We start from the raw sequence: 230,686 nt of genomic DNA, 5'->3' as shown, positions 1-230,686 counted from the left end.
ATGGTTAAGCCTGCAGGCGGGTTTGCAATGGCAAGTCGCTGTGCATAAGTAATGCTGGGAGGTAAAAATCCTTTATTGTTACTACTAAGATCGAGTATGGCAGCAGGGTTGGGAGTTTTTGTTCCGATGCCTACGCTTCCTGTATTTTTTATGATCATAGTGGATGTTTCGTTACCCGAAACGGCATTGGCTGAAAGTATGATATCGCCTTCCTCACGCAATTCCATTATTTGTTCATTGCGCCTGAAAAGAATACGATGCAGGTTATTTACGGCAATGATCTTACCGGTATCTCTGAATTTTATTTTTCCATCTATCTCTAATTTTTCTGCAGGGTTACTAACGCCAAAGCCTATGTTTTGTGCAAAGCCGTTGGCATTGGTACATACCAAAATGAATAGCGGAATGATTTTTTTTATGTATGATCGTAATACATTCATAGCAATGGGTATTAAAATGAGCGGACAGCCCTTATCAATAATGAAGTTCCTTTATCGTAACTTGTCTGTAAACCTGAAGGCGCTCCGTTCTGAAAAGATTGGCTCACTGCTTTGGTGGCAGATGCCTCAGTAGAGCACCAGTATACACCTAACTGAAAGCCACCTATAGTTGTTCTGTTATTATATAATTTATTCAGCTCATCTTTACTTGGCAGGTACCAGTCGTTGTAAATGCCATACACATAATTGGTACAAACAGTGGCTGCATAAGTGCCGCTGGGTAAAATTTTCATTGTGTTACTTAACCCTGTACCAATTGCAGTGCCGGATGCTCCTTCATTTGCATTGGCTTCTCCCCACGACGCAGAACCTAATGTTGTAACTGAAGCAATAAGCCCGTGTGCTCTTGATGCGTCATAGCCGGGATCTCCGGGTTGTAATATATAAGCTACAATGCCTCCCTGAAAAGATTGCCCTATACTTACAGTGCCATTGGTGACACAGGTTGCCGGAGGGTTGCCCTGCATATCAGTCCAATTGGTGCCGTTATATACCTGCAACTGACCCGTACTACCGCAATTGCTGCACCACACTACCAATCCTGCAGGAGTGTTTGTAATTGATAGTTGCTGTTCGTTGGTAAGTCGTGGTGGTAAAAATCCTTTAGCCGTATCCGATAGTTGTAAAATGGAAGTGCTGTTTGGGGTGGTTGTACCAATACCAACACTGCCATTGGCCTTAACGGTCATAACGGGTGTGGGGGTAAGCGTTTCGCCGCCCGGACAAAACCTGATATCGCCGCTTTCCCTCAGCTCCAATATTTTTTCATTTGTTCTGAAAAGGATAGCATGTGAGTTATCATAACAATAGATAACTGCTGTATCTGTAAATTTTATGTTGCCGCTTTCTATCATCAACCTCTCTGTAGGCGTGTTGGTACCAATACCAATGTTTTGCGCCATCACATCATGCACAAAGAACAGCGTACAAATGATCAGAATATTTTTTTTCATGTTGCTTTACTATAGCATTGAAGTTTAAAAGTTTCTTACAGGCCTTACATTACCAAGGTTATTTTTACCAACACCAAAATAAGAACCGTCGTTCCAGAATAAACCAATAGCCTGAAAATTGCTGCTTTCTGAAGATGACCAATAGATTTTAGTATTATCAAAACCACCGATCAGATCTTTGTTATTGTATAATTTTCTTAATTCATCAATACTGGGTAAATACCAATCAATGTATCTGGATTTCTCCAGTTTGTCACAGAGAGAAGCTGCATAATTTCCATTGCCTAAGGCTGCAACAATGAGACTGGTATTACTCTTTCCGGTGCCAAATGCGGTACTGAAAGCTCCCACAACATTGAAACTTCCATTGAACCATGCTGTATCTGTAAAGTCTGTTGGATAAGCTATCAGTCCGTGTTTCAAGTCGGGTTCATAACCGGGATCACCGGGTTGTAATATATAGGCCACCACACCGCCACGAAATGATTGTCCGACGGACAGGTCGGTTGGTGTGCCACTGTCGGGTGTTTGGTTAGTGGTAGTTACCCATCTTTTGTTATTATACGACAGTAACTGGCCAAAATCGCCGCAATCTTTACACCAGATCATCAGGCCAGGCGCAGGTGTAGCAATGGCATCTCTTTGAGCGGCCGTCATACGGGGCAGCAGAAAACCTTTATTGGTAGACGTTAGGTCTAATATGCTTGCATTGTTGGGTGTTGATGTGCCGATGCCGACCTTTCTTTGTTTTTCAATGATCATGGTATTGGTGGCATTGCTGTCTGTTGCCCCCGAAGAAAAAATGATATCGCCCCATTCCCTGAGTTCCAGCATATTTTCTGTTCGCCGGAACAGGATGCGGTGATACGGGTCGGCGCTTATGATCTCCCCGTTATCGGTAAACTTTAATTTTCCTCCTTTGATCTCTAATTTTTCTGTAGCAGCGTTGGTGCCTATGCCTACATTTTGTGCATTCAGTATCAGCGTAAGCAGTGTGGTGTATACTACTAAAAGTATTTGTTTCATCCAGGTTGGCTAAGGTTTATATATAGGTATAAAGCTACAAAAAGTATTGTAGTATTTCAAGGTGTTATCTTTTGAGTAGTGGGTTGGTTTGAAAATTATAATAAAAACAGTTTTATAGGTAAATACTCTTCTGTTACTTTTTTGTTCCGGCGGAGTCTTGAATTTGTTCTTTTCAAATATATTATTCATTCTGTGAAGCCTCCGCCATGGTTCGTGGCACACGAAACATTTTTTTTATTTCAGTTAGATTTCAAGCTTTGCCGTTTCGTGTGCCACGAACCGGGGCAGTGGGAGAGCTGTTTAACGTCGGGGTTTCGCAGTTGCAGTTTTGATTTACGGAAAGTGTGAGGCGAAAACCCCGCCGGGACAACCAAGGGTGTACTGTATGCAATGCCGTTCCAAAAGGGTTATTCATTCCGTAACTAACTCATTGATGACCACTTATCTGAATTTACTGGCTTTTGTTTAAATTGTTTTGAATAAATCTTGAATATGTTCACATAAAGTATATTCTTTTTTTCTGAAATTTATTTTATTTTACATCATAAATTTTAACTTATGAGAAAAACATTACTACTTATAACTATTCTTTTCTCTTTTGGTATTTCTAATGCTCAGGTGGGAATTGGAATAGCATCTCCTAATAGTTCTTCTATGTTGGACATTACGAGTGTTAATAAAGGTTTGTTGATTCCCAGAATGACTTCTGATCAACGAAAAGCGATTGTTTCTCCTGCACGTGGTTTATCAGTATATGATCTTACAACAAAAAGTCATTGGTATTTTGATGGTAGCTGGAAGGAATTAGCAACTGTGGCTAACTCAGACAGTGGTTTTGTATTTATGCAGGGAGCAGTGCCATCTTACAATATGACCGGAGGTTTACTTGTTTCTGACTCGGCAGGATATATTTATGACAGTGGCGGCCCAATAGGAGGATATGGTAATAATGAAAATATAACTATGGGGATCAATTTTCCTGTAGGGGCACAATTGTGCCGCATACAAATAATTAATCTTTCAACCGAGGCTTTATTAGATACACTTCGTATTTATAACAGCACAAAGAGTTATACTTTTTCCGGTAATGTAACCAATCAGTCGATCTTTTTTGGTTTTAGCTATGATCCAATCTATATACAATTTGGGTCTAACGCTTCGGCCACTTTGCCAGGTTTTCAAATAAGATTTGATCATTATTTTGTTAATTCTACATCAACTACTAATCTAACGTCAACGAATACAGGTTTTTATTATATTCCTGAAAAAATAGCTGTTAGAGGTGGGGTGCAGGCAAACGATAACTGGAATAAAGACAGTGTTGGACTTAATTCTTTCAGTTTTGGTAATGGGAATAAAGCGAATGGTAATTATGGATTTGCCGGAGGCCTAAATTCATATGCGCAAGGCACCGGATCTTCGGCCTTTGGCATTGAAACTATTGCAAGAGGCTTTGCTTCTACATCAATAGGTATGTATAATGATCCTGTTCTTTCAAACGGCGAAACATTCACTAACTCAACTTCGCCTTTATTTATAGTTGGTAATGGCGCTAATAATAGCAACCGATCCAATGCATTGTTTATTCGAAGAAATGGTAGTGTAGGCATTGGAACATCCAATCCGGATGCAGATGCCATATTAGACATTTCCAGCACAACCAGAGGTGTATTATTACCCAGAATGAATTTAACTCAACGCAATGCGATGGGTGTACCTGCTACAGGAATGATCATTTATCAAATCGATAATACTCCGGGTTATTATGTTTATGATGGCACTAATTGGGTTGCATTCCAGGATAATTTGGGAAATCATACTCTGACCAGTAATCTTATTACCGGAACCAGATATATTTCTAAATATGGCTCCTCAAATTTGGGGATCCAAATGTTGGATAGTGGAGCTGTAAAAATAAATACAGATATGGATTATACCGGTTTTTCTGCTATTCCCAGCGAACGATTTAGATTTGATGCATGGGGAGGGATAATTGCAAAAGGGATTCTGGGAGTTGGGGCTATACCTGCTACCGGATCCGGCGAAAAAATGATGTGGCATCCACAAAAAGCAGCATTTAGGGCCGGTTCAATAGGTAGTAGCGGTACTCAATGGGATGAGTCGAATATTGGTTATTACACAGTTGCATTTGGCTACAACACAAGAGCGCTTGGATTATCTTCTATTGCATCAGGCTATCAAAGCGAGGCAACAGGATCGTATTCTACCGCAATAGGATATACATGTATAGGTGATGGTACCGGTGCAGTAGCAATCGGATATCGATGTACAGCCGATGCAGATTACAGTGTAGCAATTGGTCAGAGAGCAAGCACGAATGGTCATGCTGGTGCAATGGTTTTTTCTGATGGTTCTACTACTGATAGTACTCAGGCAAGTGCCAATAATCAGCTGTCGATGCGTTTTGCCGGAGGGTATAGATTATTTACAAATGCATCTATGACGGTTGGGGTACAAATACCTGCCGGAGGTAGTTCATGGTCTGTAATATCTGATGTAAGAAAGAAAGAAAATTTTGTTCCTGCATCAACCGACTATTTCCTGACTAAATTATCAACATTGAATTTGGGATCATGGAATTATATTGGTCAGGATTCAAAAAGCTTCCGACACTATGGTCCTATGGCACAGGATATTTATGCCGCATTTGGTAAAGATAAAATTGGTACTATAGGGTGTGATACCTTATTAGCCAGTGCTGATATGGATGGCATTATGATGATCATGTTGAAAGGACTTGAAAAACGCAGCGCCGATCAGTCGATCAAAATTGATAAACTTGAGCAACAAAACGCAGCGATAAAAAAAGAAAATGAAATGCTTAAGCAACAATTGTTAAAAATCGATTACCTGGAAGCAGAGATAAAAAAACTTGTGCCAGGGGTAAAATAAAACAGTTGTAGTGTAGCCTTAGTTTGTGTTCCTTTCCTCCGCCATGGTTCGTGGCACACGAAACATTTTTTTTATTTCAGTTAGATTTCAAGCTTTGCCGTTTCGTGTGCCACGAACCGGGGCAGTGGTATAAAAAGGCTTTTACAATTATAAAAGCTGTCAGTCTGAGCTTGTCGAAGACGGCCCTATTACAACAAAGGGTATCTAATTTGTTATTTTCTTTTTTGCCCCGAAATAATCGGGATTTACAACTTGCCCAAAAAAGAAACTCCCGAAATCATCGGGATGTTCCAAAAAAAAGACCCCGACAAAGCATTACATCCGCTTTGTCGGTTGTTTCCCTGATTTAACTTTTGTACTTCCCGAGACTACGCTCGGGATTTTCAAACTGTAAACTCAACTTCAGTAATTCTACATCATGTTTTATCATCTTCAAATATCCAAATCTCCAAATCAAAAAGAAAAGATACTTCACTGGTGCAGATATGGGGCTTTATGGTTCGTTGATGTTTTCTTTGTTTTGATTGATGATGATGTTATCTAATTCTTTTAATTGTTTTAATGGGATGGTGGAAAGGGTTTCCCTGATGTTGGAGGATATGTCTGTTTGTTTGAGTTTGCTGAGGGGATGGGTGGTGGGATAAACCTGGTTTTTTGTTGGTGTCCATTGAAGGAGGTCGTTGGGTTCGCAATTGAGGATGGTACAAATGATCTCGATGTGATCTAAACGAAAGATACGGGTGGTGCCGTTGAGTATCTTCCCGGCGGACATTCTTGAGATACCTGCTTTTACTAAGGTGGCGTATGGCCTGTCGATTCCTCTTGCTTTAAAAATGGGGGTTAAGTTAAGTGTTAGCATGACGACTATGATTGTTGTGATGATGATGTTGCTATTATATAAAATATAGTCGCTAAAAATGATGATGCGGTTGCTTGTTGTGAAAGATATTTTTTTAATAACGAAAATGATGTTGTTAAAAATGATGTTGCTGTTGAGCGTAGCTAAAATGACATTGGTAAAAGTGATGTTACGAATGAGTGTAGTGATGTAGACGGTGATAGAAGTGAAAATGATGATGATCAAAGTGAAAACTTTTTGAACGCCTCACTGCTGGCGCAAGCATCTGCTTGTGCCTGAGCATAAAAGAGTTTTCGAAATGTGCCTGTAGTTTTTTAGTATTTCTTTATTTAGATATTGCTTGTTAGTGTATTAAATTCGGGCACAAGCGGATGCTTGCGCCAAGAGGGGGTACTGACCTAGGATAAGTTAAGGTTGAACTTTTGTAATTCTTTTTATCATTTTTTTGTTGTCATCATTTGTATTTCAAATGCCGGACGGAGTCCGGAAGATTTGATTGGCATCAAGTCATCCTGACGGAAGACTTGCGCCAGAGGGGGGATTCTTTGAATATTTTCCTGCAAGAATTGCAGCTCCACATGATGACTATTGGAATATTGTTATTGATTTAGGTGGTGGTAGAGCTACTATTCGACATAATCTCAGTTTTATTGGCAATTAAATTTGCTTCTCCTTTACTTTGTTTAATTTTCTAGAAGTTTTCCTAATTGAGTTACTATTTCTGCCGTACTATAAATAGCAGTATTTAAAGCTAACTTGTCTGCCAAAGTTGGACTAAAAGAAATAACTTCATCTCTAGTAACATTATGCCAAATTGGTAATATAACCTTTACTCCATTCATTTCTCTGGCTACTAATCCATTTAGTTCATATTCAGGCCAATTCTTTTTAAAAAAATCACGAGAAAGAACAACAATTCCATATTTTGAAGATTTAAGCCCTTCATCAATTTTTTTTCTGAGACTGTCGCCAATTTTTAATTGAAACTCATCATACCAAACTTTGTGACCTTTTTCAATTAAAGACTCGGCTAAGGGTCTTACAAAGCTTTCCTTATCTTCTGTTGCATGTGATATAAAGAAATCATATTCTTTGTTTTCAGAGAGTACTTGGGTTGTGTTTGCTGCATGTATTTGTTGAACTAATGTATTAAGAATATCTTTTTGGTTCGAAATATCATTTTGAAGTTTTCTTTGAAGTCTTTCTTGATCTCTTTGATAATTTTCTTGCTGACGTTGAAACGCTTCTTGTTCTCTTTGGAAGTTCTCCTGCTCTCTTTTAAGTTTGTCTCTTTCTTTGACTTCTTCTTTTAAGATTTCTTGCTTCTTTTTTGCAAGTTCGGTTCCTTTATCAGCTATTTTTCTTTGAATATCAGCTTTGGCAGATTGAATCCTAATAATATCGCCTTGATAACTTTGTATTTGCCTTTGTTTACTTTGTAAAGTAGAAAGTGAAGTTGAACTATTTATTGACCTGTTTATTGAATCGATTTGTTTTTGTTTGTCAACTTCTCTCCTGGTTTCATCTGAGATTTTCTTTTGTAAATCTGCTATTTCCCTTTCTAGTCTTGACACTTGGTCATAATAATAACTAAGACTCATAATATAAGATTGTTTGCTGCTTAAATTTATATCTGAAAATAATTTACAAGGTTGCCTGTGACATCAAACTCATAAATAAAGTTTTGAACTCTGAATTTGTTAGGTTGAAGCTCCTTGTACCTTCCATAATTAATTTGCCTAAAAAGTTCAATATCTATTTCTTGGCCATAGTGACAAACTTTTAACATGGCAAAATTTATGTTCTCAAAGTTTGTTAGATGTAAAGAAGTATATTCATTATTAATTGCATTTGGAACATTAGCATAAGCATCAGCTTGCAAGTTTATTTCTTTAATTATTTGGCCAATATTATCACCCCAATAAGTTCTTGCCTCTTTTTCATAATTTAAAAAGAACGTAGGATTCAAGTTTTTCCAATGTTGAGCCCATTCATTTAATCCATCAGAGGAATCTGCACTTACTAAAATACCATCTATAAAAAATAGATTCATTGACAGATGGGGTATAAAAAACATTCCATTGGGACTGGGGTCGTCAATTTGAAGAACCCTAGACAAGAAATCGAGTTTTAGGGATTTACTCTCAATTCCATCTTCCAATATTGTTTTGATGTTGTATGAAGTATATACCCTATTCATATCAAAGCCGCCCATGTAATCTTCCACATCCTTTCTTTCTATAAATTTTTCAGATTTATCAATTAAAATGAATACGATGTTTTTTGTGAAGATTTCTACGCTTATATTAAATATGTTTGATTTCAGGTCATGATTGGTAAAATGATGCAATTGATCTGGGTGATAACCTAAATGATATGAGATGCCATTTAATGAACATTCTGCTATTTCATCCGTTAGTTCTATGAAATTATTTTTTGACGGAATAAATATGCCCGTTGATTGATGAGGCTTCATAATTATTGCATTTGTAATTTATTGTTTCAAAGATAAATATTATTTCGAGTGAGTCTTAATGAATAGGGTTATTTTGTCCTAGCGACGTCTCTCTGCGTAGGCTAAGTGCAAGGGGAGGACGTTGCGACCTATTGCTAATGTTGCTTCTTTGATAGTTGACGCAACGTCCCGTGCCGGAGACGTTGCTGGGACAAAATATTTTTATTTCAGTTGCATTTCAAACTTTGCCGTTTCGTGTGCCACGAACCGGGGCAGTGGATAGCTGGGTCATTCCCACATATCATTTCAGATAATCGAGATAAAGCTGGTTTGGATAATTTCATTTTTAATGTTTTTTTCTTTTAAATATCTGTAAATCAATTATCATTTCGTCATTTAATCTTATTAAGTGCTCCTATACTTATATGTAATAATGTGAAACCATATTTGTCAAAATGTTCCTTAAGTTTTTCGGTAATTTCAGTTGCAATCATTTCTCTATTATCTAAAATTTTTCTTAGTGTATAATTTTCCAATATTTCTCTGGCTTTTATTAGGAATTGAGCTGGTAGAAAATTTAATGCGTATTCATTTCCTTCATAAACAGCTTTATAAGCATTATTAAGCCGACATTCAAAAGCAATTTCTGCACGAACTAAAGAGCCTTTTAAATTAAGTGGATAAGCATGCCCATGTGTATCATATTCTAATGCAATGGTTTGAATACCTCCTGGAATGGAACTAGACTTTTTTGTAACAGTTTTATATCTGCTATTTGGTGGTGCAATAGCTTGCCAGTGGTTTGAAGGGGGATCTTTTTCTTCATTTGAAGTTGGCTGTCTGATTCCTTTTGTAGCACTTGGTATAAATATTTTACGAAGTAGCCATAATATTCCTGTGAAAACAAAAATGCCTATTCCAGAAAATATCCATTCTTTGTTTTTAATGATATAATCAATAACTGTTTGTATATCTAAAATAGTTAATGTCATTTTGTAATCGTGATGGGTGAATATATTATATAGGTATTTCAGTTATTTGATTATCGCTTTCGACATATTTTTGAATTATAATTTTATAATCTTTTACATATACACTTCTGAATTTTTCATAATTGACAGTTGCTGTGTAAAAAGAATAGCCTTCTTGTTTACTATGGAATGTAAAATCCGGATAAAATAACATTACAGTTTCTGGGAATTTATCATCAGGGCGTTTGTTTATATTGTTCTCAATTTTCGCAGCAACGATATTCACCAATTCTTCAATATTTTTGGAAGGATAAGCATAGATATTTATTTTTATTTTTTTAATCTCTGTATTTTTGGCACTTACATAGAATTCGAAAAAATACTTGATTTCAAACTTAAGGTTCCCTACTAATTTTATATCTGTTTTACTTTTTAAAGGAATGGTCATTTTTTGTGGTGAAGGGAATAAGCTGATTGGCTCATTAAGTCGTGCTGAAACTTTTATTGGTATTTTGTTTAAATGAAAGGTAGCAAATTGCCCCTCATCAGTCTTTTCAAAGTTCCTTGAAGCTTTAACTAAATTGGTTATAGGTTGGAATTTTATCACTTCGTTGCTAATTGCTAAAGGAGATTCTTTTTGATAACGAAAAACTATTTTGACATCCTCCAAATCGGAGCCTCCTGTATTCCCAATTGAAAGTGGTAAACTTAATATATAGTGATCCTTATTCGATACTTCACTTGGGAGACCTATGGCAAATTGGTATTCTTTTTCGGTTAATTTGAGTCTAGAAAATAAATGAACATCACAAGTTGGCAAAAATGCTTTTCCCTCCTCTTTCTCTTTTCTTTTTTCCTTTTTATCCTTATGCCTAATATAGATTATAGATATTATTCCAAATATGCCACCAACTATAGTTACTATGGTTGCGAATCTCTCCATGATTTTTTCTTAATATTAAAGTTGTAAAGAATATGTTTAATACAATTTCATTTAAAAATTTTCGGACTCTTGTACCAACGAGAGTGGGGGTTATTCTAGGATATCTTTAAGAATATCATTTCTACGCATACGATTTGTTTTGCCTTGGGTTCCTGTTGAACTTAATTTTTTATATTCATTAATTTCTGATTGAGTTTTCAAGTCTTTAAAGTGTGCAATGAGTTTTTCGTTATCGTTATATGCCTCTACAAATTTTTTGTATTGCTCAATTTGTTTTTGTTGTACACCTCCTTGTTTCTTTATGAAATAATAAATTACCAAAAAAAGAGAATATAAATGTGTTTTCTTCTTAAGAAACCTTTCTATCTCTTTGTCACCTCCAATTATTTTTTCAGTTTCAGCAACGATCAAGTAAAATAGCTTTTGGTCATCGATTTTTTCTTGATATTCTTTGTTATATAGGTCATAAACCTTATTAAAATTGGCTTGTGTTGTATCCTCTCCAATTCCTAGGCGGAAGAACATAAGAATACTGCTTATAAATTGGATGTCATTCATCCTGCGTAAATCTTGAACATTGAATATTGAATGGCTCTCCCAAAATGGATTTTCAGAAATCTCGGCAGCTGCTTTGATAAAAGCCCCTTCAAACTCAGCATTGCGAAGTTCTTGTGGATTCAATGTCATATTAGTGCTATTTAATCTAAGGAACATTGTAACCACATCACTTCTCTCAATAGTCTTATTGACGAAACGTATTGATAATTTAAATTCCCAAATTGCATTTCTAAACTCATCGGTTAATTCCGAGAATTTTTTTCCTGTATATTCCTTTTTAATATTTTCTTCATCAAGTGAAGTAGATGTTAGAGCAAATTCATCATTGATAAAATCTAAAATTGCTCCAAGTCGTTGTTGTCCATCAATGATGCTTAACTTCATATCTCCTGTCTTAGCATCGGTTTCTTTTTGCCATAAATAAATTTCAGGAATAGGGAAACCCATTAAAATTGTTTCAATCAATTTTATTTGATGTTTTTCAAGCCAGACGTAATTTCGTTGGAAACTGTTGTCGACTGTCAAACGAGTTGCCCTCATTGAATCAATAACCCACTTTATAGTATGGGATTCAATATTTATTTGTTCGTTAATTGTTGCCATTGCCTTTATTGATTAGTGAAGAAATAATTGCAGCAATTTGCATTTCCTTTTTTTTATTGTTTGCTACAAAGTTTTTGAATTGTGATATTCCAAAATAGTGATATTTTTCTACAGATTCCCACGAGTCATATATTCGATAATTTATATCATGTGCTATTCCAAAAAATTGTTGCAAATCCTTTACAAATGGATTTACCGTTTTTACCCATTCTTTTATGTCTTTATGTTTCTGTGTTGGGTCTTTTAAGGAAATAAATTTCTTAAATATTGATTTTGATACACTGTCATATTCGGGTATAATTACTTGATTATAAAACATGTCAACATATGCGTTCCAAAATTTTTCAAAATGTCTAGGGGACACTAATACAATATCAAAATCAGAGTCTTGCTGGAAGTATCTGAATTTATTTGAAGGATTAAAACTTATGCCAGTTTTTGCACTCCCAACGATTGCAATATTGTTGAAGTGTATGTCAAGTCCATTTGAAATATAGTATTTAAGCTCATCGTATTTTTTTGAGTGGTCAGGCAATTTCAAGTGCTCTTTGAAATACCAAACATCTTGTCCTAAAAGATACTTGTGATAAATATCCTTTGCAGGTTTAGTTATGAGGTCATTTTTTAACTCTACTAGCATTTTTGGCGTCAGTATGTTCTATAAGGTTAGTTATAAGTTAACTCTGTTCTTAAATAGTTGCGGCAACTTATATATTGAAGGAATCGATTGTGCCATTTTCGGCTAATATACTAATACTCCCCAATATAACATCCAAAAGCCCAATAACGTTCCTCTGCCCAGCATAGCCGGGATAGGAGTGGAAAGCCCATGCCGCAGGCATGGCTTGTAACGGATAGCCCGAGCCTAAAGCCCGGCTTTGCACTCTGCCCATGCTACTAATGTGCTGATTTGTCGATGTGCTGATATGCTGATTGGGGAGTTTTAGTTTTAGGGACGTCTTCGACAAACTCAGACTGACAGTTCGTTTATTGTTAGAGTGAAAGTAAAATTGGTAGAAACTAACATTTTTTCATCAGCACATCGGCATATTAGCACATCAGCACATCAAAATATAATATTTTCCCCTTATCTTCGTTTTACAAACGTCGTGGTACACAACAAAACACATATTATCCCTTCTTTTTCTGCTATAATTAGCAGCACTACCACAATTTCTACAACAACCCGTTAGGGTTGTACATTTTCATATTACCTTTGGGCACTTTTTAGCTTTTAGTTCACAAGAACGAATTATTAATCATTATTATATATACCATTAAATAAACAGCAATGCAGGTTTTAAAGTTTGGAGGCAGTTCGGTTGCCAATGCAGAAAATATCAATAAAGTAGTAGCCATCGTAAAGGATAAAGTAGCAACAGATACCACCGTGGTGGTGGTGTCGGCACTGGGGGGTATTACAGATGTGTTATTGGGGTGCAGCGCTCTGGCTGCGGCTGGTAACGAGGCGTACAAAGATAAATTACAGGAGGCGGAACAACGCCATTTACAAACCGTTAAAGAATTATTACCACTTACGCAGCAAAGCAGTGTGCTGAGCCTGGTAAAAACATTGTGCAACGAAATAGAAGATATCTGCAACGGTATCTTTTTACTGAAAGAATTATCGGAGCATACCAAAGACCGCATTGTGAGCTATGGAGAGTTATTATCGTCGCAGATCATTGCGGCTAGATTAAAAGATGCGGTGGGTGAATGTGAATGGATCGACAGCAGGGAGATCATTACCACCGATTCTAATTTCGGGTCAGCTGCGGTAGATTTTGCAGTTACAGATAAAAAAGTGGCGGCTAAGTTTGCAGCTTCTTCTTCTAAATTATTTATACTTCCCGGGTTCATTTCTAGCAATGAAGCTGGGGAAGGCACTACGCTGGGGCGTGGTGGCTCCGACTATACCGCGGCTATTTTAGCAGCGGCATTGAATGCACATACCTTAGAGATCTGGACAGATGTATCGGGTATGATGACGGCGGATCCCCGTATTGTAACGAATGTGAAAATGATCCCCCGTATCTCTTACCAGGAAGCGATGGAATTGTCGCATTTTGGAGCAAAGGTGATCTACCCGCCAACGATTCAACCGGTTTTGAAAAAAGGCATTCCTACCTGGATCAAAAATACTTTTGCGCCGGGTGATATTGGTACAGTGATTGAAAAAGATGCAGCAAAAGATGATACCAGCATCCGTGGTATCTCCAGCATTGGTAAAATAACGTTGTTGAGTTTGGAAGGTAGCGGTATGATCGGTATTCCGGGTTTTAGCAAAAGATTGTTTGGTGCATTGGCCAATGCAAAGATCAATGTGATATTAATTACACAAAGTTCTTCTGAACATTCTATTTGTGTGGGTATTGATGATGCAAATGCTGCATTGGCAAAGAAAGTGGTGGATGAAGAATTCAGCTACGAAATAGAAACCAACAAAGTGGAACCATTGGGTATGGAAAGAGAGTTGGCTATTGTTGCACTGGTGGGTGATAATATGCGTAGTCACCCGGGTATCAGTGGTAAAATGTTTGGTACACTGGGTCGTAATGGGGTGAATGTTCGTGCTATCTCCCAGGGGTCTTCTGAAAGAAATATTTCTGCAGTGATAGGAGCCAAGGATGTGAAGAAAGCGATCAACGTATTGCATGAAGCATTTTTTGAAACAACGTATAAAGAGATCAATTTATTTGTGGCTGGTGTGGGTAATGTGGGTGGTAAATTATTGGCGCAATTGCACAAACAACAATCTTACTTACAAAAATACCTTCGTATTAAAGTGAAAGTAGCGGGCATTGCCAACAGTACCAAAATGTTGTTCAATGATAATGGTGGTATTGATCTGGCAAACTGGAAAGAAACATTGTTGAAAGATGGTGTGCATATGACTAGTGCAGGTTTTATCAATACCATTATTGAGAAGAACGTACGTAACTCAGTGTTTGCAGATGTTACAGCGAATGCGGATATTGCTGAACTGTATGACAGGTTGTTATCAAAAAGTATTTCTGTAGTAGCGTGTAATAAGATAGCCGCTTCTTCTTCGTTTGAATATTTTAAGAGCTTGAAAGAATTGGCAAATGAATTCAATGCAGGTTTCTTATACGAAACAAATGTGGGGGCTAGTCTACCGGTGATTGGTACACTAAACGATTTGATTCGCAGTGGCGATAAAGTGCGTAAGATAGAAGCGGTATTGAGTGGTACATTGAATTTTGTTTTCAACAACTATAAAGGCGAAGGTTTTTCTGACGTGGTGATGCAGGCGAAGAAAGAAGGGTATACTGAACCGGATCCTCGTTTAGACTTAAGTGGTAAAGATGTGATGCGTAAGATCTTAATTCTTGCACGTGAGTGTGGGTCTAAAATAGAACTGGACGATATTACCAACAACTCCTTTATGCCGGAAGAATGTATGCAGGGATCAGTAGATGATTTCTTTGCATCGATGGTGAAACATGAGGCTCACTTTAAAAAGTTGTATGATGAAGCAGCTTCTAAAGGGAATATCCTGAAGTTTGTTGCTAAGTATGAGAATGGTAAAGCGTCTGTAGGTTTGCAGCATATTCATCCGGAGCATGATCTGTTCCATTTGTATGGTAAGGATAATATTGTGTTGTTTTATACGGATAGATATGTTGATCAGCCTCTTGTAATAAAGGGTGCAGGTGCAGGTGCTGAAGTGACGGCGAGTGGAGTGTTTGCGGATATAATCAGAGCATCAAGAGCATAAACCCCCTCCGCCCCCTAAAGGGGGAACTAGGGAGTATTAAACTTTGAAAAATATTATGAATAGCAAAAACTACCCCCTCCGCCCCCTAAAGGGGGAACTTGGAGCATTAAATTTGAAAAAGTATTTATGAATAGCAAACAGCAAAATTTACAATATAATAGCAGTTCTTCCGAAGCCGGGGGACCAAGCTCCCCCTTTAGGGGGCGGGGGGGGTATGTAAAAGTACTTGCTCCTGGTACTGTAGCGAATTTGGTTTGTGGCTTCGATGTACTTGGTATGTGCATCAACGAGCCGAATGATTTGATGGAAGTGACGATGCTGGATACGAAAGAGATCATTATCAAAAGCGCAGACGGCTATCCTTTGCCGTTAGACCCTGCAATGAATACGGCAGGTGCTCCTTTAATTGAAATGATCAATGAAGTGGGTGGTAATGTTGGCTTTGAAGTGATCATTCATAAAAAGATAAAACCGGGTAGTGGTATTGGTAGCAGTGCTGCCAGTGCGGCGGGTGCTACGGTAGCTGCGAATCATTTACTGGGTAATATTTTTTCTAAGGAAGATATGGTGCGCTTTGCGATGTTTGGCGAAAAAGTTGCCAGCGGTGTAAAACATGCGGATAATGTGGCACCCTGTATCTATGGAGGGATTACGTTGATACGTGGTATTCATCCGTTGGATATTGTGAGCATCCCTTCTCCTGACTTATTCGTTACCGTTGTACATCCGCAGATAGAAGTGAAGACGTCTGATGCAAGACAAATTTTGCGTAAAGAAGTGAAGTTGAAAGATGCGATCAAACAATGGGGAAATATTGCAGGGTTGGTAGCAGGCTTTATACAAAATGACCTGCCACTTATTAGTCGCTCTTTGGAAGATGTGATCATAGAACCCGTACGCAGTATTCTGATACCTGGTTTTGATGATGTAAAACGTTTGTGTAAAGAAGCGGGTGCATTGGGTGGAGGTATATCCGGTAGCGGACCTTCTATTTTTATGTTGAGTGAAACGGAGGCAACGGCTAATGCAGTGAATGAAGTGATGAAGGATGTTTATAATAAGATCGGGCTTGATTACAATACGTATGTTACTACTATTAATAAGACAGGGGTTAAAATAGTTGATGCATAAATGTGTGTTGTTCTTTTTTGCTTGCCCAAAAAAGAACCAAAAAAAGGCCCCGACAAAGGATTACATCCCCTTTGTCGGTTGGTACTCCGATTAAGCTTTTGTACTACTGTAAACTGTACATTAGTAATTCTACATTATGTAGAAGATTGAATCGAGGATTATAGCGAGTGTAAATAAATAAGAGTTTCGGATATAAGAGCGCTGAATTTTTAGTTTTTCATTTTTCATTTTTAATTTTATAAATGCAGTACTACAGTACAAATCATCAATCTCCAAACGTAAGTTTTAAGGAAGCCACTATTCAGGGACAAGCGCCTGATAAAGGATTGTATTTTCCTGAACATATACCTACAGTTTCAAAAGAGCTGATAGAAAATATTACATCATACAGTAACGAAGAAATTGCTTACCAGGTGATCAAACCTTATGTGGGTGATACAATACCGGAAGAAGTGTTGAGAAAGATCGTGGCAGAGACGGTGAACTTTGATAGTCCGCTGGTGAAGATCAATGAGAATATTTCTTCTCTTGAATTATATCATGGTCCTACGCTGGCGTTTAAAGATACGGGGGCAAGATTCATGAGCCGTTGCCTGGGGTATTTTGTAAAAGAACAAAATAAAAAAGTAACGGTGCTGGTGGCAACATCAGGTGATACGGGTGGCGCAGTGGCCAATGGATTTTATGATGTAGATGGGGTAGATGTGGTGATCTTATATCCTTCAGGTAAAGTAAGTTCTGTACAAGAGAAACAATTAACTACGTTAGGTAAAAATATTCATGCGCTCGAAGTGAACGGCACCTTTGATGATTGTCAGCAAATGGTGAAGCATGCTTTCACAGATAAAGAGCTGAATGAAAAATTATTTTTAACCTCTGCAAACTCTATCAATGTGGCAAGATGGTTGCCACAACAATTCTATTATTTCTTTGCTTACAAACAATGGGTGGAGAAAAATAACCCTCCTGTTATTTCTGTGCCGAGTGGCAATTTCGGAAATATCTGTGCAGGTATCTTAGCGCATATCTCAGGCTTACCTGTAAAACATTTTATTGCAGCATGCAATGCCAATGATATTGTTCCTGAATTTTTTAAAACAGGACAGTACACGCCTAAAAAAGCGGTGGCCACTATTTCCAATGCAATGGACGTTGGTAACCCGAGCAACTTCGTACGCATTTTAGAAATTTTTGATAATCAAATCGATAATCTGAAAGAGGTATTGAGTGCCTGTAGTATCACCGATGATGAAACAAGGGATACTTTACTTAAGGTAAAACGTACAGATCATTATTTATTAGATCCTCATGGAGCTGTTGGCTATTTAGCGTTGGAGCGATATCAAAAAGATCATCCTGCTGATAAAGGCATGATACTGGAAACAGCACATCCGGTGAAGTTCTATGATGTGGTAGAGCCGGTAATAGGGGAGAAAGTGCCTGTTCCTGAGTCAATTCAGGCACAGATCAACCTGGAAAAAAAGAGTACGGTGATCAATGCTGATGGGGAGTTGTTAAAAGCTTTTTTGTTGAAGCAATAATCTGGGATTGGTTTACTTAATGTTTGTCTTTATCCATTTATACTTATAAAAGGAGAATAGAAAGAACGTTTACCATGGCTGAAGGCAATGCCTTCTGTATGAAAATCTTTATTGTTTATTTTTAATGAATTAAGAAAGATAGTGGGTAGATCATTTACATGTATGCCTGGGGTAAAAACTATTTTCCATGTTTTCCGTTCAACCTTATTGTCTGAAGAACTGAATTGAACCGATTGTTCTGCTTTTATTTGATTTGATGAACCTGCTTCGAAGAATGATATTGCGTTTGCACTACTGCCATTTGATTTTTTGATACTAAACGATGAGGGAGTAAAACTGATTATATCATTTCCTTTAGCTATCACCGTGATATTCATTATTATTTTATCGTCTTTTTCATTTCCCATCGGATGTTTTTTGTCGTCGGGATAACCATATCCTACCTTATGTGGAATTATTGGAATAAACGGAGGTCCTATGATTGCGGAGGTGAATTCGTTTTCCAGCGATATACTTATAATAGTATTATCTAATGAATCCTCGAAAGTTGAAGGCATCTGTTTGTTATCGAACCTGTTCAACCGGGGATTTATTCTATAATATGTTGATTTATTCTGCTTAGAGATATTTTGAACATTTACTAAAGGCTGGCTGAAGTGTCTGGTTTCTACAACTGAGCAACTATATAAAAGAATAGGAAATATTCCCGTCATATATGTTTTTATAAAGTTGGCTGTATAGTTAAAAAAAACATTCATAGATGGTTTTTAGAAAAGTAGGGATTTTTATTCTTTTTTCATAGTGTTTACCAGCTTTATTATTGGCAGAAACAGAAAAAAAAAGTACGCCTGGTACATACTAAGTCGGATTTTAAAACGTTTTACCTCTTTATGGGCATATTTTGTCCTATTGTTAATCAAAAAACCCAATCTATGAAAGCATTATCAGTAAAACTTATTTTAGTAGCCAGTGTGCTTACATTTGGTACTACCGTGATCTTATTAATTTCGCAACTTAATTAAGATTCTTTAAAAGATATTAAATAACTCTTGTTGGTTTACTACTGACAAGAGTTTTTTGCGTTTGTATACTACCTCATTTATTTGTTTACTACAAAAAGAAAAGGCTGCCCGAAGGCAGCCTTTGGAATGGATAAGGTTTAAGGTTTGGTTTAACTATTGTTTTACGAATTTGATGTACTGAACATCTTCTCCGTTAGTGAATACTAATTTGTATGTACCCTTAGCAAGTGAAGATGCATTGATGGTTGACTGAACAGCATTTTTAGTGATCACTACTGCTTTCATTTGTCTGCCATCCATTGCATACACTTTTAATGTAGCTCCGTCTGTTGCTTTTTTATGCGAAACATATAAATTGTTTACAACAGGATTAGGGAATACATTCAGTTGATCTGCTTTCTTATTATTAACCGCAATGATAGAGCTGTATTTGATCATACCGGCTTTATCAGTGATACGAATACGATAGTAAGTAACACCACTTGTGATAGCTGCATCAGTGAATGTATAACTATTGCTTTCTAAGTTAGCAGCGTTTACTAAACCTGCATTGGTAAAGTTAGCGCCATCAGTACTTCTTTCAATAGTATATCCTGCAATGTTTATTTCATTCGTTGTATACCATATTAGTTTTGTTTGTCCGTTAACTAAAGTTGCATTGAATGATTTAAGTATTACCGGTGTAACATCAGTCAGTTTTAAACCAAAAGTAAATGGACTGAATGAGCTTAATGCCTGTGAGGTAACAGTTCCTGTAGCAAGGTTTCCAAACATATCTGTACCGGTAGTTCCTGTTTCATCAGCCCATGAAGCGCCAAGATGTGCAACACAGATATCATGTGCCGCATCAGGTGTTCCGCCGTTTGACCACGTGGTGGTTTTAGTATTGTCATAACCTAAAGAAACCTGTGCATCAGCTCCGCTGTTTCTTGCAATGTTCCAGTATTCACTTGTACTTACAGAAATCAACGGAGATAAAACTGAAGTAGTAGAAGCTCCTGATGTGTTGAAGTATTCTGCGGTATAGCTACTCGAAGTATTTGCTGCAGGAATAATAGTAGCAGGGTGGTACACTCCTCCTTTACCTACAGGGAAAGAGAAAGAGGCTGTGCTTACAGTTAATTTACCCATTGGCCCGTTCACGTGTGAAGCGGTACTACCTCCATTTACAATACCTACTTCAGCCAATGTTGGCATTTCCGAACTAGTAACATTAAGAAGTCCATTAGTAAGATTTAGAGAATCTAATATAAGTACACTGTTGCTTGCAGTTACACCTGTTGCATTGTTGATGATCAGGCCACCAATTGTAGAAGGTAAGCCAGAACCGGTAACCTGGGCTGCAATACCTTCATAAGCATATACGGCACCTCCTGAAAAATTACGGGTAGTGGTTTGGATAGGACCAGCAGCTGCTGATGCTGTGATACCATCCACTGAACCGATCCTTAATTTAGCACCTATTGCTAAAGTAAATGTACCGGCTCCGGTAACAGTTTGTGTAGCATTACGGAAGTCAGCAATTTTTGAAACGTTCAACACGCCACCGGCTGCAATGTTAATAGTAACCGGGTCGCCTGTACCAGGCGTATTATCAGCTTTGGTTCCGTTAGGATAAAATTCAGATACATTCATTGTTCCGGTGCTTCCGATATTCAGCACAAATGTTTTACCTGCAGCAGCACCAAAACTAAAGTATCCGTTGGTATGCCCTGCCCATCCGTTTGCAGTAGCATTACCTGGTGCAAGACCATCTATGAAAGTTAATGTTCCGTTTACGTTGATGACTTGATTGAAAGTACCGTTAGTATGAGAGCTTGATATAGGTGTATAACAACTCCATGGTGCAAAGGTCAATGTCTTACCTGCATTGATGGTTAATGTATTATTATCACCTGCTACAGTGTAATAGCCTGCTGCATTACCGGCATTACCCGATCCATGATAGTTCAATACTACGTTGGTGTTGATGGTAACAGTAGTGCTTGCAGTATTGGTTCTCATTCTTGATAAATTGATTGTACCACCGCCACTAACAGTAAGGCCTGTACTAAATATATCTAAGCTAAGTCCATCAGCATTATTACCGGTAGCTACATTTCCAACTAACGAACCAGGTTGTACATCAAAGGTTGTTCCGTAAATTTTAAGATATAATGGTGAGTTTACCAGGTTGCTTGATTTCAGTGTACTGCTTCCGTTTACATACAGATTTTTTACACTTCTGCCAGAAGTTTCTGCATTAACAGTAAAGCCATCAGTGATATACACATTTGCTGTTGTTGCATTAGGGAAATCAGCAGATGCAACCCAGTTGGTGCCATCCCATTTGTTCCAGGTTGCGTTAGTGCCCCAGTTACCGGTGGCAACTGATTTATAATCACCTATCTCAAAAGCAACATCAGTACCTGCACCAATAACTGCAACATTTTGTGTAGTGATGCCTCCTCCGGTAACAGTGATATTGCCATTATATGCAATCACGGCTGTAGGAGTAAAATTAACATAGACTGTAGTAGAAGCAAAAGCTCCACCGGTGTAAGGAATAGTAACACTTGATGCAAAACCGCTTCCACTTGTTAACGATACCTGGTAACCTGAAGGAGGGGTAATAGTAATATTGCCGTTTGCAGGGCTTAATCCACCTGCTACAACTGTAAATGTTTTTTCAGCTGAAGTAGTATTTGTAAGTATTGTACCAAAATTTAATGAAGCAGGGCTTGCAATTGCTGTAGGAGAAGAAGGCGCTGATGTGGTAAATGTTTGATCTGCGCCATAAGAAGTTCCTGCACTATTGGTAGCATATGCTCTTACATGATATGTTGTGCTGAAAGCCAGTCCGCTTATATTACTTGTTATTGCACCAACTGCTGTAGGTCCATCAGTAGTTTTTGAATCGGCTGTTGTAGGATTAGCCGTTAAACCATAACAGAAACCACTAACAGTTACTGCTGTTGATCCTGCATCTGTGAGCTGTCCTCCCAATGTTGCAGTAGATGAAGTGATCGATGTAGCAACTGAAGCGTTGGTGGTAACTGTTGGAGCTACACCAATGTTCGCATCAATTAATAAAGAGGTTACATTTAAGTTTCCGGAAAACGTTATCCGTATATAGGTGCCCGCCGTAATAGTGGCTGACGGCGTAACGGCGATCGATCCACAGGTACTGCCGTTGATTGTTCCAACGCCGGCAGCGCCAGCATCAGCAGTATATGTTCCGGCTAATGTAGAAGAAGTTGCTAATGCAGAGAAGGTTCTGTTACTTCCTGTACCGGTACCTCGTACTGTAATTTTAGTAATATCATTTACAGCTACAAAAATAAACAACGAACTACTTGTTGCTTTTGAGGGTGTATAAGTATCACAATTTGCAGAACCATCCGTGATCGTTCCTCCTGTAGTACCCTTGTAGTAAGTACCAACACCGGTTTTGGTATAACCGGATGGAGATCCACCAGAGGTAGCACTTGCAAAATCAAAGATCTGTTGCTGTGCATGTGCTTGCAAAGAAAAAAAACAGGCAGTAAAGAATAAATAGTAAAAGATTTTTTTCATAACAATCGTTTTAATTTTTAGTAAGAAAATATTTTAACTGAAGAATAGAGGGTTTCCATATGTATTGAAAGCAAACCAAATATACAGTCTATAAAAAAAAGATACTAGGAAAAGAGGGGTCTTTTTTTATAAAAGTTACACTATTTTACGCAATCGTTCCCGTTTTTTTTCTAAGAAAATATGTTTTCTTTTCCTTTGGTATAACTATTTAGTGGTGAATGTATTTTAAAGTTTTGCCGGCTATACGGTAATTTTAGCCTACCTTCGCACCAGTTCATTTATTTAGCGGCATTACAAGCCAGTTTATTGTAGAAATATCACTCCCCAATAAAATATCCCAACGAACAGGGTATACTCGTTTATGATGATGAAGTTAACGACTTCATTTCCGCACTAATTTTTAAAAAAATTACATTGTTATTTACAGACTTAAAGATCATTAAGCCCATACTAGATGCGCTTACTGAAGAAGGTTATACAAAACCTACCCCCATTCAGCAACAGGCCATTCCTCATATCCTGGAAGGCAAAGACCTACTTGGCTGTGCACAAACAGGCACAGGAAAGACAGCAGCATTTGCTATACCGATGTTGCAATTATTAGCCAAACCCAAAACAATGGAGAGTAGTGGTCAACGCCCTATAAGAGCGTTGATATTGACTCCTACACGTGAGCTGGCCATTCAGATACAGGATAGTTTTAACGCTTACGGACGACACCTGCGCTTGAAAAACCTGGTGGTATTTGGTGGCGTAAACCAAAATCCACAAGTGGATGCGTTGAGAAGAGGCGTAGATATTTTAGTAGCTACTCCCGGCCGTTTGTTAGATCTTATCAGCCAGGGGCATATCCGTTTGAACGAAATAGAAATATTTGTGCTGGATGAAGCTGACCGTATGTTAGATATGGGATTTGTGCATGATGTAAAAAGGATCATCACAAAAATTCCTGTAAAAAGACAAACATTGTTTTTTTCTGCAACGATGCCTGATGAGATTCAATCATTGGCAAACAGTATTTTAAAGAATCCTGAAAAAGTAGAAGTAGCTCCGGTGTCTTCTACTGCAGATACTATTGAGCAATCATTATTCTTTGTAGCAAAAGAAAATAAAAGATCATTACTGGCTTATATCCTCGAAGATAAAAATATTGAAACGGCGTTGGTGTTCACCCGTACAAAGCATGGTGCTGATAAAGTTGTGAAAGAGCTTACAAGGATCGGCGTGAGTGCAGAAGCTATTCATGGCAACAAATCTCAAAATGCCCGACAAAGAGCATTAAGCAATTTTAAGAACAGGGAAACAAGGATCTTAGTGGCTACTGATATTGCTGCCCGTGGCATTGATGTGGATGAATTGACACATGTGATCAATTATGAATTACCAAATGTAGCAGAAACCTATGTGCATCGTATAGGCCGTACCGGTAGGGCAGGCTTAAGCGGTACTTCTTTTTCTTTTTGCGATGCAGAAGAAATGAGTGATCTGAAAGATATACATAAATTGATCGGCAAACAGATCCCGGTGAACGAACATCATCCGTATCATACAACATTCTCCGGATTTGTTAAACGTCCTGCGCCACAGCAGCAACGTCCGCAAAGAAGTTTTGGTAACAGGAACGGAGGTAGTAATGGCAACCAACCAAAGAAAAGATTTGGTGCAGAAAAGCCGAGGAACTTTGGAAACAGGGCTCAATAAAATAATCGATACAATAAAAAAGGAACCACTTGTGGTTCCTTTTTTTATAATTACGCCATTCTTTTCTTAGCCTCGATACACCATAGTAACTCTCCAATAAAACCGGCTGCTCTTTTATCTGTAGCAGCCTTGTCTTTCGGAACTCCATTCTCATCAAAACTGTCGCTGACCTTTGGAACAGGAAACATCGCCGGAACTGTCCATGCTTTTATTTTCCAGAGAGAAAATTGTAGTGAGGTGATCACCTGGGTACCACCAAAAACACCATCTGATACAGTAGAAATGGCAATCGGTTTTTTATTCCATTCGTCATACAACAGGTCGACCACATTTTTTAAACTTGCCGGATATCCGCCATTGTATTCCGGTGTAACAATGATAACGCCATCAGCAGATTTTATTTTTCCTGCAAATTCCAGCACATTGGCTGCAGGAGATTTTTGCAGCCGCAACCTCTCTTCAAATAAAGGAAAGTTATACGCATTCAGGTCCAGTATTTCTGCTGTAGCCTGATTGATTTCTTCCAGGTATTTTTTAAAATATAAAGCCACTCTGTGGCTGTTTCTTCCGGTTCTTACGCTGGATGATATGATAGTGATGTGCGGCATATTATTTTTTTTGTTTAGTGAAAGATAAACCTTCTGATTGTAAGGATTTTTTTAAAATTGGTAAAGCAGCAGGCCCGATGCCATGCAGTGATATGATTTCTTTTTCTGTGTAAGTTGATAATTGTTTCAGCGAAATGATTTGGTTGTTTTCCAAAGCACGTCTTGCAGGCGCCGCAAGTAAAGATAAAAATCCACTTTTAGGTTTGCGGTCTCTCTCACAAACCGGGCAAGTAGGACAGTCGCTGTTTTTATGATACTGATGCCCTTTACTGCATGTTCTTATTGTTGTTGTTGAACTCGCCATTGTATGACTTCGATACTTTAGTCTAATACAGCAAGTACAGGTACTTCACTCTGATATATCAGATCGGATGAATAATGCGATTTGAATATTTTTTCAAAAAGGCTATGCATCTTTGGTCCGATAATGATCATGTCAATTTTTTTATCTTTTGTAAAAAGATTGACTGCTTCAGTAAAATCGAAAAGCCGCATAAAATAGAATTCAGGATTAAATTCTGCCAGTATCGCTTCCATATTATCCCTCGCTGTTTTAAATTCTTCGGTTAAGGAGATATAATGTTTACTGTCTACATTCAGTACGTGCAAAAAGGGTTTAAAGTCTGCCAATACTTTTTTTATAGACATCATAGTGGGTCCTTCCTGTATAAATTTCATTTCAGAAGTGAGTACTACATTATTCACGCCATTGAATGTGGCTTTTGCAGGTACAATTAAAACAGGGCAAATATTTTTCTCTACAACCTTTAATGCGTTTGAACCGGTGAAACGATGTACTAACTGAGATTTTTCTGACAATGTCATTATTATCATATAAGCAGTTCTGCCATGAGCGAATGCACTTAGGCTGTCAATAAAATCATGACCAGATTCCAACAAGGTTTCTATTTTGGTGGCAGAAGTTGAAAATTCTTTTTTCAGGCTTTCCAGGTAATTACGTTCTGATATGATATCCTCACCGTCTTTATAAAAATGATATAAGATGATCGTGACATCTTTTCTGTCTTTGTACATCTCATAGGCATAGTGAGCAGAATTGAAGGATGGTTCAGAAAAATCTAAGGGAACAATTACGGTAAGCATCTGATTAAATTTTATACAAAATAAGTTAATTTTTGCGGATGAAGAATTCTTTCATTTACTATTCTTTCTATTGTTTCTGTTCTGTTATCATTTATGTGAAATTGGGTGAACAATTCAGGCCAGCATAATTCTTATCAGGCTCGGGAAATGATAAGTAACGGGGCCATGGTATTGTTCTGCAACTGTAAAATCTGGTAGTTTTCTTGACTTGTAAATAAAAAATTGGTACATTTATTTTGACTAAAAACCTTTATTATGAATTTGCTTCCATCCAAAAAGTATTTAATAGTTGCCGGTTCATTAAATAAAATAGCGATTGCACTGCTGTTGATCATTCTGATCAGTTTGCCTATTGTAGGTTATTCCCAGCATGTAAAAGCTCCAACCGATAGCAGCAAAGCCGGTAAAAATGCGATGCCTGTTAATAATGGAGTTTTACTTCCACAAATGACCGTTGAACAAATAGGAGCGCTTGTTAATCCTTCGGAGGGGTCGGTGGTATACAATACAGTTGCTAAACGACCAATGTTTTATAATGGAACTTCCTGGAAATATTTCGATGTAAACTTTCATACCGTTGGAGAAGAGTATGGGGGAGGTATTATATTTTATGTGGATCCTTCGGGAGATCATGGATTAATTGCGGCTGCAGTTGATCAAAGCACTATGGCAAAATGGGGCTTTTTTGAAAACCCTGCCGGTGCTACTGCAATAACTGTTGGTACAGGAGTAACGAATACGGATAAGATCATAAGTATAAATCCCGGAGATAATGCAGGTATAGCGGCCCGCCTTTGCAGCGATCTTACGCTAAATGGATACAGTGATTGGTTCCTCCCGTCATTGAATGAGTTGAAATTGCTGTATAAAAATTTACAATTGAAAGGAGTAGGAAATATTGCAAGAGCTGAATATTGGTCTTCTTCAGAAACTGATTTCAATAATGCATGGCTGCTGGATTTTAATACAGGTAGTCCTGTAGAAAGTACCGTAAATAAGCCATCCTATGTTAGGGCCATTCGGGCATTTTAAATCAATTTAATAAAGTTTGGAAGTTTTACCTTAGCTTCATTCATATAACCTTATTTAACCTTAAAACTGTACAAAGAATGAATAACAGATCAGTTACCCGAAATTCTTTCACATTCACTGCAAGTTTTTTATTACTCATACTTGCATCATTTTTTACCAATCAATCAAAAGCGCAATGGTCAAGTGGTAAGTACATGAAGCAAGCGTTTGTACGAACAATTAATTATGCCAAAAACTATGAATCCAGCAGCAGCACTTTTGGCTTTGCCAAGGGGTTAAGCTTTTTAGGAACATTCCTGGATGCTTCCGGAGGAAAAAGCAATTTTACGCTTGACCTGAAGAGTGATAAGACTTATGTTATCATGGGTGGAGGAGATGATGACGCTACCGATGTAGATATCAAGATCAGCAAGGATGGTGTAACCCTGGCAAGCGATACTAAAACAGATAATCTGCCATCGGTTACTTTCTCACCTTCGTATTCTGGCAGATATGTACTAACCTTATCTAATTATGCAAAGACCAAAGCATATTGCTGCCTGGTAATTCTTGAATCGGGAGGATTGGTGTTAAATACCGACCGGATGAAAGAAGCTCAGAACTCTATGTTTGCCCTGGCATCTATCGTTAATGAAGTTTCTACTACAGGAGTGGCATTTCAGAGCAAGGAAAATTCGTGGTGTGTTTATGGTTACTTACTTGAACAAGGAACAGATAATAGCATTTATGGTATGCCGTTACGTGATGGCTCCAAGCATTATTTAGTAGCTGTAGGTGATGATAGTGTTAAAGATATTGATCTTTGTGCTACAGTGGATGGAACTGAAACGTCCTGTAATAAAGAGATGGATGCAACACCATTGGTTACGATAAGTAAGGCAACATCTTCATCTACTTATGGATTCAGGGTAAAAAATATAAAATCAGAACATACTGGTTTTGTTCTTGTATCAATTTTACGAGAATAAACGTACCTGAGAATTTGTATAAACTTAAATAAATAAAAAAACTCCGAAGATACCTTCGGAGTTTTTTATTTGTAATTCTATTTAAATAGTAAATATGTCTTGATAAATAAATCCACTTATCTGGGCAGTATCAAAAAGTCATTGATAGAACTTGTTCGTTTATTTTCTCCTTTGCTGCAGATATATCTTTCCTGTAATTCTTTGAATCCGGTCACATTATTATTTTCTAATTCTGTCAGGCATAATTTTTCCAATCTTTCCTGGTAAGGAAGAGTGCGGTATATCCGGATATTATCGAGGCAGGTATTGATCATTATGGCATTTTCAAAATTCAGACTCACTCCGCTGATCGTAGCATTGGCAAAGTTTGCATTTGTAAGGTCGGCATTGTCAAATATACATCCTTCAAAAAATGCTTTCTCAAATCTTACATTGCTAAGGTTGGCACCGATGAAGAGGCAATAAGTGAATCGAACACCACGGAAATCAATACCCGATAAATTGAGGTTACTGAAATTCATTTTTGAAAAATTATTGGCCCCATGTTGTCGCATTCTTTTAGTAAGATCCTCACGTATCTCGATGGATTCAACAGTATCCTGGTAACCCGAAGAGCCATATTTCATGAATTTTTTAAGCAGTTGTGTAGGTGGTGTAACAAAACTGATCCGAAGAAAGAGAGGTTTTAAAATAAGGAAATGGAATGCTGTAACGGCCATAACCGCAGCAATACCCAGAAATATCCAGTTGGTGCTATATCGGTAATGTAAAAAGTACAAACTGCTTCCCATAATAAAGAGAACCAATGCAGCTAATATACATAGCATGACGATACTGACGAATCGGTAAAAATTATAACTCATAATAGTCTTGTTTTGTATGGAAAGCTCGTTAACACACGAGAAGGGTCTTACTCGATAGGATATCATGGCTAAGATAGTACAAAAATATTGTAAAACAACATCTATTTGCCAAGCCGGAGGTGAACAGAAATTGGTAAGTGCTTTTAAGCGCTTGGGCAATGCCAAAATTTAATGCTATATTGAAGGCCTAATTAAACCTTAAACACATGTTAACATTCAGTATCCATGAAATAAATGAGAAACTAAAAGGCGTCATTGTCGGTAATACTACACAATCTATCACTGGTCCTGAACAGTTAGAACTGGCAAACGATCGGCAAATTTCTTTTATAGGCAATAAAAAGTATATAAAATTGTGGGAAAGCTCCAAGGCATGTGCCGCTATCATTAATGAAGATATTGATCTGGAACCCGGGGCAAACAAAGCATTTATAAAAGTAAAGGATGCGGATATAGCAATGGCGGAGTTGTTGGAACTCTTTGTTACCGAGCCTCCGGTATTTGAAGAAATGATCCATGCAACAGCTGTTATTCATCCTACAGCAATAGTAGGCAATGGTTGTAAGATTGGTGCAGGGTGCTATGTAGGTAAAAACGTGCAATTAGGTAATGATGTGGTGTTGTATCCAAATACAACTATACTTGATAATACAACAATTGGCAATAACACCACCATTTGGTCAGGAACAGTGATCAGGGAAAGATGTGTTATCGGAAGCCATTGTATCATACATCCCAATGTTACGATAGGTGCAGATGGTTTTGGTTTCAGACCAAGTCCTGATGGCAGGGGGCTTATTAAGATCCCTCATATTGGAAACGTGATCATTGGAAACGGAGTAGAAATAGGAGCCAGCAGTTGTATTGATAGAGGTAAATTCAGTGCTACCATTGTTGGTGATGGTTGTAAGATAGATAACCTGGTACAAATAGGGCATAACAGTAAAATGGGGCGCTCTTGTATCATGGCAGGAAGTAGTGGGTTAGCCGGCTCCGTTACCTTAGGCGATGGTGTTATAGTTGGAGGTGGTGCCTGTATCTCCGACCATGTGATCTTAGGCAATGGCGTACAGGTAGGCGGTGCATCCGGAGTGATCAATAATTTTGGAGATGGTAAAAAAATATTGGGTTACCCTGCAATAGATGCAAGAGATGCATTAAAACAATGGGTGGTGTTAAGAAAGCTGGTTAAAGAATCTAAATAATACTAGTAGATAAAAGCCGGAGGCTTGTATAAAAAAAACTTGCAGAAAATAATAATCGAACAGGTATTTGGCCGTACTTCGCAAAAAAATAAGTTCTTCCGTAGAAACGGAAGAACTTTTAACGATTGCTTGCCATATGAAAAATTCTTAAAAGTATTGTTGAACTGATCTGACTCAGTTTGTATGTGCAGTTAAAAAGCACTTTCTTCTATCGGGTGTATTTTTTAAAGAACGTCTACTTATTATCTCACTTCCCGATCTTGTTACACAAAGGTAAATGGCTTTTAGAGGGAGGGGAAATCATCTTTAATGTGTTTTTATTACGCTAAGTCCTTTCAAAAAATCAGAAAAGCCTTACTGGTAATATGTTTCATAGAAATTTCTTCATGATGGCCAACCTCAATTTTGTATATTTAATTTATTTATAATATTGATTATTTTCTGTAAAATTAGCAAAAAATGAGTGTTTGTTATGAAATTATTAACTTTTTAAGCTCGGTAATTGCTTTTTTGGTATGAATTGATGTGATAAAGTACTGATGATTGACCTGGTGCTATGAATACTCATTTCTTATTCCTTCTTAATGTAGTGCTTATATACGTTTATAGAGTTCTATACTATTGAGCATGGGATGTTTTTTTAAATGTAATTGATTGATTATACGCATGTAATGTTATTTTTTAGCTTTTTATTCCGTGAGGGCACCGGTACGATACCGGAAGGCTGCCGGAAGTCAGTGTATGTCGTCAAATCAAAGTGAACTTTCTCTTAGAGAGTGTTTCGTGATTTAAAGATACTTTTTATTTTTAGTTTTATAGTGTACAGATTAAAATTAAGATGCTATTTTTTGTCTTAAATAATTTTGCCTTCTTCTTTGAAGCGTTAGCATTTTTATTCTTTGCCTGTATTTAAAAATCTCTTCTTGCCTTCCGTAATAAACATCTGCCGGTGTGACATTCCCAAGAGACTCATGATAGCGTTCATGATTATAGTAGTGTACAAAAGCCGTTAATGATGCTTCCAGTTCTTCAGGGCAGTAGTAATTATCCAACTTAACAACGTTTTTCATTGACCGATGATAACGTTCAATTTTCCCTTGTGTTTGCGGATGATTGGGCCTGCCATGTAAAAGTTTCATTTTCTTGTTTTGTAAAAAGATTTTGAGTTCTGATGCGATATAGCAAGCTCCATTGTCCGATAATAACTTTGGCCTGAACTCATTTGGCAACTCTGAAGCCTCCAGGGCTCTATTAACTGTTCGTTGTACATCCTCTGTTTTCATTGTCTTACAGAGTTCCCAATGAACAATAAAACGGCTGTAATCATCCAGTACTGTACTCAGATAATACCATCCCCATCCCAATATCTTGAAGTAAGTAAAATCTGTTTGCCACATTTCATGAACAAAGCAGGTCTTTTGACTAAATTCATTTCCTGCTGCTAACAAAATATGTGAAGGGCTGGTGATTAACCCTTTGGCCTTCAAAATCCGGTACACGCTGGATTCTGATATGAATATTCCTTTTACATCACTGAGTTTACAGGATAATTCTCTGGGTGATAACTCGGCATATTCCAGCGCAATCTCCACTACAAGATTCTTTTCAGACTGTGGTATCGTATTCCAGCGTTGCCGGGTAGCACGTTTTGATTCAAGGCCATTAGCACCCTTATCCAAATAAGCTTTGTACCAATTGTAAAACGTACTCTTGTTGATCCCCAACTGTACCAAAGTTCTGTTTACTCCCAGTTCTGAACGTTCAACCAATTGAATGATTTCCTCCTTTTCTGCTACTGATAATCTCATACGACGTTGATATTTTTCGCTTACTCCAAGATGGTTAAGCTTTTTTTTACAATGTCATAGCGGAGCATCAGATCAGCTACCATTTCTTTTAACCTTTGATTCTCTTTACGTAGTTCAGTTACTTCGTCACTAGTAGCTTCACGAGTAGTATCACCATTAAGGCGTTTCTTACCTGCTTCCATGAACTCTTTATTCCATTTGTAAAACAATGCCTGGTTAATCCCATGTTTACGACATATCTCTGCGGTAGAGCTTTCACCTCGTAGTGCTTCCATAACTATAAGGATCTTTTGTTCGGAGGTGAACAATCGCCTAGTCCTGCGACGGATGTCTTTAATGAAGTTTTCTGTGGACTGTTTTTGTTTCTTTTCCATGTTATTCTATTTTAATGATGAACAATGGAAATACTCTCTAAAATTAACTTATTTTTAGTCCAGTTTTAGCTGACGATTTACATTATCTAATACGCGTAATGCTGCTGCTCCCATAATACTATAAAATCTTTTTCTATCACCGGGAGGTATAGCTTCTTTGCCATCTATATCTATATTCATAACTGGATTATCGAGAGCATAAACATATGGACTCCAAGATGGGTATTTCCTTTCTAACGGATCAACTGAAAAAAACCTTCCTAGTCGTGGGTCGTAAATTCTTGCTCCAAAATCATACATATTCCCTATACCATACATTTCATCATCCATTCTTTTTCCATTAAATCCATAAGGATATTTCGCTTTATCTGTTGCACTTGAACTACTAACCGCCCCCGGCAACAGTTGTAAGTACCCATTCAACGTAAAATTATCCAATCTAAATGTACCGGTACTTCTATGTGAAGTGCCATACAGGGTGATCTTCACCGTTATATGCCCCTGTAAACCATTTACAGCTTGTGTAACATTACCAGCTGCAGTTGCAAGTGTTCCATTGGAGTTAATGTTAACATTGCCACCCCCTGCATTTATGCCGTTAATATCCATCAACCAATAAGGGTATCCTGTCTGGCTGGTGCAGTTCATAAAGCTGTAGCCGGTTACATTCAGTATTTTACCTGCTGCCACATCAAACTCTAAGGTAATGGTGCTTGGTTGCGTACTATCGCCGGGCAGGCCACTTATGTATAAGGCTGTTTTATTAGTGGCTGTAGTATAGATGCTGCTCCAAACACCTTTACTGTTTGTCCATTTACTGTTGGTGATATTGGGGTTTTGCGTTGGAGCTTTTGTTAAGTAGGGATGAACCGATGGAGTGTCGTTAAAAGTATGTTGATACAACACGGCAGAGCTTGTTGCTGTTCCGGAGTTGGCTACCGGCTGTAATTTTTCCGATTCAGGTACCGGGTAGATCCTCCCCGGCATCTGCATACCGCCGGGATAGTAATCAGTGGCCGTTACCACATCCGGCACAAACAAACCTATCGTGTTGCTATATCCATTACCACTGCTGTTGGTAATGGTTTTGTATATCTTTTTATCTGATACAGTTGCCATTACATTCCCCACCTGGTTGGTTAAATTATATTGTTTATTTCCTCTTGTAACATAAAAAACCTCCGAAGTGCCGATACCAATATCCTGCCATCCGGTGCTGTTAGACCATTTTTTTCTTACATCGGTCATTGCCTTTTCCATCAAATCCAGTAAAGGTATCGTCATATCGGGTATTAAGGTATAAGATATTTTTTGCTGCAACAATTTTATGTGCTCCTGTGCCGGCCTTACCAGCTTGCTGCTCATATCTGCGGCTGCTGTTTTTCTTTTATTGGTAGCCGCCTGCTTTTGCAAAAAGGTACAGGTGTATGCTAATTGCCATTGCAGCCAGCTGCGGTATATGGCAAACAAGTCAGCTTTTTCCGGATCTATTTCATGCAATCTTGCTGGTTTTATTTTGAAGCTGTCTGCAACGATATTTTTTTTATCGTACATATAAACAGTGGCTGTTGTCATATTTAAAACAGCTTTCGAGAGTATTGAATTGTTATTGATATATCCCACATATTGAACAGCATTACCGTTGTTTTCCCGCTGCAGTTTTAATTTGGACTGCTCATAGTTTTTCAGGCTATCTTTTTTTTCATAGATATTTACCGGTTGATAGAGTATTGTGTTCATTAAGATGCACTGCTGCCAGATCGATCTTTCATAATTATCAAGCAGGGATAGTTTATCTGATGAACCGGGAGCTGATAGCAGGGGTGTATAATTTATAAAAGAATTTTGGGGCAGGTATTTTTTCAGGTCGTTGGCATGAATTGTTACAAGTGTCCTCATTGCATGTATCTCCTCCAGGCAATCCATCGTAAACAGCCGGGAGAAATAATCAAATACATCTACATTTTTGAGGACAATTTGTTCTGCCAGTTTGGGGCCAACAGCAATGGAATCGAATATCTTTCCGAAAGTGGTGACATAATATAGTTGCTGTTTTTGGGTATCAAATATTGCAAGTGGGATATAATGATCATCATCCGTAGCGTGATGAAGTGCAAGGAATCCGGGAGTGTGTTGATCTGCTGCTTTAATGACGGGATGTTGCCAGGGTGCATAATTTTGAGAGAGAGCCGTTTGCGAAAAAAATAAGATCAGCATGAACAGGTAGTGTTGGATAAATCTCATTGCTAGCGGATTTTTTCCATAGATGAAAAAATCCAAATAAAGGTTGCATACTGGTATGCAATGATTTTTTTCTGTAGCGATTCTGTTGCTCAATAATGATATATCGTACAAGAGTGTGATGCCACTGAAGTTGAATAGGAGTATCCCGATAGCTATCGGAACTAAAAAAAAAATCAATTAAACGATCTGCAAATTTGATGATTGGGTAATGATAGCAGCTCTTCGTATTGACTCATTATCAAATCATCAATTTATCAAATTACTTATCTTTGCGGCATTATGACAACAGAACAATTAAAGGATATAAGAGACCGTGTACTGGTTTTGGGGAGGTTTCTTTGACGTCACTAACAGAGAGGCTAAGATAGAAAACGACAAACAACTCTCTTTGTCGCCGGGCTTTTGGGATGATAATACCCGGGCCACCGCCATTTTAAAAGGAACAAAAGTTAATGAGTATTGGGTAGAAATGTACCACGCTGTAGATACGGCAGTGGAGGATTTTGCTGTGCTCTTTGAGTTTTGGAAAGAAGGAGAAGCTACCGAAGAAGAAGTTAAAAAAGCATACGATGCTGCGGTAGAAAAAGTGGAAGAAGCAGAATTTAAAAGTACGCTCAATGAACCTGAAGATGAGCTGACGGCGATCATGCAGATCAACAGTGGAGCAGGTGGCACCGAGAGCCAGGACTGGGCAGAAATGCTGGCACGTATGTATCGCATGTATGGCGAAAAGCAAGGCTGGACAGTAACCGAAATGGATTGGCAGTGGGGCGATGGTGCCGGAATAAAAACATGTACATATAAGTTTGAAGGTCCGTTTGCTTACGGGTTTTTAAAATCCGAAACAGGTGTGCATCGCCTGGTACGCATCTCTCCGTTTGATAGTAATGCAAGAAGACATACTTCATTTGTATCGGTAAATGTATATCCGCTGGTAGATGATACGATCACTATCGAGATAAATCCGGCAGATGTAAAAATGGAAACTTCACGAAGCGGAGGAGCCGGCGGACAGAATGTAAATAAGGTGGAAACAAAAGTGCAATTAACGCATATTCCTACAGGTATTGTGGTGGTTTGTCAGCAGGATAGAAGTCAGTTGGGTAACCGTGAGTTAGCGATGCAAATGTTGAAAAGCCGTTTGTATGAAATTGAATTGCAGAAGCGCAATGAATTGAAAGATGCTAATAACAGCAAGAAGAAAAAGATCGAGTGGGGAAGCCAGATACGTTCGTATGTTTTTCATCCGTATAAAATGATCAAAGATCATCGTACCGATTATGAAGTTGGTAATGTAGGCCCCGTAATGGATGGCGAGCTGGATGGTTTTATCAAGGCTTATTTGATGAGTGAGAAAGAGACGGAGTAATTTGATAATTTGAAGATTTGGTGATTTAATAATGGGGGAGCTAATGTGAGTACTTGATAATTAGGAATAGAAAACAGTTCTATTTTCAAATGTAATCTTCAAATCTCCAAATCTCCAAATCTCCAAATCATCAAATTGATTTAGTAACTTCATAGACTAAATTTACTCTTATGCATTTTGGAGATTTTTATTACCCCTTGCCTGCTAACGAGCCTGTGCTGAGTTATGCACCCGGCACCAAGGAAAAAGCAGCGCTTAAAGCAGCCATCAAAGAATTAAAAGCTACTAAACTGGATGTGCCAATGTATATTGGTAATGCAGAAGTGCGAACGGAGAATAAAGTATCCATGCATCCACCGCATGAAAGAAAATTTGTACTGGGGCATTATAGTGAGGGGGATGCAACTCATGTAAGGAAAGCGATTGCCGCAGCATTAAAAGCAAAAGATAAATGGGCTAATCTTAGCTGGGAGAACAGAGCGAATATATTTTTAAAAGCAGCAGATCTGTTGGCAACAAAATACCGCTTTCAAATGGTGGCCGCTACCATGCTCGGTCAAAGTAAAAATGCCTATCAGGCAGAGATAGATTCTGCCTGTGAGTTAATAGATTTTTTACGATTCAATGTTCATTATCTAAGTGAGATATATCGTCAGCAACCGTTGAGTGTTGCTGGTGTACAAAACAGGGTGGAGTACCGTCCACTGGAGGGATTTGTATTGGCAGTTACTCCATTTAATTTTACAGCAATAGGAGGTAATCTGCCTACCAGTGCTGCTATGTGCGGCAATGTGGTAGTGTGGAAGCCGGCACATACGCAGATATATTCTGCACAATTGTTCATGCGTATCCTACAGGAAGCAGGCTTGCCAGACGGTGTCATTAATATGGTGCATGTTGATGGGCCTGTGTTGGGAGAAGTGGTTTTTGCTCATCCTGAATTTGCCGGGGTACACTTTACCGGTAGTACCGGAGTGTTTAATTATATGTGGAAGACGATTGGGCAAAATATGAGTGCCTATAAATCTTACCCACGTATTGTAGGAGAAACAGGTGGAAAGGATTTTGTGTTGATACATAAATCTGCTGATGCTGATGTGGCTGTTGCTGCATTGGCAAGAGGAGCGTTTGAATACCAGGGGCAAAAATGTAGTGCAGCTTCCCGTGCTTATATTCCTTCTAATCTGGCAATAGAAATAAAAAAGAAACTGGTTGCAGAAGTTAAAACGATGACTGTAGGTACAGTAGAGAACTTTACCAATTTTGTAAATGCGGTGATCGATGAAAAGAGTTTTGATAAAATAGAAGGCTATATTAAAGGCGCCAGAAAACGAGATAGTAAGTCAAAAATTTTAGTGGGAGGTAAGTGCGATAAAACAGAAGGTTTCTTTATCGAACCAACGGTAATTGAAACCACAGATCCGTATTACGTAACTATGTGCGAGGAGATATTTGGTCCGGTACTAACAGTATATGTATATGATGAAAATAAGTTTGATGATATTTTAAAGATCGTTGACAATACATCGGCCTATGCATTAACAGGTGCTATCATTGCACAGGATAGATATGCAGTAGAAACAGCTACAAATAAACTTCGTAATAGTGCCGGTAATTTTTATATCAACGATAAGCCTACAGGAGCAGTGGTTGGTCAGCAACCATTTGGTGGAGCAAGAGCAAGTGGCACCAATGATAAGGCGGGCAGTATCTTAAACTTATACCGTTGGTTAAGTGCCCGTACTGTCAAAGAAGTATTGACTCCGGTTAGAGATTACCGTTATCCTTTCTTGCAGGAAAAATAAGTATAGGGAACCTTCTTTAAAAGTTGGTCGCCTTAAAATAAATAGCTTGAGCACAATAAAAAATCCGAAGTAATTAGCTTCGGATTTTTTTTTATTGTCAGATATTTTAATTCTGCTGAATAGAAAAATTATCAGGAACAACAAATTTCTTATCAGGCATAACAGTAAGGGTTGATCCCGGCGCAACGGTATAAGGAATATTTAAGTAACATTCTCCGTCAACAACCGGATCAATAATGATCGTACTGCCCGTAATTAACGTGGCAGGAGGTACAGAACTGTTCAGCCAGTTGGATGGTATATCCCAATTTCCGTTGCCGGTAAAAGTATAGGTAAGATCCAACGGAGTTGAGGTCAAAGAGCAAATTTGTAATCCCCAGCTTGTAAGCGAACCACCATCACCTACCGCATTATCTTTTACAGTAAGTGTCCATCTTCCGCCGCTATTTTGCCCGTTGAAAGCAGCTAACGGATTAGCAGGTGCCACGGTAATATTACCTACCGGCGGACAAGGGAATGTTTTGTTTGCCGACTGATCATCCAGATTCAGGTTGAAATTCTGTACAGCATTATTGCCACATATCTGATCGAATAATGTTACAGAAGTAGCAGGTGATGTTCTGGATAGTATAAAGGTAAGATCGGGTATATAAGTGTGCGTACCCGCCAAACTTACTACATTCACGTCAGTAATTGTTACACCACTTGCGGTTGGTATGTTTAATAAAGAAGCTACATTAGGCGTGCTTGTGCTGGAAATAGTTCTTGGTACATTCGTACTCATAAAAGTAGTACAGCCTCCAACTCCTGTTTTAAATAAAAATTGAGGTGATGCTGCACTTGTGCCGCAAGCATTTACAACATATACTCTCCAGTAATAGATAGTGTTTTCTGCTAAAGGTGTTGTTAGCGTATAACTATTGGTGGTAATACCTGTTATTGATTGTACTAAACTGGCAAAAGTATTAGAGATAGATACTTCCAATGTATATGAGGCTGCGGTGTTGGAAGCAACCCAATTAAATGTAGTATTGGTCAGTTGCCCTATTGAAAGATCTGCCGGAGTGGTTAAAGTTGTTGGTGATATGCCGATCACAAATGTAAGTACCTGTGTTTTTGTGATTGATCCTGATACTCCGGTTACAGTTATATTATAAATTCCAGGAGCTAATGATCCGGCATTATTCAAGGTTACAATCGTACTATCGCCAGGAGTTACCGGGTTGGTGCTAAAACTTACAGTTGTGCCGGAAGGGTTATCCGTTACCGATAGATTGATCGGTGTTGTATATCCTGCTAATGAATTAGTGACCAATTTTACTGATGCATCGCCAGTGCCACATAGTTTTGCTGTATCAGTATTTTTAAAAGTAAATGTAGGAACTGGGACTGTAATACTGAAATTATTATTAGAGATGTCGTAGAATATATTGCCTACTGCCACTATTCTGATACGTCCCTGAGATGTAACAATATTTGGTACCGTGATTGTTTCTGAGCCATCATTTGGTGTACTGGCAAGAATTACTGTAGGGTAAGTAAGTCCACCATCGGTAGATAATTGAATACTTACATTAGCACAACTTATAGGTGATAGATTGGTACTGGCTGTATTCCAGGTGATTGTTTTGCTACTGCCGCCATCCCAGGTAATTCCCGTTACATCGGGATAGGTAACAATAAATGGTCCGGCTGTTGAACTAACTGTAGTTGTTATCTCACCAAAACAAACACCACCTCCACCGGCACGGTTATCCCTTGCCGTTAGTCTGAAATGAAGTGTACGTCCAACAGCAGGCATTACTTCTCCAATAGTGGTAGTATTATTAATAACATCCGATAGCTTTGGAAAATATCTTGTAGGAGTTGTTACAGGTGCAAATGAACGGAAAAGCGGTACATTGATAGTGCCGGTTGAAGGTGCTGTTGGTTGAACATTCCAAGCGCCAAATGTTCCGCCAACATCAGTTTGCTCCCAGCTATATGTCAATGCATCACCATCAGCATCTGTTGCGCTTCCTGTTAATACAAATGGGGTTAATTTAGGTATAGTATAGCTGGCGCCGGCACTTACCACAGGTGGCGTATTGCCGGTATTGGTTTTAACTGCACAGTTATTTCCTTGTTGATTGATTGTGTAAGTGGCAATCTGATCCAAACTAACGGCATGAAACTGCGGATCACTATGTGGCTGCAGATCATCGGTGTCACAAATACCTGCATAAGCCATAATAGTACTGCCACTACCAGGTTCTGCATTGGTTGTGTTGCTGCCATTACCATCGCATGAACCTAATGTAGAGTTAAAAGGATGGTCGGCACCAAATGCATGCCCTACTTCGTGTGATACATAATCAATGTCATAAGGATCACCAACAGGTGACGGGCTACCTGTGATACTACTTGCTTTATCTCCGGTAATACAAACCACGCCTAATAAAGACACGCCGCCACCACCGGTGCTGAATGTATGTCCCACATCATAATTGGCATTGCCGATATTGGCGTCAATTACCGTTTGGCTTTCATTAATTAATGTATTCGCATTATTATTCCCATTAAAAGGATCTGTTGAAGGATTCGTATACACAATACTTGATTCGTTGGCAACCAATATCATTCTTATTGAAAGTTCTTTTTCATATACGCCAACCACTCTGTTAACAGTGGTAGTAATGGCCGATAATGCCTCTGCTACAGTAGGAGAAGTCTTTCCGGTTGCAGCCTTTGCATATTCGCCTGTGCAGGCTACTGCTAATCGATAGGTACGTAACTGAGTGCCTATACATTGTTTGGCTAAAATTTGTTGCGGCCGGGCAAGTATATGTTTCTTTCTGATACTATCAGGTAAACTATATTCGATGAACTTGTCAGTTTTTATAAAATCCTTTTTGAAGTAAGAGATATAGTTGGTTTTATTCCCTTGAGTGTAATTATCTATAAAGAAAGAAGTGGTAACAGGAGAGAGGATCATTGCATGAAAACCGAATTCTGTCCAATCCAATCTGATGGTTGCAGTAGGGTCATCAATTCCCTGCCCGGCGTATGTTTTAATTTGTGGAAATTGGGCTGCTAATGCCGGCTCCATGATCGAACTTTCCCAAATACGGAATCTTGATACCTCTCCATTTGGTAAAGGAATATGAATGATCACTGAATTCATCTTATTGTTTAAATAAGCATTTTCAGATGGAATAGTTTTTAAAAATTGTTTAAATGATACAGTATCTAAAGAAATGGTTCTGTACTTAAATGGTTTAATGACTCTTTTTTGTAAAGAATCACCCCTGAAAGCAACTTCAGGAATATCTTTAAAAAAAACATTTTGTGCAGTTACATGAACCGAGCAAAGTGAAAAAAATAAGACTGTAATAAGTGTAGTGAAATTGTTTTTCATGAATTTAATTTGGACGATCCTTATAAATTTACAAAATATAATACCGGGAAAAATAAAAATAGGGATAAATATCTGTAAAATATTTTACATATTTTGTTAATCGGATGTGATTTTCTAACAAATTTGCTATTTGGTAATAGTTTTATTGCTTATTTTTTACTTTGCAGCTACATAATAGTTGCAAACTCCCTGCATCTTGAAACTCAAAAATACTATCTTTGGCAAACACATGTTATTTTTATTAAGTGAAAAAAATATTATCACATTCTGAATTACAATCGCAGGTAGACAAATTAGCCGGATTATTATTGCAAAACCACCCCAATATTACTGATGTCGTATTGATCGGCATACAGCAAGGAGGAGTAATGTTGGCAGATGATATTGTTGCTGCGTTGAAAAAGCTGCAACCTGGTTTACCACTGCATTACGGACAACTGGATATTACTTTTTACAGGGATGATATCAGGAAGGAAATATTAGCTCCTGATGTTATGCATATTCCTTTTTCTATCGAAGATAAAAAGGTGATACTCATTGATGATGTGTTGTTTACAGGCAGAACCATTAAGGCTGCACTGGATGCTTTAATAGATCTGGGGAGGCCTGAAAAGATTGAATTGTGTGTTTTGGTAGATAGAAAAGAACACCGGCAATTTCCTATTCAGGCAGATTATACAGGGGTTACTATTGAAACAAACAGATCAGAAAAAATAAAATTAATAAAAGATCCTGCAGGAAATAAACATGTTGTTCTGTTAAGTGAATAATTTACTATAACTTCGCTTTTTAATGCAACTATCTACTAAACATCTACTAGGCATTAAAGACCTTACTCCTCAGGATATCTCTCTTATTTTATCAACCGCCACTCAATTTAAAGAAGTTTTACAACGTCCGGTTAAAAAAGTTCCTTCATTACGTGAGGTTACTATTGTCAATCTGTTTTATGAAAACAGTACCCGTACAAGAATTTCTTTTGAGTTGGCAGAAAAGCGTTTGAGTGCTGATACCGTTAATTTTACCGTTTCCGGATCTTCTGCAGCAAAAGGAGAAACTTTACTGGATACAGTGAATAATATTTTATCTATGAAAGTAGATATGGTAGTAATGAGACATAGTGCCAGCGGTGCTCCACATTTTTTGGCCAAACATATCCCGGCTGCTATTGTAAATGCAGGAGATGGTATCAACGAACATCCAACGCAGGCTTTACTCGATGCATTTTCCATACAGGAAAAATTAGGAACACTGCAAGGAAAGAAGGTGGTGTTGATTGGAGATATCATGCATTCAAGAGTTGCACTTAGTAATATTTATTTATTAAAGAAGATGGGAGCCGAAGTAATGGTGGCCGGTCCTCCCACGCTTATCCCTAAATATATCAGCGAAGCATTGAATGTGAGGGTAGAATATAATTTAAAGAAAGCATTGCAATGGTGTGATGTAGCCAATGTATTGCGTATTCAGCTGGAGCGCCAAAATCAGGTATTGTTTTCTTCCTTAAGAGAATATAATTTAGCCTACGGCGTAAGTAAAAAATTGTTGGAGGAGGTAGGCAGAGAAATTGTTATCATGCATCCGGGCCCAATCAATCGGGGGGTAGAAATTGATAGTGATGTGGCAGACAGCAATCAGTCCATCATTTTACAACAGGTAGAAAATGGCGTTGCGGTAAGGATGGCGGTGTTGTATCTGTTGGCAGGAAACAAGAACTAAGTTTTATGGATAGTTGATAATACTGTAAATTATTGTATTATTCCCATATCAATTATTAAGTTGTTTAGAATGATAAATAAACTATCCTTCTGAAAAATTATCAATTATTATTTATCAATTATCAACTATGACAAGAATTTGCTTATTTCCCGGAACTTTCGATCCTGTTACCTTAGGGCATATAGATATTATCAACAGGGCATTGCCTTTATTTGATAAACTGGTGATCGGTATAGGCCGTAATGTAAATAAAGTACCCATGTTCAGCGAAGAACAACGCTTGCAATGGGTAAAAGATATTTACAAAGATGAACCTAAAGTAGATGCTGTTTTGTATGATGGATTAACAGTGAGTTGCTGTAAACAAGTTGGCGCTAAGTTTATTTTAAGAGGTATCCGTTATGTAAATGATTTTGAATACGAAAAAGCGATCGCTGATATGAACCGGAGCATTGAGGGGAATATCGAAACAGTTTTTCTTACCTGCTTGCCTCAGTTTACTTCAGTTGCGTCTACACTTGTTCGTGATGTATACAAGAATGGCGGCGATGTATCGCAATTTTTGCCGGACGTAGTTAATCAATCTATAAAAAAGAAATAGCATGTCAATCTGGTTCAACAAACACCTCAAATTGGAAGATCTGTCTGTAGTATTGGAAGGTACTATGGCCGAACATCTGGGCATGGAATGGGTAGCGCTTGGGGATGATTTTTTAAAGATGAAAATGCCGGTGGATCATCGCACCAAACAGCCTTACGGATTGTTGCATGGTGGAGCTAGCTGCACTTTATCCGAAACAGTAGGAAGTATAGCATCGCACCTGGTTGTGGATGCCAATAAATTCAGTTGTGTAGGACTGGAGATCAATGCCAATCATATACGTAGTGCCAGACAAGGGTTTGTTACAGGTATAGCCACCCCTTTACATTTAGGTACCAATACCCATGTGTGGGATGTTAAGATATACGACGATGCAGAAAAACTGATCTGTGCTACAAGGCTTACGGTAGCTGTGTTGAAAAAGGCTTTTTAATTTATTATTTACCAATTGCTGAATAAATACTGACTACATCTCGTATCGATGGGTAGGTGTTTTCCATTAGCTCTCCGATATTTACGGTGTTTATCCATTTAATATCTACAATATCTTCTTCAGTCTGAGGAACTAATATTTGTCCGTTGGGACATGTCATAAAGAACCAATGTGTTATTTTAAGATAATGTTTGCCATAGGCGTTATAGGTATGGTAAGTTTCTCCCAGTTTATTTTTAAGATGAATGTTTTTTACGCCTGTCTCTTCCTCTACTTCTCTTACAGCGCATTCTTCAGCACTTTCACCTGCCTCCATTTTCCCTTTCGGCAAATCCCATTTATCCAGCCGGTAAATGAACAACAATTCTTTTCGTGCATTCTGTACAATCCCCCCGGCTGCTTCTATCAATGTAAAATGCTTGAAGAACGATTTCTTTAGGGCCTGCAGGTCTTCATGAAACAATACGCCTGCATGAAATTCATCTTTTTTTATTTCATGTAATAATGCATTGATCGCATTGCTAGATATTTCATCAACCAAAACAGCATCGGGGTGATGCAGTATTTCCTTCAGTTCAGCATTGATCTCGTCGCACAGGAAAACGGGCTTATCGTTAAAATAGATCTTGATATACATAATAAATGAGCGTAGGGTTATATGCTGCAAGCTACAAGAAGTATAATAATTTGAACAAACTTTCCACTTATGACTTGTAGCCTGCCGCTTTATTTAATTTTGCAGCCATGACAAACGAAAAAGCTGTAGCTGAAAAACTCCTACAAATTAATGCAATAAAATTAAGTCCACAACAACCTTTTACATGGGCAAGCGGATGGAAAAGTCCTATTTATTGCGATAACCGAAAGGTATTATCATTCCCATATATCAGAGAGTTTATAAAAAGTGAGATGTGTAATGTGATATTTGAAAAATTTCCGGATGCGGAGATGCTTGCCGGAGTAGCCACTGCTGGTATAGCGTGGGGAGCCATGGCGTCTGATCAGCTAAAACTGCCTTATATATATGTTCGACCTAAGCCCAAAGAGCATGGCTTATCGAACCAGATCGAAGGTTTTTATGAAAAAGGACAAAAAGTGGTGGTGATAGAAGACCTGATCTCTACCGGAAAAAGTAGCTTAGAGGTAGTGGAAGTATTACGTAAAGCCGGGGTGGAAGTAGTAGGCATGGTATCAATTTTTACCTATGGATTTGAAGTGGCGGATAAGGCTTTTGCGGCAGCCGGGGTAGAGTATAGATCGTTGACAAATTATGCTACTTTAATTGATCTGGCCGTAGAGAAAGGGATCGTTTCGGCTGAACAATTGAACACATTGTTAGAGTGGAGAAATGCTCCTTCTACATGGGGATAGAAATCAAAATTTTAAGATTGCAACCGTCGGAATTTCTCCGGCGGTTTTTTATTGGAACAAACTTAACTGCTGCTTTCCGGTATAATCTATCGGGAAAGTTTTAAAAACATTCATTTTTCCAACTTTTACAGAACCGGATATTTTTAAATTTATTTCTTTACTAAATGCCGTATTCAGCAAATTTTTGAAAATATTTCTCATATCAATATCCATTTTAATAGGTATTGTAAACTCCCTTTGGCGAGGTAGGGTTATTTGGTATTCCTGGGTAGTATGCCCTAAATATGTCGAATCCACATAAACGTCAAGGTCTGTCCGCATGAGTTGTAAACCGAATCTGTTGGGGTTGTAATACACCAGGTCCATCTTTATTGCAGAGGAGCCAAGGCCTACTTTTTCGATAGAGAAGTTTTTAAAATCCCGGTACTCAAGACTCTTCGGAGTACTACATGAAATCAGCATTATTGTCAGTAAGGATATAAACAATAGGTAAAAACTTCCTGGTGATCGCATAATCATTTTGTTGGTTAGTAGGGTGCAAGTTAGGGCAGGATGACCAAACTAAAAAACATATCTATTTTGTAAAAAAGTATCCTAATCAATTTAGTAATTCTGTAATAAATGATTTCTCCTCGGTAAAAATATAAGTACTCATTTATTTAGTGTATAAATATTATTGTAATTTATTAATATAAAATGAATTAAATACTATTTGTTGAAATTATAATTTAGAAATTAGCACACGAATTTTTTACTAATTAATCGATATGTGACAGAAAAACTTCAGTGAAATTTATTTTAAACAAAATTGTTTTAAATAAATGATATACAATAAAATACAATTTTCATATTCAATTTTATTTTATATAAAAATGCTTATTATCATTAATTATTATATCCGGAAAGTTAAAAAGGCGTTTTTAGGCCTGGTAAATTATTTTGGATACTTGTGCTCACCATGCAAAAATCTTCGGGAATTCCGATTGTTTTCAAATATTTCAATTTTTAAAATAATCGGTAATAATGGCAGCTTTGTTTTTTGTTCTCAGCTTTTGTTGAATTTTTTTGGAGTGAAACAGATAGTTAAAATATTTAATATTTATGGATATTTAGCGAAGTTTTAAAAATTGCTTTCGGTATATTTTGACGGCTAGTTCAAATAAAGTAAATTGAGGATGATGGTATATTCTTAAACCGGATGTTTTATTTAATGAAATTTTCAATTAGAGAATTCTTTAAAAATTATTATATGATAAAAAAAATTACTTTATTCATTTTACTCTTTTCGGTCAAATTCCTGTCAGCCCAAAAGTTGCAGACATTATATTATAAGTCTGATACTCAGAAAAGGAGTAAGCGTTCTATTGTGGTTATTTCAAAGGCAACCGAGAAAACTTCGGTTAGTTTATATAACAAGGAATTGCTCCAGCTCTGGCGCAAAAAAACGTCTACACAGATCAATGCGGATTTTAGAAGTGCCCCCAATATTCTGGCCTTCAGTTACAGCAGTAAAACTGGACAAATAAAATTATCTGCACCTACGGTATATATACGCCAGATCCTCAAAAAGAATTTTGAATTTTCCGATGCAGAGATAACGGCTAGCGGTTTATAATTAATTTATCTAAACTACTTTTATGTCGAGAATAATAAAAGCAACCTTGCTGTTGCAGTTCATCCTTTTATCTGTATCAATCTTTGCACAAAACGGCTCAGATGAACCTTGTAATGCCCCGGAGATTACTGTGAATCCAATTGGATCATCATGCGCAAGTATTGTTACGGCTACTATTAATAATGGGGTCGGTACTGAGTTTACAAACTCAACTTCAGCATCTTCTGGTGTTATATTACCTACTGTAGATTGTAATCTTTTTGGAGCAACAACCAGGGATTGGTGGTATAAGATCGTTGTACCGGGTTCGGGTTATTTTAGTGTCGATCTAACTGTAAACTCTAATAGCACTTATTTTGATTGGGTAATGTATACTTCATCATCTGCCACATGCTCTGGAGCGACCTTTAGAGAAATAACCAATAGCAGTCAATGTACCATTGATGGAGGAATACCTGTTTTTACCGGTGTGGGGCCCTTAACTCCAGGTACTGTGGTATATTTAAGAATGTGGCGTGAAGCTGATTATACGCAAGATGCCACCCGGGATTATGAATTATGTGTGAATGCAACAAGTGCTGCACCGATTGGATGCCCCACTCCGATATCTCCGGTAAATAACAGTTTGATTACTTTTCCTGCAACGTTAACCTGGACATCTGTGGCTGATGCCACCGGGTACGCTTTATATGTAAGAGATGTGACCAATGGAGGGGGATTTGTCAATCTGGGTAGTGTAGCTGGCAATAGTGTTATTTTAGGAGGGGAGTTAAGCTACTCAACTATATATGAATGGTTTGTAATTCCGCTAAATGCCGAAGATGTAGGGAATAATTCCTGCAGGAATACACTGCAATTTAAAACGCCTGGAGCCCCACCAGCTTCGACCTGTGCAACTGCCACGCAAATTTGTGCTCCTTTTTCTTTTTCGGCTGGGGTAGATCAGCCTGAAGATGGGGCTGGCACCGATGCTGATTACGATTGTTTATTAAGTGCTCCCAATCCGGAATATCATTGGATCAAAATAACATCTAATGGAAATATCCGTTGGAATATTAAAAGTGTGCCAGATCAGGATGTAGATTTTGCAATATGGGGGCCTTTTACAGGGCTTACTCCAAGCACGCCTACATGCGGCACAGGAGGTGCAGGCAGCAATGGATTTCCTTGCGGAGCCGCTTTGGGCACTCCTCTCAGATGCAACTATGCGGAAACTAACGGAGGGAATGTTTCGATAAATTCAGCAGTGGCTGGCCAGTATTACCTGGTACTGGTAACTAATTATGAAAATTTACCTGCTACAATTAATATCACAAATAATACCGGTAACACTGCAGGTATCGAATGTCCATGTTTAGTAAATGAACTGGTTGTTGCTCCAAAAGGAGATTGTAACAATAATATATATAGTGTGGACTATAGCGTTAGTTTTACGAATGCGCCGGTTTCAGGAACATTAACCATAACAGATGGAGAGGGGCATAGCACAGTGCTAACTGCTCCATTTACCTCGCCATTGACAGGAACCATTACAGGTTTAACTGCGGATGGAGTCTTTCATACTTTTACAGCAAGTTTTTCTGCAAATCCAGGGTGTAAGCTTTGTACCAGCTATACCGCTCCGGAGCCTGCTCCAACCAATAACTCATGCAGTACCGGACTGCCTTTAACTGCCAACGCAAGCGCTGGAGCAGCCACTGGGTATACAAACGAATGTACCGGCAAGAGTATTGGCGAAGCAACTTATTGCGGAACACCGGCATGCAGATCCATATTTTATAAGATACATACTTCTGCAGTGGCTGTAGACAGAACATTGAGTATTGATTTTGACGGGGGAAATTCTGGAGATGGGTTGAGCTCTTGTCCGAATGGGATCAGGGTATCTGTACTTACAGATTGTAATACTGCAGCTGCTGTTACTCCTTCAAATTGTCAAACGGTTGTTACATCAACTGATAATTTGACTTTTGGAGATCTGTTGCTGAATACAGATTATTATATAGCAGTTGATCAGGTAAATTGTACTGATGAATCTTGTAACTGGAGTATGAGATTTTTAGGGATAGGGGTGCTGCCTGTAACAATGGGAAGTTTTGAAGTATTGAAAATGACAGGATATAACGCTTTGAGATGGATCACTGTTAATGAGCAAAAAACTGATCATTTCGAAATGTTACGCAGCAGTGACGGAATTACATATCAAAATATAGGGAAACTAACTGCATCCCATAATCGAAATGGGTATATATATACTTTTGCAGATAATGCAATGCCCGACGGCATCAACTATTATAAGATCAAAACAGTGAATAAAGACGGCACCTATGAATTGAGTGAAATAAGAAAGATCAACAATTCTTCCGCTACATTTAGTTTGTCAGTCAGGCCTAATCCTGCAAAAAATAATATCACTGTATCAGTAACCAATGCGGAGAATGGTAATGGCAAGTTTATTATTACAGATGGTGTGGGAAGAAAATTGGCAATAACCGAAAAATTGTTGAAAGCAGGAAAAAATCAATTTGACTTTGATATTTCAACATATAATGCAGGAGTGCTGTATATCAAATTCATCGACAAAAATGGTGTAACAGTAACACAACCAATTAATAAATTAAGATAGTATTATATTAAGTGGTAACTCTTTTGCCCGGCATAGATGATGTGTCGGGCAATTTTTTTGCAGCGGCTTTATTTTTTACAGGTTGATTAATAAATATAATTGGTTTGATTGCAGCTTTGCCACTGTCTTTCGATAATTGAAAATAGTAAGTATTATTATTTTTTTCACCCGAACTTTGGTCTTCTATTCTTACAAAATATTTAGGTGTAGTTAATTCATTTTTTTCAGATACAGGAAGAATAGAAAAGTTCGATGGCTTATTTTTAAACAAATCTTCATTGATGAGAGCAATAGGGAAGTCTTCCTCTTTAGTATCTATTATATTGACAGATTTAGGAGTAGCATTGTTTTTTAGGGTTACGTTTTTTCTTGTTTTCGCAATAGTTGGATGAACAAATGGTGTGCTTTTTGGGGTAATAGGGTGAACCTTTGCAGCAGCATAAATTTTCTTGCTATCTGTAAAGATTGCAGCATTATTTGTCAACGGTTTTATTGGGATAAGCGATATAATAGCAAAAGTTGCAATTAAAACAACTGTAATAATTTTTACCTTTTGAATTTCGTTTAAAAAAGTATAGGGTTCGGAAGCAAACAGTCTTTTAATTCTATTGAGCAATTGTTTTTTACCATTCGTGGCAGCCAATGCCAATAAGGTTTTTTGCTGTCTGTGTATTTCTATTTGCAATAATGCGTTGGCATATGTTTCCCTGTTGTATTGATAATTAAGCACCCAGTCATCGCAGCAGTTTTCTCTTTCATTTTCTATTTCTCTGCATAATAAAGTTGCAAAAGGATTAAAGAATAACATCAACTTTGCAACTGTTTGTAATATGTTCAATAAAAAATCATCTCTTTTGATATGCGCCAATTCGTGCAGCAGGATTGCCTCTGTTTGTTGAGTGCTGAGTTGTGTTATAGCGGCAACGGGTAATAATATGACCGGTTTAAAAAAGCCGATCACAGATGGAACATCAACATTTTTTGATATCCATACATCTACTTTCTTTTTTATACCTAAATGTAAAACAGTGTTGTTTACAAACAGTCTTATATCAATATCAGGTTTTGTCAAGTCATTGTTTTTCAATTTTGCGGTTTTGAAAACTATCCCTGAAAATTTGATCAAATAAAAGAACAGGAATAATACATACACTACAGCCAGCAAGGGTAGTGCCGCATTAATAGTTGAAAGTATATCGGGTGTAACTGATAGAGAGAAAAAAGCGATAGCGGAATGTTTGATATGTTGATAAGATCGCAGAATCGTACTGACAAACCAAATAGAAGAAAGTATGAGTAAAGTAAAAGCCAGATTGTGTTTGAAAACGGCAGGAGCGTTTGGTTTTGCTCCAACAATGAGTTGATAAACCAACCATAATAAACCTACTTGCCAGAAACTATTCATTATAGCCCATCCAAGGGATTGTAAAAAATATGCGTTCTCAAAAAAAGCAGTAAGCATATGCTGATTCTATTTTATGCTGTTGAGATAATTTCTTATTTCATCCAACTCCTCTTTGGAAGCTTTGTGGTTGCCAAGTGCCTGCATTACTAATTGAGCAGAAGAACCGGCAAACAAAGAATCTATCATCTTATTTAAAAATAGCGATTGGGTTTTCTCTCTACTTACTAAAGGTTTATATATATGGACTTTGCTGCTGCTATCTCTACTAACCAACCCTTTTTCAAACATGATCTGCATCAATTTGAGGGTGGTGGTATAGCCGGCTTCTTTCCCTTTTAGTAATTCCTCATGTACTTCTCTCACAGAGGCAGTGTTCTTATCCCAAAGTACTTGTAGTATTTCTAATTCACCTTCAGTGGGCCTGGTATTTTTAAGTGTAGTCATTGTACGATATATTTCGTACGTGAAGGTAAAAAATTATTTCATAAAAAAAACTAAAAATTTTTCAAAAGGTTCATTCTTGATTTGTTCGCTAAACTATTTGTGATCAAGAAAAATATTCTATTGTAGGACTATAAATAGTGGATATAAAAAAGCCCCGATGTAGAAACATCCGGACTTTTTGGTTATAATGGTTCTGATTAGACTAGTTTAATTCAATCAATAATATATTACTGATTGACATTGCAATATTGATCTTTTGAAATAAAATTTTGTAGAGGTATTACTATAGACGCATTTGCGTTTGCAATGGTTGCAAATTGAAATAATTTTTTTTTTAAATTATTTCAATTTGCAACCTTTGCTTTCTTAGATCTGAGATGTTGCTTAATTACGCTCAGCTGCACTCATTTTTGTCATCGTTTCGATCTGAGCTTTTCGGTTAGCTTCAATTGAATCGTGATGTAGTTTTGCAAGGGTAGGTGCAATAACTAATGACACTATACTCATCAATTTGATCAAAATATTCATTGATGGCCCGGATGTATCTTTAAATGGATCACCCACTGTATCGCCTGTTACAGATGCTTTATGTGGTTCATCACCTTTGTAATACATTGTACCATTTATATCAGCGCCCTTTTCAAAACTTTTTTTAGCATTATCCCAAGCACCGCCGGCATTATTCTGGAACATTCCCAACAGTACACCACTAACGGTAGCGCCTGCCAGAAAACCACCCAGTACTTCGGGGCCAAAAACAAACCCGATAATAATAGGAGATAAAATTGCAATAGCACCAGGTAACATCATTTTTTTAAGAGAAGCTTGCGTAGAGATAGCCACACATTTATCATATTCCGGTTTTCCGGTACCTTCCATAATTCCAGGAATGGTTCGAAACTGACGACGAACCTCTTCTACCATTGCCATAGCAGCTTCACCAACGGCACGTATAGCTAATGAAGAGAAAATAAATGGTATCATGCCGCCTACAAATAAGCCAGCCAATACATCCGCATGATAAATATCAATCCCATCGATACCTGCTATACCTACAAAAGCTGCAAACAGCGCAAGCGCAGTAAGTGCAGCAGAAGCAATAGCAAATCCTTTACCTGTAGCAGCTGTAGTGTTACCCACGGCATCTAAAATATCTGTTTTTTCACGAACGTCTTTTGGTAATTCACTCATTTCTGCAATACCACCTGCATTATCAGCAATTGGGCCAAATGCATCGATGGCTAATTGCATAGCGGTGGTAGCCATCATACCTGCAGCAGCAATTGCCACACCGTATAAACCTGCACAAGCATATGATCCATAGATACCAGCGGCCAATACAAGAATTGGTAACAAAGTACTTTCCATACCAATGGCAAGTCCTCCGATGATATTTGTAGCATGGCCTGTTCCCGATTGACGAACAATACTTAATACAGGACGTTTACCCATTGCTGTAAAGTATTCGGTGATGATACTCATTAATGTTCCGACACCCAATCCAACCATGATCGCTCCAAAAATCCCCATCTTAGTGAATTCATGACCACGTAAGGTCATTGTTTCCGGCATTAGCCAATTTACCAAAAAGTAGGAGGCAATAGCGGTCAAAACGATCGATCCCCAGTTTCCCATGTTCAGTGCTTTTTGTACAGCAGCCGTGCTGTTGCCAACCGATTCTGAAATACGAACGAAAAAAGTACCAATGATAGAAAATAAAATGCCCATAGAAGCAATCAGCATCGGTAACAAAATAGGAGACATCCCTTGAAAATTATCAGTAAGGGCATCTGTTTCTCTTCCCAAAACCATCGTGGCTAAAACAGTTGCTACATAAGAACCGAATAAATCTGCTCCCATGCCTGCTACATCACCCACATTATCACCCACATTATCTGCAATAGTTGCTGGATTACGAGGATCATCTTCAGGTATACCGGCTTCAACTTTACCTACAAGGTCAGCACCTACGTCTGCAGCTTTGGTATAAATACCACCACCCACACGGGCAAAAAGAGCAATAGACTCAGCACCCAAAGAAAAACCTGTTAATATTTCAATAGTACGCTCCATTTCATGGCTGCTAACAGCAGCATTCGGGGCAAATACCATTTTAAGAATGATAAATAATCCTCCTAAACCGAGAACAGCTAAACCTGCAACTCCCAATCCCATTACACTACCTCCTGTAAATGAAACGTTTAAGGCTTTACTTAAGCTGGTACGTGCAGCTTGAGCTGTACGTACATTAGCCTTAGTAGCTACTTTCATACCAATAAAACCAGCAAATGCACTAAAAAAAGCACCTAAAACAAAAGCTAATGCAATGCTCCAATGACTGTTAGCATTACTATAACCAAGTATGCCTAATAATAAGGCAGCTAAAACAACAAAGTAAGCAAGGATTTTATATTCTGCCTTCAAAAAAGCCATTGCACCTTCAGCAATATAATTGCTGATCTCTTTCATACGGTCGTTACCGGCATCTTGTTTAGATACCCAATTGAACTTAATAAAAGTATACAAAAGACCCACTAAACCCATTGCTGGTATTACATAAATCAAATTTTCCATAATGTATATATCTAAAATTTAGCTGACAAAAATAGGGGAATTGATATGAAAAATCTAAGAATCAGGCACTTAATTGGGAACGATTGCGTAAATGTGTTCATTTTACATGACTGAGACTGGATTTTTTGCTGATTTTCTAGTTAGAAACTTAGTTTTTTTTGTTGCAGTTTTTAACAATATAAATTGATTTATGCCCTATGATCAACAAAAGAAAAACTTGTAAAATGAGTTAAATGGCTATAATTCAGTGTATTCTAAGTATGTCATAAATATGATTTTATATAATATCAGGCAATAATTCATGTTTTAACTCGTTAATTGTTTTGATGATAGTTCGTTTTAGCAATAAAACATATTAAAATCACTTGAATTATTAGGGTATCCACAAAGATCCCTTGAAACAAAGCCTTAAAATCCCTTATTTATGAAAAAGCTGTACTATGGCTATCCCTCAATCTTTTTGCCAAGGTTTCAGACGGTCTCGGTAATACAATTTACCAAAACCTTTCTCTGTTTATTCTTCGCATTCCTTTTTGTTAACAATTCCATTTTTTCTCAAAGTCTTACTATTGGTGCAAGAAGCTATATGGTAATGAATGGAGCCCCTTCATTGGTTATAAAAGATGCGGCTTTAATAAACAACGGGAATTTTTCAGAATCACAAAGTACAGTTAAGTTTAGTGGCTATGCAGATACTACTCAATCTTATTTATCAGGAAGTAACACCACTACCTTTTATAATCTAACTACCAGTAAATCTGCTTATGGAACAGCTCTGAAATCAATGGGCAGGGTTCGTAATATTTTAAGTGTAAGTTCTGGACATTTATATTGTGATAGTAATTTGACATTATTGTCAGATGCAGCATTGACAGCGAGGGTTGATGTGGTGCCGGCAAATTCAAATATTTATGGAAAAGCAATGGTACAAAGATATATGCCACCTAGAAGAGCCTGGCGTTTGATGACAGCACCGGTAACAAGTTCAGGTAGCATTTTTAATACATGGCAAAATGGGGGCGTATATGAGGCGGGTAAGGGTACCTGGGTTACTGGGTCAAACCCAACAGGAGCAGGCGGAAATGGGTTAGATGCCAGTCCGCAGAACAATGTATCCATGAAGACATTCAATTTCAATACACAAGCTTTTGTAAATGTATCAAATACTAAAGTAGCTGTTTCATCCGGTTCATCGGGTAATGCTGATAATACAGGTTATTTTATGTTTGTTAGAGGTGACAGGGTATATAACAATTTTGATTACAGCGGCGGGGTTTGTAATACCACCACACTTACTAGTATAGGACAATTACAGGCGCACACACAAACTTTTGTTACAGCAAAAGATTCGGCTAAATATACATTAATAGGTAATCCATTTGCGTCACCTATTGATTTCAATAATATTACCAGAAATAATATAGTAAAACGTTTTTTTGTATTAGATCCTACCATCGGCTCGGTTGGATCATGGGTAATGTTGGATGATATAGATGGGGATGGTGTTTTTACAAAGTCTATCGGAGCTAGTTCTATGACAAAAGAAATTCAATCAGGACAAGCTTTTATGGTTGTGACAAATGGTAATGTAGCATCTGCATCCGTAGTTTTTGAGGAAACCAGTAAAACCAGCGTAGGAAATACTAATATTATGGGCAGACCATCTGTTCCTAATAAAATAGCTTCTATACGTAGCAATTTGTATTTGCTTCAACCAGATACAGCTGTTATCGCTGATGGAGTTGTTACTGAGTTTGATGATAGATATAGTTCTAAAACAAACCAGGACGATGCCTCAAAACCTTCAAACACAAATGAAAACCTTACACTTATCAGAAATGGATTAAGTTTTTCTGTTGAAAGAAGAAGTATGTTGACACAAAACGATACTATATACTTTAAAGCCTGGAGAACCTCACAAAGAAGATACAGATTAGAATTTATTCCATCATACTTAGCCCAAACCGGACTTCAGGGCTTTTTGGAAGATAGTTATCTTAAGACATCAACTCTTGTTCATTTAAATGTTCCTACAACATACGATTTTGATATCAATGGCGATGCGGCTTCACAGGCAATGGACAGATTTAAGATTGTATTCAGACCAGGGGCAGTTTTACCGGTAACCATAAGTAATATAAAAGCAGCGTTGCAAACCAATAATACAATAAAGGTAGAATGGAAAGTAGAAAATGAGATCAATATTGTAAAATATGAAGTAGAAAAATCTGTGGATGGTATTTCATTTACCCAGGTAGATGTGACAAATGTGAATGGAACAAATAATACAAGTAATAGCTATAACTGGATCGATGAAAATGCCATTGCCGGGAATAACTTTTACAGGATAAAGATAGTAGACGCCAATGGACAAATGAAATATAGCTCAGTGGTAAAAGTGGCACTTGAAAAAAATACATCTAGTATAAGCATTTATCCTAATCCTATAAAAAATAACACAATCAATATACAGTTTAGTAATCAAAAAGCAGGAACATATCAGGTAAGATTGATCAATAATCTAGGACAAGTGCTATACAATAATAGTTTACAAAATAATGAGGGAAACAGTAGTCAGGTAATTAAGCCAGCAACAACGCTTGCGGCCGGTACCTATCAAATAGAGATCATTAGTCCGGATAAATCAAGAACAACACAGAAATTATTTGTGGAACAATAGAAAAAGGAATCATATCGTATAATCAAAGTTTGATTTAAGTCAAATTAACCCCCTCGAAAGTGGCATTAAACAGTCACATTCAGGGGGTTTTATATTGTTTTTATTTATCTTTACAATAATATTTATTAATAATACGTTATTATATGGTATACCCTACTATACCTAAAATATTCTTAATACCTAATACACCTTACAGTGAAAAGACATTTTGTTCTTATCGTTTCGCTTTTACTAATTTTTACTATATCAAATAGTTATGGGCAAAATATAGCCATTAATGACAATGGAGCTATGCCAGATACAAGCGCAATGCTAGACGTAAGCAGTACATCGAAAGGATTGCTTGCTCCTAGAATGACTACTACTCAAAGAAATAATATACCTCTTCCAGCTACTGGGCTATTGATATTTAATACAACTACCGGTGCATTTAATGTTAATACTGGTACTTCAGCTGTTCCTGCGTGGGATGTATTGGCTGTAAGTGGAGGAAGTGGTATTAGTTCTTTAGGAGGATTAACCGGCAGTACACAAACTTTTGCAACAAGTACAACTGGAACAAATTTCACCATTTCGTCATCAGGTTCTACGCATACATTTAATCTGCCAGATGCAAGTACAAGTAATAGAGGGGTGATAACTACAGGTACCCAAACAATTGCAGGTGCCAAAACCTTAAGTGATGCACTTACTTTATCTACACTTGCAAGTGGGGCAGCTACTGATAGTATTTTAACTTCAGCTTCTGGGGTGGTAAGAAAACGTACTGTTAGCGATGTTATAAACAACGCGGCATGGTCATTGACCGGCAATACCGGAGCGACAAATGTATTTGGGCTTACCTCAAATAATTCACTGCGTTTCTATACAAATAATATTCAACGTTTAGTGATTGATAGCACTTCGCTCATGACCCTAACATCTACATCTACTGCTGCAAGGGCATTTACCATTACTCAAAATATAAATGGGGCTGCAGGTATGTTATTAAATAACAATAGTGTGGGGGTTGCTGCAGCAAATGAATTATTGATGAGCAACTCTACTTCTAATGCATATTTTGGTCTTGCAGGTTCTGGATATACTACTTCGGGGCCATTTGTTCAAAATGGTATTTACATCGATAATAATGGGGCTGGAGGGATCAGTTTATCTGCACGTAATGCAGCTGGTAATATAAGATTTTATGGAAATACAACTCTTGGTATGCAAATGTTTACTAACGGGCATTTACAACTGCAATCTGGAGGAACTTACACAGATATAGCTTCAGCAAGATTAGCAGTTAATAGTACTACCGAAGGATTTTTGGTGCCACGTATGACCACTACACAAAGAGATGCAATTTCAACACCGGCTACGGGATTATTGATATTTAATACAACAACAAATTTTTTCAATTATTATACCGGCTCTGGTTGGACAGAACAAATTTCATCAACAGGTACTCAGACAATATCTGGAAATAAAACTTTCTCAGGAACTATTTCGGCAACTTCTTTATCTGGAGGAGCATCAACTGATAGTTTGGTAACTGTATCTTCTGCAGGTGTGATCAATAAACGCAGAGTGGTGGATGTAATAGCTCAATCAGCATGGGCAACTACAGGTAATACAGGTACAAATAGCGGAACAAATTATTTAGGTACTACAGATAGCGTGAGTTTGCGGATAAAAACCAATGGCATAGAGAGAATTGTTGTAGATAGCACGGGAGATGTAGGTATTGGCACTACAACTCCTGCTACAAGCTTGGATATAAACGGAGATCTTGCTACGAGGATGGGTTCCATAACCTGCGGTAATGGGAATTCAAATCATAATTTGGCTATTGGTAATAAAACGTTTGTAAAAATAACAGGACCAACAGGAAACTTTACTATTACTGGATTAGCTGGCGGGGTAGAGGGGAAAATAGTAATATTATACAACAGCACTGCTAACAATATGACTATAGCAAACAGTCATGCTTCAAGTGATGCAGCTAATAGAATACTTACTCCCACAGGAGGAAATATTGCAACTGCCAAAACTGGAAGTGCGATATTGATATATGACGCATCAGTTTCTAAATGGGTTGTGGTTTCTTATATCCAATAATTATTGAAACTGGTAAAAGGAATCATTTGGAGGGCAATCATTCAAACAATTCAAATCTATTCTTAGGCCGGCGTTTATCCTGCCAATCAAAACCTTTTAATTGTTTCTGATCTTCAGGTATCTGACGCAGCGGATATAAAGTGCCATCTACATCATTAATGAATTTTACTTTGTTAACTTCTTTATTTACAAAGTAAATATCAATTACATCACCTTTACTTCTGTTCATACCAATATAAGCACTGTCTTTATCCTGCGGATAAAAAATACTTTCGGCCGGAGCACCTTTTGATCTTACATAATCTAATGCCCCATCTTTAAAATATCCGTTCAAAGTACGGCCACCTATCTGATTGTACATATTTTCGGCAGGCTTATTAATGATCATGCTATTATAAAAGGCATACAGCCGCTCTATTTTTCTGTTTTTGGTAAACAGAAAAATAGTGTCACCTGATATTTGAGAGTTATTGCTGAAAATTAGAGGTTCTTTAAATAGTTTGAAAGTAGAATCTAAAGAAGAGTAGTAGAGGCTATCACAAACTGATTGCAATGAATCATTGAAAATACGAACATGATGGAAAGCCTGGAAATAACGGATAGCTGTATCCGAAGATGCATTTACTGTAGTGGAGTTTTTTAATGTATCTATTACCAAAGAGTCCAGTTTTTGCAGACTGTCTCTTTTTTCTATTCCCGAAAATAGGGTGTCTGCTGCAATAAACGTGCTATCATTACCCTCGCCTTTAAAAATCAATACAGGTTTTCTTGTTGCCAGAAAGGAGTTGTTATTCTTGTTTAAAAATATCTGATTCCCAAGAATGGTATATCCATTGACACTGTCTTTAATGATAGCATTACCTTCTAATTGAGCAATACCGCTTTTTTCGTCGTAAGCACTATTGTCAGATACATAAGTACGTGTACTATCTTTTATGATTGATCTTTTGCCAAAAAAAGCTTTCCCATTTTTCAGATCGTAAGTGCCTTCTTTAGTATAGATATCTCCACCATTTTTACTTTTGATATAAGTCTCACTGATAAAAGTGGCAATTTGTGTTTGCGTATTATATAAAAGACTGTCATTCCTGATATCATATTTAGGATCTGTTAAATGTACATTGTCTTTAAAATATACATCCTTTGTATCAGAATAATAAACACCTTCATCACTGGTAAGTATAGTAGCACCATTTACAACTTTTCCGCCACGTGAATATTTCCCGATGCCGGTTGCTAAATTATATTCAAAATCATTGGTAAACAGTGTGCCTTTTTTATCAGTCATTTTTACATTGTTTCGCAGAAAAGCAACTCTGTCCTGACCAATATATTTCAAATACTGTGCGTAAGTATGAATGCTGTCGTTTTGGTTGATATGAATGTTGCCGTAAGCTTCCAGGATATTTGTACGACGGTTGATCACAGCACTGTCGCACATGAATGTAGTAAGCCCTTCTTTTAAAATAACGTTGCCGGCAATTGTTTCGAGGGTTGTTGCAGAGTCGATGGTTTTCTCTCTTAAACTCTTTCCCTGAACAATTTGAATGATCCTTGTAGTGTCGTTTGCTGAAGGGGCAGTAATAGGCTGTTGCCCCAAAACAGCACAACTAAAAGCTAAAAATGAAGATAACAATAACCAATAACGGCAAAGTTTGTTGTGTGTATGATAGTGCATTGCAAATTGCCTTTTGCTCATTACCTATTTATTTAAGTAAGGTGCATTCACAGTATCGGGTAGAGGCACCATCAACGGAGTCTCTTTATCCTTTTTACCAAAAACAGAGATATTGATATATCGTTTGGGATGAAGTCTTACGTCATCTAACAATAAATTTAATTTATTAGAAGTAGCATTCAAATTGGTATATAGTTTTTTATCATTCAGCAGCAGTCCTAAAGTGCCATTATCGCTATTGATCTTGCCAACAGTATTTTTCAGCTCATTAATAGTTCCGTTTAATGATGCCAGAGTTTTTTCTACATCCAGCTTAGAAAAATTAGCAGTGGTTTTTTCAACATTGGTCATAATGTCATTCATCTTATCGTTGTTGCTGGCCAATGCTCCGGTAAAAGAACTTACGTTGTTTAATGTTTTTGCCAATGCACCGCTTTGGGTATTCAATAATGTTTGTAAATAGGCCGATGATACGGTAAGATTGGCTGTAGTTTTATTTAAATTCTCCAACGTGCCTTTGATATTATTTTTTGTATTGGGATCAAAAAGACTGTTAACAGAACCTAAGAGAGAATCTAATGATTTTACTGCAATTTTTACCTGTGCTAAAACCGGATCAACTTTTTGTAAAGCCACATCAAACATACCGGAACTTGCTTCGGTGGCAATTGTATCTCCATTGGTGTAATATTTTGTCGCATTCCCCAATTTTATTTCCAAAGAAGTAGTACCAAGCAGAGAAGTAGTTACTACAGCAACTGAGTTATCAGGAATATTCACCGGGATAGACATATTCATTGTTACTTTGATCTTTCGCATATCCATACCACCATCAGTATTGAATACAGTGCCCACCTGTTTCCCATTGATCATCACCGGGTTGCTGTTAGCCAATCCTTGTATATTATCAAAAACAGCATAATATTTTACTTTATTGCTCTTAAAACTTTTGCCTTTCAAAAAATTAAATCCAAGTATTAGCAATACTATGGCTATGGAAGTAAGTGCACCTACTTTTGTCTCGTTAGAAATTGTCATTATATAAACAGCATTGTTTTAGTTTGCCAAAAATAGGAAATCTCCTCGGGTTAATGGCAAATGTTAAAATAAATGGCCATGGATAAGGGCGTACTGCAAAGATTAAGGGGCTACAACAGGTATTTCCGCAAGTTTTGGGTTTTCCATTTGTTCTTTATAGCGTTTAACGGCACTGGTTATGGCTTCGGCTATTTCCTGCTGGCCTTTTTCACTATTCAAATAACGTTCGTCATCGTAGTTGGTAATGAACCCTGTTTCTACTAAAATAGCAGGCATATTGGTTGCTTGTAATACCCAAATACCTACCTGACGTTGGTTAATACCTAATGCTTCTCTTCCTGTTTTTTCAACTTCTTCATTTACGAAAGTAGCCAACCGAATACTTTTTTCCTGAAAACGTTTGGCCCAGATATCGGCTAATATCTTTTTTTCAGGAGTACTGAAATCTTCTCTGTTATAAGTGGTATCAGAACTGGTTTGTGCAATAAAGTCTTCACTACCCAAAATAGCTTCAAGTTTTTTACTGGTTTTATGAGCACCAAACAACCATACGCTTGTACCACTTCTTTGCGTAGGGATCTTGTAATATTGTATAATAGGCCTTTCTACCTGACGAGAGGTCTTAATTATTTTTTTGACTTTCTTTTTCCCCTTTTTTATCCATTCAACTTTGCTATCGTAAACTGTAACTGTTTTATATCCTGTAATTCTGCTACCGGTCTTTAAAGCGGCGGCATCGGCATGTATGCAAATAAACAGGTCCCCCTTATTGGCATTGGCAATATCTGCTTTTTCAGGTGGAGATTGATAGATATCAGTAGTACGTGTAGGGACGATCCTTACTTCGGGGAATTGTTTTCTAAGTTCAGCAACCAATTTATTACTTATTGCGAGGGTTACATTTTTTTCATAACTATTCAATCCTCCTTCATAACCTCCATGTGCACCGCCATCCTGGCCTCCGTGTCCTGCATCAACAATAATTGTTTTTATTTTCTTTGGTGTTTGTGCAAAAGCTTGAAATGAACAGAAGGATATGGCAAATAAAGCTGCAAAAAATAGCTTTTGTTTAAACATATTATAGTAGGTTTAGTGCGGTTAACAATATTTATAAGACTTTATTCACAACTAGTTGTGGCTAATATGATTATTTTTGCGCCTAACTGCGATGAATAACAACTACAAAGGTAAGGCAAAATATATATCGGCTTCTTTAGCTGTGTTATTGTTATCTGCAATGACGTTAATATCCAGCGGAAGTAATTCATCTCTGCTACATTTTTACAAAATTTTAACGCCGATAAAAGGGGCTGCTCATGATAACGAGAATGGCAATATTGTCAATAGTATCCATGAGATGAAAAAATATATAATAGATACCATCCCCGGAGATGATACGTTAATTATACAAACTAAAGTTGATACGTTGAATGTAAAAGCATCAAAAGATTCATTAGATGCTCCGGTAGTTTATCATGCGGATGATTCTATGGTATTAGATGTACCCGGTAAAAAAATATACCTGTATGGAAAAGACGCTCGTACAAAATATAAAGACAATGAATTAACAGCTCCGGGGATAGAATTTGATCAGTCAACTAATCTGGTAACAGCATCTTTAAAAAAAGATAGCCTGGGGAAGGTAATTGCTTTTCCAACATTTAACCAAAGTGATTTTAAATCTGTCAGTGATACGATAGAGTTTAATATGAAGACGGGTAAGGGGCTTACAAAAGGCACCTATACTCAACAAGGAGAAATGTATGTATATGGCGAAAAAATAAAAAAAGTTGATGATAAAGTTTTTTATGCCAAGAATGGTCGTTTTACAACCTGTAATTTAGATACACCACATTTTGCATTTGTTAGTCGTAAGATCAAATTCATTAATAAGAAAATGGCGATAACCGGGCCTGTTCATCCTGAATTTGAAGGGATACCTTTACCAATTTATCTGCCATTTGGTATTTATCCTTTATCTCAAGGAAGGCATTCGGGTTTACTGGCACCAACGTTTACGGCAAATGACCAGTTAGGGCTTGCATTGGAAGGTCTTGGCTATTATAAGGTACTTAGTGATAACTGGGATATAACGACTAGGGGTACACTATATTCTTATGGAGGTTGGACTGCAAGTGTTAGTCCACGCTACTTTAAACGATATCATTATCAGGGGAGTTTTAATATTGACTACCAAAAATTCAAATATAATTTTAAGGGAGATCCTGACTATTCTTCCAGTAAGACCTTCAACTTTCGTTGGGGGCATTCTGTTGACAGCAAGGCGAGGCCCGGAGTTAGTTTTAGTGCAAATGTAAATGCCGGCAGTAGTAAGTTTAACTCATTAGTGCCTAACAGTCCGATGAGAAACTTTAGTAACCGATTATATTCTACCATACAATATGCAAAGGTGTGGAAGGATAAACCTTATAATATTTCCATCAATGCAAATCATAATCAGAATACAGTTGACAGGATCATAAATGTAACATTGCCTGAGGTCAGCTTTAACCTGAATACACAATATCCATTTAGAAGAAAAGAAGCTGCAGGTACGTTGAAATGGTATGAAAATATAGGGCTGGCATTGAACTCGAACGCAAAGAGTCTTACTTATTTTTCTGATGACAAAACAGTAAGCCCATTGCCGATCTTTAATCAGATCACTAACAACTTGCAGTGGGGCGCTAATCATAACATCCCGATAAGTTTATCGTTACCGCAGTTGGGACCCTTACAAATAATGCCAAGTGTTAGTTACACAGAAAGATGGTATCAGAAAAAATTTATAAGAAGTTGGAATGCAGTTGATAATAAAGTAGATACCAATATAACCAGAGGTTTTTTTGCTGCAAGAGAAATGTCTTATGGAGTAGGGGTTTCAACCAGAATTTTCGGTTTGTTTGGATTTAAAAAAGGTTCCAAGATACAGGCTATCCGCCATGAGATTCGTCCCACCATTAGCTTTAATTATAAGCCTGATATGAATCGCAGGTCTTATTATAATACCCAAATAGATGAGACGGGAAGAGAGGCAAGATTTTCAGTTTATGAGGGAAGTTTATTCGGGGCTTTTGGCGAAGGCAAATTTGGTGGAATATCTTTTGGGCTAGACAATAATATTCAAATGAAAGTGCGGAATAAAAGAGATACTGCCCAGGATGCTTCGAAAAAAATTACCCTTATAGATGGGTTAAGTTTAAGTGGCGGGTATAATTTTTTAATTGACTCTTTTCAATTAAGTCTGTTGAGTGTGAGTGCAAGAACAAACTTGTTTGATAAGTTGAATATTACAGCCAATGCTACTTTAGATCCTTATGACGTAGACGCAAAAGGAGAAAGAATTAAGCAGTTGATATGGAAGCGGAAATGGGCTACTTTAGGCAGACTTATGGGAGGAAATGTTTCTATGTCGAGCAGGTTCCAGGGCGGCAGTAAAAAGGATAATAAAAATACGAATCAACAACAGCCTCTTACCGGCCAACCCTACAATCCGGCAACCGGAATGCCATTGGATGAATATCAGACAGAAGCTGCTTATATAAATAGTAATCCGGCAGAATTTGCAGACTTTAGTATTCCCTGGTCAATCAATCTTTCTTATTCACTACGTTTTACCAGGGAGAGAAAAGCAGATTACAGCGGGTTTCAGACAAATTTTTATCAGGATGTCAACTGGAATGGCACATTGGGATTGTCTCCCAGATGGCAAATAGGAATGAATGGTTTTTATAATATCACACAAAAGGAACTAGGCACATTATCACTTTCATTGTCCAGAGAAATGCATTGCTGGCAAATGGGGATAAATATTTCTCCTGTAGGAAGATACCGCTTCTTTAATATTTCTATCAGTCCTAAATCGGGAATACTAAGAGACCTGAAAATAAACAGGACCAGGTATTTCTATGATTTTTAGACAATCAACTTAATAAAGAGTTGATATCTGCAGGTACATAAGAATTTAATTTTTCTATCTCCAGGATGGTTTTCCCATTATCGCTGCTGCGATGGAACATCGGAACAAATTTTGCCCCAATGATCAGTTCATCTAATGTATAGGAAGTACGGGCAACTACAGTATTGCTGAACATGTCATCAAATGCCTTAATAAATAATAAAACTTCACCTTTAATGCTTTTATAATCATCTAATGAGAATTTATAAAAAGGGCTGTTTTCATTAATAGGGTGTACAATCGTCCAGCTTAATGTAAGTGCATTAACGGTGTTGTACTCCAAGTCCATTCGAAAAAACTTGTTAGTTGTTTTCCCATTTTCTTCAATCATTAATCCTGCAATAACTTTCGCTTCGGCATCGGTCAAATTATTGTTTTTGTATGAAGCAACTCTCATCATAATAGCCAGGCCATCTTTGAAAGGAGCCAATATCATATTATCACTAAAACGTAAATAGGCTTTCGGCCTGCTGAAACGTCCATAAAACAACCCTGTAGCAATAGCGAAGCTTAACAAGCCAATCAAGGCCTCAAATGCTGCAATGGCACTGGTTATAAACCCAACAGGGCTTATTCTGCCATATCCAACTGTTGTAAATGTTTGGGCGCTGAAAAAAAATGCTTCGCCAAATTTTTGTATTTCCGTAGTGGCAGTTAATCCTTCCAGGTGTTCTACTCCGATAAAATAATAAATGTTTGCAAAAAGAAAATTAATGACGGTGTAAAAAATGATCAGCATCAATAAAAATTTCCAGCGAGGCAATTGCAACAGCGTATGATACCAACTTATTTTTTCAAAGACACCAACTCCTCTCTTATCAATATTTGGCTGTCCGTTTTTATTAACAAATCTGCCGCCATAATCCGCAGGATTATTTCCAAATCCAGTATTGGCTTCTGTTTTTGCTCTGCTATTTAATTTTTTTAATAATGACATAACCGTTAGATGGATTTTCTTTCCTGAAAAAAGTAATACAAAAATAAGCCGACAGAGGCTATTCCGCAGACACAAATGCCGATAACAAGTCTGGACATTGAGGATAATAGCACTGAAGAGAATTTTCCTGCACAAGTAATTGCTAAGGCAAATAACATCCATCCCACCAGTTTTTTTATTGGGAAAAAGTCGATGATCCGTTTATTCAATAATTTACCTGTATGCCACAAGTAATAACCGATTTGGATATAAGTGGATAATACAAATGCAAGAGCAATGCCTCTAAAATCTAAAAAAGGATATAAAACTAGCATTAGTAAAATTGCCACACCAATATCCAATACAGCACCTTTTACAATGATGTCACTTTTGTGGAATACCTGTAATGCCACAGTGTAATTGGTGATACGTGCAGGTAGGATAAAAATACTGATCACAAAAAAAGGGATGGATGCCAGATATTTTTCGCTGAAAAAAAGCGTAAAAAAATCCTGATAGTAAAATAGTAAAAAACAAAATGATGGGAAAACGATCGAAGCCAGCAAAAGCGAAGAAGTAGCAAACAATTCAGATATTCCACCTGAAGTGGCAGACTTTTTCTTGCTCATTTCTACGATCATAATGTTACCTACAGCACTTACAAGCAATGCAAATATGGGAATCTCATAAGCTCCATTAAAATAGACAGCGAATTGAGCTGTAGTAACCAATAAAAGGATCACCCATTTATCAAGCCACTTGAACAACATACCCAATACATCATTAATCCCCAGGTAAAGCCATTGTTTGCCGATATTGTCTTCCGCTAAAATTGTGTGCTGGTCGGGTAATGCATTGTTTTTCTTTTGTAATAAAAACAAGCTTTTTATAATATATAACAGCAATAAACCCGGTAGAAGTTTTATAAGTGAATAGCCACTGTTTAAAACATATAGATGCCATGTTAAAAAAAACGCTGCAAAAATTATATTGCTGATAACAACCCTTTTTTCGTTTTCATTTTTTATAGCAATTGTTTCAATAATGATTGAAATATTTTGTGCTATTAATACTGTTAACAGTAAAAGTTTGGTCCCGATAGTGAAATGCTGCACCATTGTAAGCAGATAAACGATCGGTAATAAATTGAGCAATACAAAGATCGGGATAGCTGTTTTTTTATTTTCCTTTATCCATGTCAGGATATTTTGCAGGGAAGACGATAATAATAAAGAAGGCAATCCAAAAAGTCCGATCGCACTTAATACGCCAATATAAAGCCATATAGATTGATAACTGCCATAGTCATCATAAGATAAACGCCTTGAAAAAATAAAGATGATCAATAACTGAACAGCAACGGGGAGAAGTTTGCTGATAAGCAGGAGCAGGGATCTGGTAGCAATTTTTTTTTTCAAAAAATTGTCAACGTTGATATTTTGTTCTGCTGAATTCGTCACAAGTATTTTTATCGAGATGATTAATGATTGTTGCCGGCACACCACCCAACACACAATATCCTTCTGTAAAACTTTTTGATACCACGGCTCCTGCACCTACAACTGTAAAATCGCCTAACTCCACTCCGGGTAATATTACTACATTCATCCCAATCCAGCAAAACTTACCTATTTTGATAGGAGGAGCTGGATCGAATATTGAATTATCGATGAGATTATGATTGGCGGTTATCAATCCTGCATTAGGCCCTATATTGGTATAGTCGCCAATGCTGATACCGTTACTTGCATCAATAAAATTTCCCGGAGAGTCGCCGGGAAAAACATTGATACCTCGGGTAATATTTTTGGCATTGATCACTCTGCTTGTATGATGCACAGCCCATGGTACATCCGCATTTATTCTCAAGAGTCTTCTGAAAAAAAAGTCAGCCATGTAAAAACTCAATGGCATTTCTTCTCTAAAACCAAATATTTTACAAATAAGTTTTTTCATTTTTTAAATAGAATTTCTGAAAAAAATGATTGGGTTGATAATAAAAAAGGTTTTGTACAAGATAAGGTATTTTGGAGGTGTTCAGAAAAACAATCGAAACGATCGTCATCTCTGCAAAGCAAACATCTACAAAAATATAGTTAATAGCATGGATAAGAATAGGGCACCAGAACAAATATTTATCGAATTTTTTCGTAAAAAATCCCAGAACAATTATGCCTTCTAAAAAAACAACCATCAGGTATCCAGCCTGCATCAACATATTATGGCGTAAAAAAAAAGCATAAAAATCTTTGGAGAAAATGGGAGTATCTGTTCCTAACATTATCCAACCAATATTTTCCTTCACATTTGCCATGCCTTGTGTTGGGTTAAATACTGCACCATTCAACAGTTTAAATACAAAGGCATCTACATAAATAAAGATCACTATATAACGGATGCCTTCCCAAACAATTTTAAATGTAGCATCTTTCTTTGGCCAGAATGCGAAAGAAAGGAAAAATATCCCAGCCATGGGATGGGAGTGATGCATCGCATAGCTGTTATAACAAATGAAATAGAAAAAATAAAGTAGTGTAAATAATATTGCAAAAGTTCGTTTTAATGGGAAACAAAATACCATGATCGCAGTGAGTGTTAAACTGATATCAAATAAAACGGATAAATAAATATTTGAGGTAATGATATCAGGCACTCCACTGAAATGGATCAACCAATACGTGTAATCAATCAAAGGGTATTTTAATACCGGAGCCTGCATGTTGCTAAGCAAACTATGATTGATGTATCGGAAAAGTATTGCAAATAAAATAAAGCCAAACACCATTCTGGTGAGTACTATTCTTTCCTTATTGTTTGCAATATCAGTTCTCATTGGCTAAGTAAATTTTTTTTACTGATGATCGTTGCAAATCCTTTTTCGTTGTAAGTAAAACTGATCTTATCAACCTGTATAGTTTCTACGTTCTTATTAAGTGCATGTGCTATATATCTTTTAAGCCAGGCGGGGTATTGCAGAATGTTTTCCTGCTGGTTAGCTAAGTGAGAGGCAAAAAAATACTGGATGCGTCTGATTGCCCCTTTTTCTCCTTTCCTGTAATATGTCATTGAATCAACATAGCCATCATCTGCATAATGCTGGTATTTGTCAAAGCTGGTATAGATCATCATTCTGTAGGGTTCAGCCCAGGTTTGATCTAATCGTATTTTTTCATTATTGTTGATGGTGACTTCTAGAATATCGTAGGAAGGTTTGACAGTATCAATATTACTGTACATGCCCCAAACAAAAAATGGAGTTATTTCTACACCGGTTTTATGTGTAAAGAGAGAGAGAGAAATGAAGACACAGAAAAATACAAACCAAAGTTTGCTTTTAGCGTATAGCCTATATAGATAGGAGTTTTTTAGCATTCAATAAAAGGCTGACGTAAATGATGTATTAGTACAAATATAAAGCCTTTATAAAATACCCGAACGATAAAGATATAGCCATGGATGTTAGCATCCAGGCTGTAAAAAATAATGGCCGGAAAATACCGGCCATTAAATAAATTATGCTTCGATTACAAGTAAACTGTTGTTTCCACCAAAACCATCAGCATTTTGTCCGTCTGCTTCAGTTTCCGTAACCCATTCGGTTTTGTTTACTAAGTATTTAAACTCGTGTTTTGTATTTTTTGGCAAAGAAACATCTGCTGTAAAACTGCCGTCTTTTTTCTTACTAAGGATGATTGAATTTTCCCAATCGCTGTTTAAACCAAGGATTTCTACTGTTTCAGCGTTTTCTACGTTAAAAGTAAATTTTACTTTACAATAATCTTTTGTCTTGAAATAAGTTTTTTGTACCATATGTGTGTTTGTTTGATAGATTCCGGGATTTTAGCCACCAATCGTTGAAAAACAATGATGTAAGTATAGAAAAGTCCCTTGTTTTGCCCTTTAATACCGGTTTCGGGCAAAGGTAACCCATTTTGGTAACGTATAGTTATTAACAGGAATTACACTTTCAGGCCTTTTAAAGGGATTTAATACGTAAAACAACCTATTTCTACTTTACTTAAAATTCCCCTTAAATTCTTTTTTAAATTTTAAAAAATCGGGAATAGACACATTTTGTACATAAGGGTTTTCGGGATGCATAGCGATATACTCCTGATGGTATGTTTCGGCAGGATAAAACCTATCGAAAGGAATCACCTGAGTAACGATCTTGTTTTTATATTTTTTGGCAGTTGTCAGACGTTTTATTTCAGCTTCAATGATCTGTTTTTCAGTTTCATTCCTGTAAAATGCGATAGACCGATATTCTGTCCCTACATCATTTCCCTGTCTGTTAAGCGTTGTAGGATCCTGGCTGGCAAAAAAAGCAGCAACCAGTGTTTCAAAACTTATTTTAGTAGAATCGTAATAGACCTGCACAGCTTCAGCATGCCCGGTACTGCCACCAGCTACTTTTTCGTAATCAGGTCTTTTATCGTGTCCTCCCGAATAACCCGATACAGCATCTCTGACACCCTTCAAACTTTGAAAAACGATCTCTGCATGCCAGAAACAGCCTTCGGCAAATGTTGCCACAGATTCTTTAGTGGTGGGGGCTTTACTTATTCCTTTAGGAATAGCAACGTTACTCGTTTGTGTTTGTGCACAAGAGATAAAGCTTACGATAGAAAGAATAGTAGCAAAAATTGATTTCATGACTAATTGTTTTCTATAAATACGTTGTAAAAACCTGAAAGGTTTTCCACAAATGTTAATATTAGCTTAAGACGGATATTCCATACTTTATGGACCTATTGCAAAAAGAAATCCAAATTACTACTTTGTAGAAAATCATTTATCATTTAACTAAAACCATTACTTATGAACTTCAAAAAACTATTTATTGGAGGTATTGTTGGAGGAGTTGTATTCTTCCTCTTAGGATGGCTTATCTATGGAATAATGCTAATGGACTTTATGTCGAGCCATACAGCTTTGCCGGCTCCAATAGGAGTAAGTCGGCCAATGCCAATGTTTCCTTATTTGATCCTGGGAAATATTTTGTCGGGATTTTTACTGGCATATATTTTCTTAAAAGCAAATGTTAACTCATTGATGGGAGGATTAACATTGGCTGCAGTAGTAGGTTTACTGATTAGCAGTAGCTACGATTCAATTATGTATGCTACTACTTACCTGGCAAGCCGAACAGCAGTACTGGCGGATGTGGTTGCATTTACAGTAATGTGTGCAGTATCAGGCGCTGTTATCGGATTCACTTTTAGTAAGGTTAAATAGCTTGATTTTTAATTTGCCGTGTTTTAATTTCTTTAAGGAGTTCTGGCAGGACTCCTTTTTTATTGCTATCACAAAGGACACAAAGCCTTATAGAGAGTATGTAAATATGAAAGCTGTCTCCGTGTACTCAGTGAGTTCTCTGTGAAGCTTTGTGAAAATTATCACACATACTTTTTTAGTTTTTCTAAAAGCCCCATCTTTGCCCCATGATTAAAGAGGTGAATACATTCAACAGAAATGCCGCAGTCAGTTTTATATTTATCACACTATTAATTGATGTAACGGGAATTGGTTTAATTATCCCGGTTGTTCCTAAACTGATAGAAGAGTTGATACATGGAAATATCAGTCAGGCTTCTACTTATAGTGGATGGCTCACATTCGTATATGCGATCATGCAATTTTTGTTTGCGCCATTGCTGGGGAATCTTAGTGATAAATATGGCAGACGTCCTGTTCTGTTATTATCATTGTTAGGTTTAGGGATAGATTATATCTTTCTTTTTCTGGCACCTTCAATTGGTTGGTTGTTTGTAGGAAGGATCATTGCCGGGTTTGCAGGTGCAAGTTTTACCACTGCTACCGCTTATATAGCCGACGTAAGTACAGCCGAAAACAGGGCAAAGAATTTTGGTATGGTTGGAGCTGCTTTTGGCTTGGGATTTATCATAGGGCCGATGATAGGAGGATTACTGGGTGAGTATGGAGCAAGGATCCCATTCATTGTGGCAGCCGGATTAAGTTTATTGAATTGCTTGTATGGATACTTTGTTTTGCCGGAATCTTTGTCTGTTGAACACAGAAGAGCATTCGATTGGAAAAGAGCCAATCCATTTGGTACTTTAAAACAGTTAAAAAAATATACAGCAGTAAGCGGTTTGATCTTTTCATTTTTTCTTATTTACATGGCTGGGTTTTCTGTACAAAGCACCTGGTCATTTTTTACCATTCAAAAATTTAGCTGGACGAGTAAAATGATCGGTATCTCTTTAGGGGTTGTAGGTTTTTTAGTGGCACTGGTACAGGGAGGATTGATACGGATCATTAATCCTAAACTGGGAAATAAGAATAGTATTTATGTAGGATTATTTCTCTATTCACTAGGCTTAATGCTTTTTGCATTTGCTTCTCAGAGTTGGATGATGTTTGTCTTTTTAATTCCGTATTGTCTGGGAGGGATCGCTACCCCGGCATTGCAGGCCATCATATCCAGCCAGGTGCCGGCCAATGAGCAAGGTGAATTACAGGGAGGGTTGACTAGCATCATGAGTATTGCTAATATTTTAGCGCCTATCATCTTTACTAATTTGTTTGCTTACTTTACAAAACCGGAAGCGCCGGTGCATTTTGCAGGTGCAGCATTTTTATTGGGTGCTATTTTTATGCTGACAAGCATATTGGTTGCGTACAAAACTTTACACAAAAATGAGGCAGTGGCCTAAATAATACTTACTATGATCCGATCTATTGATGATTTCGAGAATGTTTTTTTTATTGGTGTAGCGGGCACAGGTATGAGTGCGATTGCACAATATCTTGCCGGTGTAAATAAAAATGTTTCGGGCAGTGATAGGTATTTTACACCAGATGCTTATAACGAAACAAAAGAAAAACTGGAAGCCGAAGGCATTAAATGTTTTTTGCAAAACGGGGAAGGGATAACTGCTGAAACCGATTTGATCGTAGTATCAACAGCTATTGAAGATACGGTAGCAGAAGTGCAAAAAGCAAAACAATTAAATATTCCGATCTTAAAGCGAAGCGAAGTGTTATCACTTATTGCAAAAAGTAAAAAGACCATTGCAGTAGGAGGTACATCAGGAAAAAGTACAACCAGTGCTATGCTGTTTGATATTTTAGAATTTGCAGGTATGCAACCAAGTATCATCAGTGGTGCAGGTTTGATAAGTATTATCAAACAAGGGAAGATCGGTAATGCAAAAGTAGGGGCTGGCGACTGGCTGGTAATTGAAGCTGATGAAAGTGATGGTAGCATCGTACAATATTATCCCGAAGTTGGTTTATTACTAAACATTGATAAAGACCATCAGGAGATAGATGAACTGATGCAAATATTCAACACTTTTAAAAAAAATACGAAAGAATTGTTTGTGGTCAATCAATCCAATGCGTTGGCAAAACAATTATCCGCCAGTGATAAAAATGATTTTTCGATTGATGAAACTTCAGCAGCCGGATATATTGCAAAAGGATTTAAGCAGGAAGGGTTCAATATTCAATATTCTGTCTTCGATATTCAATATTCTATCAACACTGTTGGCAAGCACAATATGGAAAATGCCCTCGCCGCCACTGCAGTAGCTAATCAGTTGGGCGTATCGTTACAAACCTGCGCCGATGCATTGAGAAATTATGAAGGTATCTATCGTCGTCATCAGATATTAGGTCAGAAAAATGGTGTTTGGGTAATAGATGACTATGCTCACAATCCGGCAAAGTGTGCGGCTTCTATAGCTGCCTGTCAGTATGTTGCACCAAAAGTAATTGCATGGTTTCAACCGCACGGTTATGGTCCAACCAGATTTTTAAGAGCAGATTTTGTAAAAGAAATAGCAGCCGTGTTAAGACCTCAGGATGAAATATGGATGAGTGAGATCTTTTATGCCGGTGGTACTGCGGTAAAAGATATCTCTGCCAATGATCTGATCAACGACATAAAAGCGTTAGGAAAAAATGCTTTTTTTGTAGAAGACAGAAACCAGTTTTTAGATGTAGTTCGTCCTCATCTCACAGAAAACTGTGTGTTGTTGTTAATGGGAGCAAGGGATCCGAGCCTGGAGTATTTTGGTAAAGCGGTCTGGGAGAAGTTGTAGCGTGAGTAGTCATGTCAGATCTAAGGTCAGATATGAAAGTAACTCCTTTATTTTAACTTCTGCTAAGAATACAAAGACCGTTCACGTAGAGCGAACAGCCTTTGTATAACTTTTCTGAAATAGTACACCAACGATAGATATTGAGCAAAAGCATACACCTTTTCAATATTCTTTTTCTCGGTTGTTTAGTTCACAATTGAATTATTTCTTATCGGTTAATTTGCTCACTTCAGTCTCTGCTTTTGCTGCAGGAGGGGCAACGGGAGGGATGACAGTAAAGTTGCTGGTAAAAGATTTCAATCCTTTTACATCTTTTTGTAATGAAGTCAGGATATCATTGGCTTTAACGTATGCCGCAGAATCTTTAAACTCTCCTGAAAGTGAAGCGACTCCTTCTTTTACGTCGCTAACAGTTACGCCTGTCAGCTCAGTGGCAGCTTTTACTTTTTCTTCCAATGCTGTTTTAATGTCAGCATCTTTAGGAGTGCAGCTTACAAATCCGATTGTAGCTGCGATGACTGTTGCCATCAATACATTTGTCTTTTTCATGTTACTTGTTTTTTAGTGTATAATGTTGTGTCGGAAATATCTTTTCTAAAAGATGTTTCTCTGTCAACATATATACAGATAGAAGATTTTAGTAACCGGTTGAATACGTTAAAAAAAGTATAATCAAATTTGAGGAGTAAAACCTGTTTCAGTTTTTAATGTTTCTACTACATTAAAAATGATGGGGCACATGCTGTAGTACATAAAAGTGCTAAAGAGTCTGCTGGTAAATTTCGGAAGGTCTAAGTGAGGAAATGCCCTGCATCCGGCAAAACGATGTTCGTAAATACTGCATTTTGTACCTTCCAGAAAATGACAGGGAATTTGATTAATAATCATTAATCCACCGGCTCCCTTTTCAATATATGTTGCTTTCAAGTCTGCAGTACTTATCTGCAGGTGGTTAGCAAGATTATCTGCCTCAGCATCAGAAACATTTATCATTAAAGATCTACAGCAATTGCCGCAGGTGGTACAATCTATTTTTGGGGATATCTCGGTATTGAGCCGGTGAACTATTTCATCTATTGCTGCAGCATCCTTCGATTGTAAAAAATCCTTAAAATCCTCGTTTTCTTTTTCCTTGGCTATGGCCACTTCTGCGATCGAAGCCAGGTTTGTTTGTAACTGCACCAAATTTTCTTTTTACGAAGGTAAAACAAAGCCGGTGCCATTTTCTAACATTTTTAAAAAGGGTGTGGATAAGTCATTTAGCTGTTAAATGCAGTCATTCTACTATATTGCAACGCTGAAAAAGAAATAAATGGCAGAAAAAGAACAATTGGATTATACAGAAGACTCCATACGGAGCCTCGATTGGAAAGAACATATACGCCTTCGTCCGGGTATGTACATCGGTAAATTAGGTGATGGAAGCAGTGCCGACGATGGGATTTATGTATTGCTGAAGGAAGTTATCGACAACTGTATTGATGAACATACCATGGGGTATGGTAAGCATATTGATGTAACGATCACCGATAAAATTATTTCTGTAAGAGATTACGGACGTGGTATTCCACTGGGTAAAGTGGTAGATGTGGTAAGTAAAATAAATACCGGAGCTAAATATGATAGCAAGGCTTTTCAAAAAAGTGTGGGATTGAATGGTGTGGGTACCAAAGCCGTAAATGCATTGAGTAATTACTTTAAAGTAACTGCATACAGAGAAGGCAAGGAAAAAACTGCCGAATTTGAAAGAGGTAATTTGGTGAAAGAACATAAGGAAGTTGCAACAAAAGAAGACAACGGTACTTATGTAGAATTTACTCCCGATGACCTGATCTTTAAGAATTTTCATTTTGTACAGGAATATCTCGATAACCAGTTTTGGAATTACTGTTACTTGAATGCCGGTTTAGTAATGAACCTGAATGGTAAAAGGTTTGTGAGCAAAAATGGCTTATTGGACCTGTTGGAACGTAAGACCAATGCTGATGAGATCCGTTATCCTATCATTCATTTAAAAGGAGAAGATATTGAAGTAGCCATTACACATGAAAGTGCATATGGCGAAGAGTACTACAGTTTTGTAAACGGACAGTTTACTACACAGGGAGGAACGCACCTGGCGGCCTTTAGAGAAGGCTTCATAAAAACTGTCAGAGAGTTTTTTAAGAAAGATTATGATGCGTCTGATATACGAGGCAGTATTTGTGCTGCCATTAGTGTAAGAGTGCAGGAGCCCGTTTTTGAAAGTCAGACAAAAACAAAATTAGGCTCACAAAACGTGTATGAAGGTGGACCAAGTATGCGGAATTTTATCGGTGATTTTTTAAATAAAGAGCTTGATAATTATTTACATAAAAATCCTGCTACTGCCGACGCACTTAAAAAGCGTATTGAGCAAAATGAAAGAGAGCGTAAGGAGTTGTCCGGTATCAGAAAATTAGCTAACGAAAGAGCTAAGAAAGCCAATCTCCACAATAAAAAATTAAGAGATTGTAAGTATCACTATAATGATGAGGCTACGGGGAAAGAAAAAGATAAAATTCTTGAAAAAGCAAAAGAGAGTACCATCTTCATTACCGAAGGAGATAGTGCAAGTGGTAGCATCACTAAGGCCCGTATTGTAGATACACAGGCTGTTTTTAGTCTTCGTGGTAAACCATTGAATTGTTTTGGGTTAACAAAAAAAGTGGTGTACGAGAATGAAGAATTTAACCTTCTCCAACATGCGTTAAACATAGAAGATGGCTACGAAACATTACGCTACAACAATATTGTATTCGCCACCGATGCCGATGTAGATGGTATGCATATCCGGTTATTATTAATGACATTCTTCCTGCAATTCTTTCCTGACCTGGTTAAGAACGGGCATGTATATATATTAGAAACACCTTTGTTCAGAGTACGTGATAAAAAGGAAACAATTTATTGTTATGATGAAAAAGAAAAACAGGAAGCAATCAAAAAATTGACCGGTAAGCCGGAGATAACAAGGTTTAAAGGTTTGGGTGAGATCAGTCCGGATGAATTTGCAAGATTCATAGGAAGAGACATGAAATTGCAACCGGTGATGATGTTGCCTGATACACATATTCAACAATTGCTTGAATATTATATGGGGAAAAATACCCAATCAAGACAGGATTTTATTATTGACAATCTGAAGGTAGAAGTTGATTTGGTTGAAGAAGTTTAATTAATTCTTAATTTAATTTTAAAAAGTGTTTGAATTTCACACGGATAAGAAACGGTACTTTGAGATGCAGGTAGAAAATACCCGTAAGTATGTTATTCCTTTCATTGAACAATATAGAAAGATAGCACCAGGAACACGGGTGTTGGAAATTGGTTGTGGAGAAGCAGGAGTATTAAAAGCCTTTACAGATTTAGGTTGTATAGGAGTTGGCGTAGAACTGGATGAACCAAGATTGGTTATTGCCAGAGAATGGATGAGTGAAGAAATGAATAAAGGATTGGTATCTTTTATATCAAAAGATATTTATAAAGTAGATGTTGAAAAGGAGTTTCCGAGTCGATTTGATATCATTATTTTAAAAGATGTGATTGAACATATCCATGATCAGAAAAAATTGATTGCATGGATGAAACATTATTTAAATAAAGATGGAATCGTATTCTTTGGATTTCCGCCGTGGCAAATGCCTTTTGGAGGGCATCAACAGGTAATGCAAAGTAAGTTGTTGAGTAAACTGCCTTATTTTCATTTGTTGCCAATGTTTATCTACAAAGGGATATTGAAATTATTCAAAGAAAATGTGGATGCGTTCACAGAAGTCAAGGACACAGGTATATCCATAGAACGATTTGAAAAAATAGTTGACGAAACAGGATATAATGTAGTCAATAAAATTCATTATTTCCTGAATCCGATCTACGAATTTAAGTTCGGCTGGAAACCCAAAAAACAAAATGCAGTGATCAGTGCTATACCATGGGTAAGAAATTTTTTTACTACCTGTGTATACTATATGATCACACCAAAATAGGATATAATGAATTATCGATTCGATATATTTTTTAATTTTTAATTCTTAATTAGTATAAATGATTCATGTAGTTTTTAACGAAGCAGATGTAAATGTATTGAAAGAGGCGATCGCATTAGATGAATCGTTGCAGGGTGAAGTTGTGCAGATAAAAGATGACTACGCGGTTGGTCCACTAAATAATATTTATGTTGGTGAGGGGATAGCAGAACGCAGACAGTGGTGGAATGATGTGCTGGCCGGCGGAGACTATGAGCGGAAAGCAGATAGTGATGAGATCGATGATTATAAGACAGCGGCAGAATTGGTGGGTACATTAAGAAGAGATGAAAATGAGATCATCTGGATATGGGCAGCACAAAATAAACATGATGTATGTGGGTATTACTGGCTGCTCAATTATATGAAAGAATTTCAAGGGAGGGTGTTTATTCTTTATTTGAATAATCTTCCCTTTATCAATGAAAAAGGAGGAGTATTCTATCCTAATTGGTTACATGAGATTCCTGCAAAAGAATTTTTAAAAGCTAAAAAATTAGCCAGAGAAATAACGTTGAGTGAGTTTGAAGTTGATCCGGATGAATGGACAAAGATCTGCAATGAAAATAAAGGTGTTCGCTTATTGGAAGGCGGGAAGAAATTAACGCAGGAGGACTATGATTTTTATGATGCAGAATTGAAAAAATTTATAACAGTCGATTGGCAGAAAGCATCAAAGATCATTCATCAATATTTGGCCAAAGCAAAACACACAACAGGCGATGCTTATTTATTATGGCGTTTAAAAACAATGATAGCAATGGGGATGTTTGATGTGCAGGGGAAGATAGAGAATATGAAAGATTTTGAAATTAAGACAAAAGCGATCTGATGATTTGAAAATTTAAAGATGTGACGGTTGTCCATCACCAAATTTTCAAATTAACAAATTACCAAATTCGAAAGATGGCAAAAGCAAACAAAGAAGACTACATACATACAGAGTCCGGTATTGGCGGACAATATAAAAACTGGTTTTTAGATTATGCCAGTTATGTAATATTGGAGAGAGCAGTGCCTGCAATTGAAGATGGCTTAAAGCCAGTACAGCGCAGGATTCTTCATGCCATGAAGGAAATGGATGATGGAAGATTCAATAAAGTGGCTAATATTATAGGTCAGTCCATGCAATATCATCCGCATGGAGATGCTAGTATTGGAGATGCGTTGGTGAATATGGGGCAAAAAGATCTGTTGATAGAAACACAAGGAAACTGGGGAGATGTACGAACAGGAGACGAAGCTGCTGCTGCAAGATATATCGAAGCCCGACTAAGTAAATTTGCCTTAGAAGTGGCATTCAATGCTAAAACTACTGAGTGGGCTTTAAGTTATGATGGCAGAAAAAATGAACCGGTAACCTTACCGATGAAGTTTCCGTTATTATTAGCGCAGGGTGCAGAGGGGATTGCTGTTGGTTTGGCGACAAAAATTTTGCCTCATAACTTTTGTGAATTGATCGAATCCTCTATTAAATATCTACGAGGTAAAAAGTTTGAATTACTGCCAGACTTTCTTACTGGAGGTATAATGGATGCATCAAATTACAATGATGGAAAACGTGGGGGTAAAGTAAGGGTAAGAGCGATCATTGAAGAGGTGGATAAAAAGACTTTGGTGATCAGAAGTGTTCCCTATGGTGTGACTACTACACAGTTGATGGAGAGCATTGTAAAAGCTAATGATTCGGGAAAAATAAAAATTAAAAAAGTAACGGATCATACTGCTGCTGATGTTGAAATCATTATTGAATTAGCAGCCGGTATTTCTCCTGATATTACCATCGATGCACTGTATGCATTCACCGATTGTGAGGTAAGCATTTCACCTAATACCTGTGTTATTGTAAAAGATAAACCACAGTTTTTGGGCGTAACAGAGTTACTCAAAATTTCAGCTGAAAATACAAAAGAATTACTACGTAAAGAATTAGAGATACGCCTTGCAGAATTGCTCGAAAAATGGCATTATACTTCGTTGGAAAAAATATTTTTTGAAGAGAAGATATACAAAGAGTTAGAAAAAAAGCATGAGACCTGGGATAAAGTAATTGAGGCGATTGATAAAGCTTTTGTACCATTTAAAAAACAGTTAAAGAGAGATATTACCCGTGAGGATATTGTGAAACTAACGGAAAAACCTGTACGTAGAATTTACAGACTGGATATTGATGAATTGAATGATCAGATCAAAGCATTGGAAGCAGAGATCAAACAAGTAAAACATGATATTGCAAATTTGACGGATTATGCAGTGGCGTATTATGAAAATCTGTTGAAGAAATTCGGTAAAGGAAGAGAGCGTAAAACGGAGATAAAACAATTTGATACCATACAAGCGAAGGCTGTGGCTATTGCCAATACTAAGTTATACGTGAATTTTGCGGATGGCTTTATAGGAACTGCTTTGAAAAAGGATGAATTAATAGCCGAAGTTTCAGACTTTGATGATATCATTGCTTTTACCAAAGGAGGAATCATGAAAGTGGTAAAAGTATCAGAGAAAGTATTTATTGGAAAAGATATTATACATGTGGCCGTTTTTCAAAAAAATGATGAACGAACCACCTACAATATGATCTATCTTGACGGTAAGACAGGGGTTAGCTATGCCAAACGTTTTAATGTGACTGGTATCACCAGGGATAAAGAGTATGATCTTACAAAAGGTTCGGAAAAAAGTAAAGTACATTATTTCAGTGCAAATGCCAATGGCGAAGCAGAGGTGGTGAAGATCGTATTGAGTCCGAATTGTTCTGCAAGAAATAAGGAATTGGATTTCTATTTTGAAGAGATGGAGATCAAAGGAAGAAGCAGTATCGGTAACCAGGTAACAAAATATCCCATCAAAACAGTTAAATTTAAAGAAGCAGGGAGATCTACACTCGATGCCAAAAAACTTTGGTTTGATGATAAATTTGGCAGATTAAATACAGATGAGAAAGGACAGTATCTTGGTAAGTTTGATGCGGAAGATAGAATCCTGGTTATATATAATGATGGTAATTATGAAATTACCGATCAGGAATTGACACAACGTTTTGATCCTGACAAAGTATTGTTGATGGAAAAATTTGATGCAGAAAAAATTATCACGGCAGTATACTACGATAAAGAAAAAGTTCAATTCAGCGTAAAACGCTTTAAGATAGAAACCACCACATTGCATAGTAAGTTTTTCTTTATCAAAGAAGGTGCTGAAAATTATCTTGAAGCTGTTACAACAGATGCCGAACCTGTATTGACCGTTCAAAGTGGTAGGGGAACTCAGGCCAGAAGTTCGGAAATAAAGGTAGCCAATATAGTGGAAGTAATGGGCTGGAAGGCACTGGGAGCAAAACTCACCGACTACTCCAAAAGTGTAGAGATGCAGTGGGAAAAGAAAAAAGACCCCAATAATCCTCAGGGAGAATTATTTGAATAAATTTTATGCGCCAATTGGCGCATTTTTTTTTACATACATGCAACCATTTTACATGTAATTACATCTCTCGTTATTAGCTACTTAAGCTTTTATTTTACCTTATTTTATTAAGCACCAAAAATGCAAATAGTAATGCTGTTTGCAAAATCATTGTGCAACAAAAAATTTCTTCCAGGAAATCTATTGCATAATTATTTATTATTTAAAATATTCTATGCCTTAATAAATTAGTATGAAAAAATTATTGCTTACTGCGTTTCTATCAACCATTTTTATCCTAAGCATTACTGCTCAAAACTCTCTTAATTCTGGTGATTTTGTCGGAGGCTCCTGGGGGGCGGGGCAGTCAATGAGTTCTTCTGTTGGAGGCTCTTTAATAATCACCAAGTCAGTAAGTACCTCTGGTGATAAATACTTTAGGTTTTATGGCGATGGGACTCCTTGTGGTGAGTATCAGCCGAATGCTAATGGCGATCCTTTTACTCATAGCGTTACAGTTACTACCCCTAATGGGAATTGCGGTGGCGCTAATGCCTGGAAAGTTAACCTACCGACAGCCTCTTCTAATGTTGTTTTTAAAACCGATGGCCTTAACACTGGTATTAGTAAGAGTATTGCATTTGTTATTCAAGGGACTATTCAAACTGTATCATCAGTTGCTCAGGTACCTACAAGTGGTGCCGGTGTTTATGCAAACCAGGCAGTAACTGTTACGGCTACCTTATCTGGATCTTTTGCAACAGGGCAGGCGGTTTACCTGAGGTACTCAACCAATTCTTTCTCCACATCAACCGTAGTAGCAATGACTGGTTCAGGTACAACATATACTGGAACAATACCTGCACAAGCAGGAGGTACAACAGTTCAGTATTATGTTTTCACATCAGGTAGTGGTACTGTTGGCGGATCTGATGGTCCTCTTGCAAACGGAACTGATGCAGATTTTAGAACGATCAACTTAAATAACAGTGGTGGTAGTAATTATAGTTATACAGTAACTGCAGGGAATGTATTTTATTGGGTGGGGGGCACCGCACCATCTAATGCATTTAATGATAAATCTAATTGGAGTAATATTGGGGTAGGCGGTTCTGCGATAGGAGCAAGTGGGGCAAATATAACTTTTACAACATCTGATATCTTAATAATGGATGGAAGTAATGTAGGTAGTGGGGCTACCGGTCCTGTATCTGTTGCCGTTCCAAGTAGCTCATCAACAGTTTATGGTCAATGGATATTAAGAAATAATGTAACTTTTAAAATTACGGGGGGGGGGCTAACAGAACTTTTACTATAGGCGGCGCTCTTGCAGGCAGCGATATAGATATTCAAGCAGGAAGTACATTGAACTTATATAATACTTCTGTTACAACTTTTGTACTTGCGGCAAGTAATACTGCATCTATTGCTGGAATTCTTGATATAGGTAATCAGGGAGGAGGAGCATCTGTTTTTACTGTAAACGGAACAGCTACGGTTACAGCTACAGGTACATATAGACACGGAACAACATCAGGTACAATTCCTACCATGACATGGAATACGGGATCAACTTGTGAGATCACTGGTGCTGTTTCTACAGCCATCACAACAGGGGTTACACAATCTTTTTCAAATTTTACATGGAATAGCTCAGGGCAAACATCATCCTTGAATTTTAGTGGTGGGCTTACCACTGTTAATGGAACATTTACATGTCAAAACACTGGTACAGGCTCTCTTAGATTTACCGGTAATACAGCACTTACAATGAATGTAGGCGCATTTGTGGTGAGTGGAGGTAATATGATATTTACTACCGGAACATCCGCTTCTGTTTATAACTTTGGTAGCTATTCTCAATCGGGAGGTACAGTAACAGTAACAAATAATACTACTGCTGTAAATGTGCAGGTAAATGTGTCTGGAGATTATTCTTTATCTGGTGGTGGCACTTTCAATTTGAACAGCGGTGTATCTTCAGGATATTCAACTTTATCGCTAGGTGGAAACTTTTCCGTAAGCTCTACAGGGTCGTTACAATCAACAGGTGGAGCGATGGCCTATATCAAATTTGTAAAATCTAGTGGAGCACAAACATTTACTACAACTGCTGCTGGTATCAATACTAATCCAATTATTTACACAGTTGGTACAGGGTCTTCTACTAATACAGTACAGTTGTTGTCCAATGTTCCATTGGGAAATTCTTCTGATTTTACAGTTTCGGCAGGAGCAACTCTAGATGCACAAACCTTTATTATATCAGGTACTTCAGCAAATTTTTATTTACCTACAGGTTCAAGTATCATCACTGCTAACACTAATTCAACTGGCGCTCTAACCACAACTGCTACTGGTGCTTTTGGTACCATTCAAGTAACAGGAACCCGTACCTACAGCACCGGAGCCAATTATACTTTTAATGGCGCATCAGCACAGGTAACCGGTAATGGGTTTACAGGTGCAAACAATTTAATTATAAATAATAGTGCAGGTGTTACACAAACCTCGCTGGCTTCGGTTAGTGGTACATTAACTTTTACTGCCGGCAAATTAATTAATACTGCTTTAGGGGGGGCTGGTATCACCATTACAGGATCAGTTAGTGGGGCATCATCCTCAAGATATATACAAGGTTTTGAAACGATTAATAAAACAACAACTACTGCTACTTTTGATATTGGGGACGCAAATGGTTACGAACCTATAGTGGTAAATTTTAGTTCACAAGCATTGAATGTAACAGCAAGTACTACAAGTGGAGATCATGCAGATGTGACAGCAGGTAATACAAATTTTGCTGCATCAAATACTGCAAACAGAACCTGGACATTGACAGGGACGGCAGTAACAGGGGGCTTTACAAGTGGTACGTTTACATATTTATCAGGAGATTTAGATGTAAGTGCTACACCTACTACTTTTAGTGTAGGAGATAAAGCTGGTGGTACATGGACATATAATAGTGGATCTGCAACTTCTACTTCCGCCAGCTTTAGTGGAGCTGCATTTGCCTTAGGTGTTTTTCAAGTTGGACAAAGAACACCTCCACCAAATTATATTGTACATCAATCTAGCAATACAGCAGTAACAAATGATTGCTCAGGTAGTACAGCCAAATATTGGAATCAAACTACCCCGGCTATTGGATCGCCTTTAATTGTAGATTGGAATATTGAGTTATCGGGACAATATACAAATACAGGTATATATTATACTACTGATGGCACAACACCCGGAGGGACAAGAGGTGTTGCTTCCGGCACATCCACATTTGTTGCATTTTCTTCTGTAGTTTGTACCGATGGATCAAATAAACAAATTATTACGGGCACTATTCCGGCATCAGCTAATACAGGGGTGTTGGTAAAATATATTATTGGTGCATGGAATGGAAATACAGGTACCGAAGGATTTGCTACTACTACATATACTTTCCAAAATACAATTCCTGCAGTTTATTCTTATACACCAACTTGCGGTACACCAGGAACTTGGATTGGAGGTACTACAGGTGATTGGAATAATGCTGCTAATTGGTGTGGTGGCATTCCCACTTCTGCATCAAATATTTCCGTACCTAACGGAGTTACAATTTCTATAGCTACTGCAAATGCTTCTGCAAATTCTATTACTACTACCGGAACAGGAGGTATAGTAATTAGCGGAGCTTATACTTTATCTATAAGCAATGGAGGAAGTATCACTAATAATGGAAGCTTTAGTTCTACTAACTGTAATGGCACAGTGAATTTCTTAGGTACAGGTACAATTTCTGGGACTGCAGTACCAACTTTTCCGAATCTATCCTTAATAGGAACTGTAGTCTTAAACACTAATATAAATATCATTGGCAATTTTACCACCGGTACACAACAAACTAATAATGGAAAATCGATAACTTTTAATGGCACATGCGGAAATCAACTAATAACACGAACTGGAGGTGGTACCGAGTATTTTAGCGCAATGATCATTGATAAAACTACAGGAAATCTTGTTTTATCAAATAGTCCTGCAACTAATGTATCAATTGATGATCCTGCTCCTGCAACTAATATTGGTGTTACTACTTTAACAATAAAAAATGCTGGTAAGTTAGATATCAATGGGCAAATATTTACAATGAATGGAGGAGCCGGCGGTACAGGTTCAGCAAATGCAAGGGCCGCAATATTAGTAGATGGAGCATCAGGAGGTGAAACGAAAACTATTTTGTCAACCATCGCAGACGGCACTTTTAATTTAAGAGGTACTTTCCGTGGAGGGGTTGCAGGGGTAGAAGTAAATACTATTAATGGCGGTAAACTATTATTCGACAATTATGTGTCAGTGAATACGAATATAGGCTTTGCTCCAACAGATATTACTACTATCGGATATAAACTTGAGTTATTAGGTGTAGCAGCTTACAATGGCGGTTTTATTGCAGATGTCAATTCAACTAATAGTGCTAACGGGCATTGTGTATATGGGGTGGGATCCACATTAATCTATAATAATCACAGTGCATCAGCTTTTGATAGAAACAGAGATTGGGATGCGGTAGGAGTTCAAACGGCAGGTACTACACCAGGCTATCCATATAATGTTACCATAAAAGGCAATTCTACATTGAACATAGCCAACGGATCAATTGCAAGTGGTATTACCTCCGACAGGGCGATTGCAAATGATCTGACGATAGAAGCCGGTTCAACCCTTGATATGAATGTGATGGATCAAACAGGTAATCATTTAACCATTGGCAGAGATATAATTATAGCAGGGGCATTAAAACTGGGACATGGAACTACATCAAACAATCCTTTTGTTGGAGATATTTTGGTTGGTCGAAATTGGACAAGAACTGGCAAAACAAGTATTTTTGATCCGAATGAAACAGGAGCAGGATTTACAGCTGCAAATACACAGACGGTTATTTCAGATATTACATCAAATATTAAAGCGAGAGCTGTAACTTTTTTTGGTACAGATGCAAGTACAATCAAAGCTCCTCGAAATATTACGAGAGATATCAATGGCGCTTTTGGTGGAGAAACATTTCCTTATCTGAAATTGGATAAAACAAATACAACTAATACCCTTACTAATGATACATCGACCATTGTTATTACCAGAGAATTATTTTTAACTAAAGGAACGTTGAGTCTTGGTGATAGCAATATTGTGATCGTATCAAATCTTTATCGTACTGCAGATGTTGCTCCGATAGCAACCCCTGCAAATGTTGTGATCAACTATAATTACAATGGTAGATTTGTTGCACAAAGATTTATCTACAACCAATCAACGCAACGTTCATGGCGATTTTTAACAGCACCGTTGCAAGCATCGGACCCGTTGACAATAAATGATGCATGGCAGGAAGGCGTTTCGAATCCAGTTAAAACAAATCCTCAACTATATAATCCATGGCCATCTAAAGCAGGAACATGGTGTGGGCTTACGTCCTGGCCAGGCTTTGGTACACAAATTACTAAAAATTCAGGTACTTATGATGAAGCTAGTGGTTTTGATGATGGAACCAGCGGAGCATCAATTAAATGGTATGATAACACAGGCAATACCACCGTTTGGGGATATCCATCCGATACCAAATCTACCAGATTAATGAGTAAGCCGGCATGGTCTTTATTTGTGAGAGGAGACAGAGGGTTTGTTATAGGAAATCAATATGTACCAGCTTCCACTACAATATTAGAACCAAGAGGAAAAATTAATATAGGGGATGTAACAACAACTGTATTATCTGGCAAAAACAACTTAATTGGAAATCCTTACGCTTGTCAGATCAACATGACCAATGTTAATGTTGGAGGTGTAACAAAAAAGAATTTTAAGTTATGGGATCCCAAAGCGTTTTCTAGTTATTCTAGTACCGGAAAATATATTCCGTTTACATGGATTAGTGGTACTACTTATACTACATCTAATTCACCGGTAACCACCTGGACAAATCCCGGCACAGTAGAATCAGGGGAAGCATTTTTAGCAGATAACCTGGGTTCCTCATCAGTAGTATTCCATGAATCTGATAAGGTATCAGGTGTAAGTTCTCTGGATGGAATTCAAAGCCGTCCAATTAGAAACAACAGGCCTATGGGAGATATAGTATCTTTTTTCAGGGTTAATCTGGCATTTTACAATACCGCAGAATCTGGGTATACCTCAATAGACGGCACATTGAATTTGTATAACGCTTCTTATAATACATCTGTAGACAAGGAAGAGGATGTTGTATCTCCTATAGGAAGCAGTACAGGAGCAATCAGAATTGCAAAAGATGGTTTTCAACTGGCAATAAGTAAAGAAGCCACTATCAGTAATGTGGATACTATATTTTTGGCGTTGTCTTCATTACAAAAAGTATCTCATGAGCTTATATTAACAACAACTGATTTTGTACCTGATGTTGAAGCTACGCTGATAGATAGATATCTGAATACAAATACTCCGATCATGATCGGAAATACCGACACTACATTTTATTCTTTTGATATAACTACAGATGCTCAATCCAATCGGTCAGATCGTTTTATGATTGTATTAAAACCATCAACCACTTTGCCGGTTAGGTTCACAAATGTAAAAGCATCGATGCAATCAGGTAAAGCATTAGTAGAATGGAAGGTAGAAAATGAAATTAATATTAGTCAGTATCAAATTGAAAAGTCTTCAGACGGTCAAATATTTTCACCTGTACAGACTGTTACACCAGATGTTCTTCAAAATGGAAGATATAGTTTTCTGGATAATGAGGTATTACTCAACAAAATTAATTACTACAGGATCATTAGTATCAATCAGGCCGGAGCTAAAGCTTATAGTAGTGTTGTAAAAGTAAGAGCTGGGGGAGAGGCCTTAATTTCTTTAGTTGCAAATCCATTGAACAATGGGGAAATTGAAGTAGCATTTAAAAATGTGCCTAAAGGTGAGTATAAATTCAGATTATTTAATATGCAAGGGCAAGAATTATTGTCTGAACAAATAACTGTTGTTGCTGATGATTACATAAGCAATATGATTATTGGAAGAATTGATCACCGGGGCACCTACCAATTAGAGATAATAAATCCTGATCATAGCAAAAGCAATATCAAGGTAATTTACTAAAATGTAACAATTACCTTTCCATCCGGCTTTTCATTTTATAATTTGATTGAGGTTATAACTTGGGAGCCGGGTGGTAATTGCTGTAAAAAAGATGTATTAAAAAATTAAAACGACTAAAAAAGTACAAGCATTACAAAGTGGACTAAAATGATCCTTTTAGCACCGCTTTACTAATTACGTTTACATAACTGCATTACTCAGGTTGATCCCCGAAAGGGATCTGGATGCTAATAGGAGCTTATATATATAATAAGAGAAGAAATTCTACGATTCCGTAATTAATGCATCTTCCTATGTAGTTTCCGCAATTGTATGTAAAAATACGTGTCTTAATGTCGTAAAAATTATAGCAGTTCGATACAAATAGAGCAATTTCAGTTCAATTATCTGCGGAAAATACTCATTTTTTGATCCCATTTTAAAGTTGATTCAGGTAAAATTTCCTTTTGTTGAGTATTTTTACGTATTTATTTTAAAATATTTTTCTTTAGTAAAATATTGATAATCAATTATTTAAGTACATACTTAGGAGATTTACTCAAAAAAAACAGTAAATTCCACATCTTTCATACAATAACACGAGTACTTTCACGTTTTATATGAGGAAATACCGAATGTATTTTTAGAAAACACAAAAAAACACAAAATGAAAACTTTAAATTCTGCAATCGCTATCTTGATTATGATGATCGTTTCTAACACATCTTTTGGTCAAGATGCATACTATAATGCTAAAAGCATTTTAGAAAGCGATATGGCAAAACATAAATGTGCAACTGTAGCAGTAACTACTGTTAGTTCATTGAAAATTTGTCCAATGCAAATTGCAGAAGGAATGATCGTTTTGAAAATGGTAAATCAACCAGAAGGTAATTATTCAGTACAAGTTATCAATGAAGAAGGAAATGTAGTATTTGCAAATGATGTAAAACATACAGCTGATCTAACTGCTCAAACTGTAAATTTTGGTAAAACTTTAAATGGTGGTACTTATACCATTCAAGTTACTAAACCAGATCATTCTCAAACTACAGAAACTGTAATGTTATTAATGTAATATTTTATTTAGGATTTAAGATATTTTATAGCCAAACTACAAGTTAAGACAGGGTTCATCTCCTGTCTTTTTTATTTTCACTGGTTCTCATTTGTTGATCGATATAAAAAAAATAAGGTTACCATCACTACAAGTGCTGTAGATGGTAACCTTATTTTTTATTGAACTACTATTAAAAGTATTATCCGATCAGTTATTAGAAACCTCAAAAGAAGCATTGTCGAAGTTTACATTGCTGTAATCTTTTACAATATTGTATAATGTATCTCTTTCTACAGGCGTACGTTTCACTTGTTTGATCAATGTTACCAATTCTTCGGTACTCATTGCAGGATTTTGTTCTTCACTACCTGCCATGCTGTAAATTTTTGTAGAGTCGTCGATAGTGCCATCAATATCATTTACACCAAATGATAAACTTAATTGAGCATTGTCTCTGCCTAACATCGGCCAGTAAGCCTTCAGGTGAGGAAAATTATCCAGGTATATTCTTGAAATAGCATACAGACGCATATCTTCAGTGATAGTGCTTTCAGGAACGTAGCTCATTTCATTATCATGATTACGGAACTTAAGCGGAATGAATGTGTTGAAGCCTTTTGTTTTATCCTGTAATTCTCTTAGCCTCCTCATATGATCGATACGATGCTCATATTTTTCAATATGACCATACAACATCGTAGCATTACTATGCATACCTAATTCATGTGCTACTTCGTGAATTCTTAACCACCCATCAGCATTTACTTTATCTGCTGCAATTTGCTCTCTTATTTCAGGAGCAAATATTTCTGCACCACCACCAGGTAAACTATCCAAGCCGGCAGCATGTAATTGTTTCATTCCTTCTTCTGTTGTTAATTTAGCTTTACGGAACATGTAATCTAATTCCACTGCAGTAAATGCTTTTACATGCAGATTCGGTCTGTGTGCTTTTATTTTTTGCATTAACTCAATGAAATATTCCATATTCATTTTAGGATGCACACCGCCAACGATATGTACTTCAGTGATAGGTTTGTTATCATAACTTTTAACAATGTCCAACATCTGATCAATGCTCAATTCCCAGCCTTCTTCTTTATTTGCATATAGGCGGGAGTAGGAGCAAAATTTACAACTGAATACACAAACATTTGTTGGTTCAATATGAAAATTTCTGTTGAAGTAAGTAGTGTTTCCGTGTAATCTTTCTCTGATAAAATTGGCCAAAGCTCCTACAAAAGGCAAGCTGCCTTTTTCAAAAAGTGTAATTCCTTCGGCGTCTGTAATTCGTTCGTTATGCTTAACTTTTTCTGCAATTTTTTGTAAATCAACATCCGCAGTAGCAGAGATCAACGTATCTATTGTGGCTTTCATTGTAACTATTTTTACAAAGTTACTTAAGCAATACTTAAAACAAAAACTATAGTTTTTGTGGTTAAAACTGTAGTTTTTGTTAAATAAAATTGTTTATCTTCCAATTTAAATAAAATTGACTTATATGAATATTAAGTTGCGTTTAACATTGATGAGTTTTTTACAGTTTTTTGTATGGGGAGCCTGGCTGATCACTATAGCTACCTATTTTTTCACTAGTCCGATGGGAGCAGGAGAAAATGCCGGAGCAAAATTCGGGGCCATATTTTCTACCTTGGCGATCTCTTCTTTATTTATGCCAGCACTTACAGGTATAATTGCCGATAAGTGGATAAATGCCGAACGTTTATATGGGATATTGCATATTTTATATGGGTTGATATTGTTCTATGTGCCAAGTGTTCATGATGCGGATACGTTGTATTATGTAATTTTTGCGGCGATGATCTGTTACATGCCAACCATCTCTTTATCTAATTCTGTTGCCTATACAATTTTGAAAAGAGAAAACTATGATGTGGTAAAAGTGTTTCCCCCGATAAGAGTATGGGGTACTATTGGTTTTATAGCTGCTATGTGGATCACAAATCTTACCGGCAGTAAAGCCAATGCCAATCAGTTTTTGATAGGTGGAGCAATGGCCATATTATTAGGTATATATTCTTTTACCTTGCCTAAATGCCCTCCTCAAAAAAGTATTTCAGAAAAGGCTTCATTGACAGAGCAATTAGGACTATCTGCATTTAAATTATTCTCTAATTACAAAATGGCATTGTTCTTTCTTTTTTCTATGTTTTTGGGAGCTGCACTTCAGTTAACTAATATGTATGGGGATACTTTTTTGGATGACTTTAAAAAAATACCTGCTTATGGAGCAGATTCATTTGTGGTAAAATACTCCACCATCATCATGTCTATTTCACAAATATCAGAAACAGTATTTATCCTTACCATTCCATTCTTCCTTAAAAAATTTGGTATTAAAAAGGTGATGTTGTTTTCAATGATTGCCTGGGTATTACGTTTTGGTTTATTTGCCTACGGCAATCCTGCAGATGGATTATGGATGATCATTCTTTCCTGTATCATTTACGGGATGGCATTTGATTTTTTCAATATCTCGGGTTCATTGTTTGTAGAAACCACTACAGATTCTTCAATACGTTCAAGTGCACAGGGATTATTTATGATGATGACTAATGGAGTAGGCGCTTTTTTAGGAAGTAAAGTAAGCGGCTATATTATTGATACATATTTTACACATACAGAGGGAAGAGAATGGCATAATATCTGGCTGTCTTTTGCTGTATATGCGTTGGTTGTTGCTGTCTTGTTTGCTATATTCTTCAAGCATAAACATGATCCTAAAGCAGTAGAAAACGTTACGCACTAAATTTTTTAACGGCAGTGTGTTTTTAATGCACTGCTGTTATACTTACTTTTTCAATTCCTTTTAAATGTAATTCAATATGCCTGTCGTGGGCTTTATTGGCATATTCACTTACTATCTCAAGTATATCATAATCAATAAAATTAGATTCGCTTCCATCGATCGTCAACACACTGTACTCAGGGATCATATCCAGTGTCTTACGCAATTTTACTTTGTTTAAAAATGTAACATTACTGTTGAGTTTGATATCGTAAATATTGATATGGAACTCTTGTTTTTTAGTGATCTTATATTCAGCCCTGAAATTATTTTGAATAATAAAGAAGATAGATATCAGCAGACCGATACTTACGCCGATCAAGAGATCTGTAGCCAGTATTGCAATGATTGTTATTATAAATGGAAGAAATTGTTTTTTCCCCAAGCCCCACATATTAAGATACAGTTTTGGTTTGGTAAGATTATATCCCGTTACTAATAAAATAGCCGCTAATGAAGCGTAAGGGATCTTATTCAAAACAAAAGGGATTAATAATACTGCCAGGAGCAGAAATAGCCCATGTGTAAATGAAGATAATTTTGTTCTGCCGCCGGCATCTACATTAGCAGCACCTCTTACAACCACTGCCGTTATTGGAATAGCACCTAAAAATCCACAGGCCATATTTCCAATGCCTTGCGCTATCAATTCACGGTTAACAGGAGAGATGCGATTGCGTTTATCCAGTTTGTCAATGGCTTCTATACAAAGAAGAGTTTCTAATGTAGCCAATGCTCCGATCATCAATCCAGACTTCCATATTTCAACCGACGAAAATATTTTTGAAATATCCGGAAAAGAAATGTTTGCAAAAACATTGGAAGGAATATTCACTAACTGTGTTTGTTTTAAAGAAAACCCAGAAGTTAACCGTGAGAAGATAATCTCGGTGATAATGCCTGCAATTACCACGAGCAAAGGAGCTGGAACTACCTTTAATTTTTTTGCAAAAGGTTGCTGAAGAATGATCAATAATATCAAAGAGGCAGCAGTAATAAAAATAGCTCCTCTTGTAACATGGTGATTGAAATTGTTGAAATTTCCCAGAAAATTTTTAGCTGAGAATAATTGCAGAAATCCACTTGTCCAAAAATCGGGCTGATCATATCCAAATGCCAGCGGAATTTGTTTTGAGATAAGAATGATACCTATAGCGGCCAACATACCTTTTATGACTGCAGATGGAAAATAGTTGGCAATTATTCCAAGTTTTAATACACCCAGCAAAAGTTGAAATAAACCTGCAACAATTACTGTAAGCAAAAATAATTTGTAATCTCCCAATGAAATAATTGAAGCGGCAACCAGCGTTGTTAAACCTGCAGCGGGCCCCGATACAGCCAATGGTGAACCACTGATAACGGAAACAACCAGACCGCCGATGATGCCAGATAAAATGCCTGAATATAAAGGAGCGCCAGATGCTAATGCAATACCCAAACATAGTGGTAAAGCGATTAAAAAGACCGAAAGACCAGCGGGCAGATCATGTTTTAGCCAGATTAGGCGATAGTATTTTAGTTTGCGTTTCACATGTAGAGGCTTTGATTAAAGGTAAGTTTTTTGCAAGAGTTACAATTGTTTATTAAGACAACTGAAAAGGTTTTTATATTTTTTTCAAACATAATTGTTCGGCTGGTGTTATACATACTTAAGTAAAACTTATTGCTATGCGAAAGGGAATAACAGAATCGAGAGCAGGAACAACTGAGTTCAGTACAATGGCTTTAGATATTTTACAAAGCAGGGGATACAAATTTGTTCAGATAAAAGGCCTGACCATTGACAATCATTTTGATTATGTGGAGCCCCATTTTTTAGTGTTGGTACCATATAAAGAGTTGCCTACTGATCCTATGAAAATGGATATCTATGAGCCAATTAAAAGCGAATTATTATATAACTGGGCTAAAGAAAAAAATGAGTATCCGGAAATTGTAATTGCCAATAATTAGTTTACCTATTGGTCATTTATTGCTAAAATATCGAGTATGAAAAAACTGGCTGTTAAAATTTTAATTTGCTCAACAACCTGTTTGTTGCTTGGTATAGCAAGCGGTTACAGTACTGCAGGAGCTATAAAAAACTGGTACCAATATATTGTAAAACCTGATTGGAATCCACCGAATTGGTTATTTGGTCCGGTTTGGACAATACTATATTTATTAATGGGTGTATCACTAGCTCTTGTATGGCATAAAGCCTTGGTTCTACCCAAAAAGGCCTTGATTCTATTTATAATTCAATTTATTTTGAATCTTTTGTGGTCGTATATTTTCTTTAATAAACAACAAATAGGGTATGCTTTTGTAGAGATAGCATGTATGCTTCTTTTTATAGTTCTTACTACGATAAGTTTTTACAGAATTAATAAAACTGCGGCGTATCTGATGTTGCCTTATTTATTCTGGGTATGTTTTGCAACTGTATTGAACGGAACTATATGGTATCTAAACAAGTCGTGAAAAAGAAGAGAATATGACGTTATCGGATATAGATAGAATTATAGAAATGGCATGGGAAGACAGAACTCCTTTTGAGGCCATCGAAATACAATTTGGATTGAGCGAAAATGAGGTCATCAAATTAATGCGAACAGAATTAAAACGAAGCAGTTTTAATTTATGGAGAAAACGTATTAACAGCGGGGTTAGTCAAAAGCATATGCACAAACGAAATGACGGTATCAACCGCTTCAGGTGTAGTTTACAAAGGACAATATCAATGAATAAAATTAGTAAGCGTTAAAGAAGATATATTTTGTGATCATACAAAAGAGAATAAAGGATATTAAAAAACGGAGCAACTTTTATTTATTTGCCGTTCGGTTTTACAGCTCATGCAAAGCTGAGTTATAAACAGGACAATAATCTGATGAGATGAACATAAAAAAGCAACATCTTCCACAAAAAATTTGTGTTACATGCCTGCGTTCTTTCACATGGAGAAAAAAATGGACAAAAGTTTGGAATGATGTAAAATATTGCAGTGATAAATGCCGTAAAAAAAGCAATAAACTAACTTAAGAAATATGAAAAATATTGTAATTGTCGGGGCAGGCAAGGGGATAGGTTTAAAAGTAGCAGAGTTATTAAATATCGATAACCATCTTATCACCATATCCAGAAATGCTACTCTTGAATTGGATAGTTTGCATACAAAATTTTATCAATTGGATGTAACCAATAATGATATTGATATACTGAATGATCTGCCTGATGTGATTAATGGATTAGTGTATTGCCCCGGTTCTATTAATTTAAAACCATTTAACCGTTTGACTACTGCCGATTTTTTAAATGATTTTAATCAGAATGTGTTGGGTGCTGTAACTATTATTCAAAAATTATTACCCAATCTAAAAAGGGCAAACAATGCAAGTGTTGTTTTATTTAGCACCGTTGCAGTTAAAGTGGGCATGCCATTTCATGCATCGATAGCGGCGGCAAAAGGGGCTATTGAAGGATTGGCAAAAAGTCTGGCTGCTGAATTTGCCACAACGAAGATCAGGGTGAATGTAATAGCGCCATCTCTTACAGATACGCCACTAGCAAGTGTTTTATTGAATACTGAAGAGAAAAGAGAAGCATCTGCCAAACGGCATCCTTTGCAGCGAATAGGCACCCCAGAAGAAATTGCTAAACTCGTATGCTTTTTAATGAATGATGATAGCAGTTGGATAACAGGGCAAGTGATCGGAGTAGATGGAGGATTAGGGAGTTTAAAAATCTGATGATTTAATTTTTACTATTTTGATAATTCTATTATATTATTGAAAGAAGTTTTTTTACCTTTAAGCATAATTTCACATTGCTGTTTTATCAACTAACGTAACTAAATTCTCTTCATGAAACAAATTTTTAGAAACGGCTTAATTGCCGGTTTACTGTTAACTGTAATTTGTTATGGAGGGCTTTTTATAGCAGTAACATTCTTTCCTCAGTTATTTGTAGATTATCTCAATCCTTTATTTACTTCCAGCACTAGCAGAGATGTAATGTTTTATGCCCATGCATTTATTATCAGCTTTGCTTTATCCTGGTTTTGGGAAAGATTTAAAAGTTTATTTGTAGGAAATTTCATCCTTCGTGGACTAGAGTTTGGGGCGATGTACGCAGTAATAGCACTTGTTCCGGTGATGTGGATCAGCTTCAGTGCGATGGATATTACCGTGCCGATGGTGTTGAGTTGGTTGTTCTACGGACTATTGCAGGCGATCGTTGCAGGAATTCTCTTTGCTAAATTAAGTCCCTAGTTTGTATTTCTCATCATCAGATGAAACTCTACATCAAGTTCCTGTTTTGTTTTTATCAGGCCGCCTAATTTTCTGGGAGGGGTGAGATTAAAATCAGAAAAATTAACCTGTCTTTTACCAACGAGGTGTATGTTTTTTAAAGCATCTCTGCTGAAGGTATAATTTACTATATAGCTTTTTAATACGCCTGCCAATTCAATAATAACTACTCCGGTAATAACACTGTTTGGGGCATTAAAATCCGGGAACTTACTCAAAGAAACAAACTGCACCAACATCGTTGGATATTGTTTGCCCTTTAATGTTTTGAAGAGATCATTCGTCATTACGGCTAAATGACAATCAAATTTTGAAATGTCTAATTTTAAGGCACCTTTAACGGGCAGATATTGTTGGGTGGAAGGGTTTAAAACATAGATAGTGTCAGGATTGCTGTAATCTACGATTTCGCAAGTAAATTTATTTACGTTAGTACTTCCTGCTACTTTTAGAAAACTGCCTTTTACTAACACCCATTTTGCATAATAGGGGGATGGCAGTATTTTTTGAGAAAATACTGTAACAGAAATAAAAAAGCATATGAATAATATGTAGATCTTTTTTGCCTCCATACAGCGAATATATATAAATATGTATGTCTTTAAAATAAAATGTCAGGATGATTCATTTCATCCTGACACTTTATAAAATTAATAAATCATACTCAAATTAAAAACCTACTACAGCTTCAACAACAACTCCGTTGAATTTGCCGCCATTTCTGTAGTCGCTTGTAACAAAATCTTTGTAACTCTGAGTTACATATTCTACTTTTAGTAAAGTATTTTTAGTGATGAACCATCCACCTGCTACTGCAAAACGATCAACGTTTACATCTGTAGTTTGGCTGGTTAATCTTGCTTTTACGGCATTGTAACGAGCACCTAAGAATACATTTTCATTTGCACCTATTCTGTAAACAGCTTCAACACCATATTGGTTAGCTTTTCTGGTTGTTGTTTCACTTTTAGAATAGCCTGATGCTAATTCATAAGTTCCAAAAAATTCGAATCCTTGGTATTTTGCAAAAGCATTGAACATTACAGCGTCAATTTTTTTGCTGAATCCTGGATTTAAACGGCCAGAGAAAGCAATAGATGTAGATGCCTGAGCTGCTGCTGGTGTACCAGATACCCATTTTTCCATTACGTTTTGATAATTAGAACCGGTACGGTCACCACCATATAGTGTTAAACCACTTCCGGCAGAACTTCCGTTATGATACAAACTTCCTGTAAATCTTAAACGTAGTCCATTGTCTAATTTTTTATCAACACCGGCTTTTACCAAGATGGAAGGGCTTCTTTTATCGCTACCATCAGCTTGAGTGCTAACTTGTACAGAGTCAATATTTCCTTTGATCATACCGTTGGTTAGTCCTACCATTCCAAAGAAACCATTTTTTTTGATGTATACTTCACCTCCGATTTCAGTAGCGAATGCGTCCATTATATATCCTTCCATGAATGGATTGTATAAAGCTTGTCCACCATCTGATCTGCGGAAATGTTCATCACCGTAGTTCACTTCAAAGTGACCGATTTTGATAGTGGCCATGTTCATGAAATCTGTCCAGAATTTTCCTTTGAATGGAAGTTTATCAAATTGGATATAACCACCTTTCACCCAAGTTTCGTTGTGGTGACGTGAAGATAGGTAGCTGGTTACGTTCAATGCAATACCATCACCTAACTGAACATCCATGAAAGCATTTGCTTGCGCTGTCATGAAACCAGATTTGATTGGATATAATTTATTTGCTTGTGCAGTTGCAACAGAATTCCCTTGATTGTTCAAAGCTGTATTTTCGTGTTTCAAACTTTGGAATTGTTGTGTAAAACCTGCGCCAAATCTTACTTTCAAGCCGTCAAATTTTGCATCATTGTCTTTTGGAGTTTCAAAAACGTTAATACCGCTTTGATCGTATGGTCTCCAATTTGAAATTGTAGGTTGTTGTGCTAGTAGGGCAACAGGTAGAGCCCCGAACGCCATGATTAATGTAAACCTGCTAAAGATATTTTTCATAATTGTTTTGTTTTTTGGTTAATGTTTAGTTTTTGGTTTAAGTATGAGTGTATTTATTTTTTTAGACTTAGATCAAATTTTATTGTGATGTCGTTGCCGGTTTTTACCGCACCAAACATAAATGAAGGAGGTTCTACACCATAATCTTTCATTTTTAATTTTTGATAGCCGGTTACGGTTATACTTTTATCTGCATTTAATTTTAATGTAGTAAGTACTTCTATATCATGCGTAACACCTGCAATGGTTAATTTTCCGATGCCTTTTATCGCATAGTTAACTCCATCGGCAGTAGCTGCAGTTAAACTGGCTGCTGTAAATGTGATTGTAGCAAATTTGTCTTTCTTTAAAGATTTGTATGCATTTTTATCCATTGCACTCTTTTCGCTTTTTAATTCGCTAACCTGAGTTACAAAATGCAGATTACTAATTCCGGTTATTCTTCCGTTTGTTCCAAATGTGAATACAGCATCGAAAGTTCCATTTCCGGATTTCATAGTCCAATCGTGTAGGGTAGAGGTTCCGCTTACAACAATGCTAGTAGAATTCAAACTATATTTAACCTGAGCAAATGAAGCAATTGCAATAATTTGAAATAGTAAGAGAGCGAGTACAGTTTTTAGTGATGTTATTCTATTTTTCATAGTTTTTATTTTTATGAGTTATTTATAGTGCAAATGTAGATTGGGCTCATTTTCCAAAATATGACGATTATAATGGCATGATATGATTTAAATCACACCATGTTTTGGTGTAAAATCATTATAAATAGTTGTATCATATATAAAAGCGATCAAAACCGCCGCCGCATAATGAGTAAGTGTTGATTAGAAAAAATGGAGAAAATCCAATTATATGGTACCAAGCATCCAAATAGTACCATAAAAGAAGCGGCCACCATCCCAAATGATGGAATGATGGCCGCTGACCTTTGTTTCGGCGAATATGATTAGTTACCTTTTATCCGATTACTTTCAGATTCCAATCCTGTTTGTCTTTGACGGGCATTTTTAATTTGTGCACTTCCAAAACGATAAGTAAAGTTTACTCTTATCGTTTGACTTTCATATTTACCATTACCTTTTAATCTTAAACCACCGAAATTGTTAGTGATCCTCCAGGGTGATTGTGTTGCAAAAATATCAGTAGCAGTCACTTTAAGTGTAGCTCTTTTTTGCATCAATGATTTTTGTATACCAAAATCAACATTTCCTTGTGCGCCACCTTTTCCTGTTGCACCCCAGTTAGTAGGACTACTCCACCATCCACTCATTTCTGCACTGTATCCATTGCCCAGATTAAAACTTTGAGTTGAGTAAACGCCATAATGAGGTATGCTCATATGTACTTTCTTGTTATTGGCAATGCCATCAAATATGTAAGTATTATGCCAGAATTCAAGATATCCATTCCACCATTTGGTTATAGCTAATGGGGAAGATATATGCCAACTTAATATTTGTTGTGTTGCCAAATTTTGATTTTGAAGATATGTTGAGTTTTTATTGGTAGTATCTAAGATCTCAGTAGCATAATCTCTTACATAACTATATGAAAAATCAGTAGAAAGCTTTCCTGCAAAAATGTGTTTTATCTGTACATTGTCTGTGTATTGCGGACGTAGGAATGCATTTCCTTTTTGATAGGTTAATTCATCCAGCTTGTTTTCGAATGGATTCAAATCTTGATAACTTGGCCTATCAATTCGTCTGCTATAAGCAAGACTGAAACTGTTTTTATTATTTAGTTTATAACTTAATGATGCACTAGGGAAAAGATCTAGGTAGCTACGTTTAACATCATTATCGCTTTGGTATACACCGTCGGCCCTGGTTAATATACCATTGCTATTGGTTTGTTCTGCACGCAAACCAGCCTGTAGGTCTATTTTGTCATTTAGCTGACGTTGATAGGATACATAAACAGCATTGATGTTTTCTTTGAATTTAAATTTGTTACTTTTTTCAAGCACTTTGGTATCATTGCCGCCAGATACATTATAAAAATCAAATGCATTTTGCGTAATTACATAAGATGCTTTTGCCCCATAACCGATTTTCCCTTTTCCAAGTTTTTGTTCTATATCTGCTTTTAATGAATAGATATCAATGTCAATAGGGGTGCGGTTTCTGTATACAGCCTCTGATAAGAAACTGTTATTCATGTCATAGTATATATTTGGTTGAAAGCTATTGCTTTTACTCCTGAATAAACCATAATCTGCATCAATATTTATTTCTTTACCGGTAGTATCGGCATAGCGGTAATTGGCATTAAAATTTGCGTTGGTGGTTTTTTGCGGTACACTGTTTTTCGCTATTAATTTTTTTACCAGCTGCATGGAAGGTTCGTAGTAAATAAGTGTATTGCCGTCACTTGACCAATCACGGTTAGATGTGCTTGCATTGGCCATAAAGCCAATTGTTTTTTTCTTGTCAATGAAATAATCAAAGCCGGCTTTTCCGTTAAAGTTATTATCTGATGATACTTGAGAACTTCTCATATCGAAAACGGTATCGGCTTGTCTTCTTTCTAAATTGATTGTTTGATATCGGTTGCCAATATTACCAGTTAAATTACTGAATACATTTATTTTTTTGTCCCGGTAGTTTAAAGATACAGCACCGTTGCCTTTTGGCGTTTGACCTTGGGTTAAACCAAGTGATGCGTTACCGTTAGTACCGAATTTTTTGTTCTTTTTTAATTTGATATTAATGATCCCGGCATTTCCTGCAGCATCATATTTAGCACCAGGATTGCTGATCATTTCTATCGCTTCCATATCGTTGCTTGTGATGGTTTTAAGGTATTCCGAAACATTTTTTTCATCCATCTGAAGCATTTTACCGTCTACATAGATTTTTACTCCATTTTTTCCGTTCATGCTGATCTTGTCTTCATTGTCTACTTGTACTCCAGGGCTCTTCTTTAGCATTTCCAATGCATTACTGCCAGTAGCAGTAATACTATTCTCTACATTAAAAATGGTTTTATCCGCTTTTACTTCGATGATCGGTTTTTTAGAAGTAACCACCACTTCCTGCATTTTTTTAGTGATCTGAGTCAATTTTACGGTTGGCAATACTATTTCAACACCTTCGGTTAATATGAAAGCATCTGAGTATTTTTTCTCATATCCGGTATTGGTATAGCTTAATAAATAGGCGCCCGAAACAGAAGTTGGGAACTTGAATTCGCCATTTATGTCGGTGATTTCCACTTTTACTAGACTACTGTCTGCTGCATTTAGTAATGAAACGGTTACTGAATGGATAGGTTTGTTGTCGATATCTATTACTTTTCCTGCAACGGTATTAGCCGATAATGGATTGGCTATTAATGAGATAGAGCCGTAGAAAAGTGAGCTTATCGAGGTTAAGATGATCTTTTTCATTTTGTGTAATTTTTTAAAGTACAGGTCAAAAGTAGGTACTTTGTAAAACATAGTACATTATTTTACACAAGTGGTTCCGTTGAATGACAAATGGCAGGAATAGTTGATAGTGAGAGAAAATAGAAGTTAGGGGATGGAAAGTCAAAACGGCGACGAAAAAGATAGTAGACTTTGCGCCAAATCCTCCAATCTCGTGAGTAAATTCGGGAAATTTATGCTTTCCTTATATATTGTCAACCAACAGACTGTCCTCAAAATCGTACCTTTGCAGCGTGAAGAATATTTTAAAAATAACAGCGTTGGTTACTTTGATGCTTTTGTATGGCTTTATTATAAGCCTGCATAGCGGTAGTATTCTTCCGGGAAATATTTTTTTTACCTCCTCACAAAATGACTCGCCAACTGAGAGTTATCATTCAGTTGTTTCAAAAAGTGTTTTTTGTCATACGTCACCAACTGAGAGTTCAGTTAGTTTGGTTACACATACGTCGCCTTCGCCTTTCAAAAATCAACACTTTTTTTTTGAAGGATTTGTCCGTACAGCTGATCAGTTGTTACTGACAAAGTTTACTCAGTACAATTTTTTTTCTACATTCCTTTTACTTCGTCTTAGCAAGTCTGCTATAATCTTTCCTTCTCATTATTTCTGGTAATATTTTTTAAACAGGTTTAACAAGTTTCAGGATGGCTATTTTTAAGAGAATAGCTTGTACCTGCGTATTCTTATTTCAACAATTAAAAAATATTAAAAATGGATTCAGGAACAACTATAATAGGATTGATGTTTTTACTTTTTTGTGTCATCATTTTTATGGTAATGATCAGCAATAACAGAAAGAAAGAAAAAAAACTTTTACAATCGCTGGAAAATATGGCAAAGGAAAACAAATGTAAAATAGTACAGTTTGATATTTGGAATAATTCAGTGATTGGTATTGATGATGCAACAAGTGTTTTGTTTGCGATCAGAAATGCAAAAGAGGAATCGATCTCATCGCAAATCGATCTCTCAGAAATGAAAAGTTGCAGAGTGGAGAAAACAAACAGAGTTACTGACGATAATGACTTCAAAGAAATAGAGAAGCTGGAATTGGTGTTTACACACAAGGATAAAACTATACCAGATATCTTTTTGCATTTTTATAATAGAGAATATGATACAGGTTCTTTAAGCGGAGAACTTCAGTTGATAGAGAAATGGAACACGATCGCAAATAACACGATCAGGATTTTATCGATCAACAAATAGGCAGGATATACGGCCCCGTAAATTATTTACGGGGCTTTTGAACAACCTAAAAAATAATACTATGAATCCATTTTGGACAAAGTTGGTCATTAAAACAACTTTGAAGAATAAAGAAAAAAAGGGTAGTGATGAAAAACCATATTCTGATTATGAACTTGCACGAGGGTATCGGGAATTTTTTATTATACTAAAGCGGCATTTTAAGGATTTTATTTTAATACTGGCAGGTATATTTTCAGCATCTTTTGGGTTCAAAGGATTTTTATTGACCAATCATTTTATTGATGGGGGAGCTACCGGTATTTCTTTGTTGCTTTCTGCATTAACAAAAATGCCGCTGTACATATGGATCATTTGTGTTAATATTCCTTTTGTAATTCTTGCCTTTACAGTCATTGGTAGGCAATTTGCTATCAAGACTGCTTTGGCGATCACAGGTCTTGCTGTTTGTCTTGCTACAGTAAACTTTCCAAATGTTACCAATGATAATTTATTGGTAGCAGTATTTGGAGGATTTTTTTTAGGCGTAGGTATTGGTCTTGCTGTAAGGGGTGGGGCAGTGATAGATGGAACAGAAGTGCTGGCAATTTATTTAAGTAGAAAATTCGGGACAACACTTGGTGACATTATTATATTAATCAACATTATTATTTTTTCATCAGCTGCATATTTTTTGGGAGTGGAAATTGCGCTTTATTCCATGATCACCTACCTGACTGCATCAAAGGCATTAGACTTTATTGTTGAAGGTATTGAGGAATACATCGGAGCAACGATCGTTTCTTCACACAGTGAAAGGATACGGGAAATGATTATATACAAAATGGGCAGGGGTGTTACTGTATATAAAGGCAAACGGGGTTTTGGTAAGCATGGAGATAAAGCAGAGATTGATATTGTGTATACTGTAATAACCCGTCTGGAGCTGAATAAACTAAATACAGAACTTGAAAAGATTGATAAAAATGCTTTTGTGGTGATGAGTGCGGTAAAAGATACCAAAGGAGGGATGATCAAGAAAAGGCCACATAAGTATTAAAATAATTTTTCACTGCGACAGACGTAATCGTTGATTTTATATAGCATACTAAAAAGAATGTTAATTAAATTTTTGATTATTGATCGGTTAAAGCTTGGCATGGTTGTGGGTAAAGTAAAATGATTTAAAAGAGGGATTCTTTTAATATTATATTTTTTAAACATTAAATCATTTACTATGTCAACTACAAATTATCAAGGCCCGACAATAGATAGCGGTCATGTTTCAAAAGGAACCGATTATAAAAACTGGATCATTGGCTTTTTAGTTGTTGCATTACTGTCAGTAAGCAGTTACACACTTGTTGCCAATAATGAAACAGACGATATGATCAGCCGACAGGAAGCAACAATCACTAAAGTCGCAGAAGAGAGAAGTAATATCCAAAGAAGTTTTGATGAGTCACTGGTACGTCTTGATTCGATGAAAACAATTAATAGTGGATTAGAAAGTAAATTGGTGGATAATAGCAACGAAATTGCTAAGACAAAAAATGAGATCAGGAGTATATTGAATAAAAAAAATGCTTCGGCTGCTGAATTGGGAAAAGCAAAAAACCTGATTGCTGTACTTAATACCAAAATTGCAGGAATGGAGCAGGAGGTAGCCCGTTTAAATCAAGAAAATCAAACCCTTACACAGGATAAAATTGTGTTAACTCAAGAGAAGGAAAAATTAACACAAGACCTTACAGCAACAACCATTGTTAAGCAGGATCTTGAAAAAAAGGTAGATGTAGCCTCTACATTAAATGCATCTAATATTGCGATAACACCGGTTAATGTAAAGAATAATGGAAAAGAAAAAGTGACAACTACTGCAAAACGAGTTGATAAACTTTTGATATCTTTTGTAGTGGATAATCGCATCATTCAACCAGCTACTACAGATGTATATGTGTGTGTGATAGGGCCAGATGGGAAGCCTGTCAGTGCAGCAAAATCGGGTTCAGGAATATTTACTACCCGTGAAGAAGGAGATAAAAATTTTACTGCTAAGGTGGCGGTAGATCTGGAAACTGCTCAGAAGAAAAATGTAGAATTTGCATTTACTCCGGATCAGAATTTCCAGGAAGGGAATTATACTATTCAGATCTATCAAAATGGGTTTAAGATCGGAGAAAATAATCGTGAATTAAAGAAAGGTGGTTTGTTTAGCTGATCCTTTTTATAAAACTTGTAAGACCTCATCATTCATATTTTTTTCAATATCCTGATGAGGTCTTACTATTTAAAACAAAGAGAGAATACATTAAAAAATTATTTTTATCGTTCCTGATGCAAGCAATTCGTCTCTGCCATTGTACACATATACTTTATAAGAGTCAGCTCTATTAAAAATTATTCCTCTCCATGCCCATCCCCAATCTTCTTTTATATCCTGTTCAATAGTATTGTCGTATACTTCACCATCCAGCAGATCTATTGTATATATCTTGTATTTTAATTTCGATGTATTGAATGAAGCAGAAGAGTTAGTGGTCACATAAAAACATATCTCATCGCCTTTTTCTATAATGAAAGAAGTTGATTCTCCCTTTAGTGTACCATCACTATTTACTGCATTACAGAATTTGAGTACTTGCGCATGTAACATACAGCTACACAGTAGCATAAATGAAAGTTGTATTATCTTTTTCATATTGTAGTTTTTAAGTAGTAACACTAAAGTACTATTTGTTTATTTTGAATGAAATACCCTTCAACACGTATTTTATTGTATTTAATTGTTGCTTATTTTCACTCAAATTCCGTAGAATTGCTGATAATTAATTATATTTAATATAAAGTAAATCATAGGAATTAAGTATGATCAAATTGTACCCATCATTGTTATCTCAACTCTCAATATTTTTTATCTTTCTATTTTGTGGAGATACGGTAAATGCGCAAGAGAACTCCAACGAATTATATACTAAAGCACCTAATTACACTTTTTTTACCGATCGGGGTTCTATAAAAACTGCTGATAAAGGTTTTGTGGAAGTTGAATCGAAGCGAACAATCGACAGCAGGTATTTTATTGGAGTAAAAGATCCATCAGTTTTTTATATCGAAAAATCACTGGGAGCATTACATTACAAACAAGGTGATCGATGGCTTCCTATTAATGATGCATTAAGTCCAATAGGCGGCAATATTTTTGAAGCGTCTGATCAACTGGAACCTGTCGGGTTTGATATGTCTGCAAAAACTGCGTATATAAAAACTGTATATGGGATAGTGCATTTTAATTCATGGAAATTATTCGGTAAAAAAAATGGGAGAGAAGTGGTACTTTCTGCTCCGGATTGGTCACATTATACCGCCGGAGATAATGGTCTGTATATTACTAATATTTTTCCAGGAATTGATGCAGAATTAAGGGTTTTAAAAGGTGCAGTGAAAACAAGTTTTATTATTACAAAAAACTATTTTTCTGGTTATGATGCACTTGTATTCAAGGATATTTTTTATGGAGATAATTCGTCTGATGAATTAAAAAGATCGAATGGCGGAAATGAAGAAGCTGATTATTTTATTGACAAAAAAAAGATATTGCATATTGGCAGCAATGTAGTATATGCAGCGATGGCTCCTGATAGATCAATAAAGAAAATACCATATAGTATTCGGGCTAATGAGTTGTCTTTTGCTGTAGACGTGGCTTATATTGATCAATATATTCTGTCAGGTAAAGTGATCATAGATCCATTGGTGTCTGCAGTTACAAGCATAGCTGCTAATGATATTAAAGCATCAAAGAATAATGGGAGCTTTGCTACAGCCTGTAAATATCCCGTCAATGTAACAGTGCCGGCAAATGCTACTTTTACAAATGTATCTTTCCAATTTACCATGTATTCAAAAGCTCCGGCTAATACGGGTATGATCTTTTTTGCTATCACTAATGGTAGCTGCTATTCCGGTAACTGGACATGCGCTTCAACCAATGATTGCACTCAACAAGGGACAGTAGGTAGTTTAGGGAATTATACTAATATCAGCAATTCAATGCTCTCATGTCTTCCTCCTCCATCTTGTTCCGAACAAACAGTCTCGTATATGTTACATTTATGGAATAGGTATACCGGAGCAGCCTCTATTTGTGATACTACGTATGTAGGGGCCCGTGATCCGTTTATTATACGTATGGAAGGGAGAACGGTTGAAGTTGGAACAATTTCTTCATCTATTCCGTCACTTTCGGTTTGTGCCGGCACGCCTGTTACTCTTACAGCTACAGGACTGTATGGTGTTTCTCCTTACACCTTTTCCTGGGATAATAACGCCGGGAATACGGCGCAGGTAACTATACAACCAACTATAACAAAAGCATATACAGTAACGGTTACGGATAGATGTAATAATACAAGTACAAAACCTGTAACTATTACCATAACTCCTGGCAATACCGCCTCTCCAATAGTGTCAAATAATGGTCCTTTTTGTGAAAATACCAGTTTAAGTCTTCAGTTGAGTGCTACCGTTGTGAGCGGGGCTACTTACAAGTGGACAGGACCTAATGGATTTACTAGCACATCCCGTAATCCGGTCATTAGTCCGGTTACATTGGCAAAAGCCGGTACATATACGGTAGTTGCTACAGTTGGCAATTGTTCTTCTGCTCCGGCATCAACTGTGGTTGTGGTCAATCCGATACCGGTTATTAGTTATGCAAGCAGCGATAATCCTAATTGTGTAGGTCATACAGTTCATTTGAGTGCTGCAGATATTCCCGGAGCTGCATATAGCTGGACAGGTCCTAATGGCTTTACCAGTACAGAAAGATTACCGGAGATCCCTAATGCTACTTTGGCCGCATCTGGTCAATATACTGTAACAGCTACCGTTAATAATTGTACTTCGGTTCCGTATAATAATGTGCATGTAGAGGTCTATGAAACACCGGTAATAACAAGTGCCAGTAATAATAGCCCTATCTGTGCAGGAGAGACACTTAGTTTAACTACACCTGACATTACCGGGGCATCTTTTATTTGGTACAGGGATATCCCGGATGATCCATGGTTTGTAGAAGAGCAAAATGTAACTCGTACTGATATTAAAGTTGAAGATGCTGCCGTTTATGTGGTGAGGGCAAAGTTGGGCTACTGTCTTTCAGCACCATATACCACCAATGTAATAATAAATCCTTCGCCGGTAATCGGTGCTGTTACAGTAAATGGTCCTTTATGTAAAGGACAAACAATTAATCTATCGACTGCTAATATTGCTGGCGCAACTTTTAAGTGGACAGGACCCAATGGATTTACAAGCACAGATCAAAATCCATCTATACCCAATGCAGATATTATTCATTCAGGAACATACAGTGTTACAGCTACTGTTAACAATTGTACATCGCAGTCGAAAACTGTTTTAGTTACTGTTACTGCAATGCCTGTTGTAAGTGCTGTAAATAATAATGGTCCTGTTTGCGAAGGACAGCCGATCCTTTTAACAACACCGGATATTACCGGTGCAAGTTTTACATGGACTGGAGTTAATGGTTTTGCAAGTTCTCAGCAAAATCCTGCTATCAATACCGCAGCAGCAATCAATGCAGGCATTTATTCTGTTAAGGCAACAGTGAATGGTTGTTCTTCATTGCCTGTAACTACTAATGTTACTGTCAAAAATACTCCTATAGCCGGTACTGTTAGTAATAATAGTCCCTTGTGTAATGGGCAAGCACTTTCTTTAACTGTGCCGGATATTGCCGGAGCAAGTTTTACATGGACCGGTCCGAATGGTTTTGTAAGTAATGATCAGCATGTATCAATACCTATTGTGAGTGAGGCAATTGCCGGGGCTTATACAGTAACTGCAACCGTCAATAATTGTACTTCTGCTCCGGTTACTACTGTGGTTTTTGTAGGAGTGGCGCCGGTAGCAGGATTCAGCTCTTCTAAGGCTTGTTTACCAGGCACATCTGTACAGTTTACAAATTCATCTGCTATCAGCGTAGGAAATATAGTGTCTTATCAATGGGATTTTGGAGATCCTGCCAGCGGAGCTACTAACACATCATTATCTGTATCTCCACAACATACCTTTTCTTCTGCAAATTCATTTACAGTTACCCTTACAGTTATTTCGGATAAAGGGTGTCCTGATACAAAAACAATGATCTATGGTGGATTTATACGGCAGCCCATAGCCAATTTTTCGATAGATGACGCTGCTGTTTGTGTGAATGACAGAGTATCTTTTAGTAATAACAGTACAACCACCGATGGCGATATACAAAGGTCTGTTTGGAATTTTGGAACAAGCGCAATAGAAGAACAGCCGGATATATCAACAACACTATTTAAGACTTTTGCTGCACCTGGCAGATATGCTGTTAAACTAACGGTAACCAACACAGGAGGTTGTGTAGATGATACTACTCAGATAGTAGAAGTAAGTCCTTTGCCGGTAATAAACACAGAAGATAATATTGTATTATTTGCTGGAGAAACCCGTAAACTATCAATCACAGGGGAGCGTAGTGATCTGGCTTACTCATGGTCGCCGGCCACTTTTTTAAACAGTGTTATTATTGCCGAGCCAACTATTTCAGGAATTACAAATGATATGGTATATAAACTTGTGGCTACTTCTACAGGAGGATGTAGTGCTACAGATTCTGTTTCAGTAAAATTGTTAAAACCAATTGAAGTGCCCAATACATTTACTCCAAATAATGATGGTATCAATGATCTTTGGTTGATAGAAAATTTACAAACCTATCCGAATGCCAAAGTAGAGGTCTTTAATCGTTATGGTCAATTGCTCTACGAAAGTAAAGGTATTTACAAACCATGGGATGGAACTTATAAAGGGAAACCGTTGCCTTTCGGCACGTACTATTACATTATTGATACTGATGGTACAGTTTCTACATTAACCGGCTATATAACAATTGTGAAATAGATCATTTCATTTAAATAGGTTTTTATAATGTTTTCTAACATAGATAATTGCATCTGTTAAAAGATTGATTATGTGGCATGCCGTTTGTCAATTCATGAGAAACAGGCCAATAGCCGTCAATCAATTATGCGTAAAATATATCCTATACTTCAACTTGTATTTTTAACTCTTCTATTAAGTCACTGTAATCAACCTGTTACAAATGATGTTCAAATTCAACCGCAAGCACAGCGAAAAAGAGTTGAGCCTAAAAATGTAGGGTATCATATAGAAAAAAGAAAAGAATGGATAAAAAATAATGCAGCGGATTCTTTGAAACAACGTGTGGTATTAGCAGTGAACAGAGTTGATGTAAAGCATCTTGCGTTGATGGATACTATTATTGTGCCCAATGATTTTACCGGAGATTATGATTCATATTTGCCTTTTCCTGCTAGTGTTCCGTCTATAAAAGATATCAAGAAAATCCTCTTTTTTTCTTACCCCACACAAGTGTTTGCTGCTTATGAAATGGGAGAGTTAGTATACACAGGGCCTGTTAGTATGGGTAGAAAGAATGACCAGACTCCAACCGGATTATACTTTACTAACTGGAAAGCAGAGAAGACCACAAGTACTTTTAATGATGAGTGGGATCTGCGTTGGAATTTTAATATTGAAAATAAATTAGGGATAGGTTTTCATCAATATGACCTGCCTGGTTATCCTGCATCGCATTCCTGTTTACGTTTGCTTGAAAAAGATGCCATATATCTATACAGTTGGGCAGACCAGTGGGAAATGGATAAAAAGAATAAGGACAGCGTTAGTATTAAGGGAACTCCCGTAATTGTATTCGGTAGCTATCCATTCGGCAGTCCAAAACCCTGGTTGCAATTAGTGACAGATCCGCATGCACTCGATATGCCGGCAACTTCTGTAGAGTCTTTGACAGCCCCTTTTTTACAAAGTATCATGGCTGAACAGCAAAAAAGAACATCCATTGCAACCACTAATTAGCTTTGGTCACAATGGATGTAATCCCTATACTCTGGTATTATCAAAATCTTCATCGTTTTTATCGCCATTAGACCAGGTTTGTAATGCATTTTTTATTTTTTGGAGAAAGGAAATGTTTTGAACTTTTGCTGCTTCTTTTTGGGGAATTAGTTCCTCGTTATTTTCTTTAGTTTCATTTTTTTCTGAAATACTTCTGGGCTCATTTTCATTTCCGGGGTAATAAACAAAATAATTACTTTTCATTGTATTAAAATTTAGCGGTTAAAAATTTATAGTAATCTCAAAATATTCGTTCAGATTTTTGAGAATATTTTTATTGTCTTCAATCAATAAAATTGTTTTCATTTTTAGATGGATGATTAACAGGAATGAATGATTTTTTGACCTGATTATTAAAGTATAAAGATTGGTATACCAGAAGGTATAAGTGTTACATAATTCCCGGAAGATGTTACATCATTCACACTTGATCCTTTTTAATACTACAACGACAATGAAATTTGTCGTTTTTTGGTAAATAAATGCTTATTTCTTGCAATACCTTTATAGGTAAGATATCTTTGCATAAATACTATTGTAAAAATGAAGGATTTTAAAAAATATTATATCATTCCGGCCGAGCCCATTGAAGTTTACCGTGCGTTAACTATGCCAGGAACGATACAGTTATGGACTGGTAATGAAGCCGAAATGAGCACAGAACCCGGGAGTGAATTTTCGTTGTGGGAGGGGAGTATAGTGGGTAAGAACATAGCTTTTGAAGAAGGAAAAAAGATCGTTCAACAATGGTATTTTGATGGAGAAGAAGCGGAGTCTATTGTTACCATCAAATTACATGAACATAAATCAGGCACCTCTGCTGAATTGCTGCATACTAATATTCCAGATGAAGTGTATGATGAAATGGTAGAGGGCTGGGATGATAGCTATTTTGGTTCGTTGATTGATTTTTATAATTGAGTTGGTTTGTTTTATATCGTTTTTTGATAGATGTTCTGCTGTGAAATTTTTAGAAAAAATCTGGTCCTCAGTTTTTTTGCCCTCACTAATCTACTCTGATCTCACTTTTTTCTGTTGCTATTTAAAATGAACGAATTTTGCAATTTTAATAAAGCATAGTGTAACTTCTCTTATTAAAATATACCCACCTTTACAGCGCATGACCTTGATGGTTATTTTAAGATCCCCCTTGACCAACCTTTGGTGTATTTATCATTTTGAACAAAAAAATATTTCAACAATGAAAAATAAATTGGTTAAAACAAGTTGCTTACTATTGCTGTTCTTGAGTATTCTTTTGCCGGCTCCGGCGCAGATCTATGTTAAAGTTCGTCCCGTAGCCCCGGTAATTCTAAAAACTGATATATTGGCCGTTGGATACATATGGGTTGATGAAGAGTGGGAACCATATGATGGTAATTATCGTTACGCTGGTTGCCGTTGGATGGCAGCTCGGAAGAGCTATAAATGGAGACCAGGTCATTGGAAGCGCCATCATCGTTATGGAGAACAATGGATTCGAGGCAAATGGATGTGAGTTTATGACTGATCAATTATTACTACAATATGAAAAAGAATGAATTATGTAACAAGCAATTAAAAAGATGTAACACTTGCAATACAGTACCAGTTTACATTTGCATCCGATAAGGTTAGGTTTTAAACAAGGGGCAGGATTTCTATCCAGCCCCTTTCTTTGTTAGAATAGATCTTTACCGGCTTTTGTAGTACTATCTCTTTTAGTAGAATTTTCCATGTGTATCCTGAATTGTACAGAAGGTTTATATATCGCAATATAAGGGGTGTAGGTTGTCTGGTTGTATGCTACACGTATCTCAATACTTTTATCTCCAATATTCCAGGTACGAATAAGGTAGGTGGAACTTTTTTTCATATCATCTATTTTAGGGATTCTGTTATCAGAATCCGGAGCTCCAAATTTTTGAAAAATCAGTTCCTGGATTGCAGCTATCCTGTTATAGATCTCTGTATCATAACTGTCCCACGCAATGGGGGCTCCCATAATTTCCAAACGGTAAAGTTTTCCAGAATCAAAGTAGTCGTGTATATCAGTGTATTCAAAATTCCCGATATAATATCTGTCAATAATGGTATTATTGATATTCTGCTGTTTGTTTGTTTCTGCCTGAAATTGTTTTTTCTCTATTTGGTATTCTTCTTCAGAGATCCCGAATTTTATACTGCCTATAGCCTTATTTTGTTCATTTTGAATGACACTGTCGGGGTATTGCTTTGCTTCTTTGGTATTCAAACTATCTTCTGAAATAACTTCATCCAAAGATTGCGGCCCGCCATTACAACTGGCAAGCATATACAAGAATGCAAGGATAGGTATAAATTTCATAAAATTAAGGTTCAATTGTCTTCTTCCAATACCCAAATATACGCAACTCCTGTATAATTAGGCACGCCTGGCTATTGCCGGTATAAGTGAAACATATTTTTTTAGATTTTGTTGTGATGGGGACCGTAATTATAACACAGGCGCAGGATTCAGCTGTTAAAGCCAGCTTAATTAATGTTACAGTAATATCAGTGCTACTGCGTAGATATATTTCTACAGAATTTCAATTTATTTTATTACAAGTAATCTATCTGTTTAACAGCATCTTTATAATGCCATAATCGAATATCCTATATTTATTTAAAAACCCTAAAAAAAACACCATGCTTGCCGATATATTACTGTCAGGAATTTTTAGTGGCCTGATCGTTTTATTTTTTGTTTTAATGATCATGCCATTTCAGCAAAATAAAATCAATTCAAGGAACATCCTTTAAACAATATCTGATAGATCAAATTTAACAGCCACTTTCAATGTTGAACATGGCCGGATCCAATGCTATGGATATGTTTCATTGCAAATAAAAATGCTGCCACTGAAATGTAATTTCATGGCAGCATTTAATTTTTGTACTGGCTTAATGTTTTGCTGATAAAGGAGGTAATGGAGGCGGTACAACATTGTGAATTGGTTTTGTATATTGCAAATACGTAAATATTGCATCCAATTCTGCATCACTCATATGTTTGAACCACTCCCAGGGCATTGGGGGCAGTAGTGGACGTCCCCCGGGTGTTCCGCTTTTTTTCCCTTTTCGGATAGCAGTAATAAAATTTTCTAATGTCCATGCGCCAATACCGGTTGTTGAATCAGAAGTAAGATTGGCGGCAAATGAAACTCCCCATGGACCAACCCAGGAGGTCATGGCATTGGTTACAGCAAGTCCTTTAGATTCTACCAGCTTACGATCGATCTCTGGTATAGGCATATGCTCAGGATGTCCGGATAACCATAAAGAGCTATCAATAACAGGTCCCATCGCAGTAATTTTTTTTGGGGTATGACAGTCGTTACAGCCACCAACAGTAACCAGATGTTCACCCCATTTTTCTTTGGTTTCAAAACCACCGAAGGAGGAGGTTTGCTGCAGAGTAGTTTCAGGTGCAGTGGATTTGTTGTTAGAGCAACGGGTCATCAGCATTGCTGCTATAACAACCACAGAAAGCATGAATGCAGTTGATTTTAATAGTTGCATGATGTTAGTTTTAGTTAAGTGAATATGAATGGTTATTCAGAAAAGTAGAAAAAGTCTTTGAATTTTGCAATAGCAATTTTTTGCCCGGCATCGGGTAAAGAAACAATAATACATAGCTGCTTTTAATTGCGTTTATAGGCTGTTGTTAATAAGCGCTTTAAATGCATGAATAAATTTTATCAGCTCTTCTGCGGTTTTGGGATGTGTGATTTCGCCTTGTTCATTTATTTTTCCTTTGATCCCCTGTATCAATAAAGCAGTATCATTGGTGAATCTTGCCATCAACGTCTTCATGATCAATTGTAATTCTTCATGTCCTTTTTGCCCACTTGCGGAGGCAGTTAAAAGTGCAGTGGGTTTGTCGGAAAAAATGCTTGTGGCCACACACCATTCCAATAAGTTTTTTAATCCACTTGGGATGCTGAAAATATACTCAGGCGTACATATCAGTAACCCATCTGCATTTTCAATTTCGTTTCTCAGGTGTATAATTGATTTTGGAGGATCATCTGTTGATCGTTCGGGATCAAAATGAGGAAGTGATTTTAAATCGGTAAATATGGTAAAGGTGAAATCGTCTTTTGTCAGGGATGCAATGTTTTCAACAAGTTGTTGATTGGCCGAGTTTTCACTGGCGCTTCCGATGATCACAAATATTTTTTTCTTATCTGTCATTGTTAAATTGTTAGCAGGCAAAAAGAGATCACTGATATTGCTATCCCTTTTTAAAAAATGTACGAATTGGTATTTGTTTTATTTTTTCTCTGAGCGGCGTTTCTATAAATAAATAACTTAATGAAGATACAATGATCAGCATAACGAAGTAAATATAGAATATGACCGATTCATTAGTTACACCAGCCAGTGTCTTCACAAAATAGCGCATCCATAAATAAACAGGTTTTTGCAGTATGTATATGCCATAACTGATCTCTCCTAAAAAGATGAAAGTTTTTTTATTGAAGAGAGTGGTTATAATTCCGTTGTTAACGGAAAACAGTAATATAATTGGGATAAATATGATTGCCAAAACTCCGTTATGTAGTATCAATACATGATTGAATTTCAATAAAAGGATGAAGATGATAAAGCATAGCAGAATATAAATATCCGATCGTATTTTTTTGTTACGTAGCTTTTGCATGAAGAATGATCCTGCAAGGTTACCGATCAAAAATTCGTTCAGATGCATCAGCGGAAAATAGTAGACAAGGTCGTGCCCCTTGGGAGAAATGCCACTGTTGATATCCGGCGTGGCAACGATATGAAGCAGTACCTGGCTCAACAACCAAAATAGTATGATGGGTAGTGCCGTTTTTTTATACCCATATCTCTTGTAGATATAATTAAATAGAAAAGGAAAAGAGCAATAGAAAAGAAACTCTGTTGATAGTGACCACCCTGGTCCGTTAAATGATAATGCTTTTCCCGGCACCCAACTTTGAATGACGAATGTATTCAAAAGCAATCCTGTATAATCAATGGTCATTGCCCTGCAAATTAAATATGCCAGGAAGAGAACGATGGCCAACAGATATACCGGGTAAATTCTTGCAAATCTGTTTTTTAAATATGAAGCCGCATCAATTTTATTTTTATTTCCGTATGCCAGTATCATTACATAACCTGAAAGAATGAAGAAATAACTTACTCCTACATTTGCCTGTTTAAATATAAATGCAATACTTTCTGCAGAAAAAGGGAAGATAGTATCACCATAGTGAAATATGACAATAGTTATAGCGGCTAAAAACCTGGTAAATGTGATCTGGTCAATCCTCATAAAATTGGTCTGTAAAATTTTTGCTACAGTTATTGGAGCAAGACCGAAATTAACCATTATCAGGAAATAAACATGCAGCTCTCAGTTTAGCTTAGGTTGTGATAAAATTTACCAGGAAGGCATAGTTATTTTTCACCATAAATAACAAGTGCGCTGGAATCGATCACAACATTTCCGTTGGGATATTTTTGATTGATCAGCTCATAAGTTTCATTTTTTATTTTTTCTCTCATTTCATCTGTTGCTTTGCCAAGTGCTGCAACAATAGGTGCCGCAACATCTGTTTGCATTCCCCAATAGCCATCAGCTGTTTTGCAATTCAATTTTCCGGCAACTTCGGTTTGAGAAATATTCTTTAATCCGGCTTGTGCAAACAGGTCTGCGATCAATCCGTCTTTGGCACAGCGGAACATACCCGGAGCTCCGGGAGGAGGGGGAGATAATTCCATGTTTCTGTTGATAGTTCCCATGATAGCTGTGACCCAAAAGTTTTTTTCAGGGACGTTCCAAACTGCAGTGGCAATTTTTCCGCCTGGTTTAAGCACACGTACCATTTCTTTAGCAGCTAATAACATGTCAGGAAAAAACATAAAGCCAAATCTGCAGCTTATGCCGTCAAACGTATTATCCGCAAATGGAAGTTCGCAAACATCACAAGCAACAGTTTCAATATTTTTGATCCCTCTGTTGGCAGCATTTTCACGAGCTATGGCCAGCATATCTTCAGCAAGATCTGTTATGATCACTTTGCCGCCATTAAGTTTAGTGGCAATGGTTAGGCCTGGCTCTCCTGTTCCTGCTGCTATATCAAGAATGACATCATTGTTTTGAGGATGTAGTGACCGGATGATTTCATCACCCATCGGTTTTAAAAAATCCATAACGAGTGTATCCCATTTTTTCCAACCGGAGGAAAATTTATTCCAGGATTCTTTTTGCTGATTGCGGATCTGTTCAAGTTGTTGTTCCATTTTGTTTAGTTTTAGTTGATGATGAAGAATAACACTTGTTCTCAAAGGTAGGATGGCATTTTACGAACAAAACTTGCTAACAATAAAGGGTTTGACTAATTGCGACCAAAGTATAAATAAATTTTGACGATAGGAAGTAAAATCCGGTTTTATTCTTAGCCTTTGTTTTCGAAATCAGGAACTAAAGTAAATGCCTGGCAACAGAGGATTAGAAGGGGGAGACTCAGGTACAAATAGGTGATGGCACCACTATCTGCTTTTTTTACGAAATTAAAATTTGCAGGTCTGAAACAGGCGAAGTCAAGCGATAAGTAAAATATTACCTATTGCAATTATCACACGGCGTTAGATTTCAAATGTCTGATTGAGTCTGGAAAAAAAACACCATTAAGTTCTCCTTATCTTGTCAAATATTTTTTTGATCCTCTCAAGCGTTTCATAATCTGCATCCATTAGTTCGCCGGTATGAAATAAATTGTAATTGTGACTAAAAACGAGTGTATTACTATTTTTTTCTGAAAGAAAACATTTAACAGCATCTTGATCGCATTCCAGGACCAGGTAAACGTCCTGAATAATATTTCTTATTTTATTCATCGGCACTTCCATTCTAAATCGAAAGAAAGAACTGTCGTTTGTATAACGCACTGTTACTGATAATATATCATTCTTACTAATTGCGAAAGCAGAATCAATGGTCATTCTATCCGTATAGGCCCAATGGATAGTTGACGAGGCTTTTAATACAGCGTTTAATTCTTTTACAAAATCTCTCTGCGCCTGTTGTTTTGTTTGAGCTGATACGGTATGTTGCAAAAGAAAACAAAGGAGTAGGCCTGAAAATATTTTTTTCATAATTGGTAATTAAACTGTTGAATGAAGATACAGTTTAATCTTTTGATCCGGGAGTTGTTTAATATACAACCGCAAGAACGATTTGCCTTGTTTCGAGAGAAGTAACCCTTCATTTTATAAAAGAGTTGCATCACTCATGCTTTGGATAGCTAGAAAAACAGGTCGGTGCAAAAAGTTAATTTGCAGGGGACATATCTAACGAAAGCAATTTGGTTTCTTCTGCATTAAATATGAAATTGATTGCTACTATTCCGTTGCTATACTTATAGCCATTTGTAAAGTAGCACTTTACCTGGGTCCACGTTTTTAATGCATTTTTTATATCGTTTGCCGTTATTGAATTGCTGAGTTTAAGTTTATCAACGGTGGTAACACCCGGAAATATTTTTTTTGTTTTATTATATGTATCATTCACTCCTTTTGAAAGAGAAAGAAAAAGTTGAATTTCTATTATTTTTCCGGAATCTGATACTGGTTCCCAGAAAATAATTCCCTTGTTTTCGTAATAATGTACTCTGTTGACATAGCTGGCTTTGTCGGTTATATGATCTGCTTCGCCGAGCCCTTTTTTAAAATCACTCAGTTGCCAGCTTTCCGAAATCTTTACCTTATTAATGAAAAAGCCTTTTTTGCTTATACTTATTGTTTGTGCAGAAATTAAAGTGCCAACGAACAGGAGAATTAATAGTGTGCTTATTTTTTTCATGTTGGTTATTTTAGTCTGAGTAAAATAGGAAAATAAAATATTTATTCAAAGCAGTTTATGTTTTTTTGTTTTTGATCTGCCCGGAATTTTTGATGTGGCGAGGGGGAGGAGCGTAGCCAAGATCAGTTTAATAACCCAATGTTAATAATTATTACAATGATGAAGAGTAAAGTGTAGAAACATTTTTTCCATTGTTTTTTAAAGAGCAATATGAAAAAAGAGATCAGCAGCAAAAAGGAGCTAATAGCAAAGGCCAGAAACCCTATTAGACTAAGCATATCATTTCCAATTGGGATACTTATCAATAATAAGATCATGGAAATGAAACCATAAATAATTGGCCTGAGCCAATTTGAAAAGGGATATGAAATAATTTCCTTAAATGTCATTATGAGTAGTAAGATAATAGAAAAAATCCTGAGTTACAAACTCGGGGTAACTTTTGATTTTGTAGCATATTGCAAATGATGTGAGTAGTTTATTTGTAGAATTTCAGTAAGTCTTTCATATCGTTGATGATATCAGGTTTATGCAAATATTCCGGTTCTCCAAATTGCAGGACGATCTTAAAATGCGTTTCGATCTCGTTGAGAGTTTTTTTTGTTGCCTTCATTTCACCCTCGAACCAATTGTTCCAAACCAGTAGTATTGTTTCGTTGTTTTTGCTGAATTGATACAGGTCAAAGTCGATGCCTTTGTCGAAAATATTTTCATCATATTCTGCCGTTAATTTCCAGCCATTTTCTTTTAAGAATGAAACGATTGAAAAGAAAATGTTGGTTTCAATATTTGTAGCAATATTTGATTCTGTGTCATTCATGTTTTTAGCCTTGGCATGTGGCTGCCAAGATAATATAAAAAACCTTTTGTGCCATCGCCAGGGCCAACATCTAGCATTCTTGCAATATCATATTTGCCTTTATACATTACAAAATAATAGATTTTCGGATCTAAGAATTATTAATTAATTTTTCATGCCGTAGACATAGTAGCCGCTCTATCCCACAGCTACTTTACAAATAATAACTAACACTAATCGTTATGAAAAAGATTATTACTATAGTTAACGTTTGTCTTTTTTGGGCAAGCGTATCATTTTCACAAAATGTAGGTATTGGTACCACCGTACCACAAAAATTATTACACCTGAAAGGAGATAACGAAGTATTAAGGATACAGGGTACCAATCCCTGGATAGGCCTTACAAAAAATACTGCAGACTCAGTTACTTACGATGGCTTTGTTTATTTCCCTGATACCAGTTTGGTATTGGGCAGCAGAGCCGGCACCAATATGCCTGTAATACTTGCACCAAATAATATTGGCCTGCTGTATGCTACAAGTTCTAATAATGTGGGCATTGGCATTGCATCGCCTACTGCAAAACTGGATATAAACGGCGCTGCAAAAATAGAAGGCTTTAATGCTTTGGAATTTGGTGGAGGGGTGGCAAACAAAGAAATTAATGCCGGCAAAATTGGTTACCGCACATTTACTGTTGATGCGCTGGATATTGTAGGTGCAGGCAACAAAACCACTGACAGAAAAGTGCAAATTTATGCGGAAGCAGGTACTACATTGACCGGCCCTATAAATATTGGTGGCGCACTGGAGGTGTTTGGTAATAGCGGTACGGCCGGGCAGGTACTTACTTCCAACGGATCATCCAGTCCTTTGTGGACAAATGCGGCTTTTGGTAATACGATCCGTTTTTCTTTTGATCTTTCACAAACAACAGCTGGGTTTAATATTGACTCCATGAATTTTGTAACAACAAATTATAACCTTAGCCCTTCGCAGGTATTTATAGTGGGAGGGAATGCAACCCGTTTAAAAATAAACAAGACCGGGCTTTATCATTTTTCGGGGGCAGTTGATATGAGTTACTTAAATCTTACCAGTGCTGTAGAAACTGGTGCTTATTTAGATTATTATATCAATAACAAAGCGTACCCTGTAGATATGGGAATAGCGTTGCATGTAGTTGGAGGAGGTAATCATGATTATTATAAGCGGTTTCAATTTTCGTTTGATGTTCATCTAACCGCAGGGCAGACCATAAAGTTTGAAAAACATTTTTATCCTTATTCAAGTGGGTATTCCAGCGCTACCGGGTATCTGAACGGTTATCTTGTTGCTGATTAATGAAATGACTTTGTTTTGATTGGTGGCACAGGAAACAATTTCGTTATACTCTTTCGAGCAACATCACCGGCACGGGATATTGCTCGGAAGAAGATCCTTTTACTGGTTAACTATTGTTGCAAAAACTCCGCCGGGACAAAATCAGTTACCCGTTACCTTTAGTACATTTACTTTTCCATTGATAACATCATTCATTATTATCGGCAAACGCTTGTCTGAATTTCTATTTTTTAAATAGATATCGTTGAGTGTTATACCTTTTACATGTCTTATGTAAAAGGCGGCGGCAGGATAGATCTCTCCATACATTCTGTTTTCAGGATATACTGCAGGGTTTTCGGGTAAAATGATACTTGCATCTGCTACAGTTCCTTTGCCCATATTGTTGATGGAAATATTATTCAATTGAATGTTCTCGAGATACTGCCCGGGAAAGGCGGTTATAGAACTGCTTATTTTACTATGCGCTTTTGCAGTGATATTTTCTAACGTAATATTCTTTATGGAGCCAACAGGAGCTGAGGCGGTGTCGCCGGGTTGTTTTCTTCCACGGTTTCCCAGTACAATAAATATAGGGGTTTGTACATCTTTCATTTTGATATCGGAGATGTTGATATTGTCAATTGTTGCGCCATCTGTACTCTCAATGGCAATGCCTGCCAGGTTAGTGATGGGCAACTCAATATCGGTGAGTTGTTTTTGCCAATTGAAAAAAGGACTTTCGGCAGCTTTGTGTATCCTGCAATTGGATATCTTAATATTTCTGAATCCTCCGATAGAAGTGGTGCCGAATTTTATAGCATTGCAATTGGAAGCGATGTCACAATTTCGAACAACAATGTTCTCACAAATATTATTTCTGCTGTGGCTCTTAAAGCAGAGGGCATCATCGTCACTGTCTATTGTACAGTTCTCTATCAATACATTTCTGCTGTCTATATCCATTCCATCATTATTGTGGTTGGCATGATTGTAAATGGTCAATCCACGTAAAGTAACACTATCGCAGTTGAGGTAATTTTGTAACCAATAAGCTGAGTTGGTTAAACGGATATTTTGTACCAATATTTTTTTACAACTGATAAAAAGAATACCACAGGGGCGCTCCCAACTTCTGGCAACTGCAGTTTCATCACCTAAATTAAAATCGCTGCTTTTGCCATTGCCATCGATCGTTCCTTTGCCTTCTATTGTAATATTGTGTACATTTTCTGCAAACAATAATGCCTTATTTGTTCTAAGGCTTCCATCAGGAAAATGTGAAAAATAATTTTTGTATTGTACAACATTGTCGGGGTAATCAGTAAAAAAAGCGCCTCCTTTTATGGTTGCATTTTTCTCGAGGTATATTGTTACATTATCTTTTACATACAATGTTCCGGTCATGAAAATTCCGGCAGGAACTATGACCTTGCCACCTTTTTGTGAACAGGCATCAATCGCTTTTTGTATGGATACTGTATTGAGTGTTTTGCCATCTGCAACAGCACCATAGTCAATTATGTTATACGTTTGAGCGGTAATTGAAGAAGAAAAAAATAAGATACAATAGAGTAGTTGTTTCATATTTTACAAACGTTTTTTAGATTCAATGATACCCATTTCCAGGCCACGTAATTCTGCCAGTCCTTTTAATCTGCCGATGGCTGAATAGCCCGGATTAGTATGCTTTTTAAGGTCATCCAGCATTTGATGTCCATGATCGGGACGCATAGGAATACTGCATTTTCTTTTTTGCATAGCCTCTGTTAATTTGCTGATCACAGCAAACATATCTACATCGCCTGCTAAATGATCATCCTCAAAAAAATCGCCCCGGTCATTTCGCCTGGTGCTACGCAGATGAATAAAATGAATGCGTTCAGAAAACTCTTCGATCATTTGAGGTAAATTGTTTTCTTCCATTACACCAAAGGAGCCGGTACAAAAGCAGAGGCCATTGTGTAAGGAGGGAAGTGCTTTGGTCAACAACCGAATGTCGTTGGCAGCACATACGATCCGTGGTAAACCTAAAATAGAAAAGGGCGGATCGTCGGGATGAATAGCCATTTGCACACCTGCTTTTTCTGCAACGGGGATGATATGCTCTAAGAAATAAATAAGATGTTGACGAAGTGTATCGCTGCTTATATGATCATATCTTTCAATTGCCTTTGTGAAATCTTTCAGATCAAAACTTTCTTCGCTTCCGGGTAAGCCGGCGATGATATTTTTTTGAAGTAATTTCTTTTCTTCCGGCGTTAGTGTATCAAATAATTCTTTTGCTTGTTGTAATTCAGTGACAGAATAATCTTTGTCGGCATTTTTTCTTTGTAAGATAAAAATATCAAAAGCAATTAAGGCTGCTTTTTGGAAACGCAATGCTTTAGCGCCATTGGGTAGGGTATAGGCAAGATCTGTTCTTGTCCAATCCAATACAGGCATGAAATTGTAAGTGATAATATGGATGCCGCAGGCTGACAGGTTTTGAATAGATCGTTTGTAGTTATCGATGTATAAAAGAAAATTACCAGAATGTGTTTTAATGTCTTCATGCACGGGTAAGCTTTCTACCACATTCCATATCAGCCCTGCGGATGCTATTTCTGCTTTTCTTTTATTGATTGCTTCTGTTGTCCATATTTCGCCATTGGGGATATCATGCAAGGCTGTTACCACGCCTGTGCAGCCTGCTTGCCGTATATCTGCAAGGCTTACAGGATCGTTGGGACCAAACCAACGCATACTTTGCTGCATTTTAAAATCGATGTTCATGTAAGTGATTTGTTACCGGCTTTGGTGTGTACTGGTTGCTTATCAAATATACGCAACTCTACAGAACACGAGGGGGTGCAGGGTAAGGAGAACACCAACAGAGGCAGAGAGAATTGATCTCTACTGTGACGTTGTTGATTTCTTATTTGGAGATGTTGATTTCTGCTCTGACAGCATCGATTTCTACTCCGACAAAGTCGATTTCTGCTCTGACATTATTGATTTCTTTCCTGGAGTTGTCGATTTCTTTCCTGGAGTTGTCGATTTCTTGATTGGAGATGACGATTTCCGTCCTGACAAAATCAATTTCTGCTCTGACAAAGTTGATTTCTACTCCGACAGCATCGATTTCTACTCTGACAAAGTTGATTTCTACTCCGACAGTATCGATTTCTGCTCTGACAAAGTTGATTTCTACTCCGACAGTATCGATTTCTGCTCCGACAAAATCGATTTCTACTGTGACAAAATCGATTTCTGCTGTGACAGTATCGATTTCTGCTCCTCACTGCTGAAGATATACAGGCGTCAGCGTATCTGTGCAATGAATGCGCCTATTAGGGAGCTACAGATTTACTGTCTTGATTATACTCAATCTGGGCATCAGCAGATAATAAATACACCCATGAAATTTTTTCACCATTGTCTTCAATTTGAAACTGATATTTGTAGCCTTTTTTTGCCCAAATGATATCAACCCATTTATTTCCTTCAAACTCTTCATTGACAGAGGATAGTATTTTGAATTCCTTATTCTTCATTTCCATTTGGGCAAACACCAGGTTTAAAGCCAATAGGTTACTTTTTACAAGAAAAAGTTCTTTATTTTTTGAATACGCCACTATAACCAATTGTTTAAAGCTTCCTTCAAAAATAAAAAACACTTTACCCTCTTCTTCCTCTTTTGACTTAAGCGTATAATTTTTATCTTTCATATAGCTAACAACAGTTGTGTAGTTTGTAGTGAAAGCGATATCCTCTTGAGTTTTTAAAAACTTGTCTTCAAAATTTACCTGGCAAAAAGCAATAGTGTTAATAAAGCAAAAAGAAGTTAATAAAAGAACAACACGGAGTTGGTTTATTTTGCTGTGCATCATATTTAATTTGAGGTGAATGAAATTATACTGTTTACCCTGTAACCACTAAGCCATAGGGGTGATTGGTTCAATTGATGATTGAAACACAACTTAGTGATTTAAAAGCACTAAGTTGAAGAAAGTTTATTATTTAAGTGGGTTGAGTGTGTAACCTTTTGTAAGACCAGGCGGCGTCTCACGGATTGTTAGCAAGCAACATCTTCGGTGGAAAAAAGCTTTTTTTGCCGTTGTTGGTATCCACTTTTCTAACAATAATATCCCCACCTAATCATAACGCGGCTGTTGCGTTGCCTGACCAACAGCCGAAGTCTTAGCCATTGAAGAGTAACTTGCTTTAAACTTGTTGACGTATTATAGTTGTTGGTCAGGCGACGCAACAACGGCAAGGGTGGGCTTCGTTTTGTATTTATAGGCTAATTATACACTTCGATAAAAGCCCAATGAAGCTGAAAAAGTACAAGTGAGTGACACAACGATGTTAAATAGTAGTACTAAAGCCCGTTACATAAACCTTATTTTGCGTAGCAAAAAATCGGCTAAAATGCCCTACCTTCGCACATCTTAAAAAGACGAGATCGTACATGAAGAATATCAGAAATTTTTGCATCATTGCACATATTGACCACGGAAAGAGCACCCTGGCGGATAGGTTATTGGAGTTTACCCATACTATCGGCGAAAGGGATATGCAGGCGCAGGTACTGGATGATATGGACCTGGAGAGGGAAAAGGGGATCACTATTAAGAGCCATGCCATACAGGTAAACTATAAATGGAAAGGGGTGGAGTATGTGCTGAACCTGATTGATACTCCGGGCCATGTGGATTTTAGTTATGAGGTGAGCAGGGCGCTGGCGGCTTGTGAGGGGGCGCTGTTGTTGGTAGATGCTTCTCAGGGTATACAGGCACAGACAATCAGCAACTTGTACCTGGCAATTGAAAATAATTTAGAGATCATTCCGGTGATCAATAAGATAGATATGGAAGGGGCGATGATCCCTGAAGTGACGGATCAAATTGTGGAACTGATCGGTTGTAAACCAGAAGAGATACTATTGGCCAGCGGTAAAAGCGGTATTGGTATTGAAGAGATATTGACGGCGATCATTGAGCGTATTCCGGCCCCAACCGGGGATGTGGATGCACCTTTGCAGGCGTTGATCTTTGATAGTGTGTTCAACAGCTTCAGAGGTATCATTGTTTACTACCGTGTGTTTAACGGGGTGCTGAAGAAGAATGCAAAAATTAAGTTCAGTAATACAGGATTGGAATATGGTGCGGATGAAGTGGGTATCTTAAAACTGGGCATGGAAGCCAAGGATGAAGTGAGGGCCGGGGATGTGGGCTATATTATTACGGGTATTAAAAATGCCAAGGAGGTAAAAGTGGGTGATACGATCACTACCACAGTGAATCCTTGCTTAGAAAGTATAAAGGGTTTTGAAGATGTGAAGCCGATGGTTTTTGCGGGGATCTTCCCGGTGGAAACGGATGCGTTTGAAGAGTTGAGAGATTGCATGGATAAACTGCAATTGAATGATGCATCACTTACGTTTGAATTGGAAACTTCACAGGCTTTAGGGTTTGGTTTCCGTTGCGGATTCTTAGGAATGCTGCACATGGAAATTATACAGGAGCGTTTGGAGAGAGAGTTTAACCAAACGGTGATCACCACCGTTCCGAACGTGAGCTTTAAAGCGACTACTACCAAGGGGGAGTTGATCATTGTGAACAATCCTACGGAAATGCCTGACCCCAGCCGCATTGATGTGATAGAAGAACCTTTTATCCGTGCTCAAATCATTACGATGCCGGAATACATTGGTAATATCATGACCTTGTGTATCAACAAGCGTGGTGTAATGGTGAGTCAGAATTACTTAACACCTACAAGGGTGGAATTGAATTTTGATATGCCATTGACGGAGATCGTTTTTGATTTTTACGATCGTTTGAAAAGTATTACCCGTGGGTATGCTTCTTTCGATTATCATCCGATTGAATACAGACCGAGTGATATTGTGAAGATGGATATTTTATTGAACGGTGATAAACTGGATGCATTGAGTGCATTGATCCACAGAAGTCGTGCACATGATTTTGGTAAAAAATTATGTGAGAAATTAAAAGAATTATTACCTCGTCAGCAATTCCAGATTGCGATACAAGCTGCTATCGGCGCTAAAGTGGTGGCTCGTGAAAATATCAGCGCTATGCGTAAGGATGTTACTGCTAAATGTTATGGTGGTGATATCAGTCGTAAGCGTAAACTATTAGAGAAACAGAAAGAAGGGAAGAAACGTATGAAGCAGATAGGTAATGTGGAAGTGCCGCAGGAGGCGTTCCTTGCTGTGTTGAAACTCAATGATTAATTTTTTGATGTGCTGATGTGCTGATGTGCTGATGTGCTGATGTGCTGATGTGCTGATGTGCTGATGTGCTGATGTGCTGATGTGCTGATGCAAGATGCAACCTTTTTTTGTTTTTTGATGACTATTGGAGAAAAGTTATGTCATTAAACAATGGTCCGAATTTAATAGTCGATCTTTCTTTAGAGTTTGCATTGTCAATTATTAAATATGCAGAATTACTTGATGCCAACCGCAAGTATGTTATTTCCAAACAATTATTAAGATCGGGAACAAGTATTGGTGCTAATGTAAAGGAAGCACAGAGTGCTGAGAGCAGGAATGATTTTATCCATAAAATAAAGATAGCGGCTAAGGAAGCTGAAGAAACTGAATATTGGTTATTGCTTTGTAGATCATCAGAAGGTTACCCTGATTGCGAAGAATTATCAAATAAATGCATTTCTATTAAGAAAGTACTCTCCAAGATAATAGCTTCTTCCAAATCAGCACATTAGCACATCAACATATCAGCACATCAACTAATTTTCTTTCAGCTTCGTATCATCTATCTTTCCGCCGGCGTCTCGGAGTGGTTCTGGTACAGGTTCCTGTCCTTCGGGAGTTTTGTAGTTGAATACTTTTTCGATGTGTACCCATTTGCCGTTCTTCCATTTAAATCCTTCATAATCTCCATCGGGGATGAGTGTCCATTTTTTTTCGGGTTGATTGCTTTCAGATTCCAGGTGTTCTACAATGATCATATCAAGGTCTTCATCATAGGCTAATCTTGCTCCTGCAGATTTTTTGAATTCCATAATGTAGCGGCTCTTAGATGATTTAAAAACAGTGTCTTCTTCAAAGCTAAAATAGCGTCCGCCAAAAATGGGTTCGTCGCTGGTGAACGTAACCACTTCAATTACTTTTTTAGTGCTTCTAATATTGTTCTCATCGTAGCCTAATAAGGTGTAGTAGTTTTGATTGCTGCTGCGTTTCTGAATGATCTTGTAATACACGGCGCCTATCCATCCTTTATTGTCGGACACAGTATCGGCGGGGTTTACCGTGATATCGGATTTATCTATGAGCGGAAATAATTTTAACGAGCCGTCGTATGTTTTCATTTGTATGGCACCATGCTGACGGATAACATTATCACTGATGACCATTTGCCAGGTGAAAATCCTGAAGCTGCTATCGGGTGCGTATAATTTAGAAATGGTTTCCAGCGAATCGAAAGGGTAGTAGAAGGAGCCATTTATTTTTAATGCTCTTACCAGCATTTTGGTGAAAACGCTGTCGGCATTGAATCGGTCTTTTGCATTGATGGCCTGTATTAATTTGGTGCTGTACACTTTTAAGGAGTCTTCTTTTTTCTTCAGCGAAACAACATCTGAATGCTGCTGGGCAAAGCCGGAAAAGGATATTAGTAAAAAAGTAAATGCAAATACAGGTTTCTTCATGCGATAAATTTATGCTTTAAGGAGGAAAGGCAGTGAAAAATGGACTTGTTTAAATAAAATTTAACGAAAGATGGGAATAGAGCCGCGGATTGAACTGATTATAACTGATGGGGTGGATAAATCTGTTTACATATGTATCGATCAGCGTCATCAGCAATTCTATAATGCTTTTGCGAATTGTATCAATGATTTGTACGTAGCATCTATTCTGAAATCGCTTAGGTTTACCTCGGGCCGGGTGGTGGGAAGAAACACTGTTTTTATGCCAAGGTTTCTGCCAAATTCCATATCACTGATGGTATTGCCTACCATGAGGGCTTTACCCAGGTCAACATCGGGAAAATCCTTTTTTGCCTGCAGGCCCATGCCCGGATTTGGTTTGCGATTTGGGCTGCTTTCTTCCAGATCGATGCAATGGTATATCTTATCAATTCTTCCGCCGGCCTTTACAATCTCGTCTGTCATGTTAAGGTGAATGGTAGCCAGGTCTTCGGGTTTGGTCAATCCTTTGCCCACACCTTTTTGATTGGTTACAATGAATATGTATTTGAATTTTTTATTAAAGATGCTGATGGCTTCTTTTACGCCATCATAAAAAACAAATTCATCCCATGAGTGGATATAGTCCAAATGTTTTTCGTGATTGATCACACCGTCTCTGTCGAGGAAAAGGGTCCAGGTGTTGTCTATTTTTGTGAGGTCTAACATAATGCAATTTACGATTTTAGATGTACGATTTACGATTTCACACTGCTTGTTAGTTTGTTCAATTAATTGATAGAATAATTAAATTGAGGAAAATCGTAAATCCCAAATCTTAAATCGTACATCACAAAATTATTTCAATTCAGTTTGCGCTCTTGCAAAATCTTCGGGAATGCCGATATCGATAAAATATTCATCGTGTATGGAGCCATACATTTCACGTTCGGCAAAATATCTTTCTAAATAATCTTTTTCAAAAGAGAATTTTTCGGGAAGATCTTCATGCGTAAATTTTGATACGTTCAATGCATATACGCCACCGTTGATCAATCCTTTATGGTAAAATTGTTTTTCTTTAAAAGATGCAATGCTTAGATCGTGATGTAACTCTACCACGCCATATCGGTCAAAATCTTTCATTGGTTTTAAACTCAATGTACATTCGGCATGATGATGGAGATGCTGCTCCATTAATTTATTGATGTTGACAGAAAAAAGCGTATCTCCATTCAATACCAATACATTTTTCTCTGTTGCTTTCCCGCAGGCTAATTTTATGGCGCCACCTGTGCCTAAAGGCTCAGTTTCAATTGATAATTGATAATGGATAGCAGGCGATTTTTTTGAAAGATATTGTTCTATCGCTTCATACATATAGCCTACCGAGAAAATGAATTTTTCTACTCCTTGCTTTTGCAGATAGGTAATTACATAATGAAGAAAAGGTTTGCCTGCAACAGGAGCCATGCATTTTGGCAGATCAGCAACAACAGATCTTAACCTTGTACCCAACCCACCGGCAAGGATGATCGCTTCATAGCCACCCCCTCCGCCCCCTAAATGGGGAACATGAGCGTAAAATACTTTGGGGTGAATCATTGTCTAAAATTTATATGAGTGCAATTTTCTTATTCGAAATTATTAAAGTTGCAACAAGTTAGTGAGCTGCTAAGTTCGCCCTTTAGGGAGCGGAGGGGGTAGAAAATACTTGCTCTTCTACCAGTTCACAAATAATATGCCCCAGCATAATATGGCTTTCCTGGATACGTGGTGTATCGTTAGATGGTACGTTCAATAAAAGATCTGATATGGTTTTCATTTTTCCTCCTGTATCACCCGTGAATCCGATCGTGATCATTCCTTTTTCTTTAGCCACATCAAAAGCATTGATGATATTTTTTGAATTGCCTGATGTAGATAACCCTACTAATACATCCCCTTTATTGCCGATGCCTTTTACCAATCTGCTGTAAATAACATCATAGCTGTAATCGTTGGCTACGGCAGTGATGTAAGAGGTGTTGCAATGCAATGCTTCTGCAGGTAATGCATCTCTGTCTGTATAAAAGCGTCCGCTGAATTCGGCCGCTAGATGTTGAGCATCAGCGGCACTGCCTCCATTGCCACAAAACAATACTTTGTTGCCGTTTTTAAATGCTGCAACAATTGCGGTTACGCAATCTTGTACAGTTTTTAGTAGCGTATCGTTCTGTAAAATCTGTTGTTTTACAGAGATAGATGATTGAATGATATCTTTTATTTTCTGCATTGATAGATAGTACAAATAAATTTTAATAAATAGTTACGGTAAAGTATACACTATAACCAATTTTGGGTGTCTTTCTGCTGTTGCATTAAAACTGGAAGCATATTGTCGGGCATTATAAATTACTTCACTTTGTAGCTTTATTCCAAATCCGTAATTATTATTTGAGGTGACAATATCTTTTACTAAGTCGGTTACATCCATATCAATATTATCTTGAAATGATGAAGTAGATTGAGGAATTGTTACCTGATTACTACTAGTGGTAGTTGGCTGATTATTCCACGTTATTGTATTGGTAGCCCAGTTAGAGGTAACTCTTTGTATGTAACATGCATTGCTTCCACCAAATTGAGCATCAACTCCATTTCCCTGAGTTGGGTTTGTAGTAGAGTATAAGGATAATTTTGCACTTTGAATTATAGCATTGGCCGGAATGGAACTCATATCAAATTTCAGGAAAGCTCTCCAGTAATAAACTCCACCGGCTGTCCAGGCAGCAATTGTTAATTGACTAATACCGCTAGTAGAAGAATTCGGACTGTAAGAATTAATGTAGACTTCATTGGGATTATTTTGGGGAGCTAATGTCAGCGTTTTTATACAGCTACCCCACGAAGGTTTCCCATTACAAACTATTAAATTTTCTCCTTCATTTCCGATAGGAATGATTGTCCATTTTGTACCATCCCAATATTGCATATCACCATATGCATTTCCTTTTCCTGTTATTGGATACCAAATTGCTCCGTTCCAGTAATAATAACCAGGCAAGACATTGTAAGGAGGTACTCCTGCAATTGCTGTATTGTAAACCAATAATCCTGTGGCCGGTGTAGTAATAGGAGAAGGGTTGTCGGTTGCCTGCAATGCAACTCGGGGAGGCAAAAAGCCCTTGTCTGCAGCACTAATATCCAATAAAGCCGATGTATTTGGAGTATTGGTACCAATCCCAACATTTTGAGAAAAACTATTATAGTTAAGTAACATTAAAATGGAAAAAAGGTAAAAGAAAAATTTCATTGAAGTTTATTATGGGTGATTAAAATATTTAAGAGAGTAAATGTAATGTATTTTTATACAGTCCAAGTAGTTAAGCCGTATTTTGTAAATGAATAATTTTTCACCATTCCCCCAAAATTATTCAATCTTTCTATAACAGCATAACGGGTATTATTAGGGCAGTAAAAGATCATAAATCCGCCACCACCTGCACCGCTGATCTTGCCACCTGTTGCACCGGCGGCTTTAGCGGCAGTATATATTTCTTCGATGGTATTATTGCTGATATTGGCTGCCATTTGTCTTTTTTGTTGGAAGCCGAAATCCAGTATCTCTCCAAATTGATCCAGCTTTCCTCTCAACAAAGATTCCTTCATCATTTTAGCCTGCTCTTTTAATTGATGCATGGCTTCAATGCTCTTTTCATTTTTGTCGTTTACATTTTTTACCTGCTCTTTAATGATCATGGCACTTTCTCTTGAGGTAGCAGTAAAATATAACACCAGGTTGTTTTCCAATTCATGCAAATATTCCGGTCTCACCCGTAATGGATTTACGATCACTTTATCGTTGCCGTAAAATTCCATAAAATTGACACCGCCGAAAGTAGCAGCATATTGATCTTGCTTACCACCGGCCAATTGCAGGTCTTCTCTTTCAATCTGAAAAGCCAGGTGTGCAATATCATAATCTCCTAACGGTAGTTTCAGCATTTCAACAAATGCCCCCAATATAGCCACCACAAGGGTAGAGGAAGTGCCTAAGCCTGAGCCGGCAGGTGCATCCACAAAAGTGGATAGTTTAAATCCGGAATGGATCAGTCCGTAATTTTTTTGTACACGGTTATAAATTCCTTTTGCCAGATCGAGCGTTCCTGTTATTGGCAACGAGTTGGTAAAGTCATATTCTTCCCTTTCCTTTCTATCAAGCGCTTCAATAATTATTTTATTTTCTGCGATCGGTTCAATACTGGCATAGGCAAATAACGATACGGTGGCATTTAATATGGCTCCGCCGAATTCATCGCTATACGGACTTACATCTGTACCGCCGCCGGCCAAACCAATACGAAGTGGAGCTTTGCTTCTGTATATCATACTTAAAATTAGGTGAATGTAAAATTAGCTATTTATAGCGGCGATTTCGATAATAGATCCCGACATTTTAGCCCAACTATACTTTTTCTTTTCTTCTACCAGATGTGGTAAGAAATGTGCTTCTCCTTTATCAAAATATTCTTTTATTTTTTCGGCAATGCTTTCTGCGTTGGGCTCTGCTATCAATCCAACTTTATCATCTGGCACCAATGATGGCAAGCCGCCTACATTGGTAACGATCATTGGTTTTTCAAAATGATAGGCCAGGGGAGTTACGCCGCTTTGTGTGGCGTTGCGATAGGGTTGTACAACAACATCTGCTGCACATAAATAATATTTCACTTCGCTGTCTGGAATAAAATCTGTTCGCAGAATGAGGTCACCTTTAATACCTAATCTTTCTATTTGTTCATCGTATGTTTTTCTGTCTTCGTAAAATTCACCGGCAATAAGCAATTTGCAATCGGCCATTTGCAATTTGGCAACAGCGTCCAATAGAATATCCAATCCTTTATATTTTCTGATGAACCCAAAAAACAGGATGATCTTTTGTTCATTGCCAATGGCTAAATGTTTCCTGGCATCGGCTTTACTTATTTTTTCTCCGAAATTATCATACAACGGATGTGCTACAAATTTTGCAGGTTTTGTTGGTGCAAACAGCTGAAGGTCTTTCAATACTTTTTCACTCATGGTGATGAATGCATCGATGGGTTTTACAAAATATTTTGTGAATGCTTCGTCGCCGATCCTCTTCTCATGAGGGATAATATTGTCTGCAATACAAACTATTTTGGTGTGTTTGTTTTTTTTGACCTTTCTTAAAATTGTACCAAGGCACGGCCCCATAAAGGGCAGCCAGTAGCGGACTATAATAATATCGGGCCGCATTTTTTTTAATTCGTTGCCAACACTTATCCAGTTGAACGGATTGACAGAGTTGATGCAGACTTTTATATGAATATCCGCAGGAGCCGGTTCTGTGGAGAATTGTGTAGTGCCCGGGAATAAAAATCCGGGGTATTGAAGAGAGAATGTATAGATGCTTACCTGATGCCCTTGTGATGAAAATTCTTTGGCTAATCTTTCGTTGTAAGATGCCAAACCGCCTCGTAACGGGTGAGCGGGGCCGATGATGATGATTTTTTTTTGATTTGATGGAATCGCTGATGACACTGGTTGTAACTGATTTAACGGATTTATTTATAATCATTTGAAAAGACAACTCTTTTAAAAGTTGGTCTTTCTCCAAAATGAAGTATTAATGCTACTTCATAATTTGTAGCCTTTAAATAATTTGAAACCTGTAATTCATGCTCCTTTATTTCTCCTTTGCCGGCTTTAACTTCTACAATTACTTTGTTGTCAACTAAGATATCTGCAAAATAATTACCAACCTCTTTTTCATTATAAAATACTTTTATTGTGGCTTGTTGTATTGCTTTAAGTTGCATGAACTCAAATTCAAGCATCAATGAATTTTCATAAACTTTCTCCAGGAAACCATATCCTAAAGTGTTATATACGGTATAAAAGCCACTTAATATTTTCTCTGTTGTGTCACTATGCAAAAGCATCCCTTGAATTTTAAATCAAAAATCCGTTTTAATCAGTTCTCCTTAGCGTTCTCCGTGTTTCTATCCTAATCCCAACTTATCCTCAATCAGATAGTTATTTCTTTCGGTAGAATTACGAGAGATCAGTTCTCCCAAAAAACCTGCTAAAAAAAGTTGTGTACCGATGATCATTGCCAGTATTGCAAAAAAGAACAGTGGTCTTTGTGTCATACCGGTTTTGTCAAAGAAGAATTTGGATATGGTTAGGTAGGTAAATACGGTTAAACCAAAAAGAAAAGAGAGTGTGCCCCATAATCCAAAAAAGTGCATGGGACGTTTGCCGAATTTTCCAACAAACATGATTGAGAAAAGGTCCAGGAATCCATTTACAAATCTTTCCAAACCAAATTTTGTAACGCCATATTTTCTGGCTCTGTGTTCAACTGTTTTTTCACCGATCTTTTTAAAGCCGCTCCATTTTGCCAATACAGGTATATAGCGATGCATTTCGCCATATACTTCTACACTTTTTACAACTTTATTTTTATATGCTTTCAAACCACAATTAAAATCGTGCAGTTTTATTCCTGAGCTGGCTCTTGCTGCCGCATTGAATAATTTAGAAGGGATGTTTTTTGTAAGTGTGTTATCGTATCGTTTCTTTTTCCAGCCACTTACAATATCAAAGCCATCGTTTAAGATCATGCTTCTTAACCCAGGTATTTCATCCGGACTGTCCTGCATATCTGCATCCATCGTTATTACCACGTCTCCCTGAGCAGCTTTGAAGCCTTCATTCAATGCCGCACTTTTTCCATAGTTACGTTGAAATTTTATGCCTTTAACATTGCTGTTTTTTTGACGCAATGTTTCGATCACTTTCCATGAATTATCAGTGCTGCCATCATCGATCATAATTACTTCGTAAGAATAATTATTTTGTTGCATTACACGTTCGATCCACGCTTCCAGCTCAGGTAGCGACTCTTCTTCATTGAACAGCGGTATAATGATTGATAGATCCATTTTATTTATTTTTCAATTGTATAATTACGCCTGCCGTTACAGCACTGATCAATGCGCCTAAAAACAGGTACATAAAGGTAGTAATTGCCAGCATCATTGGTATAAATATACTTCGCATTTGCTTAGCATTGTCTTCAATCTCCATTGGCGTGTGATTGCCCTCTTTTAAAGCCAACTCATTATTGAGGCTGATCTTCAATTCTAATATTTGCGGATTGAGTTTATAAAATACGGCAGTATAGATCACCATTAGCAAGGTAACGATGATAAATGTCTTAAATCCTGCTGAAAAATATTCTTTGAATGAGGTAGAGGGTTCAGCTGTTGTAGCGAAGGACCAGACACTCCAAACTATCCCAAGCGCATATGCGGTATAGATAGCGTATTGATATTTGCTTTCTACTGGAGCTTTTAATCCGTAGAAAAAAAATAAAGCTAACGCTATCATGGTTAGGCCTGTGATCAGTCCTTTTTTTAAGGAGAGTAGTTTTTGCATAATTTAATTTACTACAATGTTATTGCCATTAACGATACCGATCACTTTACCTTTTAATTGTTTTCCGGTAAATGCGGAGTTTTTTGATTTTGACCGGATCATATTTTCTTCGAAAGTAAATGTGGTGTCGGGGGTGAACAAGGTGAGTTTAGCAGTAGCCTGTTCTTTTATTGCATTGATAGGTAAACCGAAAATTTTTCTGGGAGCGATGGTCAGTATTTCGACACATTTCTCTGTAGATATGATCTGCGAAACGGCGCCGTACAAAGTCTCCAATCCGATCATTCCATTTTTTGCATGCTCAAATTCGCAGATCTTACTGTCTTTATTTTGCGGAATATGATGTGATGCAATACAATCGATGCTGCCATCCTGTAAGGCTTTTCGTAGTGCCATCATGTTGGCCTTATTTCTTATCGGTGGATTTACTTTTAAGTTGGTATCATATGTGGTCAGGTCTTCATCATTAAATAATAAATGATAGGGGGTAACGGAGCAGGTAATGTTTAATCCTTCGGCTTTTGCTTTAGTGATCAACTCTATGCTCTTTTGTGTTGATACGCCTGTAAAGTGAATTTTTGCATTGGTATATCTTACCAGCTCAATATCTCTTGCTATCATCAATTCTTCTGCAATTGCAGGTTTGCCGGGAAGACCGAGTTGGGTACTGATGACACCTTCATTTATCAGGCCCTGTGGACTGATCGTTTTATCATCCGGGATCTGAATGATAATGCCATCCACGGCTGTAAGGTATTGCAGGGCTTTTAATAAGATACCCGGAGACTGCACGCTGTTGTTTCCATCGCTGAAAGCAACTGCACCCGATTGTTGCATATCATACATTTCAGTAAGTTCTTTACCTTCTGTATTTTTAGTGATCGCTCCGATGGGATGTACATTAACGGCCAGTGTTCTTGATTTTTGCACTACATATTCCACCTGTGATTTACTTCCGATCACGGGATTGGTATTTGGTAAGATCAACACATCAGTAAAACCTCCGGCTGCTGCTGCGGCGGCACCGGTTTCTATTGTTTCTCTGTATTCAAATCCCGGGTCGCAAAAGTGAGAAAAGACATCCATCCATCCTGTACTCACATGAAGATCATTTGCCTGTATGGTCTTATCGGCTTGCTCTGATATGGAATCAGCGATCTTACTGATAATACCGTCAACAATGAAAATATCTTTAGTTTGTCCGTTAAAAGGAGAGGAAGAGTCGGCTATTTTGGCTTGCTTGATTAAAAGCTTCATGTAATAAAAGTTACGCAAAGATAATCTTTGTTTTTTGAATTTTTGAATTCGATTTATTGGTTAATTTTGCGCCCATATTTTCGGGTAGTAGCGCAGCCCGGTAGCGCACACGTCTGGGGGGCGTGGGGTCGCAAGTTCGAATCTTGTCTACCCGACAAAATCGCTTAATGGTAATCTTTATGGATTACCATTTTTTGTATCCCCAAGGGCTACTTTAGTAAGTTGCCCGGTAAGATGGTAGTTATTGTAAATGTTTTGAGAAAAGGCAACCATTATTCAAATAATCACGATTATAATAGTAAACCTATAAATTATTTTCTATGAAAAAGATTCATTTTATATCGATCTTACTATTGTTAAGCGCAGTAACTATTATAAATTTTGGTTGTAAAAAGGATTCAACTACCACTACTGTTCCCACGGGAGGGGGACCTACAGAGGATGTGTCTATTTCGGGATCAGCCTTTAGTCCTTCTGTATTAACGATATCTAAAGGAACTACGGTTACCTGGGAAAATCATGATGCGATGAGCCATACCGTAACTTCCGATGATGGTACAAGTTTTAATTCAGGAACGCTAGGTACACACGGAACCTTTTCATTTAAATTTAATACCGCCGGCACTTATAATTATCATTGTTCCTTTCACAGTTCAATGACAGCAAGTGTTGTAGTAAATCCATAAATCCATTATTAAATTGAAAATATGCAGAGGGAATTTATTTAATATATTAGTTTTTAAAGAAATATAATTTTAAACATTATTTTAGTATAAGTATAAATGCTAAAAAAGCTCTACACCTTGCAAGCAGACCGATCGCTTACAGATATTGTACAAGGTTGCATCGAAGCAAAAAAGGATTGCCAGAAGGAATTTTATAAAATGTTCTACGGCTTTTCAATGGCCATTTGTATGCGTTATTGCTCTAATAATGAAAATGCGATGGAAGTGGTGAATGATGGGTTTCTTAAAATTTTTCGTCAGCTACATAATTTTACTCCTGTACATGCAAATTTCGAAAAGTCTTTACGAGGCTGGATGAAAACTATTTTCATTAATACTTCCATCGATCACTTTAGAAGGAATCGTTCAGATAAGTATGTAAGTGAAATAACAGAGAATGAATCTGAGAATGTTGCTTCAGACGAGGATTCAATTAATAAACTTAGTTACAAAGAGCTACTTGAAACGGTTCAAAAACTAAGCCCTATTTATCGAGCTGTTTTTAACCTGCATGTTATAGACGGACTTAAACATGAAGAGATTGCCCGTCAATTGAATATTTCTGTAGGTACATCAAAATCGAATTTATTTAAAGCAAGAATCAGTATTCAAAAATTGCTTAAAAAACAAGATCAGAATTTTTATGAAAGAAAAGTCGGTTGATCATATTGAAAATAAAATGAGAGAGGCTGCTGAAAATTATCAGCCGGTTTTCGATGAAGAGAACTGGGGGAGAATGGAGCAGTTGCTTGATAAAGATAACAGGAGACGAAGACCTTTTGTGTGGTTTATTTTAGCCGGTGCATTCTTAGTGCTGGGCGGAGGCTATTTTTTATATACTGCACAAGTTCCTGCAGCGGTAGAATTGCCGCAGGCTTCTCTTTCAGTGAATGAAAAAAAACAAAATGATCTGCAAAATAACACAGATAAAAAATCAGCAGATAAAGAAAATGTTGTTGCTGATAAAATTATACCGGACATTTTACCCAATAAAAAAGATCAAGATAAAATAACTACTACTACTACTACTACTACTACTACTAAGTTTCCGAACAGATTGGTAAGTGCTGGTAAGTATAAAATGACAGTAAATAAAAATGTGCCGGATGATTACGATAATCCTACAGCAAATCCCGACACCCAAAAAAATGCTAATGATCTAAGTGTTAGTGTAACAGCTGCCGCTACAGATAAAAAAGATGATGAGGGCAATGTTGATCAAAATAATATTTCGGTAAATGATGCGCTATCTATTACATCTGTGCAAAACGATATTTCTCCCGCTTTAAACATACAATCCAAAAAGAAAGAAAAACCAGCAGATACAGCTTTGGCGAAAACGGCTGCTACAAAACCAAAGATTGAATCTAAAAAGGCAAGGTCTTCATTTTATTTATTTGCTTCTATAGGTCCGGACCAATGTGGTGTAAGTTCTTTTACATCTTCGGATCCGACAATATTGCCTAAATATAGTATCGGGGGTGGCTATCAGCTCAATAAAAAATTTAGTATTCAGACAGGGTTTAATTTTATGCCTAAAAAATACATAGCTCTTCCCGGTGATTATAAAGCTAAGCCTGGCACTTATTGGGCCAATGCATATGTTCAAAAAGTAAAAGCAGACTGTTATGTTTTTGAAATACCATTGGCGGTAAGGTATAATATTGTACAAAATTCCAAAAGGATATTTTATGCTACAACGGGTTTGTCTTCTTTCATTATGAAAAGAGAAGATTACAGTTATTATTATACAAGAGGTTCATCTAGTTATGAAGTGTACCAATCAATTTCGGGGAATAAAAATCTTTTTTCTGTATTTACCTTATCAGTTGGATTAGAGAAGAAAACAAGTTCAGTCTTCTCATTTTTTGCTGAGCCTAATATGACCATGCCCTTGTCGGGCATAGGTGAGGGGAGTATAAAATTGTATTCGTTAGGTGTGCAAATCGGGGCAAAATATATGTTTTCCAAGAAAAAATAGATCTGTTTATTCTCTCAATATATAAGAGTGGGGCTTTGCTATTTCATCATGTATAAATTGATCGGTCGGTTGCAAGTTCATGCTACAGTCGCTAATGATCAAATGACTTAGGTCATAAAAAAAAATTTTGAATTATAAATAATTTCACTATTTTAGATTCCTGATTTAAAACAAACTATCCGATTTACTCCTCTCGAAAGACTCATCTATAGTTTGACATCCTCTGAATAATTCATTCATACTTACCATTTTTTTATCCATTCCCGTTGAAGCTCCCTCCAATTGCCGGTTGCAGAACCATTTCAAGATTTAAGCAAATCTTTAGTTTTTATATACCTCCGTCCCCCATTGAAGCGCTCTCCAATTCCTGGTTGTAGGACCAGTTCATTATTATTTCAACTGTTTTGTAAAAACAAAACTCAAAAACGCTTTTTATGAGAACGATCACCAACCCTTGCGATCCTCTACCATCAGGTAATGTAGGAAAATTTTTGTGCAGCATCAAAGCGATCATGGTGTTGCTTTTTTTTACGTTTCTATTCATCAATACAGCAGTTGCTCAGCAGCCTTCCTGTAATATAACAGGGCCTTTAAGAGCAAAATCTAATAACGGGGGCGGCAATGATGTTGCTATTGTGGCGGAAGTTTTTAATACAACTCCCAAAACTGTTTATTCCTGGTCGTTCAAAAACAATTCATCGAATGCCGTTATAACATCCGGGAATGGAACCTCTACGCTTCATGTTAAATCTGGTAGTCAAACGGGAAGTTTTACGGTTGTACTTACTGTAACTAATCCTGCACAGGATGGACAAGAAAGTTCTTCCTGTTCCTGTAGTAAATCAGTTACTGTAATAGAGCGCTAAACCTATCTTTTTTATATAGTATTTCAATTTTTATATTTTCTACTAAACATACTCTACTAAACATACAGCTATGAAAGTTTCAACTAACTGCAACGAACAAACTAATACAAATGCTTTTTATCGGTTGTGTAAAAAGTTTTACAGCAATATTAAAGTTGCTGTATTATTATTTTCGTTTGCTGCTATTGCCGCTATGGGTGCAAATGCTCAGCAACCTGCCCCATCCTGTAATTTAACCGGGCCATTAAAAGCCTGTTTAAACGGAGGTAATTTTGTCATTACTGCTAATATTGATTTCAGTACTGCAAACCCTCAACTAGTTTACAGTTTTCCTACCAATACTGCAGGTGCCTTCATCGTTTCGACGGGGCCTTTTATTTATGATCCTTTGAATGATGCAGGAACACAACAAATTACTATCAATCCGGGAGTTACTACCGGACAGATCAATTTACAATTAGACGTAACTACTGTGGGAGGAACTTGTGAGTGTAGTAAGTCTATTACCATAGTAAATGTAAGTGTAAATACAAGTTATACGCCTATAGTGTGTTATGGAGGAACCTCAACATTAACAGCTACAGCTACCGGGTTTGGATCAGCTTCTTATAAATTTACGTTGAATCCCGGCAATGTAGTTGTAGGACCACAACTGAGTCCTATTGCTAATTTCCCTAATCTTCCAGCTGGCATTTATACTGTTACTGTTTTAGATAATAACGGATGTACAGCTCAATCAATAAAAGAAATTACTCAGCCTCCACTTAATCCGGTAGTGCCTAATTGTCCTATTAATGTGGTTATGCCGATTTGTGCAACTCAGCAGCAGATCGATCAGGCATTTAGTGACTGGCTGAATTCATTTAGTTTTAGTGGCGGTACTAATGCCTCTTCCAGTAGATCACCTTTGAATCCTACAGCTCCACCGCTTTGTGGAGGAACGACAGAAGTTACCTGGACTATAACAAGTACCTGTGAACCACCTGTTGTTTGCACAAGGACTTTTACAGTACAAGCATCGCCACCATTAGTGGTGAATTGCCCTCCACCTGTGAACTTACCGGCATGTACAAGTGCAGCGGATATCCTGATTGCATACAATGCATGGAAAGCAGGCTTTAGTGTGAGTGGAGGTTGTAGCCCAACCAGCAATATTGCAAATATACCTGCGTTGACAGACCTCACCTGCGGAGGAACACTCAACTTTACCTTAATGGCTGATAACGCACCGAATACCTGTCCGTCTCATAAAGAATGTGGTTCAAGCTTTACGGTGGCAGCACCGCCACCATTAGTGGTGAATTGTCCTCCACCAGTGAACTTACCGGCATGTACCAGTGCAACAGATATTCTGGTCGCATACAATGCATGGAAAGCAGGCTTTAGTGTGAGCGGTGGTTGTAGCCCAACCAGCAATATTGCCAATATACCGGCATTAACTAATCTTACCTGCGGAGGTACGCTCAACTTTACGTTGATAGCAGATAACGCACCAAATACCTGCCCATCACATAAAGAATGTGGTTCAAGCTTTACAGTGGCAGCGCCACCACCATTAGTGGTAAATTGCCCTCCACCAGTGAACTTACCGGCATGTACCAGTGCAGTAGATATTTTAGCGGCATACAATATATGGAAAGCAGGTTTCAGCGTTAGTGGTGGTTGCAGCCCAACCAGCAATATTGCCAATATACCGGCATTAACTAATCTTACTTGCGGAGGTACGCTCAACTTTACGTTGATTGCTGATAATGGAGCAGGATATTGTGTATCACATAAAGAATGTGGCTCAAGCTTTACAGTGGCAGCACCACCACCATTAGTGGTAAATTGCCCTCCACCAGTGAACTTACCTGCATGTACCAGCGCAGCTGACATCCTGGTTGCATACAATGCATGGAAGGCAGGCTTTAGCGTAAGTGGAGGTTGTAGTCCAACCAGTAATATTGCCAATATACCTGCATTGACAGACTTGACCTGCGGAGGCACACTCAACTTTACGCTGATAGCTGATAATGGAGCAGGATATTGTGTATCACATAAAGAATGTGGCTCAAGCTTTGCGGTGGCAGCACCGCCACCATTAGTGGTAAATTGTCCTCCACCTGTAAACTTACCTGCATGTACAAACGCAGCAGCTATTCTTGCGGCATACAATATATGGAAAGCAGGCTTTAGCGTAAGTGGAGGTTGTAGCCCAACCAGTAACATTGCCAATATACCTGCATTGCCAGATTTAACCTGTGGCGGTACTTTCAACTTTACGTTGATAGCAGATAATGCACCAAATACCTGCCCATCACATAAAGAATGTGGCTCAAGCTTTACAGTGGCAGCACCACCACCATTAGTGGTAAATTGCCCTCCACCTGTAAACTTACCAGCATGTACAAGTGCAGCTGATATTTTAACAGCGTACAATGCATGGAAAGCAGGCTTTAGCGTGAGCGGAGGTTGTAGCCCAATCAGTAATATTGCTAACATACCGGGCTTATCTGATCTTACCTGCGGAGGAACACTCAACTTTACGTTGATAGCAGATAATGCACCAGGTACTTGTATATCTCATAAAGAATGTGGCTCAAGCTTTACAGTGGCAGCACCACCACCATTAGTGGTGAATTGTCCTCCACCAGTGAACTTGCCTGCATGTACCAGTGCGGCAGATATTCTGATTGCATACAATGCATGGAAGGCAGGCTTTAGTGTAAGTGGCGGCTGTAGCCCAACCAGCAACATTGCCAATATACCTGCATTGCCAAACCTAACCTGTGGCGGCACTTTCAACTTTACATTGATTGCGGATAATGCACCAGGTACTTGCCCATCTCATAAAGAATGTGGCTCAAGCTTTACAGTGGCAGCACCACCACCATTAGTGGTGAATTGTCCTCCACCAGTGAACTTACCTGCATGTACAAACGCAGCCGATATCTTAACTGCATACAATGCATGGAAAGCAGGTTTTAGTGTAAGCGGCGGTTGTAGTCCAATCAGTAATATTGCCAATATACCGGGCTTATCTGATCTTACCTGCGGAGGTACAATCAACTTTACATTGATAGCAGATAATGCACCAGGTACTTGTATATCACATAAAGAATGTGGCTCAAGCTTTACAGTGGCAGCACCACCACCATTAGTGGTGAATTGTCCTCCACCAGTGAACTTACCTGCATGTACAAACGCAGCTGATATCTTAACAGCATACAATGCATGGAAGGCAGGCTTTAGCGTAAGTGGCGGCTGTAGCCCAACCAGTAACATTGCCAATATACCTGCATTGCCAAACTTAACCTGTGGCGGTACTTTCAACTTTACGTTGATGGCTGATAACGGAGCAGGATATTGTGTATCACATAAAGAATGTGGCTCAAGCTTTACAGTGGCAGCACCACCACCATTAGTGGTAAATTGTCCTCCACCAGTGAACTTACCTGCATGTACAAACGCAGTCGATATCTTAACAGCATACAATGCATGGAAAGCGGGCTTTAGCGTGAGCGGTGGTTGTAGCCCAATCAGTAATATTGCTAACATACCGGGCTTATCTGATCTTACCTGCGGAGGAACAATCAACTTTACGTTGATAGCAGATAACGCACCAGGCACTTGTATATCTCATAAAGAATGTGGTTCAAGCTTTACAGTGGCAGCACCACCACCATTAGTGGTGAATTGTCCTCCACCAGTGAACTTGCCTGCATGTACCAGTGCAGCTGATATCTTAACTGCATACAATGCATGGAAAGCAGGCTTTAGCGTAAGTGGTGGTTGTAGCCCAACCAGTAACATTGCTAATATACCGGGCTTACCAGATCTTACCTGCGGAGGCTCAATCAACTTTACGTTGATAGCAGATAATGCACCAGGTACTTGTATATCACATAAAGAATGTGGTTCAAGCTTCAGTGTGGCTGTACCACCGGTTTTGGTGGTGAATTGTCCTGCTCCGGTAAATTTACCTGCATGTACAAGTCCTGCTGATATCTTAACAGCATACAATGCATGGAAAGCCGGCTTTAGCGTAAGTGGTGGTTGTAGTCCAACCAGCAACTTAGGTGATATACCAAATCTGGGCAACATTGCTTGCGGTGGTACGATCAATTTCACATTAATGGCGAATAATGGTCAAGGCTATTGTGTATCACATAAAGAATGTGGCTCAAGCTTTAGTGTAGCACAGGCTCCACCTGTGACATTGACTTGTCCTCAAAATGTTATTGAAGCAGGAGGTCAGTCTCAGGCTGTTATTGATCAATTGTATGCAGATTGGTTAAAAACAGTTGTATTTGGCGGTGGATGTAATGCACAACTTTCTGATGATAGTCCGGGAGCTCCAAATGCATGTGGTGGAGTAAGTACAGTTACATTTACGGTTAAGAGTAATTGTGAAGTTGATAAGAAATGTACCGCTACATTTACTGTGACCTCATGTGTCAATCTGGGTGATTTTGTGTGGTACGATAAAGACAATGATGGAGTTCAGGAAGCCGGAGAACCTGGTATAAATAATGTAACAGTAAATCTGTACACAGATAATAATAGCGATAATATTCCTGATGGACCAGCAATTACTTCTACCACAACCAACGCCAGTGGTAAGTATTCATTCAGTGGTTTACCAGAAGGAAAATACATTGTAGGTGTAGTTACACCAACAGGTTATGCTGTGGGTGCTACTACTGCAACAAGTACAGATCCTAACAATGATAACAATACCGATAATAACGGAGTTAATGTTGTAGGCACAGAAGTATTCAGTAATTATGTAACACTTACTGCCGGAGGAGAACCAACAACAGATGGTGACGGTGCGAATGGAAATTTGACTGTTGACTTTGGTTTTGATCTTGGATCAATTGGTGATTTTGTTTGGCAAGATACCAATGGTGATGGTTTGCAGGATGTTGGAGAACCAGGCATACCAGGTGTAACTGTTGAATTGTATACGTCAGTTGGAGGATCTCCGGGTTCATTAATTGGTTCTACAACTACAGATGGTACAGGTCATTACTTATTCCCTGATCTGCCTGCAGGTACGTATTGTGTTAAATTTATCAATTCTTCAACACCTTCTCCAGATAATCAGGGTAGCGATAATATGGACAGCGATCCTATAAATGGAATAGTTTGTGATATTGTATTAACTCCAGGAGAAGATGACCTAACCATTGATGCAGGCTTTACTAAACAAGAAATCTGTTATGAAAGCTGTACAGGTAATGGGGCAGTAGGAGCTATTCAAACAATAGACAACGGTAATGGTACTGTTACCATACGTACTACATTTGCTAAAACCTTTGTAGATAATACTTATGGAACAAATGCCATAGGATGGCCAGGTGGACATACTTTCAATCAATTAGTAGGTTCAGATCATTTACAATTGGCTATCTATGATGTTAATGATGTGAAGAAGATGGAATTCAAATTGGATTACATCACAGCAGCAGCTGTTCCATCAGGCTATAAAAACTTAGGAGTAACAGGTGGAGAAGGAAGTATGTTATTGGGTAGTGCAAGCGATATAGTAAGTACAATGACATCTATTGATGTGAATTTAAACACTTATGGTTATGTGCTTACCACCAATTCACCAGCAACCAATGCGTCATACACTCCTAATCCTAGTTATCCAAACTGGATATATGATGTTTGGTATGAAGTAACAGTGAAGAAGAGCGCATTCCCTGCAGGATTTGGTTATCCATTGATTGCAGCAATACACGCCAGCCCAAGTAAAACAGGTAACAACACAGAATGTGTTCAACCTTGTCAACCGCTGACTGTTGAAGCTTTGGGTAGTGATGGTCCTTGTAACACGGTATGCAAAGGCTCTATCTCTGTAACAGCCTCTCATGGTAAGGCTCCTTATACTTACACATGGTCAGATGGTCCAAGTACAGACCAAAACAGGTTTAACTTATGTCCTGGTAGCTATACTGTAACAGTACATGACAATAATGGTGGTGCAGCTTCTGCAACTGTAGTTATAAATCCATCACCATCAGTTTGTCCTCCAGAGATCTGCTATGAAAGTTGCACCGGTAACAGCAGTGTAGGTGCTATTCAAACTGTAGATAATGGAAATGGAACTACTACCATACGTACCACATTTGCTAAAACCTTTGTAGATAATACATATGGTACAAATGCTATCGGATGGCCTAATGGTCATACATTCAGTAATCTGGTTGGTTCAGATCATCTGCAACTTGCTTTGTATGATGGTAATAATGTGAAAAAGATGGAGTTCAAGTTGGATTATATTACAGCAGCAGCAGTTCCATCAGGCTATAAAAATTTAGGAGTAACCGGAGGAGAAGGAAGTATGTTATTGGGTAGTGCAAGTGATGTAGTAAGTACAATGACATCTCTGGATGTGAATTTCAACACCTATGGTTATGTGCTTACCACCAATTCACCTGCAACCAATGCAGCATACGCACCTAATCCTACTTATCCAAACTGGATATATGATGTTTGGTATGAAGTAACGGTGAAGAATAGTGCTTTTGGTGCGGCAGGATTTGGTAAACCATTGATTGCTGCGATACATGCTAGTCCAAGTAAGACAGGTAACAATACAGAATGTGTACAACCATGTCAACCGTTAGCTGTGGCTGCAGTAGGTAGTAATGGTCCTTGCAACTCTGTTTGTAAAGGTTCTATTACCGTAACACCATCGCATGGTAAAGCACCTTATAGTTTCACATGGTCAGATGGACCAAGTACAGCTCAAAACAGGTCTAATCTTTGTCCTGGCACATATACTGTTACAGTACAAGATGCACTTGGTGCTACAGCATCGTCAACGGTGGTTATAGTTCCAGCTCAAACAGGCGCTTGCGATATTTGCTATGCAAGTTGTACAGGTAAAACTGCTGTTGGTGCTAAACAAACAATTACAGACAATGGAAATGGTACAACAACCATTCGTACCACATTTGCTAAAACGTTTGTAGATAATACCTACGGAACTAATGCTATCGGATGGCCAGGTAAAGGACATAAATTCAAAGACCTGGTAGGTTCAGATCATTTACAACTTGCATTGTATGATGCCAACAATGTGAAGAAGATGGAATTCAAGATCGATTATATTTCCGCAGCGGCAGTTCCATCAGGCTATAAAACACTGGGTGTGACCGGAGGTGAAGGTAAAATGCTATTAGGAAGTGCAAGTGATGTGGTAGGAGCACTTACATCGTTGGATGTGAATTTGAACACCTACGGTTATGTTCTCATTACCAATTCACCTGCAACTAATGCAGCTTACGCACCTAATGCTACTTATCCAAACTGGATATATGATGTTTGGTATGAAGTAACGGTTAAGAATAGTGCTTTTGGTCCGGCAGGATTTGGTAAACCAATGATCACTTCAGTACACGCTAGTCCAAGTAAAACAGGATCTAACTCAGAATGTGTAGTTGTTGCTCCTTGTCCACCTGTTATTATCAGTAGCAGGCCGATCAATAATTCAATTCCAACTACTAAGGTGGTGGATATGAAAATGGAAAGACAATTTGAAGTGTATCCTAATCCGGCTTCTAATACTGTGAATATGTCTTTTGTTCCGGACAATACAGGTAATTCAACTGTTTCATTATACAATGTTGATGGAAAACTAGTATCCACAATATATAGTGAAACTACCTTGTCAGGAAAGATGTACTTTAAAAAATTCAGTATTAGTCATCTGTTGCCTGGTGTGTATTTGATCAAACTACAAAATGGCAAATTCACTCAAACTAAAAAACTAACAATAGTCAGATAGGAAGAAAAAAGCATCCTTTCTCTCTGATGAGTTTCAAAAGGCTGTCCGTAAGGGCAGCCTTTTTTGTTGCCATAATAAATAATGCCTCTCAGTGAAATAATGTGATGTGTGAATGATACAACTTATAGATATAGTTGTGTAACACTTATCAAAACTATTTAAGTGACCTTTGGAAGGGATGAGAAGATGAAATTAAATTGGTTTCTCATTGTGGAAATTACACACGCCAAGGGGCACAATTTTGTTGTATGAAAAATTTATTACAGATCTTAGTTCATTTATTTTTTTTTATGTTCATTGCAACACTATCAGTCGTTGCACAAAAGAAGATGATCATTCTTCCAGCAGTATTTAATAGCTATCCTTCAATAATAAATTGTACATCAGCAGAGCTAAATAATTTCTTTTCGATCCAGAAAGGGGGAGATGTAAATATTTCCTTTAATAATTTATTGAGATCAAAAGGTAGTGTTATAAGTAATCAAAAAAAATATATCAATCTGCAAACAATTGTTGTCAGATTACCAGAATTTAATAATGCTGTATTCTCTTTATCTAAACGCATAGATAAGAATAGGAATGTTATTTATTCTGGGAGGATCATCAATCAGCTTAATTCTGACGGATATGAATTAAAACATAACAGTGATAATTCATATCAGTTCACCAAGTTCGCTCTTGCTGATATTTTATCAGATTGTAATTGATGATAAGTTAAGTAAATAGAATTATATATCATGAAAAAACCAATTATATGCTTGCTATTAGTAATAGCATTGTTTACTTCGGAGTGTGGGTTTGGTCAGCCAAAACTAAACAGTCTTCCCTCCGCACCGTCTACTATCTATCTTGACTTTGATGGGCAAATTGTCAACAGTGGAGTTTGGAACAGCGGCGTGTCATTTACCTGTTTGGCGGCAACATTATCTGAGAGTCAGATCATAGAGATCTTTGATAGAGTTTCTGAAGATTACCGTCCTTTTCAAATAAATATTACAACAGATGAAACGGTTTTTTTAGCAGCTCCTTTAGAACAGAGGATCAGGGTTATAATAACGCCTACCAGCGGCTGGTATTCATTAGTTGGAGGTGTTGCCTACATTGGATCATTTACCTGGGGAGATGATACCCCCTGTTTTGTCTTTAGCAAAAATCTGGGAAATGTTTCAAAAACGATAGCTGAATGTTGTTCTCACGAAAGTGGTCATTCTCTTGGATTGCTTCATCAATCTACTTATGATTCATTTTGCAATTTATCTTCAACGCTTAATGCAGGATCAGGGGAGGGAGAATCTGCCTGGACACCAATAATGGGTATTAGTTACAATAGAAATATGAGCACTTGGAGTAATGGAACTACTCCATATGATTGTAGCTATTTACAGGATAACCTTAATACCATCACGAGTTACAATGGCTTTTCATACAGAGAAGATGATTTTGCGAATGATTTAAATACAGATATGGTAACCAGAAATTATACAGCTATAAATATTGATGGAGTAATTAGTGCTGCATCAGATAAAGATGCATTCAAAATTAATTTATCCTCTGCCGGTAGTTTTCATGTAGCGATCAATCCATATAGCATTGGCGCAAATAATGAGGGCGCTAATTTGGACTGTAAAGTAGAATTATATAATGCATCCAAAATCCTCTTACGAAAGTATGATCCTGTAGCTACTATGGATGTTGTCATTGATACTTTTTTAGCTGTCGGAGATTATTATTTAATTGTAAGTGGTACAGGCAATGCTAATACAAATAATTATGGAAGTTTAGGGGCTTATAAAATTATCGGGTTTGGACAAATTATTTTACCAGTTCATGATGTAGTTTTAATCGGTACCCAAAAGAATGGTATTTGTCGTTTGAGTTGGAGTATCCGTTCAGAAGTTCCCGTTAAAAAAATTGTTGTTGAAGTTTCTGCTGATGGGATTTCTTTTAACAGTATAAAGACCTCTTCGTTACCAATAGATCAATTTGATTATACACCTTATGCAGCAAATAATATTTACTATCGAACAAAGGTGCTTTCTGTTGATGATCAGACAACTTATTCAAATACCGTAATGCTGAGAGGAACGAATAAGACAGGGAAAACATTTACTGTTTCAACATTGGTACAAAATAATATTTCTATAAATGCTACCGCGGATTATCTGTTTCAATTGGTTGATATATCCGGGAAAATATTACTTAAAGGAAGAGGAGTAAAAGGGTTGAATACGTTGAACATAAGTAAACAATCTGCAGGAATATATATACTACAATTGATCAACAATAATGAGCGGCAAACAGAACGGGTAGTTAAGCAGTAAGTTGAATAACCCAATAAAATCAAAAGAGCCGGAAAATATTTTCCGGCTCTTTTGATTGATCAAAACAAATATGTTACCATTCGCATCTAGGACAAATTTCTTTGAATCGGTTACCCAATAAGAATCCTACTATAATTTCATGAGTATTTCCTTGGTACGCTCTTAATCTTGAACTGTTGGCAAAATCATAAGAGTAACCAATGTTAAAAGTATTACTAACATTCACTCCGGCCATGGCAGCAAAACCACCTAATTTATCAGTATACCGATAGCTTGCACCAAACCAAAGCCTTTCTTCATATTGTAATTTCATATTGGCATGAATTTGTATCGGTTCGGGGCTTATCCATTGTACCATTGCAGATGGTAAGAAGGTCAGATCACCTTCAAGCGGAATTCGATATCCACCAGATACGAAGAAGTGCGGTGCATATGAAATGCCGTATTTATCACTCTTTACAAATTTTGCTTTGCCTGGAACAACATTCAATACAGAAGCTCCAATAAAATAGTCTTGTGAATACAACCAAAGACCGGCTCCAATTTCAGGCATACCTTTTTTTAATTCACCGCTACTATATCCAATAGCAGGATCATTAGGATCAAGAGTAGCCCAATTTATTTTTGATCTGTCTAATGTTACATTTGAATATCCTGCCTGAAATCCTAATGATAAGGTTGTTTTAGCATTTATCCCCTTATGATAGGCATAGGATCCTGAAATGGTAAACCTGCTGATATAGCCTGTTTTATCATTTACTACACTTAAACCTACTCCATGGTGATTCGGCGATGTAACATTTTCTTCATACCAATCATTACCTACGGAATTATTTCCGGCAGGACGAAATGAAGTAGGGGTGGTTTTGTAATCCTGTTTACCAATAGGACCATGAAGGGTAAGGTACATTGTTTGCGGAGCGCCGGGAATGTTTGTCCATTGATTCCGGTAGCTAAGCTTTAAATCAGTATAGTTTTCAATCCCTGTTAATGCAGGATTAAGAATATAAGGATTAAGAGCATATTGAGTATAATAAGGCTTCTGCTGAGCAGTTGCACTTATTGTAAACAATGCCAAAACAATTATCATTTTTAACTTATTCATATAGAAAGTTATTTTCTTTTTAGAATTAATTCCTTCATTTTTTATTTTATGATAGTAACATATCCGACCTTAGGTTCCACCATTCCATTCAATTCGATGATGTAATAATAAGTACCGAACGGTAATGGTTTTCCTTTGTAGGTACCATCCCATCCAAGCGGATTGTATTTTTTGGTTTCATAAACGATCTGTCCATACCTGTTGAACACCTGAACTTTTTGTATCGGGAAAGACGGCAGTTCTTCGATAACCCAGTTATCATTGATACCATCATTATTAGGAGTAAATGTATTAGGCACTCCAAAGTCCTTCAATACTTTTACCGCTACACTGCTGTCAGCTTCACAACCATCCTTAGAGGTTACTGTAAGTGTATAGGTGATATCAGCCGCAGGGGTAGATATCGGCGCTTTAATATTATCAGCATCCAGGTAAGTAGCCGGATCCCACAGGTAGGTTTGTATATTACCGGTGATGGTAGGATTGAGTTTGATCTTATCTCCCAGCATTACCGCTTTGGTAGCATCCATTTTAATGGTAGGGGTAGCGTACACAAATACAGATTGGGAAGCTTTGCTTACACAACCGTTGGTAGCAGTATCGGTATAAGTGATCAGGTGATTGCCTGGTCCTGCAAGGGCAGGGAAGAAGCTACCGGCACTGTCCGTAATTCCTTCACCACTGAAGAAAGCAGTACGTATCGGCAGGTTATTGGCATCTTGCGGCACATCGATCTGTATGGTATCTTTTTCTTCACAGATACCGGGTATTGCATTAAATGTTAAGCTAGGCGAAGCCAATAGCGCAATTGTTCTTGCCGAGTCTTTATAACATCCTGAAGCAGAGTAAGCCCTGATCACCACTTCATAGTTTTGATCAGCAGATAGATCAGGATATTTGTGCGTATAGGTGCCACCGGTAGCCGGTGCATTGTCTACTGTTTTGTTGGTAGCATCAGATACCCCATTCCAGAAGATCTCGATCTTACTAACGGTACCAAATCCGTTTGGCACAGACTGGTCGATAAGTGTAACCGGAGAGCTGCTGCACAGGTTAGCACTGTTGATGATGCTGTCACTTGCGATCGGCGCACTGGTAGCGGTTACATCAACGGCAGCACCTGTAGTGGTACATCCTTTATCTGAGGTAGCCGTAAGCGTTACCTTGTAGATATTGCCTGCAATATAGTTGTGCGGAGTAGAAGCTACCCCTGTTACAGCAGGAGTGCCATCACCAAAATTCCAGCTCCAGTCAGTTACCGATCCGCTGGTAATAGTGCTGGCATCAGTAAATATTGGTTGAATAGTTGGTAAACAGATATCAGTTACTGTAAACAAAGGAACAGGATTAGGATAGACATCAACGGTTAATCTGAATGTATCACTGATACAGCCTTTGCTGTCTCTGATCACCAGGGTGGCCGGATAGCTTCCGCCTGTTGCATAGGTATGTTTAACAGCCGCAGCAGTGGTTTGTTTTAATTTGTTTCCGTCGCCAAAGTTCCAGTTCCATTCAGTAATGGTGGCCCCGGTGGTAGTGGTGGCAGACCCGTCAGTGAATGCCACTTCTTTACCGGCACATCCTACTGCCACCTGGGTAAAGGAAGCTGTAGGTAAACTGTTAACGGTAACGGTCTTGTTAGCTGTATCCGAGATACAACCTACAGCAGAAACGATATAATGACGAATGGTCTTATCACCCGGCACACTCCATGCGGCTACGGTATCTTTTTTAGATAATGTACCAAAGCTGCCTGTTCCGAGGTCCCAATACCAATCTGCTGCAGTGCTGGCTGCTGCCGAACCGGTACTGCTGAATGAAGCATTGCTGTTCAGGCAGGCTTCTGCAGGAGCGGCGGTGAAAGTAGCTTTAGGCTGAGCATAAATGGTATTCAATATTTTAGGGGTAGCGGTATTGTTACAACCGTTCACACTGGTAGTGGTAAGTTTAACCGTATACGGCCCAACCCCGGTATAACTGTGTTGTATAGACGCTAGTCCGAAGCTGGTATCTTTTTTAGTACCGTCGCCAAAATCCCAGCTGTTCACAAACCCTGCTTCTGTACCATCAGCGATGGTAGAGGTGTTGGTGAAAGTAGCAATACCAGCCGGTAAACAGATATTAGCAACAGGCAAAGTAAAGCTTGAAGCCGGCGTAGCACTGATGGTGAATGTTACACTTGCTCTGTTAGCAGAATCCTGGCAACCTTTAGAAGATTCTACCCAAAGTGTGGCAGTGTAAGGTCCTGTGCCGCTGTAAGTATGCGATACAGTAGCATTATTGCCATCATCCCGGGCACCATCTCCAAACACCCAGTGGCGTTTTGTAATGGTACCTACAGCAGCAGTTGATTTATCAGTAAAGGTTACTTTTTTGATACTGCAATCAATGTCTTTATCAAACAGGTTAACCGGTAATGGATTAACCGTGATCGATTTAGAAACAGTATCCGATACACAACCTACTTTAGACACAAGATAGTGTTTGATCGTTTGGGTACCATCGGTGGCCCATGCCGCTACGGTATCTTTTTTAGAAAGCGTACCATAGTTATCCGTACCATCAAAACTCCAGTACCACATATCCGGAGCGCTTCCTGCAGCAGTACCTGTACTGCTGAGTGCCGCTTTAGCGTTCACACAAACTTCTGCCGGAGGAGTAAAGCTTGCTTTAGGTTGTGTAAAGATGGTATTGACTATTTTAGGTGTGGCAGTGCTGGTACAACCGAATTTACTGGTGGTAACCAGTTTAACGGTGTATGGCCCTGCGCCTGTATAGGTATGTTGTATAGATGCCAGTCCGGTGCTGGTAGCAGCAGGAGAGCCGTCACCAAAATCCCATGCATTGGTAAACTCAGCTTCCGTACCATCCGTAATGGTAGAGGTGTTGGCAAAAGTAGCCACGGCATTAGGTAAACAGATATTACCCGGTAAGCTAAAGCTTGAAACCGGCGAAGCAGCGATACTGAAAGTAACGGTTGCTTTGTTAGCAGAATCCTGGCAGCCGTTGGATGTTTCTACCCAAAGGGTAGCGGTGTAAGGTCCTGTTCCTGAGTAGGAATGTGTAGGAGATACTACGTTATTATCATCCCGTGTGCCATCACCAAAGTTCCAGTGACGTTTTACGATCGTACCTGCAGCAGTAGTTGATTTATCCGTAAAGGTTACTTTTTTATTGGTACAGTCTACGTCTTTATCGAAGAGATTGATTGGTAATGCCAGTACTGTTACTTTAAGTTTGTACACAGCTGAAGGACATCCTCCTGATGATTTTACGGTAAGTGATACTTCATACTCACCCGACGTTGCATATTTATGTGCAGCACGTGCTGTATTATCATCAAGAACAGGAGAGCCGTCTCCGAAATTCCAGCTGCGGATATCTATAGTGCCTATTGTAATTGTACTTTGGTCAGTGAAAATGATTGAATCACCCAAACAAGCTGTGGTTGCAGCAAATTTTGCAACTGGAGTTGCTTCAACAGTAACTGAATCAATATAAGTATCTAAACATCCCTGGTTAGTTGTTACGGTCAGTTTTACCCCAAATTTACCCGCCGTAGTATATGTATGTGTTTGTACGGTAGGAGATGTTTGAGAAACTACAGGTGAACCATCACCAAAATTCCACTCCCATTTATTTGGAGTTCCTGAAGTACCTGTTGCAGAGGTGTTATCAGTAAAATTATAGGAACCATTTTGACAAATAGCTGTAACAGGATCTTTTGTAAATTCTGCTTTTAATCCACCACCAAAGTCAACTTCAGTTTCGTATTCAGAATTACAGCCAATAGAGTTAACAGTTGTTAATTTTATTTTATAATAAGTACCTGAAGCTAAATTATAGGTATGCGTTCCCGGGTCTGCAATCGAGGATGTTGTTCCATCACCAAAATCCCATGTTGTTTTAGTGATATTGGTATTTGCCATAGCAGTAGTAAAATTATCTATGGTAACCGTAGGGCTTCCACAAGCTGCTTTTGGTTCAAAATAGGCATTATCACGTCCTACAACAACAATGATCTTTTGTCTGTCTTCACCAGGGCAATCACTTTTAAAGGTACCGTAAGCAATCACCGTGAAGTTATATACGGCCAGATCACTGAATTGATATTTTACCGGAGAAGAATAGACATAGAAAGTACGACCATCTTCAGCGATTATTGTTCCATCATATTTTGCCGTACCGCCCTGAACAGGTCCGGTTGCGGTTGTATTAGGAGTAATTCTTGGATCTCCGCCTGGAACCCAATCAATTTTCGTTACCTGTGAAGGATTATATGGTAAAGCGATCTTCAACGTTACCGGATTCTCTTTACAGGTTCTTACTACAGTACTGGAAGTATCACTACCATTGGGGTTGTCTGTAAATTTAATAGAAGATAAGTTTTTAATTAAAGTACCTGCATTATAACCATAGCTTTCGCCATCTCCCATACCATAAGCTATTGCATTGAAGGTATAATTAGAAGATATTGTATGTGCCTTTAATGCGGCAACTTTGAATTTAGCAAAATAATAATTAGGATCCTGTGGATGTGGTTTAAATGCGTCCTTTAAGAATACCAAGGAAGATCCAAATGCAACAGTAACTGCAGATCCTGTATCAACTTTGGTAGTTACATTATTAAAATCAATTCCGTCGATTGAAAAGCTTTTATTGTCAATTGCAGCTTTTTCAATAATTACATTAATGTAATTACCATTAGAGCCTCCGCCAGCTTTTTTTATACCGGCAGAATAAACAGTTACTTTATTGATAGCCTGTTGCACAGGGCTAAGGATGATCATTTCCGGATCTCCGTTTCCGGGATTACCTACAGATGCTGTTTTACATGATCCCTGAATAATGAATTGGGTAACATTGATCGGCTTATCACTACTGATATCCAATGGGACATTTGAATCAAATTGATAATAAAGTCCGTTAACAAGTGTGCCTTTATTTATTGAAGCAGGTTTTACGGTTACAACAGTTGTAGGGTCTTGTACAACCACACGATAATAGTTGTATTCCATATTTTTTGTAGGAACAGTCAAATATTTGGTTCCCCAGGCTACTGTAGGGAACATTTGCTGTACAAGGTGATCGGACCCATCTGTACCACAAGATGAACTCGATACAGGTTTTACCAATACACGACCGTTACCACCAAATACTGCGATCTTTTTATCACAAGAGGTTTGAACAGTAGTACCGGTAAGATCTAATCCGGTAGATCCACTTATAAAGCCCATGGCATTGAATATTTCACCTTTATTTAAGGTGATGGCATCGGTATAAGTTACTCCCTTTTTGTATAAAACCTGAGGAGGGGTATGTCCTTCATTGAAAACAGTACCATTGCCAGCCTGATCTTTTTGGCCAACGATATAAGCCAAAATATCGTTACTTGGAGTAAACGTTAGTTTGGTATTATCTTCACTTGCGATTACAAAAAAGAATGAGTTAGGATTACTATTATTTGATGTTCCTCCATAAGCCTGAACAGTGTAAGATGAATTCCAGGTATTAGTAGGGAAGAGCATAGCAGCTGCTGCTGAATTACCTGTAGTCCAGGTATGCATCCATACAGAAACCGGGGCTCCCGTACTCACAATATGAATACCTCTATTAGTAACACCTGTGAAATATAAACGGGCATCCGGCATATTAGTAGGGTTCATCTCATCGTTGGGATCTCCGGTTGGGAAACCTTTTACTTCCTTAAAGCTATTTGGTCCGATTGTAAATGTTTGTGGTGTAAATCCGGCAGCCCCTAGTCCGGGCATATCAACAGTTACATCAGCAGATTGATCGCCTGTAGCAATATAAAGAGCCATAATTGCCTCTCCCGGATCTCCGGCCTGCTGCTTCATTTTTTCCTGATATGCAAATCCGGTCCAAAATTCTGTACCACGATTTGATACATCTTCAGGAGCCTGGGTGATACTTCCGGATAGTTTAACAACATCTGCATCAACAGGGCTGACTCCTCCTCCTGAATGAGTAATAGTAAGGGCTGTATTATACCCCCAGCTTCCATATGCAGTTGTTGGAAGCTGAACATAAATTGGTGTTGATGCTAATTTGCCCCCGGTATAATTAATCGTTATGCTGCTGGCAAAACCTGCTCCTGCAGATGTCGAAACTTTAAAGGGAGCAGGACATGTAATGGTAATGGTACCACTGGCAGGACTTAACGTTTTACCGGTTAAAATATAGCTTACAGTAATAGGGCTTGAACCAAAGAAATTAGATCCAAAATCAATTACGCCTGGTATTGCAGTTAATACCGGCACCGGAGGTCCTGTAGTAATACAACTGTCTGCACTATAGCCATAGCCCTGGCTATTTTTTGCATAGGCTCTAAAGCAATATTTTGTTGAAGGATTTAATCCTTTAAGTATATCTGTAAACGAAAGGCCACCTGAGCCTTCAATTACTTTCCCAGTATTAGAAGTAACAGTGGGGCTACCTCCTGTATTCCAAACAAATCCTTTTTCTGTTACAAATAAACCACCACTATCCGGAACAGATCCGGTTGCATTGATTTTATTTGAGTATACATTATTGATCACCAATTTGGCCGTTGGTACATTTACTGCATTGGTTGTAAAAGTTTTTACACTTCCGAAACGAACAGAATTATCTAAACCTATAACATAGGCTTCTGTGTAGTATGTTGTTAAAGGAGATAAAATTCCTATAGTATCTTTAAAAGTAGCCAGATCAGAAGGATGGCTATATGTTTTTGTAATAAGGGCTGTATCTGCTGCTGCATTAGTAAGAGGCGAGGTGCTCCATATAATTCCACTGGCAAGCAGCGGTAATGTTCCTGGTGTAACTGTACCGGTAACGACTGCATTCGTAATTCCAGGCACTGCATTATCTGTAGTAACTGATGGCGCTGTACCGGTAGGAGCAGTTACTATAATATCATCAATGTAAGTGCTACTGCCTCCATAATTAAAGAACCCTACACGTACAGGACCTGTCAGATCTGAAGAGTTAGGGAAATTTGAATAGGCAATACTGTATGAAGTCATTACAGGGTTAGCAGGAAAAGAAGTTGTAAAGTTTCCAAATGCAGAAGGGTAAGGATTAGAACTTGAATAACTAGGTTGAGCCACATTAGGATCGGTTGCAAGACCCACAGTCATCGGCGTGCCTAACTGAGCCCAAAAAGTTACACTGGCAACAGCTGAAGACGTGACAGGAGTTATGATATATCCACTTGAACTTAGTTTTGGAGCATAAGTCGCTGAATGAACTTTGCCCAATTTGGTATCGGAGTTTGTACAAACCTTCGAATACCACCATACACCGGAGTTTGGATTGGTATTGATTACAGTTGTAGTTGAAGAGCTGGCTGTATAGTAAGTCATTGTACTACTGGCCGAAGTCTTTGTAATAGAAATTTGTCCACTGGTGCTTCCGCCAGGTCCTGTTCCAACTCCCGTTCTCCAATCCGGTTCTTCAAAACCTTCATTAAAGATCTGAGCATGCAAACTACTGCTAGCAAAACCGAACGATAAGACTAATAATAAAGCCTTTAAGTAAGTCTTTACAGAAAATTGTAAAATAGATTTTTTCATACTGCAACGTTAAGAATTCAATACAATTAATATGGGTCAATAAAAGAGAAGCGAAATTATCGCTTTTTTATAGTAATTATGATGCCAATCCGATATGTTTCGCAGCCTGCAGCATTATTTTCTACGCAAACGTTCCCGAATTTATTGATTTACCTGTGAATTGGTTGGTTGATTTGGTTAATTAATAAATTTACTGAATAAAGCAATACAATTTGGAGGTAAAATTTATGAGGTTGACCTCAAAAAAAATATCTATCTCTTTGATGAAATAATGTAAAAAGGTTGAATGATTTTATCAGTAGAATATTTCGAACTTGATTATCCTTTTTATCCGGCTAAAGGCAAAAAAAGATCAATAACGTTCATGAATAAACGAAATTTATTTTGATTATTTTTTCTTCTTTGCTGTTTTAGTGGAGGATTCCCTGATGGTCAATTCTGTTTGCAAGACTCTGGTTTCAAATTGTGTTACTGGTCTTTTACTTTCTATCAATTGAATCAATAATTCAGTCGCCATTTGTCCCATTTCAAACGCAGGTTGTTTTACTGCTGATAAAGAAGGGTTTAATAATTCGATCAATCCAGAGTTGGTGAAACCGATAATAGCGATGTCATTTGGCACTGATAGTCCTAATGTTTTAAAAGTAGACAGGCAGCTGATCGTAACTCTGTCGCTTGCCGCAAAAATTGCATCAGGTTTTTGTTTAAGGTTCATCAGTTCTTTTACTGCATCTTCTACTTCAGCTGTGATCATACCACCGTGATTGCAATATTTTATATACGCCTCGTCTACAGGAAGATTGTTTTTTAATAATGCATCTTTATAACCGGCCAATCTTTCTTTAGTGATAGAAAGATGGGAAGAACTGGTAAGATGTGCTATCTTTTTAAATCCTGATTTTATTAAATTGTCTGTTGCTTCATAAGCACCTTTATAATTATCAACGATCACTTTATGTGTATCTATACCTTCTGCGATCCTGTCGAAGAAAACGATCGGCAACCCCTTTTCATGTAAGTTCTTAAAATGATCTGTATTTACTGTTTCAGTAGATAACGATACCAATAAGCCATCTACAGATCGGGAAGACAAATGCTGCACGTTCACTATTTCTCTTTCGTAAGATTCGTGACTTTGAGAAATGATAACGTGGTAGCCACGATTGTAAGCAATTGATTCTATTCCATTGATAGCCTGAGAAAAAAAGTTGTTGGCTATCTCGGTAACAACCACCCCGATTGACCGACTTCTTCTTTCCTTTAAAGAAAGTGCAATAGGGTTGGGGCGATAATTAAACTTTTCGGCATACTCCAAAACAAGCTTCTTTGTTTCGGGACTAATTTCATAACTGCCTCTTAAAGCTCTGGAAACCGTTGAAGTTGAAAGGCTTAGGGCTTTAGCAATGTCTTTTATGGTTATAGCTTCGTACATCAATGTTTTTTTGGGGAGTAAAATGACACTATATCTTCTATCATATAGAAATAAAATGCCATTGATCACATTTCGATAACAAGCAAATTTACTCTTTTAAACGGCGTAAAATTTACAAGTTCTAATATTTTTTTTACAGATTATGTAAAATGCAATTTCGCTGCATCTTAAAGATAATCATTTTATTAGACGTTTACAATTTAAATTTTTACATTTATAACGTTATCGGTAACGATTGCGTAAAAAAAGGATTTTATTTATCTTTCGATGCAGCAAAATAGGGTACATTTGACCTCTTTTTGTGTGTATGTTTTAGTGTTTAGTGACATGATTGCCCAACAATAAATTTGTAATTTTTTTTAAACATTGCTATATGAATAAACTGCTATCAGTATTTATCCTATCATTTTGCATTCCTGTTTTATTATTTGCACAAACCAAAACCGTTAAAGGAAAGGTTACCGACGAAGATGGAGTTGGTGTACCTAATGCAAACGTTGTGCAGGTAGGTGGTACACGTAAAGGAACCCAAACAGACAAAGAAGGTAATTTTTCTCTTGCAATAGTAGGTGAAGGGAAAGTGAGTTTGAGTGTTTCTTCTGTAGGATACAACGCTAAAGTTGTAAATGTAACAGGAGAGAGCGTTGCTGTTATATTAGAGAAAAGAGTAAGCGTGCAGGATGAAGTTGTAGTGGTTGGATATCAAACAATTAAAAGAAAAGAAATAGCAGGAGCCGCATCTGCTATTACAGCCGAGCAAATAAAAGATGTACCAGCTTCTAGTAATGCTGCAGAAGCGTTGGCTGGTAGAGCTACCGGTGTTCAGGTGGTAAGTGCAGAGGGAGGCCCCGGAGCTGATTATGACATTAAAGTTCGTGGTGGTACTTCTATCACTCAGGATAATACGCCTTTGTATATAGTAGATGGTATTCCGGTTGAAAATGCGCTTTCAGTGATCTCTCCACAGGATATCCAGTCTTTCGATATCTTAAAAGATGCAGCAGCTACTGCTATTTATGGTTCAAGAGGTGCTAATGGTGTAATTGTCATCACTACCAAAGGAGGAAAAAATAATAAGAAAATTTCTGTTACTTATAATGCTTTTGTTGGATGGAAATCTCTGGCAAAGGAATTAGATGTAATGAGTCCTGAAGAATTCGTAGAATACCAATACGAAAGAATTGGTGCTAACATGAGAAACAGTCAGGATAGCAGTTCATTTGCAGGAAAATATGGTCCAAACCTATGGGTATATGGGCATGCTTATGATTCAGTAAAAGCTTATGCAAATGTTGCCCCAGTTGACTGGCAAGATAAATTATTCGGAAGAAAAGCATTACAACAATCTCATAATATCTCAATAAGCGGAGGCAATAAACAAACCTCATTTAATTTAAGTCTTACTTATAATAAAGAAGATGGTATTTTATTGGGATCAGATTTTGAGAAAAAGTTAGCAACCTTTAAATTAGAACACAAGGCCAGCAACAAATTAAAATTAGGTACAACCATTCGTTATACCAACCAGGCACTAAATGGTGCAGGTGTATCGGGAGACGGTTTAAACTTCAGTCGTTTACGTCATACAATAAAATATGTTCCGTTCAATAATTTCAGATTTATTGAAGATGTTCAAAATCCTGTAGTGGATGAAGATGGAGGGAATCCAGCTGGCTCTGGTATCGTAAATCCTCTTGTATACACAAGACAAGATCTGAAAAGAAATACCAATAACAATATTAATGTTACCGGTTATGCACAATACTCTATCACTAAATGGTTAACGTTTAAAACTACCGTTGGTATAGAAAACAAAAATCAGTATATAAAATACTTTAGTGATTCTGCAACACCTTACTCTCGTAATGATGGAGGTAAACTTCCTATTGCCAGAATCGATTCTAACCAAAGATTTGGTATTACTAATTCAAATGTGATTTCTTTTAACAGCGGCTCAATTAAAGGAAGATTTAAAAAGAACAATAATCTTCAAATTGTATTAGGACAAGAAACAGTTTCGGAAGAAGAATATGCCAGTTCAAATATTTGGTTCTATTATCCACATGGTGCTGATTATAACAAAGTATGGCAGGATTTTACAGGTAGTTATACATTGCCTTCCAATACTGTTCCTACAGGATATCCTGCTTTTGCGAAAGTTCAGAGAACATTGTTGTCTTTCTTTGGTAAAGCAACTTATAGTCGTAAATCAAAATACTTTGCAACATTCAGTTACAGGGGAGATGGTTCTTCAAGATTTGCGCCTGGTCGCCAATGGGGGTATTTCCCTGCCGGATCTTTGGCATGGAATATGTCTAAAGAAAAATTCATGAGTAAAGTCGGTTTTATATCAGATGTTAAACTAAGGGCTTCTTATGGAGCTTCTGGTAATAACAAAATCCCTGATTATGCTTTCCTTCCAACTTTTGCAGACAATACATCATCTAGTATTGGTTATGGATTGTTAGATGCTCCTCCGGGTATTGCGTATATCCCTAACAGTCAGTTTTTAGCAAATCAATTAATTAAATGGGAAACAACTGTTTCTAAGAACGTAGGAGTTGATTTCGGATTATTTAAAAATAAATTATTGTTTACAGTTGATTTGTATGAAAACTCATCAAATGATTTGTTGCTGCAAAACAGGGTTCCTTCTACCACCGGTAGTCAATACCAATACCAAAATGTTGGGTCTACTGTAAACAGAGGTATTGAATTGCAGGTAACAGCTCCAAGATTATTAAGCAGCAGAGATTTCAACTGGTCTTCTACATTTAATATTTCTTTCAACAAAAACAAGGTTAAATCTTTGGGAGGTTTACCGGAATTGAATCCTAAGTCTGGTATCATTTCTACTAATCCTTACGATTACAAAGTTAGACCAGGAGAACCTTTAGGTCAGATATGGGGGTATGTTAATGACGGTTTTTATACAGCAGATGAATTTGTGGCAGGATCTTTTAACAATTCAACCAGAGGATTTACGCCAAAAGCAACAACTTTAATTAATAATACAGGGTTGGCAGTAGCTCAGCCAGGTAATATCAAATTCAAAGATCTGGATGGTAATGATACATTGGATGTAAGAGATCAAACTGTAATAGGAAATACTAATCCGAAATTTTTTGGAGGTTTGAATAACCAGTTCACTTATAAAAACTTTGATTTGAGTGTATTTGTAAATTGGGTAGTAGGTAATGATGTATACAATGCAAACAGAATCGAATTTACTAACGGTTATCAACCAGATGCCAATTTCTTTAAAGACATGGAAGGCAGATGGAAAACCATTGATGAAAATGGAAATATAATTACAGATCTGGCTGTATTGGCTGAAAGAAATAAGAATGCAACAATTTGGCGTCCATTGGCTGTTCAAAGCTTTAATGCTATGTCTTGGGCTGTTGAAGATGCCTCTTTCTTAAGAATTAACAATGTTACCTTAGGGTATACTTTAAAACCAAGAAGTAAATTTATTAAAAGTGTAAGATTATATGCTACAGGAAACAACCTGGCGGTAATTACTAACTACACAGGATTTGATCCTGAAGTAAGTGCCAAAAGAAGTGTATTAACTCCAGGGGTGGATTATTCAGCATATCCTAAAACCCGTTCTTATATTTTTGGTGTAAATGTTGGTTTTTAATTAATTAAATGCTTTTTAATATGAAAAATAAAATGATAAAACGTATAGCTTACTTCGCCTTACTTTTAACTGGGGTAACGATGTTGAACTCGTGTAAAAAATATCTGGATAAGCAACCTATAAGTAGTGTTGGTCCGGAAGTAGCTTTTGCAAATGAAGCAAATGCATACAAAACCCTGGCAGGTGTGTATAGCCAGCTTGCCGGAGAAAACACGTACGGTAAAATTTTGAGTCTTTACATGATGGTTGATGATGATGCGATGATGGGGCCAACATACAATGGAGGAACATTGGATCAGGCAGATAGAAGAAGTATTGCTCATTATAGTGTTAAACCTAATAATGCAGAAATTGATAAACCTTTCAAACAGTTATATACAGGTATAGAAAGAGCTAATCTTTGTATAAAATATATTCCTCAAATGGATGGCTTTGCATCTAATCCTAATTTGAAAAGATTATATGGAGAAGCCTTGACACTTAGAGCTCAGTTCTATTTTGCATTGATAACAAACTGGGGAGATGTGCCGGCGAATTTTGTACCTGCATTGGAAGCGCCGGATCTATATGCACCTAAAGAAGATAGAGATGTTATATATGACAAATTGATAGATGACCTGAAAGTAGCTATAGATCTTGTTCCGTGGCGTTCAGCGGTGCCTAAAGACGAAAGGATCACTAAAGGAGCTGTAAAAGGATTGTTAGCTAGGATTGCTCTTCATAGAGGAGGGTATTCTTTACGTAGAGACAGAACAATGAAAAGAGGAAGCAATTATTTAGAATATTATAAAATTGCAAGAGATCAGTGTAGAGAAATAATGGATAGTCATGAACATGATTTAAATCCTTCTTACAAAGCAGTGTTTAAAGATGCGATCTTGGCTCATGCTATTGAACCAAATGGAGAAGTGATGTTTGAAGTAGCAATGTCGGGAGGTGCTGCTGTATCAAGTGGAAGAATGGGTAATTATGATGGCCCTGCTGTATTTGGTGTTGCCGGACAACAAAATGCGATCAGGATATTACCTTCCTACTTCTATTCATTTGATTCATTAGATACAAGAAGAGATGTGACCTGTGCTCCATATACTAATAATGCAGATGCTAACAGGTATATGAAAAACACTACACTTGGTGCTATTTCTTTTGGTAAAAACAGATTAGAGTGGATAACGAATCCTTCTACTTTCCCTAACAATAACTATAATACGAACTGGGTATTACTTCGTTATTCAGATATATTATTGATGTATGCTGAAGCTGTAAATGAAATAAACGGAGGACCTACTGAAGAAGCCAAAGAAGCTTTTGCAAAAGTGAGAACACGTGCTTTTGATGGTAATGCTTCTCTGATCGGAACTATTCCTTCTGATTATGCAGGCTTCTTTGAAGCAATTGTAAGAGAACGTTCTTTTGAATTTGGTGGTGAAGGGATCAGAAAATATGACTTGATCAGATGGAATAGAATGGCTTCAACCATTGCAGATACTAAAGCTAAATTGGCTACGATTATTACCGGGATCAACCCTTACTCACCGTTTGACAGTATTCCGGTTAGTATGATGTACAAAACCAATTCTACTACATTGGTATTTGCCAATTCATTCTACCATAAAACACCGAGCAGTACGCCTACAGGTTTTGTAAAAGCAAACTGGTTAACAGGGTATAATGCTGCTGCAGCAATTTATTACAATTTTGCCCAGTTCTTTGAACCGAATCACAGCGAATTAATGCCTATTCATCAGGATGTGATCAGTGATTATCAGGGTAAACTTACCCAGGATTACGGGTACTAAAAAAAATATTTGAAAGGCTGAAATTATTCAGCCTTTCTTTTTTGATGCATATAACGGTAACACATATACGATGAAAAGATTGCTTTTTTTGGGGTTGAGTTTTTGTGTTTTTTCTTCTCGTGCACAACAGATTGCCTTTCCCACTGCTGAGGGTATGGGGAAATATACAACAGGAGGGAGAGGTACTTCTACAGTACCTACCACAGTATATGAAGTAACCAATTTATTGGATGATAATCAGCCGGGGTGCTTCAGGTATGCTGCTACTAAAAGTGGGCCTGCTTATCGTACGATCGTATTCAGGGTATCCGGTACCATTCATCTTACATCTAAAATAAGTTTAAACAGGCCAAATACTACCATCGCAGGTCAAACAGCACCGGGGGATGGTATTTGTATAGCAGATTATCCCGTATCAATCAGTGCAGATAATCTTATTATACGATACATACGCTTTAGACTTGGAGATAAAAATCAAAATCTGGGAAAAGTAAATGGTAGTGGTAATGATGATACATTCGGGGGTACCGGCCATAAAAATATCATTGTAGATCATTGTACAATGAGTTGGAGTGACGATGAAGCTTTTAGTATTTATGATGGAGATAGTACAACTGTCCAATGGAATATTCTCAGTGAGCCTTTAAATTATTCTTATCATTTTGAAACTGGAGATGTTGATTTTGAACATCATGGATATGGTGGCATATGGGGAGGCAAGCATACCACCGCACATCATAATTTGATTGCTCATGTTCAAGGAAGAGCGCCGCGTTTTTGTGGTAGCAGATTCATGGGGGATGGAGCAACAGCAGGACTTGAAAATGTAGATTTCAGAAATAATGTAATTTACGATTGGGGAAGTTACAATGTGAACGGAGGAGAAGGAGGAAATTATAACGTGGTAAATAACTATTATAAATACGGATTATCTACTTCCAATTCTTCGTCAACCAGAGGGATGATAATAAATCCCGGAAAAACAGCAACATTGCCCTATGGCAAATATTATTTAGAGGGTAACTATGTACAAGGCTCTACAACACGTACAAACAATAATTGGTTTGGAGCTGTGATGTCGGGAGGGACAACTGCAGATACGAGTTTAGCAAAAGTTACTATCCCTTTTACATTTTTGCCTATTGTTACTCAAACGGCCTTGGAAGCATATGAATCAGTATTGAAAGGTGCTGGTTGTTCACTTCCAAACAGGGATACGCTTGATGCAAGAATTGTGAATGATGTGATCAATCGTACGGGGAAGATCATAGATGTGCAAGGAAATTATCCTGCACATAGTACCAGTACACCCGAAGGTTTTGCTGCTACAGTAAATGCCTGGCCAACTTTAGTTTCTACACCTGCTCCGGCAGATACAGATCATGATGGTATGCCGGATGAATGGGAGATGGAAAGAGGGTTGAATAGTGCTGATGCTGCTGATAGAAATGGGTATCACAGCAACGGGTACACGAATATAGAAAATTATTTGAATGGGGATAGTATTGTAGCCTATGGTAAAGTAAATAATTGTGTTGTTGCAAGAACTATCAATGCATCAGGTTCAACCAATTGGTTATTTGCAAAAGATAGTACCTACACTAGGTTGGTTTCTACAGATACCAATAATGTGGTAGCTGCAATTTTAGATAATGGAGCTGCAAACACATTTAATGTATCTTATTATACTACAGCTACAACTAGGTACTACAATACACTTTTAGCATACCTGAACAGAAATATTACAATAACTCCTGCAGTAGAAGTAACATCGCCTGTTACCGTAAGATTTTATTTTACTGTTGCAGAATATAATCAATTAAAGACCGCAGATGCAACCATTACTTCTCTTGGTGATCTGCGTATTTTGAAAATAGCAGACAATAATTGTATCACAGCTTTAACAGGAACACCTGAAGTGATCGTGCCTACATCTTTTGGTAATTATGGTACTTACCAAAAAGGTTATTATGTAGAATTTCAAACCAGTTCTTTTAGTACATTTTTTATTGGCAGTGCTACTGCATTTCCAGTGCCGGTTAAACTTATATCTTTCAATGCTGCTTTAAACGGTGATCAAGTGAAAACAACCTGGGTTAGTGAAAATGAAATCAATGCGGATAGATTTATTGTTGAACGAAGTGCTGATCAACAGTTTTTTACGCCTGTAGGCGTAATTAGTGCTGCAAATTCAACTTTACAGAATAGCTATAGCTTTATTGATAAAAATCCACTTGATGGTATTGCTTATTACAGATTGCAAATTATCGATAAAGATGGTAAATTTGTTTACAGCAAAATAGTGCCGGTTATATTTAAAACGCAGGTAGATAATTTGTTTATATACCCTAACCCTGTAAAAGATGTACTGAACATTTCGTATCCACAACATGTAAAAAATGGGTTGCTCAATATTTTCAGTAGCGATGGAAAAAGGATCATGCAAATAAAAATGAATCCTAATGCCATCAATCAATCGATCAACATCACTGCTTTACAAAAAGGTATATATGCATTGGTGGCCGTGTTTGAAAACAGATCAGAAACAATACGATTTATTAAAAACTAAATAATTAAAGTATATAAATAGCCTAATAATATGAAAAATTTAAAACTGTTGATTGCTCTTCTTTTTGTTTTTCAGGGATATGCAAAAGCTAATATCTATGATGCTGTGGTGGCTCAGGATGGTAGTGGTAATTACACGACTGTACAAGCCGCTATTAATGCAGCACCTAATAATTCAGGAGTGCCATATATCATTTTTATAAAAAATGGTAAATACAGAGAGAAAATAACCGTGGCATCAAATAAAACATTTATCCAGCTTATTGGAGAAAGTGTTGCTAATACGATCTTGTATTATGATGATCCGGCAACTGTATTAGGGACACAAAATTCAGCCAGCTTTAGCATCAACGGGAATGATTTTTCGGCGTTTGATATAACTTTTTCCAATACCTACGGAGATGGTTCACAAGCGGTAGCGGTTCTTATTAATGCAGATAGAGCAGTATTTAAAAATTGTCGTTTACTTGCTAACCAGGATACATTATACACGAAAGGAAGCGGAACACCAAGATGCTATTTTTATAAATGTTATATCGATGGCAATGTGGATTTCATTTTCGGAAGCTCAGTGGCTATATTTGATTCTTGCATAGTATATGCAAAAACCCGTACATCAAATGGGTCATCTTATATCACAGCGCCGAATACACCTAGCGGACAAACATACGGGTATTTATTCCGTGATTGTTTTATTCCTGCCAACACCGGAGGTACCATTTATTTTCTGGGCAGACCATGGAATAACGCTACCGGAGGTACAAGTGCTTACAATAAATCTGTATTTTTTAATTCTTACCTGCCAAATACTGTTTCGCCACTTGGTTGGTCAACCTGGGACGCAGGAACCATTACTTCACAAATTACTTTTGCTGAATATAAAAGCAAAAATATCGATGGAACTTTAGCAGATGTAAGTCAGCGGGTATCTTGGTCAAAACAATTTACCGATGCAGATACGGTAGGGTATAATTTGCCAAATATGTTTAGTGGATGGTTACCTGGAACTGTGTATTCGAATCTTTACGATTATAAGCCAAAAGATATTGCTGTGTCTAATTTCAGGGGAGTTAAAGGAGCTGCTTCTTCACAATTTGATTGGAATATAAGCTGGCCAATGACAGGGATCACTTACAGGTTGCTTCGTTCGTCCGATAACGTTAGTTTTACTGAAATTTACAATACAACAGCAGCAAATGATACAGCAGTTAATTTTAAATACATTGATGGGTCTTTGCCTGCGCCGGGGCAAAAATATTATTATTATGTAGAAGCTTCATTAGCAGGTTTTGCAACGCATAATACTGATACTGTTTTGATTTCCAGTAAACAAACTATTATTACATCATCAACTTCAGTAAGTGCATTTGCACAGGAATTAGGGACTCCCACTGATGCAAAGACATACACTTTGTCAGGTGTGAATCTAACAGGTGATGTAACCGTTACTCCTCCGATAAATTTTGAAATTTCTAATAATGGGGGTACAACATGGTACACAAATAGTACTCCGCTTGTTTTAACCCCGGTATCAGGAGTGATACCGAATACAACTATTTCAGTAAGATTAAATGCTGCAGGATTAGGTGATTACTCGGGTAATATTTTACATACTTCTGACAATGCTGTAGATGTGAATGTTGCCGTTTCAGGAACTACCTCTTTAATTGTAGAGAAACCTGTCACATTGATACATTGGCCATTAACATTGGCATACAGTAATACTGACTCTGCTGCAGCAAGATCTGCAAGTGTAGAAGCAGCAACATCAAGATTTAAAAATGTTGCTTTATCTAATGGAACTACTGTTGCGGCTGTTCAGCCATATTCTAATCTTTACGGACAAGCTTTTAATAATGGTACAGCAGGAACAGGTTTATGGAATTCATCCAATCAAGGTAATGGAGGTACATTGAACAGAAGTTATTATGAGGAGTTTGTAGTTAAACCAATTGCAGGCCAATCTGTGAGAGTTGATTCTATCATTAGTAATTTTAATTTTTATGGAGCTGCTGGTACTACATCAAATTTCGGTTTTAGATATGGTTGCGTTTGGTCTAAGACCGGATTTACCAATACATCTTCGCCAGTAGATTCAGTAGATGTGATCAGTTGCGATTCTTCGGGTGTAGTAACAACACCGGTAACATCCGCACATAAAGGAGGCTTTACAGATTATCTATTAATTAATAGCAAATCTGATGGAACAGGTCCGATCAGCAGATTTGTATTTACATTGGCAAACGGAGGCGTAACACTAAATAGTGGAGATTCTCTGACATTCAGGTTTTATTTCAGTTGCGGTAGTGGTAGCACCGGTCGTTATGGCACTTTAAAAAATGTGTTGGCAAAAGGGGTAGTTTTATCTACCACTCCGGTTAAGCTCATCTCTTTTTCTGGTGGCTACAACAATAATAAGACTACACTTTGGTGGAAAGCCTCAGGAGAAGTTAGTGTAAAGGATTACGTGATTGAAAGTAGTAGTGATGGAGCTAATTTTATGGCAATAGGTAAGTTGGCTTCAACAAATACAATTGGCGCCAATCAATATCAATTTGTTGATAGCAGATTACTAAATGAAAATACATTCTATCGCTTACGCATTACTGACATTTCCGGAAAAATCACTTATAGCAATATTTTAAAGATAGGAGTTCCAATCAAATCGTTCAATATTAGTATTTATCCTAATCCTGCGGATAGAGAAGTCGTTATTACCTATCCAAAAGTACTGAACGAAGCAAGGGTTTCTATAAAATCGGATAATGGCAAACAGATTACTTTCCAAAAATTACAAGCTGGAACAACTACCACAATAATTGATTTATCGAGATTACCGAAGGGGGTTTATTTTGTTACTTACAGCAGTAATGGAGAAGCTATTTCGAAGAAATTGATAAAACGATAGTTATCAGGTATTTAAGATTAATTCCCGGGAATAGTTCCCGGGAATTTTTTTGCCGCAGATATGGCAACGTTTGCGTAGAAAAACGAGCCGAAATACCTATAAAATCAAGAAAATATCTAATTTACACCCTGTTAAAATCATATTGGCTTTATTCTCACTTTGAGTCAATTATTTTACCGGTTAATAACGAATTTGCTTACTAAAAATGCCTGACGATAATATGAACATGCGCTGCCGATTTTCTTTCGTAATTTCACAAGAACTAAGTTTGCTTACTCTTTTTAAATAAAAATTTACTTACACTAAAACACACAATTATGAAGCAGTTTTTTACTCTATCTTTTTTAAGCTTGATGTTGGGCTTGTTCTCTACAACAAATGCCAATGCACAGGCCAACAATCCTTATTTTTCCGAAGGGTTTGATGGCGGTACCATCAGTGCTGTTAACCCTACTACAGCAGGTGCTCCAAATAAATATTGGGGTGATGGTAAAAATAACAGTGGTTCATGGTATATGGTAAATGTTTATCGTACTACTGGTACATCTTGTGCTAACGCCACATACAATAGTGTTTCTTCTCCAAATTCGACAATGCATATTAGAATTTTGAATTATTCTGGTTTAGCCGATACTCCTTACATAGCTTTACCAATAGTTAATTTTGGAGTAGGTTCAATGAGCATCGTAAGAAGCGCAACTACCACAACAAGAACATTTCGTATTTATGCAAACTCTGTAGATACTTCAGCAACTACAAACCCAACTTCTACTGCAGGTGGTAACCCATGGGTATTGGTAACAACTGTTAAAGGGTCTACTGCATTATGTATTGATACAACTATCAATATCAATGTAGCAACGGCAAAAAGGATTGCACTTGTATCAGGTCAGGCTGCTAATGGTGATTATGATAGTATTACTCTAAGAAGTTTCTCTACTATTACTCCGGTAAAATTCGGTTCTATCAATGCTATTAATTCAAATGGTCTTACAAAAGTTACCTGGACAAGCGAAACAGAATTGAATACTCAAAATTATTTGATCGAACGTTCTATTGACGGGATCAACTTTACACAAGTAGGAAGTTTGAATGCTACGGGAGCTAATAAATATACCTGGATGGACAATGCGCCATTAAGCAGTACTGCTTTCTACCGTGTTAAAGGAATGGATAAAACAGGTTCTGCTAATTATAGCAGCATCGTTAAGTTAGGCGCAAATCTAAAAACTCAGGAATTAGTAGTTGCTCCAAACCCGGTTAAAGGTGGTCAGCTTAATCTGCAAATGAATAATTTCTCTAAAGGCCAATATACTTTGAGTATTTATAACAATGCAAGTCAAAAAGTATTTACTAAAGTAATTGCCAACGAAGGTGGTACATCTACACAAACTGTGTTATTACCAGAAACAGTTAAAAAAGGTATTTATAATTTACAATTAGTTGGACAGTCAGTTAAATTGACTAAAAACTTAGTTGTAGAATAAGCAATAAATGTATTCCTTAAAGAGGCCGCATTTATTGCTGCCTCTTTTTTTCTCTCACAGAGTAGTACGCAGTTCACAGAAGAATACTAAACTCTGTGTAAACTGGGCTCTGTGAGTTTTTTTATTAGGAGAATAAGAAATAGTACATTAATGCTGTTTCGTGAGTAAAACAGGTTTAAATATTGTAAATGATAAAACGATCTTTGATATTGCCCTTACTTTTTTTTGCTTGTACAGTTTTTGCACAAAAAAAAATTATTGTAGCTAAAGACGGAACAGGTAATTGCAAAACAGTACAGGAGGCATTTGATAAGATTCCGGCAGGTAATAAAAAACCGGTCACCATTTATGTGAAAGCCGGTATTTATAAAGAAAGGTTGATCTTAGATACCAGAAAGGATTTTGTTACACTGATAGGCGAAGATGTTAAAAAAACAGTTCTTACATATAACAATCATGCAGGAGGAAAATTACCCAACGGGGATACTGTAAACACCTGGAATAGTGCATCGTTTTTTATTTATGCAGATAATTTTACTGCAAAAAATATAACGTTTGTCAATGATGCCGGTTTTACAGCCGGGCAGGCGGTGGCTTTATTTGTGAATGGTACCCGAGCAGCATTTTTTAATTGCAACTTAATTGGGTTTCAGGATGTACTCTTTTGCAGCGGGCATGGAAGTAAACAATATTATAAGGATTGCTACATTGAAGGTACCACGGATTTTATTTTTGGTCCGGCAACAGCCGTTTTTGTAAACTGTCATATCCACAGCAAAAAGAATTCTCATGTTACAGCGGCGTCAACACCAAGAGAAATTCCATTTGGCTTTGTATTTATCAATTGTAAACTAACAGCTGATAGCGGGTTAAATAAAGTCAGTCTCGGAAGACCATGGCAGCCAAATGCAAGTGTGGCATATATAAATTGTGAAATAGGTAGTCATATAATTGCTGAAGGATGGAATAATTGGAAAAATCCGGATAATGAAAAAACGGCCCGATTTGCTGAATACAAAAGTTATGGCCCCGGAGCAAATGCAGAAAAAAGAGTTTCGTGGAGTAAACAGTTAACAGACGAAGAAGTCAAAAAATATACCGTTGAAAATATTTTGGGCGAGTGGAAGATAGAGAAGAAGAAATAAGAAATGTAAAATAAGGAATAAGAAAGTAGGGAGAACTACACTTCTAACCCCTAAACTTTCTAAACAAAAAAATATGAACTCATTTAATTTAACAGGAAAAATAGCACTTGTAACCGGTTGTAATAAAGGTATCGGTAAAGCAATGGCTATAGGATTAGCAGAAGCTGGTGCTGATATTATAGGAGTATCAGCTTCATTGGAATTAAGTGGCAGTGATATCGAAAAAGAGGTGGTTGCTTTAGGCAGATCTTTTAAAGCTTATCAATGCGATTTCAGTAGCAGAGATTCGTTAAAGGCTTTTATAAAAAAAGTAACAGAAGAAAATAGCAGAATAGATATTTTGATTAATAATGCAGGAATGATCTTGCGTAATCCGGTTGCGGAACACAGTGATGAATATTGGGATAAAGTATTGTCGGTAAATTTAGATGCTCCGTTTATTTTAACCAGGGAGATTGGCAAAAGAATGATAGAACAAGGTAGTGGTAAAATAATTTTTACAGCCTCATTACTAAGTTTCCAGGGAGGGATTTTGGTTCCCGGGTATGCGGCAAGTAAAGGAGCTGTGGCAAGTTTGATCAAAGCATTTGCCAATGAGTGGGCAAGTAAAGGTGTAAACGTAAATGGCATTGCTCCCGGATACATCGCTACAGATAATACTGAAGCATTACGCAATGATCCCGAAAGAAGCAAATCAATCCTAAGTCGCATACCGGCGAATCGTTGGGGTGAGACAGAAGATTTTAAAGGACCGGTAGTTTTCCTTGCATCTGACGCAGCTAATTATGTACATGGTACAATTTTGACGGTTGATGGCGGATGGATGGGACGGTAGAAAATAAGAAATGTAAAATAAGAAAGTAAGGGAAGCTAAAAATTCTAAAACCTAAACTTCTAAACTATATAAAAATAGTGCAATGGAAATGACACAACGATATGCCAATGGCATCAATGAAGTAAAACAAATGAATACCGAAGAATTGAGAGACAATTTTTTGGTGGAAAAATTATTCGAAGAGAATACGTTTCATTTCGTTTACTCACACTATGATAGAGTGATCATCGGTGGTATTATGCCTTTGAGCAAAACAGTGCAGTTGCCCAATTATAAAAATTTAAGAGCTGATTATTTCTTGGAAAGAAGAGAATTAGGGGTTATTAATGTTGGAGGTGATGGAGAAATTAAAGTGGAGGACAAAGCCTACCTGGTAAATAAACTTGATTGTTTGTATATCGGAAGAGGTAACAAAAAAGTATCATTTAAGAGTTTGGATAAGAATAATCCGGCGAAATTTTATTTGTTATCAGCACCGGCACATCATACTTACAGAGTACAGTTGATGAAAAAGGAAAAGGCATCTCCATTAGATCTAGGAGCAGTGGAAACAGCTAATCAGCGGACTGTATATAAATACATTCATGCGGACGGACTAAAAAGTTGTCAATTGGTAATGGGGTTAACGGTGTTGAAAACAGGAAGTGTTTGGAATACTATCCCAACGCATGTACACGATCGCAGAATGGAAGCATATTTTTATTTTGATGTGGCGGATAATCAACGTGTGTTTCATTTTATGGGACAACCACAGCAAACCCGTCATATACTGGTAGCCAATCATCAGGCATTGATCTCTCCACCATGGAGCATTCACTCAGGTTGCGGAACCAGTAACTATTCATTTATATGGGGTATGGCAGGAGAGAATTATAATTATACGGATATGGATGTGATAGATATTAAAGACGTGAGATAATGAATAAAGTACGAATTACGATTTTTAAATAATCAAGGTAAAGATTGTTTTCTAAACATCTGAACTTTCTAAACTACTAAACCATAGGAATGAAAAAAATTGTAGCTATATTAATACTGATTGTTACCATGGCATTTCAGTTGCCTGAAAAACCGGTGAGGATTTTTATGATCGGAGATTCTACCATGGCGAACAAACCATTGGATGAAAATCCTGAGAGAGGTTGGGGGCAATTTTTTCCGCAATATCTAACAAGTGATGTAGAAGTGAAAAATTATGCGGTGAATGGCCGTAGTACCAAGAGTTTCATAAAAGAGGGAAGATGGGATACCGTAATGAATCAGTTACAGGCGGGAGATTATGTTATCATTCAGTTTGGTCATAATGATAGTAAGATAGATGATAGCACAAGATATGCAGCTCCACAAACTACTTACAGAGAAAATCTGATACGTTTTATTACAGAAGCCAGAAGTAAAGGAGCGAATCCTGTTTTGGTTACTCCGGTAATGAGAAGAAAATTCGATGCTTCGGGGAAATTTGTTGACCAACATGGTGAATATCCCGGGGTAGTAAAAGATGTAGCAGCTAAATTCAATGTGCCTTTAATTGATCTACATAAAAGTAGCCAGGCAATGATTGAAAAGGAAGGAGTAGAAAACAGCAGGCGTTTCTTTTTAAATATACCCCCTAATCATTTTAAAAATTATAAAGGGAAAGAAGAAGATAATACACACTTTAGCGAATATGGAGCATCTTCTGTTGCTTCATTGGTTTGTCAGTCGATCAAGGATCAGAATCTGGCATTGGCGAAGTATTTAAAACCTTCTGATTTTAAAGAAAAGTATGCGTTTGAGTTGCCCAAAATATATGTGCCTCATTTTAAAAGAGATACTTTTAATATAATTAATTATGGGGCTATCAGTGACGGGTATACGTTAAATTCAAAAGCGATCAATACAGCTATAGATAGCTGTGCGGCAAAAGGTGGCGGTACAGTATTGATTCCGAAAGGTTCATGGCTCACCGGTCCCATCGTGATGAAGAGTAATATCAATCTTCATTTGGATGAAGGGGCCTTAGTAATATTTACTTCTGATTTCAATCAATATCCATTGGTTGTTTCCTCTTTTGAAGGGGTAGATGCAGCCAGGTGCCAGTCGCCGGTTACTGCCGAAAATCTAGAGAACATTGCTATTACCGGTAAAGGGATAATGAATGGTAACGGCTTTTATTGGAGACCTCTTAAAAAAGGTAAATTGTCTGAAGGGGAATGGAAAAATCATTTATCTAAATATGGTGGTGTACTTACCGAAGATAAAAAGACCTGGTACTCATCAGCTAAGGCGTTAAAAGGTCTTGCTGAAAATAATATCGGAAAATTAACAGCCGGCAAAGAATTAAAAGATTTTGAAAGTGTGAAAGATTTTCTTCGTCCTAATATGATCCGTATCGCTAATTGTAAAAATATATTATTACAGGATATTACGTTTGAAAACTCTCCGGCATGGACAACTCATTTGATGTTAAGTGATCATATCACACTGCAAAATGTACGAGTAAAGAATCCATGGTTTGGCACAAATACTGATGCTTTAGATCTGGAAAGTTGTACACATGCGAATGTACAAAGTTGCATATTCGACACTGGCGATGATGGTATTTGTATAAAAAGCGGAAGAGACGAAGAAGGTAGAAAAAGAGGAAGGCCTACGGCAGATGTTATAGTGAATAATTGTGTGGTCTATCATTCTCACGGAGGATTTGTTATAGGAAGTGAAATGAGTGGAGGAGCTAATAATATCTATGTAAGTAATTCTAACTTCATCGGTAGTGATATAGGCTTACGTTTTAAGACAACAAGAGGAAGAGGTGGTGTGGTAGAAAATATTTATGTGAACAATGTTAATATGCTGGATATTCCCGGCGAAGCAATTTTGTTTGATATGTATTACGCAGCGCAGGATCCGGTAGCGGCAAACGGAGAAAAGAGAGAACCTCCTAAAGTTGAGTTTAAAGCGGTAGACGAATCAACACCGATATTCCGTAATTTCTATTTTAGAAATATAACTTGTAACGGCGCATCTAAAGGAATTTTTGTAAGAGGTATACCTGAGATGCATGTTAAGAATGTATTGCTTGAAAACCTGGTATTGCAGGCTAATGAAGGCGTGGATATTCAGGAAGCCTCAGGCATCACCATTAATAACCTTACAATGGTAAGCAAAAAGACCAATCCATTGGTGTATGTTCTAAATAGCGATAGTGTCACTTTGAACGGATTGAATCTGAAAGATTCTGTAGAGCTACTGACCCAAATGCAGGGAGAAAGAACCAAGGATATTAAAATATTGAATACAAACAATATTGGTTTGGTAAAACAAAAAGTGGTGGCAGATTATGGTGTAACAGATAAGGCGATTATATGGGCATTGCCTGTAGAAAAGCAAAAGCCTGTTAAAAAGAAAAAATCGAAAAAATAGAATTTTATGAGAAATAAAATCTTTTTTATAGCCTGTTCATTATTAGTACTAACAAGTGCCGGTGCCCAGGATAAACGACTTTCGGTACAACTTACTGAAAGCGTTATGTCTATTTATAATGGAGATACAATGCAGTTGAAAGCCAACAGGCCTGCTGAGTGGACCTATGAGCAGGGGATCGTATTGAAGGCTATGGAAAAGGTTTGGAAAAGAACCGGTCGCGGAGAGATATATAACTACATTAAGAGAAGTATGGATTTTTTTGTACGTCCTGATGGAACGATCAGAACCTATAAAATGGAAGATTATAACAGCGACAATATTGCCGCAGGCAGAAACCTGTTAATGCTGTTTGCTGTTGATGGGGACAAAAAATACTTATCTGCATTACATCTGTTAAAAGACCAGATCAATTATCATCCTCGTACAACCGATGGTGGATTCTGGCATAAAAAAAGATATCCTAATCAAATGTGGTTGGATGGTTTGTACATGGTTGAACCATTTTATGCAGAATACTCACAACGATTCAATCAGCCGGAAAATTTTAATGATGTTGCAAAACAATTCATTCAAATGGAGGCGCATGCCAGAGATACTAAAACAGGGCTTTTGTATCATGGGTGGGATGAAAGCAGAAAAGAAAAATGGAGCGATTCTGTTACAGGAGTATCAAAGAATTTTTGGGGTAGAGCAATGGGTTGGTATGGTATGGGGCTGGTAGATGTATTGGATTATTTTCCGGTGGGGCATCCAAAAAGAGATTCTTTGGTGCAAATATTAAAACGTTTTTCGAAAGCGGTGTTAAAAGTACAGGATCCAAAATCTGGAGTGTGGTTTCAAGTGTTGGATAAACCTACTGCAAAAGGAAATTACAAAGAAGGCTCTGCCACAGCAATGTTGGTATATACATTAGCCAAAGGTGTTCGTAATGGATATCTAGATAAAAGTATTATGCCGGCGGTGAATAAAGCATACGCAGGAATGATCAAAAATTTTATCGGTAAAGATTCATTAGGAAGAACCTGTGTAAATAAAGTGTGTGCGGTTGCAGGGCTGGGAGGTAATCCTTATCGTGATGGAAGTTATGAGTATTATATAAATGAACCGGTAGTTACCAATGATGTAAAAGGGATAGCCGCAGTAATTTTGGCTGCAAATGAAATGGAGATTTTAGAAGATGAAAAGATCGGAGCCGGAAAATCTGTTGCACTTGATTATTATTTTAATAACGAACAAAAAAGAGATGAGCAGTCAGGTTTGATGGTAGGGCATCATTATAAATGGGAGGAAAGAGATAACGGAGGCTTCTCTTTTTTTGGAGATATCTTTAAAAATTATGGAATAAGAACGATAGCTTCAAAAGAAAGACCAACAGCTGCTAATTTAAGAGATGTAAATATCTATATCCTGGTTGACCCTGATTTTCCTAAAGAAAATCCTAAGCCAAACTATATTGAAACTGCAGATATAGAAACGATCACTACCTGGGTAAAAAACGGCGGTGTTTTAGTAATGTTGATGAATGATAGTAATAATGTAGAGTTTGAACATACCAATGAATTGGCTAAAAAATTCGGTATTCATTTTAATAAGGATAGTAGAAATAGAGTAGAGGGACACGATTATGAAGTAGGCGCATTTACTGCACCAAAATTGATCTTTAAAAAAGCTAAGAAAATTTATATTAAACAAATTTGTACACTTAAAGCCACCCCGCCAGCAAGATCTATTCTTACAGATAAAGGAGATGTGATAATGGCTGTAGCCAAATACGGCAAAGGAACAGTATTTGCTGTTGGTGATCCCTGGTTCTATAACGAATACATCGATGGTAGAAAGATACCGGCAGAGTATGAAAATTTTACAGCAGCACAGGAGTTAGTTAAATGGTTGATAGCTCAAGTACCTGTTAAAGCAAAAACGATAAAAAAATAGTGATAGCTAAACAACTACTATATCGTGGATTTTATTTTTCTCTAGCTCTGCTGCTCAGTGCATTTAGTTTGTGTGCCCAGCATACAGTTATTGTAGCTGCAGATGGGACAGGTGATTTCAGGTCAATACAGGAAGCGATCAATAGTTTATCAGTTGATGCCAAAGACACACGTACTATTTTAATAAAAAAAGGCACCTACAACGAAAAGCTGTTTATAGAAAAAAGTAACATTACTTTCAAGGGAGAAAATGCCAACAATACTATTATTACTTACGCCGAAGGGAGAGATATGTTCAGGTGCAGTAATCCGGATGATTGGGGTGTTGCTACAATGAATATAAAAGGAAGTGATATCAATCTCGAAAATCTTACTATTCAAAATACTTATGGTCTTACTGCCAGAGATACAACGATCGATTGTCCTTCTGAACAATCAATGACCAAAACCAAATTGGTAAAAAAAGGTACTCATCAAATGGCGCTGCGTACTTTTGAAACAACCAGGTTGAAAGTAAGTAATTGTATATTCAAAGCATACGGAGGAGATACAGTTAGTCCGTGGAATACAGAAGATGGAATGTTTTATTTCTATAATTGTATAATGGAAGGCTGGGTTGATTTTTATTGTCCTCGAGGTTGGGCGTTGGCAGAAAAATGCACTTTCATTTGTCATAGTCCGGAAGCAGCAATATGGCATGATGGTTCAAAACATGAATCATCTAAAACTGTTTTATTGAATTGCAATTTTACGGGGGATAATGGTTTTAAATTAGGAAGATATCACAGAGATGCTCAGTTTTATTTGATCAATTGTTCCTTTTCTTCAAATATGGCGGATGCGGATATTTATCAAAAAGAAGCAACGCCTCCAAATGTGATCCAGTGGGGCAGACGAGTGTATTATTTTAATTGTCACAAAGAAGGTGGAGATTATCAATGGCATAAAAATAATATGCCTGCCGGAGTTGGTGTTAATGATATTACACCAGCCTGGGCTTTTGATTACAAATGGAATCCACGTAGAGATACATTACCTACGGAGTCGTTTGAAATAGTGACCATAAAACCAACCGCTATAGATTCTGTTGCAGAAAATATGCTGTTATATCAACGCAGAAATGGAGGATGGCCAAAACATTTTCAGGATCAGAAAGTAAATTATAAAAGAACATTATCTGCCGCTGATAAAAGTGAATTAAGAAGCGGTTACGCTGATGGCATTGATGCTACGATCGATAACGAAGCTACTTCGAAGGAAATAAAATACCTGGTAAAAGCCTATAAATTGACCAAAAATCAGGCTTACTTAAAAGCGGCAGTTAAAGGGATCGATTATTTATTGGAAGCTCAATATAAAAATGGCGGATGGCCACAATATTATCCTGATTTCAGCAATTATCGTAGTGAGATTACCTATAACGATAATGCTATGGTAAATGTGCTAAACATTTTGCAGGATATCACAGAAGGAAAGAATGATTTTGATGTGATCGATAAAAAATATATTCCAAAATGTACTAAAGCTATACAACGAGGAATTGATTGTATTTTAAAAACACAGATCAAACAACAAAATGTATTAACAGCCTGGTGTGCACAATATGATGCCACTAGCATGCAGCCTGCACAGGCAAGAAAGTTTGAATTGGTTTCTTTAAGCGGGGCTGAATCTGTAGGGATTACACGTTTCTTAATGAGACAAAATAATCCTTCTGAAAAAATAATTGCTGCCGTTACAGCAGCTGTGGCGTGGTTTGAAAAAGTAAAGATCACAGGCTATAATTTTATAGATATCAAAGCCCCTAATGAAGCAAGCGGAAGAGACAGGGTTTTGGTTAAAGAAGATAGTTCAGTAATTTGGGCAAGATTTTATGATATCAAGACCAATGTACCTTTTTTCAGTGGCAGAGATAGTCAGCGTCATGCGACAGTGGCCGAAATTGAAAATGAAAGAAGAATAGGGTATGCCTGGTATGGAACATGGCCGCTAAAGTTATTGAACAAAGAATATCCTGAATGGAAAAAAAAGTGGTTAAAATAAATAATTAATAAAAACTAAATAATAAACCCCCTTGTTATGATACTTTCAAGATACACCTTAAAGAACATTCCATCAGAGAATGTACAGAAACCTGACGAAGCAATTTTCGATCTGCCTGAAAAAGTGCTCCAGTTTGGTACCGGCGTTTTATTACGTGGGTTACCCGACTATTTCATTGATAAGGCAAACCGCAAGGGTGTTTTTAATGGCAGGATAGTAATTGTGAAATCTACTTCAGGTGGAGATGCTGCTGCTTTTGAAAAACAAGACAGTTTGTATACGCTTTGTGTTCGTGGATTGGAAAATGGAAAACCTGTAGAAGAGAATATTATCAATTCATCCATCAGCAGAGTATTGTCTGCCGCTGAAGAGTGGGATAAAGTATTAGAGTGTGCACATAATCCTAACTTGCAGATCGTTGTTTCTAATACAACTGAAATTGGCATCGAACTGGTAAATGATGATATTCGTAAGCATCCTCCGGTTTCTTTCCCCGGAAAATTATTAGCCTTCTTATTTGAAAGATATAAAGCTTTTGATGGCAGCAAACAAAGCGGTATGGTGATAGTACCTACCGAATTGATCTCTGATAATGGTAAAAAACTTGAATCAATTGTTATTGAACAGGCGCATTTGAATGGGTTAGATGCTTCATTCATCGAATGGCTGGAAACATCTAATACATTTTGTAATACACTTGTTGACAGGATCGTTCCCGGTAAACCAGCAGCGGATGCTAAAGCAGCAATCGAAAAACAACTTGGATATACAGATGACCTGTTGATCATGAGTGAAGTGTATCGCTTATGGGCAATTGAAGGCGATGAACACGTGAAATCAGTGTTGTCATTTGCACAGGTAGATCCAGGAGTGGCTATTGTTCCAAGTATCACCAAACATAAAGAATTGAAATTGCGTTTATTGAACGGAACACATACGCTTAGTTGTGCATTGGCATACCTGGCTGGTTTTAATACCGTTAAGGCTGCAATGGCTGACAAAACGGTTTGCGGATTTGTATCTGACCTGATGAAAAAAGAAATTGCTCCGGCAATTCCTTACAAAATAGATGCGGCCGAAGCTGAAATATTTGCTGATAGTGTATTGGATCGTTTTGCCAATCCTAATATTGAACACCAATGGTTAAGTATTGCCGGAAACTATACACAAAAGATAGAAATGAGGGTAGTGGCTTTATTCGGACAATATATCAGTGTATTTAACAAAGTACCGGAACTAATGACATTAGGTGTTGCGGCATATATTCAATTCATGAAAGCCGTGAAAAAAGATGGTAATAAATATTTTGGTATTGCTAACGGAAGTGAATATCCTATAACTGATGACAAAGCTGCTTACTATTTTGAAAGACAACAATTGTCAGACAATGAATTGGTAGTTGACGTATTAGGGAATACAGCTTACTGGGGACAGGATCTAAACAACCTACCTGGCTTTACTGAAGCAGTGCAGGAGCAATTAAATGAAATAGTGACCAATGGTGCATTGGCCGCAATTAAAAATATCCAGAAAAGTAAAATTTTAGCTTAAAGAAATTATGAAACAAAAAGTTTTAAAAGTTAATCAGGGTGATAATGTTATTGTGGCATTAACAGACTTGAAAAAAGGGGATGTAGTTGAATATAACGGTAATAAATATACGCTATTGGAAGATGTGGCTGCTAAACATAAGTTTTATGAAAAAGACATGAAACAAGGTGAGGCGGTAACTATGTACGGCGTATTGGTCGGAAAGGTTCAGTATGACCTGGCAGCAGGCACACGTATGTCTACCGATAATTTAAAACATGCAGCAGATCCGTATGTTTTCCGTCCATCTCATTTTACATGGACTCCACCGGATGTATCAAAATTCGCAGGACGTACTTTTAACGGATATCACAGAACTGATGGAAGAGTAGGTACAGCCAACTATTGGTTGTTTATTCCTACGGTTTTTTGCGAAAACAGGAATATGGATGTGATCCGTGAGGCGCTGCACAATGAATTGGGCTATGCAGTAACCGAAAAATATAAATCATATGCTCATCAACTGGTAGAAGCTTTCAAAAAAGGTGAGGATATCAATAATCTTGATCTTTCACCTACAATTGATGTGGCAAAGAACAGACCTTTTAAAAATGTTGATGGTATCAAGTTTTTGAATCATCAGGGAGGCTGCGGAGGTATACGTCAGGATGCGGCAGTGTTGAGTAAGCTATTGGCTTCGTACGCTGATCATCCGAATGTTGCTGGTGTAACAGTATTAAGTTTAGGTTGTCAGAATTTACAAGTAGGTGATTTTACCGCAGACTTAAAAGAGCGCAATCCGAAATTTGATAAGCCTGTATATATTTATGAGCAACAACAATCTCAGAGCGAAGAACAATTAATTTCTGATGCTATCAAACAAACTTTTTTAGGGTTGATAGAGATCAATAAATTTGAGCGTAAACCTGCATCATTAGATAAATTGGTATTGGGTGTAAAATGCGGTGGCAGCGATGGATTTAGTGGTATATCTGCAAATCCGTCGGTTGGCTATTGCTCTGATCTTTTAGTGGCATTAGGAGGTAAAGTGTTATTGGCAGAATTTCCGGAATTATGTGGTGTAGAACAGGAGTTGATCGATAGAACGATCAATGAAGATGCTGCAAAAAAATTCATTTCTTTAATGAAAGCATATAGTGACTCCGCACTTAGAGTAGGATCTGGTTTTCATATGAATCCATCTCCTGGAAATATTAAAGACGGCTTAATAACTGATGCGATCAAAAGTGCAGGCGCTGCCAAAAAAGGCGGTACTTCCCCGGTAGTAGATGTGTTAGATTATACAGAGCCTGCAGTAAAACCAGGGTTGAATTTAGTATGTACGCCGGGTAATGACGTGGAAGCAACTACAGGTAAAGCAGGTAGTGGTGCTACATTGATCTTATTTACTACAGGATTAGGAACGCCTACAGGAAATCCTGTATGTCCCGTTATAAAAGTATCTACCAATAGTAACTTAACTAAACGCATGAATGATATCATCGATATTGATTGCGGACCGGTAGTTGAAGGTGATAAAACCATTGAGCAAATGGGGGAAGATATTCTGGAGTATTGTATAAAAGCAGCAAGCGGGGAAGTAATTCCAAAAGCTGTTTTATTAAATCAGGATGATTTCATTCCATGGAAAAGAGGCGTGAGTTTATAATATAAAACGACTAACTAAAAATAAATTAAGATGAAAAATTTCTTAGACGAGAATTTCTTACTGCAAAATAAAACAGCAGAAAAACTGTATCATGAGTTTGCCAAACAAATGCCTGTGATTGACTATCATAATCATTTACCTCCTGATCAAATAGCGAATGATATTAATTTTAAAAACCTTACGCAGGTTTGGTTATATGGCGATCATTATAAATGGCGTGCTATGCGTACCAACGGTATAGATGAAAGCTATTGCACTGGTGATAAATCCGATTTTGAAAAATTCGAGAAATGGGCAGCTACTGTGCCTTATACTTTACGTAATCCGTTGTATCACTGGACTCACCTTGAATTACAACGTTATTACAATATCACTAAGATCTTATCTGCAGATACCGCAAAAGAAATTTACGATGAAGCTTCAGCTAAATTAATTACACCGGAGTATTCTGTTCGTAATTTATTGCGTAAAGCAAATGTAAAAGTGCTTTGTACTACAGATGATCCTATTGATTCTTTAGAACATCATAAAAAGATTGCAGATGATAATTTTGAAATAAAAATATTACCGGCTTTTCGTCCTGATAAAGCGATGAATTGTGATGATGCTGCGGCATTCAATGCATATGTTGCTAAAGTCGAAGCCGCATCCAATATTTCAGTATCATCTTATGATGATTATTTGAAAGCATTGAAAAACAGGCATGATTTCTTTGCATCGATGGGAGCATCTGTATCTGATCATGGACTAGAGCAGATATATGCAGAGGATTACACTGATACCGAGATAAAGAATATTTTTGCAAAACTTCGTTCAGGTACTAACGTTAGTTATGAAGAAAATCTTAAATTCAAATCGGCTATGCTGGTTGATTTTGCTAAATGGGATCATGAAAAAGGTTGGGTACAACAATATCATTTAGGAGCTTTACGTAACAATAATGCTCGTATGATGCGTTTGTTAGGTGCTGATACAGGATGGGATTCTATCGGAGATTTCAGTCAGGGCAAAGCATTGGCTAAATTCTTAGGCAAACTCGATACAACGGATCAGTTGGCTAAAACTATATTGTACAATTTAAATCCTGCCGATAACGAGTTGATGGCAACCATGATTGGAAACTTCAATGATGGTAGTGTTGCAGGTAAAATACAGTTTGGTAGTGGCTGGTGGTTCCTTGATCAGAAAGATGGCATGGTTAAACAATTGAATGCATTGTCTAACATGGGATTAGTGAGCAAGTTTGTAGGAATGTTAACAGATAGCCGTAGTTTTATGAGTTATCCAAGACACGAATATTTCAGAAGGATCTTGTGTAACATGTTTGGTGAAGAAATTGAAAACGGCGAAATCCCAAATAACATTGAATGGGTTGGTAAAGTGATCCAGGATATCTGTTTCAATAATGCCAATCAGTATTTTGGATTTGGAGTAAAATAATCCGGATCTCAAGGCGTCATTATATATACAAAGTTTACAGAAAGCAACTCTCTGTAAACTTTGTACTTAATGAAGTTCTGAACAATATGCTTGTAGATATATAATTGCTTTGTAAATTCTAGTGAAATTCCAATAGTATGGCTAAACAAAAAGTATTGTGTTTTGGAGAACTGTTGCTGCGTATTTCTCCTAACAGTGTAGCATCATCAGATAAGCAACCTATGCAATTATTTGTAGGTGGAGCAGAAGCAAATGTTGCCACAGCATTGGCAGGTTGGGATGTTCCGGTAAAATACTGTACAGTTTTGCCGGATAACTTTATGAGTAGGCACATGGTACATTACCTGGAATTAAAGGGAATATTCACCTCTTCGGTTATCTATTCCGGCAATCGTATTGGACTATACTATCTGGAACGTGGTGCTGATCTGAAAGGCAGCATGGTATATGATAGAGACCATTCTTCTTTCTCTGAATTAAAACGTGGCATGATAGACTGGGATAAGGTTCTGGCAGGCGTTTCCTGGTTTAATTTTTCGGCTATCAGCCCGGCGCTTAATGCAAGTGTTGCAGATGTATGTTTGGAAGCACTGGAAGCTGCAAGCAAAAAAAATATCACTATTTCTATTGATTTAAATTACCGTTCCAGGTTATGGAAATACGGCAAGCAGCCTATTGAAGTAATGCCTCAACTCGTTGAATATTGTGATGTGATAATGGGTAATATCTGGAGTGCAAATACTTTGTTGGGCATTCCGGTTGATGAAAAAATTCATGATAAAAAAAGTAAACAGGCGTATTTGGATCATGCAAAAGTTACATCTGAAGCAATAATAAAACGATTTCCCAAATGCAAAACTGTTGCTAACACTTTCAGGTTTGATAGTGAGGCCAACAATATATTATACTACACCAGTTTATACACTGATGGTAAACAATATAATTCCAATGAATTTACCTGTACCGGTGTGGCAGACAGGAGTGGTAGCGGTGATTGCTTCATGGCAGGTCTGATCTATGGATTATACAATAATAACGCACCGCAGGATATTGTCAATTATGCTACTGCAGCAGCCTTCGGAAAATTACAGGAATTCGGCGATGCCACTGAGCAAGAAGTCCTCACAATTACTAAAATCGACAAACATACCGTTTCCTAAAGTCATTTATTTACAGTAACCACTTACCATCTATACTGGTAATCAATCATATAAAATATTTATATAGGGTTACTTAAGTATCCAGAACAAATTTATTTCTGTCAATCTCCCACATTTTATCAAAAAAAAATACGTAAGTTTGTTAGGAAAACAATGTGTAATTATTACACAATCAACCTTTGCTTACCATGTAGCCTGAGCCATTCTTCGCTGATCTATATATGGTTTGAAAATATCCTATGAATAATTGCCAATTGAAAGGATTTTGTTATAACGATTAATAGAATTTCTGTGTAAGTATTTAAATACTTATGACAGGTTTGCAGTTAACGCAGAACTTTTTATTTTTTAAATTTTAATTGCTTTAAAGCTTAGTAGGAGTTTGCTTTTTATATGAAGAGAAATATACGCATACTATTCATGTTGTTCTTGCTTGAGATTTTTGCAATGGTTGCGATAGCGCAGCCTGCAAATGTTGAGGGCAATTGGAGAACAGGTAGTTGGGTAAATAATATGGGTACATTCTCTGCAAGACGTGGTAGCACATTGATGTTCAGAGCACAGAAAACCGGAGGATCATCAAAACAGGTTTTATTCAATACGGCAGCAGGTAACTATAGCCCCAAGTGGACAGCATCAAGTGGAACGGATTACACTAAAAATAGCAGGATCACCAATGGTGCGGTTTATAACGGAGGGTCAGATATTTATTTTGCAAGCACCACAAATAACTATTACACTTTTGTAATTGGAAGCAATAACAGCAGCAGTAATGATTTTTCTATTTTAGAAACTACGTATAATCCCACAACTTTTAGTTCGGCACCAACGCAATCACCAACTTCGGGGTCTGTAGTTGCAGGGAATAATGTAACAGTCACTGTTTCTTTATCAGCAGACCCTCAATCGGGTGAATATGCCTATGTCAGATATTCAAGCGACAATTTTGCAAGTGATTACAATGTAGTGCAGGTTACCGGGTTTTCGAGTGGTGTGGGTACAGCTACAATTCCTGCTGCTTTTAATACTGCAGGTAAAACAGTGTCTTATTATGTATTTACGAGTAATAGTTCTTCGCCTGCTGCCGCCAATGCGGATTACCTGGCACTAAGAGTACAGACCCAATCCGGCGAGAACGGGAGTATCTGGTCATATACAGTTGCTTCTGCCACGCCGGCCGCTGTTACGTTGAGCGGAATCAGTACAATTGCTGCGGCAAACATTGCAACAGCATCTACCAGCAACATCATTTATAATTTTCAACTGGCGGTTACTACCTCTTCAACGCAATTGACCCAGGTGGTGATTCCAACTGCAAGCGGTTCTGACAATACATATGCATCCGGGGACCTTACTAATTTAAAACTCTGGTATAGTGCTACATCTAGTTCTTTTGGTACAGCGTCAGTTATCAGTACAATAGCTTCCCCTGCAAATGCCACGTCGCAAACATTTGGATCACTTTCACAAACGATCAATTCGGGTAGTACAGGTTATTTTTGGGTAACTGCTGATGTCCAATCCGGAGCCACTATAGGTAATACTATTACTGTTACTTCTGCATTGGCATTTAGTAATCTTACATTTGCTGTTGCTCCAACGCAAACAGTAGGCACCATTAATCCCGGAGGGAGACAAACTATAGTGGCAGCAACTCCTGCGGTTACATTAAGTGAAATTAGTACAGTTGGTGCGGCTAATATTCTGGCTACTACAACAAATAACATCATTTATAATTTTAAATTGGCGGTAACAGCAGCCGGTACAACATTGACCGCAGTCACATTTCCTAATTCCGGCAGTTACAATGGGAGTGATTTTACCAATTTCAAATTGTACTACACTACCAGCAGCACTTTTGCTACAACGAATTTATTAAGCACTATTTCCACGCCATCCAATACCAGTCCGCAAACTTTTTCAGGGTTATCTCAGGCCTTAACAGCCGGAAATACAGGATATTTCTGGATCACTGCGGATGTGGCATCTGGTGCAACAGTTAATCATACTATAACGGTAACGCCTGCACTGGCATTTAGTAATCTTACTTTTTCTACAGCAATATCTTCTACTGTGGGAACAATTAATGCTGGTGGTCAGCAAACAATTGCAGCTGCACCTGCATGGAGCATCACTGATTTTTATGTTTATGTAGGATCTGTAGGGTATTATAAAAATGGTTCGGGAGGGCAGGGGTCTACTACTTTTAATGGAGCGAATGTAAGTACCAATAACTTTTTTATGAATGATGTACGTTTGTATACCACAAGAAATAATGCTCAGAGTATTTGTAGTGGTACAATGTATTATAGTATTTATCCTTCGGCCTCATCACCATCTACATGGGGTACAGTTAGTTTGACCTCCGGAGGTACGGGAGGTACAGGTCCCACAACAGGAGGCTCATCACCGCAGGCACAGGCATTGGGTGCAACAAGTCTTAACCTGAATGTTTTGTGCGGATTAGCAACAGGTACTTATAAGATAGCAATATATTTTACTTTTTCAGGAAATCCGAGTGCCTCAAGTTGCCCCGGTACTACCGATGTATATACTGATAACAATAGTGGTAATTATTATATTTTATCTTTCACCAATACCAATTCAAGTACTGTTACAGCTGTATCCGGTACAGCAGTAACAACATGCTCAACCAGTGGTGCAGTAAATATTACAGCAGGGTCTAGTGCAACAAACTATTCTTCAATAGTATGGACATCAAGCGGAACAGGAACTTTTGCCAATGCCAACTCTTTGACCACTTGTACATACACACCAAGTGCAGCAGATATTTCTGCCGGTAGTGTAACGATCACTTTATCATCTACAGGTAATGGTACATGTACAAGTACAACAGTTACAAGTAGCAAAACACTTACTATTAATGTTGCTCCAGTGATAAGCACTCATCCAACCGGCACGCAATCTTTGTGTCAGGGATCAGGAACAACATCTCTTTCGGTAGCAACTTCAAGTGGTACCAATCTCAGTTATCAATGGTACAGTAATACGAGTAGTTCTAATAGCGGCGGTACAGGTTTGGGTAGTTCAAATGGAGCTCAAACTGCTACTTACACACCGGTTTCTACAACTGCAGGAACGTTATATTACTATGTAGTGATCAGTAATAGTGGTTGTACATCAGCCACCAGTAATGTGTCTGGTGCTGTTACCGTAAAAGCAACCGGTACCTGGCTGGGAGGTGCGCCTGGTTATGTGGATGAATGGAACAATGCTTCGAACTGGTGTGGTGGGATACCAACTTCAACAACTGATGTGGTCATTCCCTCCGGTGTAACTTATTTCCCCAAGATACAATCGGCCAATGCCCTTGCTAAAACTATTTCTATCAGTTCAGGAGCCTCACTGACAATGACGGGAGCATACAATCTAAGTATTTACGGCAGTACATTTTCAAACAGTGGTAGTTTTAGTGCATCAGCGTCTACAGGTTCCGTTAGGTTTCTGGCGTATTGTACTATTTCTGGAACCACAACATTTAATAATGTAGATTATTACGGAGGGTTGAATTTTGGAACTTCTTCATCAATATCCGGAAACCTTACTGTTCAGACAGGAGCATATACAGATATAAATGGGCCAACCTATCTTACCGGATCTACGTTAATTTACAATACCGGCGCAGGCGGATATGATAGAAGGGTAGAGTGGAGTACAGCAAGCGGTAACAGTTATCCATATAATGTGTTAATAACGGGAAACAGTAAGGTATATTCGTCAAGTGCATCCGCATTGGCGGCCAATACGCCTATGAATATTGCAGGTGATCTTACCATTGATAACGGATCACAATTATTTATGGATGATTTTAATAGCCATAATAATATGACGGTTTCGTTAATAATCGGTGGCTCAATGAATTTAAAGGGAAGCTTATCGGCATCTCTTACAAGTGGTGCTGATATTAGAGTGACCAAGGATTGGAACTTTACTGTAGGTGGTAATTTCTATCCGAATTCGAGAGCTGTTAGATTTATCGGAAGTACTTTACAAACGATAAAAAGATCAGCAGCCGGTACATTGAATTTCGATTATGTGCTAATTCAAAATACATCTGGTGGGGTTCAATTATATAGTGGTACAAATATAAATTTCAATTCCGGTGGAGATTGTTTTCAAATGTTGGGTACGGGTACCGGTAATGTTTTTGATCTTAATGGCAATACTGCAACAATAACCAATGGAGGTAATCTGAAGATTTCAGGTACACCAATTATTACCAGTTCAAGTGCAGCTAACTTTAATATATCTGCCGGAGGAGGTAACGTAAATGGCAGTACAGGCGTGGAGTTTGGTGCTAATGTAACAGTAGGATTAAATAGTGATTTTAATTTCGGCTCTTCACTTTCAACTATTAAAGGAATACTCTCAATTAATTCTGGAGGTAGTGTTAGTACCAACCCGCCAATATATTATACCAATTCAGTATTATTATACAATAGTGGAGGAACATACAACAGGTATCTTGAGTGGAGTACTACTTCCGGTGCCGGTTATCCGTATCATGTTACCATACAAAATGGAACATCACTTGATCTGAGTGCCAATGGAGGCACAGCCACTGCAAGAAGTTGTGCCGGTAATTTGAATCTTGGAACTACAAGTAGTGCCGGGTCATTGACGATGGGAGCTATGTCAGTAATACTGACTGTGGGAGGTGATGCAAACATTGGAAGTACTACAGGAACAAGTACATTAACCTTGGGTAGTGTGAGTGGAGGTGATATATATGTTGGAGGAAGCTGGACAAGAAGCAGTAACGGTAGTTTTGTGCACAATGACAGGGAAGTAGTTTTTAATGGGGCGACAACTCCTGTTACATTGACTGCTTCTGGCGGAGAAGATTTTGCGTATGTTGAACTCAATAAAACAGCTATTGATAAAACGCTTACGTTGGCAAGTCATGTGAGGGTTGCAACAAGAGTTAAATTTACAAGAGGTACGCTGGATCTGGCAACGAATGGCAAATATTTCACATTACTTTCTACAGCAACTAAAACGGCACAGGTAGGTGTTAGCAGTTCCGCTAATACTGCGTTTAATTTGGGTAGTGGTCAGACAGGTCAGTTTATCATACAACGATATGTGCCTGCGAAAAGAGCATGGCGTTTAATGTCCCCTCCGGTCTCAGGGGCAAATGCAACTATTAGTCAGGCATGGCAGGAAGGACAAGCATTTGATTATGCTACTACCGGCTCGCAGGTGTCCGATACCGTTAGTAATGGTTTTGCAACACAAATTACCGGAGGTTCTACCGTGAATGGATTTGATTTAAGTGCGACTAATAATTCATCGATAAAATATTATAGCAGCGGAGCCTGGTTAAGTCCCTCAAACACAAAATCTACTTCTGTAAAAAGCCAGGAAGGATGGATGTTGTTTGTACGGGGAGACAGGAAAAATTTTGGACAAATAACCAATCAGTATAAAACTCCTACAATAACCACGTTGAGGCCAAGAGGAGGAATATTTATAGGGCAAAAAAGATTCCCTGCAAGTGGTACCCTTACAGGAAAGCAGGTGATTGGTAATCCGTTTGCTTCCGCATTTGATTTTCATTTGGCATATGAAGCCACTAAAGCGGCCAATGGAGGTACATTGCCTTATGCGGATAAATATTATATGTGGGATCCGAATTTAGGAGGAGCATTAGGTGTAGGAGCATTTGTTACGTACACATGGAATGGTTCTTCTTATGATCGTACTTCAGCTTATTCACCTATCAATATTGATGACAGCTACATTCCTTCAGGAGCTGCTTTCTTTGTGGATTTTGGTGCTACCGGCGGGTATTTGCAGATTGATGAATCAAATAAGACCAATGCAAGTACTACTAAAGCTTACAGGCCATCTGCCAATGTTAGAACCAATTTACTTTCGGTAGAGCCAGATGGAAGCACATTCATAAGTGACGGGGTGCTGAATTTATTTAATAACAATTATAATAACGAAGTGGATGAAGAAGATGCTACTAAGCTGATCAATATTGAAGGAGAAAACTTTAGCACAAAACGCAACGGAAATTTACTTTCTATAGAAAAAAGAAAATTACCCCAGGCCAATGACACTATTTTTTATAATTGGAGTAAAGTAAAAATAAGGGAGTATCAGTTGCAAATTTCTACTGATAGTTTACAGAATAGCTGGCTAAATATTTTTTTGGAAGATAATTATAAAAAGTCAACAACGCCTGTTAGTCTTACTGATACTACCAGGTATAATTTTAAAATTGTAAGAGAAGATTCCGGAACCTTCAGGGCAGACAGGTTCAGGCTAGTTATGAAATATGATCCTCCGGTGTTTTCAGCTATCAACGCATATCAGCAATACAGTGATATTGCCGTTCAATGGCAGGTTGCCAATGAAAAATCATCTACTACCTACATAATTGAAAAATCATCAGACGGAGTAAATTTTTCACAGGTGGGAGTAGTAAAAGATCTGGCAGCTTCCGGTTCAAATATTTATCAGTGGATCGATACTAAGGCGGAGATAGGAAATAATTTTTATAGAGTGCATGGTGTTGGAGGCGGCGGACAAACGTTTTATAGTTCGATTACCAGGGTTGTGATTGATCAACCGCAAATAGCAGTTTATCCTAATCCTGTAACAAATGGAGAGGTTGGAATTCAATTGACCAATATGCCCAAAGGAAAGTATGATGTAATGCTGGTTAATAACCTGGGACAAACAGTTGTTAAGAAAGAGATCATGCATCTAGGTGGTAGTGAGTCTGTAAAGGTTCCACTGGCTACAGTCAAAACAAGAGGTATTTACCAGGTACAAATGATACAACCGGACATGACGAAAAAAACAGTGAAAGTCATTTACTAAGATCATTTAGTTGTGATATAGCTCATCTCAATTGTTGTTTTAAAACACTTCTAAAGTATTTATAGAAAATACCTATATCGAGTGTTAAATATGTACATTTTTCAAACCTTTTTATATTTCTTTTTGTTATTTTTTGTGCAACCAATTTAACAAATTCAGCATCTTACATAGGTATAATACAGTATATTTTCCGTAACTTTAAAGTGGGTTTTTTCTTCTTTATATAGTTTTCGGTTCAATATACCGGTAAATATTGTTTGCTTGGATAACCTTTTTGAATGTTTGCGTATGAAGAAAGAATTACATATTTTTTTATTACTATTTTCCCCCAACCAGAAGAGAAATAAGAGACCTTTTTTTTATTTACAGTACAACTTATTACTTACTATATTTTTTCTTTTAGCAAATACTGTTTTATTTGCCCAATCGCCTAATTATTTTTCAAGTGGTGATTATGCAAATCCTAATAACTGGGCACAGGGAAGTGCAGTAAACATGAGCGGTAGTTTTGGAGGATCATATATTCACACCACTACACCTAACACCGCAGGTAATAAATATTTTCGATTCTATAGTGCCACTACAGGAGGTACTACCTATGAACCAAATGGCGGTGCAGATATTTTACTTACTTCAAGTACTTCTTCTGCCTTACAGGTTACGGGTAGTGGCAAAGCGTATTATTTAAATATTGCGAATGCTTCAAGCAATGTGGTTTTTAAAACCATGGGAAGCGGTACGCCTGGAACAAGTACGGTGGTGGCTTTTGAAGTGCAGGGTACAGTTCAAACTGTAACAGGAGTTACTCAAAGCCCTACAGTTGCTCAAGGGGTGAACGCAGGACAAAATGTAACGGTAACGGCTACACTTTCTGGTTCTTTTGCCACTGGTCAGGCAGTTTATTTGCGGTATACAACAAACAGTTACATTAGTTCCACAGTAGTGGCCATGACTGGGGCTGGTACTACATATACAGCAACAATTCCAACTACCACAAATACAGCAAGTGCAGCCGTAAGCTATTATGTTTTTACATCCGGCACAAGTAATGTAGCGGCGGATGGTAGCAATGCAGATCTTTTTACGATCAACGGAAATAACAATGGAGGCTCAAATTATACGTACACGGTAGGCGCATCAACCACAACGTACAGCTATATAACAGCACAATCAGGTAACTGGAGTACTGCATCTACCTGGGTAGGCACAGTTGTTCCGCCGGCAAATGCCAATCGCACAATTTCTACGGGGCATGTTGTAACACATGATATAGACGTAACCGGAGGTAATCTAACAATTGATGGAACATTGAATCTTACAAGTAATACATTGGTGTTAGGTAAAACAACCGCCATATCTACAATAACAGTAAATGGCACTTTAACGGTTGCAAATACTGTTGCGACTCAAACAACTTCCGGGATAAATGCAACAACACTTACTGTTAGTTCTACCGGTGTTTTTACTAACAATGCAGGTTTGGCTTTGGCAGTTAAAGTGACTAATTTTAATGTGAATAGTGGTGGATATTATACTCATAATGCAACAACAACTTCGGGAGGAGCCAATGCCGATTTTCCGGGGACAGTCTGGAGTTTTGGAGCAACCTCAACTGTTGAGATTCAAAAATGGGGAAGTGGTGGTTCTGCTCCGATTCCTTTAGTGCCTATAGGTGGAAGCGGATGGGGACACTTGAAAATAAATATAACAACAGGAACACAAAACTGGAATCAGAGTGGAAATGTCATCAAAACTCAAGGTAATTTTTATTTAACGTCTATAGCAAGTAGTGCCAAGATCTTTTATCTTACGAGCGGCTCAGGAACAGGTGGATTAGATATAGGAGGTAACATGTATTTAGATGGCGCTAATGTTAGTCTATTTGTAAGTTCAGGAGGCTCATCCACTTTGACAATTACAGTGGGAGGAGATTTATTGGTCAGCAATGGTATCTTAGATTTAAAAGGAGCTTCAGGTGGAAATGCAACAACAATAAATGTTAATGGTACTTATGCAGGGAGTACCGGAAAAATAGCCATCTCTGCGGGTGCAATAAGAAATGGTACAAGTAGCGGTAATGCTGTTTGGACAATAACCACATATGGTAATTTTGAATTGTCTGGTACAGGAACATTTACAGGCGCTACAACTTCCACTGCACCTGCATCTACTGGTTATACTTTAAATATTGGTGGAAATTTTAGTATGACTGGGGGGACACTTACACATAGTTCAGCAACATCAACCGGTAGCGAAATCAAAGCGAACTTCATAAATGGAGCAAGCGCTACGGTATCATTTATTAAATCGGGAGGCACGCTCACTGCTTATAGTCCAATCGTATGGACCATTGGGAATGGAAGCACTTCAAATAAAGTGTTGGTCTTGAATAATGATCTAATGACAGCGAAATCTTCATCTTCTGCTATTGGGGGAGTAGTGGTCAGTACAGGCTCAACACTTGATTGTACCTCGTATAATGTAACCAGCGAGACAGCAAATACTACTTTTGGAGGCAATTTTACTTTACAATCCGGAGCCACTATAAAAATAGGAAATGCTGCAGGAATTGTTTCTACATTAACTTCTTTTACAGGTAGTGTTCAAACTTATGCTTCAAGAAGCTTTAGTTCAGGGGGCAATTATGAATATGTAGGCTCGGCGGTTTCAATGGTTACGGGAACAGCGTTACCAACAACTGTTCATAATCTTACAATAAATAATTCTAATGGAGTAACACTTAATAATACCGGAGCAACCGTTACAATAGCTAACAATGGCACTAACGGAACACTATACCTGACAAGTGGTATTTTTAATACAATTACAAATAGCGGAATAGTCATAGTGCCACAAAATCAGTCTGTATCCCGTACTAGTGGCTGGGTGTATGGTAGTTTGCAAAAATATGTTTCTGCATCTACAAATTTTGAAGTAGGTGATGCTACCTATTATACCAATGTGAATCTAAATGGAACCACCAGCATTACCACACCTGGTTTATTTACGGTAAAAACAAACACGGCTACAGAGCATCCCAATATTGCTACATCAGATATTGATCAGACAAAAGATGATAACTCTTATTTTACACTCACCAACAGCGGACCTGTTACTTTCAACGGAGGGGCAACAATAGTATTTAATTATCCTACGGGAGATATTGATGGGGGAGCTACAGCCACTAATTTTAAATTGGGTAATTATAACGCAGGATGGACCTATCCATCATCGATCACTGCAGCGGCTAATAGTATGACAGTTACCGCACAAACAACTTTCGGAGATTTTCAGGCAGGGGAAGCATCTTGTACCTTTGGAACATGGAAAGGTACAACAAGTACAGATTGGCATACGGGGACCAACTGGTGCGGAGGAGTACCATCTTCAACAACAGACGTAATTATACCGAATGTCACTAACAAGCCTGTGATATCCACAGCAGATGCGGTTGCAAAAACTATAGTTATTCAATCCGGTTCGTCTCTTACAATGTCTGGTGCTTTTAATCTTACATTAAGTGGTAATGCATTTACAAATAATGCCGGGGCTGGTGGTTTCGTCGCTTCTTCAAGCACAGGAGCGCTGATTTTTTCAGGTACCAATGCTACAATTAGCGGAACAAACAATTTTCAAAATGTTGCCATCACCGGCTATGGGTTAGATTTTGGAACCGCTTCTACAGTTAATGGAACGTTTACAATCAACTCGGGTGGTTTCGTAAACAATAGTCATCCTCCTTTTTATGCTTGTTCGGGAACATTAAAATATAATACAACCGGTTCTTATAACAGGGGATCAGAATGGGTTTCCGGTGCTACCACAGGACAAGTGGGATATCCGGGTAATGTGCAGGTTAGTAATACCACAACACTTAACTATGGAACAACATCAACGGCTACAGCTATTTGCGGAAACCTGATAGTTGACCTTAATTCATCTTTTAACATGGGAGCATCTACTGCTGCCTTGACCGTACCTGGTAATGTTACCATCAACGGGGCATTCGCTTTATCAACAGCATCAGGTGCCGGTGGCGATTTAAAAGTAGGTGGCAATTTTACAGTAGGGGCAGGAACTACACCTAATGGAAACGGTTTCCCAACCAATAATGGTAATGCCGTATATTTTACAGGAACATCGGGAACGCAGGTGATCACTAAAACGGGTGGAGGTACAGTCTATTTTGATAAATTGGTGAAATCTGCCGGAAGTACGCTTCAGTTAAGCAGCAGCCCTGCTACTTCAGTAAAAATAATCAGCAGCACCAATGCTCCATCTGCTAATGTACTGGAGTTTGCAAATGGTACCATCGACCTGCAGGGACAAACCTTTGAATTGAATGGCTCTGTGGCTAACTCAACTAATATAGGTGTTGATGGAGGTACTACAAGAAATATTACTTCATCTTCGGGTACAGGTACATTTGCTGTAACAGGTACTGCTACTCCGGGCACACAAAATCTAAACGTAAATGTTTTAACAACTAACAGTAAATTGATATTTGGCACCGGAGTAAATGTTACCACTCAGGTTGGGCTGGATTTTGGATTAAACGGAGTGGCTGCTGAAATTGATGGTATTTTACAAATAAACACCAATGGTTTTGTTATCGGTCATTCACCTGATTATGGTAATTCTTCTACATTGATCTATAATAATGGAGCAGGCGGATTTAAAAGAAATTTAGAGTGGACCACCAACACAGCGGGAGCTACCGGTGCCGGATACCCTAATAATATCATCGTTCAAAACAGCACACCGCTCACTTTAAATGTAACATTTGCAGCACCGAGTCCCGGGCTGGGCTGTTCGGGTTATATCGATATTCAAAATGGGGCATCGATGGATATGAATGATATGCCGTATAGTTTAACGGTGGGCTCCAATCTTACCATCAGTGGAGCTTTGACGCTTTCTACTGTGTCAGGTGGAGATTTGAATGTAGGTGGAAACTGGACAAGAACAGGCACCTTTACACAAAATGACAGGAATGTTACTTTTAATGGAAGTACAGATGCAACACTCACTGCAACAGGCGGACAACTTTTCTCTTATGTATATCTGAATAAATCTTTGAGTACAAAAAAACTGACATTGGCAAGTGATATTCGTGTGAGCGATGAGATTGGATTTACACAGGGAACGATGGACCTGGCTACAAACGGAACATTTGCCACACTGTTGTCAACGGCTACTAAAACGGCCAGGGTTGCACAAAGCAGTAGTGCCAATACAGCCTTCAGTTATGGTAGCGGAAATACAGGACAATTTATTATACAAAGATATGTGCCGGCAAAAAGAGCATGGCGTTTAATGTCGCCGCCAATTTCAGGGGCCAACGCTACTATTAGCCAGGCATGGCAGGAAGGACAGGCTTTTGATTATGCAACTACGGGAGTGCAGGCATCCGATACCGTTAGTAATGGATTTGCTACTCAAATTACGGGAGGCACTGTTTTAAATGGCTTTGACCTGAGTGTTCAGAATCATTCATCAATAAAATACTATAATACCGGTGCCTGGTTGAACCCTGCCAATACAAATGCTACTTCTGTTAAAAGTCAGGAAGGATGGATGTTGTTTGTACGGGGTGATAGAAAAAATTTCGGACAAATAACCAACCAGTATAAAACACCTACAATTACTACATTGCGACCAAGGGGAGGAATATTTATCGGACAAAAAAGATTTCCTTCAAGTGGTACACTTACCGGCAAACAGGTAATTGGTAACCCATTTGCTTCAGCATTTGATTTTCATTCTGCATACCTGGCTACTAAAACTGCCAATGGTGGAACCTTACCGTATGCCGACCAATATTATATGTGGGATCCTAATTTAGGCGGTCCACAAGGAGTAGGAGCTTTTGTAACATATACATGGAATACCGGTACTTCGACTTATGATCGTACTTCGGCCTATTCTCCCATTAGTTTAGATGACAGGTATATTCCGTCCGGAGCGGCATTCATTGTTGATTTTGGAGCAACCGGCGGATATCTATTGATCAACGAAACGGATAAGAATTCAGCAACTACTACAAAAGCGTACAGGCCATCGGCAAATGTTCGTACTAATTTACTTTCTGTGGAACCCGATGGAAGTACCTTTTTGAGTGACGGTGTATTAAATCTATTTAGTGAAAATTATAACAATGCCGTAGATCAGGATGATGCAACTAAAATGATCAATATTGAAGGAGAGAATTTCAGTACTAAGAAAGGCGATGTATTGTTATCAATTGAAAAGCGAAAATTGCCAAAGGCCAACGATACTATTTTTTACAACTGGAGCAAAGTAAAAGTAAGAGAGTATCAATTAGAAATAACTACGGATAGTTTACAGCACGGTTGGATAAATATGTTTTTGGAAGATAACTATAAAAAACTGTCAACCCCCGTTAGCTTGAATGGCGATACAACAAGATATAATTTTAAAATAGTAAGAGAAGACTCTGGTACATTTAAGGCAGACAGATTCCGCCTGATAATGAAATATGATCCGCCGGTATTTAGCAATATCAATGCTTATCAGCAGTATGATGATATCGCTGTGCAATGGCAGGTGGCCAATGAAAAATACCTTACAGAATATGTGGTAGAAAAGTCTGAGAATGGAGTAGACTTTGTGAAAGTAGGTACAGTTAAGGATTTGGAGGCTTCCGGAGTAAGTGTTAACCAATGGCTGGATACCAAACCTTTGGTTGGAAATAATTTTTACAGAGTGTATGGCGTAGGGGCAGGAGGACAAACTTTCAGCAGCAATATTGTAAAAGTAACACTGGCAAAACCTGCATTGTCTGTTTATCCGAATCCTGTTACAAACGGATTGATCGGAGTGCAACTAACGAACATGCCTAAAGGCAGTTACCAGGTGGTAGTGATCAATAGCCAGGGACAAAAAATCACCGCAAGAACGATCAACCATGCCGGAGGAAATGGTACAGAAAAAATTCCTTTAACAACAGTTAAAACAAAAGGCATTTATCAGGTACAAATTATACAGCCGGATGGTAAAAAAGAAGCCGTTAAAGTGGTCTATTAAATAACTCTTGCACAAAAATATATAAAACTGATGTTATCGAAAAGATGACCGGCATATAATGCGCTCTCTATGTACTTTGTGTATTCTTCGTGAGTCTGTGTGAAAAGTATAATTATTTTATTCTCTATAGCATATTCAAAAAAAATCCGAAGTGCAATACTTCGGATTTTTTTATATCAATCAATATTTTATCGGCCAATTAATTTAAACGATTGAGAAAATTTACCGGGTCCTGTGATCGACAACTGATACAATCCGGGTAAGATCTTTTTATCTGTAGAAATGGTTTGCGTAGCATTTCCTCCGGCATGATTAATAGACTTTGTTAGTATCAGCGAACCGGTATTACTCAGTATATTCAACTGATACAGGCCCCTGGGCATATTCGTCATTTGTACCATTGTAGTACCTTCTGTAAGCACAGTAGGATATACCGTCAATGATGAATTTATTTTATTACCGGAGATCACTTTTATTATTTTACTGTAAGCGATCGTTCCGTTCTTATTCAAATGACAGATCCTGTAATAACTGGTTCCTTGTTCAGGTTTTGTGTCAATCCAGTTATAAGTTTTGCCCGAAGCAGTATTGTCGATAACTGGTTGTGTATATACTTTTGAAAAGTCGATACCATTGGTTGATCTTTCAATACTGTATTGCTGTATGTTGATCTCATTTTCAACTGTCCATTCAAGATTCACATAGTTGAATTGTTCATATGCTTTTACTGATGAATAAGTTACCGGCAGATCTCCACTCGGTCTGAATACAATAGAAAACCGTGTAGGCTCTTTCATTAAAGGTCTGGCGGGTAATACATCAAAATCAAATTTGGTTATATCGTTGTTTGTTGAAACATTGATTGGTGTAAGTGTACCAGAATAACTATCTCTCAAATAAGGAACCAACAGCGGATCCCAGTTTTGAGCTGTGAATTGGAACTGATATTTTTTATAATCCATCTGCAAAACTTCCAGATTAATGGTATCCTGTATTGTAACAGGAGTTCTGCTTTCGATGGCTAATTGAATGCCATCTCTTAAAATACTCAGACTTTCTTTTGTATTGAATGAATTTAATTTAATTGCATCCTGGTAATCTACCGCATTGTTGTAGGTAGGATAAAAGGTGTTTACAATTCCATCTGATAAAGTAGCCACTCCAAGATCATCTACCGTATACAGACTTGTATACAATTTGTATAACTGACTCGGTCCTGATAAAACAACTGATGATTGCGGAGGCGTATTGCCTGCATTTTTAGCCGAAGCAAATTGTGCAGAGCAAAATATTAATGCAGTGATCAAAGCAATGATATCAATTAATTTTTTTACTAAACCTCTTTCAATATTGATATGACTTTTGCTCGATAACCAATCGGGAATAATGGCCGTAAATGATAAATTGCTTTTCATAGTAAGGATAATTTTGGACTTGGATAATGACGTTTGAAGGCTGTTTTTTAGTAACAGACCGACTTCGTCAATTACCATAACGGATAATTGGCCCCGATTATTGTACCTATATGAAAATGGCTGTGATGCCATAAAGAGCAATTTACCTTCAAGATAGTAAATAAAATCAATTTACGCAATCGTTCCCGACATCGTTTGTGTAGGTTTTATCCCCTGAAATGACCTTTTGTTGACAATTTAATAGGTACTTTGCAGTAGAAATTTGGTAATTTTATACCTGATTGACTTTGTCCATTTCCTTAGTAATACCCTCAACTTTTTTATTATTTAAAATATTAAACTTTTTTAAGGTTTAATCAGTGATGCTATTGCTAAATGAAAAAAAAAATTCTGTATGAAAAATAAATTTACCCCTTTACTTTTTAAGGTCGTAATATTAATAATTATTGGTGCTTTTTTTATTTCCACTCACACTAATGCTCAAGTTATTAATGAAGGTTTTGAAGAAGCCGGTTGGGTTACATCAACTAATAGTCTTGGGAATCAAACTGTAGTTATAAACACTACTGGAACTGCATCAATCAATAATGGAAGTTGGATTTATAATGGAGGATCTGTTAACAGTGTGGCCGCTTCTTCTATAGCCGGTACTAAAGATTTTTGGTTAGCGGGTTCATCCAATAATTTTATAATTACGCCAATTATTAATGCTGGGGTTTCTGTAGTTACAGTTGTAGTGAAAGGGGCTACAGGTACAGTTCCAAATATGATAATTGGATTTGCGACAAATCTTACAGTTACAGCAAATACGGGAAGTATATCGTCTTCGGGAGCAGGAAATGCTTTTTCAATAAACAGTAGTATTTATACAGGGTTACCTGTTTTAGGTGGTTCTCCGGTTACATTAACTTTTAGTGTTACTCATTCTGGTGGTAGCAATCCTGGATATGTAAAATTTCAAAGAAGTGCTACGGGGCAATTATTAATTGATGATATCATTGTTATGCCTTTCTGTACGCTTCCGGTTTTTAGTACACAACCGTCAACTTCTGCGCAAACAGTTTGTCAGGGAGGTAGTGCAACGGCTTTAACCGTAGCGGCATCACCGGTTGCTTCTTATCAATGGTATTCTAATGCATCCAATTCAAATTCAGGAGGTACTTTAATTTCGGGGGCTACCAGTGCTTCCTATACTCCGTCAAGTGCAACAGCTGGGGCACTCTATTACTATTGTGAAGCACTTAATGGTGGATCTTGTGTTACCAAATCAAATGTTTCAGGATTAATTACCATTAATGCCACATCAGTTGGTGGGTCTGTAGGTAGCAATGCAACAGTTTGTACGGGCAGCAACAGTGGTACTCTTACATTGACCGGTAAAACCGGTACGGTGGACAAATGGCAATCCGCTACAGTAAGTGATTTTTCTTCCTATACAGATATTGCTAATACTACTACCAGTCAGTCTTACACAAATATAGGCGCCACTACTTATTACAGGGCAGTGGTTTCAAATGGAGTATGTCCTGCATCTAATTCCAGTGCGGCCACTATTACAGTAACCACAGCACCGGATCTGTCTAACCTGTCTACATCTGTAGCTGCCGGTTGCCAGGGTACTGCATTTGCGGTTACGCTTACGTCTTCATCATTAGCCAGTAAAACCTATACGGTTACTTATGATCTTACTGGGGCAAACACAGGTACAGGCCTTACTGCTTCCGTTACTATGTCCGGCGGAACAGGTTCATTTAATACAGGTTCACTGGCAAATTCAGGATCAACTACTATTACCATTACATCCATAGCTGAAGGCTCTTGTAGCAGTGCTCCGGGTGGAGCTACAGGTACGGCAACTTTTACGGTGTCGGCTTTCCCAACGATCACATTGGGAACCAATCCTACAGTATGTTATTCGGCAAGTAGTCAAACAGCTAACTTATCTTATTCAGCAACAACATCCAGTCCTACCACCTATAGTATCTCAGGTTGGAGTGGCGGTTCTTTCGCAAACGTAACCAATGCGGCGCTGGCAGCAGCACCTTCCAATATTGCCATTACTGTACCGGCCGGAACAGCAGCAGGTACATATACAGCTAACCTAACGGTATCGGGTACATGTACAAGCAGTAACTATGCGATCAGTGTTACAGTAAACCAGGTAACGGTAACGCCTACCAGCCAAACAGTTGCTTTCGGTGCAACATCTATGTCGTTACCTGTTTCTACAACTGGTTCGCCTAATGAATACAGCATTGATTTTGCAGATGCATCGTTTACAGATATTGCATACACTACCTTGTCAGGTAGTCCGATCACACCGATAGCGATACCGGCAAAATCTACAAATACTCCATTTAATGCTACTATAACGGTAAGAAATACTACCACAGGTTGTGCCAGTCCGGCTACAGCATTTACGGTAACATATGGTACATTGGCAACACATTCTTTCAGGTCTGCTGTAACAACAGGAGATTGGTCAGTTGCTGCTAACTGGGAAAGTTCAGCCGATCTGGTGAATTGGTATACATCAACGCTTGCTCCCGATTATCAATCGAAAGGGATAACGATCATGCCTTCGCATACCATATCTATCGCTTCAGGAACTGTGGTGGCGGATAGCCTAAAAGTTAAAAGTGGTGGAACCCTGGTACTGGTTGACGGCGCTACCTTAACACCAAATGATGATGCAGCACTTACCAATGATATTGAAATAGAAGGAACTTTTGAGAACAGAACTGTTGCTTCGCCTAGTTTCGGATCTACCGGATCTATGAAAATATTGGATGGAGGAACGTATAAACTAAAAGGATACACCGGTAATGGACAAATTGTTTTTACCAATGTAACATTTAACGCAGGAACAACCGGTGGTACATTATATATTGCTACCGGTGTGCCAAGATTACCTTTTGCCAATTCAGGAAATGTTATCTGGGATAGTCCTTCATCAAGTAATACCTTTTTGACCGGAACCAACTCTACCACGGTTATCGGTGGAAATTTCACCATAAAGAGTACCGGTGCCGGAGGGATCAATAATGGTTCATCCAACGTAGGAAGAACATTAAGCGTTACCAATAATATGATCATTGAAGCTGGCGAATACTATTTGGTAGGTACATCCACAGGTAACAATATTGCAGCCAACTTTACTACTACAGTTGCAGGAGATATAACCATTTCGGGTGGAACACTCGGGATCTATAACTCTACTGTAGGATATACAAGTGGTACCTTTACGTTGACAGGAAAAAATATTACCATCAGCGGCGGTAATTTATATACGATAATGACCGGGGTGCCTGCAGCAAGCAATGTTATTTTAAACATTAAAGGAGACCTGCTGCATACCAGCGGTAATTTCGGAAACAATGCTACTGGGTTGTCTGCTTTGATCAATTTCAATGGAACTGTTGCTCAAAACATCTCTACAACAGGATTGATAGCAGTGGGAACAAATAATGTAACCATTGGTAATACAGATGCTACAACAGGAGTTACGCTGAACTCTGATATGAATATCAATGGGGTTTTAAATATCACGAGTGCAAGCGGCGGAGATTTCAGGGTAAGTAATGTAGACAGATTTGCGGCTGCAAGAAATAATACATTGACCATCTCTTATAATGGCGGTAGCCCTATCAATATAGGAACCGGCCGTACATTCAATGTTGATGGAACAGTAGCGAATACGGGATACACAGGAGGATCTGTATTAAATAAAGTAGGAACGGCGGTAGTTAATTTCAACGCAGGCAGTACATATAAACATGCGGTAAATGCCGGTGCGATGGCAATTCCTACTACCTGGAATACCACTTCTACAGCCTGGATAACCGGTACAGTGGGCAATGCTCCGATCTCTACTACTTTCAATCAAAATTTTGGGAATGTTACCTGGGAATGTGCAGGTCAATCACAAAATATCAATCTTACCAATCCTTCTTCGTTTGTAATAAACGGAGATCTGACAATTAAAAATACAAATGGTTCTTACCTGCGTTTAGGAGGAACCAATGCAGCAGCTACTATTACTGCAAATAAAAAACTTATACTGAACGGTGGTAATTTAGGTATCGGTACCGGTACCGTAGCAACTACCTTAGTGGTTACGCAGGATGCTCAATTATCCAATGGAAGTACGCTGGAAGTAGGTAATGCAAGTGGTGTAGGAGGTACATCCATATTACGTTTGGCAGCAAATCTTACTGCAGCATCCGGTACAACCATTACCAATAGTTCTTCTGTAGCTTCTGGAGATTCTATTGAGTTCATAGGTACACATAGCCCTGCGCAGGTAATTACACTTACCGGTGCTACTGTGTATTCAGGAACAAGATTACATTACCAGGTAAAATCTACTGCTACAGCGCAGCTGAGTACTTCCTCAAATCTTTCAATTGGCGGAATGCTGAACATCGAAGGAGCCGGTGGTATCTTTGATATTAATGGAAATACACTTACGCTAAATGGGAACATAACGGGAACGGGTACACTATCCGGTTCTTCGTCTTCTGTTTTATCAATAGGTGGTACAAGCGGTGGTAATCTGGGAACGCTTTACTTTACATCAGGTGCCCAGTCATTAAATAATCTTACCCTCAATCGTACAGGAGGAGGAATTGCTACCTTAGGTACCGACCTTCGTGTATACGGTACCGGTACTTTCACTTCGGGTGCGTTCGAGATCAATGGAAATACATTAAGAATAAATAATGGTTCTTTCTCAAGTGGTACTTTAACCGGTTCATCCAGCTCTAATCTTACAATAGATGGCACAGGTGGCAGCATGAAATTTACCGGAGGAAAAACAACATTAAAAGACCTGTTGCTGAATGCAAGTGCTACTGCAACTTTAGCCGACAGTCTCGATATTACTGCAGGTGCAGCACCGGGTAGTGTAACGGTAGCAACCGGTTCTACTTTAACAACGAATGATAAACTTACACTTAAGTCAGATGTGAACGGAACATCAAGAGTGGGAAGATCCAGTGGCGCTATCAGTGGTAAAGCCATTGTAGAAAGATACCTGAATATTGGTACTACAGCTTACTCAAGAAGATGGCATTTATTAACGGCACCATTTCAAAAAGATGGCAACGCACAAACTATTAATGAAGCATGGCAGGAAGGAACTACCACAGGTAACCGTGCAGCTCCTGCTAATCCAAATTCAGGTTACGGTGTCCTGATCACAAAGTCCACAGCTGATACAAAAGCCAGTGATGGATTTGACCAGGGAAGTACCAATAATCCAAGCATCTATGCGCTTACGCCGGGTACATCTACATTTACAGTACCAACAAATTTGTATACGACTAAAATTACAGATAATGAAGGGTATATGCTTTTTGTAAGAGGAGACAGGTCGATCATTATCGGAAGTCAGTTTGTACCGGCCAATGCTACCAATTTAAGAGCAAAAGGTAATTTATTTGTAGGAAATGATGTACAGAGAAATCTTACTACCGGAAGAAATTTCATTGGTAATCCGTATGCATCTGCCATAAAAATGGATAGCGTTGAGGTGAACGGAACTGTGTTTAGTTCTTCAGGCTTGAGTTATTATTATTGGGATCCTAAAATGACTCCTTCGGGAACACTGGTAGGTAAATTCATTACTGTAAAAGACGATGGTATTCCCGGATTTACCAGTTACTCAGTGTCGGCTAACACAAGTGGTTTAGCTGATGGTACCATCGAATCGGGGATGGCGATCAATTTCACTTCGGCTGGTGGAGCAAATACAATGATATTCCACGAAAAAGATAAGATCAGTGCAAGCAGTAATCTTGGTTTAGCAAGTCGTCCGATAGCCGGCCGTCCTGTGGCTGTACCGGGTTTATATAAACTGTATACAAGTCTGTATGCTGCTGATGGTCCGGATAATTATAACCTGGCTGACGGAGTTGTTAATACTTTTTATCCTACTTATACGAATGCGGTAGATGAAAAGGATGCAACAAAATTATCTTCCTTTAATCAGAAAGAAGATCTGAGCGTAATAAGAGATGGCAAAAATTTAGCGATAGAAACCAGGTTACCCGTAGTGCAATCTGATACGGTCTTCCTGCAAACAAAAAATATGGATAACAAAAACTATCAGTTCCATTTTTTACCGCAAAATTTCAATCCGTCTATTGGTGCTTTTATAGAGGATACATATACGGGCATTAAAAAGCCGATCAATACAGGTACATCAGCTGAAACAGTTTTTGATTTCAGTGTTAATACAAATATTGCAGCTTCAGCTAATCCTAACAGGTTCCGGATTGTGTTCCTGGATGCTCAATCTGCTACATTACCTGTAACGATCAGCAGCATAAAAGCCGCTCAGCAAAACAGTAATATTTCGGTTGACTGGAAAGTAGAAAATGAAGTGAATATTAAATCATATGTGGTAGAAAGATCTGTTGATGGTATTCATTTTACTGCAGCAGGTACTATCAATGCTGCCGGTAGCAGTATGTACAACTGGCTGGATAAAACTCCGGCGGATGGTAATAATTATTATCGTATCCGTAGTGTTAATCAAAATGGAGAAATAGCGTACAGCCAGATTGTACGGGTATCAATAGGTAAACAAGCACCATCGTTGACTGTGTATCCTACTGTGATCACTAACGGCAAGGCAGAGTTACAATTGAACAATATGCCAAAAGGCAGGTATGATATACGTTTGATCAATGCCGCCGGCCAACTGATGTCATCACAACAACTGACACATGCAGGCGGTAGTGCAACAGAAACCATTCAAACGGGCAAATTAGTAGCTAAGGGTATATATCAATTAGAAGTGATCCAGCCGGATCATACTAAAACAACTTTGAAACTGGTAAATCAGTAATTGTATAGATGAAGAACACGAAAGCAGCATCTTGTAAAGGTGCTGTTTTTCATTTGCTTTTACAATAAGAGATCAAATGAAAAAAGGATGGTTAAAAAATGACAATGTTTTACCCGGATTTTTTACCATATAAATAGTGTAGAAATAAGTGTAATATGTTATAAAAAACAATGTGTATTTTTTAGGGTTATGATAAAATAATATCTGTAAAATGCTGCCTGTCAACGCATAATTTTTTTTGATTGTAGAATAATTACTACAAATAAGATTATTAGTAAATGTTTTGTTAGATAGCTGATTTTTCTGTATTTTAGCAGTCATTTCGTGTGAAAAACTGGCGAACATATTTTGTAATTTGTTATTAAGTAGTCACCGAGCCGAAGCAAAACCTTATCCCTTTTTTTGGTTACTAAAATGGTTTTCGTTTATTCTTATCCAAGCCTGTGAAAATTTGTTTTTATTACTATTTCGAATAAATCGGTATTAACAAATTGAACAAATATTAATGTTTGCTGTCATGAAAAACTTTACTTCGGCACTACTGTGTCTATCACTGTTATCTCGTTTTCAATTAAAATTTATGAATAAATTGTTTGTAAAAGCTTCGGCTTTTGTAGTGGTGTTATTGCTATCACTGAGCAGTGTTGTGAAGGCACAGGTGATTGTGGAGACGTTTGAGAGTTCAGATTGGACTACTTTAGCTGCTGCAACATTCGGTACAAATACAATAAGTGTTACTGCTACGACATCAAGTCAGAGTATAACCAGTTATAGTGCTAGTACTGCTACTGCAGTAACAGCGCTTACTAGCGGAGCTGCAAGTACAGGGAATTGGTCGTGGATGTATAGTAAGGTTTCTATCAGCAATTTGCCAGCAACCTGGACAAACGCGGCGACATCAAATTCTAGTAAATTAAGTGTCCATTCCTCGACATCTGCTTTACGTATGCAATCAGGAGCTTACTTAATTACTCCAGTTTTAACAACAGGTGTTACGCAAATTACATTTTGGATGGCGGGAGGCACAGGTAATGCTAGTACAAGGGTAGCAGCACAAACTGCCGCTACAGCTACAGGGGTAACCGGTTATAATTCATTAAACTACACTATCAGTGCTTCAACTTTTACAACTGGTAACGCAGCAGGCCAAAGAGCACAATTTACTTATGGCGTAAGTTTGACTGATCCTGCTAGAGTAGCTTTTGAATTTGTTAATAATGGTTGGATTGACGATGTTGTAATCACAGCACCTACAGTTACAGCCACTCAATTAGCATTGGTTAGCGTACCGGGTACTGGTACAACAGGTAATCCGATCACAACTTTTACTGTTGAAGGAAGAACTGCGGGCAATACATTAGCGACAGGTTTTACCGGAACGGTTACACTTACCAAAGCAACGGGTACAGGTTCAATCGTTGGTACATTGTCGGCCAATGCTGTAGCAGGTGTTGCAACCTTCAGTAATGTGGCATTTAATCAGGCCAGTACTTTCACCATAACAGCGGCCTCTACGGGGCTTACTTCAGCTACTTCGGGCAATATAGTGATCAGTAATCCAAGTACTAATATTTTTGGTGGTGATGGGGTTAACTGGGTAGGATCTAACCAAACACCAACTGCCTATTCTCAACCAACAAACTGTACTTATCCTGATTACAGGGTATTAAAATATCGTAAAGTAAATACCACCGGCGCCACCCCTACAGATGGCCGTGGGCAATGGGTTACCACTGTTAATGCTCAATCTTCAGGTGGAGATGTATCTACTACCAACATGACAGGTGGTAGCAGCAATGGATTCATTTTTACGTCAGGTGGTGGTTGTGGCAGTACAGGTACTTACGCCAATAAATGGAATTTTTCGGGTACATCATCAGGAACTGTAGATGGTATTACCGGCGCACAATGGGTTACATCGGGTGGTAATGATATGGGGCTGAATATGAGTACTGCCGGTAGATATACCTTTGTATTGAAAGATGCAGGATATGCTACTTCCGGATATTATGTAGGGTACACTACCAATGCACCTGTTACGATGACCCACAATACGGGTACACAAAGAACGCAAAATGCGGATGGAACAGTAACGATCACTGCTACCACCAGTGCAGCACCATCTTCTCAGGAAAAATTTTACGTAAGGTATAAAACCACTACCAATGATTTTTCTACGGGATCATCTACTATTTCTGCAGCAGGTAGTATTGCCGGTTCAACCATTACATTAACCATACCTATACAAGCGGATGGTGCAACAGTGTATTACTATATTTTTAGTTCTACCATGTCACAGTCAAGTCTGGCTGCACTTAGCGAAGGCGATAAATCTTATGCTGTATTGAACTATGCAGATAATAGCGGAAGCAATTATTCTTATACACAATTATCGTTGACACCAACAATTAGTACTGTTGTTCCAACAGCGGTAACGGGCATAAGCGGGCAATCTAATGGTACCGGTTACAAAGGACAAACTATCACTATTAATGGTACTAATTTCCAAAGTAATGCCACTGTTAGTTTCAACGGCACTGCAGCTACATCGGTAACTTTTGTCAACTCAACTCAGTTAACTGCAGTTGTAAATAATACAGGAGCAAATTCATCGGGTAATACTCAGGTTACTAACCCTTCTCCAGGTCTTTCGGCAACACAAGCATTTAATTTTCTTGGTTATATAACTACCAGTACAGGAACAATCAATACTGCATCAAACTGGTTAGGAGGAACAGTTCCAACCGCTAATAGTACAGTTACAATAGCACATGTGATGACGCACTCTGGCGGTGCTACGACTAACTCTCCATTTGCAGCAGTAACTGTTCTTACCGGCGTAAGCTTAAAGGTTGGTTCAACCGGTAGTATGACGGTTACGAACGCTGTTACTACAGTAGGCACGGGAGAGTTCGGTTTTACGAATGCAACTGCTACTGCTTCAGTGGGTAGCATTGTAAATGCAGGTACAGTTTCATGGACAGCTGCAGGGGTATTAACTATCAGTAGTGCAGGTGCATTTACTAATAATGGTACAGTTACTTCAAGTACTTTCGGTAGTGTGGTGTTTGCAGGAGCCGGAACAGTGAATGGTTCTAATGCAACAACTTTCTACAATCTTACGATCAATGGAAGTACTACATTAACAACAGTACCTACTATTAATGGTACTTTACAGATCAATGCAGGTAGTAATGTTTCTGCATCGCCATTCTATGGTACTTCATCTACCTTATTTTATAACATAACTACTTACAACCGATTTAATGAGTGGGCTGCCGGAACAACCAGCAGTGCCAGTGCAGGATATCCAAACAATGTAACAGTGGGTAGCAGTACACAGGCTTGTGCACTTAATCTGCAAAACAGCAGTGATCTGCAGATGGGAGGAACACTTACTATTGGTGCAGCATCGGGTTCTGCAAGTTCAGTAACATTAAATGATAACGGAACAACCCCAAGACCACTTACTGTAATTGGTAGTGTGGCGATCAATGCTACCGGTACACTTACACTGGGTAATATTAACGGAGCAAATGCCGGTGATATAAAAGTGAGTGGTAACTGGACCAACTCGGGTACATTTACGCCTAACTCACGTGCGGTATTTTTCAATGCAGCTACCGGAAATCAAACGGTTACCAAATCAACCGGTGAAACTTTTGATTATGTAATTGTAAACAAAGCTACTTCAGGTAATGTGGTGTTAGGAGGTGCGGTTACGATCAACCAAACCATTACATTAACCCAAGGCTTAGTAGATATAGGTGCTTTCAATCTCACCTTCGGAGCTTCGGGTACAAGTGCCAGTGCAAGTACAGCAAGTTATATTGCCACAACAAGTACAGGTAAAGTAATTAAAACACATACAGGTACATTTACTTACCCGATAGGAGCAACTACCACGGGTAAATATGCTCCGGTAGTGATTACTAACAATGGCGCCAGTCAAACTTATACAATAGGAGCTGCAAATACTACGTACACACCTTCATCTGATGGAGCTTTATGGCAATGGACAGTTTCAGCCAGTGGAACCAGTTCTACTGATATAGGGTTTACCTGGCTAACTGCTGATGCAGGAGCCAATCTTAGTGCCAGTCCTTCTTCGGGTAAGGCATACCGTTATAACGGTGCCAGCTGGGTGAACATTGGTGGTAGTACCACTGGTACACCTAATGTGACCACTGTTACTGGTATCACCAGTTTTACCAATACAATATGGACGGTGGTATTACCTCCGATCATTTATTATAATGTAGCCAATAGTGATGTATCTCAATTAACCAACTGGGGTTTAAATACAGATGGATCAGGTAGCAATCCTCCGAATTTTACAGCCAACAGTGCTGCGTATAATTTGTATAATGGAACTACCAATACTTTAGGAACAAATACTACTTTCTCTGGTACCGGTTCTGCGTTGAATATCGGCGACGGAGTTAATCCGGTAGGTCTTTCGGTTTCTACTACATTGACCGGAACACTTGCAGCAACTGTTGCAGCTAATGCAACAGTCACTATAGCATCAGGTGGTACATATACAGTAGGAGCTGCCAGTACACTGGCAATTGGCGGTACATTTGTTAACAGCGGTACAATTACAGCTACAGGCACATGGAGTGTTGTATCAGGCGGTACGTATGTGCACAATTCTACTAGTGGAATTTCGACGCCGTTCGGGCAGTTGACTTTGGCAACAGGTAGTAATTTTATTTACAGAGGTACTTCAGCAATGCAGCCGCAAATGACTGTATCAGGTAAATCTTATTATAACCTTTCTTTTGAAAGTACATCAGGAAGCTGGTCTAACTTCAGTAATTTTTCTGGTTCTGGAACTTTAACAGTATTAGGTAATTTATCTGTAGGTGGCGCAGGTGCAGGTACAGTTTCAATGGGATTAACGGCCTTTACAGGTACAATTGCTGTTACAGGTAACATTTCTATTGTTACAGGCAATACATTAAATCTTACAACTGGTAATAGTCCAATTACTGTAGGTGGTAACTGGACAAATAGCGGTACGTTTACTCCTGCTTCAGGATCTGTATCATTTAATGGTTCATCTAACAGTGTTGCACAAACGATTACAGGCAATACCACATTTAATGTATTAAATATTAATAACACAGGTTCAATTGCATTGGTTACTACTACCGGTTCAGAAACAGGGGCAGTGGTAATCAATAGTGGAACAACTATCACTATAGGTACTGCAGCAAGTTCTGTAACCAGAACAGCAGGAACCTTACTTGTAAAAGGAACGATCACAAGTGCAGGGACAAGTACTACAGTATTTGCCGGCACAACTCCGTTTACTGCTACTACTTTAGGTTTTGCGTCTACGGGAGTATTTAATTTGACGGGTAATGGAGGACAAATTCCTCCGGCCAACTGGAATGCAGCTTCAACGATAAATATTACAGGTATCACTACCACAAATGTTATTGGATCAGTTGGAACTCCTGCAACTAGTTTTGGTAACATGGTTGTGGATCTTCCTAACCTGGCACCAGCAACTCCTCCGTTGAAATTATTAACAGGTTTTCCTACCTCTACTACTTTTGCCGGTAATCTGACATTATTAAGAACCAATGGTTCACAAGCACAGATCTTTACAAGTAGTGGTGCAACTTCAGCCACTGTAAATACATTAACTCAAAACTGTGGTTTATGGTTATTTAATAATGGAACCTATACCATGACGGTTAATAACGATTTCAGAATGGTAGATTCATTATCAGGTACAAGCGGATATAATGCAGCGGAATTATCATTTGGTAGTAGTGGATCTGGAACATTGGATGTAAAAAATACCTTTTTGATGAGTGGTTCTATTTCTGCTAATGGTATTAAAACAGTTGGTAATACAGCAACGATCAAATTCAGCGGTACATCAGCTCAAAGTGCTACATTCTTAAATTTAACTGCATCCTCAGGAACGTTGGGTGTAACATTAAATAACAGTAATGGAGTAACATTGAACAGTAGTCTTACAGTACCGAATGCGTTAACACTTACCTCCGGTAAATTAACATTGGGTAATAACAACCTAACGGTTGCGTCTACCTCAGGGGCAAGCAGCAGCAGTTATGTGGCTACTACAGGTACAGGCCAATTAACAATCAATAGTGTTGTTGCTTCGCCTATAGCATTCCCAATTGGTACATCGAGTACATATACACCATTAACCATTACAGGAACTGCGACTGCGTCTAATTTCACAACGAGTGTTAGCACAACACTTCCGGGAACTTTGGTAAACGCAACTAAAATGGTCAATCTTGGCTGGAAAGTAACTTCTTCGGCAAATATTACTCCGGCTACTATTTTGCTTCAATGGAATACAGCTAACCATGCCGGTTCATTCTCTGCTGCATCTTCTTGTGATTTTGCTTATTACAATGGATCGGCATATACCGTAGCGTCAACCAGCACTCCATCAGGAGCGAACCCTTATACATTAACATCTTCAACAGGGTTAGGAGCAGGAACCACCACTTACACGTATGTGGTAGGTAACTTTGGTGCAGTAGCTCCAATGGTTTCAACCTCAACTGGTGGAGCATGGACTAGCGGAAGCAGTTGGGTAGGAGGTTTAGCACCATCAACCTCTCATAATATTCAGATTGTAAATGGCGCTACAGTAACAACTACAGGGTTAACACAAACCGGTACGGTTACGGTTGATGCTGGCGGTGCATTGCAAACCTCAGGTACTTTCAACGCAAGTGGAGGTATTACAGTGAATGGAACTTTCCAGATCAGTCAGGGAGGTTATGCAACCGGTACATTTACTTATGGATCAAATTCAACTTTGATATATGCAAATACTTCAGGACAATATGGTATCAATTACGATCATTCATACTGGCCTTCTAGCAATGGCCCTACCAATGTAATTGTAGGTTCAGGTGGTATTAATTTTGGAAACAACAATAATACATCTGCTATGGCCAGAACTGTAACCGGTGTATTCCAAACTTCCGGTCCTGTATCAATTACTTCCAATACAGGGACTTCAGTGCTGACACTTTCAGGAACTTGTTTGGTTAATGCAGGAGGCTCTTTCAATCAGGCACCTACTTTCTCCGGAACCAGTTCAACAGTTACTTACAACACAGGAGGAAGTATTACCACTTCCAGTGAGTGGAGTGGTGCAGGTTCTGCAGTTGGTGCAGGTGTTCCGTATAATGTGGTGATACAAAATACAGGTACAGCTACAACAATTAATGCAGCCCGTAGTATTTTAGGAACATTAACTGTAAATAGCGGAACCAGTGTAATTCTGGCAGCGGCTTATACAGGAGCTTCCAGTATTGCCGGCACATTACAATTAAATGCAGGCGGTACAGTAAGTGCAGCACCAACGTATACGAATACATCGAGTGTAAAATATAACCAGGGTGCTTCTGTTAATACAGGTAACGAATGGACAGCAAATGGTTCAACTGCTGGTTCAGGTATTCCACAGAATATAACCATACAAAACGGTACAACGCTAACCATGCCGTCTTCAGACAGAGGTTTGGCAGGTAATTTAGATATTAATAGTGGAACACTGACCTTGAATGGTACATCGGGAGATCTGTATGTTGCAGGAAACTGGACCAGGTCATCAGGTTCAACATTTACGCCAAACGGAAGAGCTGTATTCTTCAATGGAACAAATAACACACAAACAATTGCTGTTACAAGCGGTGGAACAGAAACATTCAATTACCTGTTAATTGCAAAACCAACCGGAGGCAATGTAACATTAAGCAGCAGCCCAGCTACTAATGTTACTGTTTCTTCAACTACAGGAAATGTGTTGGAAATAAGTAATGCCGGTGGTTTAGATCTGAATGGACAAACCTTTACCTTAAGTGGTAACGGAGGTAATATCAATGCGAATGGTGGTACACGAAATATCATTGGTACCGGAGGAGGAACATTTAATATAACAGGTAGTAAAACTGTAATAGGAACTGCTCTGGTATTTGGAACAGGTGTAACAGTAGATGCAACTGCAGGTATTGACTTTGGAACAGGAAACCTGACGACCATAAACGGTAACTTAAGATTGAGTTCTGGCGGATCAGTATCTACCAATTCTCCGATCTATGGCAGTGCATCTGCATTGATCTACAATCAGGGAGGTACACCAACATTTGGTTTAGAGTGGACAGGTAACAGTTCTACCGCAGGAACAGGTATTCCAAAAAATGTTACCATACAAAATAGTACTACAGTTAATATGCCATCTTCAGACAGAGGTTTGGCAGGAGACCTGTCTATCAATAGTGGAGCTTTAACATTAAATGGAACTTCGGGTAATTTATTCGTAGCCGGTAACTGGACAAGAAACAGCGGTGCTACCTTTACTCATAATAACCGTAACGTAACCTTTAACGGAGCAGCTAAAACGATCATTACTGCACCTGCATCATCAGTAAGAGATGCCAATGGAGCCCGTGGTGGAGAAACATTCTATAATGTGTACATGAGTAAAACGAATACTTCTGATAGTCTTCGGTTGTCTTCTAACGTAACCGTTGAAAATGAGATCGGTTTTGTAAAAGGAGCATTCAATTGCGGAGTGGGTGATGTGACCATTGTTTCTAATGTAAGCAAAACGGCACATGTGGCACCTATCAGTAATATCAGTAATGTATCTGTAAATTATAGCGATACCGGTAAGTTCATCATCCAACGTTTCTTACCGATAGATCCATGGTCTGCCGCACGTAGATGGAGATTATTGACAGCCCCGGTAAGTTTATCATCTACCAATGATATTACCATCAGCAGAGCATGGCAGGAAGGAGTGGCAAACAGTACGTTGTCTACGCCTGTAGATCCTCAGCCCGGCTTTGGTACTACCATTACAAATGGTAATACCGGTGCTGCTGTTACAAACGGCTTTGATCTGGGTAATACAACAAGTCCTTCGATCTACTATATGAATCCCGGACCTACGCCTGCATGGGTTGCACCTACCAATACCAATGCAACCAATATCAGTGCTCAGGAAGGATATATGGTATTCGTAAGAGGGAACAGAGCAGTTACTATCAGTAATCAGTTTGCAACACCTGATAAAACAACGTTGGAACCAAAAGGAAGGATCATCATTGGAGATACTACTAAATCTATTGTAGCCGGCGTTCAGGTAATTGGTAATCCATATGCATCGGCTATTAATTTCAATAACATGTTATACAATGGGATAGCACCCAATACACCGGCAGGTACAGGTTTGGCATATTATCTATGGGATCCTAAATCTCCGGGAGCATATAATGTAGGTCAATGGATCACCTTCTCCAGTAACGGAGATGGTACATATTCTATAACACCTACACCGGTAAGTGCTTTCTCAGATACAGGACTGATTGAATCAGGAGCTGCATTTGTGATCAATTCAGCATCTGCAGGTACATTGGTAATTCACGAGTCAGATAAAGTAGGAAGCAGCAGTACAGTAGGTATTGCCAGTCGTCCGATCGCAAGACCATTAGCAACACCAATTCCTAAAATGGCGGTAAATATGTACCTGGATAATGGCGATGGTACGAAATCAGTTATGGATGGTGTATCTGTATTATACAGCGAAGGATACAGAGATATTGTTGATATTCAGGATGCAACGAAAGTATCGACATTTACCAGCAGAGAACGCTTATCTGTAGTAAGAAATGACAAGATGTTGTCAATTGAGAGAAGGAAGACGATGGATACTGTTTTCTTAAGTGTAAACAAAATAAATGCAACAGCACATATTTTAGAGTTGATCTATACAAATGCTAATCCTTCTACAAATGCTTTCCTTGAAGATAAGTATTTGAATACCAGCACAGCTCTTGCTGAAGGAACTACTAATTATAATTTTGCGACCACAGCGGATGCAGCTTCAAGCGATACAGCAAGATTCAGGATCGTGTTCAAACCAATAGTGGTATTGCCAGTTAAATTCAGCAGTATCAAGGCGTCACAACAAGCCGGAGCAATCGCTGTTGAATGGAAGGTAGAAAATGAAGTTAATGTTAAATCATATGAAGTAGAAAGATCGGCAGATGGGGTTCATTTCAGTAAAGTAAGCACAGCATCGGTAAATGTTAACAATACAGCTACTTACAATTGGTTGGATGTTGATCCTGAAACAGGAAACAATTACTACAGAATTCGTATGGTAAGTCAGTCTGGCACATCAGTTTACAGCCAGGTTGTATTGGTGAAAACAGGTAAAGGTGCGGCAGAAATAGCGGTATATCCTAATCCAATAGTTGGAGGTATCGTAGGGTTACAGATGAATAACATGCCAAAGGGCAAATATGGTGTACGTATTTTAAATACTGTAGGTCAAACAATATTAAACAAAACTATACAACATTTAGGCGGTAATTCTATAGAAACCTTATCTTTGGGCGAAAATTCAGTAAAAGGGTTGTATAAATTGGAAGTTGTGGCCCCAGATAAGAAGATAACAACGATTGATTTACTGTATTGATACTAAACTATTAAATTTAAATAAAACGAAATTCGTCTATCAAATGAAACGATATACCAAATCAATGCTTTTAACAGGATTGCTTGTATTAGCATTAAATATTGTCCCGAAGTTAGCACATGCTCAAGTTGATCCAGGAGAAGATCCGGATGCGCCAATTGATGGGGGCATAGGACTTTTGGTTGTGGCTGGCGTTGGTTATGGCATAAAAAAAGCAAGAGACAGCAGAAAAAAACTAGAGAGTAAATAATCTTTTATTTTCTTTAATTCTTAAAAAGGGGATGAATCTTAGTCATCCCTTTTTCTTATATGGTACCAACAAGGAAATAAATACGTAGGGTAACTCCGGGCATTCCCGTAATGTTAAATAAACAAGTTGGCAATAATATTTTTTTTAACGAAATTTGCAACTTGTTTAAAACTAACTGAATTGGCTGTTTTCGATCAAAAGATTTTTTACTATTATACAATCTCATGCACACAATAATCTATTCTAAAAATAAAAATGCGCTTTCTGTTTTTACCCGATTATTTTTTGCGCCCTTGATTTTTATTGTCTTTTTGTCTTCTTGCGGGGTAAGCAAAAAAACAAATATTTTTTACTTCAAAAATTTAAAAGGCGATACGACTGTTCAGTCTATGGTAAATGAAAATTTTGAAGAATTGATCAAGAAAAAGGATGTAATATCTGTGAATATTTCTACTTTAAGTCTTGATGATGACAGAATATTTAATGCGGCCCAGGTACTTTCTACTTCTGATGGTAAACTAGGATACCTGGTAGATAGTAATGGTAATATTCAATTGCATAAGTTGGGCGCTGTACATGTTGAAGGATTGACTCTAAGGCAGGTTTCTGAAAAAATAAAAAATGAGCTGGGCATTTATGTAAAAGATGCTGTAGTAGTTACAGCGTTTGTAAATAAGAAAATACTGGTATTTGGAGAAGTAAAAAGTCCTCAGCTAATAAATATCGGAGGGGAAAAGGAAAAAATAAATGTTTTGGAAGCGCTTACAATTGCTGGAGGAGTCAATGAGGCGGGGGATAATAAAAATATATTAATAATCAGAGAAGACAAAGGGAAGAAGGTATTCAAGCATTTGAATTTTGAAGACATGGCTGTTTTAAATTCTCCATGGTACAATTTAAAACCCGATGACATTGTATATGTACAGCCCGATGTTGAAAGAGGTACTGCAGCGGATAAAATCGCTAAAAGGCAAATGATAGTTTCTTCTTTGTTAACAGGGGTATCGCTGCTGTTAATAATTTATGACAGATTAATTAAGTAGATAACACAAAGCATTATGATAGAAAATGACTTAAGCAGGGAATCTAAAGAGAGCAATATATTCGTAATAGTATTGCAAAAATACCTTCCTTTCTGGCCTTTATTTGTTCTTACCACATCGGTGTCTTTGATCATATCATTTCTTTATTTGAGAACCCAGATTCCAATGTATGTTGTTAATGCAAAGGTTTTATTGAAGGATCCTAATAAAGGAGGAGGTGAATCAAAAGTGCTGGAAGCACTGAATATTTTTAGTGAAAAAAAGATTGTTGAGAATGAATTACTTGTGCTTAAGTCCTCAAGTATTTTGCAACAGGTTGCAAAGAATCTGGATCTGTATTGTACAGTTTTTATTGATGGGAAGACTAGGTTGACCGAACAATATAAAAACAGTTCTCCTGTATGGTTCAAAGCTGTAAATAAGGAAAATATTTATTCTTCAGGCAGGTTCTACTTTACTATTGATTGGAATAAAGGGAATTTGATCATTGATAATAAATCAGTGCCCTTTGGTTCGGTAGTAAAATTAGCAAATACTGATTACGAGGTAATATTGAATCCATCATATGACAAGAAAATTGTAGTAAGAAAATGTTTTGTTCAATTCGTATCGCCGGAAGCATCTGCAGGGATTTTTGCTGGTGGCTTACGTGCTAATGCGATTTCAGCTTCTTCAACAGTGCTGGACGTTAAGTTCCAGACATCTGTTCCTGAAAAAGGCGTGGATATACTTGGGGAGTTATTTAAAGTGTATAATTCGGAAGGTATTGAGGATAAGAATGAGATCGCTATTAAAACACTCCGTTTTATAGATGATCGTTTAAACAAAGTGATCGCACAATTGGATAGCGTAGAACGGAACGTCGAAAGTTATAAATCACGTGAAGGAATAACAGACCTTACATCACAGGCTCAGATGTATTTTTCAAATATATCAAAATCGGATGGAGATATCAGCGGAACAGATCTGCAGCTGGAGTTACTGGATGAAATACAAAATTATATTAGAAGTAAAAATAAAAAGCCCGGAACAGTACCTTCTTTAATGCTTGTGAGTGATGGGACACTTAGTAATTTGCTATCGCAATTATTTAATGAAGAAACTGCCTTAGAAAAATTAAAAACAATTTCCGGAGACAGAAGTGATGCTATTCTTTTGACAGAAGAAAGAATAAAAAAAATAAAATCGCTTATCACGGAAAATATTGTCAATATAAGAACAAACTTATTAACCGTTAAACGTTCTGCCTTAGCCAATTTAGCAAAAAACAGCGATTTGTTGAAGCAGGTACCAAAACAGGAAAAAGGGTTGTTGGAAATAAGCAGGCAGCAGGCGATCAAAAATAATATCTATACTTATTTACTTCAAAAAAGAGAAGAGACAGCCATTTCATCGGCATCAACAGGAGCAGATCTGAGGGTATTGGAAAGTGCAAGTATCAGTGGACCTATTTCTCCCATTGCTAATAAGTTTTATACGGCGGGTTTAATAATCGGGATATTGTCAGCGGTGTTTTTGGTGATGTTAAAAGAGCAATTCAGAAGTAAGGTGCTTTTCAGAGAAGATATCGAAAGTAAAACATCTGTACCATTGGTGGGAGAGATCATACAAGCGAATACAAATAAACCTATTGTAATTTATGATGGTAAAAGAACTGTTGTAGCAGAGCAGTTCCGTTCACTGAGGACAAACTTGAATTTTATTGGATTAAATGAAACTCAAAATACACTTCTGGTAACTTCAAGTGTTTCGGGAGAAGGAAAGAGTTTTATGGCGATCAATTTGGCGATAAGTTTTACCCTCACAGGAAAAAGAGTTGCGTTACTTGAGATGGATCTGCGTAAACCAAGGTTAAGTCCGTTACTGGAAATATCCAGGGAGCCTGGTATCTCAAACTTTTTAGTAGGTAAAACAACTCTGGATAAAATAATTAAAGAAACCAGTATTCCTAACTTGTTTTTGGTTCCTTCAGGAGCAATACCTCCCAATCCTACTGAGTTGATTTCAAGAGAAGAGTTTAGGAATTTAATTACAAGTTTAAAAGGTCAGTTTGATTATGTGATCATTGATACAGCACCTGTAGGACCTGTTACCGATGCATTATTGTTAAAGGAATATGCAGATGTTACTTTGTATGTGATCCGTCATGACAAGACGCCTAAATCATTTTTACGAATGATCGAAGAGCTTAAACAAAAAAATAAATTGTCTAACATGTGTCTGGTATTTAATGGACTGAAACCAAGGGGTATATCACTTGGTTACTTTAGCAAGGCATATGGCTATGGTTATGGCTATGGTTATGGTTATGGCTATGGTTATGGATATGGAGGTGCATATGGAGGAGGGTATACGGACGTCGAAAATAAATCATTTGATATTGTAAAGAAGTTGACTGTTTTTTATAAAAAACTGATACGTTTCTTTAAAGGATAAAATAATGCAAATACTTTTTTTACTTCAGTTGCTTAATAAATTATGTGACTGAGGGATAGCGAAGCTATGTCCGAAGATAAAAAATATTGGTTCGCCATTTATACTAAGCCGAGATGGGAAAAAAAAGTAGCAAAAATACTTGATGAAAAAGGTATCGAAAACTATTGCCCTTTAAGAAAAGTGATCAAGCAATGGAGTGATAGAAAGAAAACTATTTTGGAGCCGGTATTCAAGTCCTACATTTTTGTAAAAATAGAGGATGAAAGAAAGTGGGATTTAAAAAAGCTAAATGGAGTAATTAATTTTGTGTATTGGGTTGGGAAACCGGCCACGATCAGAGATGAGGAAATTGATACAGTAAAAAAATTTCTGAATGATTTTTCTGATGTTTCTATTGAAGAAATGAAATTCAATGTTAATGATAAAGTAAAAATCACTCAAGGGATATTAATGAATTACGAAGGAGTTATTATTGAGTTGCTAGGAAAAAAAGCCAGAATAATGATCGAAGGACTCGGTTTGATAATGAGTGCGAATATCGATAAAAAAAATCTCTCAGTAATGTTCCCCATAGCTGCTAAATAAATAATTATAAAATATCTGATTTAATTTTTTAGAATGAATAATACAGACAAAATATACGTTGCAGGACATAATGGTTTGGTTGGAAGCGCAATTGTACGACTGCTTAAATCTAAGGGGCATACTAATATTCTTACCCGTACTTCGGCTGAACTAGACTTAAGAAACCAGGTTTCAGTAAAAGAGTTTTTTGCAAAGGAAAAGCCACAGTATGTTTTTATGGCGGCAGCTAAAGTGGGCGGGATATGGGCAAATAAAACTTACCCGGCTGAATTTATTTTTGATAACCTGTCTATACAAAATAACGTTATTCATGAAGCTTACAAAAACGGGGTAACAAAATTGTTGTTTTTAGGAAGTAGTTGTATATATCCAAAAAATGCACCTCAGCCAATAATAGAAGATTATTTGTTGACAGATTCTTTAGAGCCTACAAATGAAGCATATGCTATTGCTAAAATAGCCGGTATAAAAATGTGTCAGGCTTATCATCAACAATATGGGTGTAATTTTATTAGCGTGATGCCTACTAATCTTTATGGTCCCGGCGATAATTATGATTTACAGAAGTCACATGTGCTACCGGCGCTGATAAGAAAATTTCATGAAGCAAAGATGAATAATGATGAGCATGTAACTATATGGGGCACTGGTAAACCAAGCAGAGAGTTTTTACATGCAGATGATGCGGCCGCCGCATGTTATTTCCTGATGCAGAACTACGATCAACCGGAGATAATAAATATAGGTTGGGGCAAAGACGATACAATTGCTGAACTGGCCTTGCAAATAAAAGAAACGGTGGGTTTCACCGGGAAATTGATCTTTGATGATACCAAACCAGATGGTACGATGAGGAAGTTATTAAATGTAGATAAACTAAATGCATTAGGATGGTCCGCTTCTATCAATCTGAAAGAAGGTATACAGAATACATACCAGGATTTTACCAGTAAGTATGATTATTATACCAGTAAAAAATAATACACCTTACATTACCTTAAGGCCTTTAACTCTAGACTATGTGCAGAATAGCGGGTGTAATTAACCCAGTTGCCGCTGCTGATCTATTAAAGCAGTGGGTGACAGATATGTGCCAGCTTCAACAACATGGAGGCCCCGACGACCAGGGAATTTATTCATCCGGTCAATATCCTGTTGTATTAGGTCACAGGCGATTGTCTGTTATTGATCTATCAGAGGGTGGGCACCAGCCAATGCAATATGCAGATGGAAAATTTTGTATCAGCTATAATGGAGAACTGTATAACTATCTTGATCTAAAAGCGGAACTTAAAATAGCAGGTTGTCATTTTGTATCCAATAGCGATACAGAAGTAATATTAGCAGCATTCACTTTATGGGGCGAAAATGCGTTCAAGAAGTTTAATGGAATGTTCGCTTTTGCATTATTGAACAATCACTCCGGAGAATTATTTTTAGTGAGAGATGCAAGTGGTATAAAACCGCTTTATTATGCAGACACAAAGGAAGGATTAGTTTTTGCATCAGAAATTAAAGGATTCAGATCAATTCCATATCTGCAAACCAAAAGCAATCACTGGCAGGTGTATCTGATGGCTTACGGACATTTGCCCGAGCCTATCACTACTTTGCATGAAGTAAAACCGCTTCAAAAAGGTACTTACCTGAAATATAATATTAATACGCTCAAGAGTTCCGTAAACACATTTGAGAGTTATAATTACGTAGAAAAAATAACGAATAGAGATGAGGCCTTAGAGCTTCTGAAACATTCATTACAAAGTGCAGTAAAAAGACATTTGCTTGCTGATGCTCCTATTGGTGTTTTTTTAAGTGGAGGATTAGATTCAAGTATAATAGCGTTATTAGCGAATTCGGATAAACAAACAAGATTAAAAACAGTATCCGTTTTTTTTGAAGACAATAAATATTCCGAAAAGAAATATCAGGACCTGCTGCAGGAAAAACTATTCTGTGAGCAATTTCAGCATTTGGTCAAAGAGGAACAGTTTCATGAGCATTTTCCTTCAATAGTGAAGGCGATGGATATGCCAAGCTGTGATGGTATCAATACCTGGTTTATCAGCAAATTTGCAAAGGAAAGTGGTTTAAAAGCGGTCTTGTCGGGTATTGGTGGTGATGAGTTATTTGGTGGTTACCCGTCATTTAACAGGATCTTGCCTACTTTACTTCTACAGAAGTTGCCCAATGAAGCTTTAAAAGCAGGCAGATATGTAGGGTTAAGGCGTTTTAAACGCTTACAATATTTAAGTATTGAAGGAGCGGTTGGCAGATATTTATTTTTAAGAGGACAATTTATCCCTAGTGAAATTGCCAAACATTTAAATGCCAATGAATCTGAGATCTGGCAGATATTAAACGAACAGCCTACTTTACCTAACATAGATTATCTCACTCCAAAAAATCAGGCAAGTTGGATGGAGATGAACATGTATATGCAGAATCAATTGCTGAGAGATGCAGATGTTATGAGCATGGCTCATGGGGTAGAGATCAGGGTGCCGTTTCTGGATGCAGAGTTTGTTAAACTTTCTTTACAGATTCAATCACAAATAAAATACAGCGGAAGTCATACCAAGCAAATGCTTATTGATGCCTTTAAAGATATACTGCCTGAAGCTATTTGGAAAAGACCAAAGATGGGATTTGCTTTTCCTTTTAAAGAATGGTTATCAAATGATGAATATGCAAAATCAAATTCAGCCAATCATAAAGAATTTGTTAGTGGTAATATCCACTGGTCACAATTTTTAACATTGTTATTAATTGAAAGAAATGGGAATGCATAATTATAACTCTGTACTTTTTTTAACCTTAAGGGTTTTCTCTGCAACTGGCGGCATAGAAAAAGTGAGCCGTATCGTAGGTAAGGCATTATATAGATTGGGGTTAGAGTCTGGTAATAAAGCCAGGATATATTCCATGTATGATAAAAAAGAAGAAGTAGATGAAAAATATTTCCCAAAACAAATATTTTATGGTTTTGCAACAAACAAATTAAAATTTGTTTCTGAGAGTATTCGGCAAGGGAGAAAAAGCGATGTCGTTATTTTGAGTCACATTAATCTTTTATCCGTAGGATACCTGATAAAATTATTTTCTCCTGAAACAAAATTAATATTGATCACTCATGGTATCGAGGTATGGAAGCCAATGACGGGATTAAGAAAAAGAATGTTGGCAAAATGCGATTTGATACTTCCGGTGAGTAAGTATACAAAGGATGTGATGGTTGCTTTAAATAATTTGCCGGAGAATAAATTACATGTTCTTAATAACTGTTTAGATCCCTTTTTGCCTGAACCGGTAAGAGGAGAAAAATCTTCGGTATTATTAGCAAGATATGGTCTTAAAAAAGAGGATACGATCTTGATGACGCTTACACGTCTTTCTATAAAGGAAAAGTATAAAGGCTACGATAATGTGTTACAGTCCGTAAAAGTCCTTGCTACTCAATATCCTTCACTCAAGTATTTGATTGTAGGTAAATATGACGCTGCAGAAAAGAAGAGACTGGATGCTTTGATAGAAGAACTTGAGATACAAAAATTTGTTGTATTTGCAGGCTTTGTTCCCGATGAAGAATTAGCCGAACATTTTAATTTAGCTGATGTGTATGTGATGCCAAGTAAAAAGGAAGGATTTGGTATTGTATTTATTGAGGCCATGTATTATGGTAAACCAGTGATAGCCGGTAATAAAGACGGATCTGTAGATGCCCTAAATGGTGGTGAATTTGGTTTATTGGTAAACCCCGATGATCAGGAAGAAATTACGGCAGCCATCAAAAATGTGGTTAGTAATACAAATAAGTACATTCCCGATCATACTTTGTTTATGAATAAGTTTAGTTATCCTGTATACAAAGAAAAGATCAAAGGTCTGTTGCTTGATATTTCAAAAAACAATTAGTTTTTTGTAAACCTGTATCGTATATGCCTGTTGAGAAAAAAAATGATATAATAAACGTTAATTTTGGCAAGGAGGTAACTATTGTGCATCCAGTAAATCTATATGGGTGTAGTATAGGCGACTTTACTTTTATAGGTCCGTTTGTAGAGATCCAAAAAAATGCAGTAGTGGGAGCTAATTGTAAAATTCAATCTCACAGTTTTATTTGTGAACTGGTTACAATAGGTAATAATTGCTTTGTAGGTCATGGGGTAATGTTTGTTAACGACCTATGT

At 37.7% G+C, this 230,686-nt stretch carries 152 protein-coding genes and 1 tRNA gene (2 of these 153 running past the window's edge); 83 read left to right on the top strand and 70 right to left on the bottom strand.

The genetic code is table 11. The features are described 5' to 3' along the window. The 3 genes in view from LK994_RS13365 to LK994_RS13355 are tightly spaced (at most 24 nt apart) and all read right to left on the bottom strand, a layout consistent with a single transcriptional unit that may run on beyond the window. Nucleotides 1-440 carry the 5' end (the start) of a hypothetical protein gene (locus LK994_RS13365; protein ID WP_229760595.1) on the bottom strand. Its footprint begins 625 nt before the window's first position, so the window shows 440 of its 1,065 coding nt (coding positions 1-440); it begins with the start codon at nt 438-440; its stop codon lies beyond the left edge, outside the window. An 11-nt stretch (nt 441-451) separates the two neighbouring features. Then, entirely contained in the window at nt 452-1,453 is a 1,002-nt protein-coding gene (locus LK994_RS13360; RefSeq protein ID WP_229760594.1) for a DUF1566 domain-containing protein, read from the bottom strand. 24 nt (nt 1,454-1,477) lie between these two features. Continuing rightward, on the bottom strand, nt 1,478-2,479 hold the full coding sequence (locus LK994_RS13355) for a DUF1566 domain-containing protein (protein ID WP_229760593.1): 1,002 nt from the start codon (nt 2,477-2,479) through the stop codon (nt 1,478-1,480). A 558-nt stretch (nt 2,480-3,037) separates the two neighbouring features. Here LK994_RS13355 and LK994_RS13350 point away from each other — a divergent pair. Continuing rightward, nucleotides 3,038-5,392 (top strand): tail fiber domain-containing protein, encoded by a 2,355-nt coding sequence (locus LK994_RS13350; RefSeq protein WP_229760592.1) that lies wholly within the window; start codon nt 3,038-3,040, stop codon nt 5,390-5,392. Nucleotides 5,393-5,885: 493 nt separating this feature from the next. On the opposite strand, the gene LK994_RS13345 is transcribed toward LK994_RS13350, so the two are convergent. Beyond that, nucleotides 5,886-6,476, bottom strand: coding sequence for a helix-turn-helix domain-containing protein (locus LK994_RS13345; RefSeq protein ID WP_229760591.1), 591 nt, complete (start codon nt 6,474-6,476; stop codon nt 5,886-5,888). Between the two features lie 271 nt (nt 6,477-6,747). Here LK994_RS13345 and LK994_RS13340 point away from each other — a divergent pair, with 271 nt between their 5' ends. Next, nucleotides 6,748-6,912 carry a DUF1883 domain-containing protein gene (locus tag LK994_RS13340; protein ID WP_229760590.1) on the top strand — a complete coding sequence of 55 codons (165 nt, stop codon included), beginning with the start codon at nt 6,748-6,750 and terminating at the stop codon, nt 6,910-6,912. A gap of 22 nt (nt 6,913-6,934) precedes the next feature. Here the strand turns inward: LK994_RS13340 and LK994_RS13335 are convergent, their stop codons facing one another. The 6 genes from LK994_RS13335 to LK994_RS13310 form a co-directional block, all read right to left on the bottom strand. Next, complete coding sequence (locus LK994_RS13335; protein ID WP_229760589.1) at nt 6,935-7,852, bottom strand: TIR domain-containing protein; 918 nt, start codon at nt 7,850-7,852, stop codon at nt 6,935-6,937. Between the two features lie 26 nt (nt 7,853-7,878). Continuing rightward, the gene (locus LK994_RS13330; protein ID WP_229760588.1) at nt 7,879-8,727 is read right to left on the bottom strand and encodes a hypothetical protein; all 849 of its coding nucleotides are present in this window, start codon (nt 8,725-8,727) and stop codon (nt 7,879-7,881) included. A gap of 371 nt (nt 8,728-9,098) precedes the next feature. Continuing rightward, complete coding sequence (locus tag LK994_RS13325) at nt 9,099-9,698, bottom strand: SPFH domain-containing protein (RefSeq protein WP_229760587.1); 600 nt, start codon at nt 9,696-9,698, stop codon at nt 9,099-9,101. Between the two features lie 25 nt (nt 9,699-9,723). Next, the gene (locus LK994_RS13320; RefSeq protein ID WP_229760586.1) at nt 9,724-10,620 is read right to left on the bottom strand and encodes a hypothetical protein; all 897 of its coding nucleotides are present in this window, start codon (nt 10,618-10,620) and stop codon (nt 9,724-9,726) included. A gap of 90 nt (nt 10,621-10,710) precedes the next feature. Then, entirely contained in the window at nt 10,711-11,781 is a 1,071-nt protein-coding gene (locus tag LK994_RS13315) for a DUF262 domain-containing protein (protein WP_229760585.1), read from the bottom strand. After that, a complete protein-coding gene (locus LK994_RS13310; protein WP_229760584.1) occupies nt 11,768-12,421 on the bottom strand; it encodes a hypothetical protein in 654 nt (217 codons plus the stop codon). Before LK994_RS13310 ends, LK994_RS13315 begins: the two co-directional genes overlap by 14 nt. A gap of 651 nt (nt 12,422-13,072) precedes the next feature. On the opposite strand from LK994_RS13310, the gene thrA reads away from it, so the two are divergent. The 3 genes from thrA to thrC all read left to right on the top strand — a co-directional run bounded on the left by thrA (nt 13,073) and on the right by thrC (nt 18,192). Beyond that, nucleotides 13,073-15,520 (top strand): bifunctional aspartate kinase/homoserine dehydrogenase I, encoded by a 2,448-nt coding sequence (gene thrA / locus LK994_RS13305; RefSeq protein WP_229760583.1) that lies wholly within the window; start codon nt 13,073-13,075, stop codon nt 15,518-15,520. A gap of 126 nt (nt 15,521-15,646) precedes the next feature. Further along, nucleotides 15,647-16,651 carry a homoserine kinase gene (locus LK994_RS13300; RefSeq protein WP_229760582.1) on the top strand — a complete coding sequence of 335 codons (1,005 nt, stop codon included), beginning with the start codon at nt 15,647-15,649 and terminating at the stop codon, nt 16,649-16,651. Between the two features lie 242 nt (nt 16,652-16,893). Beyond that, nucleotides 16,894-18,192: a threonine synthase gene (thrC, locus tag LK994_RS13295; RefSeq protein WP_229760581.1), complete on the top strand. Its 1,299-nt coding sequence runs from the start codon at nt 16,894-16,896 to the stop codon at nt 18,190-18,192. A 29-nt stretch (nt 18,193-18,221) separates the two neighbouring features. Here the strand turns inward: thrC and LK994_RS13290 are convergent, their stop codons facing one another. Next, the gene (locus tag LK994_RS13290) at nt 18,222-18,950 is read right to left on the bottom strand and encodes a hypothetical protein (RefSeq protein ID WP_229760580.1); all 729 of its coding nucleotides are present in this window, start codon (nt 18,948-18,950) and stop codon (nt 18,222-18,224) included. Between the two features lie 417 nt (nt 18,951-19,367). After that, complete coding sequence (locus LK994_RS13285) at nt 19,368-22,769, bottom strand: T9SS type A sorting domain-containing protein (RefSeq protein WP_229760579.1); 3,402 nt, start codon at nt 22,767-22,769, stop codon at nt 19,368-19,370. Nucleotides 22,770-23,183: 414 nt separating this feature from the next. On the opposite strand from LK994_RS13285, the gene LK994_RS13280 reads away from it, so the two are divergent. Next, nucleotides 23,184-24,470, top strand: coding sequence for a DEAD/DEAH box helicase (locus LK994_RS13280; RefSeq protein ID WP_229760578.1), 1,287 nt, complete (start codon nt 23,184-23,186; stop codon nt 24,468-24,470). A 50-nt stretch (nt 24,471-24,520) separates the two neighbouring features. Here the strand turns inward: LK994_RS13280 and LK994_RS13275 are convergent, their stop codons facing one another. The 3 genes from LK994_RS13275 to LK994_RS13265 are packed head-to-tail and all read right to left on the bottom strand — an operon-like array spanning nt 24,521 to nt 26,182. Further along, nucleotides 24,521-25,078: an NADPH-dependent FMN reductase gene (locus tag LK994_RS13275; RefSeq protein ID WP_229760577.1), complete on the bottom strand. Its 558-nt coding sequence runs from the start codon at nt 25,076-25,078 to the stop codon at nt 24,521-24,523. Between the two features lies 1 nt (nt 25,079). Next, nucleotides 25,080-25,382 (bottom strand): RNA polymerase alpha subunit C-terminal domain-containing protein, encoded by a 303-nt coding sequence (locus tag LK994_RS13270; protein WP_229760576.1) that lies wholly within the window; start codon nt 25,380-25,382, stop codon nt 25,080-25,082. Nucleotides 25,383-25,399: 17 nt separating this feature from the next. Continuing rightward, the gene (locus LK994_RS13265) at nt 25,400-26,182 is read right to left on the bottom strand and encodes a universal stress protein (RefSeq protein ID WP_229760575.1); all 783 of its coding nucleotides are present in this window, start codon (nt 26,180-26,182) and stop codon (nt 25,400-25,402) included. Between the two features lie 255 nt (nt 26,183-26,437). Here LK994_RS13265 and LK994_RS13260 point away from each other — a divergent pair, with 255 nt between their 5' ends. Then, nucleotides 26,438-27,214: an Lcl domain-containing protein gene (locus tag LK994_RS13260; protein ID WP_229760574.1), complete on the top strand. Its 777-nt coding sequence runs from the start codon at nt 26,438-26,440 to the stop codon at nt 27,212-27,214. Between the two features lie 77 nt (nt 27,215-27,291). Further along, entirely contained in the window at nt 27,292-28,182 is an 891-nt protein-coding gene (locus LK994_RS13255; protein WP_229760573.1) for a hypothetical protein, read from the top strand. Between the two features lie 116 nt (nt 28,183-28,298). Here LK994_RS13255 and LK994_RS13250 read toward each other — a convergent pair whose 3' ends face one another. Then, complete coding sequence (locus LK994_RS13250) at nt 28,299-29,045, bottom strand: pentapeptide repeat-containing protein (protein ID WP_229760572.1); 747 nt, start codon at nt 29,043-29,045, stop codon at nt 28,299-28,301. Between the two features lie 206 nt (nt 29,046-29,251). Between LK994_RS13250 and lpxD the strand changes: the two genes are divergently transcribed. Continuing rightward, nucleotides 29,252-30,250, top strand: coding sequence for a UDP-3-O-(3-hydroxymyristoyl)glucosamine N-acyltransferase (gene lpxD, locus LK994_RS13245; RefSeq protein ID WP_229760571.1), 999 nt, complete (start codon nt 29,252-29,254; stop codon nt 30,248-30,250). Nucleotides 30,251-31,083: 833 nt separating this feature from the next. Here the strand turns inward: lpxD and LK994_RS13240 are convergent. Both LK994_RS13240 and LK994_RS13235 read right to left on the bottom strand, forming a co-directional pair. Continuing rightward, a protein-coding gene (locus LK994_RS13240) for an IS3 family transposase (RefSeq protein ID WP_229759599.1) occupies nt 31,084-32,432 on the bottom strand; the annotation gives its coding sequence in 2 pieces (ribosomal slippage) (nt 31,084-32,094 and nt 32,097-32,432; 1,347 coding nt in all). Between the two features lie 54 nt (nt 32,433-32,486). Further along, nucleotides 32,487-34,676, bottom strand: coding sequence for an RHS repeat-associated core domain-containing protein (locus tag LK994_RS13235; RefSeq protein ID WP_229760570.1), 2,190 nt, complete (start codon nt 34,674-34,676; stop codon nt 32,487-32,489). A 279-nt stretch (nt 34,677-34,955) separates the two neighbouring features. On the opposite strand from LK994_RS13235, the gene prfB reads away from it, so the two are divergent. Together prfB and pruA are read left to right on the top strand one after the other, a co-directional pair. Then, nucleotides 34,956-36,045 (top strand): peptide chain release factor 2 gene (gene prfB, locus LK994_RS13230; RefSeq protein ID WP_394799432.1). Its coding sequence is split into 2 segments (ribosomal slippage): nt 34,956-35,003 and nt 35,005-36,045, totalling 1,089 coding nucleotides; the frame shifts between segments, so codons are not numbered across the junction. Nucleotides 36,046-36,215: 170 nt separating this feature from the next. Further along, on the top strand, nt 36,216-37,850 hold the full coding sequence (gene pruA / locus LK994_RS13225) for an L-glutamate gamma-semialdehyde dehydrogenase (protein ID WP_229760568.1): 1,635 nt from the start codon (nt 36,216-36,218) through the stop codon (nt 37,848-37,850). Nucleotides 37,851-37,956: 106 nt separating this feature from the next. Here the strand turns inward: pruA and LK994_RS13220 are convergent, their stop codons facing one another. Beyond that, nucleotides 37,957-41,247 carry a reprolysin-like metallopeptidase gene (locus LK994_RS13220; protein WP_229760567.1) on the bottom strand — a complete coding sequence of 1,097 codons (3,291 nt, stop codon included), beginning with the start codon at nt 41,245-41,247 and terminating at the stop codon, nt 37,957-37,959. A 245-nt stretch (nt 41,248-41,492) separates the two neighbouring features. Between LK994_RS13220 and pyrR the strand changes: the two genes are divergently transcribed. The 4 genes from pyrR to LK994_RS13200 all read left to right on the top strand — a co-directional run bounded on the left by pyrR (nt 41,493) and on the right by LK994_RS13200 (nt 44,000). Beyond that, nucleotides 41,493-42,017, top strand: coding sequence for a bifunctional pyr operon transcriptional regulator/uracil phosphoribosyltransferase PyrR (gene pyrR / locus LK994_RS13215; RefSeq protein ID WP_229760566.1), 525 nt, complete (start codon nt 41,493-41,495; stop codon nt 42,015-42,017). Between the two features lie 22 nt (nt 42,018-42,039). Then, nucleotides 42,040-42,966 (top strand): aspartate carbamoyltransferase catalytic subunit, encoded by a 927-nt coding sequence (locus LK994_RS13210; protein WP_229760565.1) that lies wholly within the window; start codon nt 42,040-42,042, stop codon nt 42,964-42,966. 127 nt (nt 42,967-43,093) lie between these two features. Further along, the gene (coaD, locus tag LK994_RS13205) at nt 43,094-43,567 is read left to right on the top strand and encodes a pantetheine-phosphate adenylyltransferase (protein WP_229760564.1); all 474 of its coding nucleotides are present in this window, start codon (nt 43,094-43,096) and stop codon (nt 43,565-43,567) included. A gap of 1 nt (nt 43,568) precedes the next feature. Beyond that, entirely contained in the window at nt 43,569-44,000 is a 432-nt protein-coding gene (locus tag LK994_RS13200; RefSeq protein WP_229760563.1) for a hotdog fold thioesterase, read from the top strand. A 4-nt stretch (nt 44,001-44,004) separates the two neighbouring features. Here the strand turns inward: LK994_RS13200 and LK994_RS13195 are convergent, their stop codons facing one another. Then, nucleotides 44,005-44,637, bottom strand: a complete 633-nt coding sequence (locus LK994_RS13195; protein ID WP_229760562.1) for an NUDIX hydrolase — start codon at nt 44,635-44,637, stop codon at nt 44,005-44,007. Between the two features lie 107 nt (nt 44,638-44,744). Between LK994_RS13195 and pyrE the strand changes: the two genes are divergently transcribed. After that, nucleotides 44,745-45,371: an orotate phosphoribosyltransferase gene (pyrE, locus tag LK994_RS13190; RefSeq protein WP_229760561.1), complete on the top strand. Its 627-nt coding sequence runs from the start codon at nt 44,745-44,747 to the stop codon at nt 45,369-45,371. A gap of 48 nt (nt 45,372-45,419) precedes the next feature. On the opposite strand, the gene LK994_RS13185 is transcribed toward pyrE, so the two are convergent. After that, a complete protein-coding gene (locus tag LK994_RS13185; protein WP_229760560.1) occupies nt 45,420-45,833 on the bottom strand; it encodes an LEA type 2 family protein in 414 nt (137 codons plus the stop codon). Between the two features lie 787 nt (nt 45,834-46,620). Here LK994_RS13185 and LK994_RS13180 point away from each other — a divergent pair. Together LK994_RS13180 and LK994_RS13175 are read left to right on the top strand one after the other, a co-directional pair. Then, nucleotides 46,621-46,986, top strand: coding sequence for a hypothetical protein (locus LK994_RS13180; RefSeq protein WP_229760559.1), 366 nt, complete (start codon nt 46,621-46,623; stop codon nt 46,984-46,986). 22 nt (nt 46,987-47,008) lie between these two features. After that, nucleotides 47,009-49,612: a T9SS type A sorting domain-containing protein gene (locus LK994_RS13175; protein ID WP_229760558.1), complete on the top strand. Its 2,604-nt coding sequence runs from the start codon at nt 47,009-47,011 to the stop codon at nt 49,610-49,612. Between the two features lie 7 nt (nt 49,613-49,619). Here LK994_RS13175 and LK994_RS13170 read toward each other — a convergent pair whose 3' ends face one another. The 3 genes from LK994_RS13170 to LK994_RS13160 all read right to left on the bottom strand — a co-directional run bounded on the left by LK994_RS13170 (nt 49,620) and on the right by LK994_RS13160 (nt 54,035). Continuing rightward, on the bottom strand, nt 49,620-51,074 hold the full coding sequence (locus tag LK994_RS13170; RefSeq protein ID WP_229760557.1) for a M56 family metallopeptidase: 1,455 nt from the start codon (nt 51,072-51,074) through the stop codon (nt 49,620-49,622). A gap of 9 nt (nt 51,075-51,083) precedes the next feature. Next, nucleotides 51,084-51,461, bottom strand: a complete 378-nt coding sequence (locus LK994_RS13165) for a BlaI/MecI/CopY family transcriptional regulator (RefSeq protein WP_229760556.1) — start codon at nt 51,459-51,461, stop codon at nt 51,084-51,086. Nucleotides 51,462-51,845: 384 nt separating this feature from the next. Continuing rightward, the gene (locus LK994_RS13160; RefSeq protein ID WP_229760555.1) at nt 51,846-54,035 is read right to left on the bottom strand and encodes a sodium-translocating pyrophosphatase; all 2,190 of its coding nucleotides are present in this window, start codon (nt 54,033-54,035) and stop codon (nt 51,846-51,848) included. Nucleotides 54,036-54,459: 424 nt separating this feature from the next. Between LK994_RS13160 and LK994_RS13155 the strand changes: the two genes are divergently transcribed. Then, nucleotides 54,460-56,715 (top strand): T9SS type A sorting domain-containing protein, encoded by a 2,256-nt coding sequence (locus LK994_RS13155; protein WP_229760554.1) that lies wholly within the window; start codon nt 54,460-54,462, stop codon nt 56,713-56,715. Between the two features lie 195 nt (nt 56,716-56,910). Further along, nucleotides 56,911-58,815 carry a beta strand repeat-containing protein gene (locus LK994_RS13150; RefSeq protein WP_229760553.1) on the top strand — a complete coding sequence of 635 codons (1,905 nt, stop codon included), beginning with the start codon at nt 56,911-56,913 and terminating at the stop codon, nt 58,813-58,815. Between the two features lie 37 nt (nt 58,816-58,852). Here LK994_RS13150 and LK994_RS13145 read toward each other — a convergent pair whose 3' ends face one another. The 3 genes from LK994_RS13145 to LK994_RS13135 all read right to left on the bottom strand — a co-directional run bounded on the left by LK994_RS13145 (nt 58,853) and on the right by LK994_RS13135 (nt 62,608). Next, nucleotides 58,853-60,514 (bottom strand): OstA-like protein, encoded by a 1,662-nt coding sequence (locus LK994_RS13145; RefSeq protein WP_229760552.1) that lies wholly within the window; start codon nt 60,512-60,514, stop codon nt 58,853-58,855. Nucleotides 60,515-60,517: 3 nt separating this feature from the next. Further along, the gene (locus tag LK994_RS13140; protein ID WP_229760551.1) at nt 60,518-61,531 is read right to left on the bottom strand and encodes an MlaD family protein; all 1,014 of its coding nucleotides are present in this window, start codon (nt 61,529-61,531) and stop codon (nt 60,518-60,520) included. Between the two features lie 102 nt (nt 61,532-61,633). Then, nucleotides 61,634-62,608, bottom strand: coding sequence for an N-acetylmuramoyl-L-alanine amidase family protein (locus LK994_RS13135; RefSeq protein ID WP_229760550.1), 975 nt, complete (start codon nt 62,606-62,608; stop codon nt 61,634-61,636). Between the two features lie 91 nt (nt 62,609-62,699). Between LK994_RS13135 and LK994_RS13130 the strand changes: the two genes are divergently transcribed. Next, nucleotides 62,700-65,450 carry a putative LPS assembly protein LptD gene (locus LK994_RS13130; protein ID WP_229760549.1) on the top strand — a complete coding sequence of 917 codons (2,751 nt, stop codon included), beginning with the start codon at nt 62,700-62,702 and terminating at the stop codon, nt 65,448-65,450. Between the two features lie 4 nt (nt 65,451-65,454). On the opposite strand, the gene LK994_RS13125 is transcribed toward LK994_RS13130, so the two are convergent. From LK994_RS13125 to msrA, 7 genes are all read right to left on the bottom strand, one after another. After that, nucleotides 65,455-66,426, bottom strand: coding sequence for an ion channel (locus tag LK994_RS13125; RefSeq protein ID WP_229760548.1), 972 nt, complete (start codon nt 66,424-66,426; stop codon nt 65,455-65,457). A gap of 5 nt (nt 66,427-66,431) precedes the next feature. Further along, nucleotides 66,432-67,823, bottom strand: a complete 1,392-nt coding sequence (locus tag LK994_RS13120) for a lipopolysaccharide biosynthesis protein (RefSeq protein ID WP_229760547.1) — start codon at nt 67,821-67,823, stop codon at nt 66,432-66,434. A gap of 7 nt (nt 67,824-67,830) precedes the next feature. After that, on the bottom strand, nt 67,831-68,361 hold the full coding sequence (locus LK994_RS13115) for an acyltransferase (RefSeq protein ID WP_229760546.1): 531 nt from the start codon (nt 68,359-68,361) through the stop codon (nt 67,831-67,833). After that, the gene (locus tag LK994_RS13110; protein WP_229760545.1) at nt 68,342-69,238 is read right to left on the bottom strand and encodes a hypothetical protein; all 897 of its coding nucleotides are present in this window, start codon (nt 69,236-69,238) and stop codon (nt 68,342-68,344) included. The genes LK994_RS13115 and LK994_RS13110 overlap by 20 nt, the downstream gene beginning before the upstream one ends. Beyond that, on the bottom strand, nt 69,235-69,642 hold the full coding sequence (locus LK994_RS13105; protein ID WP_229760544.1) for a hypothetical protein: 408 nt from the start codon (nt 69,640-69,642) through the stop codon (nt 69,235-69,237). The genes LK994_RS13110 and LK994_RS13105 overlap by 4 nt, the downstream gene beginning before the upstream one ends. Nucleotides 69,643-69,918: 276 nt before the next feature. Next, a complete protein-coding gene (locus LK994_RS13100; protein WP_229760543.1) occupies nt 69,919-70,215 on the bottom strand; it encodes an isoamylase early set domain-containing protein in 297 nt (98 codons plus the stop codon). Nucleotides 70,216-70,419: 204 nt separating this feature from the next. Next, nucleotides 70,420-71,061, bottom strand: a complete 642-nt coding sequence (gene msrA / locus LK994_RS13095) for a peptide-methionine (S)-S-oxide reductase MsrA (RefSeq protein WP_229760542.1) — start codon at nt 71,059-71,061, stop codon at nt 70,420-70,422. 165 nt (nt 71,062-71,226) lie between these two features. Here msrA and LK994_RS13090 point away from each other — a divergent pair, with 165 nt between their 5' ends. The 3 genes from LK994_RS13090 to LK994_RS13080 all read left to right on the top strand — a co-directional run bounded on the left by LK994_RS13090 (nt 71,227) and on the right by LK994_RS13080 (nt 74,477). Beyond that, nucleotides 71,227-71,643, top strand: a complete 417-nt coding sequence (locus tag LK994_RS13090; RefSeq protein WP_229760541.1) for a hypothetical protein — start codon at nt 71,227-71,229, stop codon at nt 71,641-71,643. A 206-nt stretch (nt 71,644-71,849) separates the two neighbouring features. Next, nucleotides 71,850-73,085: a TCR/Tet family MFS transporter gene (locus LK994_RS13085; protein ID WP_229760540.1), complete on the top strand. Its 1,236-nt coding sequence runs from the start codon at nt 71,850-71,852 to the stop codon at nt 73,083-73,085. A gap of 12 nt (nt 73,086-73,097) precedes the next feature. Further along, nucleotides 73,098-74,477 carry a UDP-N-acetylmuramate--L-alanine ligase gene (locus LK994_RS13080; RefSeq protein WP_229760539.1) on the top strand — a complete coding sequence of 460 codons (1,380 nt, stop codon included), beginning with the start codon at nt 73,098-73,100 and terminating at the stop codon, nt 74,475-74,477. Nucleotides 74,478-74,678: 201 nt separating this feature from the next. Here LK994_RS13080 and LK994_RS13075 read toward each other — a convergent pair whose 3' ends face one another. Then, the gene (locus LK994_RS13075; RefSeq protein WP_229760538.1) at nt 74,679-75,026 is read right to left on the bottom strand and encodes a hypothetical protein; all 348 of its coding nucleotides are present in this window, start codon (nt 75,024-75,026) and stop codon (nt 74,679-74,681) included. A gap of 123 nt (nt 75,027-75,149) precedes the next feature. Further along, nucleotides 75,150-75,659 (bottom strand): YkgJ family cysteine cluster protein, encoded by a 510-nt coding sequence (locus LK994_RS13070; protein WP_229760537.1) that lies wholly within the window; start codon nt 75,657-75,659, stop codon nt 75,150-75,152. Nucleotides 75,660-75,789: 130 nt separating this feature from the next. Between LK994_RS13070 and LK994_RS13065 the strand changes: the two genes are divergently transcribed. The 7 genes from LK994_RS13065 (at nt 75,790) to LK994_RS13035 (ending at nt 90,101) form a co-directional block, all read left to right on the top strand. Beyond that, nucleotides 75,790-77,673 (top strand): DNA topoisomerase IV subunit B, encoded by a 1,884-nt coding sequence (locus LK994_RS13065; RefSeq protein WP_229760536.1) that lies wholly within the window; start codon nt 75,790-75,792, stop codon nt 77,671-77,673. Nucleotides 77,674-77,737: 64 nt separating this feature from the next. Next, nucleotides 77,738-78,484 (top strand): class I SAM-dependent methyltransferase, encoded by a 747-nt coding sequence (locus LK994_RS13060; protein ID WP_229760535.1) that lies wholly within the window; start codon nt 77,738-77,740, stop codon nt 78,482-78,484. Between the two features lie 58 nt (nt 78,485-78,542). Beyond that, a complete protein-coding gene (locus tag LK994_RS13055) occupies nt 78,543-79,355 on the top strand; it encodes a DUF1835 domain-containing protein (protein WP_229760534.1) in 813 nt (270 codons plus the stop codon). A gap of 74 nt (nt 79,356-79,429) precedes the next feature. Continuing rightward, entirely contained in the window at nt 79,430-81,946 is a 2,517-nt protein-coding gene (locus tag LK994_RS13050) for a DNA gyrase/topoisomerase IV subunit A (RefSeq protein ID WP_229760533.1), read from the top strand. Between the two features lie 232 nt (nt 81,947-82,178). Continuing rightward, nucleotides 82,179-83,243, top strand: a complete 1,065-nt coding sequence (locus LK994_RS13045; protein WP_229760532.1) for a hypothetical protein — start codon at nt 82,179-82,181, stop codon at nt 83,241-83,243. 47 nt (nt 83,244-83,290) lie between these two features. Continuing rightward, nucleotides 83,291-89,044 (top strand): beta strand repeat-containing protein, encoded by a 5,754-nt coding sequence (locus LK994_RS13040; RefSeq protein WP_229760531.1) that lies wholly within the window; start codon nt 83,291-83,293, stop codon nt 89,042-89,044. Between the two features lie 646 nt (nt 89,045-89,690). Continuing rightward, nucleotides 89,691-90,101: a hypothetical protein gene (locus LK994_RS13035; protein ID WP_229760530.1), complete on the top strand. Its 411-nt coding sequence runs from the start codon at nt 89,691-89,693 to the stop codon at nt 90,099-90,101. Between the two features lie 189 nt (nt 90,102-90,290). Here LK994_RS13035 and mqnE read toward each other — a convergent pair whose 3' ends face one another. Continuing rightward, nucleotides 90,291-91,460, bottom strand: a complete 1,170-nt coding sequence (mqnE, locus tag LK994_RS13030) for an aminofutalosine synthase MqnE (RefSeq protein ID WP_229760529.1) — start codon at nt 91,458-91,460, stop codon at nt 90,291-90,293. A 124-nt stretch (nt 91,461-91,584) separates the two neighbouring features. Between mqnE and LK994_RS13025 the strand changes: the two genes are divergently transcribed. Next, nucleotides 91,585-92,853 (top strand): nucleoside permease, encoded by a 1,269-nt coding sequence (locus LK994_RS13025; RefSeq protein ID WP_229760528.1) that lies wholly within the window; start codon nt 91,585-91,587, stop codon nt 92,851-92,853. A gap of 22 nt (nt 92,854-92,875) precedes the next feature. Here the strand turns inward: LK994_RS13025 and LK994_RS13020 are convergent, their stop codons facing one another. Then, nucleotides 92,876-94,426 (bottom strand): SulP family inorganic anion transporter, encoded by a 1,551-nt coding sequence (locus LK994_RS13020; RefSeq protein WP_229760527.1) that lies wholly within the window; start codon nt 94,424-94,426, stop codon nt 92,876-92,878. A gap of 137 nt (nt 94,427-94,563) precedes the next feature. Here LK994_RS13020 and LK994_RS13015 point away from each other — a divergent pair, with 137 nt between their 5' ends. The 6 genes from LK994_RS13015 (at nt 94,564) to LK994_RS12995 (ending at nt 97,148) form a co-directional block, all read left to right on the top strand. Further along, nucleotides 94,564-94,848, top strand: coding sequence for a hypothetical protein (locus tag LK994_RS13015; RefSeq protein ID WP_229760526.1), 285 nt, complete (start codon nt 94,564-94,566; stop codon nt 94,846-94,848). A 36-nt stretch (nt 94,849-94,884) separates the two neighbouring features. Further along, entirely contained in the window at nt 94,885-95,358 is a 474-nt protein-coding gene (locus LK994_RS13010; RefSeq protein ID WP_229760525.1) for a TspO/MBR family protein, read from the top strand. Between the two features lie 13 nt (nt 95,359-95,371). Continuing rightward, a complete protein-coding gene (locus tag LK994_RS13005) occupies nt 95,372-95,641 on the top strand; it encodes a TIGR03643 family protein (RefSeq protein ID WP_229760524.1) in 270 nt (89 codons plus the stop codon). Between the two features lie 131 nt (nt 95,642-95,772). Further along, entirely contained in the window at nt 95,773-95,919 is a 147-nt protein-coding gene (locus LK994_RS14610) for a DUF2256 domain-containing protein (RefSeq protein ID WP_394799431.1), read from the top strand. A gap of 5 nt (nt 95,920-95,924) precedes the next feature. Next, nucleotides 95,925-96,626, top strand: coding sequence for an SDR family NAD(P)-dependent oxidoreductase (locus LK994_RS13000; protein WP_229760523.1), 702 nt, complete (start codon nt 95,925-95,927; stop codon nt 96,624-96,626). Nucleotides 96,627-96,740: 114 nt separating this feature from the next. Then, nucleotides 96,741-97,148 carry a hypothetical protein gene (locus tag LK994_RS12995; protein WP_229760522.1) on the top strand — a complete coding sequence of 136 codons (408 nt, stop codon included), beginning with the start codon at nt 96,741-96,743 and terminating at the stop codon, nt 97,146-97,148. On the opposite strand, the gene LK994_RS12990 is transcribed toward LK994_RS12995, so the two are convergent. The 4 genes from LK994_RS12990 to LK994_RS12975 all read right to left on the bottom strand — a co-directional run bounded on the left by LK994_RS12990 (nt 97,145) and on the right by LK994_RS12975 (nt 102,606). Continuing rightward, entirely contained in the window at nt 97,145-97,759 is a 615-nt protein-coding gene (locus LK994_RS12990) for a YceI family protein (protein WP_229760521.1), read from the bottom strand. The two genes, LK994_RS12995 and LK994_RS12990, sit on opposite strands and share 4 nt — an antisense overlap. Nucleotides 97,760-97,856: 97 nt before the next feature. Further along, nucleotides 97,857-99,212, bottom strand: coding sequence for a porin (locus LK994_RS12985; RefSeq protein ID WP_229760520.1), 1,356 nt, complete (start codon nt 99,210-99,212; stop codon nt 97,857-97,859). A 53-nt stretch (nt 99,213-99,265) separates the two neighbouring features. Then, nucleotides 99,266-99,856 carry a YceI family protein gene (locus tag LK994_RS12980; RefSeq protein ID WP_229760519.1) on the bottom strand — a complete coding sequence of 197 codons (591 nt, stop codon included), beginning with the start codon at nt 99,854-99,856 and terminating at the stop codon, nt 99,266-99,268. A 305-nt stretch (nt 99,857-100,161) separates the two neighbouring features. Further along, a complete protein-coding gene (locus LK994_RS12975; RefSeq protein ID WP_229760518.1) occupies nt 100,162-102,606 on the bottom strand; it encodes an outer membrane beta-barrel family protein in 2,445 nt (814 codons plus the stop codon). 751 nt (nt 102,607-103,357) lie between these two features. Between LK994_RS12975 and LK994_RS12970 the strand changes: the two genes are divergently transcribed. The 3 genes from LK994_RS12970 (at nt 103,358) to LK994_RS12960 (ending at nt 106,055) form a co-directional block, all read left to right on the top strand. Then, complete coding sequence (locus LK994_RS12970) at nt 103,358-103,855, top strand: hypothetical protein (RefSeq protein ID WP_229760517.1); 498 nt, start codon at nt 103,358-103,360, stop codon at nt 103,853-103,855. A gap of 61 nt (nt 103,856-103,916) precedes the next feature. Continuing rightward, the gene (locus tag LK994_RS12965; RefSeq protein ID WP_229760516.1) at nt 103,917-104,894 is read left to right on the top strand and encodes a YitT family protein; all 978 of its coding nucleotides are present in this window, start codon (nt 103,917-103,919) and stop codon (nt 104,892-104,894) included. A gap of 177 nt (nt 104,895-105,071) precedes the next feature. Then, a complete protein-coding gene (locus LK994_RS12960; protein ID WP_229760515.1) occupies nt 105,072-106,055 on the top strand; it encodes a hypothetical protein in 984 nt (327 codons plus the stop codon). Between the two features lie 90 nt (nt 106,056-106,145). On the opposite strand, the gene LK994_RS12955 is transcribed toward LK994_RS12960, so the two are convergent. Then, complete coding sequence (locus LK994_RS12955) at nt 106,146-106,535, bottom strand: hypothetical protein (protein WP_229760514.1); 390 nt, start codon at nt 106,533-106,535, stop codon at nt 106,146-106,148. Between the two features lie 167 nt (nt 106,536-106,702). Here LK994_RS12955 and LK994_RS12950 point away from each other — a divergent pair, with 167 nt between their 5' ends. Beyond that, nucleotides 106,703-110,794, top strand: coding sequence for a PKD domain-containing protein (locus LK994_RS12950; RefSeq protein ID WP_229760513.1), 4,092 nt, complete (start codon nt 106,703-106,705; stop codon nt 110,792-110,794). A gap of 126 nt (nt 110,795-110,920) precedes the next feature. Continuing rightward, nucleotides 110,921-111,793, top strand: a complete 873-nt coding sequence (locus tag LK994_RS12945; protein WP_229760512.1) for a L,D-transpeptidase — start codon at nt 110,921-110,923, stop codon at nt 111,791-111,793. Between the two features lie 24 nt (nt 111,794-111,817). On the opposite strand, the gene LK994_RS12940 is transcribed toward LK994_RS12945, so the two are convergent. Next, nucleotides 111,818-112,036 carry a hypothetical protein gene (locus LK994_RS12940; protein WP_229760511.1) on the bottom strand — a complete coding sequence of 73 codons (219 nt, stop codon included), beginning with the start codon at nt 112,034-112,036 and terminating at the stop codon, nt 111,818-111,820. Nucleotides 112,037-112,375: 339 nt separating this feature from the next. On the opposite strand from LK994_RS12940, the gene LK994_RS12935 reads away from it, so the two are divergent. Together LK994_RS12935 and LK994_RS12930 are read left to right on the top strand one after the other, a co-directional pair. Then, on the top strand, nt 112,376-112,753 hold the full coding sequence (locus LK994_RS12935) for an SRPBCC domain-containing protein (protein WP_229760510.1): 378 nt from the start codon (nt 112,376-112,378) through the stop codon (nt 112,751-112,753). 431 nt (nt 112,754-113,184) lie between these two features. Then, nucleotides 113,185-113,373, top strand: a complete 189-nt coding sequence (locus tag LK994_RS12930; RefSeq protein WP_229760509.1) for a hypothetical protein — start codon at nt 113,185-113,187, stop codon at nt 113,371-113,373. A gap of 119 nt (nt 113,374-113,492) precedes the next feature. Here the strand turns inward: LK994_RS12930 and LK994_RS12925 are convergent, their stop codons facing one another. From LK994_RS12925 to LK994_RS12890, 8 genes are all read right to left on the bottom strand, one after another. Next, a complete protein-coding gene (locus tag LK994_RS12925; protein ID WP_229760508.1) occupies nt 113,493-114,158 on the bottom strand; it encodes a hypothetical protein in 666 nt (221 codons plus the stop codon). 578 nt (nt 114,159-114,736) lie between these two features. Beyond that, nucleotides 114,737-115,354: a c-type cytochrome gene (locus LK994_RS12920; RefSeq protein WP_229760507.1), complete on the bottom strand. Its 618-nt coding sequence runs from the start codon at nt 115,352-115,354 to the stop codon at nt 114,737-114,739. Nucleotides 115,355-115,486: 132 nt separating this feature from the next. Further along, nucleotides 115,487-116,029 carry an NADPH-dependent FMN reductase gene (locus LK994_RS12915; RefSeq protein WP_229760506.1) on the bottom strand — a complete coding sequence of 181 codons (543 nt, stop codon included), beginning with the start codon at nt 116,027-116,029 and terminating at the stop codon, nt 115,487-115,489. 40 nt (nt 116,030-116,069) lie between these two features. Then, nucleotides 116,070-117,194: an acyltransferase family protein gene (locus LK994_RS12910; protein WP_229760505.1), complete on the bottom strand. Its 1,125-nt coding sequence runs from the start codon at nt 117,192-117,194 to the stop codon at nt 116,070-116,072. A gap of 68 nt (nt 117,195-117,262) precedes the next feature. Further along, complete coding sequence (locus tag LK994_RS12905) at nt 117,263-118,108, bottom strand: class I SAM-dependent methyltransferase (RefSeq protein ID WP_229760504.1); 846 nt, start codon at nt 118,106-118,108, stop codon at nt 117,263-117,265. Nucleotides 118,109-118,495: 387 nt separating this feature from the next. Beyond that, nucleotides 118,496-118,963, bottom strand: a complete 468-nt coding sequence (locus LK994_RS12900) for a hypothetical protein (protein WP_229760503.1) — start codon at nt 118,961-118,963, stop codon at nt 118,496-118,498. Nucleotides 118,964-119,138: 175 nt separating this feature from the next. Then, the gene (locus LK994_RS12895; protein ID WP_229760502.1) at nt 119,139-119,669 is read right to left on the bottom strand and encodes a DUF7738 domain-containing protein; all 531 of its coding nucleotides are present in this window, start codon (nt 119,667-119,669) and stop codon (nt 119,139-119,141) included. Nucleotides 119,670-120,147: 478 nt separating this feature from the next. Next, complete coding sequence (locus tag LK994_RS12890; protein ID WP_229760501.1) at nt 120,148-120,489, bottom strand: hypothetical protein; 342 nt, start codon at nt 120,487-120,489, stop codon at nt 120,148-120,150. A gap of 221 nt (nt 120,490-120,710) precedes the next feature. Between LK994_RS12890 and LK994_RS12885 the strand changes: the two genes are divergently transcribed. Next, entirely contained in the window at nt 120,711-121,814 is a 1,104-nt protein-coding gene (locus LK994_RS12885; protein ID WP_229760500.1) for a hypothetical protein, read from the top strand. 141 nt (nt 121,815-121,955) lie between these two features. On the opposite strand, the gene LK994_RS12880 is transcribed toward LK994_RS12885, so the two are convergent. The 3 genes from LK994_RS12880 to LK994_RS12870 form a co-directional block, all read right to left on the bottom strand. Then, nucleotides 121,956-123,380 carry a glycoside hydrolase family 28 protein gene (locus LK994_RS12880; protein ID WP_229760499.1) on the bottom strand — a complete coding sequence of 475 codons (1,425 nt, stop codon included), beginning with the start codon at nt 123,378-123,380 and terminating at the stop codon, nt 121,956-121,958. A gap of 3 nt (nt 123,381-123,383) precedes the next feature. Beyond that, on the bottom strand, nt 123,384-124,568 hold the full coding sequence (uxuA, locus tag LK994_RS12875; RefSeq protein WP_229760498.1) for a mannonate dehydratase: 1,185 nt from the start codon (nt 124,566-124,568) through the stop codon (nt 123,384-123,386). A gap of 557 nt (nt 124,569-125,125) precedes the next feature. Next, nucleotides 125,126-125,503: a hypothetical protein gene (locus LK994_RS12870; protein WP_229760497.1), complete on the bottom strand. Its 378-nt coding sequence runs from the start codon at nt 125,501-125,503 to the stop codon at nt 125,126-125,128. Nucleotides 125,504-126,246: 743 nt separating this feature from the next. On the opposite strand from LK994_RS12870, the gene lepA reads away from it, so the two are divergent. Next, nucleotides 126,247-128,037 (top strand): translation elongation factor 4, encoded by a 1,791-nt coding sequence (lepA, locus tag LK994_RS12865; protein WP_229760496.1) that lies wholly within the window; start codon nt 126,247-126,249, stop codon nt 128,035-128,037. A 137-nt stretch (nt 128,038-128,174) separates the two neighbouring features. Further along, the gene (locus LK994_RS12860; RefSeq protein WP_229760495.1) at nt 128,175-128,531 is read left to right on the top strand and encodes a four helix bundle protein; all 357 of its coding nucleotides are present in this window, start codon (nt 128,175-128,177) and stop codon (nt 128,529-128,531) included. Between the two features lie 24 nt (nt 128,532-128,555). Here LK994_RS12860 and LK994_RS12855 read toward each other — a convergent pair whose 3' ends face one another. The 11 genes from LK994_RS12855 to LK994_RS12805 form a co-directional block, all read right to left on the bottom strand. After that, a complete protein-coding gene (locus LK994_RS12855) occupies nt 128,556-129,476 on the bottom strand; it encodes a hypothetical protein (RefSeq protein ID WP_229760494.1) in 921 nt (306 codons plus the stop codon). Nucleotides 129,477-129,635: 159 nt separating this feature from the next. Continuing rightward, nucleotides 129,636-130,184, bottom strand: a complete 549-nt coding sequence (locus LK994_RS12850; RefSeq protein WP_229760493.1) for a D-glycero-alpha-D-manno-heptose-1,7-bisphosphate 7-phosphatase — start codon at nt 130,182-130,184, stop codon at nt 129,636-129,638. Between the two features lie 129 nt (nt 130,185-130,313). Further along, entirely contained in the window at nt 130,314-131,060 is a 747-nt protein-coding gene (locus LK994_RS12845) for a nucleotidyltransferase family protein (RefSeq protein ID WP_229760492.1), read from the bottom strand. Nucleotides 131,061-131,142: 82 nt separating this feature from the next. Next, on the bottom strand, nt 131,143-131,730 hold the full coding sequence (gene gmhA / locus LK994_RS12840; protein ID WP_229760491.1) for a D-sedoheptulose 7-phosphate isomerase: 588 nt from the start codon (nt 131,728-131,730) through the stop codon (nt 131,143-131,145). A 33-nt stretch (nt 131,731-131,763) separates the two neighbouring features. Beyond that, complete coding sequence (locus LK994_RS12835; protein ID WP_229760490.1) at nt 131,764-132,750, bottom strand: DNRLRE domain-containing protein; 987 nt, start codon at nt 132,748-132,750, stop codon at nt 131,764-131,766. A 53-nt stretch (nt 132,751-132,803) separates the two neighbouring features. Next, on the bottom strand, nt 132,804-133,826 hold the full coding sequence (locus LK994_RS12830; protein WP_229760489.1) for a GHMP family kinase ATP-binding protein: 1,023 nt from the start codon (nt 133,824-133,826) through the stop codon (nt 132,804-132,806). A 24-nt stretch (nt 133,827-133,850) separates the two neighbouring features. Continuing rightward, nucleotides 133,851-135,002, bottom strand: a complete 1,152-nt coding sequence (locus tag LK994_RS12825) for a glycosyltransferase (protein ID WP_229760488.1) — start codon at nt 135,000-135,002, stop codon at nt 133,851-133,853. Nucleotides 135,003-135,025: 23 nt separating this feature from the next. Continuing rightward, nucleotides 135,026-135,403 (bottom strand): GxxExxY protein, encoded by a 378-nt coding sequence (locus tag LK994_RS12820; RefSeq protein WP_229760487.1) that lies wholly within the window; start codon nt 135,401-135,403, stop codon nt 135,026-135,028. 60 nt (nt 135,404-135,463) lie between these two features. Continuing rightward, nucleotides 135,464-136,408, bottom strand: coding sequence for a glycosyltransferase family 2 protein (locus tag LK994_RS12815; RefSeq protein WP_229760486.1), 945 nt, complete (start codon nt 136,406-136,408; stop codon nt 135,464-135,466). Between the two features lies 1 nt (nt 136,409). Next, on the bottom strand, nt 136,410-136,904 hold the full coding sequence (locus LK994_RS12810; protein WP_229760485.1) for a DUF4199 domain-containing protein: 495 nt from the start codon (nt 136,902-136,904) through the stop codon (nt 136,410-136,412). A 3-nt stretch (nt 136,905-136,907) separates the two neighbouring features. Then, nucleotides 136,908-138,161, bottom strand: a complete 1,254-nt coding sequence (locus tag LK994_RS12805; RefSeq protein ID WP_229760484.1) for a dihydroorotase — start codon at nt 138,159-138,161, stop codon at nt 136,908-136,910. An 81-nt stretch (nt 138,162-138,242) separates the two neighbouring features. Between LK994_RS12805 and LK994_RS12800 the strand changes: the two genes are divergently transcribed. From LK994_RS12800 to LK994_RS12765, 8 genes are all read left to right on the top strand, one after another. After that, nucleotides 138,243-138,316: transfer RNA gene (locus LK994_RS12800), tRNA-Pro, on the top strand. A gap of 165 nt (nt 138,317-138,481) precedes the next feature. Beyond that, nucleotides 138,482-138,847, top strand: a complete 366-nt coding sequence (locus LK994_RS12795; protein ID WP_229760483.1) for a cupredoxin domain-containing protein — start codon at nt 138,482-138,484, stop codon at nt 138,845-138,847. A gap of 96 nt (nt 138,848-138,943) precedes the next feature. Beyond that, nucleotides 138,944-139,549, top strand: a complete 606-nt coding sequence (locus tag LK994_RS12790; RefSeq protein ID WP_229760482.1) for an RNA polymerase sigma factor — start codon at nt 138,944-138,946, stop codon at nt 139,547-139,549. Beyond that, entirely contained in the window at nt 139,530-140,867 is a 1,338-nt protein-coding gene (locus LK994_RS12785) for a PorT family protein (RefSeq protein ID WP_229760481.1), read from the top strand. The genes LK994_RS12790 and LK994_RS12785 overlap by 20 nt, the downstream gene beginning before the upstream one ends. A gap of 434 nt (nt 140,868-141,301) precedes the next feature. After that, nucleotides 141,302-141,733 carry a hypothetical protein gene (locus LK994_RS12780; RefSeq protein WP_229760480.1) on the top strand — a complete coding sequence of 144 codons (432 nt, stop codon included), beginning with the start codon at nt 141,302-141,304 and terminating at the stop codon, nt 141,731-141,733. Nucleotides 141,734-141,803: 70 nt separating this feature from the next. Beyond that, a complete protein-coding gene (locus LK994_RS12775) occupies nt 141,804-149,516 on the top strand; it encodes an SdrD B-like domain-containing protein (RefSeq protein ID WP_229760479.1) in 7,713 nt (2,570 codons plus the stop codon). Nucleotides 149,517-149,764: 248 nt separating this feature from the next. Beyond that, the gene (locus LK994_RS12770; protein ID WP_229760478.1) at nt 149,765-150,223 is read left to right on the top strand and encodes a hypothetical protein; all 459 of its coding nucleotides are present in this window, start codon (nt 149,765-149,767) and stop codon (nt 150,221-150,223) included. Nucleotides 150,224-150,253: 30 nt separating this feature from the next. Then, nucleotides 150,254-151,837, top strand: coding sequence for a T9SS type A sorting domain-containing protein (locus LK994_RS12765; protein WP_229760477.1), 1,584 nt, complete (start codon nt 150,254-150,256; stop codon nt 151,835-151,837). A gap of 73 nt (nt 151,838-151,910) precedes the next feature. Here the strand turns inward: LK994_RS12765 and LK994_RS12760 are convergent, their stop codons facing one another. The 3 genes from LK994_RS12760 to LK994_RS12750 form a co-directional block, all read right to left on the bottom strand. Beyond that, nucleotides 151,911-152,942, bottom strand: coding sequence for a PorP/SprF family type IX secretion system membrane protein (locus tag LK994_RS12760; RefSeq protein ID WP_229760476.1), 1,032 nt, complete (start codon nt 152,940-152,942; stop codon nt 151,911-151,913). A 41-nt stretch (nt 152,943-152,983) separates the two neighbouring features. Next, on the bottom strand, nt 152,984-160,519 hold the full coding sequence (locus LK994_RS12755) for a PKD domain-containing protein (RefSeq protein ID WP_229760475.1): 7,536 nt from the start codon (nt 160,517-160,519) through the stop codon (nt 152,984-152,986). A gap of 388 nt (nt 160,520-160,907) precedes the next feature. Continuing rightward, nucleotides 160,908-161,951: a LacI family DNA-binding transcriptional regulator gene (locus LK994_RS12750; RefSeq protein WP_229760474.1), complete on the bottom strand. Its 1,044-nt coding sequence runs from the start codon at nt 161,949-161,951 to the stop codon at nt 160,908-160,910. 373 nt (nt 161,952-162,324) lie between these two features. Here LK994_RS12750 and LK994_RS12745 point away from each other — a divergent pair, with 373 nt between their 5' ends. The 17 genes from LK994_RS12745 to LK994_RS12665 all read left to right on the top strand — a co-directional run bounded on the left by LK994_RS12745 (nt 162,325) and on the right by LK994_RS12665 (nt 203,422). Further along, nucleotides 162,325-165,597, top strand: a complete 3,273-nt coding sequence (locus LK994_RS12745; protein ID WP_229760473.1) for a SusC/RagA family TonB-linked outer membrane protein — start codon at nt 162,325-162,327, stop codon at nt 165,595-165,597. A gap of 20 nt (nt 165,598-165,617) precedes the next feature. Further along, the gene (locus LK994_RS12740; RefSeq protein WP_229760472.1) at nt 165,618-167,396 is read left to right on the top strand and encodes a RagB/SusD family nutrient uptake outer membrane protein; all 1,779 of its coding nucleotides are present in this window, start codon (nt 165,618-165,620) and stop codon (nt 167,394-167,396) included. 70 nt (nt 167,397-167,466) lie between these two features. Then, entirely contained in the window at nt 167,467-169,965 is a 2,499-nt protein-coding gene (locus LK994_RS12735; RefSeq protein ID WP_229760471.1) for a T9SS type A sorting domain-containing protein, read from the top strand. Between the two features lie 30 nt (nt 169,966-169,995). Beyond that, a complete protein-coding gene (locus LK994_RS12730; RefSeq protein WP_229760470.1) occupies nt 169,996-172,872 on the top strand; it encodes a pectinesterase family protein in 2,877 nt (958 codons plus the stop codon). A 317-nt stretch (nt 172,873-173,189) separates the two neighbouring features. Continuing rightward, nucleotides 173,190-174,359, top strand: coding sequence for a T9SS type A sorting domain-containing protein (locus tag LK994_RS12725; RefSeq protein WP_229760469.1), 1,170 nt, complete (start codon nt 173,190-173,192; stop codon nt 174,357-174,359). Nucleotides 174,360-174,547: 188 nt separating this feature from the next. Next, nucleotides 174,548-175,504, top strand: coding sequence for a pectinesterase family protein (locus LK994_RS12720; protein ID WP_229760468.1), 957 nt, complete (start codon nt 174,548-174,550; stop codon nt 175,502-175,504). A gap of 73 nt (nt 175,505-175,577) precedes the next feature. Then, on the top strand, nt 175,578-176,339 hold the full coding sequence (locus tag LK994_RS12715) for an SDR family NAD(P)-dependent oxidoreductase (protein ID WP_229760467.1): 762 nt from the start codon (nt 175,578-175,580) through the stop codon (nt 176,337-176,339). Nucleotides 176,340-176,421: 82 nt separating this feature from the next. After that, nucleotides 176,422-177,258: a 5-dehydro-4-deoxy-D-glucuronate isomerase gene (gene kduI / locus LK994_RS12710; RefSeq protein WP_229760466.1), complete on the top strand. Its 837-nt coding sequence runs from the start codon at nt 176,422-176,424 to the stop codon at nt 177,256-177,258. A gap of 89 nt (nt 177,259-177,347) precedes the next feature. Further along, nucleotides 177,348-179,741: a glycosyl hydrolase family 28 protein gene (locus tag LK994_RS12705; RefSeq protein ID WP_229760465.1), complete on the top strand. Its 2,394-nt coding sequence runs from the start codon at nt 177,348-177,350 to the stop codon at nt 179,739-179,741. 6 nt (nt 179,742-179,747) lie between these two features. Next, complete coding sequence (locus LK994_RS12700; RefSeq protein WP_229760464.1) at nt 179,748-181,679, top strand: glycoside hydrolase family 88/105 protein; 1,932 nt, start codon at nt 179,748-179,750, stop codon at nt 181,677-181,679. After that, nucleotides 181,679-183,721, top strand: coding sequence for a pectate lyase (pelA, locus tag LK994_RS12695; protein WP_229760463.1), 2,043 nt, complete (start codon nt 181,679-181,681; stop codon nt 183,719-183,721). Before LK994_RS12700 ends, pelA begins: the two co-directional genes overlap by 1 nt. Before the next feature lie 36 nt (nt 183,722-183,757). Next, on the top strand, nt 183,758-185,272 hold the full coding sequence (locus LK994_RS12690) for a tagaturonate reductase (RefSeq protein ID WP_229760462.1): 1,515 nt from the start codon (nt 183,758-183,760) through the stop codon (nt 185,270-185,272). Between the two features lie 7 nt (nt 185,273-185,279). Continuing rightward, the gene (locus LK994_RS12685) at nt 185,280-186,920 is read left to right on the top strand and encodes a UxaA family hydrolase (RefSeq protein WP_229760461.1); all 1,641 of its coding nucleotides are present in this window, start codon (nt 185,280-185,282) and stop codon (nt 186,918-186,920) included. A 30-nt stretch (nt 186,921-186,950) separates the two neighbouring features. Further along, the gene (gene uxaC / locus LK994_RS12680) at nt 186,951-188,360 is read left to right on the top strand and encodes a glucuronate isomerase (RefSeq protein WP_229760460.1); all 1,410 of its coding nucleotides are present in this window, start codon (nt 186,951-186,953) and stop codon (nt 188,358-188,360) included. Between the two features lie 137 nt (nt 188,361-188,497). Continuing rightward, the gene (locus LK994_RS12675; RefSeq protein WP_229760459.1) at nt 188,498-189,520 is read left to right on the top strand and encodes a sugar kinase; all 1,023 of its coding nucleotides are present in this window, start codon (nt 188,498-188,500) and stop codon (nt 189,518-189,520) included. A gap of 393 nt (nt 189,521-189,913) precedes the next feature. Next, complete coding sequence (locus LK994_RS12670; protein ID WP_229760458.1) at nt 189,914-196,375, top strand: T9SS type A sorting domain-containing protein; 6,462 nt, start codon at nt 189,914-189,916, stop codon at nt 196,373-196,375. A gap of 288 nt (nt 196,376-196,663) precedes the next feature. Beyond that, nucleotides 196,664-203,422, top strand: coding sequence for a hypothetical protein (locus LK994_RS12665; protein ID WP_229760457.1), 6,759 nt, complete (start codon nt 196,664-196,666; stop codon nt 203,420-203,422). 188 nt (nt 203,423-203,610) lie between these two features. On the opposite strand, the gene LK994_RS12660 is transcribed toward LK994_RS12665, so the two are convergent. Next, on the bottom strand, nt 203,611-204,837 hold the full coding sequence (locus LK994_RS12660; protein WP_229760456.1) for a hypothetical protein: 1,227 nt from the start codon (nt 204,835-204,837) through the stop codon (nt 203,611-203,613). A gap of 394 nt (nt 204,838-205,231) precedes the next feature. On the opposite strand from LK994_RS12660, the gene LK994_RS12655 reads away from it, so the two are divergent. The 10 genes from LK994_RS12655 to LK994_RS12610 all read left to right on the top strand — a co-directional run. After that, a complete protein-coding gene (locus LK994_RS12655; RefSeq protein WP_229760455.1) occupies nt 205,232-211,690 on the top strand; it encodes a beta strand repeat-containing protein in 6,459 nt (2,152 codons plus the stop codon). A 580-nt stretch (nt 211,691-212,270) separates the two neighbouring features. After that, nucleotides 212,271-222,182: a hypothetical protein gene (locus LK994_RS12650; RefSeq protein WP_229760454.1), complete on the top strand. Its 9,912-nt coding sequence runs from the start codon at nt 212,271-212,273 to the stop codon at nt 222,180-222,182. A 43-nt stretch (nt 222,183-222,225) separates the two neighbouring features. Beyond that, on the top strand, nt 222,226-222,432 hold the full coding sequence (locus LK994_RS12645) for a PID-CTERM protein-sorting domain-containing protein (RefSeq protein WP_229760453.1): 207 nt from the start codon (nt 222,226-222,228) through the stop codon (nt 222,430-222,432). Between the two features lie 389 nt (nt 222,433-222,821). Then, entirely contained in the window at nt 222,822-223,475 is a 654-nt protein-coding gene (locus LK994_RS12640) for a polysaccharide biosynthesis/export family protein (protein WP_229760452.1), read from the top strand. Nucleotides 223,476-223,490: 15 nt separating this feature from the next. Beyond that, on the top strand, nt 223,491-225,911 hold the full coding sequence (locus tag LK994_RS12635) for a polysaccharide biosynthesis tyrosine autokinase (protein WP_229760451.1): 2,421 nt from the start codon (nt 223,491-223,493) through the stop codon (nt 225,909-225,911). 66 nt (nt 225,912-225,977) lie between these two features. Beyond that, on the top strand, nt 225,978-226,496 hold the full coding sequence (locus LK994_RS12630) for a UpxY family transcription antiterminator (RefSeq protein ID WP_229760450.1): 519 nt from the start codon (nt 225,978-225,980) through the stop codon (nt 226,494-226,496). Nucleotides 226,497-226,529: 33 nt separating this feature from the next. Then, on the top strand, nt 226,530-227,477 hold the full coding sequence (locus tag LK994_RS12625; protein ID WP_229760449.1) for a GDP-L-fucose synthase family protein: 948 nt from the start codon (nt 226,530-226,532) through the stop codon (nt 227,475-227,477). Nucleotides 227,478-227,515: 38 nt separating this feature from the next. Then, nucleotides 227,516-229,288: an asparagine synthase (glutamine-hydrolyzing) gene (gene asnB / locus LK994_RS12620; RefSeq protein WP_229760448.1), complete on the top strand. Its 1,773-nt coding sequence runs from the start codon at nt 227,516-227,518 to the stop codon at nt 229,286-229,288. Then, on the top strand, nt 229,275-230,411 hold the full coding sequence (locus LK994_RS12615; RefSeq protein WP_229760447.1) for a glycosyltransferase family 4 protein: 1,137 nt from the start codon (nt 229,275-229,277) through the stop codon (nt 230,409-230,411). Before asnB ends, LK994_RS12615 begins: the two co-directional genes overlap by 14 nt. 23 nt (nt 230,412-230,434) lie before the next feature. After that, nucleotides 230,435-230,686 carry the 5' portion of an acyltransferase gene (locus LK994_RS12610; protein WP_229760446.1) on the top strand. The gene runs 207 nt beyond the window's last position, so the window shows 252 of its 459 coding nt (coding positions 1-252); the start codon lies at nt 230,435-230,437; the stop codon falls past the right edge of the window.

The organism is Ferruginibacter lapsinanis (assembly GCF_020783315.1).
GTDB lineage: Bacteria > Bacteroidota > Bacteroidia > Chitinophagales > Chitinophagaceae > Ferruginibacter > Ferruginibacter lapsinanis.
The sequence above is the reverse complement of the archived record's forward strand: the minus strand, read 5'-3'. Positions and strand labels throughout refer to the sequence as shown.

What these genes read in the sequence shown, in the direction of transcription:
- LK994_RS13360 (WP_229760594.1), bottom strand. Translation starts at nt 1,453, where the DNA reads ATGAAAAAAAATATTCTGATCATTTGTACGCTGTTCTTTGTGCATGAT.
- LK994_RS13355 (WP_229760593.1), bottom strand. Translation starts at nt 2,479, where the DNA reads ATGAAACAAATACTTTTAGTAGTATACACCACACTGCTTACGCTGATA.
- LK994_RS13350 (WP_229760592.1), top strand. Translation starts at nt 3,038, where the DNA reads ATGAGAAAAACATTACTACTTATAACTATTCTTTTCTCTTTTGGTATT.
- LK994_RS13335 (WP_229760589.1), bottom strand. Translation starts at nt 7,852, where the DNA reads ATGAGTCTTAGTTATTATTATGACCAAGTGTCAAGACTAGAAAGGGAA.
- LK994_RS13330 (WP_229760588.1), bottom strand. Translation starts at nt 8,727, where the DNA reads ATGAAGCCTCATCAATCAACGGGCATATTTATTCCGTCAAAAAATAAT.
- LK994_RS13325 (WP_229760587.1), bottom strand. Translation starts at nt 9,698, where the DNA reads ATGACATTAACTATTTTAGATATACAAACAGTTATTGATTATATCATT.
- LK994_RS13320 (WP_229760586.1), bottom strand. Translation starts at nt 10,620, where the DNA reads ATGGAGAGATTCGCAACCATAGTAACTATAGTTGGTGGCATATTTGGA.
- LK994_RS13315 (WP_229760585.1), bottom strand. Translation starts at nt 11,781, where the DNA reads ATGGCAACAATTAACGAACAAATAAATATTGAATCCCATACTATAAAG.
- LK994_RS13310 (WP_229760584.1), bottom strand. Translation starts at nt 12,421, where the DNA reads ATGCTAGTAGAGTTAAAAAATGACCTCATAACTAAACCTGCAAAGGAT.
- thrA (WP_229760583.1), top strand. Translation starts at nt 13,073, where the DNA reads ATGCAGGTTTTAAAGTTTGGAGGCAGTTCGGTTGCCAATGCAGAAAAT.
- LK994_RS13300 (WP_229760582.1), top strand. Translation starts at nt 15,647, where the DNA reads ATGAATAGCAAACAGCAAAATTTACAATATAATAGCAGTTCTTCCGAA.
- thrC (WP_229760581.1), top strand. Translation starts at nt 16,894, where the DNA reads ATGCAGTACTACAGTACAAATCATCAATCTCCAAACGTAAGTTTTAAG.
- LK994_RS13290 (WP_229760580.1), bottom strand. Translation starts at nt 18,950, where the DNA reads ATGAATGTTTTTTTTAACTATACAGCCAACTTTATAAAAACATATATG.
- LK994_RS13285 (WP_229760579.1), bottom strand. Translation starts at nt 22,769, where the DNA reads ATGAAAAAAATCTTTTACTATTTATTCTTTACTGCCTGTTTTTTTTCT.
- LK994_RS13275 (WP_229760577.1), bottom strand. Translation starts at nt 25,078, where the DNA reads ATGCCGCACATCACTATCATATCATCCAGCGTAAGAACCGGAAGAAAC.
- LK994_RS13270 (WP_229760576.1), bottom strand. Translation starts at nt 25,382, where the DNA reads ATGGCGAGTTCAACAACAACAATAAGAACATGCAGTAAAGGGCATCAG.
- LK994_RS13265 (WP_229760575.1), bottom strand. Translation starts at nt 26,182, where the DNA reads ATGCTTACCGTAATTGTTCCCTTAGATTTTTCTGAACCATCCTTCAAT.
- LK994_RS13260 (WP_229760574.1), top strand. Translation starts at nt 26,438, where the DNA reads ATGAATTTGCTTCCATCCAAAAAGTATTTAATAGTTGCCGGTTCATTA.
- LK994_RS13255 (WP_229760573.1), top strand. Translation starts at nt 27,292, where the DNA reads ATGAATAACAGATCAGTTACCCGAAATTCTTTCACATTCACTGCAAGT.
- LK994_RS13250 (WP_229760572.1), bottom strand. Translation starts at nt 29,045, where the DNA reads ATGAGTTATAATTTTTACCGATTCGTCAGTATCGTCATGCTATGTATA.
- lpxD (WP_229760571.1), top strand. Translation starts at nt 29,252, where the DNA reads ATGTTAACATTCAGTATCCATGAAATAAATGAGAAACTAAAAGGCGTC.
- LK994_RS13235 (WP_229760570.1), bottom strand. Translation starts at nt 34,676, where the DNA reads ATGAGATTTATCCAACACTACCTGTTCATGCTGATCTTATTTTTTTCG.
- pruA (WP_229760568.1), top strand. Translation starts at nt 36,216, where the DNA reads ATGCATTTTGGAGATTTTTATTACCCCTTGCCTGCTAACGAGCCTGTG.
- LK994_RS13220 (WP_229760567.1), bottom strand. Translation starts at nt 41,247, where the DNA reads ATGAAAAACAATTTCACTACACTTATTACAGTCTTATTTTTTTCACTT.
- LK994_RS13210 (WP_229760565.1), top strand. Translation starts at nt 42,040, where the DNA reads ATGCAACTATCTACTAAACATCTACTAGGCATTAAAGACCTTACTCCT.
- coaD (WP_229760564.1), top strand. Translation starts at nt 43,094, where the DNA reads ATGACAAGAATTTGCTTATTTCCCGGAACTTTCGATCCTGTTACCTTA.
- LK994_RS13200 (WP_229760563.1), top strand. Translation starts at nt 43,569, where the DNA reads ATGTCAATCTGGTTCAACAAACACCTCAAATTGGAAGATCTGTCTGTA.
- LK994_RS13195 (WP_229760562.1), bottom strand. Translation starts at nt 44,637, where the DNA reads ATGTATATCAAGATCTATTTTAACGATAAGCCCGTTTTCCTGTGCGAC.
- pyrE (WP_229760561.1), top strand. Translation starts at nt 44,745, where the DNA reads ATGACAAACGAAAAAGCTGTAGCTGAAAAACTCCTACAAATTAATGCA.
- LK994_RS13185 (WP_229760560.1), bottom strand. Translation starts at nt 45,833, where the DNA reads ATGCTGATTTCATGTAGTACTCCGAAGAGTCTTGAGTACCGGGATTTT.
- LK994_RS13180 (WP_229760559.1), top strand. Translation starts at nt 46,621, where the DNA reads ATGATAAAAAAAATTACTTTATTCATTTTACTCTTTTCGGTCAAATTC.
- LK994_RS13175 (WP_229760558.1), top strand. Translation starts at nt 47,009, where the DNA reads ATGTCGAGAATAATAAAAGCAACCTTGCTGTTGCAGTTCATCCTTTTA.
- LK994_RS13170 (WP_229760557.1), bottom strand. Translation starts at nt 51,074, where the DNA reads ATGCTTACTGCTTTTTTTGAGAACGCATATTTTTTACAATCCCTTGGA.
- LK994_RS13165 (WP_229760556.1), bottom strand. Translation starts at nt 51,461, where the DNA reads ATGACTACACTTAAAAATACCAGGCCCACTGAAGGTGAATTAGAAATA.
- LK994_RS13160 (WP_229760555.1), bottom strand. Translation starts at nt 54,035, where the DNA reads ATGGAAAATTTGATTTATGTAATACCAGCAATGGGTTTAGTGGGTCTT.
- LK994_RS13155 (WP_229760554.1), top strand. Translation starts at nt 54,460, where the DNA reads ATGAAAAAGCTGTACTATGGCTATCCCTCAATCTTTTTGCCAAGGTTT.
- LK994_RS13145 (WP_229760552.1), bottom strand. Translation starts at nt 60,514, where the DNA reads ATGAGCAAAAGGCAATTTGCAATGCACTATCATACACACAACAAACTT.
- LK994_RS13140 (WP_229760551.1), bottom strand. Translation starts at nt 61,531, where the DNA reads ATGACAATTTCTAACGAGACAAAAGTAGGTGCACTTACTTCCATAGCC.
- LK994_RS13135 (WP_229760550.1), bottom strand. Translation starts at nt 62,608, where the DNA reads ATGTTTAAACAAAAGCTATTTTTTGCAGCTTTATTTGCCATATCCTTC.
- LK994_RS13130 (WP_229760549.1), top strand. Translation starts at nt 62,700, where the DNA reads ATGAATAACAACTACAAAGGTAAGGCAAAATATATATCGGCTTCTTTA.
- LK994_RS13125 (WP_229760548.1), bottom strand. Translation starts at nt 66,426, where the DNA reads ATGTCATTATTAAAAAAATTAAATAGCAGAGCAAAAACAGAAGCCAAT.
- LK994_RS13115 (WP_229760546.1), bottom strand. Translation starts at nt 68,361, where the DNA reads ATGAAAAAACTTATTTGTAAAATATTTGGTTTTAGAGAAGAAATGCCA.
- LK994_RS13110 (WP_229760545.1), bottom strand. Translation starts at nt 69,238, where the DNA reads ATGAGAACTGATATTGCAAACAATAAGGAAAGAATAGTACTCACCAGA.
- LK994_RS13105 (WP_229760544.1), bottom strand. Translation starts at nt 69,642, where the DNA reads ATGTACAGTAATATTGATACTGTCAAACCTTCCTACGATATTCTAGAA.
- LK994_RS13100 (WP_229760543.1), bottom strand. Translation starts at nt 70,215, where the DNA reads ATGGTACAAAAAACTTATTTCAAGACAAAAGATTATTGTAAAGTAAAA.
- msrA (WP_229760542.1), bottom strand. Translation starts at nt 71,061, where the DNA reads ATGAAATCAATTTTTGCTACTATTCTTTCTATCGTAAGCTTTATCTCT.
- LK994_RS13090 (WP_229760541.1), top strand. Translation starts at nt 71,227, where the DNA reads ATGAACTTCAAAAAACTATTTATTGGAGGTATTGTTGGAGGAGTTGTA.
- LK994_RS13085 (WP_229760540.1), top strand. Translation starts at nt 71,850, where the DNA reads ATGATTAAAGAGGTGAATACATTCAACAGAAATGCCGCAGTCAGTTTT.
- LK994_RS13080 (WP_229760539.1), top strand. Translation starts at nt 73,098, where the DNA reads ATGATCCGATCTATTGATGATTTCGAGAATGTTTTTTTTATTGGTGTA.
- LK994_RS13075 (WP_229760538.1), bottom strand. Translation starts at nt 75,026, where the DNA reads ATGAAAAAGACAAATGTATTGATGGCAACAGTCATCGCAGCTACAATC.
- LK994_RS13065 (WP_229760536.1), top strand. Translation starts at nt 75,790, where the DNA reads ATGGCAGAAAAAGAACAATTGGATTATACAGAAGACTCCATACGGAGC.
- LK994_RS13060 (WP_229760535.1), top strand. Translation starts at nt 77,738, where the DNA reads ATGCAGGTAGAAAATACCCGTAAGTATGTTATTCCTTTCATTGAACAA.
- LK994_RS13055 (WP_229760534.1), top strand. Translation starts at nt 78,543, where the DNA reads ATGATTCATGTAGTTTTTAACGAAGCAGATGTAAATGTATTGAAAGAG.
- LK994_RS13050 (WP_229760533.1), top strand. Translation starts at nt 79,430, where the DNA reads ATGGCAAAAGCAAACAAAGAAGACTACATACATACAGAGTCCGGTATT.
- LK994_RS13045 (WP_229760532.1), top strand. Translation starts at nt 82,179, where the DNA reads ATGAAAAAATTATTGCTTACTGCGTTTCTATCAACCATTTTTATCCTA.
- LK994_RS13035 (WP_229760530.1), top strand. Translation starts at nt 89,691, where the DNA reads ATGAAAACTTTAAATTCTGCAATCGCTATCTTGATTATGATGATCGTT.
- mqnE (WP_229760529.1), bottom strand. Translation starts at nt 91,460, where the DNA reads ATGAAAGCCACAATAGATACGTTGATCTCTGCTACTGCGGATGTTGAT.
- LK994_RS13025 (WP_229760528.1), top strand. Translation starts at nt 91,585, where the DNA reads ATGAATATTAAGTTGCGTTTAACATTGATGAGTTTTTTACAGTTTTTT.
- LK994_RS13015 (WP_229760526.1), top strand. Translation starts at nt 94,564, where the DNA reads ATGCGAAAGGGAATAACAGAATCGAGAGCAGGAACAACTGAGTTCAGT.
- LK994_RS13010 (WP_229760525.1), top strand. Translation starts at nt 94,885, where the DNA reads ATGAAAAAACTGGCTGTTAAAATTTTAATTTGCTCAACAACCTGTTTG.
- LK994_RS13005 (WP_229760524.1), top strand. Translation starts at nt 95,372, where the DNA reads ATGACGTTATCGGATATAGATAGAATTATAGAAATGGCATGGGAAGAC.
- LK994_RS14610 (WP_394799431.1), top strand. Translation starts at nt 95,773, where the DNA reads ATGAACATAAAAAAGCAACATCTTCCACAAAAAATTTGTGTTACATGC.
- LK994_RS13000 (WP_229760523.1), top strand. Translation starts at nt 95,925, where the DNA reads ATGAAAAATATTGTAATTGTCGGGGCAGGCAAGGGGATAGGTTTAAAA.
- LK994_RS12995 (WP_229760522.1), top strand. Translation starts at nt 96,741, where the DNA reads ATGAAACAAATTTTTAGAAACGGCTTAATTGCCGGTTTACTGTTAACT.
- LK994_RS12990 (WP_229760521.1), bottom strand. Translation starts at nt 97,759, where the DNA reads ATGGAGGCAAAAAAGATCTACATATTATTCATATGCTTTTTTATTTCT.
- LK994_RS12985 (WP_229760520.1), bottom strand. Translation starts at nt 99,212, where the DNA reads ATGAAAAATATCTTTAGCAGGTTTACATTAATCATGGCGTTCGGGGCT.
- LK994_RS12980 (WP_229760519.1), bottom strand. Translation starts at nt 99,856, where the DNA reads ATGAAAAATAGAATAACATCACTAAAAACTGTACTCGCTCTCTTACTA.
- LK994_RS12975 (WP_229760518.1), bottom strand. Translation starts at nt 102,606, where the DNA reads ATGAAAAAGATCATCTTAACCTCGATAAGCTCACTTTTCTACGGCTCT.
- LK994_RS12970 (WP_229760517.1), top strand. Translation starts at nt 103,358, where the DNA reads ATGGATTCAGGAACAACTATAATAGGATTGATGTTTTTACTTTTTTGT.
- LK994_RS12965 (WP_229760516.1), top strand. Translation starts at nt 103,917, where the DNA reads ATGAATCCATTTTGGACAAAGTTGGTCATTAAAACAACTTTGAAGAAT.
- LK994_RS12960 (WP_229760515.1), top strand. Translation starts at nt 105,072, where the DNA reads ATGTCAACTACAAATTATCAAGGCCCGACAATAGATAGCGGTCATGTT.
- LK994_RS12955 (WP_229760514.1), bottom strand. Translation starts at nt 106,535, where the DNA reads ATGAAAAAGATAATACAACTTTCATTTATGCTACTGTGTAGCTGTATG.
- LK994_RS12950 (WP_229760513.1), top strand. Translation starts at nt 106,703, where the DNA reads ATGATCAAATTGTACCCATCATTGTTATCTCAACTCTCAATATTTTTT.
- LK994_RS12945 (WP_229760512.1), top strand. Translation starts at nt 110,921, where the DNA reads ATGCGTAAAATATATCCTATACTTCAACTTGTATTTTTAACTCTTCTA.
- LK994_RS12940 (WP_229760511.1), bottom strand. Translation starts at nt 112,036, where the DNA reads ATGAAAAGTAATTATTTTGTTTATTACCCCGGAAATGAAAATGAGCCC.
- LK994_RS12935 (WP_229760510.1), top strand. Translation starts at nt 112,376, where the DNA reads ATGAAGGATTTTAAAAAATATTATATCATTCCGGCCGAGCCCATTGAA.
- LK994_RS12930 (WP_229760509.1), top strand. Translation starts at nt 113,185, where the DNA reads ATGAAGAGTGGGAACCATATGATGGTAATTATCGTTACGCTGGTTGCC.
- LK994_RS12925 (WP_229760508.1), bottom strand. Translation starts at nt 114,158, where the DNA reads ATGAAATTTATACCTATCCTTGCATTCTTGTATATGCTTGCCAGTTGT.
- LK994_RS12920 (WP_229760507.1), bottom strand. Translation starts at nt 115,354, where the DNA reads ATGCAACTATTAAAATCAACTGCATTCATGCTTTCTGTGGTTGTTATA.
- LK994_RS12915 (WP_229760506.1), bottom strand. Translation starts at nt 116,029, where the DNA reads ATGACAGATAAGAAAAAAATATTTGTGATCATCGGAAGCGCCAGTGAA.
- LK994_RS12910 (WP_229760505.1), bottom strand. Translation starts at nt 117,194, where the DNA reads ATGGTTAATTTCGGTCTTGCTCCAATAACTGTAGCAAAAATTTTACAG.
- LK994_RS12905 (WP_229760504.1), bottom strand. Translation starts at nt 118,108, where the DNA reads ATGGAACAACAACTTGAACAGATCCGCAATCAGCAAAAAGAATCCTGG.
- LK994_RS12900 (WP_229760503.1), bottom strand. Translation starts at nt 118,963, where the DNA reads ATGAAAAAAATATTTTCAGGCCTACTCCTTTGTTTTCTTTTGCAACAT.
- LK994_RS12895 (WP_229760502.1), bottom strand. Translation starts at nt 119,669, where the DNA reads ATGAAAAAAATAAGCACACTATTAATTCTCCTGTTCGTTGGCACTTTA.
- LK994_RS12890 (WP_229760501.1), bottom strand. Translation starts at nt 120,489, where the DNA reads ATGAATGACACAGAATCAAATATTGCTACAAATATTGAAACCAACATT.
- LK994_RS12885 (WP_229760500.1), top strand. Translation starts at nt 120,711, where the DNA reads ATGAAAAAGATTATTACTATAGTTAACGTTTGTCTTTTTTGGGCAAGC.
- LK994_RS12880 (WP_229760499.1), bottom strand. Translation starts at nt 123,380, where the DNA reads ATGAAACAACTACTCTATTGTATCTTATTTTTTTCTTCTTCAATTACC.
- uxuA (WP_229760498.1), bottom strand. Translation starts at nt 124,568, where the DNA reads ATGAACATCGATTTTAAAATGCAGCAAAGTATGCGTTGGTTTGGTCCC.
- LK994_RS12870 (WP_229760497.1), bottom strand. Translation starts at nt 125,503, where the DNA reads ATGAAAGATAAAAATTATACGCTTAAGTCAAAAGAGGAAGAAGAGGGT.
- lepA (WP_229760496.1), top strand. Translation starts at nt 126,247, where the DNA reads ATGAAGAATATCAGAAATTTTTGCATCATTGCACATATTGACCACGGA.
- LK994_RS12860 (WP_229760495.1), top strand. Translation starts at nt 128,175, where the DNA reads ATGTCATTAAACAATGGTCCGAATTTAATAGTCGATCTTTCTTTAGAG.
- LK994_RS12855 (WP_229760494.1), bottom strand. Translation starts at nt 129,476, where the DNA reads ATGAAGAAACCTGTATTTGCATTTACTTTTTTACTAATATCCTTTTCC.
- LK994_RS12850 (WP_229760493.1), bottom strand. Translation starts at nt 130,184, where the DNA reads ATGTTAGACCTCACAAAAATAGACAACACCTGGACCCTTTTCCTCGAC.
- LK994_RS12845 (WP_229760492.1), bottom strand. Translation starts at nt 131,060, where the DNA reads ATGATTCACCCCAAAGTATTTTACGCTCATGTTCCCCATTTAGGGGGC.
- gmhA (WP_229760491.1), bottom strand. Translation starts at nt 131,730, where the DNA reads ATGCAGAAAATAAAAGATATCATTCAATCATCTATCTCTGTAAAACAA.
- LK994_RS12835 (WP_229760490.1), bottom strand. Translation starts at nt 132,750, where the DNA reads ATGAAATTTTTCTTTTACCTTTTTTCCATTTTAATGTTACTTAACTAT.
- LK994_RS12830 (WP_229760489.1), bottom strand. Translation starts at nt 133,826, where the DNA reads ATGATATACAGAAGCAAAGCTCCACTTCGTATTGGTTTGGCCGGCGGC.
- LK994_RS12820 (WP_229760487.1), bottom strand. Translation starts at nt 135,403, where the DNA reads ATGCTTTTGCATAGTGACACAACAGAGAAAATATTAAGTGGCTTTTAT.
- LK994_RS12815 (WP_229760486.1), bottom strand. Translation starts at nt 136,408, where the DNA reads ATGGATCTATCAATCATTATACCGCTGTTCAATGAAGAAGAGTCGCTA.
- LK994_RS12810 (WP_229760485.1), bottom strand. Translation starts at nt 136,904, where the DNA reads ATGCAAAAACTACTCTCCTTAAAAAAAGGACTGATCACAGGCCTAACC.
- LK994_RS12805 (WP_229760484.1), bottom strand. Translation starts at nt 138,161, where the DNA reads ATGAAGCTTTTAATCAAGCAAGCCAAAATAGCCGACTCTTCCTCTCCT.
- LK994_RS12795 (WP_229760483.1), top strand. Translation starts at nt 138,482, where the DNA reads ATGAAAAAGATTCATTTTATATCGATCTTACTATTGTTAAGCGCAGTA.
- LK994_RS12790 (WP_229760482.1), top strand. Translation starts at nt 138,944, where the DNA reads ATGCTAAAAAAGCTCTACACCTTGCAAGCAGACCGATCGCTTACAGAT.
- LK994_RS12785 (WP_229760481.1), top strand. Translation starts at nt 139,530, where the DNA reads ATGAAAGAAAAGTCGGTTGATCATATTGAAAATAAAATGAGAGAGGCT.
- LK994_RS12780 (WP_229760480.1), top strand. Translation starts at nt 141,302, where the DNA reads ATGAGAACGATCACCAACCCTTGCGATCCTCTACCATCAGGTAATGTA.
- LK994_RS12775 (WP_229760479.1), top strand. Translation starts at nt 141,804, where the DNA reads ATGAAAGTTTCAACTAACTGCAACGAACAAACTAATACAAATGCTTTT.
- LK994_RS12770 (WP_229760478.1), top strand. Translation starts at nt 149,765, where the DNA reads ATGAAAAATTTATTACAGATCTTAGTTCATTTATTTTTTTTTATGTTC.
- LK994_RS12765 (WP_229760477.1), top strand. Translation starts at nt 150,254, where the DNA reads ATGAAAAAACCAATTATATGCTTGCTATTAGTAATAGCATTGTTTACT.
- LK994_RS12760 (WP_229760476.1), bottom strand. Translation starts at nt 152,942, where the DNA reads ATGAATAAGTTAAAAATGATAATTGTTTTGGCATTGTTTACAATAAGT.
- LK994_RS12755 (WP_229760475.1), bottom strand. Translation starts at nt 160,519, where the DNA reads ATGAAAAAATCTATTTTACAATTTTCTGTAAAGACTTACTTAAAGGCT.
- LK994_RS12750 (WP_229760474.1), bottom strand. Translation starts at nt 161,951, where the DNA reads ATGTACGAAGCTATAACCATAAAAGACATTGCTAAAGCCCTAAGCCTT.
- LK994_RS12745 (WP_229760473.1), top strand. Translation starts at nt 162,325, where the DNA reads ATGAATAAACTGCTATCAGTATTTATCCTATCATTTTGCATTCCTGTT.
- LK994_RS12740 (WP_229760472.1), top strand. Translation starts at nt 165,618, where the DNA reads ATGAAAAATAAAATGATAAAACGTATAGCTTACTTCGCCTTACTTTTA.
- LK994_RS12735 (WP_229760471.1), top strand. Translation starts at nt 167,467, where the DNA reads ATGAAAAGATTGCTTTTTTTGGGGTTGAGTTTTTGTGTTTTTTCTTCT.
- LK994_RS12730 (WP_229760470.1), top strand. Translation starts at nt 169,996, where the DNA reads ATGAAAAATTTAAAACTGTTGATTGCTCTTCTTTTTGTTTTTCAGGGA.
- LK994_RS12725 (WP_229760469.1), top strand. Translation starts at nt 173,190, where the DNA reads ATGAAGCAGTTTTTTACTCTATCTTTTTTAAGCTTGATGTTGGGCTTG.
- LK994_RS12720 (WP_229760468.1), top strand. Translation starts at nt 174,548, where the DNA reads ATGATAAAACGATCTTTGATATTGCCCTTACTTTTTTTTGCTTGTACA.
- LK994_RS12715 (WP_229760467.1), top strand. Translation starts at nt 175,578, where the DNA reads ATGAACTCATTTAATTTAACAGGAAAAATAGCACTTGTAACCGGTTGT.
- kduI (WP_229760466.1), top strand. Translation starts at nt 176,422, where the DNA reads ATGGAAATGACACAACGATATGCCAATGGCATCAATGAAGTAAAACAA.
- LK994_RS12705 (WP_229760465.1), top strand. Translation starts at nt 177,348, where the DNA reads ATGAAAAAAATTGTAGCTATATTAATACTGATTGTTACCATGGCATTT.
- LK994_RS12700 (WP_229760464.1), top strand. Translation starts at nt 179,748, where the DNA reads ATGAGAAATAAAATCTTTTTTATAGCCTGTTCATTATTAGTACTAACA.
- LK994_RS12690 (WP_229760462.1), top strand. Translation starts at nt 183,758, where the DNA reads ATGATACTTTCAAGATACACCTTAAAGAACATTCCATCAGAGAATGTA.
- LK994_RS12685 (WP_229760461.1), top strand. Translation starts at nt 185,280, where the DNA reads ATGAAACAAAAAGTTTTAAAAGTTAATCAGGGTGATAATGTTATTGTG.
- uxaC (WP_229760460.1), top strand. Translation starts at nt 186,951, where the DNA reads ATGAAAAATTTCTTAGACGAGAATTTCTTACTGCAAAATAAAACAGCA.
- LK994_RS12675 (WP_229760459.1), top strand. Translation starts at nt 188,498, where the DNA reads ATGGCTAAACAAAAAGTATTGTGTTTTGGAGAACTGTTGCTGCGTATT.
- LK994_RS12670 (WP_229760458.1), top strand. Translation starts at nt 189,914, where the DNA reads ATGAAGAGAAATATACGCATACTATTCATGTTGTTCTTGCTTGAGATT.
- LK994_RS12665 (WP_229760457.1), top strand. Translation starts at nt 196,664, where the DNA reads ATGAAGAAAGAATTACATATTTTTTTATTACTATTTTCCCCCAACCAG.
- LK994_RS12660 (WP_229760456.1), bottom strand. Translation starts at nt 204,837, where the DNA reads ATGAAAAGCAATTTATCATTTACGGCCATTATTCCCGATTGGTTATCG.
- LK994_RS12655 (WP_229760455.1), top strand. Translation starts at nt 205,232, where the DNA reads ATGAAAAATAAATTTACCCCTTTACTTTTTAAGGTCGTAATATTAATA.
- LK994_RS12650 (WP_229760454.1), top strand. Translation starts at nt 212,271, where the DNA reads ATGAATAAATTGTTTGTAAAAGCTTCGGCTTTTGTAGTGGTGTTATTG.
- LK994_RS12645 (WP_229760453.1), top strand. Translation starts at nt 222,226, where the DNA reads ATGAAACGATATACCAAATCAATGCTTTTAACAGGATTGCTTGTATTA.
- LK994_RS12640 (WP_229760452.1), top strand. Translation starts at nt 222,822, where the DNA reads ATGGTAAATGAAAATTTTGAAGAATTGATCAAGAAAAAGGATGTAATA.
- LK994_RS12635 (WP_229760451.1), top strand. Translation starts at nt 223,491, where the DNA reads ATGATAGAAAATGACTTAAGCAGGGAATCTAAAGAGAGCAATATATTC.
- LK994_RS12630 (WP_229760450.1), top strand. Translation starts at nt 225,978, where the DNA reads ATGTCCGAAGATAAAAAATATTGGTTCGCCATTTATACTAAGCCGAGA.
- LK994_RS12625 (WP_229760449.1), top strand. Translation starts at nt 226,530, where the DNA reads ATGAATAATACAGACAAAATATACGTTGCAGGACATAATGGTTTGGTT.
- asnB (WP_229760448.1), top strand. Translation starts at nt 227,516, where the DNA reads ATGTGCAGAATAGCGGGTGTAATTAACCCAGTTGCCGCTGCTGATCTA.
- LK994_RS12615 (WP_229760447.1), top strand. Translation starts at nt 229,275, where the DNA reads ATGGGAATGCATAATTATAACTCTGTACTTTTTTTAACCTTAAGGGTT.